205 protein-coding genes, 7 tRNA genes, 1 other RNA gene and 2 pseudogenes (1 of these 215 cut by a window edge) are annotated in these 230,686 nt (G+C 68.6%); 130 read left to right on the top strand and 85 right to left on the bottom strand.

Annotated features, from left to right (window positions below; genetic code table 11):
* Positions 1-733: the 5' portion of an ABC transporter ATP-binding protein gene (locus ACY466_RS14885; RefSeq protein WP_463246164.1), read on the bottom strand. 977 nt of this gene lie to the left of the window's left edge; the window shows 733 of its 1,710 coding nt (coding positions 1-733); it begins with the start codon at positions 731-733; its stop codon lies off the left edge, out of view.
* A 96-nt stretch (positions 734-829) separates the two neighbouring features.
* Here ACY466_RS14885 and ACY466_RS14880 point away from each other — a divergent pair, with 96 nt between their 5' ends.
* Together ACY466_RS14880 and ACY466_RS14875 are read left to right on the top strand one after the other, a co-directional pair.
* Complete coding sequence (locus ACY466_RS14880) at positions 830-1,174, top strand: hypothetical protein (RefSeq protein ID WP_463246162.1); 345 nt, start codon at positions 830-832, stop codon at positions 1,172-1,174.
* Positions 1,164-1,922, top strand: a complete 759-nt coding sequence (locus tag ACY466_RS14875) for a CDP-alcohol phosphatidyltransferase family protein (protein WP_463246161.1) — start codon at positions 1,164-1,166, stop codon at positions 1,920-1,922. The genes ACY466_RS14880 and ACY466_RS14875 overlap by 11 nt, the downstream gene beginning before the upstream one ends.
* Here ACY466_RS14875 and ACY466_RS14870 read toward each other — a convergent pair.
* A complete protein-coding gene (locus ACY466_RS14870) occupies positions 1,861-2,754 on the bottom strand; it encodes a YhjD/YihY/BrkB family envelope integrity protein (protein WP_463246159.1) in 894 nt (297 codons plus the stop codon). The two genes, ACY466_RS14875 and ACY466_RS14870, sit on opposite strands and share 62 nt — an antisense overlap.
* 98 nt (positions 2,755-2,852) lie before the next feature.
* Between ACY466_RS14870 and glgX the strand changes: the two genes are divergently transcribed.
* Positions 2,853-4,901 carry a glycogen debranching protein GlgX gene (gene glgX / locus ACY466_RS14865; RefSeq protein ID WP_463246158.1) on the top strand — a complete coding sequence of 683 codons (2,049 nt, stop codon included), beginning with the start codon at positions 2,853-2,855 and terminating at the stop codon, positions 4,899-4,901.
* Here glgX and ACY466_RS14860 read toward each other — a convergent pair.
* From ACY466_RS14860 to ACY466_RS14845, 4 genes are read right to left on the bottom strand one after another with little or no spacing between them, the layout of a single operon-like run.
* The gene (locus ACY466_RS14860) at positions 4,873-6,006 is read right to left on the bottom strand and encodes a TetR/AcrR family transcriptional regulator (RefSeq protein WP_463246156.1); all 1,134 of its coding nucleotides are present in this window, start codon (positions 6,004-6,006) and stop codon (positions 4,873-4,875) included. The two genes, glgX and ACY466_RS14860, sit on opposite strands and share 29 nt — an antisense overlap.
* Positions 6,003-7,133: a sulfate/molybdate ABC transporter ATP-binding protein gene (locus ACY466_RS14855; RefSeq protein WP_463246154.1), complete on the bottom strand. Its 1,131-nt coding sequence runs from the start codon at positions 7,131-7,133 to the stop codon at positions 6,003-6,005. Before ACY466_RS14855 ends, ACY466_RS14860 begins: the two co-directional genes overlap by 4 nt.
* Complete coding sequence (locus ACY466_RS14850; RefSeq protein ID WP_463246152.1) at positions 7,130-7,927, bottom strand: ABC transporter permease; 798 nt, start codon at positions 7,925-7,927, stop codon at positions 7,130-7,132. The genes ACY466_RS14855 and ACY466_RS14850 overlap by 4 nt, the downstream gene beginning before the upstream one ends.
* Positions 7,924-8,325, bottom strand: a complete 402-nt coding sequence (locus ACY466_RS14845; protein WP_463246150.1) for a TOBE domain-containing protein — start codon at positions 8,323-8,325, stop codon at positions 7,924-7,926. The genes ACY466_RS14850 and ACY466_RS14845 overlap by 4 nt, the downstream gene beginning before the upstream one ends.
* 330 nt (positions 8,326-8,655) lie before the next feature.
* Between ACY466_RS14845 and ACY466_RS14840 the strand changes: the two genes are divergently transcribed.
* Positions 8,656-9,870, top strand: coding sequence for a L,D-transpeptidase (locus tag ACY466_RS14840; RefSeq protein WP_463246148.1), 1,215 nt, complete (start codon positions 8,656-8,658; stop codon positions 9,868-9,870).
* Positions 9,871-9,878: 8 nt separating this feature from the next.
* Here ACY466_RS14840 and ACY466_RS14835 read toward each other — a convergent pair whose 3' ends face one another.
* The 3 genes from ACY466_RS14835 to orn all read right to left on the bottom strand — a co-directional run bounded on the left by ACY466_RS14835 (position 9,879) and on the right by orn (position 11,869).
* Positions 9,879-10,601, bottom strand: a complete 723-nt coding sequence (locus ACY466_RS14835; protein ID WP_463246146.1) for a M23 family metallopeptidase — start codon at positions 10,599-10,601, stop codon at positions 9,879-9,881.
* A gap of 502 nt (positions 10,602-11,103) precedes the next feature.
* A tRNA-His gene (locus tag ACY466_RS14830) sits at positions 11,104-11,176 on the bottom strand.
* Positions 11,177-11,245: 69 nt separating this feature from the next.
* A complete protein-coding gene (gene orn, locus ACY466_RS14825) occupies positions 11,246-11,869 on the bottom strand; it encodes an oligoribonuclease (RefSeq protein ID WP_463246144.1) in 624 nt (207 codons plus the stop codon).
* A 54-nt stretch (positions 11,870-11,923) separates the two neighbouring features.
* Here orn and ACY466_RS14820 point away from each other — a divergent pair, with 54 nt between their 5' ends.
* Both ACY466_RS14820 and ACY466_RS14815 read left to right on the top strand, forming a co-directional pair.
* Positions 11,924-12,289 carry a VOC family protein gene (locus tag ACY466_RS14820; protein ID WP_463246142.1) on the top strand — a complete coding sequence of 122 codons (366 nt, stop codon included), beginning with the start codon at positions 11,924-11,926 and terminating at the stop codon, positions 12,287-12,289.
* A gap of 46 nt (positions 12,290-12,335) precedes the next feature.
* Positions 12,336-13,907, top strand: coding sequence for a helicase HerA-like domain-containing protein (locus ACY466_RS14815; protein ID WP_463246140.1), 1,572 nt, complete (start codon positions 12,336-12,338; stop codon positions 13,905-13,907).
* A gap of 3 nt (positions 13,908-13,910) precedes the next feature.
* Here ACY466_RS14815 and cmrA read toward each other — a convergent pair whose 3' ends face one another.
* Both cmrA and ACY466_RS14805 read right to left on the bottom strand, forming a co-directional pair.
* Complete coding sequence (gene cmrA / locus ACY466_RS14810; RefSeq protein WP_463246138.1) at positions 13,911-14,717, bottom strand: mycolate reductase; 807 nt, start codon at positions 14,715-14,717, stop codon at positions 13,911-13,913.
* Between the two features lie 16 nt (positions 14,718-14,733).
* Positions 14,734-16,770 carry an FAD-dependent oxidoreductase gene (locus ACY466_RS14805; protein WP_463246136.1) on the bottom strand — a complete coding sequence of 679 codons (2,037 nt, stop codon included), beginning with the start codon at positions 16,768-16,770 and terminating at the stop codon, positions 14,734-14,736.
* 69 nt (positions 16,771-16,839) lie between these two features.
* Between ACY466_RS14805 and ACY466_RS14800 the strand changes: the two genes are divergently transcribed.
* Positions 16,840-18,168 (top strand): MFS transporter, encoded by a 1,329-nt coding sequence (locus ACY466_RS14800; protein ID WP_463246134.1) that lies wholly within the window; start codon positions 16,840-16,842, stop codon positions 18,166-18,168.
* Positions 18,169-18,175: 7 nt separating this feature from the next.
* On the opposite strand, the gene ACY466_RS14795 is transcribed toward ACY466_RS14800, so the two are convergent.
* Complete coding sequence (locus tag ACY466_RS14795) at positions 18,176-18,985, bottom strand: alpha/beta fold hydrolase (protein WP_463246133.1); 810 nt, start codon at positions 18,983-18,985, stop codon at positions 18,176-18,178.
* A 10-nt stretch (positions 18,986-18,995) separates the two neighbouring features.
* Positions 18,996-19,670, bottom strand: a complete 675-nt coding sequence (locus ACY466_RS14790; RefSeq protein WP_463246131.1) for a TetR family transcriptional regulator — start codon at positions 19,668-19,670, stop codon at positions 18,996-18,998.
* A 269-nt stretch (positions 19,671-19,939) separates the two neighbouring features.
* On the opposite strand from ACY466_RS14790, the gene ACY466_RS14785 reads away from it, so the two are divergent.
* From ACY466_RS14785 to ACY466_RS14760, 6 genes are all read left to right on the top strand, one after another.
* The gene (locus tag ACY466_RS14785) at positions 19,940-21,016 is read left to right on the top strand and encodes a ferredoxin reductase (protein WP_463252309.1); all 1,077 of its coding nucleotides are present in this window, start codon (positions 19,940-19,942) and stop codon (positions 21,014-21,016) included.
* 32 nt (positions 21,017-21,048) lie between these two features.
* On the top strand, positions 21,049-22,251 hold the full coding sequence (locus tag ACY466_RS14780; RefSeq protein WP_463246129.1) for a fatty acid desaturase family protein: 1,203 nt from the start codon (positions 21,049-21,051) through the stop codon (positions 22,249-22,251).
* A 13-nt stretch (positions 22,252-22,264) separates the two neighbouring features.
* Positions 22,265-22,513 (top strand): hypothetical protein, encoded by a 249-nt coding sequence (locus ACY466_RS14775; RefSeq protein ID WP_463246128.1) that lies wholly within the window; start codon positions 22,265-22,267, stop codon positions 22,511-22,513.
* A 73-nt stretch (positions 22,514-22,586) separates the two neighbouring features.
* On the top strand, positions 22,587-23,771 hold the full coding sequence (locus ACY466_RS14770; protein WP_463246126.1) for a winged helix DNA-binding domain-containing protein: 1,185 nt from the start codon (positions 22,587-22,589) through the stop codon (positions 23,769-23,771).
* The gene (locus ACY466_RS14765) at positions 23,765-24,403 is read left to right on the top strand and encodes a YoaK family protein (protein ID WP_463246124.1); all 639 of its coding nucleotides are present in this window, start codon (positions 23,765-23,767) and stop codon (positions 24,401-24,403) included. Before ACY466_RS14770 ends, ACY466_RS14765 begins: the two co-directional genes overlap by 7 nt.
* Positions 24,404-24,460: 57 nt before the next feature.
* Entirely contained in the window at positions 24,461-24,913 is a 453-nt protein-coding gene (locus ACY466_RS14760) for a DUF1707 SHOCT-like domain-containing protein (RefSeq protein ID WP_463246122.1), read from the top strand.
* Between the two features lie 39 nt (positions 24,914-24,952).
* On the opposite strand, the gene ACY466_RS14755 is transcribed toward ACY466_RS14760, so the two are convergent.
* The gene (locus ACY466_RS14755; RefSeq protein WP_463246121.1) at positions 24,953-25,312 is read right to left on the bottom strand and encodes a VOC family protein; all 360 of its coding nucleotides are present in this window, start codon (positions 25,310-25,312) and stop codon (positions 24,953-24,955) included.
* A gap of 93 nt (positions 25,313-25,405) precedes the next feature.
* Here ACY466_RS14755 and ACY466_RS14750 point away from each other — a divergent pair, with 93 nt between their 5' ends.
* Together ACY466_RS14750 and ACY466_RS14745 are read left to right on the top strand one after the other, a co-directional pair.
* Complete coding sequence (locus ACY466_RS14750; protein ID WP_463246119.1) at positions 25,406-26,380, top strand: helix-turn-helix transcriptional regulator; 975 nt, start codon at positions 25,406-25,408, stop codon at positions 26,378-26,380.
* 135 nt (positions 26,381-26,515) lie between these two features.
* The gene (locus ACY466_RS14745) at positions 26,516-28,147 is read left to right on the top strand and encodes an HNH endonuclease signature motif containing protein (RefSeq protein ID WP_463246118.1); all 1,632 of its coding nucleotides are present in this window, start codon (positions 26,516-26,518) and stop codon (positions 28,145-28,147) included.
* A gap of 19 nt (positions 28,148-28,166) precedes the next feature.
* Here ACY466_RS14745 and ACY466_RS14740 read toward each other — a convergent pair.
* A tRNA-Arg gene (locus ACY466_RS14740) sits at positions 28,167-28,239 on the bottom strand.
* 130 nt (positions 28,240-28,369) lie between these two features.
* Here ACY466_RS14740 and ACY466_RS14735 point away from each other — a divergent pair.
* Positions 28,370-30,406, top strand: coding sequence for a cytochrome c oxidase assembly protein (locus tag ACY466_RS14735; protein WP_463246117.1), 2,037 nt, complete (start codon positions 28,370-28,372; stop codon positions 30,404-30,406).
* Positions 30,407-30,447: 41 nt separating this feature from the next.
* On the opposite strand, the gene ACY466_RS14730 is transcribed toward ACY466_RS14735, so the two are convergent.
* A complete protein-coding gene (locus ACY466_RS14730; RefSeq protein WP_463246115.1) occupies positions 30,448-30,885 on the bottom strand; it encodes a MarR family winged helix-turn-helix transcriptional regulator in 438 nt (145 codons plus the stop codon).
* 123 nt (positions 30,886-31,008) lie between these two features.
* Here ACY466_RS14730 and ACY466_RS14725 point away from each other — a divergent pair, with 123 nt between their 5' ends.
* From ACY466_RS14725 to ACY466_RS14700, 6 genes are all read left to right on the top strand, one after another.
* Positions 31,009-32,763, top strand: a complete 1,755-nt coding sequence (locus ACY466_RS14725) for an ABC transporter ATP-binding protein (RefSeq protein ID WP_463252308.1) — start codon at positions 31,009-31,011, stop codon at positions 32,761-32,763.
* Between the two features lie 148 nt (positions 32,764-32,911).
* Entirely contained in the window at positions 32,912-33,373 is a 462-nt protein-coding gene (ssb, locus tag ACY466_RS14720) for a single-stranded DNA-binding protein (RefSeq protein WP_463246114.1), read from the top strand.
* 164 nt (positions 33,374-33,537) lie between these two features.
* Positions 33,538-35,217: an energy-dependent translational throttle protein EttA gene (gene ettA, locus ACY466_RS14715; protein WP_463246113.1), complete on the top strand. Its 1,680-nt coding sequence runs from the start codon at positions 33,538-33,540 to the stop codon at positions 35,215-35,217.
* A 216-nt stretch (positions 35,218-35,433) separates the two neighbouring features.
* A complete protein-coding gene (locus ACY466_RS14710; protein ID WP_463246111.1) occupies positions 35,434-40,251 on the top strand; it encodes an NAD-glutamate dehydrogenase in 4,818 nt (1,605 codons plus the stop codon).
* Positions 40,248-40,679, top strand: coding sequence for an acyl-CoA thioesterase (locus ACY466_RS14705; RefSeq protein ID WP_463246109.1), 432 nt, complete (start codon positions 40,248-40,250; stop codon positions 40,677-40,679). Before ACY466_RS14710 ends, ACY466_RS14705 begins: the two co-directional genes overlap by 4 nt.
* Positions 40,676-41,350 carry a hypothetical protein gene (locus ACY466_RS14700; protein WP_463246107.1) on the top strand — a complete coding sequence of 225 codons (675 nt, stop codon included), beginning with the start codon at positions 40,676-40,678 and terminating at the stop codon, positions 41,348-41,350. The genes ACY466_RS14705 and ACY466_RS14700 overlap by 4 nt, the downstream gene beginning before the upstream one ends.
* Positions 41,351-41,373: 23 nt before the next feature.
* On the opposite strand, the gene ACY466_RS14695 is transcribed toward ACY466_RS14700, so the two are convergent.
* Complete coding sequence (locus ACY466_RS14695) at positions 41,374-42,984, bottom strand: glycoside hydrolase family 13 protein (RefSeq protein WP_463252307.1); 1,611 nt, start codon at positions 42,982-42,984, stop codon at positions 41,374-41,376.
* 166 nt (positions 42,985-43,150) lie between these two features.
* Here ACY466_RS14695 and ACY466_RS14690 point away from each other — a divergent pair, with 166 nt between their 5' ends.
* Positions 43,151-43,576 (top strand): cupin domain-containing protein, encoded by a 426-nt coding sequence (locus ACY466_RS14690; RefSeq protein ID WP_463246105.1) that lies wholly within the window; start codon positions 43,151-43,153, stop codon positions 43,574-43,576.
* A gap of 25 nt (positions 43,577-43,601) precedes the next feature.
* Here ACY466_RS14690 and ACY466_RS14685 read toward each other — a convergent pair whose 3' ends face one another.
* Together ACY466_RS14685 and ACY466_RS14680 are read right to left on the bottom strand one after the other, a co-directional pair.
* A complete protein-coding gene (locus ACY466_RS14685; RefSeq protein WP_463246103.1) occupies positions 43,602-43,991 on the bottom strand; it encodes a globin in 390 nt (129 codons plus the stop codon).
* A gap of 31 nt (positions 43,992-44,022) precedes the next feature.
* Positions 44,023-44,979 carry a mechanosensitive ion channel family protein gene (locus ACY466_RS14680; RefSeq protein ID WP_463246102.1) on the bottom strand — a complete coding sequence of 319 codons (957 nt, stop codon included), beginning with the start codon at positions 44,977-44,979 and terminating at the stop codon, positions 44,023-44,025.
* Between the two features lie 216 nt (positions 44,980-45,195).
* On the opposite strand from ACY466_RS14680, the gene ACY466_RS14675 reads away from it, so the two are divergent.
* From ACY466_RS14675 to ACY466_RS14665, 3 genes are read left to right on the top strand one after another with little or no spacing between them, the layout of a single operon-like run.
* Positions 45,196-45,813: an HNH endonuclease gene (locus tag ACY466_RS14675; protein WP_463246100.1), complete on the top strand. Its 618-nt coding sequence runs from the start codon at positions 45,196-45,198 to the stop codon at positions 45,811-45,813.
* 14 nt (positions 45,814-45,827) lie between these two features.
* Positions 45,828-46,103: an aa3-type cytochrome oxidase subunit CtaJ gene (gene ctaJ / locus ACY466_RS14670; protein ID WP_463246099.1), complete on the top strand. Its 276-nt coding sequence runs from the start codon at positions 45,828-45,830 to the stop codon at positions 46,101-46,103.
* Positions 46,090-46,572 carry a DUF5130 family protein gene (locus tag ACY466_RS14665; RefSeq protein ID WP_463246098.1) on the top strand — a complete coding sequence of 161 codons (483 nt, stop codon included), beginning with the start codon at positions 46,090-46,092 and terminating at the stop codon, positions 46,570-46,572. The genes ctaJ and ACY466_RS14665 overlap by 14 nt, the downstream gene beginning before the upstream one ends.
* Positions 46,573-46,644: 72 nt before the next feature.
* Here the strand turns inward: ACY466_RS14665 and pepN are convergent, their stop codons facing one another.
* Positions 46,645-49,218 carry an aminopeptidase N gene (pepN, locus tag ACY466_RS14660; RefSeq protein WP_463246096.1) on the bottom strand — a complete coding sequence of 858 codons (2,574 nt, stop codon included), beginning with the start codon at positions 49,216-49,218 and terminating at the stop codon, positions 46,645-46,647.
* Between the two features lie 136 nt (positions 49,219-49,354).
* On the opposite strand from pepN, the gene ACY466_RS14655 reads away from it, so the two are divergent.
* Complete coding sequence (locus ACY466_RS14655) at positions 49,355-49,996, top strand: mycothiol-dependent nitroreductase Rv2466c family protein (RefSeq protein WP_463246095.1); 642 nt, start codon at positions 49,355-49,357, stop codon at positions 49,994-49,996.
* Positions 49,997-50,089: 93 nt separating this feature from the next.
* Here the strand turns inward: ACY466_RS14655 and ACY466_RS14650 are convergent, their stop codons facing one another.
* Both ACY466_RS14650 and ACY466_RS14645 read right to left on the bottom strand, forming a co-directional pair.
* Complete coding sequence (locus ACY466_RS14650) at positions 50,090-51,466, bottom strand: NAD-dependent succinate-semialdehyde dehydrogenase (RefSeq protein WP_463246093.1); 1,377 nt, start codon at positions 51,464-51,466, stop codon at positions 50,090-50,092.
* 60 nt (positions 51,467-51,526) lie between these two features.
* On the bottom strand, positions 51,527-52,231 hold the full coding sequence (locus tag ACY466_RS14645; RefSeq protein WP_463246091.1) for a DUF429 domain-containing protein: 705 nt from the start codon (positions 52,229-52,231) through the stop codon (positions 51,527-51,529).
* Between the two features lie 17 nt (positions 52,232-52,248).
* Between ACY466_RS14645 and ACY466_RS14640 the strand changes: the two genes are divergently transcribed.
* The gene (locus ACY466_RS14640) at positions 52,249-52,725 is read left to right on the top strand and encodes a ribose-5-phosphate isomerase (protein ID WP_463246089.1); all 477 of its coding nucleotides are present in this window, start codon (positions 52,249-52,251) and stop codon (positions 52,723-52,725) included.
* A 1-nt stretch (position 52,726) separates the two neighbouring features.
* Complete coding sequence (locus ACY466_RS14635; protein WP_463246087.1) at positions 52,727-53,524, top strand: Fpg/Nei family DNA glycosylase; 798 nt, start codon at positions 52,727-52,729, stop codon at positions 53,522-53,524.
* 11 nt (positions 53,525-53,535) lie between these two features.
* Here the strand turns inward: ACY466_RS14635 and ACY466_RS14630 are convergent, their stop codons facing one another.
* On the bottom strand, positions 53,536-54,321 hold the full coding sequence (locus ACY466_RS14630; protein WP_463246086.1) for a DUF1542 domain-containing protein: 786 nt from the start codon (positions 54,319-54,321) through the stop codon (positions 53,536-53,538).
* Positions 54,322-54,545: 224 nt separating this feature from the next.
* Between ACY466_RS14630 and ACY466_RS14625 the strand changes: the two genes are divergently transcribed.
* Positions 54,546-54,968, top strand: coding sequence for an STAS domain-containing protein (locus ACY466_RS14625; RefSeq protein ID WP_463246084.1), 423 nt, complete (start codon positions 54,546-54,548; stop codon positions 54,966-54,968).
* Positions 54,969-55,028: 60 nt separating this feature from the next.
* Here ACY466_RS14625 and ACY466_RS14620 read toward each other — a convergent pair.
* A tRNA-Gly gene (locus ACY466_RS14620) sits at positions 55,029-55,102 on the bottom strand.
* A gap of 159 nt (positions 55,103-55,261) precedes the next feature.
* On the opposite strand from ACY466_RS14620, the gene ACY466_RS14615 reads away from it, so the two are divergent.
* The 5 genes from ACY466_RS14615 (at position 55,262) to clpX (ending at position 59,887) form a co-directional block, all read left to right on the top strand.
* Positions 55,262-55,335 (top strand) — tRNA-Pro (locus ACY466_RS14615).
* Between the two features lie 83 nt (positions 55,336-55,418).
* Positions 55,419-56,792 carry a trigger factor gene (gene tig / locus ACY466_RS14610; RefSeq protein WP_463246083.1) on the top strand — a complete coding sequence of 458 codons (1,374 nt, stop codon included), beginning with the start codon at positions 55,419-55,421 and terminating at the stop codon, positions 56,790-56,792.
* A 144-nt stretch (positions 56,793-56,936) separates the two neighbouring features.
* Positions 56,937-57,620, top strand: a complete 684-nt coding sequence (locus ACY466_RS14605; RefSeq protein ID WP_463246081.1) for an ATP-dependent Clp protease proteolytic subunit — start codon at positions 56,937-56,939, stop codon at positions 57,618-57,620.
* A gap of 78 nt (positions 57,621-57,698) precedes the next feature.
* The gene (locus ACY466_RS14600; RefSeq protein WP_463246080.1) at positions 57,699-58,370 is read left to right on the top strand and encodes an ATP-dependent Clp protease proteolytic subunit; all 672 of its coding nucleotides are present in this window, start codon (positions 57,699-57,701) and stop codon (positions 58,368-58,370) included.
* A gap of 236 nt (positions 58,371-58,606) precedes the next feature.
* Entirely contained in the window at positions 58,607-59,887 is a 1,281-nt protein-coding gene (gene clpX / locus ACY466_RS14595; protein ID WP_463246078.1) for an ATP-dependent Clp protease ATP-binding subunit ClpX, read from the top strand.
* A 72-nt stretch (positions 59,888-59,959) separates the two neighbouring features.
* Here the strand turns inward: clpX and ACY466_RS14590 are convergent, their stop codons facing one another.
* Both ACY466_RS14590 and fdhD read right to left on the bottom strand, forming a co-directional pair.
* Positions 59,960-60,907, bottom strand: a complete 948-nt coding sequence (locus ACY466_RS14590; protein ID WP_463246077.1) for a pirin family protein — start codon at positions 60,905-60,907, stop codon at positions 59,960-59,962.
* Positions 60,904-61,788 (bottom strand): formate dehydrogenase accessory sulfurtransferase FdhD, encoded by an 885-nt coding sequence (gene fdhD, locus ACY466_RS14585; RefSeq protein ID WP_463246075.1) that lies wholly within the window; start codon positions 61,786-61,788, stop codon positions 60,904-60,906. The genes ACY466_RS14590 and fdhD overlap by 4 nt, the downstream gene beginning before the upstream one ends.
* A 182-nt stretch (positions 61,789-61,970) precedes the next feature.
* Here fdhD and ACY466_RS14580 point away from each other — a divergent pair, with 182 nt between their 5' ends.
* The 14 genes from ACY466_RS14580 to proB all read left to right on the top strand — a co-directional run bounded on the left by ACY466_RS14580 (position 61,971) and on the right by proB (position 79,721).
* On the top strand, positions 61,971-62,975 hold the full coding sequence (locus ACY466_RS14580) for an iron-siderophore ABC transporter substrate-binding protein (protein WP_463246073.1): 1,005 nt from the start codon (positions 61,971-61,973) through the stop codon (positions 62,973-62,975).
* Complete coding sequence (locus ACY466_RS14575; protein ID WP_463246071.1) at positions 62,906-63,331, top strand: hypothetical protein; 426 nt, start codon at positions 62,906-62,908, stop codon at positions 63,329-63,331. The genes ACY466_RS14580 and ACY466_RS14575 overlap by 70 nt, the downstream gene beginning before the upstream one ends.
* On the top strand, positions 63,325-64,236 hold the full coding sequence (locus ACY466_RS14570) for a PDR/VanB family oxidoreductase (RefSeq protein WP_463246069.1): 912 nt from the start codon (positions 63,325-63,327) through the stop codon (positions 64,234-64,236). Before ACY466_RS14575 ends, ACY466_RS14570 begins: the two co-directional genes overlap by 7 nt.
* Positions 64,233-65,198, top strand: a complete 966-nt coding sequence (locus ACY466_RS14565) for a heme-dependent oxidative N-demethylase family protein (protein ID WP_463246067.1) — start codon at positions 64,233-64,235, stop codon at positions 65,196-65,198. The genes ACY466_RS14570 and ACY466_RS14565 overlap by 4 nt, the downstream gene beginning before the upstream one ends.
* On the top strand, positions 65,195-67,249 hold the full coding sequence (locus ACY466_RS14560; RefSeq protein WP_463246066.1) for a S9 family peptidase: 2,055 nt from the start codon (positions 65,195-65,197) through the stop codon (positions 67,247-67,249). Before ACY466_RS14565 ends, ACY466_RS14560 begins: the two co-directional genes overlap by 4 nt.
* 65 nt (positions 67,250-67,314) lie before the next feature.
* The gene (locus ACY466_RS14555) at positions 67,315-69,978 is read left to right on the top strand and encodes a valine--tRNA ligase (protein WP_463246064.1); all 2,664 of its coding nucleotides are present in this window, start codon (positions 67,315-67,317) and stop codon (positions 69,976-69,978) included.
* Positions 69,975-71,393: a bifunctional tetrahydrofolate synthase/dihydrofolate synthase gene (gene folC / locus ACY466_RS14550; RefSeq protein ID WP_463246063.1), complete on the top strand. Its 1,419-nt coding sequence runs from the start codon at positions 69,975-69,977 to the stop codon at positions 71,391-71,393. The genes ACY466_RS14555 and folC overlap by 4 nt, the downstream gene beginning before the upstream one ends.
* Positions 71,390-71,800 (top strand): DUF4233 domain-containing protein, encoded by a 411-nt coding sequence (locus ACY466_RS14545; protein WP_463246061.1) that lies wholly within the window; start codon positions 71,390-71,392, stop codon positions 71,798-71,800. The genes folC and ACY466_RS14545 overlap by 4 nt, the downstream gene beginning before the upstream one ends.
* A gap of 53 nt (positions 71,801-71,853) precedes the next feature.
* Positions 71,854-72,267 carry a nucleoside-diphosphate kinase gene (gene ndk, locus ACY466_RS14540; RefSeq protein ID WP_463246059.1) on the top strand — a complete coding sequence of 138 codons (414 nt, stop codon included), beginning with the start codon at positions 71,854-71,856 and terminating at the stop codon, positions 72,265-72,267.
* Between the two features lie 387 nt (positions 72,268-72,654).
* Positions 72,655-76,023 carry a translation initiation factor IF-2 N-terminal domain-containing protein gene (locus ACY466_RS14535; protein WP_463246058.1) on the top strand — a complete coding sequence of 1,123 codons (3,369 nt, stop codon included), beginning with the start codon at positions 72,655-72,657 and terminating at the stop codon, positions 76,021-76,023.
* 286 nt (positions 76,024-76,309) lie between these two features.
* Positions 76,310-76,621: a 50S ribosomal protein L21 gene (gene rplU, locus ACY466_RS14530; RefSeq protein ID WP_463246057.1), complete on the top strand. Its 312-nt coding sequence runs from the start codon at positions 76,310-76,312 to the stop codon at positions 76,619-76,621.
* Between the two features lie 78 nt (positions 76,622-76,699).
* Entirely contained in the window at positions 76,700-76,963 is a 264-nt protein-coding gene (rpmA, locus tag ACY466_RS14525) for a 50S ribosomal protein L27 (RefSeq protein WP_463246055.1), read from the top strand.
* Between the two features lie 182 nt (positions 76,964-77,145).
* Positions 77,146-78,597, top strand: a complete 1,452-nt coding sequence (gene obgE / locus ACY466_RS14520) for a GTPase ObgE (protein WP_463246054.1) — start codon at positions 77,146-77,148, stop codon at positions 78,595-78,597.
* Entirely contained in the window at positions 78,594-79,721 is a 1,128-nt protein-coding gene (gene proB, locus ACY466_RS14515; protein ID WP_463246052.1) for a glutamate 5-kinase, read from the top strand. The genes obgE and proB overlap by 4 nt, the downstream gene beginning before the upstream one ends.
* On the opposite strand, the gene ACY466_RS14510 is transcribed toward proB, so the two are convergent.
* From ACY466_RS14510 to ectA, 4 genes and pseudogenes are all read right to left on the bottom strand, one after another.
* A complete protein-coding gene (locus ACY466_RS14510) occupies positions 79,718-80,608 on the bottom strand; it encodes a Sir2 family NAD-dependent protein deacetylase (RefSeq protein WP_463246051.1) in 891 nt (296 codons plus the stop codon). The genes proB and ACY466_RS14510 overlap by 4 nt on opposite strands.
* Before the next feature lie 46 nt (positions 80,609-80,654).
* A complete protein-coding gene (locus tag ACY466_RS14505; protein WP_463246049.1) occupies positions 80,655-81,053 on the bottom strand; it encodes an ectoine synthase in 399 nt (132 codons plus the stop codon).
* Between the two features lie 77 nt (positions 81,054-81,130).
* The gene (gene ectB, locus ACY466_RS14500; RefSeq protein WP_463252306.1) at positions 81,131-82,393 is read right to left on the bottom strand and encodes a diaminobutyrate--2-oxoglutarate transaminase; all 1,263 of its coding nucleotides are present in this window, start codon (positions 82,391-82,393) and stop codon (positions 81,131-81,133) included.
* 111 nt (positions 82,394-82,504) lie between these two features.
* Positions 82,505-82,876, bottom strand: a pseudogene (ectA, locus tag ACY466_RS14495) (diaminobutyrate acetyltransferase); the annotation flags it as partial.
* A gap of 339 nt (positions 82,877-83,215) precedes the next feature.
* On the opposite strand from ectA, the gene ACY466_RS14490 reads away from it, so the two are divergent.
* Positions 83,216-84,781 carry a hypothetical protein gene (locus ACY466_RS14490; RefSeq protein WP_463246047.1) on the top strand — a complete coding sequence of 522 codons (1,566 nt, stop codon included), beginning with the start codon at positions 83,216-83,218 and terminating at the stop codon, positions 84,779-84,781.
* Between the two features lie 29 nt (positions 84,782-84,810).
* On the top strand, positions 84,811-85,491 hold the full coding sequence (locus ACY466_RS14485) for an SDR family NAD(P)-dependent oxidoreductase (RefSeq protein ID WP_463246046.1): 681 nt from the start codon (positions 84,811-84,813) through the stop codon (positions 85,489-85,491).
* Positions 85,492-85,507: 16 nt separating this feature from the next.
* Here the strand turns inward: ACY466_RS14485 and ACY466_RS14480 are convergent, their stop codons facing one another.
* The gene (locus tag ACY466_RS14480; RefSeq protein WP_463246044.1) at positions 85,508-86,494 is read right to left on the bottom strand and encodes a 2-hydroxyacid dehydrogenase; all 987 of its coding nucleotides are present in this window, start codon (positions 86,492-86,494) and stop codon (positions 85,508-85,510) included.
* 42 nt (positions 86,495-86,536) lie between these two features.
* Positions 86,537-88,303: an ABC transporter ATP-binding protein gene (locus ACY466_RS14475; RefSeq protein ID WP_463246043.1), complete on the bottom strand. Its 1,767-nt coding sequence runs from the start codon at positions 88,301-88,303 to the stop codon at positions 86,537-86,539.
* Positions 88,304-88,382: 79 nt separating this feature from the next.
* On the opposite strand from ACY466_RS14475, the gene ACY466_RS14470 reads away from it, so the two are divergent.
* Positions 88,383-88,772 carry a VOC family protein gene (locus ACY466_RS14470; RefSeq protein WP_463246041.1) on the top strand — a complete coding sequence of 130 codons (390 nt, stop codon included), beginning with the start codon at positions 88,383-88,385 and terminating at the stop codon, positions 88,770-88,772.
* An 18-nt stretch (positions 88,773-88,790) separates the two neighbouring features.
* Here the strand turns inward: ACY466_RS14470 and ACY466_RS14465 are convergent, their stop codons facing one another.
* Together ACY466_RS14465 and ACY466_RS14460 are read right to left on the bottom strand one after the other, a co-directional pair.
* Positions 88,791-90,884, bottom strand: a complete 2,094-nt coding sequence (locus tag ACY466_RS14465; RefSeq protein WP_463246040.1) for a RecQ family ATP-dependent DNA helicase — start codon at positions 90,882-90,884, stop codon at positions 88,791-88,793.
* Positions 90,881-91,753: a ribokinase gene (locus ACY466_RS14460; RefSeq protein ID WP_463246039.1), complete on the bottom strand. Its 873-nt coding sequence runs from the start codon at positions 91,751-91,753 to the stop codon at positions 90,881-90,883. The genes ACY466_RS14465 and ACY466_RS14460 overlap by 4 nt, the downstream gene beginning before the upstream one ends.
* Positions 91,754-91,870: 117 nt before the next feature.
* Between ACY466_RS14460 and ACY466_RS14455 the strand changes: the two genes are divergently transcribed.
* The 8 genes from ACY466_RS14455 (at position 91,871) to ACY466_RS14420 (ending at position 103,086) form a co-directional block, all read left to right on the top strand.
* Positions 91,871-93,169, top strand: a complete 1,299-nt coding sequence (locus ACY466_RS14455; RefSeq protein ID WP_463252305.1) for an aspartate aminotransferase family protein — start codon at positions 91,871-91,873, stop codon at positions 93,167-93,169.
* Positions 93,170-93,279: 110 nt separating this feature from the next.
* Positions 93,280-96,144 (top strand): FAD-binding and (Fe-S)-binding domain-containing protein, encoded by a 2,865-nt coding sequence (locus ACY466_RS14450; RefSeq protein ID WP_463252304.1) that lies wholly within the window; start codon positions 93,280-93,282, stop codon positions 96,142-96,144.
* Positions 96,141-97,652 (top strand): NAD-dependent succinate-semialdehyde dehydrogenase, encoded by a 1,512-nt coding sequence (locus ACY466_RS14445; protein WP_463246038.1) that lies wholly within the window; start codon positions 96,141-96,143, stop codon positions 97,650-97,652. Before ACY466_RS14450 ends, ACY466_RS14445 begins: the two co-directional genes overlap by 4 nt.
* A complete protein-coding gene (locus ACY466_RS14440; RefSeq protein ID WP_463246037.1) occupies positions 97,649-98,335 on the top strand; it encodes a GntR family transcriptional regulator in 687 nt (228 codons plus the stop codon). The genes ACY466_RS14445 and ACY466_RS14440 overlap by 4 nt, the downstream gene beginning before the upstream one ends.
* Positions 98,336-98,430: 95 nt before the next feature.
* Positions 98,431-99,636 (top strand): M24 family metallopeptidase, encoded by a 1,206-nt coding sequence (locus ACY466_RS14435; RefSeq protein WP_463246036.1) that lies wholly within the window; start codon positions 98,431-98,433, stop codon positions 99,634-99,636.
* A gap of 5 nt (positions 99,637-99,641) precedes the next feature.
* A complete protein-coding gene (locus ACY466_RS14430) occupies positions 99,642-100,886 on the top strand; it encodes an aminotransferase-like domain-containing protein (RefSeq protein ID WP_463252303.1) in 1,245 nt (414 codons plus the stop codon).
* On the top strand, positions 100,883-102,112 hold the full coding sequence (locus ACY466_RS14425; protein WP_463246035.1) for a M20 family metallopeptidase: 1,230 nt from the start codon (positions 100,883-100,885) through the stop codon (positions 102,110-102,112). The genes ACY466_RS14430 and ACY466_RS14425 overlap by 4 nt, the downstream gene beginning before the upstream one ends.
* Positions 102,109-103,086 (top strand): D-2-hydroxyacid dehydrogenase, encoded by a 978-nt coding sequence (locus ACY466_RS14420; RefSeq protein ID WP_463246034.1) that lies wholly within the window; start codon positions 102,109-102,111, stop codon positions 103,084-103,086. Before ACY466_RS14425 ends, ACY466_RS14420 begins: the two co-directional genes overlap by 4 nt.
* On the opposite strand, the gene ACY466_RS14415 is transcribed toward ACY466_RS14420, so the two are convergent.
* Positions 103,024-104,373, bottom strand: coding sequence for a YhgE/Pip domain-containing protein (locus ACY466_RS14415; RefSeq protein WP_463246033.1), 1,350 nt, complete (start codon positions 104,371-104,373; stop codon positions 103,024-103,026). The genes ACY466_RS14420 and ACY466_RS14415 overlap by 63 nt on opposite strands.
* 87 nt (positions 104,374-104,460) lie before the next feature.
* Between ACY466_RS14415 and ACY466_RS14410 the strand changes: the two genes are divergently transcribed.
* On the top strand, positions 104,461-105,087 hold the full coding sequence (locus ACY466_RS14410) for a TetR/AcrR family transcriptional regulator (protein ID WP_463246032.1): 627 nt from the start codon (positions 104,461-104,463) through the stop codon (positions 105,085-105,087).
* 67 nt (positions 105,088-105,154) lie between these two features.
* Here ACY466_RS14410 and ACY466_RS14405 read toward each other — a convergent pair whose 3' ends face one another.
* Positions 105,155-106,258: an NADH:flavin oxidoreductase/NADH oxidase gene (locus ACY466_RS14405; RefSeq protein WP_463246031.1), complete on the bottom strand. Its 1,104-nt coding sequence runs from the start codon at positions 106,256-106,258 to the stop codon at positions 105,155-105,157.
* 153 nt (positions 106,259-106,411) lie between these two features.
* Between ACY466_RS14405 and ACY466_RS14400 the strand changes: the two genes are divergently transcribed.
* The 11 genes from ACY466_RS14400 (at position 106,412) to holA (ending at position 117,058) form a co-directional block, all read left to right on the top strand.
* Positions 106,412-107,341, top strand: coding sequence for an ABC transporter substrate-binding protein (locus ACY466_RS14400; RefSeq protein ID WP_463246030.1), 930 nt, complete (start codon positions 106,412-106,414; stop codon positions 107,339-107,341).
* A gap of 34 nt (positions 107,342-107,375) precedes the next feature.
* On the top strand, positions 107,376-108,674 hold the full coding sequence (locus tag ACY466_RS14395) for a glutamate-5-semialdehyde dehydrogenase (protein ID WP_463246029.1): 1,299 nt from the start codon (positions 107,376-107,378) through the stop codon (positions 108,672-108,674).
* 41 nt (positions 108,675-108,715) lie between these two features.
* Complete coding sequence (locus ACY466_RS14390; RefSeq protein WP_463246028.1) at positions 108,716-109,585, top strand: AAA family ATPase; 870 nt, start codon at positions 108,716-108,718, stop codon at positions 109,583-109,585.
* 6 nt (positions 109,586-109,591) lie between these two features.
* Positions 109,592-111,025 carry a vWA domain-containing protein gene (locus ACY466_RS14385; protein ID WP_463246027.1) on the top strand — a complete coding sequence of 478 codons (1,434 nt, stop codon included), beginning with the start codon at positions 109,592-109,594 and terminating at the stop codon, positions 111,023-111,025.
* 11 nt (positions 111,026-111,036) lie between these two features.
* Positions 111,037-111,774 (top strand): nicotinate-nucleotide adenylyltransferase, encoded by a 738-nt coding sequence (nadD, locus tag ACY466_RS14380; RefSeq protein WP_463246026.1) that lies wholly within the window; start codon positions 111,037-111,039, stop codon positions 111,772-111,774.
* Positions 111,771-112,274: a ribosome silencing factor gene (gene rsfS / locus ACY466_RS14375; RefSeq protein WP_463246025.1), complete on the top strand. Its 504-nt coding sequence runs from the start codon at positions 111,771-111,773 to the stop codon at positions 112,272-112,274. Before nadD ends, rsfS begins: the two co-directional genes overlap by 4 nt.
* Positions 112,271-112,930: a histidine phosphatase family protein gene (locus tag ACY466_RS14370; RefSeq protein WP_463246024.1), complete on the top strand. Its 660-nt coding sequence runs from the start codon at positions 112,271-112,273 to the stop codon at positions 112,928-112,930. Before rsfS ends, ACY466_RS14370 begins: the two co-directional genes overlap by 4 nt.
* Positions 112,927-113,649, top strand: coding sequence for a diglucosylglycerate octanoyltransferase (gene octT, locus ACY466_RS14365; RefSeq protein ID WP_463246023.1), 723 nt, complete (start codon positions 112,927-112,929; stop codon positions 113,647-113,649). The genes ACY466_RS14370 and octT overlap by 4 nt, the downstream gene beginning before the upstream one ends.
* A gap of 100 nt (positions 113,650-113,749) precedes the next feature.
* The gene (locus ACY466_RS14360; RefSeq protein WP_463246022.1) at positions 113,750-114,508 is read left to right on the top strand and encodes a ComEA family DNA-binding protein; all 759 of its coding nucleotides are present in this window, start codon (positions 113,750-113,752) and stop codon (positions 114,506-114,508) included.
* 3 nt (positions 114,509-114,511) lie between these two features.
* The gene (locus tag ACY466_RS14355; RefSeq protein WP_463246021.1) at positions 114,512-116,038 is read left to right on the top strand and encodes a ComEC/Rec2 family competence protein; all 1,527 of its coding nucleotides are present in this window, start codon (positions 114,512-114,514) and stop codon (positions 116,036-116,038) included.
* A 33-nt stretch (positions 116,039-116,071) separates the two neighbouring features.
* A complete protein-coding gene (gene holA, locus ACY466_RS14350; protein ID WP_463246020.1) occupies positions 116,072-117,058 on the top strand; it encodes a DNA polymerase III subunit delta in 987 nt (328 codons plus the stop codon).
* Between the two features lie 119 nt (positions 117,059-117,177).
* Here holA and rpsT read toward each other — a convergent pair whose 3' ends face one another.
* Entirely contained in the window at positions 117,178-117,438 is a 261-nt protein-coding gene (rpsT, locus tag ACY466_RS14345; RefSeq protein WP_463246019.1) for a 30S ribosomal protein S20, read from the bottom strand.
* A 376-nt stretch (positions 117,439-117,814) separates the two neighbouring features.
* Here rpsT and ACY466_RS14340 point away from each other — a divergent pair, with 376 nt between their 5' ends.
* From ACY466_RS14340 to ACY466_RS14330, 3 genes are read left to right on the top strand one after another with little or no spacing between them, the layout of a single operon-like run.
* Positions 117,815-119,359, top strand: a complete 1,545-nt coding sequence (locus ACY466_RS14340) for a circularly permuted type 2 ATP-grasp protein (protein ID WP_463252302.1) — start codon at positions 117,815-117,817, stop codon at positions 119,357-119,359.
* Positions 119,359-120,330 carry an alpha-E domain-containing protein gene (locus tag ACY466_RS14335; RefSeq protein ID WP_463246018.1) on the top strand — a complete coding sequence of 324 codons (972 nt, stop codon included), beginning with the start codon at positions 119,359-119,361 and terminating at the stop codon, positions 120,328-120,330. The genes ACY466_RS14340 and ACY466_RS14335 overlap by 1 nt, the downstream gene beginning before the upstream one ends.
* 8 nt (positions 120,331-120,338) lie before the next feature.
* The gene (locus ACY466_RS14330; protein ID WP_463252301.1) at positions 120,339-121,169 is read left to right on the top strand and encodes a transglutaminase family protein; all 831 of its coding nucleotides are present in this window, start codon (positions 120,339-120,341) and stop codon (positions 121,167-121,169) included.
* A gap of 35 nt (positions 121,170-121,204) precedes the next feature.
* Here the strand turns inward: ACY466_RS14330 and ACY466_RS14325 are convergent, their stop codons facing one another.
* A complete protein-coding gene (locus tag ACY466_RS14325) occupies positions 121,205-121,774 on the bottom strand; it encodes a type II toxin-antitoxin system PemK/MazF family toxin (protein ID WP_463246017.1) in 570 nt (189 codons plus the stop codon).
* Positions 121,775-121,874: 100 nt separating this feature from the next.
* Here ACY466_RS14325 and lepA point away from each other — a divergent pair, with 100 nt between their 5' ends.
* Both lepA and ACY466_RS14315 read left to right on the top strand, forming a co-directional pair.
* Positions 121,875-123,749, top strand: coding sequence for a translation elongation factor 4 (gene lepA / locus ACY466_RS14320; protein ID WP_463246016.1), 1,875 nt, complete (start codon positions 121,875-121,877; stop codon positions 123,747-123,749).
* A gap of 76 nt (positions 123,750-123,825) precedes the next feature.
* A complete protein-coding gene (locus tag ACY466_RS14315) occupies positions 123,826-124,470 on the top strand; it encodes a TetR/AcrR family transcriptional regulator (RefSeq protein ID WP_463252300.1) in 645 nt (214 codons plus the stop codon).
* 14 nt (positions 124,471-124,484) lie between these two features.
* Here the strand turns inward: ACY466_RS14315 and ACY466_RS14310 are convergent, their stop codons facing one another.
* Entirely contained in the window at positions 124,485-124,862 is a 378-nt protein-coding gene (locus tag ACY466_RS14310; RefSeq protein ID WP_463246015.1) for a hypothetical protein, read from the bottom strand.
* A 2-nt stretch (positions 124,863-124,864) separates the two neighbouring features.
* Positions 124,865-126,919: a glycoside hydrolase family 15 protein gene (locus tag ACY466_RS14305; RefSeq protein WP_463246014.1), complete on the bottom strand. Its 2,055-nt coding sequence runs from the start codon at positions 126,917-126,919 to the stop codon at positions 124,865-124,867.
* 78 nt (positions 126,920-126,997) lie between these two features.
* On the opposite strand from ACY466_RS14305, the gene ACY466_RS14300 reads away from it, so the two are divergent.
* From ACY466_RS14300 to ACY466_RS14275, 6 genes are all read left to right on the top strand, one after another.
* Complete coding sequence (locus tag ACY466_RS14300) at positions 126,998-127,240, top strand: hypothetical protein (protein ID WP_463246013.1); 243 nt, start codon at positions 126,998-127,000, stop codon at positions 127,238-127,240.
* Between the two features lie 135 nt (positions 127,241-127,375).
* Positions 127,376-127,465: an Ms4533A family Cys-rich leader peptide gene (locus ACY466_RS14295; RefSeq protein ID WP_463246012.1), complete on the top strand. Its 90-nt coding sequence runs from the start codon at positions 127,376-127,378 to the stop codon at positions 127,463-127,465.
* Positions 127,466-127,593: 128 nt separating this feature from the next.
* Positions 127,594-128,652: a sulfate ABC transporter substrate-binding protein gene (locus tag ACY466_RS14290; protein ID WP_463246011.1), complete on the top strand. Its 1,059-nt coding sequence runs from the start codon at positions 127,594-127,596 to the stop codon at positions 128,650-128,652.
* Between the two features lies 1 nt (position 128,653).
* The gene (cysT, locus tag ACY466_RS14285; RefSeq protein WP_463246010.1) at positions 128,654-129,478 is read left to right on the top strand and encodes a sulfate ABC transporter permease subunit CysT; all 825 of its coding nucleotides are present in this window, start codon (positions 128,654-128,656) and stop codon (positions 129,476-129,478) included.
* Positions 129,475-130,278, top strand: coding sequence for a sulfate ABC transporter permease subunit CysW (cysW, locus tag ACY466_RS14280; RefSeq protein ID WP_463246009.1), 804 nt, complete (start codon positions 129,475-129,477; stop codon positions 130,276-130,278). Before cysT ends, cysW begins: the two co-directional genes overlap by 4 nt.
* Before the next feature lie 2 nt (positions 130,279-130,280).
* Positions 130,281-131,327 (top strand): sulfate/molybdate ABC transporter ATP-binding protein, encoded by a 1,047-nt coding sequence (locus ACY466_RS14275; RefSeq protein WP_463246008.1) that lies wholly within the window; start codon positions 130,281-130,283, stop codon positions 131,325-131,327.
* Positions 131,328-131,368: 41 nt separating this feature from the next.
* Here ACY466_RS14275 and ACY466_RS14270 read toward each other — a convergent pair whose 3' ends face one another.
* From ACY466_RS14270 to ACY466_RS14250, 5 genes are all read right to left on the bottom strand, one after another.
* On the bottom strand, positions 131,369-133,123 hold the full coding sequence (locus ACY466_RS14270) for a GTP-binding protein (RefSeq protein WP_463246007.1): 1,755 nt from the start codon (positions 133,121-133,123) through the stop codon (positions 131,369-131,371).
* The gene (gene cysD, locus ACY466_RS14265; protein ID WP_463246006.1) at positions 133,123-134,046 is read right to left on the bottom strand and encodes a sulfate adenylyltransferase subunit CysD; all 924 of its coding nucleotides are present in this window, start codon (positions 134,044-134,046) and stop codon (positions 133,123-133,125) included. Before cysD ends, ACY466_RS14270 begins: the two co-directional genes overlap by 1 nt.
* Entirely contained in the window at positions 134,043-134,774 is a 732-nt protein-coding gene (locus ACY466_RS14260; protein ID WP_463246005.1) for a phosphoadenylyl-sulfate reductase, read from the bottom strand. The genes cysD and ACY466_RS14260 overlap by 4 nt, the downstream gene beginning before the upstream one ends.
* A 67-nt stretch (positions 134,775-134,841) precedes the next feature.
* Positions 134,842-136,557, bottom strand: a complete 1,716-nt coding sequence (locus ACY466_RS14255; RefSeq protein WP_463246004.1) for a nitrite/sulfite reductase — start codon at positions 136,555-136,557, stop codon at positions 134,842-134,844.
* Between the two features lie 109 nt (positions 136,558-136,666).
* Positions 136,667-136,750: a putative leader peptide gene (locus tag ACY466_RS14250; RefSeq protein WP_463252299.1), complete on the bottom strand. Its 84-nt coding sequence runs from the start codon at positions 136,748-136,750 to the stop codon at positions 136,667-136,669.
* 66 nt (positions 136,751-136,816) lie between these two features.
* Here ACY466_RS14250 and hemW point away from each other — a divergent pair, with 66 nt between their 5' ends.
* On the top strand, positions 136,817-138,067 hold the full coding sequence (gene hemW / locus ACY466_RS14245) for a radical SAM family heme chaperone HemW (RefSeq protein ID WP_463246003.1): 1,251 nt from the start codon (positions 136,817-136,819) through the stop codon (positions 138,065-138,067).
* 26 nt (positions 138,068-138,093) lie between these two features.
* Here the strand turns inward: hemW and ACY466_RS14240 are convergent, their stop codons facing one another.
* Positions 138,094-138,399 (bottom strand): type II toxin-antitoxin system VapB family antitoxin, encoded by a 306-nt coding sequence (locus tag ACY466_RS14240; protein ID WP_463246002.1) that lies wholly within the window; start codon positions 138,397-138,399, stop codon positions 138,094-138,096.
* 90 nt (positions 138,400-138,489) lie between these two features.
* On the opposite strand from ACY466_RS14240, the gene hrcA reads away from it, so the two are divergent.
* The 6 genes from hrcA (at position 138,490) to era (ending at position 144,244) form a co-directional block, all read left to right on the top strand.
* Complete coding sequence (hrcA, locus tag ACY466_RS14235) at positions 138,490-139,533, top strand: heat-inducible transcriptional repressor HrcA (RefSeq protein ID WP_463246001.1); 1,044 nt, start codon at positions 138,490-138,492, stop codon at positions 139,531-139,533.
* Positions 139,534-139,632: 99 nt separating this feature from the next.
* A complete protein-coding gene (gene dnaJ, locus ACY466_RS14230) occupies positions 139,633-140,787 on the top strand; it encodes a molecular chaperone DnaJ (protein WP_463246000.1) in 1,155 nt (384 codons plus the stop codon).
* Between the two features lie 6 nt (positions 140,788-140,793).
* Positions 140,794-141,666, top strand: coding sequence for a 16S rRNA (uracil(1498)-N(3))-methyltransferase (locus ACY466_RS14225; protein ID WP_463245999.1), 873 nt, complete (start codon positions 140,794-140,796; stop codon positions 141,664-141,666).
* A 7-nt stretch (positions 141,667-141,673) separates the two neighbouring features.
* Positions 141,674-142,738 carry a PhoH family protein gene (locus ACY466_RS14220; RefSeq protein WP_463245998.1) on the top strand — a complete coding sequence of 355 codons (1,065 nt, stop codon included), beginning with the start codon at positions 141,674-141,676 and terminating at the stop codon, positions 142,736-142,738.
* A gap of 50 nt (positions 142,739-142,788) precedes the next feature.
* On the top strand, positions 142,789-143,352 hold the full coding sequence (gene ybeY, locus ACY466_RS14215; protein WP_463245997.1) for an rRNA maturation RNase YbeY: 564 nt from the start codon (positions 142,789-142,791) through the stop codon (positions 143,350-143,352).
* Positions 143,339-144,244 (top strand): GTPase Era, encoded by a 906-nt coding sequence (gene era, locus ACY466_RS14210; RefSeq protein WP_463245996.1) that lies wholly within the window; start codon positions 143,339-143,341, stop codon positions 144,242-144,244. The genes ybeY and era overlap by 14 nt, the downstream gene beginning before the upstream one ends.
* 85 nt (positions 144,245-144,329) lie before the next feature.
* Here the strand turns inward: era and ACY466_RS14205 are convergent, their stop codons facing one another.
* Positions 144,330-146,699: an FdhF/YdeP family oxidoreductase gene (locus ACY466_RS14205; protein ID WP_463252298.1), complete on the bottom strand. Its 2,370-nt coding sequence runs from the start codon at positions 146,697-146,699 to the stop codon at positions 144,330-144,332.
* A 138-nt stretch (positions 146,700-146,837) separates the two neighbouring features.
* On the opposite strand from ACY466_RS14205, the gene ACY466_RS14200 reads away from it, so the two are divergent.
* The 4 genes from ACY466_RS14200 (at position 146,838) to ACY466_RS14185 (ending at position 149,432) form a co-directional block, all read left to right on the top strand.
* On the top strand, positions 146,838-147,341 hold the full coding sequence (locus tag ACY466_RS14200; RefSeq protein ID WP_463245995.1) for an SRPBCC family protein: 504 nt from the start codon (positions 146,838-146,840) through the stop codon (positions 147,339-147,341).
* A gap of 68 nt (positions 147,342-147,409) precedes the next feature.
* Positions 147,410-148,216: a DNA repair protein RecO gene (recO, locus tag ACY466_RS14195; RefSeq protein WP_463245994.1), complete on the top strand. Its 807-nt coding sequence runs from the start codon at positions 147,410-147,412 to the stop codon at positions 148,214-148,216.
* Positions 148,173-148,982: an isoprenyl transferase gene (locus ACY466_RS14190; protein ID WP_463245993.1), complete on the top strand. Its 810-nt coding sequence runs from the start codon at positions 148,173-148,175 to the stop codon at positions 148,980-148,982. The genes recO and ACY466_RS14190 overlap by 44 nt, the downstream gene beginning before the upstream one ends.
* A 45-nt stretch (positions 148,983-149,027) precedes the next feature.
* A complete protein-coding gene (locus tag ACY466_RS14185; RefSeq protein ID WP_463245992.1) occupies positions 149,028-149,432 on the top strand; it encodes a hypothetical protein in 405 nt (134 codons plus the stop codon).
* 12 nt (positions 149,433-149,444) lie between these two features.
* Here the strand turns inward: ACY466_RS14185 and ACY466_RS14180 are convergent, their stop codons facing one another.
* Positions 149,445-149,858 (bottom strand): Fur family transcriptional regulator, encoded by a 414-nt coding sequence (locus tag ACY466_RS14180; RefSeq protein ID WP_463245991.1) that lies wholly within the window; start codon positions 149,856-149,858, stop codon positions 149,445-149,447.
* On the bottom strand, positions 149,855-150,298 hold the full coding sequence (locus ACY466_RS14175; protein WP_463245990.1) for an ArsR/SmtB family transcription factor: 444 nt from the start codon (positions 150,296-150,298) through the stop codon (positions 149,855-149,857). The genes ACY466_RS14180 and ACY466_RS14175 overlap by 4 nt, the downstream gene beginning before the upstream one ends.
* Positions 150,299-150,493: 195 nt before the next feature.
* Between ACY466_RS14175 and ACY466_RS14170 the strand changes: the two genes are divergently transcribed.
* Positions 150,494-151,879: a glycine--tRNA ligase gene (locus ACY466_RS14170; RefSeq protein ID WP_463245989.1), complete on the top strand. Its 1,386-nt coding sequence runs from the start codon at positions 150,494-150,496 to the stop codon at positions 151,877-151,879.
* Between the two features lie 81 nt (positions 151,880-151,960).
* On the opposite strand, the gene ACY466_RS14165 is transcribed toward ACY466_RS14170, so the two are convergent.
* Complete coding sequence (locus ACY466_RS14165; RefSeq protein ID WP_463245988.1) at positions 151,961-154,009, bottom strand: TPM domain-containing protein; 2,049 nt, start codon at positions 154,007-154,009, stop codon at positions 151,961-151,963.
* Positions 154,010-154,064: 55 nt separating this feature from the next.
* On the opposite strand from ACY466_RS14165, the gene ACY466_RS14160 reads away from it, so the two are divergent.
* From ACY466_RS14160 to dnaG, 3 genes are read left to right on the top strand one after another with little or no spacing between them, the layout of a single operon-like run.
* Positions 154,065-154,757, top strand: coding sequence for a YdcF family protein (locus tag ACY466_RS14160; protein ID WP_463245987.1), 693 nt, complete (start codon positions 154,065-154,067; stop codon positions 154,755-154,757).
* Positions 154,754-156,046, top strand: coding sequence for a deoxyguanosinetriphosphate triphosphohydrolase (locus ACY466_RS14155; RefSeq protein ID WP_463245986.1), 1,293 nt, complete (start codon positions 154,754-154,756; stop codon positions 156,044-156,046). The genes ACY466_RS14160 and ACY466_RS14155 overlap by 4 nt, the downstream gene beginning before the upstream one ends.
* A 40-nt stretch (positions 156,047-156,086) precedes the next feature.
* On the top strand, positions 156,087-158,015 hold the full coding sequence (gene dnaG, locus ACY466_RS14150; RefSeq protein WP_463245985.1) for a DNA primase: 1,929 nt from the start codon (positions 156,087-156,089) through the stop codon (positions 158,013-158,015).
* 4 nt (positions 158,016-158,019) lie between these two features.
* On the opposite strand, the gene ACY466_RS14145 is transcribed toward dnaG, so the two are convergent.
* Positions 158,020-158,259: a hypothetical protein gene (locus ACY466_RS14145; protein WP_463245984.1), complete on the bottom strand. Its 240-nt coding sequence runs from the start codon at positions 158,257-158,259 to the stop codon at positions 158,020-158,022.
* A gap of 147 nt (positions 158,260-158,406) precedes the next feature.
* Between ACY466_RS14145 and ACY466_RS14140 the strand changes: the two genes are divergently transcribed.
* A tRNA-Asn gene (locus tag ACY466_RS14140) sits at positions 158,407-158,479 on the top strand.
* A 197-nt stretch (positions 158,480-158,676) separates the two neighbouring features.
* Entirely contained in the window at positions 158,677-159,861 is a 1,185-nt protein-coding gene (locus ACY466_RS14135) for an LLM class flavin-dependent oxidoreductase (RefSeq protein ID WP_463245983.1), read from the top strand.
* Positions 159,862-159,961: 100 nt separating this feature from the next.
* On the opposite strand, the gene ACY466_RS14130 is transcribed toward ACY466_RS14135, so the two are convergent.
* The 6 genes and pseudogenes from ACY466_RS14130 to ACY466_RS14105 all read right to left on the bottom strand — a co-directional run bounded on the left by ACY466_RS14130 (position 159,962) and on the right by ACY466_RS14105 (position 164,607).
* The gene (locus tag ACY466_RS14130; RefSeq protein ID WP_463245982.1) at positions 159,962-160,132 is read right to left on the bottom strand and encodes a hypothetical protein; all 171 of its coding nucleotides are present in this window, start codon (positions 160,130-160,132) and stop codon (positions 159,962-159,964) included.
* A 13-nt stretch (positions 160,133-160,145) separates the two neighbouring features.
* Entirely contained in the window at positions 160,146-160,802 is a 657-nt protein-coding gene (locus ACY466_RS14125; RefSeq protein ID WP_463245981.1) for a cyclase family protein, read from the bottom strand.
* 87 nt (positions 160,803-160,889) lie between these two features.
* Positions 160,890-161,255 (bottom strand): annotated as a pseudogene (locus ACY466_RS14120) (hypothetical protein); the annotation flags it as partial.
* A 541-nt stretch (positions 161,256-161,796) separates the two neighbouring features.
* Positions 161,797-162,363 carry a hypothetical protein gene (locus tag ACY466_RS14115; RefSeq protein ID WP_463245980.1) on the bottom strand — a complete coding sequence of 189 codons (567 nt, stop codon included), beginning with the start codon at positions 162,361-162,363 and terminating at the stop codon, positions 161,797-161,799.
* Positions 162,364-162,412: 49 nt separating this feature from the next.
* Entirely contained in the window at positions 162,413-163,501 is a 1,089-nt protein-coding gene (locus ACY466_RS14110; protein WP_463245979.1) for a GGDEF domain-containing protein, read from the bottom strand.
* 32 nt (positions 163,502-163,533) lie between these two features.
* Positions 163,534-164,607, bottom strand: a complete 1,074-nt coding sequence (locus ACY466_RS14105; RefSeq protein ID WP_463245978.1) for a YihY/virulence factor BrkB family protein — start codon at positions 164,605-164,607, stop codon at positions 163,534-163,536.
* A 94-nt stretch (positions 164,608-164,701) separates the two neighbouring features.
* On the opposite strand from ACY466_RS14105, the gene ACY466_RS14100 reads away from it, so the two are divergent.
* Positions 164,702-165,388: a PAS and ANTAR domain-containing protein gene (locus ACY466_RS14100; RefSeq protein ID WP_463245977.1), complete on the top strand. Its 687-nt coding sequence runs from the start codon at positions 164,702-164,704 to the stop codon at positions 165,386-165,388.
* Between the two features lie 9 nt (positions 165,389-165,397).
* Here ACY466_RS14100 and ACY466_RS14095 read toward each other — a convergent pair whose 3' ends face one another.
* The 3 genes from ACY466_RS14095 to ACY466_RS14085 form a co-directional block, all read right to left on the bottom strand.
* The gene (locus tag ACY466_RS14095) at positions 165,398-166,342 is read right to left on the bottom strand and encodes a methionyl-tRNA formyltransferase (RefSeq protein ID WP_463245976.1); all 945 of its coding nucleotides are present in this window, start codon (positions 166,340-166,342) and stop codon (positions 165,398-165,400) included.
* Between the two features lie 81 nt (positions 166,343-166,423).
* Positions 166,424-168,607 carry a maltose alpha-D-glucosyltransferase gene (gene treS, locus ACY466_RS14090; RefSeq protein WP_463245975.1) on the bottom strand — a complete coding sequence of 728 codons (2,184 nt, stop codon included), beginning with the start codon at positions 168,605-168,607 and terminating at the stop codon, positions 166,424-166,426.
* Positions 168,608-168,690: 83 nt separating this feature from the next.
* Positions 168,691-171,114 carry a sensor domain-containing protein gene (locus tag ACY466_RS14085; protein ID WP_463245974.1) on the bottom strand — a complete coding sequence of 808 codons (2,424 nt, stop codon included), beginning with the start codon at positions 171,112-171,114 and terminating at the stop codon, positions 168,691-168,693.
* 279 nt (positions 171,115-171,393) lie between these two features.
* On the opposite strand from ACY466_RS14085, the gene ACY466_RS14080 reads away from it, so the two are divergent.
* A tRNA-Ile gene (locus tag ACY466_RS14080) sits at positions 171,394-171,467 on the top strand.
* 28 nt (positions 171,468-171,495) lie between these two features.
* Here ACY466_RS14080 and ACY466_RS14075 read toward each other — a convergent pair.
* A complete protein-coding gene (locus ACY466_RS14075; RefSeq protein ID WP_463245973.1) occupies positions 171,496-173,742 on the bottom strand; it encodes a molybdopterin-dependent oxidoreductase in 2,247 nt (748 codons plus the stop codon).
* 58 nt (positions 173,743-173,800) lie between these two features.
* Here ACY466_RS14075 and ACY466_RS14070 point away from each other — a divergent pair, with 58 nt between their 5' ends.
* Positions 173,801-174,634, top strand: a complete 834-nt coding sequence (locus ACY466_RS14070) for a serine hydrolase domain-containing protein (protein ID WP_463245972.1) — start codon at positions 173,801-173,803, stop codon at positions 174,632-174,634.
* 178 nt (positions 174,635-174,812) lie between these two features.
* Positions 174,813-175,316 carry a DUF3145 domain-containing protein gene (locus tag ACY466_RS14065; protein ID WP_463245971.1) on the top strand — a complete coding sequence of 168 codons (504 nt, stop codon included), beginning with the start codon at positions 174,813-174,815 and terminating at the stop codon, positions 175,314-175,316.
* A gap of 82 nt (positions 175,317-175,398) precedes the next feature.
* Here ACY466_RS14065 and ACY466_RS14060 read toward each other — a convergent pair whose 3' ends face one another.
* The 6 genes from ACY466_RS14060 to aceE all read right to left on the bottom strand — a co-directional run bounded on the left by ACY466_RS14060 (position 175,399) and on the right by aceE (position 184,052).
* Positions 175,399-176,832 (bottom strand): acyl-CoA carboxylase subunit beta, encoded by a 1,434-nt coding sequence (locus tag ACY466_RS14060; RefSeq protein ID WP_463245970.1) that lies wholly within the window; start codon positions 176,830-176,832, stop codon positions 175,399-175,401.
* Between the two features lie 130 nt (positions 176,833-176,962).
* Complete coding sequence (locus ACY466_RS14055; RefSeq protein WP_463252297.1) at positions 176,963-178,213, bottom strand: KasA/KasB family beta-ketoacyl-ACP synthase; 1,251 nt, start codon at positions 178,211-178,213, stop codon at positions 176,963-176,965.
* Between the two features lie 8 nt (positions 178,214-178,221).
* A complete protein-coding gene (gene acpM, locus ACY466_RS14050; RefSeq protein WP_463245969.1) occupies positions 178,222-178,533 on the bottom strand; it encodes a meromycolate extension acyl carrier protein AcpM in 312 nt (103 codons plus the stop codon).
* A 178-nt stretch (positions 178,534-178,711) separates the two neighbouring features.
* A complete protein-coding gene (locus ACY466_RS14045) occupies positions 178,712-179,629 on the bottom strand; it encodes an ACP S-malonyltransferase (protein WP_463245968.1) in 918 nt (305 codons plus the stop codon).
* 128 nt (positions 179,630-179,757) lie between these two features.
* Positions 179,758-181,134 (bottom strand): PucR family transcriptional regulator, encoded by a 1,377-nt coding sequence (locus tag ACY466_RS14040; RefSeq protein ID WP_463245967.1) that lies wholly within the window; start codon positions 181,132-181,134, stop codon positions 179,758-179,760.
* A gap of 38 nt (positions 181,135-181,172) precedes the next feature.
* Complete coding sequence (gene aceE, locus ACY466_RS14035) at positions 181,173-184,052, bottom strand: pyruvate dehydrogenase (acetyl-transferring), homodimeric type (RefSeq protein ID WP_463245966.1); 2,880 nt, start codon at positions 184,050-184,052, stop codon at positions 181,173-181,175.
* Positions 184,053-184,318: 266 nt separating this feature from the next.
* On the opposite strand from aceE, the gene ACY466_RS14030 reads away from it, so the two are divergent.
* From ACY466_RS14030 to ACY466_RS14020, 3 genes are all read left to right on the top strand, one after another.
* A complete protein-coding gene (locus ACY466_RS14030; RefSeq protein WP_463252296.1) occupies positions 184,319-184,741 on the top strand; it encodes a DUF3052 domain-containing protein in 423 nt (140 codons plus the stop codon).
* Complete coding sequence (locus tag ACY466_RS14025) at positions 184,741-185,205, top strand: peroxiredoxin (RefSeq protein ID WP_463245965.1); 465 nt, start codon at positions 184,741-184,743, stop codon at positions 185,203-185,205. The genes ACY466_RS14030 and ACY466_RS14025 overlap by 1 nt, the downstream gene beginning before the upstream one ends.
* A 33-nt stretch (positions 185,206-185,238) precedes the next feature.
* A tRNA-Val gene (locus ACY466_RS14020) sits at positions 185,239-185,310 on the top strand.
* 56 nt (positions 185,311-185,366) lie between these two features.
* Here the strand turns inward: ACY466_RS14020 and ACY466_RS14015 are convergent.
* Both ACY466_RS14015 and ACY466_RS14010 read right to left on the bottom strand, forming a co-directional pair.
* A complete protein-coding gene (locus ACY466_RS14015) occupies positions 185,367-186,488 on the bottom strand; it encodes a tyrosine-type recombinase/integrase (RefSeq protein ID WP_463245964.1) in 1,122 nt (373 codons plus the stop codon).
* Positions 186,475-187,062: a helix-turn-helix domain-containing protein gene (locus ACY466_RS14010; protein WP_463245963.1), complete on the bottom strand. Its 588-nt coding sequence runs from the start codon at positions 187,060-187,062 to the stop codon at positions 186,475-186,477. Before ACY466_RS14010 ends, ACY466_RS14015 begins: the two co-directional genes overlap by 14 nt.
* A gap of 100 nt (positions 187,063-187,162) precedes the next feature.
* Here ACY466_RS14010 and ACY466_RS14005 point away from each other — a divergent pair, with 100 nt between their 5' ends.
* The 12 genes from ACY466_RS14005 to ACY466_RS13950 all read left to right on the top strand — a co-directional run bounded on the left by ACY466_RS14005 (position 187,163) and on the right by ACY466_RS13950 (position 197,828).
* Positions 187,163-187,387, top strand: coding sequence for a helix-turn-helix domain-containing protein (locus ACY466_RS14005; protein ID WP_463245962.1), 225 nt, complete (start codon positions 187,163-187,165; stop codon positions 187,385-187,387).
* Positions 187,388-187,481: 94 nt separating this feature from the next.
* Complete coding sequence (locus tag ACY466_RS14000; protein WP_463245961.1) at positions 187,482-188,012, top strand: hypothetical protein; 531 nt, start codon at positions 187,482-187,484, stop codon at positions 188,010-188,012.
* The gene (locus tag ACY466_RS13995) at positions 188,009-188,422 is read left to right on the top strand and encodes a hypothetical protein (protein WP_463245960.1); all 414 of its coding nucleotides are present in this window, start codon (positions 188,009-188,011) and stop codon (positions 188,420-188,422) included. The genes ACY466_RS14000 and ACY466_RS13995 overlap by 4 nt, the downstream gene beginning before the upstream one ends.
* Positions 188,423-188,433: 11 nt before the next feature.
* Positions 188,434-188,685, top strand: coding sequence for a hypothetical protein (locus tag ACY466_RS13990; RefSeq protein WP_463245959.1), 252 nt, complete (start codon positions 188,434-188,436; stop codon positions 188,683-188,685).
* A gap of 189 nt (positions 188,686-188,874) precedes the next feature.
* Positions 188,875-189,123, top strand: coding sequence for a DUF6011 domain-containing protein (locus tag ACY466_RS13985; RefSeq protein ID WP_463245958.1), 249 nt, complete (start codon positions 188,875-188,877; stop codon positions 189,121-189,123).
* Complete coding sequence (locus tag ACY466_RS13980) at positions 189,120-191,114, top strand: AAA family ATPase (protein ID WP_463245957.1); 1,995 nt, start codon at positions 189,120-189,122, stop codon at positions 191,112-191,114. The genes ACY466_RS13985 and ACY466_RS13980 overlap by 4 nt, the downstream gene beginning before the upstream one ends.
* Positions 191,115-191,131: 17 nt before the next feature.
* A complete protein-coding gene (locus ACY466_RS13975) occupies positions 191,132-191,419 on the top strand; it encodes a WhiB family transcriptional regulator (RefSeq protein ID WP_463245956.1) in 288 nt (95 codons plus the stop codon).
* Positions 191,416-191,580 carry a hypothetical protein gene (locus ACY466_RS13970; protein ID WP_463245955.1) on the top strand — a complete coding sequence of 55 codons (165 nt, stop codon included), beginning with the start codon at positions 191,416-191,418 and terminating at the stop codon, positions 191,578-191,580. Before ACY466_RS13975 ends, ACY466_RS13970 begins: the two co-directional genes overlap by 4 nt.
* Entirely contained in the window at positions 191,577-191,951 is a 375-nt protein-coding gene (locus tag ACY466_RS13965; RefSeq protein WP_463245954.1) for a hypothetical protein, read from the top strand. Before ACY466_RS13970 ends, ACY466_RS13965 begins: the two co-directional genes overlap by 4 nt.
* Entirely contained in the window at positions 191,952-192,113 is a 162-nt protein-coding gene (locus ACY466_RS13960; RefSeq protein ID WP_463245953.1) for a hypothetical protein, read from the top strand.
* Positions 192,113-193,084 carry a hypothetical protein gene (locus tag ACY466_RS13955; RefSeq protein ID WP_463245952.1) on the top strand — a complete coding sequence of 324 codons (972 nt, stop codon included), beginning with the start codon at positions 192,113-192,115 and terminating at the stop codon, positions 193,082-193,084. Before ACY466_RS13960 ends, ACY466_RS13955 begins: the two co-directional genes overlap by 1 nt.
* A gap of 157 nt (positions 193,085-193,241) precedes the next feature.
* Complete coding sequence (locus ACY466_RS13950; protein ID WP_463245951.1) at positions 193,242-197,828, top strand: tape measure protein; 4,587 nt, start codon at positions 193,242-193,244, stop codon at positions 197,826-197,828.
* 755 nt (positions 197,829-198,583) lie between these two features.
* Here ACY466_RS13950 and ACY466_RS13945 read toward each other — a convergent pair.
* Both ACY466_RS13945 and ACY466_RS13940 read right to left on the bottom strand, forming a co-directional pair.
* A complete protein-coding gene (locus ACY466_RS13945; protein WP_463245950.1) occupies positions 198,584-201,841 on the bottom strand; it encodes a DEAD/DEAH box helicase in 3,258 nt (1,085 codons plus the stop codon).
* 426 nt (positions 201,842-202,267) lie between these two features.
* A complete protein-coding gene (locus ACY466_RS13940; protein ID WP_463245949.1) occupies positions 202,268-203,734 on the bottom strand; it encodes an MFS transporter in 1,467 nt (488 codons plus the stop codon).
* 169 nt (positions 203,735-203,903) lie between these two features.
* Between ACY466_RS13940 and ACY466_RS13935 the strand changes: the two genes are divergently transcribed.
* Positions 203,904-205,334, top strand: coding sequence for an amidase (locus tag ACY466_RS13935; RefSeq protein WP_463245948.1), 1,431 nt, complete (start codon positions 203,904-203,906; stop codon positions 205,332-205,334).
* 13 nt (positions 205,335-205,347) lie between these two features.
* Here ACY466_RS13935 and ACY466_RS13930 read toward each other — a convergent pair whose 3' ends face one another.
* Positions 205,348-206,085 (bottom strand): acetoacetate decarboxylase family protein, encoded by a 738-nt coding sequence (locus tag ACY466_RS13930; protein WP_463245947.1) that lies wholly within the window; start codon positions 206,083-206,085, stop codon positions 205,348-205,350.
* Between the two features lie 52 nt (positions 206,086-206,137).
* Between ACY466_RS13930 and ACY466_RS13925 the strand changes: the two genes are divergently transcribed.
* Positions 206,138-207,112, top strand: a complete 975-nt coding sequence (locus ACY466_RS13925) for a cobalamin biosynthesis protein (protein WP_463245946.1) — start codon at positions 206,138-206,140, stop codon at positions 207,110-207,112.
* Here the strand turns inward: ACY466_RS13925 and ACY466_RS13920 are convergent.
* From ACY466_RS13920 to ACY466_RS13910, 3 genes are read right to left on the bottom strand one after another with little or no spacing between them, the layout of a single operon-like run.
* Positions 207,094-208,101: an SURF1 family cytochrome oxidase biogenesis protein gene (locus ACY466_RS13920; protein ID WP_463245945.1), complete on the bottom strand. Its 1,008-nt coding sequence runs from the start codon at positions 208,099-208,101 to the stop codon at positions 207,094-207,096. The two genes, ACY466_RS13925 and ACY466_RS13920, sit on opposite strands and share 19 nt — an antisense overlap.
* 44 nt (positions 208,102-208,145) lie before the next feature.
* Complete coding sequence (locus tag ACY466_RS13915; protein ID WP_463245944.1) at positions 208,146-208,607, bottom strand: low molecular weight protein-tyrosine-phosphatase; 462 nt, start codon at positions 208,605-208,607, stop codon at positions 208,146-208,148.
* A complete protein-coding gene (locus ACY466_RS13910) occupies positions 208,604-209,275 on the bottom strand; it encodes an HAD hydrolase-like protein (protein WP_463245943.1) in 672 nt (223 codons plus the stop codon). The genes ACY466_RS13915 and ACY466_RS13910 overlap by 4 nt, the downstream gene beginning before the upstream one ends.
* A 77-nt stretch (positions 209,276-209,352) precedes the next feature.
* Between ACY466_RS13910 and cobC the strand changes: the two genes are divergently transcribed.
* From cobC to ACY466_RS13890, 4 genes are read left to right on the top strand one after another with little or no spacing between them, the layout of a single operon-like run.
* Complete coding sequence (gene cobC, locus ACY466_RS13905; protein ID WP_463245942.1) at positions 209,353-210,396, top strand: Rv2231c family pyridoxal phosphate-dependent protein CobC; 1,044 nt, start codon at positions 209,353-209,355, stop codon at positions 210,394-210,396.
* 10 nt (positions 210,397-210,406) lie between these two features.
* Positions 210,407-211,582, top strand: a complete 1,176-nt coding sequence (locus tag ACY466_RS13900; protein ID WP_463245941.1) for a Nif3-like dinuclear metal center hexameric protein — start codon at positions 210,407-210,409, stop codon at positions 211,580-211,582.
* 34 nt (positions 211,583-211,616) lie between these two features.
* Positions 211,617-212,354 carry a zinc ribbon domain-containing protein gene (locus ACY466_RS13895; protein ID WP_463245940.1) on the top strand — a complete coding sequence of 246 codons (738 nt, stop codon included), beginning with the start codon at positions 211,617-211,619 and terminating at the stop codon, positions 212,352-212,354.
* The gene (locus ACY466_RS13890; RefSeq protein ID WP_463245939.1) at positions 212,351-213,487 is read left to right on the top strand and encodes a bifunctional RNase H/acid phosphatase; all 1,137 of its coding nucleotides are present in this window, start codon (positions 212,351-212,353) and stop codon (positions 213,485-213,487) included. The genes ACY466_RS13895 and ACY466_RS13890 overlap by 4 nt, the downstream gene beginning before the upstream one ends.
* A 45-nt stretch (positions 213,488-213,532) precedes the next feature.
* Here ACY466_RS13890 and ACY466_RS13885 read toward each other — a convergent pair whose 3' ends face one another.
* Both ACY466_RS13885 and ACY466_RS13880 read right to left on the bottom strand, forming a co-directional pair.
* The gene (locus ACY466_RS13885; protein WP_463252295.1) at positions 213,533-214,825 is read right to left on the bottom strand and encodes an SLC13 family permease; all 1,293 of its coding nucleotides are present in this window, start codon (positions 214,823-214,825) and stop codon (positions 213,533-213,535) included.
* Positions 214,825-215,352, bottom strand: a complete 528-nt coding sequence (locus tag ACY466_RS13880) for a DUF1697 domain-containing protein (protein WP_463245938.1) — start codon at positions 215,350-215,352, stop codon at positions 214,825-214,827. The genes ACY466_RS13885 and ACY466_RS13880 overlap by 1 nt, the downstream gene beginning before the upstream one ends.
* A gap of 43 nt (positions 215,353-215,395) precedes the next feature.
* Between ACY466_RS13880 and rnpB the strand changes: the two genes are divergently transcribed.
* Together rnpB and ACY466_RS13870 are read left to right on the top strand one after the other, a co-directional pair.
* Positions 215,396-215,823, top strand: an RNA gene (rnpB, locus tag ACY466_RS13875) — RNase P RNA component class A.
* Between the two features lie 694 nt (positions 215,824-216,517).
* Positions 216,518-216,703, top strand: a complete 186-nt coding sequence (locus tag ACY466_RS13870) for a hypothetical protein (protein ID WP_463245937.1) — start codon at positions 216,518-216,520, stop codon at positions 216,701-216,703.
* A 16-nt stretch (positions 216,704-216,719) separates the two neighbouring features.
* Here the strand turns inward: ACY466_RS13870 and ACY466_RS13865 are convergent, their stop codons facing one another.
* From ACY466_RS13865 to panB, 4 genes are read right to left on the bottom strand one after another with little or no spacing between them, the layout of a single operon-like run.
* On the bottom strand, positions 216,720-218,279 hold the full coding sequence (locus ACY466_RS13865; RefSeq protein WP_463245936.1) for a CYTH and CHAD domain-containing protein: 1,560 nt from the start codon (positions 218,277-218,279) through the stop codon (positions 216,720-216,722).
* Between the two features lie 40 nt (positions 218,280-218,319).
* Positions 218,320-219,294, bottom strand: a complete 975-nt coding sequence (gene pip / locus ACY466_RS13860) for a prolyl aminopeptidase (protein ID WP_463245935.1) — start codon at positions 219,292-219,294, stop codon at positions 218,320-218,322.
* Entirely contained in the window at positions 219,291-219,722 is a 432-nt protein-coding gene (locus ACY466_RS13855; protein WP_463245934.1) for a hypothetical protein, read from the bottom strand. The genes pip and ACY466_RS13855 overlap by 4 nt, the downstream gene beginning before the upstream one ends.
* A 50-nt stretch (positions 219,723-219,772) precedes the next feature.
* A complete protein-coding gene (gene panB, locus ACY466_RS13850) occupies positions 219,773-220,627 on the bottom strand; it encodes a 3-methyl-2-oxobutanoate hydroxymethyltransferase (RefSeq protein WP_463245933.1) in 855 nt (284 codons plus the stop codon).
* A gap of 174 nt (positions 220,628-220,801) precedes the next feature.
* Between panB and ACY466_RS13845 the strand changes: the two genes are divergently transcribed.
* The 3 genes from ACY466_RS13845 to ACY466_RS13835 all read left to right on the top strand — a co-directional run bounded on the left by ACY466_RS13845 (position 220,802) and on the right by ACY466_RS13835 (position 226,939).
* A complete protein-coding gene (locus tag ACY466_RS13845; RefSeq protein ID WP_463245932.1) occupies positions 220,802-222,379 on the top strand; it encodes an alpha/beta hydrolase in 1,578 nt (525 codons plus the stop codon).
* 77 nt (positions 222,380-222,456) lie between these two features.
* Complete coding sequence (locus tag ACY466_RS13840) at positions 222,457-223,797, top strand: glutamine synthetase family protein (protein WP_463245931.1); 1,341 nt, start codon at positions 222,457-222,459, stop codon at positions 223,795-223,797.
* A gap of 112 nt (positions 223,798-223,909) precedes the next feature.
* The gene (locus tag ACY466_RS13835; RefSeq protein WP_463245930.1) at positions 223,910-226,939 is read left to right on the top strand and encodes a bifunctional [glutamine synthetase] adenylyltransferase/[glutamine synthetase]-adenylyl-L-tyrosine phosphorylase; all 3,030 of its coding nucleotides are present in this window, start codon (positions 223,910-223,912) and stop codon (positions 226,937-226,939) included.
* A gap of 27 nt (positions 226,940-226,966) precedes the next feature.
* Here ACY466_RS13835 and ACY466_RS13830 read toward each other — a convergent pair whose 3' ends face one another.
* From ACY466_RS13830 to ACY466_RS13815, 4 genes are read right to left on the bottom strand one after another with little or no spacing between them, the layout of a single operon-like run.
* Positions 226,967-227,950, bottom strand: a complete 984-nt coding sequence (locus tag ACY466_RS13830; RefSeq protein ID WP_463245929.1) for a glycine betaine ABC transporter substrate-binding protein — start codon at positions 227,948-227,950, stop codon at positions 226,967-226,969.
* On the bottom strand, positions 227,950-228,744 hold the full coding sequence (locus ACY466_RS13825) for an ABC transporter permease (RefSeq protein WP_463245928.1): 795 nt from the start codon (positions 228,742-228,744) through the stop codon (positions 227,950-227,952). Before ACY466_RS13825 ends, ACY466_RS13830 begins: the two co-directional genes overlap by 1 nt.
* A complete protein-coding gene (locus ACY466_RS13820) occupies positions 228,741-229,940 on the bottom strand; it encodes an ABC transporter ATP-binding protein (RefSeq protein ID WP_463245927.1) in 1,200 nt (399 codons plus the stop codon). The genes ACY466_RS13825 and ACY466_RS13820 overlap by 4 nt, the downstream gene beginning before the upstream one ends.
* Positions 229,933-230,583: an ABC transporter permease gene (locus tag ACY466_RS13815; RefSeq protein ID WP_463245926.1), complete on the bottom strand. Its 651-nt coding sequence runs from the start codon at positions 230,581-230,583 to the stop codon at positions 229,933-229,935. The genes ACY466_RS13820 and ACY466_RS13815 overlap by 8 nt, the downstream gene beginning before the upstream one ends.
* Positions 230,584-230,686: the final 103 nt, after the last annotated feature.

Here is a 230,686-nt window from a genome sequence, read left to right as displayed (position 1 = left end):
CGCTGTTGGCGCGCACCACGGTCAGGGTGGCGGTCAGCGCGGACCGACTCGCGGTGCGGAAGCGCTCGGCCGCCGCGTCCTCGGCGCCGAGTCCGCGCAGCGGGCGCACCCCGCTCACCAGGTCGGTCGCCATGCCGGACACGGCGGCCACCCGCGTCTGCTGCTCGGTGGCCCGGCGGGTGAGCAGCGGCGCGGACAGCTGCAGGAGAAGCAGGATGACCGGTGTTCCGATCAGCACGGCCAATCCCAGCGGCACGTCGATCACCAGCAGGGCCACCGCGGCCACGATCAGCGCGGTGCCGGCGGCCAGTACGCGCGCGATGACGTCCAGAATCCACGAGGTCTTCTCCGCGTCGGTCGTGCTCACCGTGAGCATCTCGCCCGCCCCGAGTTCCGTCCGGACTCCTCTCGGATCCAGGACCCGGCCGGCGACCTCGACGCGCATCAGGTGCGCCTCGCGCTCGATCGCGACGACGATGATGCGTGCGCCGATGCGGTAGGCGAACGAGAGCACCACGAACAGCGCGGCCAGCCCCACCAGCGAGAGGACCATCGCACGTCCGTCACCGGTGGCGATCGCCCGAGCCACGATGAGACCGATGGCGACGGGGACCATCGTCTCGCAGAACTGGTGCACGCAGAACAGCAGCGACGATCCGGCCAGCCGCGCACGTTGTCGGCGGACGGTCCGGCCGAGCACGGCGGTGCCGGTGGACAGGTCGCCTGATCGCATCAGGGGACCCTAACTCACGCGCGCGAGTGTGATGCGTGTCGCTCCGGACCGATGCAGAGTCACCCGACCCCCACCGTCGTTACGAATTGTTCTCAGATGGCAACGAAGGAGACAGCTGTGGTTCCCCAGCACGGACAGAACAACGACCACGTCAACCTCGACAACGAGGTTCCCCAGGATTTCGCGCGTACCACTCGGGCCCATGCCGGTGAGGCGATCACCGACACGCGCAACTGGCCGGGTTACGTGCTCATCGCGCTGGGTCTGGCCGCTCTCGGTGCCATGCTGACCGCGGCGGGCGGCGGTTTCGAGGGATGGGTTCTCATCACCGGCATCGCGAGCCCGGTGTTGATCGCAGCGGGCGTGCTGCTCGTCCTGCTCGAACGCCGTCGGATCAAGGCGAAAGAGGGCAAATCGCTTCTCGACCCCGGTGGTCACTGACCGCGAGCGCAGTCCCGACGCCGTGAGGGCGACACCCGGCACATGCGCCGCCACCGACAGCAACGACGGACGACGGCGGTATCTCGACGCCTGGTCGGAGCTGCACGGTGGCTACGACGTTCACCGGTCTCACCTGGTTCGCGGGTGGCTGACGGTGATCTACGCGTTGGCGGTGCCCCTCGTCCGGCTTCGGGTGGCCCCGAGTGCGCTCACCGGCGTCGGCGTCCTCTTCGCGATGACCGCGGTGCCGGTCGCGACGGCAGGCGCGGTCGGGCTGATCCTGGCGTCGTTGCTGCTCGTGTCCTCCGCCCTGGTGGACAGTCTCGACGGCGCCGTCGCCGTTCTCCGTGACCGATCGTCCGCGTTCGGCTACGTCGTCGACTCGGTCGCCGATCGTCTCTCCGACCTCGCCGCGTTCACCGTGCTGTGGGTTCTCGGGGCGCCACCGCTCGCCGTCCTCGTCGTGGCGGTGCTGACACTTCTTCAGGAAACCGCTCGCGCGCGGGCGGTGTCGGCCGGCATGCGCGACATCGAGATCGTGACCGTGTGGGAGCGACCGTCGCGGACCATCACCGTCGTCGTCACCGCGCTGGGGTGCGTGTTCGTCGCGGATACAGTTGTCTTCGCGACGATCGGCATCGTGATCGGGTGCGTTCTGGCGGTCATCGGTTCGGCCCAGATCGCGGTCACGATGTTCCGACGGTTGCGCTCCGTTCCTGCACCACGAGGCGATCGCACTCGAGGGTGAACACCCAGCCCATCAGTACCAGGATGTGCAGCAGGAACAACCACAACCCGAGTGCGACGACCGCGCCGACGGCTTCCAGGCCCCCGAACGGCCCGGACCACGGAATGGGAATGGCCAGGAACAGCACGAAGCCCTGCAGGAAGCCGGCGACGATCGACGACGTAACCAGCGCTCCGACCACCGTGGACGTCCACGACAGCCGGGTCGGCGCGACCACCCGGAACGTCCACCCGATCGGTATCGCGAGCACCAGCCAGATCGTCACGAACCCCAGCCAGACGCGGAACGCCGAGGCCGCGACTCCCGACACCCCGTCGCCGATGGTCACGGACGCCAACGCGTTGCCCGCGAGCAGAACCGGGGCGAGCAGCAGCGGCGCCACGATCAGAACGGGCAGCGAGAGCAGCCGACCGCGCCAGCCGATGTAGTTCTCGGTCACCGGTTCGTACACCAACAGCGCGCGCCGCATGCCCTCGCCGTAGAAGGTGGCGGGCAGGATCGCGACCACGGCGGCGAGCAGACCGAGCTGGGTACCGGCCTCGAAGAGTGCGTCGACCGCTCCGGGCGCCCCCGTCGCTCCGGGCAGCACCGACGCGATGGCGTCGCCGTACCGCAGAACCGAGTCGGTCCCGAACAGGGCGGTGGACATCCGCAATCCCAGCAGCAGCATCGGGATCAGCGCGATGCCGCCGTAGAAGGTCACGCCCGCCGCGATCAGCGCGGTGTCGCGCGTCGCCGTCCGGGTGCGCATACCGGCACGAATCCGTCGATGTCTGCGCACCAGGGTGATCCAGATGCGCACCGGGCCGACGGTGTCCGGTGCAGTGCTCATCGCATCGCTGTACCCGCAGGTCGCGTGGGTCAATCGAGTTTCGCGGATCGGGCGGAGGGGTACGTATGCACCGTCCCCAAACGAAAAGGTGTCGCACAGTGACCCGTGGTTCCGATGTCGTCTCCACCCCCTACCCCCTGGGTGTCAGCCGACGTTCCGAAGGGCGCGCCAACGTCGCGCTCTACTCCGAGACCGCCGACACCGTCCGCGTCGTGACCTTCGACGCCGACGGCCACGAGACGGGGTCGACCGAACTGACCGAGTACACCGGGCACGTCTTCCACGGTCTGGTCGACGGGATGGAGGTCGGGACCCGGTACGGATTCCGCGTCGACGGTCCGTGGGATCCGGCGTCCGGACTGCGGCACAACGCCGCGAAGCTGCTGCTCGATCCGTACGCGAAAGCGGTCGCGGGCGGCGTCGAGTGGGACGAGGCCGTCTTCGGCCACCATCACGACGAGCCCGAGACCCGCAACGACGCCGATTCCGCGCCGTTCATGCCGCGTTCGGTGGTCGTGGACGACGCGTTCGACTGGGGCGACGACACCGCCCCGCGCATTCCGCTGTCGGAGACCGTCGTCTACGAGATGCACGTCAAGGGCTTCACGCAGACCGATTCCGAGGTCGACGAGAACATCCGCGGAACCTACGCCGGTCTCGCGCACCCCAAGGCGATCGAGAAGCTGACCCGGTTGGGTGTCACCTCCGTCGAACTGCTGCCCATCCACCAGTTCGTCCAGGATTCGCATCTGCTCGAGGAGGGCCGCCGGAACTACTGGGGCTACAACTCCATCGGATTCCTCGCCCCGCACAACGAATACAGCAGCAGCGGTGACACGGGCGGTCAGGTCACCGAGTTCAAGGAGATGGTCAAGGCTCTGCACGCCGCGGGACTCGAGGTCATCCTCGACGTGGTCTACAACCACACGGCCGAGGGCAACCACCTGGGTCCGACGCTGTCGCTCAAGGGAATCGACAACGGGTCGCACTACCGCCTGGTGCCCGAGGACAACAGCGCGTACTTCGACACCACCGGCACCGGCAACAGCCTCAACGTGGGGCACCCGGCCGCCCTCGCTCTGATCATGGACTCCCTGCGCTACTGGGTCACCGAGATGCACGTCGACGGGTTCCGCTTCGACCTCGCGAGCACCCTGACGCGGCAGGACGAGGACCTGAGCAAGCACAGCGCCTTCCAGGATCTGATCCACCAGGACCCCGTGCTCGCGCCGATCAAGATGATCGCCGAGCCCTGGGACACGCAGGGCTACCAGGTCGGCGGTTTCCCGGCGCGGTGGTCGGAGTGGAACGGAAAGTTCCGCGACGACGTCCGTGACTTCTGGCGCGGCGAGGACGGCAGCCTGTCGGCGTTGGCCCAGCGCGTGTCCGGCAGTCCGGACGTCTACGAGAACGATCGACGCCCGACGCTCGCCAGCGTCAACTTCATCACCGCACACGACGGTTTCACCCTCGCCGACCTCACGGCCTACGACGAGAAGCACAACGAGGAGAACGGCGAGGACAGCCAGGACGGCGAGTCCGACAACCGCTCCTGGGGTTGCGGCGCGGAGGGCCCGACCGACGATCCCGAGATCACCGCACTGCGGGACCGTCAACGACGAAACCTGTTGTCCACCTTGTTGTTGTCGGCCGGAGTGCCGATGATCCTCGGGGGCGACGAGATGGCTCGCACCCAGGGGGGCAACAACAATGCCTACTGCCAGGACAACGAGATCTCCTGGTTCGACTGGGAGAACGCCGATGCCGAACTCGTGGAGTTCACGACGGAGCTGATCGCCCTGCGCCGCGAGCACCCGGCGTTGAGGCCGGTGTGGTTCCGCCACGGCGAGGACGGAGACACGCAGGACACCGTGGACTTCCAACGCGCCGACGGAGTCGCGATGGGGGACGACGACTGGAGCGACGGCTCGAGCAAATCGATCGCGGTCCTCTACAAGTCGAGCCGCGAGAACACGATCTTCCTGTGGCTGATGAACGCTTCCGACGGAGCCGTGAATTTCACTCTGCCGCAGGAGACCTGGTCCGTCACCATGTCGAGCGACCCGGAGCAGGCCGTGGACGACGGTGCCGCCGAGATCCTGGTACGCGATCGATCGTTCACGTTGCTGCAGGCCCGAGCAGCGTAGCGAGCACCACCGCGGCGCGAGCGGACTCGGGGACCGCCGCGCCGCGCGCGAGATCGTGAGCGGTCGCGGACGCCGCCGCGACGAGGAATCGGGTGTCGGCCGACGTCAGTTCGGGCCGGATCGACCGGAGCAGGTGGCTCCACTCCGCCCGCTCCTGGGTCAGGAGATCGAGTACGGTCCGGCGCACCGGATCACCGACGTTCGCGTACTCGAGACGGAGAACCGCCGATGCAGGTCGCGAGAGAAGGTCGGCGGTCACGGCGTCGACGAGTCGGGACACCGCTTCTCGCGGCGACTTCGATTCCGCGAGCACGGTGGACATGCGTTCGGCCGACCGCTGCGCCGCGCGCAGACACACCTCGTCGAGCACGTCGGATCGGCTGCGAAAGTATCGGTAGAGCGTTGCCGGAGCGAGGTCGACGGAGCCGGTGATGTCCCGCACCGTGACCGCCTCCACGCCGTGCTCGGCGAACAGCGCGGCGGCCGCGTCGAGCAACCTCTGCCGCCGGGTCGCCGGAGCGAGCCCGCCGCGTTCGACGGGCGACGGGTGAGCGACGGCGGGCGGAGGCGTGGTCGCGGCCGTGACGATCGCCTCGCTCAGGAGATCGACGACGCGTCGGGTCGACGACGCGGTGCGGTGAGTACCGACACTCGACACCACCGCCAGCGTGGCGACACCGGCTCGATACGGATCGACGGTGTCCGAGAAGCGTTGTGCGGCAGCCTGTACGGCGGCGGTCACCGCGGCCGTACGGTCGTCGATCACGGTGCGATCCTCGGGTCGCAGATGGTGCCGGTTGCGGCGCAGGGACCCGACGCCGGTGCGCACCGGCATCGCCGACCGGAGCAGGGCACGGGCCACGTCCGGGAACTCCGCTCGCGGCCCCGGCTCGGCGGCCGCCCGCGCGAGCCGCTCCGCCGTCGCCGTCGTGGATCGGTGCAGCAGAGCGTATTTGGAGGGGTGGTGGCGGTAGATCGCCGGCCCGGTGGCGCCGACCGCGGCCGCGATGTCGTCGATCCCCACCGCGGCGTACCCGTGGCGCGCGAACAGAGCGGTGGCGGCGGTGAGGATGCGGCGGTCGGTTCGGGCGGATCCGGGGGTCATCGTCCGCGGACGGCGGCGGGGTGGATCTCGACCTCGCTCGCCTTGACCACGAAACAGACGCGCATTCCGGGGGCGAGGTCCAGGTCGGCCACCGCGCTCACGGTGACGTCGGCGTGCAACCGCGGCAGGGCGGCCGTCGGCGCCGAGGTGACTCGGACGAACGAGCCGTGCGCATCGAGGTGGGCGATCTCGACGTCGAGTACGTTGCGTGGGCTTCCCGCCGGATCGGTGAGGTGGATCGCGACCGCGGCGGGGGAGATCAAAGCGACCGCGGCGGTGCCGCTCGGAATGTCTGCGGCGATGCCGTGCGGAACTCGGGCCGCGGCTCGCCCCACGATCGGGGTGCCGCCCGTGGTGGTGAGGGTCCCGTCCCCGCCGGCGGTGCCCTCGACGAGGTTGATGCCCGCGATCGACGCGCCGAACGCGCTGCGCGGCGCGGTGAGCACGTCACGCACCGGACCGGTCTCCACCACCGTGCCCTTCTCGATCACGGTGGCCGTGGTCGCGAGGGTGAGCGCATCCACCCGGTCGTGCGTCACCAGTAGGGTCGTGCGCGGCCGATCGCGAAGAATATCCCGCAGGACCCGCCGCATGGCGGGGGCGGAGTCGGCGTCGAGCGCCGCGAAGGGTTCGTCGAGCAGGAGAACGTCGGGGTCCGCGGCCAGCGCCCGGGCGAGGGCCACTCGTTGGGCCTGACCGCCCGAGAGGGCGCCGGGCCTGCGGTCGGCGAGGTGACCCGCGCCGACCGCGTCGAGCCAACGCCGCCCCTCGCGTTCGGAGTCGCGTCGACCGAGGCCGCGGCTGCGCGGCGCGAAGGCCACGTTGGCCAGCGCGGTGAGATGGGGGAAGAGCAGAGCCTGCTGCGCGAGCAGGGCCACCGATCGACGATGCGGTGCGACCGCGATCCCCGACGCGGTGTCGGTGAGGATTCGCGAACCCACCTCGACGCGCGCGGTGTCCGGGCGCAGCAGCCCCGCGACGACGGCGAGCGCTGTGGACTTTCCGGCGCCGTTGGGGCCGAGAAGAGCCGTGACCTCGCCGGACGCGACAGTGAGGGCGAGATCGACGCCTCGTTCGGCCGAGATCGCGGTGAGCGACAGACCGGTCGCGCGGTCGGCGATGTTCACAGGGCACCGGCTGTTCGTCGGCCTCGGGTGAGCAGCACGATCAGGCCCGCAGCCAGGACCAGCAGCAGGGACAGGGCCACTGCCGCGTCGGGATCGATCTCGCGTTGCAGGTAGATCTCCAATGGGAGGGTCCTGGTGACGCCCTGCAAAGATCCGGCGAAGGTCAGCGTCGCCCCGAATTCGCCGAGCGCGCGAGCGAACGACAGCACCGCCCCGGACGCGAGACCGGGGAGAACCATGGGGAGGGTCACGCGGCGGAGCACCGTCGTCGGGCGCGCGCCGAGGGTCGCGGCGATCACCTCGTACCGAGTACCGGCCGTCCGCAGCGCTCCCTCCAGGCTGATGACGAGAAACGGCAGGGCCACGAAGGTCTGGGCGAGAACGACAGCCGCGGTGGTGAACGCGATGTCGATGCCCCACGCATCGAGATGGCGCCCGAGCAGTCCCTGACGGCCGAAGGCGTAGAGCAGCGCGATCCCGCCGACCACCGGGGGCAGCACGAGGGGGAGGAGGACGAGCGTGCGCATCGCGGAGACCACGCGGGAGGTCGAGCGCGCGAGAACCAGCGCCATCGGCACACCGAGGATCACGCACAGCAGGGTGCTGACGGACGCGGTCTGGAGGCTCAGGACGGTGGCGGCCCGCGCCGATTCGGAGGTGATCAGGGCCAGGAACGTCGAGGGGTCGACCGCGAGCACCATCGCCACGAGCGGTGCGGCGATCAGCGCCCCACCGAGCAGGGCCGGCACCAGAATCCAGACGGGGATCCTCGCGGCGGGGTTCGCACCGATCACGGCGAGGGCGGGGTCTCGACGATCACCGTCGTCGCCTTGACGACGGCGACCGCGACACTTCCGGGTTCCAGGCCCAGCGCGCGGACCGAGGAGGCGCTCATCAGCGAGGTCACCGTGAACGCACCGCACTGCATCTGGACCTCGGCCATCACGGTGTCGGCGGTGACGGAGGTGACCAGGCCGGCCAACCGGTTGCGGGCCGAGCTCACGGTGCCGCTGGGATCGGGCGGGGTGGACGCCCGGTCGCGCGCGTGAGCGGCGAGGGATGCGCCGTCGAGGACGGTGCGACCGGCGGCGTCCTTGTGGGACGCCACCACGCCGCTGTCGATCCACCTCCGCACGGTGTCGTCGCTGACTCCCACCAGCGCGGCGGCGTCCTTGACCCGGAGATCGGTCACGGCCGCACGCACCCGGTGGACGCAGATGCGGACAGGACGCGGCAATCGGGACGCATTCGCTCATGGTAGCCGGACGTCTCGCGGCGCGGGTGGGCTGTGACATCCCCCCAGAACGCCGCGGTGGCCGCCACGAGGTTCAGCGGCGGCGCACCGCGCTCGGCGGAGAGCGGTCACCGCGGCCGCGCAGCGACCGGGCAGTCCGATTTCGGTACGTGTCCGTTACCCTGGGCGGCGGCGCGTGCGGTGGTGGTACCGCCTGCGTAGTGGGATATTGAGCACTCGTACCGAGTGTCGGGAGTACAGCGCCCCGGGCGCCGAAGTGGAGTATCGATGAGGTTGACGTCCGTCGACGGTGCGCGCAAGCGTGCCCTTTTTGTCGCATTCACGGCGGTGGCAGCCCTGGCGGTCACCTCGTGCGCTGCGGTCACCGATCGCGCCGAGGCCGCCCCGCCCGCGCCCATCGACTCGAATCCTTTGTCGGAACTCATGAAACCCAAGCTGGCTCTGCCCGCCGAGGACGGATCGGTCGGCTTCTCGCCTGCGGATCCGGTGACGGTGGGCGTCAGCGAGGGCACGCTGTCCGCGGTGACCCTCACCGACGCGTCGGGCGAGGTGGTTCCGGGTGAGATCGCCGCGGACCGCGCGTCGTGGGTCAACACCGCGCCGCTGGACTACAACGGGACCTACTCGGTGCGGGCCGACGCCTACGGGCTCGGCGGTGCGGCGACGGCGACGTCGACGTTCACCACGAGCTCGCCGGGCAACCTCACCAAGCCGTACCTCCTGCCGTTCGAGGATTCCGTCGTGGGTATCGGTCAACCGGTGGCCGTCCAGTTCGACGAGCCGATCCCCGATCGGATGGCGGCGCAGGAGGCCATCACCGTCGTGACCAACCCCCCGGTCGAGGGCGCGTTCTACTGGGTGAACCAAACCGAGGTGCGGTGGCGTCCGCAGGAGTTCTGGGCGCCGGGTACCACCGTGAACGTGACCGTCGACGTGTTCGGTCGCGACCTCGGTGACGGCCTGTTCGGTCAGGAGAACGCCACGTCGAACTTCTCGATCGGGGACGCGGTGATCGCGACCGCCGACGACGCGACGAAGCAGGTCACGTTCAACGTCAACGGAGTCGACGTCATCACCATGCCCACCTCGATGGGCAAGAACAGCACCCCGACCGACAACGGCGTCTACATCATCGGCGACAAGTTCGCCTCGATGGTGATGGACTCCTCCACCTACGGGGTGTCGGTGGACTCACCCCAGGGGTACCGCACCCCGGTGGACTGGGCGACGCGAATGTCCTACAGCGGCATCTTCTTCCACTCCGCACCGTGGTCGACGGGCTCCCAGGGCAACACGAACGTGAGCCACGGATGCCTGAACCTGAGTCCCGCCAACGCCAAGTGGGTCTACGACAACACCAAGCGCGGCGACATCACGATCGTGAAGAACACCGTGGGCGGAACCCTGTCGGGCACCGACGGACTGGGCGACTGGAACATTCCGTGGAACGAGTGGAAAGCCGGTAACGCCCAGTCCGTCTGAGCGCGCGGTTACGCCCGCAGGCCGAGGGCGGTGAGGTAGCCGACCGGGTTGATCGCCTGGCCGCCGCGCCGCACCTCGAAGTGCAGGTGGGGTCCGGTCGAGTTGCCGGTGCTGCCCACGGCGCCGAGGCGCTGTCCCGGGGTGACGGTGTCGCCCACGGAGACGGCTTGGCTTCCGGCCACCATGTGGCCGTAGAGAACCTCGGTGTCGCCGCTCTTGATGCGCACGGTGTTGCCGTAGCCGTCGCGATTGTCGCCGGCCTGCACCACGGTGCCGCCCGTGACCGCGACGATGGCCGTGCCCTGCGGAGCCGCGAAGTCCAGGCCGTTGTGCTGCTGCCAGCCGCCGCCGGTGGGGCTGTTGCGCCCGCCGAAACCGGAGGAGATGCGGTAGCTGCCGGCCGCGACCGGAAGCATCGAACCGCCGACGCCGCTCGGTGCGGCGACGAAGGGCGGCGGCGCCGTGGGCGACCCGCCCGGCACGGTGACCGGGCTCGGCGCGGGGACGGGACCGGACGAGCCCGGCGCGAGCATGGCCCCACCGAGCACCAGGCCGGCGACTTCCTGGACCAGGACGCCGGTGGCGTCGTAGACCGCCGCGAGGATCGCGGCCTGCTGACGGGCGTCCATCTCGAAGCCCGGAATGGCGAACGCCGGCAGGGCCGGTAGAGGTGGAAGTGCCGGGGCCGCTGCGGCCGTCGGCTGGGCGACGAACATGAGCGTGCCGGTCACGGCCACCGATGCGACGACGGCCGATCCCCACCGGCGTCGTCGTGTGGTGGTCGGTGCGATCCGATCCCGGCTCGATGGAACTGACTTCGATGAGTGCACGTGCTACCTCCGGTTGCGCTCCGCGTGGGAGCGTCGATGTGCCGACAAGCGACATCGGGAGAGGCAGCAGCCGTGCGACGGCATGACGAATCCAGGTCGTGAACAGACCGGGGCGGCGCCGCGAGATGATCTTCCCTTACCATCCCACGCGCCACTCGAGACACATGCTTTCACTCAGTGCGCACCTTCCCCAAGAGCGCCTCCGTCACCATACGTCACACCTGTGTTGTGTGGTTACACGAATGGTGAATTACAGCAACGGAATTCGGCTCACCTGCACAGACGACGAAACAACACGAACGTCATTCGAACGCGTGTGTGGACGGCATCTGCCGAGAGGGGCGTGCACGTCGCGAAACGACGAAAGCCCCGGCTCCATCAGGAGCCGAGGCTTTCGCATCGGGGTGGACGACGGGACTCGAACCCGCGACAGCCAGGATCACAACCTGGTGCTCTACCAACTGAACTACGCCCACCATGTCCGCTCGTCCGGTGGAGCAGGACTCGCGGCGCAGTCGATATTAGCGTGTGGGATCTCCGAGACGCTAATCCGTATCCGACGTGGTCTCATCGGTCGAGGTCAGCGACGACACGACGGCCGCGATGTCGTCCGTCGAGGGGCCCGGAGGGGCCACGAAGACGGTCTGCCGGTAGTACTTCAACTCCCGGATCGACTCCTCGATGTCCGCGAGCGCGCGATGAGCCAGCCCCTTGGGCGGTTGGCCGAAGTAGATCCGTGGGTACCAGCGGCGAGCCAGTTCCTTGATGGAACTGACGTCGATCATCCGGTAGTGCAGGTAGTCGTTCAGCTCCGGCATGTCGCGGGCGATGAAGCCGCGATCGGTACCGATCGAGTTGCCGCACAGCGGTGCCGTGCCTGCGGGCACGTGTTGACGGATGTACTCCAGCACCGCGGTCTGCGCCTGATCCATGGTCACCGTCGAGGCGCGGACCTCCTCCGTCAGACCGGATTTCGCGTGCATGGCGGTGACCACGTCCGGCATGGACGCGAGCGATTCGTCGTCGCAGTGGATGACGATGTCGACGCCCTCACCGAGGACGTTCAGGTCACTGTCGGTCACCAGGGCCGCGATCTCGATGAGTTTGTCCGAGCCCAGCTCGAGCCCGGTCATCTCGCAGTCGATCCACACCAGTTTGTCGTTGCTCACCTGGCCGAGAGTAGTACCCCGCCCCGAGCGTCGACGCGGTGCGATGATGGAGCCATGGCAATCGACCACATCGGTATCCGCGTCGGGGACGTCGAGGCGAGTGTCGAGTTCTACACGACCGCCCTCGCACCACTCGGATACGCGTACCGCATGGGTGGGTCGCACGGCGCAGGACTGGGAGTCGGTGCGAAGCCCGATCTGTGGCTGTATCCGGGTACGCCGCCGTCCGATTCCGTTCACATCGCACTGGAAGCCGACGATCGAGCAACGGTGGACGCGTTCCACGATGCTGCAATCGCGGCCGGGGCCGTCTCGACAGGCGAGCCCGGCATCCGATCGGAGTACCATTCCGGCTACTACGCGGCCTTCGTCACCGATCCCGACGGATACAACCTCGAAGTCGTCGTTCACGAATGGTGACCGGCCGCCTCGTCGCCCGAATACTCACCACGATCGGAGCTCGCCGATGACCGAGTCTGCACCCGACCGGGCCGCCGCCATCGCCGCCGGGTACGCGACCGACGGGGGTGCCGTCGAACTCGGCAGTGTGGTCCTGGACGGCACCGCGGATTCCTCGGCCCGTGTCCGTCTACCGCTGAAGATGGTGAACAGGCACGGGTTGATCGCCGGCGCGACGGGCACCGGCAAGACGAAGACGGTGCAGGTGATCGCCGAGCAGCTCTCTGCCGCAGGAGTTCCCGTGGTCCTCGCGGACATCAAGGGCGACCTGTCCGGATTGTCCACGCCGGGTGCCGATTCGGAGGCAATGCGCGCACGGGCGGTGGACACGGCGGCCGAGGGCTGGGCGCCGACGGCGTTCCCGGTGGAGTTCCTCTCGCTCGGTACCGAGGGTGGAGCGGTGCCGGTGCGCGCCACGATCACCGCGTTCGGTCCCATCCTGCTGAGTAAGGTGTTAGGGCTCAACGCGACTCAGGAATCGACGCTCGGGCTGGTCTTCCACTGGGCCGACACGCAGGGTCTCGTACTGCTGGATCTGAAGGATCTGCGCGCCGTCATCACCCATCTGACCAGCGACGAGGGCAAGGCGGACCTGAAAGGTATCGGCGGGGTCTCGAGAGCAACGGCGGGAGTCATCCTGCGCGCGTTGGTCAACCTCGAGGCCGACGGTGGGGACACCTTCTTCGGCGAGCCGGAGATGCGGACCGAGGACCTGATCAGGACCGCACCCGACGGCCGCGGCGTGATCACACTGTTCGAGTTGAGTGCTCTCGCAGCACGTCCCGCGATGTTCTCCACCTTCCTGATGTGGGTCCTCGCGGATCTGTTCCAGACGTTGCCGGAGGAAGGAGATCTGGACGAGCCGAAGCTGGTGTTCGTCTTCGACGAGGCGCACCTGTTGTTCGCCGACGCGTCGAAAGCCTTCCTGCAGCAGGTCGAACAGACCGTGAAACTGATCCGCTCGAAGGGAGTGGGCATCTTCTTCTGCACGCAATTGCCCACGGACGTACCGGGTCCGGTGCTCTCCCAACTCGGCGCCCGCGTACAGCACGCACTGCGTGCATTCACCCCCGACGATCAGAAGGCGCTGAGCAAGACCGTGCGCACCTACCCGACGACCGAGGACTACGACCTCGAGGAGGCGCTCACCACTCTCGGCACCGGTGAGGCGATCGTGACCGTACTCAGCGAGAAGGGTGCACCGACCCCGGTGGCGTGGACCAGGATCCGGCCGCCGCAGTCACTGATGGACACCATCGGCACCGACGCGATCACCGCAGCGGCGACGGCGAGCCCGCTGTGGGCGACGTACGGGACGACGATCGACGGCGAGTCCGCCTACGAGTTGCTGACTGCACGGATGGCGCCCGACCCGACGCCCACCGAGACCGAGTTCCCGCCGCTTCCGCAGACGTACGACCTGCCGCCGCTTCCCCCGCCGGAAACCTCGGGCCCGTCGGCCGCCGAGCGCATGATGAGCAACCCGGCGGTCGAGAGTTTCCTCAGATCCGCCGCCAGTGCAGCCGGTCGGGAGATCTCCCGCAGCATCTTCGGGACGGGGCGCCGCCGACGGCGGTGAGCTCTACTGCCCGCCGAGCTTCTTGTAGAAGCTGCCGATGATCGGGGCGCTGATCGCTCGGGGACTGTACTGACCGGCGACCGACATTCCTTTGCCGACGATGCCCGGAACGATGCGCATCTTGTTCTTGGTGAGGCCGTCGAGCGAGACCTTCGCGGTGTGTGCGCTGTCGATCCACAGGAAGCCCGGCACCACCTTGTCCACGATGGAGGCGTCGGCGGGATCGGGGGTGACCGTGCGTACCGGGCCGGGGGCCAGCAGGGTGCAGTGCACGCCGGTACCGCTCAGCTCGGAACGCAGGGACTCGGAGAACGTGTTCACGAACGCCTTCGTGGCGGCGTACGTGGCGTTGTGGGGGATGGCCATGTTTCCCGCCGCGGACCCCGTGATCAGGATGCCGCCGGCGCCGCGGTCGATCATGCCGGGCAGGACCGCGAGCGTGAGATCGTGCACCGCGACGGCATTGAGCTGAACCTGATCACGCTCGTAGGTGGGATCGAGCTCGGCGACGGGGCCGAACGTCGCGATACCGGCGTTGTTGCACAGCACCGAGATCTCGCGGCCGGAGAGCTCGGTGGCCAGCTCGGCGCGCTGCTCGGGGTTCGACAGGTCGGACACCCGCACCTCGACCGTCACTCCGTGCGCGGCGCTCAGCTTCGCGGCGAGGGCGTCGAGCAGCTCACCGCGTCGGGCGACGACGATCAGCGAGTACCCGCGGGCAGCGAGTTCGGTGGCGAGGGCTTCGCCGATACCGGACGACGCTCCGGTGACGACGGCACGGGAATCGGCGGAGGGTCCTGGGAGGCTCACGCGGCCCAGATTAGCGTCAGATGCTCGCTGCGAGCCGGGTGCCCTGCTCGATCGCGCGCTTGGCGTCGATCTCCGCCGCGACGTCGGCGCCGCCGATCACGTCGACCCGGATTCCCGCCTCGGCAAGGCCGTCCACCAGATCGCGCACCGACTCCTGGCCGGCGCAGATCACCACGTTGTCGACGCCGAGCACGCGGTTCTTCTTGCCGACGCGCACGTGGACCCCGTCGTCGTCGATGCGGCGGTACGTCACGCCCGCGAGCTGGGTGACGTTCTTGTTCCTCAGTGCCGCCCGATGAACCCAGCCGCTGGTCTTACCCAGCCGGGTACCGATGCGTCCATCGGTGCGCTGCAGGAGGTACACCTCGCGCCGAGCGGCCTCGGGTACCGCGGTGGTCAGTGCGCCGGGGGCTGCGGGGTCCCCTGTCACACCCCACTCCTGCCGCCAGCGCGCGAGGTCGAGGGTCGGGGAGTGCTCGGTGGTGAGGAACTCGGAGACGTCGACCCCGATGCCGCCGGCACCGATGACGGCGACTCGGCGACCGATCTCGCGTTCGCCCCGCACGGCCTCGGCGTAGGTCATGACGCTCGGATGGTCGATGCCGGGTATGGACGGGCGGCGCGGAACCACACCGGTGGCCATCACCACGCGGTCGAAGCCCGACAGGTCCGCGACGGTGGCGCGTGTCGAGAGGCGGACCTCGACGTCGGCGCGGGCGAGGGCGTGCGTGAAGTAGCGGACGGTCTCGGCGAACTCCTCCTTGCCCGGAATGCGTCGGGCGATGGCGAACTGGCCGCCGATCTCGTCGCGGGCCTCGAACAGCGTCACGCGGTGTCCACGCTGGCCGAGGGCCACCGCGGCCGACAGTCCGGCGGGACCGGCGCCCACGACGGCGACGTTCGCTCGGCGTCGGGTGGGGGTCAGCACCAGCTCGGTCTCGCGTCCGGCCCGCGGATTGAGCAGACACGACGCCTTCCTGTGGACGAACACATGGTCCAGGCAGGCCTGATTGCAGGCGATACAGGTATTGATCTCGTCGCGGCGTCCGGTGGCGGCCTTCGTCGTCCACTCGGGGTCGGCCAGCATCGGCCGGGCCAACGAGACGAGTTGCGGCGCAGCTCCGTTCCCGTCCGCGGTGAGGATCTCCTCGGCGATCTCCGGCATGTTGATGCGGTTCGCGGCCGCGACCGGGACGGTCACCTCGGCGGCCAGGCGGGAGGTGAAGTCCGCGAACGCCGCCCGCGGGACGGAGGTGACGATGGTGGGCACGCGCGACTCGTGCCATCCGATGTCGGAATTGATCAGGTCGATACCCGCATCCTCGATCTCGCGGGCGAGCGCGACGATCTCCTCCCACGTCTGACCACCCTCGACGAGGTCGGCGATGGACAGGCGGAAGGACAGCAGGAAGTTCGGGCCCACCGCGTCGCGGGTGCGCCGGACGATCTCCACGGCGATACGTCGACGGTTCTCCGGCGACCCGCCCCAGGAGTCGAGCCGGGTGTTGGTGCGTCGGGCCAGGAACTGGTTGACGAGGTATCCCTCACCGCCCATGATCTCCACCCCGTCGTATCCGGCTCGCCGGGCGAGACGCGCGCAGCGGACGAAGTGGTCGACGGTGCGCTCGACCCCTCGGGTGGACAGCGCGCGGGGCCGAAACGGGTTGATGGGAGCGGTGATCGACGATGCGGACACCGACAGCGGATGGTAGGCGTACCGACCCGCGTGCAGGATCTGCAGGAGGATCTTCCCGTCCGCCGCGTGCACGGCGGCGGTGACGCGGCGGTGGCGGCGAGCCTCGATGCGGTGGGTGAGCTTGGCGCCGAAGGGGAGGAGCCAGCCGGTGCGATCGGGCGCGTAGCCGCCGGTGACGATGAGGCCGACACCGCCGCGCGCCCGCTCGGCGAAGTACTCGGCCAGGGCGTCGATGTCCTTCGCGCGATCCTCGAGGCCGGTGTGCATGGATCCCATGACGACCCGGTTCTTCACCGTCGTGCGGCCCAGGGTCAGTGGCGACGTCAACACGGGGAAGGGGGACGCGGTCGGTTCCATGGGCTCGAGTATGTATCACCGCGCGTCCTGTGAACCGGACCGCGGTGAACCGGCGGTTACCATCCCCCCATGGTCGAGGTCGGTACACCGGACACCGTGACGAAGAAGCAGGTTGCAGCGTGGGGGATCTGGGACTGGGGGTCCGCGGCCTTCCAGGCCGTGATCCTCACGTTCGTCTTCTCCGTCTACCTGACGGACGCCGTGGGCGACGATCTGCCCGGCGACATCACCGCGACGTCCTGGCTGGGATGGGCGCTGGGCATCGCGGGCCTCACCATCGCCGTTCTCGCACCGGTCACCGGGCAGCGGGGTGACGCGCGGGGCCGACGTAAGCGCTCGCTGTTCGTGCTCACCACCGCCACCGTGGTGGTGATGGCCGCGCTGTTCTTCGTGCGCGACGAGTACCGGTACCTGTGGCTCGGGTTGGTGCTGCTGGCGGTGGGCTCGGTGCTCTTCGAGCTCGCCCAGGTGCCGTACACCGCGATGCTGCGCCAGGTCTCCACCCCGGACAACCTGGGGCGGGTGTCCGGATTCGGTTGGGCGATGGGCTACTTCGGCGGCATCGTTCTGCTGCTCATCTGCTTCGTGGGGTTCATCGCGGGGGACGGTGACACACGCGGGCTGTTGTCCGTCACCACCGAGGGCGGCCTCAACATCCGGCTCGTGGCGCTGCTGGCGGCGGTGTGGTTCTTCCTGTTCTCGCTGCCCGTGCTGTTCGCGGTGCCGGAGCTGCCGCGCACCGTCGCCGATCCCGACGCGGCGCGGGCGGGATTCATCGAGTCCTACCGCGTGCTGTTCCGCGACGTCGCGGACCTGTGGCGGGTCGAGCGGCGCACCGTGTACTTCCTCATCGCCAGTGCACTCTTTCGTGACGGCCTGGCCGGGGTGTTCACCTTCGGCGCCGTCCTGGCGGTCACGGTCTACGGGATCAGCAGTGCGGACGTGTTGCTGTTCGGCATCGCGGCGAACGTGGTCGCGGCGCTGGGCGCGCTGATCGCAGGACGGGTGGACGACACGGTGGGGCCCAAGCGGGTCATCGTCGTCTCGCTGACCGCCATGATCGTGACGGGACTGATCCTGCTCGCGGTGTCGGGCCCGCTGATGTTCTGGATCTTCGGGCTGCTCCTGTGTGTGTTCGTCGGGCCCGCTCAGTCGTCCTCGCGCACCTTCCTCACCCGCATCACGCCGCCGGGACGCGAAGGCCAGATGTTCGGGCTCTACGCCACGACCGGCCGAGCGGTGTCGTTCCTGTCGCCGACGTTGTTCGGATTCTTCGCCTACGCCCTCGGTGCGGACCGGTTCGGCATCCTCGGCCTGATCGTGGTGCTCGGCGTGGGGCTGGCGGCGCTGCTCGCCGTGGCGGCGCCCCACGGCGACAGGGCCCGCGAGGTGGCCTGAGTTCGGTTCAGCGGGCGAGGATCTCGTCGACCAGTCGCTGCGGCTGGTCCTCGGGGATCCAGTGGCTGCCGCCGAGTTCGACGAACCGGTACGGGGCGTCGACGTGCCGTTCGGTGCGTTCGGCCGCGACGCGTCCGACGGCGGTGTCGCCCGTGCTCCAGACGTACGTGGTGGGGACGGTGCAGGGGCCGAGGTCGCCGAACTCCCGCGTCATCGCGCGGTACCAGTTCAGGCCGCCGGTGAGGGCGTCGCGGTGGCCGACGACGGGCAGATGTCGCCGCGCGACGGTCGGATCCGTGGCGCCGGAGAACATCGCGATCAGACGCTCGGCGTCGTTCTCCAGGAGCAGATCCTCGGCCTTCCCCGGCTGCCGGAAGAGGGTCATGTAGGTCGACCGCTGCTTCTGGTCCTCGTCGTTGCGCAGCGCCCAGCCGAAGGCACCGGGGTGGGGGAGCGAGACGGCGGTCAGGCTGCGCACGCGGTCGGGATGAAGAACGGCGACGTGCCAGGCCACGATCGCGCCCCAATCGTGCCCGATCAGATCGACCGAGTCACGGCCGAGCGCGTCGATCATGCCGACGACATCGCCGGTCAGTTTCTCGATCGTGTATTCCTCGACGCCGATCGGCCGGGCGTCCGGGGAGTAGCCGCGCTGGTTCGGGACGACGACGTGCCGCCGCGCCGCGGCCAGCGGCCGGGCGACCTCGGTCCAGCTGGCGGACGACTCCGGAAAGCCGTGCAGGAGAACGGAGGTGGGATTCGCCGCGTCTCCGTACTCGTCCGCGTCGAAGGTCAGGTCGCCGATCGGGATACGCATGTGCCCCAGGTTAGCGGGCGGATCCTCGCGCCGAGTCGACTCGGTCGGAGGACAGGCGGGGGCGCCACTGGCCCATACCGAGCATGACGACGCGCAGTTGCTTCTCGGCCCGCGCGACGATGTCGCGTTCGGCGGCGCTCGAGGGCGCGGCGTCGAGAAGTTCGACCACGGTCGCGAGCATCGTGTTCACGATCAGGTTCGCGACCATGTCGAGGTCCTCGCCCGGCCAGTCGCCGAGTCCCGGCACGCGGGAGAGGTCCTGGGTGAGTTCGTGGACGATCATGCGCAGCTCGGAGTCGATGGCCCGCCGCACGTCGACCACCCCGCCCGATCGCTCGCGCACCAGGAAGCGGAACTGTTCGTCGTGCTGTCGGATCTGTCCGACCAGGACCCAGATGGATTGACGGGCGTTCTCGGTGCCCGGCGTCCGGCGCGCATCTCGCAGGGCGTGCCGGAGTACCCGCATGCTGTCCTCGACGACCGCGACGCCGAGATCTTCCATGGAGGCGAAGTGTCGGTAGAACGCGGTGGGCACGATCCCGGCAGCGCGGGTCACCTCGCGGAGGCTCACGCTCGCGAAGCTGCGGTCGGCCACGAGGTCGAGGGTGCCGTCGAGCAGGAGACGCCGGGTGCGCTCCTTGCGTTCGGCCCGGCTGGCGGTGGCGGGCGCGCTTCGATCCGACATACCTCGACCATATCCGAGATCGGTGTATGCGTGTGCACTCACGGTTCGCGACAGGCTACCGCGTCACTGCAGCTCAGCATGGTGGCGCTCGTCACATTCGGCTTGATTGTCGGTGGTACCGGCTGTCACACTCGGATCCAGTGAACGACTGTGCACTGATAGGCACCTGCCTCCACTGCGCACCACCGGTCGAGCACAACACCAGTCGAGACGGAGGACACCACGTGAGCATCGCGCCGGCACCCCCCACCCGCAGTTGGGTCAGCTCGCTGGCCTCGCGGTTGCGGCCCCGCTTCATCGAAACTCTGACCACACCGCACGCCGTCGACCGGTACCTCGAACTGGTCGACCCCATGATCTCGGTCGACGAGATGCGGGCCGAGGTCGTGGCCGTGCGCCACCAGACCGCGGACTCCGTGACCTTGACGCTCCGTCCCACCTGGCAGTGGAAGGGCTTCACGGCCGGCCACTTCGTCCAGATCGGCGTCGTCGTCAACGGCGTTCGGCACACCCGCTGCTACTCGCCCGTCGGCGCCGAGAACGCCGACGGCGACACGATCGAACTCACCGTCAAGGCCCAGCCCGACGGCATCGTGTCCAACTACCTGGTCGACTCGGCCAAGCCCGGCCTCGTCGTCCATCTCGCTCCGGCCACCGGCACCTTCGAGCTGCCGACGCCCCGGCCGGACCACATTCTGCTGATCAGTGGAGGAAGTGGCATCACCCCGGTGATGTCCATGCTGCGCACGCTGGTGCACGAGGGGTACACCGGACGCGCAACGTTCCTCCACTACGGATACACCGAGGACGACGTCTGCTACCGCGACGAACTCGTCGAGATCGACGCGGCGCACGACAACATCGACGTCGTCCTCGCGTACACCGATCAGCAGGACGGCGGCGACCTGCACGGCTACTTCTCGGCCGAGCATTTGGTCGCCGCCGCTCCGTGGCACGCGTCCGCGCAGACCTACCTGTGCGGTCCCCCCGGACTCATGAACGCGGTGACCGGTGTCTTCGACGAACTCGGAGCCGCGGATGCGCTGCACAAGGAAGAGTTCGTGACGTCCGTGCCGACCGCCGACGGGGACGCGTCGGGCACGGTGTCGTTCGCCGCGTCGTCGACGACCGTCGACAACGACGGCAGCACCCTGCTCGAGCAGGCCGAGGCCGCCGGGCTCAGCCCGGAGTTCGGGTGCCGCATGGGCATCTGCTTCACCTGCACCTCGGTCAAGAAGTCCGGTTGCACCCGCAACGTCAAGACCGGCGAGACCGACTCCGACCCCGACACCGAGATCCAACTCTGCGTGTCCGTCCCCCTGGGCGACGTCGAACTCGACGTCTGACCCACCCCACACTTTTCGAGAAGGAGGTCACCATGTTCGGACTATCCCTGGCATCGCTGCCGTTCCTCGGCTCCGGGTCCGGATCCGACGCCGATCGCGACATGGACAAGCCCGACACCGACGACGGTCCCGTCGTGCTGTCCTACGAAGCGGTCGAGGAGATCGGGCGCAGGCTCGACGATCTTCGCAACCGCACGGTCGCGGACCTCGGTGAAGAGGACCGCGCCTACATCTACAACATCATCAAGGCGCAGCGCGGATTCGAGGTCGCGGGCCGTGGCCTGATGTACCTCGGCTTCTTTCCGCCGGCCTGGATCGCCGCGGTGGGCGCCCTCAGCGTGTCGAAGATTCTCGACAACATGGAGATCGGCCACAACGTCATGCACGGCCAGTACGACTGGATGCGTGAGCCGGGCCTGAACTCCAAGAAGTTCGAGTGGGACAACGTGTGCCCCGCCGATCAGTGGCGCCACTCGCACAACTACATGCACCACACGTACACCAACATCCTGGGCATGGACCGCGACATCGGTTACGGCATCCTGCGGATGGACAAGGACCAGAAGTGGAACCCCTACTACCTGGGGAACCCGGTCTACGCGTTCGCGCTGATGATGCTCTTCGAGTGGGGCGTCATGCTCCACGACCTCGAGGCCGAGAACGTGGTGCAGGGCAAGCGCAAGTGGCACGACATCAAGCCGCTCATGCAGGGCTGGTGGAACAAGGCCGGCAAGCAGGTCCTGAAGGACTACGTGGTCTTCCCGGCGCTCACCGGACCGCTGTTCGTCCCGACGCTGTTGGGCAACGTGACCGCCAACCTGGTGCGCAACGTGTGGGCCTACTCGATCATCTTCTGCGGCCACTTCCCGACGGGGGTGCAGACCTTCACGGAGGAGGAGACCGCCGACGAGACGCGCGGCCAGTGGTACGTGCGTCAGATGCTGGGCTCCGCGAACATCGACGGCGGACGGTTGTTCCACATCATGTCGGGCAACCTGTCGCACCAGATCGAGCACCACCTGTTCCCGGATCTGCCCGCGCACCGGTACCCGCAGATCGCACCCGAGGTCCGCGCACTGTGCGCCGAGTACGGACTGCCCTACAACAGCGGCGGCCTGTTCCACCAGGTCGGTACAGTGTGGGGAAAGATCTTCAAGTACGCCCTGCCCGATCGATTCACCGGCCCCGACAAGGTGACCGGTGTGATCATCGAGCGCGAAAAGGTCGCAGCCTGAGAGGTATTCGAGCATGGTCGGAAAGTTCGAGCGCAACAAGGACACGGTGCAGGAACTGACCGAGTCCGCAGCCGTCCACGTCGGCCGGATCGCGATGATCATCGCGACGGCGGTCCGGGACGTCACCCGCGAGATCGGTGATCTGGTCACCGACGGCATCGAGATGCGGGAGGCCGGCAAGCGAGCGCAGACCGACACGCGCAGGTTCGAGGTCATCGAGGGCGACTTCGAGGACACCACCCGGCGGTCGTCGGGTAGCTGACCGGTTCCGACACACGGCGCCGCACCCCACGGGGGTGCGGCGCCGTTGTCGTCGTCGGACCATGATGGGTCGCATGAGAGCGATCTCCGACGACGAGCGGCGCGTGCGACTGGTGGCGCGGCATCGCGTCGGAGTGCGCGAGCCCCTGACGCCGGACGAGGTGGTCGAGCGCGTTCTCGCGCTCCACGCGACGGACCCGGCGTCGGTGACGCTGTCGGTGTTCGCGCGTTCGTCGACGGCGACGCTGGCCGATCTGCACGCCGCGATGTACGAGGCACGCACGTTGGTGCGGGTCCTCGCGATGCGACGAACGCTGTTCGTGATCGACCGCGATCTGCTGCCGGTGGTGCAGGCCGGAGCGAGCGACGGCGTCGCCCGTGTGCTGAGAGCGCGGCTGCTGAAGCAACTGTCGACGCTTCCGACCGATCCGGTGATCGACGACGCGCCGACGTGGCTCGCGGCCGTCGAAGCCGATGTCCACGAGGCGCTCACCGATGCCGGTACCGCAACCGGTGCCGAACTGTCGGCAGCGGTTCCGGCGTTGCGCACCGCCTTTCTCCCGACCACCGACAAGGCCTACGACGTGCGCCGCAACGTCACCTCGACCCTGCTCGCGTTGCTCTCGGCCGAGGGCCTCATCGTGCGGACCCAGCCGCGAGGATCGTGGACGTCGCGCCACCACACCTGGGCGCCCATCTCCAGCTGGTGGCCGGACGGGCTGCCCGTCGTACCCGAACCCGACGCACGGCGACAGCTGGCGCAGCGATGGCTCGAGGTGTTCGGCCCCGCGTCGGCCACCGACCTCCAGTGGTGGACCGGGTGGAACAAGGGACAGACGACGGCGGCGCTGGCCGGTCTCGACGTCGAACCCGTGAGGCTGTCGTCCGGTGAGGGAATCGCTTTGCGGGACAGTCCCGTTCCGGATGTCGTCGACGCCGGTGTCGCGCTGCTCCCAGCGCTGGACCCGACGCCCATGGGGTGGAAGGAGCGTCGGTGGTACCTGCCGGACGACTACCGACCCGCGCTGTTCGACACCTTCGGGAACATCGGTCCGACCGTCTGGTGGGAGGGACGCGTCGTCGGGGGATGGGCGGTGCGTCCCGATGGCACGGTGACGACCCGGCTGTTGGAGAAGGTCGGGCGATCGGTCTCGACGGCCGTGCGACACGAGGCCGCGCGGCTGACGGTCCTGATCGACGGGACGCCGGTGACGCCGAGCTTTCCGACTCCGCTGGAGAAAGAGTTGCGCACGTGTTGACTCATGCTCTGCCGGACGTGCGGCTCGCGGTGGGTCTCGCGGCGGTCGCGGGATTCGTCGACGCGGTGGGGTTCATCTCCGTGGGCGGGTGGTTCGTGTCCTTCATGACGGGCAATTCGACCCAGGCGGCAGTGGCCGTGGTCGATGGAGAGTTCGCGAACTTCTTCCTCGCGGCGGGCCTCGTCGCGTGCTTCGTGGTCGGCGTCGTGCTGGGGTCGGTGGTCGGTGATCGCGCGGGAATGCGTCGACGCTCGGCGGTGCTGCTTCTCGTCGCCGTGATGTTGACGACGGCTGCGGTCGCGTATCCCGTCACGGGCGTGATGGTTCCGTCGGCGCTGCTCCTGGCCGCGGCGATGGGCGCCGAGAACGCCGTGTTCGAGCGTGACGGCGAAGTGAGCATCGGCCTCACCTACATGACCGGGACGCTCGTGAAGATGAGCCAGAACATCGCGGCGCGCCTGCAGGGCAGGGGCGAACGCAGTTGGCCGCGGTACCTGTCCCTGTGGTCGGCGCTGTGTGTCGGCGCGTTTCTCGGCGCGCTCGCGTACTCGGCGGTGCACTTCTGGAGCGTCGTGATCGCCATCGGAGTGGTCGGTGCGTCCGCGGTCGGTGTTCGGGTGAGCGGCCGGTGAAATCGGACACGGGGCGATAGTCTGGACCCACCGACCCCCGGGGTGAAGGGATGCGACGTGACCGACGACCGGATGGAACTCAGGGTGGGGACCGCCGAACGTGAAGCGGTCGCCCGCCACCTCGGTACGGCAATGGCCGAGGGTCGATTGACGCTGTTCGAGTACGAAGAGCGGGTGGGGAAGGTCTGGTCGTCCGCGACCCGTGGCGAGCTGGCACAGGTCACCGCAGACCTTCCCGCGCCGGTGGACGACGACGCCCTCGCCGCCTCGGAGGACGGCGTTGCGCCGTGGCGCGAATATCTCGACGAATGGAAAGAATGGATCGGCGTCTCGATCCTTCTGACCGGCATCTGGGGCGTGACGTCCATCGCGTCCGGCGAGATCGTCTACTACTGGCCCATCTGGCCTCTCGGCATCTGGGGTGCCGTTCTGCTGGCGTCGATCTTCTGGGGCGACGACGAGGACGACGAACCGGAGAAGCTCGAGAAGAAGAAGGCCATCGAGGAGTGACGGGGCGCCCTGTTTGCCGTCGGTGTCGATCGGTCGGTATCAATCGGTCGGGCAGACGCGGATGAGGTTGCCGTCGGGATCGGCGACGACGAACGTGCGGCCGAACACGTCGTCGTGCGGCTCCTCGACGACGGTGGCGCCGAGTGCCGTCCACCGGGTGAACCACTCGTCGACACTGCGACCGGGCGGGACCATCACGGCCACCTCGCTGAATCTCGGCACGGAGGCGTCGGGTGCGCCCGCGCCGGTCCAGACGCCGAACAGGATTCCGGGCGCCACCGGGAACGTCACGTAGCGCGGGGTGACGAAGTTCGGATCGACGTCGAACAATCCCCGGTAGAACGCGGTCGACGCGTCGGCGTCGCGGACGTGAACGAGGAAGAGGTTCGGGGTGGGCACGGCTGCTCCTTCGGATCGTCGGTGGTGCGGTCCGGATCAGTGTCGGACGGATACCGGACAACCCCCGTCCGGTTTTCGGGAGACAATCGGCCGGTGAAGAGCTCGCGATTGCTGTCGATGCTGTTGCTCCTGCAGACACGTCAGCGGATCACCGTCGGAGAGCTCGCGTCCCGACTCGAGGTCTCCACACGGACCGTCCGGCGTGACGTGGAAGCCCTCTCCGCGGCCGGCGTTCCGGTCTACACGGAGCGAGGTCGGCGCGGCGGGGTCGTGCTCCTGCCGGGTTCGCGGGTCGACGTCACCCGATTGGATCCACCGGAGGTCGAGGCCCTGAGGCTCGCCGGGATCGACGCCGATCAGCGTCGTCGACTCGGAGTGCACGAACCGTTCGAGATGGCCACCCGAAAGATGGACGCCCGACGCGGGCCCATCGCGCCCGACCGTCCGCCTCTGTCCGAGCTGATTCTGGTGGACAACAGTGGGTGGTTCGCCGGTGACGATGACGGTGCGAACGTCGCCGATCTGGCCACGGACCTACGGTCGCTGCGCCGGCTGTCGTTGACGTACCGGCGCAGTGGCGAGACGGAGAGTGCGCCGCGGATCGTCGACCCCTACGGTCTCGTGGCGAAGGCCGGGCGGTGGTACCTGGTCGCAGACCGGGACGGAACACCGAAGTTGTTCGCGCTGAGCCGAATCGAGTCGTGGTCGCTGATGCCCGAGGCAGCCGTGCGGCGACGCGACTGCACGCTGCAGTCGGTGTGGACGGAGCTACGAGCCGCGACCGAACGAGCCGGCGGGGTGACGATCACGGCTCGGATGCGGACGAGTCGTCTCGACCTCGCGGCGCGAATTCTGGGGACACGAATGGTGCACGTCGGCTCGGGCTCGTCGGGATGGACGGATATTCGCCTGTCCTACAGCGATATTCAGGGAGTTCGGCAACTGCTGCAGTTCGGTGACCATATCGACGTTCTGGAACCTCTGCAGGCTCGGGAACTCGTGCGATCGTTGGCCGAGGACCTGGTTCGACGGCATTCTTCGACCGATCCTGTCGGTGGGGTGCGGTAGCGTGGTCTCGGGTTCGAAACCACTGCGCTGGTGGAGAATTCGTGTCGGTGGGGTGGGGTAACGTCGCCGGTATTGCTGGGATCGGGGGGTCTTGTGGTGGTGTCGAGTGCTGCGGGGATGTCGAGTGTTGTGGGGGTGTCGCCGTTCGAGGTGTCGGACGCCGAGGCGGTGGGGGAGGCCTCGCGCGCGGAGAACGCGGCGTGTGCGGTGAAGGTGTTCGCGGCCGCGTCGATGTGGGAATCGTGTTGCGTCGCGGATGCGGCGCGCGGGGTCGACGATCGGCGGTTCGGCAACGCGGCGGTCGCGGAGATCGCGGTGCGTCTGACGGTGTCGAAGACCGTGGCCGAGAAGCTGGCCGAGGTGGGGACCGGTGTGCGCGAACGGCTACCGGAGTTGGCGTCGGCGTTCGCGCGGGGCGAGGTGGACTTCGCTCGGGTGCGCACCGCGGTACAGGAGACCGTCGGGTTGTCGGCAGAGACTCTCGAGGCGTTGTCAGGACCGGTGGCGGAGGCAGCGGCAGTGCTGTCACCGGGGCCGCTGAAGACCGAGATCGGTCGGTTGCTGTCGGTGGCAGATCCCGCGGCGTTCGCGGAGCGTCATCGGGATGCGTCGACACAGGTGAACGTGCGATCCACCAAGGGCATCGCCGGGCTGGTGTCGGTGCGGGCGGATACGACGCCGGAGGTCGGTTCGGCTTTCATGGCTCGGTTGCGGCAGATCGCCGGGACGGTGTGCCCGAAGGATCCCCGCGGACAGGCGCACCGATTGCACGACGCGGTCGCCGCGTTGACGGCCGGAGAGTCGGACCTGGTCTGCGGCTGTGAACGCGAGGGGTGTGCGGCGTCGGTGGCGCGGCCCGCGCCGCTGGCGGGGTCGACGTTGGTGTCGGTGGGAATCGACGCGGCGACGCTGCTCGGGCTGACGTCGGAGCCCGCATTCCTCGAGGGATACGGCGTGGTGCCCGCCGAGGTTGCCCGCGCCTTGGCGGAGGATGCGACGTGGCGAGCGGTGCTGGTCGAGGCCTCGGCGATGCTGGCGCGGCAGCAGGCGGACGGGCCGACATCAACGCCCCCGGGGTGGGAGCCGGCGGCGTGGGCGGCCGAGGATTGGGAGTGGGAGGAACTCCAGCGGGACTGGGCCGGGGAGTGGGACGCGCCGACACCGTCGACGGCCAGCACTTGTTCCTCGCTCACCTCGCGCCGGGTGGTGGCGCGGGGTCGTCGCCGGGCGGCCGGGCCGGTGATGCCGATGTCCTGCCCTCCTCCCGCGCCGCGGGTGCCGGAGGGAATCGCGTCGGTGATCGCCGCGGTGGAACGAGCGCTGGCCGAGGATCCGAGCCTTGCGGAAGCAGGAGCGGGACACGGGTCGGGTGCGGTGACGACAGAGGCGCTGCGGTACCGACCGGGGGCGGGGCTCGCCGAGCGAATCCGAGCCCGAGATGGTGTGTGCCGCTTCCGCAACTGCTCGATGCCGGCGGCGCGATGCGAGATCGATCATGTCGTGCCGTTCGATCACGATGACCCGCGGAGCGGTGGGTGGACGGTGGAGGAGAACCTGCACTGTCTGTGCAAGTTCCACCACGACCTGAAGACGCTGGGTTACTGGGTACCGGCGCTGATGGACGGTGGCGTGGTGATCTGGACGTCGTCGTCGGGGTTGCGGCGGGTGACGGTTCCGCAGGTGAGGCAGGTTTTTCGTCCGGCCATGGTGGTGATCGGAGGCCGGCGCACCACCCCGACGCCCGATCAGGGTGAGTGTCCGTTCTGACCAGGAAAGGTTTCGACGGTGCCCCCGGCAGGATTCGAACCTGCGACCAATGGATTAGAAGGCCATTGCTCTATCCCCTGAGCTACGGAGGCGTGCGCGCGGTCGCCGTGCGCCCGTCGAGTGTAGCGAGGGGTCTTCCGCCGACCCGCCCGCCGGTCCGCCTACTACAGCCTGTAGGTGTCCGCCATCGCTGCGACCGCCGTCACCTCCTACTCTGGAGGTATGGCAACAACCGAAGTCGACCGCGCGGACGCGTCGGCCGAACCCACGCGTCACGATGGATCGACCAGTGTGTTCGTGAGCGCGGGGCTCGTCGCGGCCGTCGTGGCGGCGTTGGTGGTGGCGCTCTCGGCGTCGCAGGCGCTGGTGCTGCTGGGTATCCCGGATCCGGGACCCGTCACCACCTACGGTCTGCCCGCCGTGCGAGCCCTGGGCGAGATCGCCGCGGTCGTCGCGATCGGGTCGCTCCTTCTGGCCGCGTTCTTCGTACCGCCGCAGAAATCCGGAATCCTGGACGTGGACGGATACCGGGCGGTGCGGACGGCGTCCATCGGCGCGATCGTGTGGGCGGCCTGCTCGATCGTGTTGATTCCGTTGACGTTGTCGGACACGTCGGGGCAGCCGTTGAGCGTCGCGCTGCAACCGGAAAATCTGTGGTCCGGTCTGTCCCAGGTCGACATCGCGCAGGCCTGGCAGTGGACCGCCATCATCGCGCTCGTCCTCGCCATCGGGTGCCGCGCGATCCTGAACTGGGCGTGGACGCCGCTGCTGCTGGGACTGTCCCTGCTGTCGTTGATGCCGCTGGCCCTGACCGGGCACTCGTCGTCCGGCGGCTCGCACGACATCGCGACGAACAGCCTGATCCTGCACCTCGTGGCCGCGTCGCTGTGGGCCGGCGGACTGTTCGCTCTCCTCGCCCACGCCCGACGCGCGGGTGCACACACCGACGTCGCCGCCCGCCGGTTCTCCCTGGTGGCGACCGGAGCGTTCGTCGTCATGGGCGTCAGCGGCGTCGTGAACGCGCTCGTCCGCGTCGAACTCGCCGACGTGCTGTCGAGCACCTACGGCCGACTGGTGTTGGCAAAGGTCGTCGCGCTCGTCGCCCTCGGGTTCTTCGGGTGGATCCAGCGGCAGCGCGCTCTACCCGCCCTGGCTGCGGACCCCACGTCCCGGTCGGCGCTCGTGCGCTTCGCCGGTGCCGAGACCCTGGTGTTCGCCGCGACGATCGGCCTCGCCGTCGGTCTGTCACGCACACCGCCGCCGGCCGGAACGCAGCGTGAACTGTCGATCACCGAGGTGGAACTGGGCTACGACCTGTCCGCGCCGCCGACCTTCGGCCGACTGATGCTCGACTGGCGGTTCGATCTGATCTTCGGCACCGCGGCGATCGTCCTGGCCGTCGTGTACCTGCTCGGGGTGCGGCGGCTGCGTCAGCGCGGCGACTCGTGGCCGATCGGCCGCACTATCGCCTGGGTGCTGGGCTGCGCGACGCTGCTGATCGCGACCTCGTCCGGTATCGGTCGCTACTCGATGGCCATGTTCAGCGTGCACATGGGCGCCCACATGATCCTGTCGATGCTGACACCGGTGCTGCTGGTGCTCGGCGGTGCCATCACCCTGGCGCTCCGTGTCCTGAAGCCCGCGGGCAAGAACGGCGTCCCCGGACCGCGCGAGTGGATCCTGCTCGCCCTGCACAATCCGGTGTCGCGCTTCCTGACGCAGCCGATCGTGGGAGCAGTCATCTTCGTCGGCGGCTTCTACGTGCTGTACCTCGGCGGGATCTATGGGAACGCGGTGTCGAGCCACGGTGCTCACCTGGTGATGAACCTGCACTTCCTGCTGAGCGGCTACCTCTTCTACTGGGTCGTCATCGGGATCGACCCCGCACCGCGCCGTCTGTCTCCGGTTGCGAAGCTGGCCATGGTGTTCGGATCGCTGCCGTTCCACGCCTTCTTCGGGGTGGCGCTGATGAGCACGGAGGCGGTGATGGGGGAGACGTTCTTCCGCGGGCTGAACCTGCCGTGGAACCAGGATCTGCTCGCCGATCAGCGGTTGGGCGGCGGCATTGCCTGGGCGACCGGTGAGATTCCCTTGATTCTGGTGATGCTGGCCCTGCTGGTGCAGTGGTCGAGATCGGACCGCAAAGAGGCGGTGCGGACCGACCGCGCGGCCGAGCGAGACCACGGCGCCGATCTCGCCGCGCACAACGCCATGTTCGCGGAGTTGGCACGTCGGGAGCAGGAGAACACCGGGCGCTGACGTTCGGTCAGGTGCGGGCGCGCATGCGCGCCTCGGCCGCACTAGTCGCCGACCGCGGCGGCGTCCATCCTCAGCAGGATGTCGCGGAGCCGGTTGCGCTCCTCGGCGGTCAGGGTCTCGAACACCCGCGCCGAGGTCTCGCGCCGGGCGCGTTCGACCGAGTCGAACAACTCGCGCCCCGACGTGGTGAGGCCGAGCCGCACGGCTCGCCGATCCGTCTCGTCGGCGCGACGTTCGACGTATCCGCCGGCTTCGAGAGAATCCACGACCTCGGTGGCCGAGCGCGGCGCGATGCGCAGGCGCTCGGCCAGGTGGCCGAGGCGGACCGGGTCCTCGGCCCCGGCGAGGACCCGCATCACTCGACTCTGGGACGGGGACAGGCCGAACGGTTCGAGCGCCGCCACCTGCCGTCGGCGCAGCAGGCGCGCCACCGACACGAAGGTGTCCACCAGGTCGCCGGTGGTGTCGGAGGAATGCATGAGGGCATCCTAGCGTTGAGTCGGGCGACCTCATAGTGAGGTAACCTCAAGAAAAACCTCAGCAAGGGAGGCCTCGTGCGTCCTCGTTCCACACCCGAGTCGACCCCGGTGACGCCCGCGCCCATGGGCCGCGTCGTGGCGCTCTTCCACCCGTTCCGCCGTCAGGTGGCCGCGGTCAGTGCCGTCATCACCCTCAGCGCCCTCGTCGCGCTGGGATCCCCGTTCCTCCTCCGCGAGATGCTCGACGTCGCGATCCCGACGGCCGACGTCACCTTGGTGACCGTCCTGGCCGCGGGCATGATCGCGATCGCCGTCGTCACCAGCTGCCTCGGCGTCGCACAGACCTGGATGTCCAACAGCATCGGTCAGAAGTTGATGCACCGCCTGCGGCTGGACGTCTACCGGCATTTGCAGCGTCAATCGTTGGGATTCTTCGCTCGCACTCGGACGGGCGAGGTGCAGTCCCGCATCGCCAACGACATCGGTGGCATGCAGTCCGTGGTCACCAACACCGCAACCTCCATCGCCCAGAACGCGACGACCGTCGTCGCCACCGTGGCCGCGTTGTTCATCCTGAACTGGAAGCTCGCGATCTTCTCGCTCGCCATCCTTCCGGTCTTCGTGCACATCGCCCGCCGCGTGGGAGACGAGCGCCGACGCATCTCCGCGGTCCGGCAGAAACTGCTCAGCGACCTCTCCGTTCAGGTCGAGGAATCGCTCTCGGTGAGCGGCATCCTGCTGGGCAAGACCACCGGCGCGGCCTCGGTGCTCACCGACCGGTTCGCGACCCGTTCGTCCGACGTCGCCGACGTCGAGCTGAAGTCGATGATGGCCGGTAAATGGCGGATGGCGACGATGTCGATCAGCTTCGCCGCCATGCCCGCGCTGGTGTACTGGTTCGCCGGCATCACCATCGGGAACGGCAACGCGATCACCGTGGGCACCCTGGTCGCGTTCACCACCCTGCAGACCCAGCTGTTCCGCCCGACGATGATGCTCCTCAACACCGGCGTCGAGGTGCAGAGTTCCCTTGCCCTCTTCGGCCGGGTCTTCGAGTACCTCGATCTGCCCGTCGACATCGACGAGCCCGCCGTTCCCGTCGCCGTCGATCGTGGAACGGTGCGCGGCGACATGGTCTTTCGGAACGTGGACTTCCACTACCCCGGCTCGACCGAGCCGACGCTGGCCGGCATCGACCTCACCGTCCCGGCCGGCAGCACCCTCGCGGTGGTCGGCGCCACGGGCGCGGGCAAGACCACCCTCGGGTATCTCGCCGCCCGGTTGTACGACCCCATGTCCGGATCCGTCGAGATCGACGGGGTCGACCTGCGGCAGATGCCGCTGACCACCGTCTCCGAACTGGTCGGAGTCGTGTCGCAGGAGACGTATCTCTTCCACGACTCCATTCGGGAGAACCTGCGCTTCGCGAAACCGTCGGCCACGGACGACGAGATCGAGGCCGCGGCGCGCGTCGCGCAGATCCACGACTTCATCGTGTCCCTGCCCGACGGCTACGAGACCATGGTGGGCGAGCGCGGCTATCGGTTCTCCGGTGGCGAGAAGCAGCGACTGGCCATCGCCCGCACCGTCCTGCGCAACCCGCCCGTACTGGTTCTGGACGAGGCGACCAGCGCGCTCGACACCACCACCGAACACGCACTGGCCGAAGCGATCTCGGACCTCGAACGCGATCGGACCACGATCGTGGTGGCCCACCGACTCTCGACGGTTAGGTCCGCCGACCGCATCGTGGTCCTCGATCACGGCCGCATCCTGGAATCGGGAACCCACCACGAACTGGTGGCGCTCGGCGGCGCCTACAGCGCCTTGCTGACCGCCTCGAACGGCGAGGTCGCGGAGGACGCACTGGCGCGCTGATCGCGCAAGGGCCCGCCGCGAACCTGTGGACGACGCTCGGCGTCCGTCCCCGGGGCCGCTCGAGGCCGCCCGATCCGGGCGACGGCCCCGCACAGTGGATCTCGGACGATCCGCGCAGCGCGGAGCCACCGGTGAAGGGGGAATTCACATGTACGAGGCATATCTGACCGTGGTGGGAACGGTGATCACCGATCCGATCAAGCGACTCACCGCGTCGGGCGACGAGGTCATCAGTTTCCGCGTCGCGAGCAACTCGCGCCGCATCGACCGCGACAGCGGGGAGTGGACCGACGGCGACACCCTGTACGCGTCGGTGAGTTGCTGGCGTCGACTGGTCGCCGGAGTCGGTGCGTCGCTCTGCAAGGGCGATCCCGTGGTGGTGTACGGACCGGTGCGCACCAACGAGTACACGACGAAGGACGGCGTCGGGCGGGCCGATCTGGAGATCCGCGCGTCGGCGGTCGGCCCGGACCTCTCGCGCTGCCACGTCAAGATCGATCGGCCCCGCCACACCGCGGAGCGGGCGACCGAGACCGCATCCGAGCCCGACGCGTCGGTGGGGGTGGACGGGCCCACCGACGACTCCGAGACCCTGGCGGCCGCGGGGTAGGCGGGGCCGCCGGAGAGGCACTTTCGGGTCGTTTCCCGGTTCCGGTCCGTCCCGGTAGACTCCTGCACCGAGCACATTTCACAGCTGCTGGCACATCTACCAGCACGGACACCGGCACACGCGCCGGTTCTCACACGAACTGGTGAGCACACCGAGAGGAACTCGTGGCGGAATTCATCTACACCATGAAGAAGGTGCGCAAGGCGCACGGCGACAAGGTCATTCTCGACGACGTGACGATGAGCTTCTATCCGGGAGCCAAGATCGGCGTGGTCGGACCGAACGGCGCCGGCAAGTCGTCCATCCTGAAGATCATGGCGGGGATCGACCAGCCCGGAAACGGTGAGGCCTTCCTGGCTCAGGGTGCCTCGGTGGGCATCCTGATGCAGGAACCCGAACTCGATCCGGCCAAGACCGTCCGCGAGAACGTCGAGGACGGTCTCGGCGACACGATGGTCCAGCTCAAGCGGTACAACGAGATCGCCGAGCTCATGGCCACCGACTACTCGGACGAGCTCATGGAAGAGATGGGCGAACTGCAGGAGAAGCTCGACCACGCCGATGCGTGGGAGATCGACTCGCAGCTCGAACAGGCGATGGACGCGCTCCGCTGCCCGCCGCCGGACGAGGGCGTCACGCACCTGTCCGGCGGCGAGAAGCGCCGCGTCGCGCTGTGCAAGCTTCTGCTCAGCAAGCCGGATCTGCTGCTTCTCGACGAGCCGACCAACCACCTCGACGCCGAGTCCGTCCTGTGGCTCGAGCAGCACCTCGCGGCCTACTCCGGCGCGATCCTGGCCGTGACCCACGACCGGTACTTCCTCGACCACGTCGCGCAGTGGATCTGCGAGGTCGACCGCGGCCGTCTCTACCCGTACGAGGGCAACTACTCGACGTACCTGGAGAAGAAGGCCGAGCGGCTCGAGGTCCAGGGCAAGAAGGACCAGAAGCTGCAGAAGCGCCTCAAGGACGAACTCGCGTGGGTTCGCTCCGGTGCCAAGGCGCGTCAGGCGAAGAACAAGGCGCGCCTGGACCGCTACGACGAGATGGCCGCCGAAGCCGACAAGATGCGCAAGCTCGACTTCGATGAGATCCAGATCCCGAACCCGCCGCGCCTCGGCGACGTCGTGGTCGAGGTCAAGAGCCTCGACAAGGGCTTCGACGGACGCGTGCTGATCAAGGACCTCTCGTTCACGTTGCCGCGCAACGGCATCGTCGGCGTGATCGGGCCCAACGGTGTCGGTAAGACGACGCTGTTCAAGACCATCGTCGGGCTCGAGGAGCCGGACGGCGGCGAGGTGAAGATCGGTCAGACGGTGCAGCTGAGTTACGTCGATCAGAACCGTTCCGGCATCGACGCGGACAAGACGGTGTGGCAGACGGTGTCCGACGGTCTGGACTTCATCACCATCGGTACCCAGGAATTTCCGTCGCGTGCCTACATCAGCTCGTTCGGGTTCAAGGGACACGATCAGCAGAAGGCCGCCGGCGTGCTCTCCGGTGGTGAGCGCAACCGGCTGAACCTGGCGATGACCCTGAAGCAGGGCGGCAACCTGATCCTGCTCGACGAGCCCACCAACGACCTGGACGTCGAGACCCTCGGCTCGCTGGAGAACGCGCTCGAGCAGTTCCCCGGCTGCGCCGTGGTCATCTCGCACGACCGGTGGTTCCTCGACCGGACCTGCACGCACATCCTGGCCTGGGAAGGTGGCTTCGGCGACAACGAGGCCGCCTGGTACTGGTACGAGGGCAACTTCGAGGGCTACGAGGCGAACAAGGTCGAGCGGCTCGGCCCCGACGCCGCCCGCCCGCACCGCGTCACGCACCGCAAGCTCACGCGCGACTAGTCACCACCCGTTCCGCTGCCCGTCGGAGTCGTCCCTGTGCCGGGGACGAATCCGGCGGGCAGTGTTCGTATCCGAACACGTCGGCCGTTCACCGACGAGAACGCCGGACGACGATAGGGTCGGTGCCGAGCACGTACAGGCAACACTCGGCCGTGGCCGCACCGGAGCAGTCGATCACTGCCGGTCGTCCACGGCGTCGGCGAAAGGCAGTGGGCGATGTCGTCATCGGTCGATCAGTACTCGGACGAACTACGGGCGGTGTATTTCGGCAACGTGGACACCGAGGTCCTCGGCCGGTCCACCACCGCCGATCCCGACGACATCCTCCGTCGGCACCTCGACCTCGCCGCCACCCGGCCGGCGGACACCGCGGTGCTGTCCGTGCTGCGTGCGGACAGCGCGATCGGTCCCGCCGTGCAGGTGGTCACCGACGACATGCCGATGCTCGTCGAGTCCATCACCGCGTCGCTGTCGGCGATGGGTACGGCCGTGACCGACGTCGTGCACCCCATCGTCCGAGTGGTGCGCGAGAACGACGAACTGCGCACCGTTCTGGGTGCCGCGACTCCCGCCGATCACGGTGATCGCGCCGACGGCAGTATCGCCGAGTCCTGGATCCACGTGGCCCTGCACCCCTCGGCCACGGAGACGACCCTCGCCGCGCTCGAACGGTCCCTCCCCGCCGTTCTCGCCGATGTCCGCCGCGTCGCCCGCGACACCGCCGCCATGCACGACGCGCAACTCGAGCTCGCCGATCTGCTCGAGCTCGATCGGGTGGGCGACGACGACGGCACGACGGCCGGAGACGTCACCCCGGAGACCCGTCACAACGCGGCCCGCTTGCTGCGGTGGCTCGCGCAGGGCAACTTCCGGTTGCTCGGTAGCCGCCGGTACGCCGTGGCGGGCGGCGGCCTCGCGCCGATCGCCGACTCGGGCCTGGGTCTGCTCCGCGGTGACGACGCGGACGCCGCCGACGGGTTCGATCTCCCCACCGACCGGCTCGTCGCCCGTGAGGACCTGCTGGTCCTCACCCAGGCGTCGAGCTCGACGACCGTGCACCGCGCGGTGCACCCGTACTTCATCGGAATCCACGACCTCGACGACGACGGCAACACCATCGGCGAGCACCGGTTCGCGGGCATGTTCACCGTGGCGGCGCTGCACGGCAACGTTCTCGAGATCCCGGTGGTGGGGGACCGGGTGCGTGCGGTCGTCGAGCGCGCCGGTCACACGCTGTCCTCGTACTCCGGACAGGCGATGCTCGAGACCATCCAGTCGTTCCCGCGCACCGAGCTGTTCTCCGCCGGCGCGGATTCGCTCTACGACACCGTGATCGCGGTGGAGCGCTCGGGCCTGCGACGCGAGGTGCTCGTCTTCCTCCGGCGCGACGGGTACGGCCGCTTCGTCTCGGCGCTCGTGTACCTGCCCCGCGATTCCTACACCACCCGCGTCCGACTGGCGACCCAGCGGATCCTGCTCTCCGAGCTGGGTGGGTCCGCCATCGAGTACGACGCGAGAATTTCCGAGAGCCCCTTGGCCCTCGTGCATTTCACCGTGCGCTTCGATGGACAGACCGCCGACCGGGTCGACGTCTCGGACGCCAACCGGGATCGGCTCCGACGGCTGATCGCCGACGCCACCCGCAACTGGGACGACTCCCTGCGCGAGACGGCCCGCGAGACGCCGGCCGTGTCTCCGGACGTCGCCGCGCGCTACGCCGTGTCCTTCCCCGAGGCCTACAAGCAGGACTTCGACGCGACCCGAGCGCTCGCCGACATCGGTCGGCTCGAAGCGCTCTCGGGGGACGGCATCGACATGTGCCTGTACCGGCCCGAGGGTTCCGACGACGGGCACTGGCGGTTCTCGCTGTACGTCACCGGTGAGATCTCGCTGAGCCAGGTGCTGCCCGTACTGCAGAGCCTGGGCGTCGAGGTCGTCGACGAGCGGCCGTACGCCGTGGTGCGGCTCGACCGCACCCGGTGCTGGATCTACGACTTCGGGCTCGCCGTCGAACCCCGGTTGCTCGCCGAGGCCGCCGAGACCGGGCCCATCGGTCGTCGCTTCACCGACGCGTTCGCCGCCGTGTGGCGGGGCGAGGCGGAGGCGGACCGCTTCAACGAACTCGTACTCCGGGCCGGGCTCGAGTGGCGGCGTGCCGTGGTGTTGCGGGCCTACGCCAAGTACCTGCGGCAGGCCGCCTTCCCGTACAGCCAGTTCAACATCGAGGGCGTGCTGTTGGGGAACCCCACCACCGCGCGGTTGATCGCGGACCTGTTCGACGCGCAGTTCGATCCCGACGCCGCCTCGGCGGAGCGGGCCGAGGAGATCGCCGCCGAGCTGACCGGTCTGATCGACGACGTCGTGAGCCTGGACGCGGACAAGATCCTGCGCGCCATGTTCGGCCTCGTGCGAGCGACGTTGCGCACCAACCACTTCGTCGTCGGTGCGGACGGCTCGTCGCGAGAGTTCCTCTCGCTCAAGTTCGATCCGCGCGCGATCGACGTGCTGCCGCAGCCCCGTCCCCGGTTCGAGATCTTCGTGTACTCGCCGCGGGTCGAGGGTGTGCACCTGCGCTTCGGGGCCGTCGCCCGCGGCGGCCTGCGGTGGTCCGACCGGCGGGAGGACTTCCGCACCGAGGTGCTCGGCCTCGCCAAGGCGCAGGCGGTCAAGAACGCGGTGATCGTTCCCGTCGGGGCCAAGGGTGGGTTCGTCGTCAAGCGTCCTCCGACGGCGACGGGGGACGCGGCGACCGACCGCGCGGCCACCGCGACCGAGGGTCGCGCGTGCTACCGCACCTTCATCGCGGGGCTGCTCGACGTCACCGACAACCTGGACCCGGCGACGCGGTCGGCCATTCCGCCGGAGCGCGTGGTCCGCCGCGACCCGGACGACTCCTACCTGGTGGTCGCGGCCGACAAGGGCACGGCCACGTTCTCCGATCTGGCCAACGAGGTGTCGGCGGAGTACGGCTTCTGGCTCGGGGACGCCTTCGCCTCGGGCGGTTCGGTGGGCTACGACCACAAGGCCATGGGCATCACCGCGAAGGGAGCGTGGGAGAGCGTCAAGCGGCACTTCCGCGAACTCGGCGTCGACACCCAGTCCGAGGAGATCACCGTCGTGGGGATCGGGGACATGAGTGGCGACGTCTTCGGCAACGGAATGCTGCTCAGCGAGCACCTGCGCATCGTGGCCGCATTCGACCACCGCCACATCTTCCTGGATCCGACGCCGCCGACGGCCGCCGCGTTCGCGGAGCGCCGACGGATGTTCGACCTTCCCCGATCCTCGTGGGCGGACTACGACCGATCGCTCATCAGTGCCGGGGGCGGCGTGCACGAGCGCACCGTGAAGTCGGTTCCCATCGGCGCGGAGGTGCGTGCAGCGCTCGGTCTCGACGACGACGTGACCGCTCTCGCGCCGCCGGAACTGATGAAGGCGATCCTGCGTGCCCCGGTGGACCTGCTCTGGAACGGCGGCATCGGCACCTACGTCAAGTCCCGCACCGAGTCCGACGCCGACGTCGGTGACAAGTCCAACGACGCGGTGCGCGTGAACGGAGCCGATCTGCGGGCCAAGGTCGTCGGCGAGGGCGGCAATCTGGGGTGCACCGCGCTCGGCCGCATCGAGTACGCGCGCGGCGGCGGCAAGATCAACACCGACGCGGTCGACAACTCGGCCGGAGTGGACTGCTCCGATCACGAGGTCAACATCAAGATCCTGCTCGACTCGTTGGTGACGTCGGGGGCTCTCCCGGCCGACGAACGCAGCGCGCTCCTGGCGTCGATGACCGACGAGGTCGGATCCCTGGTGCTCGAGGACAACGTCGCCCAGAACGAGCTCCTCGGCGTCGCGCGGTCGCACGCCCCGCACCTGCTCAGCGTGCACGGACGGCTGATCGCCGAGTTGAGCGACGCCGGACGCGTCGATCGCGCCCTGGACGCCCTGCCGTCGAAGTCCGAGCTGGCCCGCCGCGAGCAGAACGGCGAGGGACTCACCTCACCCGAACTCGCGACGCTCATGGCGCACGTCAAGCTGGCCATGAAGGAGGAGCTGGCCGCGACCGATCTGCCGGACAGCGATGTCTTCGCCCCTCTCATCACCGACTACTTCCCGGAGCAGCTGCGGGAGCGCTTCGCGAAGGAAATCAAGGGACACCCGCTGCGCCGCGAGATCGTGGCCACCCGCATCGCGAACGAGACGGTCGACCACGGCGGCATCACCTACGCGTTCCGGTTGGCCGAGGACTCCGGAGTCGCGGACACCGACGCGGTGCGCGCGTTCGCCGCCACCACCGAGATCTTCGGGCTGAACGAGATCTGGACGACGATCGCGCGGACACCGATGCCCACCGCGGCCGCCGACCTCCTGGTCCTCGAGACGCGCCGACTTCTCGATCGAGGCTCGCGGTGGCTGCTGTCCAATCGGCCGCAACCCATCGCCGTCGGTGCCGAGATCACCCGTTTCGCGGAGAAGGTGCGTGCGCTCGCCCCCGAACTGCCCGACCTGCTGCAGGGCCAACAGGCCCGCAGCGGAACCGAGAGGGCCGCGGGTGCCGTCGTCGCCGGGGCACCGGAAGAGCTGGCGTTCCGGGTCTTCCGGCTGCTGGACGTGTTCTGCCTGCTCGACGTCATCGACTCCGCGGACATCGTGGGGGAGGAGACGACGACCGTGGCCCCGCTGTACTACGAACTCGGCGAGCACCTGGGAATCGACTGGCTGCTGTCCGCGGTCTCGGGCCTCGAACGCGGCAACCGCTGGCACTCGCTGGCGCGGCTGGCGCTGCGCGACGATCTCTACTCCTCCCTGCGGGCCCTCACCCTCGACGTCCTGGCCGGCGGTGAACCGGGGGAGACCGCGTCCGAGATGATCGCGGAGTGGGAATCGACCAACGCGTCTCGGCTGGCTCGCGCACGCGCGGCACTGCGGGAGATCGGCGAGTCGGGAACCTCCGACCTGGCCACGCTGTCGGTCGCGGCCCGACAGATCCGCAGCATGGTGCGGGGAACGGGCGCGCGTACCGAGGTGTCCCGATGACCGCCGCGGACCTGCCCGGGTTCGTCTGCCCGGTGGACGTGCGGTGGTCGGACATGGACGCCTACCAGCACATCAACCACGCCCGGATGGTGACGTTGTTGGAGGAAGCGCGCATTCCGTGGCTGATGGCGGACGGGCTGCCGACGCAGTCGCTTCGCAACAGCGCCGTCATTGCCGATCTGCACGTGCGCTACCGCGGTCAGCTGCGGCACTCGGACTCGCCGCTCGACGTGCTCATGTGGATCGACCGGCTGCGCGCGGTCGACTTCACGATCGCGTACGAGGTCCGACCGCGCGGCGCATCCGTCGAGACACCCGCCGCCGTGACCGCGTCGACCCAGATCGCGGTCTTCGACATCGACACCCAGCGGTTGCGCCGACTCACCGCGGACGAGCGGGCCTACCTCGCGCGCTGGCATCGCCGGTGACCGGAGCACTCGCGGAGCGCTCGCTCACCGTCCTCGACGCCCGGGATCGCGACGACCTCACGACATTCCTGACGCACGCCGTCCGGTTGGACGCGGCCGCCGTGGTCCGGCTGCGCCGACGGGGAGAGTCGCGGGTGGTGGCGTGGTGCGACACGGGGTTCGACGTGCTCGCCGCCCGCGTCGTGTCGGCCTCGATCCGCCCCGCCGACGTGACCGTCGCGGCCGACGGACTGGTGCCGTTGCTGGCCGCGGCGGGGCCGCACCCGTTCGACCCCGGATTCGGCATGGACTCCGCGTGGCGGGGACCGGTGCCCCCGGACCACGGTTTCACCCATGTCGACGACGTGCCCGGTTCGGTGATCGTCGACCTCGCCGAGCGCGGGGTGGCGCTGGCCCGCGAACACGACGGTGCGCACGGACCGCCCGTGTCCCTGCTGGATCAGGACGTGGTGTCGGTGCAGTCCGGCGATCGAGTGGTTCCGGTGTCGATGCGCATGATCTTCGCGCTCAACGCGATGCGATTCCTCCCGGCCGCCGACGCGGACCCGGCGGCGGGACCGCCCGACCACCGGGTTCGCGTACGCGTGAGCGCGTCGTGGATCCGCCTCGACGCCCGGTACGGATCGGTCTTCCGCAGCACGGGGGCATCGATACCGCTGATGGTGTCGTGACGCTGATGGTGTCCTGACGCTCGTCAGACGAGCCAGGCCGCGGAGTTGCCGTCGAGCATCCCGTCCACCAGCGGCGAGCTCGCGAGCAGCACTTCACCCGGGGGCAGCGGGATCGGCTCGTCGGTGGCGTTCAACGCGCAGATGAGGCCGCCGCGTCGCCGGAAGGCCAGGCATCCCTCGGGGCTGCCGTACCAATCGATGCCCGCTTGCGCGAATTCCGGGCGGTTCCGACGCAGGTCGATGGCCGTGCGGTACAGGCCGACCATCGAGTCGAGGTCCTCGAGCTGATTCTCGACGGTGAGCTCGGCCCAGTCGGCCGGGATGGGCAGCCACGTGTCCGCGGAGGTGGAGAAGCCGAACGGCGGGCGCTCGCCCTCCCAGGGCATCGGGACCCGGCATCCGTCGCGGCCGCGAACCGCGCCCTCGGAGCGGAACCACACCGGGTCCTGCAGAACCTCGTCGGCCAGATCGGCGTTGGGCAGGGCCAACTCCGAGCCGTAGTAGACGAAGGCGACGCCGGGGAGGGCGAGCATCAGCAGCGTCATGGCGCGGGCACGGCGGGTGCCGAGTTCGCCGTCGCCGTACCGGGTCACCTCCCGCTCGATGTCGTGGTTCGACAGCGTCCAGGTGGGCGTGCCGCCGACCCGGTCGACGGCGTCGAGGGAGTTGTCGATCGCGTCCTTGACGGCCTCGGCGTCGAAGGGCGCCTCGGCCAGCCGGAAGTTGAATCCGAGGGTGAGCTCGTCCGGACGGAGGTACTCGGAGAACCGCTCGTTGTCCTGGACCCAGATCTCGCCGACCGTCATCGCGTCGTACTCGTCGATCACGCGGCGCACCGCACGGTGGATGTCGTGGACGCCGGGGTTGTTGAACCGCGGATCGTCGTCGGCGTTGCGGAGGAGTTCGTTGAGCGACAGGTCCATGTCGGGCAGATCGTGCAGGGCCGACATCGCGTCGGGCTTGGCCATGCCGTGGGCGACGTCGATGCGGAACCCGTCGATGCCGCGTTCGAGCCAGAACCGGACGGTGGCGAGAAGGTCGTCGAGGACCTCGGGGTTGGTCCAGTTCAGATCGGGCTGCTCCGGGGCGAAGATGTGCAGGTACCACTGACCGGGGGTGCCGTCGGCCTCGGTGACGCGGTGCCACGCCGGTCCGCCGAAGATGCTCGGCCAGTTGTTGGGAGGCTCGGAGCCGTCCCCACGGCCGTCGCGGAAGACGTATCGGTCACGTTCGGGGCTGCCCGGTGCCGCCGCCAGGGCCTGCTGGAACCAGACGTGCTGATCGCTCGTGTGGTTGGGGACGAGGTCCATGGTGACCTTGATGTCACGGGCGTGCGCCTCGGCGACGAGTCGGTCCATCACCTCGATCGATCCGAACAGCGGATCGATGTCGCGGGGGTCGGAGACGTCGTAGCCGTGATCGGCCATGGGCGATCGCATCACGGGGCTGAGCCACAGAGCGTCGATGCCGAGGAGCTCCAGGTACCCCAACTTGTCGCGAACTCCGCCGAGATCGCCCACGCCGTCGCCGTCGGAGTCGGCGAACGAGCGCGGATAGATCTGGTAGAACACCGCGTCCGACCACCAGGGGGTGTGGGCGGGGGATGCGGAGTCGGACGGTTCGTTCGTGTTGATCACATGTCCAATAGTGCCAAACTCCGGGGCCGATTCCCGCGTCCGCGGCGCTCGCACGTGGGATAAAGCACACCTCATGCTCGAATTGTCGAGAGGAAAAACTACCGTCGGTCGGTTTCGTGGGGTAGTTTCGTGCCAATCGTCAAGTCACGGTAAAGGAAGTTTCATGACAGCTCCCGTCTTCGAGTCGGTCCGCCTGGACGACGTCGTGCTCAGCCCCGCCCCCATCGACCCGTCCTGGGTCATCGAGGGCGATCCCGTGGCTCGAAGCGGTCAGTGGTCCACCAGCCCCGACACCACCACCTCGACGTGGGTCTGGGACTGCACGGCCGGACGCTTCCACTGGCACTTCGAATCGGACGAGACCATCCACGTCATCGACGGCGAGGTGATCGTCCGGTCCGAGGGTCAGGAACCCCGCACCCTTCGTGCCGGTGACGCCGCGCTGTTCTACGCGGACACGTGGGCGGAGTGGCACGTTCCGAACTACGTGCGCAAGCACGCGATCCTGCGCCCGCACATCTCCAAGCCCGTGCTCTTCGCGTGGAAGGTCAGCCGCAAGCTGCGCAGCCTCACCGCACGCAGCCGGTAACCCCGTCCGGGTCGCCCGGCATTGCCTACAGCGGCGAGTTGACCATCGACTGCGCCGCCATGTCCATGTACTCCGTCAACGCACGGCGATGATCGTCGTCCAGGGTCTCCCGGTCGATCGACGCGATGGCCGTGTGCATCGCCCGGAGCCACGCGTCGCGCTCGAGTGGCCCGATGGCGAACGGCGAGTGCCGCATCCGCAGGCGTGGGTGCCCACGCTCGTCCGAGTACGTACGTGGGCCACCCCAGTACTGCTCCAGGAACATCCGCATGCGCCGCTCGGCCGGCCCCAGGTCCTCCTCCGGGTACAGCGCTCGCAGGATCTCGTCCCGCGCCACCTCCTGGTAGAAGCGTGCGGTGAGTTTGTGGAAGGTATCGGCGCCGCCCACCGCGTCGTAGAACGTCTGTTCGGTCATCTGGCGGTTCCCTTCGAAGGGTGTTCCGTGGTCACGAAGTGCTGCGTGCGTTCGCGCCGAACGGCCGACCGTTGGGGTACGGGGCCTCGATGCCGGCGTCGTCGAACGCCTCGAGAATCTGCCGGTGCAGTCGTCGCTGCACGGCCCACTGACGGCCGGGCCGGACCTTGACGGTCAGACGAAGCGTGACGGTGTCGGACGTGACGGCGTCGACGCCCAGCATCTGCGGGGCCTCGAGGATGTCGTCCTCGAATTCGCCGCGTTCGATCGCGGCCGCGACGGTGGTCTCGGCGACGTCGCAGGCGGTGTCGATGTTGACGGTGTGCGCGACGGGCAGATCCAACACGGCGACGGCGTGACCCTGGCTCATGTTGCCCACCCGCAGGACCTCACCGTTGCGGACGTACCAGAGCGTGCCGGGTACGTCGCGGACCGTGGTGACGCGCAACCCGACCGTCTCCACGGTGCCGGTGGCCTCGCCGAGATCGACGATGTCGCCCACGCCGTACTGGTCTTCGAGCAGCATGAAGATGCCGGAGAGGAAGTCGCGGACGAGGTTCTGGGCGCCGAAGCCGAGGGCGACGCCCACGATGCCGGCCGAGGCGATGAACGGCGCCACGTTGACGCCGACGATGGCCAGTGCCGACAGGACGAACCAGACGAGGATGGCCACCGAGATCGCCGACTTCATGACGGATCCGATGGTGCGGGCGCGCTGGGCTCGTCGCTCGTTCAGGACGGGGGTCTGCAGGCCGCGGGGGGCGCGTTCGCGCAATGGTCGCAGCAACGGCGGTTTGGCCGACGGGTCACGCGGGACGGAGGTGAAGCGGTCGGTCACCCGGTGCAGCACCACCCGCAGAACCACGGCGAGAACCGCGTAGCCCACGATCTGCAAGGGCCGTTCGATCAGCCATTCCCGACCCGTTTCGGACAGGGAGAGGGCGATGGTGGCGTACTGGTCGGCGATGTTCGAGTCGAAGGAGTACACCCGAAGAGTCTACGCAACGAGGTCCGACCGCTGAACGACGGCGAAATCTCGGCGGACCGGCCACCGAGTGTTCACCCGGCCGTCCCGTCGCCGACCCCGGTATGCACGTGCGTCCTGCCCGATTTCGTGATGCACTGTGTTCGGCTTCACGTGCACGTGCGGCCGCCGCAACCAGCGGCAGATCGCGGTGCACGCACAGCGGTCACTGGAGGTGGCATGAAGAAGAGCGGCGTACCGGGGACCACGCTGCGCGCGGTGGTCGCCGAGGCGGACGAGACCCGTACCGACGCCGAGATCGCCGACGACGCTCTCCCCGCGTGGGTGAAGCGCCGGGTTCTTCTGCTCAACGCGACCTTCGAACCGCTGACCGCCCTTCCCATGCGCCGAGCCGTCATCCTTCTCGTGTGCGACAAGGCCGTGGTGGTGCACGAGGACGATCACGGCCCCCTGGTCCGGTCCGCCGATCTCGCCGTACAGGTGCCGTCGGTGATCCGCCTGCGCAATTACGTCCGGGTGCCGTACCGGGCGCGGATTCCGATGACGCGGGCGGCGCTGATGCACCGAGACCGATTCCGGTGCGCGTACTGCGGCGGCAAGGCCGAGACCATCGATCACGTCGTCCCACGCAGCCGCGGGGGAGAGCATTCGTGGGAGAACTGCGTCGCATCCTGCGCGTCCTGCAACCATCGCAAAGCGGACAAAATGCTCAGTGACCTCGGGTGGACGCTGCGGGCGGCCCTCGTTCCGCCGAAGGGGCCGCACTGGCGGCTGCTGGCCAGCATCAAGGAACTCGATCCGATGTGGCTGCCCTATCTGGGCGAAGGCGCGGCCTGAGTTATCCTGACCGCGTGAGCATCCTCGAAACCACGTTGATCTTCGTGGTCATACCCGTGCTGATTCTCCTCGCGCTGTACGTGTTCGCCCGCATCACGGCCACCGATCCCGCACCGCGACCCGAGCCCTACACGCTCGATCGCACGTGGAATCACGCGCCGATCCTGTGGTCGGCGACGGACGAGGTCACGCCCTACACGCACCACGCCGGTGCGAACACCAGCGGACACGCCGAGCTCACCGCGGGCTCGGCATCCCTGATCGGAGGACGAGCCAGTGGCAAGTGGTGAACTGTCCACCCGCAAGGTCGACGAGAGCACTCTCCCGGTCGGACACGTGGTCACCGCCAGTGGACGCATCTCCGGTGTGCACCAGGTGGGAACCCCGAACCCCGATCTGTCGCCGTTCGCGACCGACGAACTGATCCAGCTCGACGAGGCGCTCATCGAGGCCACGCGCAGCACCGCGATCCGCTTCAACGTCCTCGTCGGTGATCTGGGGGCCGATCCCGCCGCGGGCGCCGATGCGGTCTTCCCCACCACGCCCGAGGCCGCCTACTCGATACTCGTCGCGGTCTCCCCGAACCAGCGCGCGATCGAGATCCGGTGCGGCCGTGGCGTGGCCTCCCACGCGGACGACCGTGTGGCTCAGCTGGGCGTCACCGCCGCTCTGGCGTCGTTCCGCGACAACGATCTGATCGACGGTCTCGTCAGTGCGATCCGTGTGATGAGCGCGGACATCGTCAACGCGCACAGCTAGTACAGCGCCTCGCACCACGGGCCCGTCACCTCCTCGAGGTGACGGGCCCGTGGTCGTTCGGGTGAACGGAATCTACGCGCGGTCCGCTTCGCGCGCGGCGAGCGAACGGACGACGCCGGCGCGTCCCTCGATCACCAGTCGAGCCAGTGCCGGCGGATGATCGCCCTCGAGGAACGCATCCGCGGCGGCCACGGACTCCTCGCTGACGGACCACGACGGGTACAGACCCACCACGACGGTCTGAGCGACCTCGCTCGACCGACGCGCCCACACGTCGCCGACGGCGTCGAAGTAGCGCGAGACGAACGGCTCGAGCAGGTCGCCCTGACCCGCACCGGGGAACGCCCCGATGATCGCGCGGGCGGTGATGTTCGGCAGCGAATCGTCCTCGATGACCCGGGTCCACACGTCCTCCTTGACCGAGGACTGTGGCCGTGCCGCCCGCGCCGCGGCCGCAGCGCGGGCACCTGCGGCGGTGTTGTCCCGCTCGGCCTCCGCGTCGATGACCGGGGTGTCCGCGCCGGTATCGACGGCCCCGCTGCGCGCGAGGGCCGTGACGAGTCGCCACCGGAGATCGGTGTCGACGGTCAGTCCCGTCAGCTGCCGACTCTCGACGTCACCGTCGAGCAGCGCCGACAGGACCTCGGTGTGACGGTCCTCGAGCACCGACGAGGTGAGCGCGTTGACGTAGGCGAGTTGGTGGTCGGAACCGGGCTCGGCCGCCTGCGCCAATTCCAGGACACGATCGGCGAACTCGGGTCGACCGGTCTCGCGAGCCCACTCGGGATCCGCGTACGAGCCGATCGCGGTCTGGGCCTGCACCAGCAGCCGCTGCACCACGCCCACCTCGGTCTCGGCGGCGCCGCCCCGCTGCACGAGGGCCACGAAGTCGCGTGCCTTGAGCTCGGCCTGACGGGTCATCTCCCACGCGGCGGACCACGCCAGGGTGCGGGGGAGCGACTCGCCGATGTCACCGATGCGCGCGAGCAAGGTCTCGAGCGAGGTCGGATCGAGCCGCAGCGAGCAGTACGTCAGATCGTCGTCGTTGACCAGGACGAGCTTTCCGGCCGGCTTGCCGACCAGCGCCGCCACGTCGGTGCGCTCCACGCCGTCGAGGTCGATCTCGACCCGTTCCGTGCGAGTCAGCGAACCGTCGGGCGCGTCGTCGTAGACACCGACCGCGATGCGGTGGACGCGGCGCTCGCCGCGACCCGGCTCGGCGCCCCCCTGAACCACGGTGAAGGACGAGTAGCGACCGTCGGCGTCGACCTCGAATTCCGGGGACAGCGTGTTCAGGCCGGTCGTCCGCAGCCACTGATCGCCCCAGTCCGACAGATCTCGACCCGAGGACGTCTCCAAGGCGGACAACAGGTCCGAGAACGTGGCGTTGCCGAACGCGTGGTCGCGGAAGTAGCTGCGTAGACCGGCGAGAAAGTCCTCGAGCCCCACGTACGCCACGAGCTGCTTGAGGACGCTCGCGCCCTTCGCGTAGGTGATGCCGTCGAAGTTGACCTCGACCGCGGCGAGATCGGGGATGTCCGCGGCGATGGGGTGCGTGGAGGGGAGCTGATCCTGGCGGTAGGCCCACGCCTTCTCGACGTTGGCGAACGTGGTCCACGCGTTGGTGTACTCGGTGGCCTCCGACTGACACAGAACCGAGGCGAAGGTCGCGAACGACTCGTTGAGCCACAGATCGTCCCACCAGCGCATCGTGACGAGGTCGCCGAACCACATGTGCGCCATCTCGTGCAGGACGGTCTCCGCGCGGCGCTCGTAGGACGCGCGGGTCACCTTGGATCGGAAGACGTAGTCCTCCAGGTAGGTGACGGCGCCGGCGTTCTCCATCGCTCCGGCGTTGAACTCCGGTACGAACAGCTGGTCGTACTTCCCGAACGCGTACGGGGTGCCGAAGTTGCGATGGTAGAACTCGAAGCCCTGCTTGGTCTCGGTGAACAGGCGCTCGTGGTCCATGTACTCGGCAAGCGATGCACGGCAGTAGATTCCGAGTGGAATGGTTCCGTGATCGTCGGCGTAGGAGTCGGTCCACTCGGCGTACGGTCCGGCGATCAACGCGACGAGGTACGTGCTCATGACGGGCGTCGTGTCGAAGACGTGCTCGCCGGCGGCGGGCTCGGCGGCGTGGGCCGCGTTGGAGATGACCTTCCAGCTGTCCGGCGCCGTGACCTTCAGATCGAAGGTCGCCTTGAGATCCGGCTGGTCGAAGCACGCGAACATCCGCTTGGCGTCGGCGGTCTCGAACTGGCTGTACAGATACACCGAGCCGTCCGAGGGATCGACGAAGCGGTGCAATCCCTCGCCGGTGTGCGAGTAGGCGCAGTCCGCGACGACGACGACCTCGTTGTGCTCCGCGAGGTTCTCCAGCGCGATCCCGGTGGATTCGTCGTACGAGGAGGTGTCCACGTCCGCGCCGTTGAGGGTGACGGACCGAATCGATGCCGCCACGATGTCGAGGAACGTCGACGCTCCGGCCGTGGCGTCGAACGTGACGGTGGTGGTGGACGCGAACGTGGTCTCGCCCGGGCCACCCTCGCCGTCGGTGAGGTCGAGTGCGATGGAGTAGTTCTTCACCGCGAGCAGCGACGAACGCTCCTCGGCCTGGTCTCTGGTCAAGTTGGGGGCAACCACGTGCACCCTTTCTGTCGAAGTGGATTCGAATACGACGAAAGTCCATCCCATCATGACGCGGTGAACGCCCGGCGGGTAGACACTGAAGACAGGCCGGACGATAAGTCTCGGCACACAGCAAGGCGAAAGGACTTCCGTGACCGAAACGCAGGCAAGTAACACCGGGGGCGCCGGGAAGAAGGACGTCGCCGACTTCTGGTTCGACCCGCTGTGCCCGTGGTGCTGGATCACCTCTCGGTGGATTCTCGAGGTGAAGAAGGTGCGGGACATCGAGGCCAACTTCCACGTCATGAGCCTGTCGGTGCTCAACGAGGGGCGCGACCTGCCCGAGGAGTACTCGGCGTTGATGGCCAAGGCATGGGGGCCGGTGCGGGTGGCGATCGCCGCTGCCGCCGCTCGGGGCGACGAGATTCTCGAACCGCTCTACACGGAGATGGGCACGCGAATCCACAACCAGGGCAACAAGAACTTCGACGAGGTCGTCGAGCAGTCTCTCGCGGCGCTCGACCTTCCCGCGGATCTGGCGAAGGCGGCGTCCAGCGACGAGCACGACGCCGCACTGCGGGCCAGCCATCACGCCGGCATGGACAAGGTGGGACCCGACGTGGGCACCCCGACGATCCACGTGAACGGGGTGGCGTTCTTCGGTCCCGTCATCTCGCGCATCCCGCGCGGTGAGACGGCCGGGGAGCTGTGGGACGCGTCGGTGACCTTCGCGTCGTATCCGCACTTCTTCGAACTCAAGCGCACGCGCAACGAGGACCCGGTCTTCGACTGACCGTCCGACACGACACGAACGCCGAGGCACCCGCAACGCGGGCGCCTCGGCGTTCTGTTCTTCGTGGTGCTGTCGTTCGCGGTAGGTCGAGACCTATTTGGCGGACACGCGAATGAGCTTGGTGTTCGCGAATTCGTCCATGCCCCAACGGCCGAGCTCACGCCCGACGCCGGATCGCTTCACGCCTCCGAACGGGAGGCCGGGCAGGGTGGTTCCGTGCTCGTTGACGAAGGCCATGCCGACGTCGAGTCGATCGGCGACGTCGCGAGCGCGATCCAGATCCGAGCTCCACACCGATCCGCTCAAACCGTAGGCGGACGAGTTGGCCAGGGCCACGGCCTCGTCGGCGTTCGCGACCTTGTAGACGACACCCGCGGGGCCGAACAGTTCCTCGGTGTACGCGCGCATGGCGGGGGTGACGTCGGCGAGCAGCGTGGGCTGCACGAAGGATCCGGGTCCGTCCACCTTCTTTCCGCCCGTGAGCAGCGTCGCGCCCTTGTCGACCGCGTCTTCGATCTGCTCGACCAGCGAATCGGCCGCGGCCTGCGAGGAGAGGGGACCGAGGACGGTGTTCTCGTCCAACGGATCTCCGGTCTGCATGGCTTCGAACGACGCGGTGAGCTTGGCGACGAACTCGTCGTAGATGTCCTCGGTGACGATGATCCGCTTCGCCGCGTTGCAGGCCTGGCCCGCGTTCGACAGGCGAGCCTGCGTCGCGGACTCGACGGTGGCGTCCATGTCATCGGTGTCGAGGACGACGAACACGTCCGAGCCGCCCAGCTCGAGCACGACCTTCTTGAGGTTGCGGCCCGCGGTCTCGGCGACGGACGTTCCGGCGCGCTCGCTACCGGTGAGCGACACTCCCTGCACGCGAGGATCGGCGATCATGTCCGCGATCTGCTCGTTGGTGGCGAACACGTTGACGTACGCGTCCTCGGGCACCCCGGCCTGACGGAAGATCTCTTCCATCAAGAGTGCGGACTGGGGGCAACTCGGGGCGTGCTTGAGCACGATCGTGTTGCCCAGCATGAGGTTCGGGCCCGCGAAGCGAGCGACCTGGTAGTACGGGTAGTTCCACGGCATGACGCCGACGAGCGCACCGATGGGCCGACTGACCACCACGGTGTTCTCGGCACCGGGCACGTTCAACGTCTCCTCCTCGAGGAGTGCGGGACCGTGCTCGGCGTAGTAGCGGTAGATGTCGGACGAGAGCTGGACCTCGCCCATCGCCTGGGTGACGGGCTTGCCCATCTCGGTGGCGATGGTGCGAGCGAGCTCCTCGGCACGCTCGGTGTAGATCTCGGCGGTGCGGGTGAGGATGCGGGCGCGCTCGGCGGGATCGGTCTCGCGCCAGGAGTGGTAACCCGAGCTGACCGCTGCGAGAACGGTTTCGACGTCCGCGTCGGACATCGTGTCGAACTCGCGCGCGGTCTCGCCGGTGGCCGGATTAACTGTCTTGTAGGTAGTCATGTGGGGTGTAACCCCGAACCCCCCGTCTCGTGTTCCCGAGCACGATCGCCGGCGCGCGTGTCAGACGACGATGCGGTCGGGGTGCCCACGCGAATCCGCTGCGCCGCTTCCGAACACACGCGCGGTGCCGGCCGCCCATCGCCGCGCCGACCAGGCCGCGGCGACGGCGTCGAGAACGTCGTCGATCGCGGGGCCGTCGTCGAGGCCCGCCGTCGCGGCGACGATCGTCGCGGGATCCACCACCGCCGACAGCGCCGACAGCCGTTGCGCGATACCGCGCGCCCGCTTCTTCGAGGTGAACTCCGTGGTGGTCGCGAGTGCGCGGAACGACGATTCCGGGTGCACCTCGATCACACGATCGTCGAGGGCCGCAGCGCCCCACTCGCGGATGTAGGCGGTGAGGTACCAGGACTGCTTGCTGATCGCCTTGCCCGTCCGCGCTCGTGAGACGACACACGCCTGCTCCCACGTCTCGCTCTCGACGGCGTCCCGAACGGGAGTGAAGAACAGTGACGACCGCGCGGAGCCCAGAAACGACCTGAGGGCGACCTCGCCGGTGCGGTAGCCGTCCTCCGGAACGGACAGCGGCATGTCGACGCCCACCACGACGCAGTCTGCGGTGGAAGCCAGGACGTCGTCGACCGACCGGGACACGCTCAGCTGCAGGTCGCGGCCACGGAGGCGGGCCACCACCCAGGCGCCGCCGGCTCCGTCGACCCCGGCGACGGTGAGCTCGTCGGGTGCTGTCGAAGCGGCCGAGGTCACCTGTCAAACTCTTTCACATGCGCGTATACCTGGGTGCCGATCACGCCGGCTTCGAGTTCAAGAACCAGATCATGGAACACCTGACCGCGGCCGGGCACGAGCCGGTCGACTGCGGGGCGTTCGAGTACGACGCGGTGGACGATTACCCCGCGTTCTGCATCGAGGCCGCCCGTCGCACCGTCGCCGATCCGGACAGCCTCGGCCTGGTCCTCGGCGGATCCGGCAACGGCGAACAGATCGCGGCGAACAAGGTTCCCGGCGCTCGGTGCGCGCTCGCGTGGAGTGTCGAGACCGCCCAGCTCGCTCGTCAGCACAACAAGGCCCAGCTGATCGGCATCGGTGGGCGTATGCACACGCTGCCCGAGGCACTGGCCATCGTGGACGCGTTCCTCGCGACGCCGTGGTCGGGTGAGGAACGGCACCAGCGCCGCATCGACATTCTGGCCGAGTACGAGCGCACCGGCGACGCCCCCGCAGTTCCCGGCGCGCACTGACGTGCCCGAGGGCCACACTCTTCACCGCCTGGCGCGGTTGCACCAGAAGCGGTTCGCGGGCCAGGAGATCGAGGTCTCGAGTCCGCAGGGACGATTCGTCGACGGCGCGGAGTGGGTCAGCGGACACGTATTGCTGCGAGCGGACGCCTGGGGGAAGCACCTGCTGCACCGGTACGACAACGGCGCGATCGTGCACGTGCACCTGGGCCTTTACGGCAAGTTCGGAGAGCAGAGCGTTCCGATGAAGGACCCGGTGGGTCAGGTGCGGATGCGGATGGTGGGGGAGGAGTACGGGACCGACCTCCGCGGCCCCACCCGCTGCGAGATCTTCGACGACACCCAGGTCGACGCCCTGGTGGCTCGGCTGGGCCCGGATCCGCTGCGCAAGGAGTCGGACCCGGACAAGGCGTTCCGTCGAATCACCAAGTCGTCCATGGCGATCGGGGCGCTGCTGATGGAGCAGGATGTCATCGCCGGAATCGGCAACGTGTACCGGGCCGAACTGCTCTTCCGGCACCGGGTGAGCCCGTTCCTGCCCGGCAAGAAACTCGATCACGGGCGGTGGGGCGAGATGTGGGTCGATCTGGTCGACCTGATGAAGGTGGGTGTGCGGCGCGGTCGGATCGTCACGCTGAATCCGGAGCACGAAGCCGGTGCCGGACCGCGGGGACCGGGACGCCCACGGTCCTACGTCTACAAGAGACAAGGATTGCCGTGCCGCATCTGCGGCACGGCGATCCTCACGCAGGACATGAAGGGACGAAATCTCTTCTGGTGCCCGTCCTGTCAGGTGGACTGACGGGCGGCCGCTCAGAACCCCATGTCGCCCATGTCGAATCCGCCGCCGCCCATGTCGCCGCCGTCGAATCCGCCGTCGCCCATGTCACCGCCCATGTCGCCACCGTCTCCGTAGTCACCGCCACCGTCGGCGCCGCCCATGTCGCCGCCGTCGCCCTCACCGCTGGCGAACTGCTCGGATCCGTATCCGACGCCGGCCATTCCGGAGAACATGGCCGAGAACAGGAACATCGACCCCATGCCCCAGGCGCCGGCGACGAGAGCGGGCTTCCACCAGGGCTCGGAGTACCACCCGGCGGGAACCGGCCGACCGGCGACGCGTCCGCCGGGGTAGTAGTTCGGCGTCTTCTCCGACGGTGAGGGCGCAGCCGTGACCGGCCGGCCCTCGAAGTCGACGGTGCGTTCTTCGGTCACCTCGCCGGCGGCCTTCTGGCCGTCGAGGGTGGGCACCTCGGGTCCGGGGTCCATGCCCATGGCCAGTCGGGCCGCGCGAATGTAGTAAAGGCCTTCCAGTGCAGTCTGTTTCGCCAGGCGGGCCTGCGCCACGCTGTCGGCCTGATCGATCTGCGAGCCCGCGGCCGTGAAGCGTTCGGACGCGTCGGCGAGGGCCTGCTGCGACGCGGTGTCCGAGCCGACGAGGTTGAACACCTGTCCGCCGAGCCGTTCGATCGACTGGCGCGCATCGGCTTTGGCGTCGTCCAGGGTCATGGCGTCGGTCCGGGCCGATCGACGCTGCGACATCATCACCAGGCCGACGACGATCGCCACGACGACGATGATCAAAAAAAGGGGTTCCATGTGTCCTCCGGTGAATGATGGTTCGCGTGAATGTCCGGTTCGACCGTCTCCAGTGTACGGATCCCCGGTGCCATCACCGCCGACTCTCCGCCGACGACCGTGACCGTGGCGTATCCATCTCGTTATAGAAGCGTGACCCACCGATGGCTGTGAAGACATCTCGGCGGGCAACTCTGTAGTCGAGGCCGAAGAGCATCGTCGGCCGCTACGAAGGGGAGCCACACATGAACGCACTCGACCACTCGACCACCGATCTCGGCGCGGACGACACGGCGGACCTGGTGGTCGTCGAGTACGAACGTGGCGGAGTCCCGATCGTCTCCATCGGCGGCGAGATCGACATGAGCACCACTCCCGAACTGCGCGAGATCCTGACGCGTGTCGCCTCGGCTGGTCACGACGACGTCGTGCTCGATCTGACGGACGTCACGTTCCTCGGCAGCGCGGGGGCGGTCATGCTCCTCGGTGCGGCATCGACGCTGGCACGGCGACCCATGGTGCTGGTCGCGGTCGACCCCGCGGTGCGGCGTCCGCTCCAACTCCTCGGGGTGTGCTCGCCGATCACGGTGTGCGAGAGCATCTTCGAAGCGGTGTCCACGGTGTCGGATGCACGCGGCGAGGTCCGTGCATTCTCCGACGCGGGCTGATACCGGCTGACGACGAGAAAACCCCCGATCGCCTGGGCGACCGGGGGTCTTCTTCGTGTGTGGAGCGGGCGACGGGAATCGAACCCGCGTAATTAGTTTGGAAGACTAAGGCTCTACCATTGAGCTACGCCCGCGTGCCGACGACGGTCACTGGGATCGCCAGCCCCTGCCGCCTGCGTTGAGGAACTGTACCGAACCGCGCGGCGAAATCGGAAATCGGGTCGCCGTTGGGCCGAACGCACACCTACCCGTAGGATCGTTCGAGCACGTCGTCGGCGTTTGGCGTGCAGGAACGGGATGTGGCGCAGCTTGGTAGCGCATCCGCTTTGGGAGCGGAGGGTCGCAGGTTCGAATCCTGTCATCCCGACCGATCGACACCGCGCTCGATCGCACGCGAAGATCGAGTGAACCGAGAACCACCGTAGTCGCACAGATGAAGGAGCACGTTTCGTGAAGAGCACCGTCGAGCAGCTGAGCCCGACGCGAGTCCGTATCAACGTTGAGGTGCCCTTCGAGGAGCTCAAGCCTGATTTCGACCGCGCGTACAAGACCTTGGCCCAGCAGATCCGCCTCCCGGGCTTCCGTCCCGGCAAGGCCCCGGCCAAGTTGCTCGAGGCCCGGGTGGGACGCGCGAACGTCCTGAACCAGGTGGTCAACGAGGCGCTGCCCGGCAAGTACAACGACGCGTTGTCGGCCACCGAGCTCAAGCCGCTCGGCCAGCCGGACATCGAGATCACCAAGCTCGAGGACGGCGAGGAGATCTCGTTCACCGCCGAGGTCGACGTGCGGCCCGAGATCACGCTTCCGGACTACTCCACGGTGGCCGTCACCGTGGACCCGGTCGAGATCACCGACGAGGCCGTGGACGAGCAGCTTCTGTCCCTGCGCCAGCGATTCGGCACCCTCACCGGCGTCGACCGCGCCGCGCAGACCGGCGACTTCGTCTCCATCGACCTCTCCGCCACCGTCGACGGTGCGGCCGTCGAGGAAGCCGCCACCGAGGGCCTGTCCCACGAGATCGGTTCCGGCCAGCTCATCGAGGGCCTCGACGACGCGATCGTCGGACTGTCCGTCGACGAGTCCAAGGAGTTCACCACCACGCTTCTCGCGGGCGAGCACGCCGGCCAGGAAGCCGTCGTCACCGTCACCGTCAAGTCGGTCAAGGAACGCGAACTGCCCGAGGCCGACGACGAGTTCGCTCAGCTCGCCAGCCAGTTCGACACCTTCGACGAACTGCTCGCCGACCTGCGCGAGCGCGTCGAGCGCGTGAAGAAGGTCGAGCAGGCCGGTCAGATCCGCGACAAGGTCCTCGAGGCGCTCCTCGAGTCCGTCGAGGTTCCCGTCCCGGAAGCGTTCGTCAAGGCCGAGGTCGACTCGGCCCTGCACGATGCGATCCACCCGCTCGATCACAACGAGGACGCGCTGGCCGAGCAGCTCGCAGCGTCCGGTTCCTCGCGCGAGGAGTTCGACGCCGAGGCCCGCGAGAGCGCCGAGAAGTCGGTCCGTACCCAGCTTCTGCTCGACACGATCGCCGACGCCGAGGCCGTGCAGGTGGGCCAGGAAGAGCTGACGCAGAACATCGTGTTCCAGGCGCAGCGCTACGGCATCGCGCCCGAGGAGTTCATCCAGCAGGTGCAGCAGGCCAACCAGCTGCCCGCGCTGTTCGCGGACATCCGCCGCAGCAAGGCCCTCGCCGCGATCGTCGATCAGGTCTCGGTGACGGACACGTCCGGTGAGAAGGTCGAGACCAAGGAACTGTTCGGAAGCCCGGACGAGGAGTCGGCCGACGAGTCCGATTCGTCCGAGGGCGAACAGGAGAAGTAACGCTCACAGCGAACGACGGCGGTTCCGGGACTCCGGGGCCGCCGTCCTTCGTTAGTGTCGATGACAGGAACGTTTCACACCCGGAAATCGCCGGATCGGTTTCGGGCTCGCTCCACGCGGGTTCGGTTCGGCGTCAATCCATCCATGCACGAGAAGGCAGGTACCGTGACCCACGCTAACCCGGCGACCCACTCGACCGCGGCAGGAATCGCTTCCGCGTCCGCACCGGCCATGACCTCGGCGACCGCCGGCCTCAACCTCAGCGACTCCGTGTACGAGCGGCTGTTGCGCGAGCGCATCATCTTCCTCGGCACGCAGGTCGACGACGACATCGCCAACAAGCTGTGCGCGCAGATCCTCCTCCTGTCGGCCGAGGATCCCACTCGCGACATCGCTCTCTACATCAACTCGCCGGGCGGATCCGTCTCGGCCGGCATGGCGATCTACGACACGATGAACTTCGCCGAGTGCGACGTCGCGACCTACGCGATGGGACTCGCCGCCTCCATGGGTCAGTTCCTGCTGACCGCCGGCACCAAGGGCAAGCGCTACGCCCTGCCGCACGCGCGCATCATGATGCACCAGCCGTCCGCCGGTATCGGCGGAAGCGCCGCCGACATCGCGATCATGGCGGAGCAGTTCGCCCTCACCAAGCGTGAGATGGCGGAGCTCATCGCCGAGCACACGGGGCAGACGTTCGACCAGGTGACCGAGGACTCGGACCGTGACCGGTGGTTCACCGCGCAGCAGGCCCTCGATTACGGGATGGTCGACCACGTCATCTCGCGCGCGCAGCAGGCCGGTGGCACCGGCGGAGCCGACAACTGATCGAGCGGAATTCGTGACGCGACTCGGGCCCGGTAGGGCTCACGCCGCACCGATCCCTTCCTATTTTTTGGAGAACCGATGACAGAACTGTTCGATCCCCGCCAGACCTTCGGCGCCGGCTCCTCGGCACCCGCCGGACCCGATTCGCGCTACATCCTGCCGTCCTTCGTCGAGCACTCGAGCTACGGCGTCAAGGAGTCGAACCCCTACAACAAGCTCTTCGAGGAGCGCATCATCTTCCTCGGCGTGCAGGTGGACGACGCCTCGGCGAACGACATCATGGCGCAGCTGCTGGTGCTCGAGGGTCTGGACCCCGACCGCGACATCACCATGTACATCAATTCGCCCGGTGGTTCGTTCACCTCGCTGATGGCGATCTACGACACGATGCAGTACGTCCGCGCCGACGTCGCGACCGTGTGCCTCGGCCAGGCCGCGTCCGCGGCCGCGGTCCTGCTCGCGGCCGGCGCTCCGGGCAAGCGCGCCGCGCTGCCCAACGCCCGCGTGCTGATCCACCAGCCCTCCACCGGCGGCGTTCAGGGCCAGGTCTCCGACCTCGAGATCCAGGCCCGCGAGATCGAGCGCATGCGTCGTCTCATGGAGACCACGCTGGGTCGACACACCGGCAAGGAAGCGGATGTCATCCGCAAGGACACCGACCGTGACAAGATCCTCACGGCCGAAGAGGCCAAGGACTACGGCATCATCGACACCGTGTTCGAGTACCGCAAGCTCTCGGCCCGCAAGTAACGCTCACCGCACGGTCGGCCGGGCCGCTGCGACACGCGCGCGGGGGAAACCTCGCTCGAATCGCGTGCTCGCGGCGGCCCCGCTGGTTGTGGGCGCCTACTCCATCGATTCACGTCGGTGGGTCCTGGTAAGTACTCGGCCGTGTCCGTCGAAGGCGGGTACGGTCGCACATGAACCCGGTCGAGGCAGTGTTCGACGTCGATCGGTATTCCCGGCAAGAAATGAGGAATCTGCACATGGCACGCATCGGTGACGGTGGCGATCTGCTCAAGTGCTCTTTCTGCGGAAAGAGTCAGAAACAGGTCAAGAAGCTCATTGCCGGGCCCGGCGTGTACATCTGCGACGAGTGCATCGATCTCTGCAACGAGATCATCGAGGAAGAGCTGGCGGAGTCGAGCGAGGTCAAGCTCGACGAACTGCCCAAGCCCGCGGAGATCCGCGACTTCCTCGAGAACTACGTCATCGGCCAGGACAGCGCGAAGCGGCGCCTGGCGGTCGCGGTCTACAACCACTACAAGCGCATCCAGGCCGGGGACAAGGCTCGGGACGCGCGCGGTGAGGCCGTCGAGCTCGCCAAGTCCAACATCCTGATGCTCGGCCCCACCGGCTGCGGCAAGACCTACCTGGCGCAGACGTTGGCCAAGATGCTCAACGTGCCGTTCGCCATCGCGGACGCCACCGCGTTGACGGAGGCCGGGTACGTCGGTGAGGACGTCGAGAACATCCTCCTCAAGCTGATCCAGGCGGCGGACTACGACGTCAAGCGCGCCGAGACCGGCATCATCTACATCGACGAGGTCGACAAGATCGCGCGCAAGAGCGAGAACCCGTCGATCACGCGCGACGTGTCCGGTGAAGGTGTCCAGCAGGCCCTGCTGAAGATCCTCGAGGGGACCCAGGCAAGCGTTCCCCCGCAGGGCGGACGCAAGCACCCGCATCAGGAGTTCATCCAGATCGACACCACGAACGTGCTCTTCATCGTGGCCGGTGCGTTCGCCGGACTCGAGAAGATCGTCTCCGACCGCGTCGGCAAGCGCGGACTGGGCTTCGGCGCCGAGGTGCGGTCCAAGGCCGAGAGCGACACCCAGGACTACTTCGCCGAGGTCATGCCCGAGGACCTCATCAAGTTCGGTCTGATCCCCGAGTTCATCGGTCGCCTCCCGGTTGTCGCCTCGGTGACGAACCTGGACAAGGAGTCCCTGGTGACCATTCTGTCGGAGCCGAAGAACGCCCTGGTCAAGCAGTACACGCGGTTGTTCGACATGGACGGCGTGGAACTCGAGTTCACCCCCGACGCTCTCGACGCGATGGCCGAGCAGGCCATCCATCGCGGCACCGGCGCCCGCGGCCTGCGCGCGATCATGGAGGAAGTCCTCAACCCGGTGATGTTCGACATCCCGAGTCGAGACGACGTCGCCAAGGTCGTGGTGACCGCGGAGACCGTGGTGGACAACGTGCTGCCGACCATCGTGCCGCGCAAGCCCGATCGCCCCGAGCGGCGCGACAAGACCGCGTAGTACCCCGCACGACGCGACCCCCGACTCGTTCGACGAGTCGGGGGTCGCTGCATTCGGCAGGTGCCGGGCGGCTCAGGCGGGCCGGGCCTTGCGGGGCCGGAGCCGGGCCATGGGCAGCGGCGGCGCCGGCAATCGGTCGACCGGTCCTCGGTAACCCTCCACGCGGCCGAACCGACGGTCCTCGCGCTCCCAGGCGTCGCGATACTCGACGATCTCGTCGTGATCGCGGCCGATGAAGTTCCACCACATGACGATGTCCTCCTCGAACGGCTCCCCGCCCAGCAGGATCACGCGCGCGGGGACCAGAGCGGTGGCGATGGTGATCGACCGCGTTCCGGTGTCGAGGTGTCCGAGGTCCGCGCGGCTCAGCGAGGTCGCCTCGCCGGCCCTGTCGGAGGTCCCGCTCAGGTCCACTCGACCGGTGTCCACCAACACCGCGTGTTCGAACCGTGGATCGACCTCGAGGGTGATGCGCGTGTTCGGTTGGATCGTGATCTCCGCACCGAGCAGTGGGGTGAAGGTGGGCACCGGCGAGGTCGACCCACCGAGCGACCCCAGGAACACTCGCATCTCGCCCCCGTCGAGTGCGACGGGCTCGGGAACGTGGTGATCGAACCGGCGCGGAGCGTCGCGGTGGGCGTCGGGCAGGGCGATCCACAGCTGTACTCCGTGCAGCGTGTCGGTCTCGGGCGTCGACACCTCGGAGTGACAGATGCCGTGTCCGCCCGTCATCAGATTCACCTCACCCGGCCGCACGACGGCAACCACCCCGTGGCTGTCTCGATGTTCGATCTCGCCCTCGAAGAGCCAACTCACGGTCTGCAGTCCGGTGTGCGGGTGCGGTGCGACGTCCATCCCTCCGGTGTGGGCGACGGGGTCGGGTCCGTAATGGTCGGCGAAACACCAGGCGCCGACCGTGGTGCGACGACGCTCGGGAAGCGTGCGCCGGACGGTCATCGCACGTGGTCCGCCGAGCGGCACCTCGCGCGCCGTGGTGACCGAGACGGCGGGGGCGGTCATCGGACCGCCTCGGGCACCGCCGTGGCGGGATCGGATTCGGTATCGGTCGCGGTGTCCGCGAACACGATTCGGCCGGTGTGCGAGTAGACGTTCATGCCGTCGCCGCGCAGGAATCCGATCACCGTGAGCCCCGACTCCTCGGCCAGATCGACCGCGAGGGAGGACGGGGCGGACACGGCGGCGAGCACGGGGATGCCGGCCATCACCGCCTTCTGGGCGAGCTCGAAGGACGCGCGACCGCTGACCATCAGGACGGTGCCGGCGAGGGGAACCCGGCCCTCCGAGACGGCCCAGCCGATCACCTTGTCGACCGCGTTGTGACGCCCGACGTCCTCGCGTGCGGCGAGCAGGGTGCCGTCGGCGTCGAAGAGGGCCGCGGCGTGCAGCCCACCGGTCGAGGAGAAGATGCGCTGATGTTCCCGCAGTGTGTCCGGCAGTGTCGCCAGGGTCGCGGTGGACACCCGGACACCGTCGGCGGCGGGGGAGAAGACGGTCTTGAGTCGAACCGCATCGAGCGAGGCCTTGCCGCACACCCCGCACGAGGACGTCGTGTAGAAGTTGCGCTCGACGCCCACGTCCGGAGCGGGCACGTGCTCGGCGAGGGCGACGTCGAGCACGTTGTAGGTGTTGCGGCCCTCGTCGTCGACTCCGTCGCAGTATCGGGCGACGAGGACGTCGTCGCGCGAGGAGATGACGCCTTCGGTGAGAAGGAATCCGTGCGCGAGTTCGACGTCGTGTCCGGGGGTCCGCATCGTGACGGCGAGGGCCTTGCCGTCGACCCGGAGTTCGAGGGGTTCCTCCACGACGACGGTGTCGGGGCGACGGTCGACGTGCGGTCCGCGGATGCGCAGGACGGGGCGGCGGGCGGTGGCGCGGCCCATCAGGCGGCCGTCGTGCGAGGAGAAGCGGGACGAGCGTATCGGTGCATGTGTCCATAGTGGACCCGATCGGTGGTGCACTGCCACAACCCCGGTTCCGGGTCACCCCGATTCCGAAGAACATCGGTTAGCCTAGCCTTCCACCGCGGTACGCACCGCGGCATGTCATGGAAAAGGATCTCGCGATGTCTCTCTCGGCAGGCGTTTCTCGCCGCAGTTTTCTCCTCGGTGCCTCGGGCGCCTTCCTGGCCGCGGCCGCGGCCGCGTGCAGTTCCGGCGGGGACTCGACCACGGGTGACGGCGCCGCGGACGGCGTGTCCGTCTCCACCAAGTACGGCGAGGTCGAGGTGCCAGGCGATCCGCAGCGGGTGGTGAGCGTCGGCTACAACGATCACGACACCCTCCTCGCGCTGGGCGTGATCCCGGCCGGAGTGTTCGACTGGTACGGCGACTACCCCTACGCGACGTGGCCGTGGGCGCAGGAAGCGCTGGGTGACGCGACCCCGGAGATCGTGGGCGACGCCACCAGCGGCATCGATGTCGAGCGGGTCGCGCTGGCCGCGCCCGATCTGATCGTCGGTACCTACGCGGGCGTCACGCAGGCCCAGTACGACTCCCTGTCCGCGCTCGCTCCGACGGTGACGCAACCGGAGGGCTTCGGGGACTACGGCATTCCCTGGCGCGATCAGACGGCGTTGCTGGGCCGCGCCCTCGGCCGCGAGACCGAGGCACAGACGCTGGTGTCGGACGTGGAGGCCCGTTTCGCGGAGGTCGCCGCGGCCAACCCGTCGTTCGCGGGCAAGACGGTGCTGGTGGGGGCTCTGGCCGGACCCGGCCAGTTCGGCGTCTACGGACCGCAGGACCCCAAGGTGCGCTTCCTGAACGAACTCGGGTTCGCGAACCCCGACGTGACCGCGCAGATCGGTGACGCGAACTTCGCGCCCGTCAGCACCGAGCAGCTGTCCCTGGCCGACGTCGACCTCCTCGTCTGGTACGCCGGCGGCGGCTTCGGCGATCGCCTTCGCGCCGAGCTGGACAACACGCCGGTGTACCAGGGACTGGCCGCGGTGCGCGAGAATCGGGTCATCATTCTCGAGGACGAGGCAGCGGAGGCGATGGCATGGAGCACGGTGCTGAGCCTGCCGTTCGCGCTGGATCAGCTCCCGGGCCGGCTGGCCGAGAGGCTCTGACCCTCGAGATCACGGTCGGCCCTCCCGCGCGGCGAGAGCGCTTCGCCGGCTGGGGGTCCGCCGCGGAGGACTGGCTCCGAGCCGAACTGTCCGTTGCCGAGGTGGGGTGGCGGTGCCGCATCGTCGGTCCCGCCGGCGATGCGTCCGCGGCCGCCGCTCTCGCCCGCAGCGGCGGCGCGACGACGGAGGAGATCGACCTCGTCGTGACCGAGCCCGCCCGGCCACGGATGTACTGCCCGCGGTGCGGCAGCGTCGGTCCGTCGGGTCCGCGGTGCTTCTCGTGTCGGGCGGCGCTGACGGTCACGACGCACTTCTCGGCGCACCACGCCGCCGTCCTGGGCGTGCCGTCGTGCTGACGACGGTGATCGCGTCCCGTCCCGCCTGCGTCGACGGCACTGTCCGCACCCTGACGCTGGCCCCCGATGCGCCGCCGCAACCGTGGGTTCCGGGGAGTCACGTGCTGGTGCAGTGCGGCCCCGACCGGGCGGGGCATCCGCGCGTGAACGCCTATTCGTTGGTGGGCGACGCCGCGAGACCGAAAGCCTTCGCGATCAGCGTGCGCAACGGGCGCGACGACGGGGGCGCGGCCTGGTTGCACCGCCGCCGCGTCGGAGACCGCGTCGTGGTCGCACCACCTCGCAGCGCCTTCGCGCCGGTCCTCTCCGCCCGTCGACACCTGTTGGTCGCCGGCGGTATCGGGGTGACGCCGATCCTGTCGCTCGCGCGGTGGGCGGGGGAGCGCGCCGAGGCGCTGTACGTTCATCGACCGGGCGGCGGGGCCCACGCCGACGACCTGGCCGCCGTCTGCGCGACGAGCACGTTCGTCGACCGCTCTCGATTCGCCGCGGCGGTGGACTCGTCGCTGCGTCGACAGCCGCTGGGGACCCATCTCTACGTCTGTGGACCCGCGGCCATGGTCGATGCGGTCCTGGAGAGTGCCCTGGCCGCGGGATGGCCCCGGTCGCGATGCCACAGCGAGGCGTTCGCGGTGGCCTCGGGTCCCACCCGGGCCTTCCACGTCCGCCTGCGCCGTAGTGGCACGGTGTTCGAGGTGCCGGCCGATCGGTCTGCCCTCGACGTACTCGACGATCACGGCGTCGCGGTGGACAGCCTGTGCCGTCGGGGTGTGTGCGGTCGGTGCCGCACCGCGGTCACCGCGGGCTCGGTGGAGCATCGCGACCTCTTTCCTGCGGACGATCGACGCATGGCGGTCTGCGTCTCGCGCGCCCGCGGAACCGACCTCGTCGAGCTCGACCTGTGACCGCCGCTGCGCTGCAGCGCTTCCCGTTCCCGTTCGAGACCGACACCTACCGCTACGGAACCGACCTGGAACCCGGGCGCACGGTGCGGACGACCGCGGCCGGTCGATGGGGAGAACACATCGTCGACGTCGGACCCGAGTACCGCGACGTGATCGCCGAACGCGCGCGGATCCTCGCGGCCGACCCGCGGCGGCACGCGGCGCTCCCGCACATGGACGAGGCGAAGGCGGATGCGCTGTCGGTGATCCTGGCCGAGTTGCATCGTGCGCGGCCGGACGAGACGGAACTCGGGGAATCGAGCCGGTACTGGCGCAACGGGATGCTCGGCATCGAGGTCTCGCCGGCGATTCTTTCGACGGATCCCCTGGTGTTCGCGGCGAGCCAGATCCAGGAGGACGTGGTGCTCCTCGACACCCGCGACGGGCATCTGCACGCCGATGCGGGGGTGGTGACGTTCGCCGCGGACTGGTCGATGAACTTCGACCTCGGCATGAGCTTCCACGAGCTGCACCGGCCCGTTCCCCGCGTGCTGGACGACGGCATCGTCTCCCGTGCCGAGGCGTTCATCGGGACGCTCGAACCCCGGCAGTGGGTGCGCCGGACCAACTTCTCGCTCGGAGTCGATCACCGTCTGGACGCCTCCGTGGAAACCCGCCACGAGTGGGAGCCGGCTCGCCGCGCCGTGGCCGACGCCGACGCCGACGAGGTGGGCAGACGGTTGTGTCTGCGGGTGGAGCTCCAACATCTGACGCGGCTGGCGCCGTCCGGGGCGATCATGTTTCTGATCCGGACTCATCTGGCGTCGCTGGACGAGCTGGCGCTGGTCCCGGGGTGGGCCGAACGCACCGTGGCGGTGCTCCGGGAGCTCCCCGAGGACATGGCCGACTACAAAGGCGTCACACCCCTGCGACCGGCCGTCGAACGGTGGTGGTTCGACCGTCGGGATAAGTTGCCACGGTGACGGAAACGACGGACGCCTCGAACCCGGCCGATCGGCACGGGCCCTTCGGATCTCTCGACGACTACCTCGACCTGCCGCATCCGGCCTCCCTCGCGTTGTCCCCGGACGGCCGCACTCTCGTGATCGCGGTGGCCGAGCTCGACGAGGAGCGCACCGCCCGGGTCTCCTCGCTGTGGGCGATCGATCCGACCGGCGAGACCGAGGCCCGGCGGTTGACCCGCAGCGCCGGGGGCGATTCGGCGCCGGTGTACGCGAGCACCGGGGACCTGCTGTTCCTGCGGAAGCCGACCGGGGCGGACGCGAGCACGGGTACCGGTCTGTGGGTGCTTCCCGCGGTGGGCGGCGACGCTCGCCGGATCGCGCACCGGTCCGGCGGCGTCGGTGGACCCGTGGCCGCCCGGAACACGACGCACGTGGTGCTCACCGGTGACGTGCTCGGCTCCGAGACCGACGACGATCGCCTCCGCACGCTGCGCAAGGACACGAAGGTGAGCGCGGTCCTGCACTCGGGATACCCGGTGCGGCACTGGGATCAGGACCTGGGACCGGGCCGAGCGCACCTGTTCTCGGTCGACGCGGACGGTGCGAACCGGACGGATCTGCCGCTCGTCGATCTCACCCCGGACCCCGGCGGCGTCGCCGGAGGTGGAGCCCTGCGCGATGCGACGTACGACCTCGCTCCTGACGGCTCCTTCGTGGTCACCTCCGAGGGGCACCCCGGACCGGAGGCGAGCACCCGCCTGGTTCTGGTGCGCTACGAGGTGGACTCGGGCGCACGGGCCGTCCTCGTCGACGACCCGGATGCGGACGTCTTCTCCCCGGCGATTTCCCCGGACGGCCGGTGGCTCGCGTTCCTGCACGAGTCGCGGTCGACCCCGGACACGGCGCCGTGCGTCACGCTGCGGGTGATGGATCTCGAGACCGGTGATTCGGCCCGGTGGGCGGCGGACTGGGACCGATGGCCGTCCTCGACGGTGTGGTCGGCCGACTCCCGCTCGCTGCTGGTGACCGCTGACGACGACGGCCGGGCGCCGATCTTCGTCGTCACCGAATCGTCGGCTCGGTCCCTGACCACGGACGACGCGGCGTACACCGACGTGGTCGCGGCTCGCGACGGGTCCGCGGTCTTCGCGCTGCGGGCGTCCTACGCGGCGCCGCCGCATCCGGTGCGCGTCGACCGGGAGACCGGTGCGATCACCGTGCTGCGGGCCCCGACGGAGCTCCCGGAGCTGCCCGGCGATCTGGTGGACGTCGAGACCGTCACCGACGCCGGTCACCGCGTCCGCGCCTGGCTGGCGCGGCCCACCGGGGCGTCGGACGCCACGCCCGCGCCGCTGGTGGTGTGGGTGCACGGCGGCCCGATCGACTCGTGGAACACCTGGTCCTGGCGGTGGAACCCGTGGATACTCGTCGCTCGCGGATACGCGGTACTACTCCCCGATCCCGCGCTGTCCACCGGGTACGGACAGGAGTTCCTCCAGCGAGGGTGGGGCCGGTGGGGAACCGAGACGTACGACGACATCCTCGCGATCACCGACGCGGCGGAGGCGCGGCCGGACGTGGACGCGGCGCGAACGGCCTTGATGGGTGGCTCGTTCGGCGGATACATGGCCAACTGGATCGCCGGGCACACCGATCGGTTCTCCGCGATCGTCTCGCACGCGGGTCTCTGGGCGCTGGACCAGTTCGGCCCCACGACCGACGACGCGTCGTACTGGTTGCGGGAGATGACGCCGGAGATGGCGTTCGACAACTCCCCGCACCTGTCCGTCGCGGACATCGTCACCCCGATGCTGATCATCCACGGCGACAAGGACTATCGCGTTCCCATCGGGGAGGCGCTGCGCCTGTGGTTCGAGTTGCTGTCCGAATCGGGTCTGCCCGCCGACGAGAACGGAGTCACCGACCACCGCTTCCTGGTCTTTCCCACCGAGAACCACTGGATCCTGTCGCCGCAACACGCGAAGGTCTGGTACGAGGTGGTCGACGCGTTCCTCGCGCGGCACGTGCTGGGGATCGAGTCCGAGATGCCGGAGGTTCTTCCGTCCTGAGCGACGTGCGGACCGGTGATCCGACCGGGCGCGGGGCGACGGGTACCGAGAACTAGAATCGGGCGGTGACCAGATCGACGAGCGAACCGCAGGACAACCCCGCCGACCGGCTTCCGAAGGCGTGGAACCCCGGTGAGGTGGAGGCCGACCTCTACCGGGGATGGGTCGACGCCGGGTACTTCACCGCCGATCCCGCGAGCACCAAGCCCGGATACTCGATCGCGCTGCCCCCGCCCAACGTCACCGGCAGCCTGCACATGGGCCATGCCCTCGACCACACGTTGATGGACGCCCTCGCCCGCCGCAAGCGGATGCAGGGCTACGAGGTGCTGTGGCTGCCCGGGATGGATCACGCCGGTATCGCCACCCAGTCGCTGGTGGAGAAGAAGCTCGCCGCCGAGGGCGTCGCGAAGGCGGACCTCGGGCGCGAGAAGTTCGTCGACGAGGTGTGGAAGTGGAAGGCCGAGTCCGGCGGCACCATCGGTGAGCAGATGCGCCGCATCGGCGACGGAGTCGACTGGAGCCGCGAACGGTTCACCATGGACGACGGTCTCTCGCGCGCGGTGCAGACCATGTTCAAGACGCTCTACGACAGCGGACTGATCTACCGGGCCGAGCGGCTCGTCAACTGGTCCCCGGTCCTGAAGACGGCCATCTCCGACATCGAGGTCAAGTACGAGGACGTCGACGGCGAATTGGTCTCGCTGCGCTACGGGTCGCTGAACGACGACGAACCGCACGTGATCGTCGCGACCACCCGGGTCGAGACCATGCTCGGCGACACCGCCGTCGCGGTGCATCCGGACGACGAGCGCTACACCGATCTGATCGGCACCACCCTGCCGCATCCGTTCCTCGATCGGGAGATCCCGATCATCGCCGACTCGTACGTCGATCCCGAGTTCGGCACGGGCGCAGTGAAGATCACCCCGGCGCACGACCCCAACGACTTCGAGATGGGCGTGCGGCACTCGCTGCCCATGCCGTCGATCATGGACACCTCGGGCGCGATCACCGGCACCGGAACGCAGTTCGACGGTCTCGATCGGTTCGAGGCGCGCGTGAAGGTGCGCGAGGCTCTCGCCGAGCAGGGCCGCGTGGTCGCCGAGAAGCGGCCCTACCTGCACAGCGTCGGCCACTCCGAGCGCAGCGGCGAGCCCATCGAACCCCGGCTGTCGCTGCAGTGGTGGGTGAAGGTCGACTCCCTCGCGAAGTCCGCCGGCGACGCGGTGCGCAGCGGCGAGACCACGGTGCACCCGAAGAGTCAGGAGCCGCGCTGGTTCGCCTGGGTCGACGACATGCACGACTGGTGCATCTCCCGGCAGCTGTGGTGGGGACATCGCATTCCCATCTGGTACGGACCCGACGGCGACACCGTGTGCCTCGGACCGGACGAGTCCGCGCCCGAGGGGTGGACCCAGGACCCCGACGTGCTGGACACGTGGTTCTCCTCCGGACTGTGGCCGTTCTCCACCCTGGGCTGGCCGGAGCGCACACCCGAGATCGAGAAGTTCTATCCCACCAGCGTTCTCGTCACCGGCTACGACATCCTGTTCTTCTGGGTCGCGCGGATGATGATGTTCGGCACCACCGTCGCGGGCGAGCTCCCCGGCCCCGTGCCGTTCCGAGACGTGTTCCTGCACGGCCTCGTTCGCGACGAACAGGGTCGCAAGATGTCGAAGTCCAAGGGCAACGGCATCGACCCCATCGACTGGGTGGATCGGTTCGGCGCGGATGCGTTGCGCTTCACCCTCGCTCGGGGCGCGAACCCCGGCGGTGACCTGTCCGTCGGTGAGGACAACGCGCAGAGCTCGCGCAACTTCGCGACCAAGTTGTTCAACGCGACCAAGTTCGCGCTGATGAACGGCGCGGGCCGATTCGACGCCGACGTCGCCCCGGAACTGCCGAGCCGGGGCGAACTCACCGACGCCGACCGTTGGATCCTCGACCGACTCGCCACGGTGCGGGCCGAGGTCGACGACGCACTGGACCGCTACGAGTTCGGCAAGGCGTGCGAGGCGCTCTACCACTTCGCGTGGGACGAGGTCTGCGACTGGTACCTGGAGCTGGCCAAGGTGCAGTTCGCCGGCGACGCCGCACCGAACACCCGCGTCGTGTTGGGATTCGTGCTCGATTCGTTGCTCCGGCTGCTGCATCCGGTGATCCCGTTCGTCACCGAGACGCTGTGGAAGGCGCTCACCGGCGGCGAGTCCGTGGTCACCGCGGCGTGGCCCAAGGAATCGGGCGTCGGTGCCGATCCCGTTGCGCTGCAGCGTGTCTCGGACATCCAGAAACTGATCACGGAGATCAGACGGTTCCGGAGCGATCAGGGTGTGAAACCCAAGCAGAAGGTGCCGGCCCGTCTGGTGGGTACCACCGCCGCGGACATCGACGCGCTGGTTCCGGCCGTGACCGCGCTGTCGTTCCTGACTCCGGCCGAGGACACCTTCACGGAGTCCGCGTCCATCGAGGTCCGGTTGTCGCTCGGCACGGTGACCGTGGCCGTCGACACCTCGGGCACCGTCGACGTGGCGGCCGAGATCAAGCGCGCGCAGAAGGATCTCGCCGCCGCGCAGAAGGACCTGGACGCCACCACGGCCAAGCTCGGGAACGAGGCGTTCATCGGCAAGGCGCCGGAGAACGTGGTGGAGAAGATCCGGGGTCGGCAACAGGTGGCTCGCGAGGACGTGGAGCGATTGACGAAGCGGCTGACGGAGCTCGGCGCATGACCTCGCCCTCCGCGGAGGCACCGTCTCCGGTCGATCTGGCCGAGTTCACCCTCGTCGAGACCGAACTGGACAAGCGCTGGGGCGAGACCACCATCGAGCCGTCGTTGACGCGGATCAGCGCGTTGATGGACCTGCTCGGCTCACCGCAGACCAGCTACCCGTCGATCCACGTGGCCGGCACCAACGGCAAGACCTCGGTGACGCGGATGATCGAATCGTTGCTTCGCGCGTTCCACCGCCGAACCGGCCGCACCACCAGTCCGCATCTGCAGCTCGCGGTGGAACGCATCGCGATCGACGGTGCGCCGTTGACCCCGCGCCAATACGTGGACACCTACCGCGACATTCTCCCGTACGTCGAGATGATCGACGCGCAGTCGGAGGCCGCGGACGGACCGAAAATGAGCAAGTTCGAGGTGCTCACCGCCATGGCGTTCGCCGCGTTCGCCGAGGCGCCGGTCGACGTCGCCGTGGTCGAGGTGGGTCTCGGGGGACGGTGGGACGCGACGAACGTGATCGACGCTCAGGTCGCCGTCGTGACCCCCATCGGTATCGACCACGTCGAGTACCTCGGGAACGATCTCGCCGGTATCGCGGGGGAGAAGGCCGGGATCATCAAGAAGGCCCCGGAACGCCTCGACCCGGTGGACACCGTGGCGGTGCTCGACGAGCAGCAACCCGAGGTCTCCGAGGTACTGCTGCGTCGCGCCGTCGAGGCCGATGCAGCCGTGGCCCGAGCAGGCTCGGAGTTCGTCGTGCTGGCCCGACGCATCGCCGTCGGCGGACAGCAACTCGAGCTCCGCGGACTCGGCGGGGTCTACGACGACATCTTCCTTCCGTTGCACGGTGAACATCAGGCGCGTAACGCCTCGCTGGCCCTCGCGGCCGTCGAGGCGTTCTTCGGCGCCGGTGCGGACCGCGGGCTCGACGTGGAGACGGTGCGCGAGGGATTCGCCTCCGTCGTCAATCCCGGTCGGCTCGAGCGGGTGCGCAACGCGCCCACGGTGTTCGTCGACGCCGCCCACAACCCGCACGGCGCGGGTGCGCTCGCCGCGACCCTCGCCGAGGAATTCGACTTCCGCAAACTCGTCGGCGTCGTCGCCGTCATGCGGGACAAGGACGTCGACGGGATTCTCCAGGCCCTCGAGCCGATCTTCGACGAGATCGTGGTGACCCACAACGGGTCTCCGCGCGGCCTCGAGGTCGACCAGTTGGCCGACGCCGCCGTCGCTCGATTCGGGGACGAACGCGTCGTCGTCGCCGACACGCTGCCCGACGCGATCGAGATGGCCATCTCGATCGCCGAGGACGTGGCGGACGAGGGGGAGGCCGTGTCGGGAGCCGGCGTGGTCGTCACCGGATCCGTCGTCACCGCGGGCGCCGCTCGCACACTGTTCGGAAAGGACCCGGCATGACCGCGGAGACACCCGACGCCGAGACCGGTGGATTCAAGCCGCCCACCAACGATCCGTGGAAGGGGTTCCGCGGGGTGTGCGCCGGCACGTTGGTGCTCGAGGGCATCGTCGTCCTCCTCGCGCTCCCGGTCGTGGCCACCGTCGGCGGCGGAGTGACCTGGCTCAGCGGCACGTATCTGGTGGCGTTGGCCCTCGCGATGTTCCTCGGTGCCGGGGTGCAGGGCCGACCGTGGGCCCTTCGGTTCGACCTGGGTCTGCAGGTGCTGGTGATCCTGGGCTTCCTGGCACATCCGTCCATCGCCATCGTCGGCGTGCTGTTCCTCGCGGTGTGGCTCTACCTTCTCTACCTCCGCCGCAACCTCCAGCAGAGGATTCGGCGCGGTCTGTTGTACGGCCAGCGGGACTGAACGCGCAGGGGAGCCGGGAGAGCGAGAGAAGTGGTCCTCTAGGCTCGACCACCGTGACCGAACGCACTCTCGTACTCGTCAAGCCGGACGGCGTCGCCCGCCGCTACATCGGAGAGATCCTCAGCCGGATCGAGCGGAAGGGCCTGACCGTGGTCGCGCTCGAGCTCAAGGCGGTCTCCCGTGATCTCGCCGCCGAGCACTACGCGGAGCACGGGGAGAAGTCCTTCTTCCCGGAGCTGCTCGACTTCATCACCTCGGGCCCCGTCGTCGCCGCGGTTCTCGAAGGACCGCGCGCGATCGAGGCGTTCCGCCAGATCGCCGGCGGAACGGACCCCGTCGCCAAGGCGGTACCCGGCACCATCCGCGGTGATCTCGCGCTCGACGGCCAGCAGAATCTGGTGCACGGCTCCGACTCCACCGAGTCGGCTGCCCGTGAGATCGCCCTCTGGTTCCCCGACTTCTCCTGACCGTCCACTCGCCGGTCCCGCCGCGCTGGCACGCGGGCGCCGGGGAGTGTGGGATACTCGACGGCAGGTTGTGCCGTGCACCACGCGCGTCCAACCGGATGACAACCACGGAACGATGCCCGTCATCGCGGACAGGCGCCGGCAGAACAACTGCTCGCGTGTCACGCTGAAGATCAGGTGCTCGGACCGGCCATCCGTCCAGGCAACGCGGCGGGACGACAGAGAAGCACGTCGCTCGCGGTGCTGCGAACCCGCTTATTTCCGTGTCCACCGGACCCGGAAACGAACACTAGCTCTCGCGTGGCCGCGTGCCGCTCGATCGCCGAACGCCGGTAAGCACCGGAAACGGCGATCGGTCGACCGCGCCCGGGGGCCCGAGGAGAACACGTGGCCGACCACGAGCCGCCCCAGACTTTCCCCGACCGCATCCGCGTTCACGCCCTCGCCAAACTGCTGGGAGTCACCAGCAAGCAGGTGCTCGCCGAGCTCGAGACGATGGGGACGCCCGCGCGCAGCGTGCAGTCCAGCGTCGTCCGCGCGGACGCCGAGACGCTGGCCGCGGCGTTCGGTGGATCGCCCGTCACCGAGGCCGTCTCCGCCGACCCGAGCGCCGCGGCCGAAGCACCGGTCGAGGCCGCGCCCGAGGACGCCGGCGCACCCCAACCCGATCTGTTCACCGGTATCGAGACCGAGCCGGTCACCGCACCTCCGGCGCCCACCGACACCGCGGCCATGCCGGTCTTCCTGCAGCCCGAAGCCGTCACCCCGCCGAAGGCCCGTCGACGCTCGCGCTCGGCGGCCAAGAAGGAGGAGCCGCAGGCGGCACCGGACGCGACCGACGTCGACGCGCGGTCCGAGGAGACCTCGGGCGCCGCAGCAGCGACACCCGACGCCGAGACGCCTGTGCCCGAGACGCCCGCGGCCGAGAGCCCCGCTGTGGAGAGCCCCGCTGTGGAGAGCACGTCCTCCGACTCGGGCGATTCCGCCGACGACTCGGACGACGACTCGTCGGGTCCGCGCCGACGCCGCCGGGGGCGTCGGGGCCGTGGTCGCGGTCGCGGCGACAACCAGAACGACGACAACCAGAACGACGGTGCGTCGGACGAGTCCGAGGGATCCACGCCGGACACCACCGCGTCCGAGACCATCGCATCGGACGCCACCGCGTCCGACACCACCGCGGGCGAGACGTCGTCCGACGAGTCCTCGACCGACGGCTCCGACGGCGACGAGTCGACGGGCGGCCCGTCGCGCCGGTCCGGTAGCCGCCGCTCCCGCAGTCGCCGGTCCGGAGCCGCTCGCTCCGATGCCGCCGACGACAGCGACACCGATTCGTCCGATACGCAGGATTCTTCGGTGAACTCGAACTCCGGGGATTCCGACGCCTCGGCCGACGCGGATTCGGCCGGTGGATCGGACTCCTCCAACGATTCCGACGACAGCGACGAGAACTCGGGTGATTCGGCGAGCCGCCGTCGTCGCCGTCGTCGTCGCCGCAAGAGCGGCTCCGACGCGTCGAGCGACACGGAGTCGACGGACGACGATCCGCCCAACACCGTCGTCCACGAGCGTGAACCGCGCGCGAAGTCGCGGTCACGTGATCGCGACGAGGTGCAGGGCATCAGCGGTTCCACGCGTCTGGAAGCCAAGCGTCAGCGTCGCCGCGACGGCCGCGACGCCGGGCGCCGACGTCCGCCGATCCTCACCGAATCCGAGTTCCTCGCTCGCCGCGAGGCCGTCGACCGCACGATGGTCGTTCGCGAGAAGACGCTGGCGGGTCATCCGGACCTCACTCAGGTCGCGGTCCTCGAGGACGGTGTGCTCGTGGAGCACTTCGTCACCAGCACCGCGTCGGGTTCGATCGTGGGCAACGTGTACCTGGGCCGCGTGCAGAACGTGCTTCCCAGCATGGAGGCCGCGTTCATCGACATCGGCAAGGGCCGCAACGGCGTGCTCTACGCCGGTGAGGTCGACTGGGACGCCGCCGGCCTCGGTGGAAGCTCCCGCAAGATCGAGCAGGCCCTCAAGCCCGGCGACCAGGTTCTGGTGCAGGTCAGCAAGGACCCGGTCGGCCACAAGGGTGCCCGGCTCACCACGCAGATCTCCCTTGCCGGGCGGTTCCTGGTGTACGTGCCGGGAGGATCGTCGACCGGTATCAGCCGCAAGCTGCCGGACAACGAGCGCAAGCGACTGAAGGACATCCTCCGCGACATCGTGCCCGCCGAGGCCGGCGTCATCATCCGCACCGCGTCGGAAGGCGTCAGCGCGGAGGAACTCGCCCGCGACGTCACCCGCCTGCAGGCGCAGTGGGCCACCGTCTCGGAGCGCTCGTCCGGAGCAGAATCGTCCAAGTCGTCGGCCCCGGTCACGCTGTACGAAGAGCCGGACCTGCTGGTCAAGGTCGTCCGTGACCTGTTCAACGAGGATTTCTCGAAATTGGTCATCGAAGGTGATCGCGCGTGGAGCACCGTGCAGGGCTACATCGAGACCGTGGCCCCGGACATGCTGCCTCGCGTCGAGCGCTACGTCGGTTCGTCGAAGGACGTCGACGTGTTCGCCGCCTACCGCATCGACGAGCAGTTGGCGAAGGCACTCGACCGCAAGGTGTGGTTGCCCTCGGGCGGCACGTTGGTCATCGACCGCACCGAGGCGATGACGGTGGTCGACGTCAACACCGGGAAGTTCACCGGTGAGGGCGGCAACCTCGAGGAGACCGTCACCCGGAACAACCTGGAGGCGGCCGAGGAGACCGTGCGGCAGATGCGGCTTCGCGACATCGGCGGCATGATCGTCGTCGACTTCATCGACATGGTTCTCGAGTCCAACCGTGATCTCGTCCTGCGCCGTCTCACCGAGGCGCTCGGCCGCGATCGCACCCGGCACCAGGTGTCCGAGGTGACGTCGCTGGGCCTGGTCCAGATGACACGCAAGCGAATGGGAACGGGTCTGATCGAGGCGTTCTCCACCACCTGCGAGCACTGCCACGGACGCGGACTGGTCATGCATCAGTTCCCGGTCGAGCCCGCCAAGGACGACGGTGGTCGCGGCAACCGTTCGGAGAACCAGCGCGGGGACAACCAGCGTGGGGACAACCAGCGCGGGGACGGATCGCGTCGCAAGCGCGGCGGCCGGGACCGCGGCGACGACGCACGACGCTCCGACTCCGCCGAACCGGACGCCGATACCGACACCACGGTCCGCCGACCCCACCCGGTCGCGTTGGCGATGGCCGCGCACGGTCAGGGCGACACCGATGCGGAAGCGGTGGCCGGTGCCGCCGACGCCGCGGCGGCGGTCGCGGCGGTCCGCGAGGCGGAGTCCACTGCTTCGGACTCTGCTGTCGCGGACTCGGCTGCACCGGACTCGGCTGCACCGGACGCTGTGGTGTCCGACCCGGCCGGCACGCCCGACGAGGTCGCCGTTCCGGACGTCGCCGCACCCGCGGTGGCAGACGTGACGACGCCCGAGCCGGAGGCGGCACCTACGCGCGCCCGACGCAGTCGTCGGGTCTCGCGAGCCGCGTCCGCACCCGCGGGGGAGTCGGCGGGCACCGTCATCGTGGTTCCCGCGACGGCTGAGGCCGAGACGCCCGCGGCGAACGGTGACTCGGCCGGCGGTGACGCGGTGCCGGACACCGGGGCGGCGGAACCGACCACGGTCGGCGGCGCGGCATCCGTGACGCCGGTCGCACCGGCCCGGCGGCCCCGCCGTCGAGCTGCGGCACGAGCTGCAGGTCCGCCCGTCGACGAGGAGTGAGGGCCGTCCGAGGCGGTTTGACCGGGGAACCGGCTCTACCGTAATCTTGGACAGTCGCTGTCGGCGATGCGGCCACTTCGTGCCCACCTCACGGTGTGACTCGCCGACGCTCTCCACCAGGCAGTACAGAAGCTCGAGATACAGACTCTCGAGTTACAGCAGTTCGAGATACAGCACAGACCAGTCGCATCCCACCGGATGCGAGCACGAGTTCGAGATACAGCACAGACCAGTCGCATCCCACCGGATGCGAGCACGTTCGAAAGAAGCAAGGGGTAGCCCTCCGATGGCAACGTACGCGATCGTCAAGACCGGCGGAAAGCAGTACAAGGTCGCAGTAGGTGACCTCGTCAAGGTCGAGAAGATCGAGGGAGCGCCCGGAACGGCTGTCTCGCTTGCTCCTGTTCTCGTCGTCGACGGGGCCGATCTGACCACCGATGCGGACAAGCTGGCGAAGGTTTCCGTCGCCGGTGAGATCGTCGAGCACACCAAGGGCCCGAAGATCCGCATCCACAAGTTCAAGAACAAGACCGGCTACCACAAGCGTCAGGGCCACCGGCAGAAGCTGACCGTCCTCAAGGTCACCGGCATCAAGTAGGTCCGACGGCGGGACTTCCTGCCGCGCAACAACCCCACAGCCGTGTAATCAACGGCTCAGCCCCGGGAGGGTAAGCACATGGCACACAAAAAGGGCGCGTCCAGCTCACGCAACGGTCGCGATTCGAACTCACAGCGCCTCGGCGTCAAGCGCTTCGGTGGACAGACCGTCAGCGCAGGCGAGATCATCGTGCGTCAGCGCGGAACCCACTTCCACCCCGGCGTGAACGTCGGCCGTGGCGGAGACGACACGCTGTTCGCCCTGTCGGCGGGCGATGTCCTCTTCGGCACCAAGCGTGGTCGCAAGACGGTCAACATCGTTCCGGCCCCCGCAGAGGTCTGATCCTCCTGCGGCACGACGAGCATCGGTCCACACCGGTGCTCGGGTAGACGAAGCGTTCCCGGCAGGGGCGGCTCGGAGGGTTTCGACTCCTCCTCGCCGCCCCTGTCGGCGTTTCACCGAAGCCCGACGCTCTCCCCAGCGGAGTCCGTCGGCACGAAGTTCTTTCGGAAGGACCCTCATCCATGTCGCGTTTCGTAGACCGCGTCACACTGCACGTCAGCGCGGGCAAGGGCGGCAACGGATGCTCGTCGGTCCACCGCGAGAAGTTCAAGCCCCTCGGTGGCCCGGACGGTGGTAACGGCGGTCGGGGCGGCAACGTCCTGCTGGTCGTCGACCCCGGCGTCCACACGCTTCTCGACTTCCACTTCCACCCCAACGCCAAGGGTGGCAACGGAACTCAGGGTGCGGGCAGCAACCGTGACGGGGCGATCGGTAGCGACCTGATCCTCAAGGTTCCCGACGGGACCGTCGTCCTCGACGACAAGGGACGCATCCTCGCGGACCTCGTCGGCGAGGGCACCACCTTCGAAGCCGCCCTCGGCGGACGAGGCGGACTGGGCAACGCGGCCCTGGCGTCACGGGCTCGCAAGGCCCCCGGATTCGCCCTCCTCGGAGAAGCCGGTGTCGAGCGTGACCTCGTCCTCGAGCTCAAGTCGGTCGCCGACGTCGGTCTCGTCGGATTCCCGAGCGCCGGCAAATCGTCGTTGGTCTCGGTCCTCTCCGCCGCGAAGCCCAAGATCGCCGACTACCCGTTCACCACCCTGGTCCCGAACCTGGGCGTCGTGTCGAGCGGGGAGACCACGTTCACCGTCGCCGACGTTCCCGGCCTGATCCCCGGCGCCAGTCAGGGCAAGGGTCTGGGTCTGGACTTCCTGCGTCACCTCGAGCGCTGTGCCGTTCTCGCGCACGTCGTGGACTGCGCCACGCTCGACCCGGGTCGCGATCCGGTCTCCGACGTCGATGCGCTCGAAGCGGAGCTGGCCGCGTACACGCCCGCGTTGTCCGGCGACGCGAGCCTCGGTGACCTCGCGGACCGGCCCCGCATCGTCGTGCTCAACAAGATCGACGTCCCCGAAGCCGCGGAGCTCGCCGACATGGTGCGCACCGACTTCGAGGCGCGGGGCTGGCCCGTGTTCACCATCTCGGCCGTCAGCCGAGAAGGACTGCGGCCCTTGACGTTCGCGCTGGCGGAGATGGTGGTGCAGTATCGCCTCGACCACCCGAAGGCCGCGCCGCGTCGTCAGGTCATCCGGCCCGTGGCGACGGACAAGACCGGTTTCTCGGTCGTCGCCGATCCCGACGAGCCGGGTGGCTTCGTCGTTCGGGGCGAACGCCCCGAGCGCTGGGTGCAGCAGACCCAGTTCGACAACGACGAGGCCGTCGGCTACCTCGCCGATCGTCTGGCCCGACTCGGCGTCGAAGCGGAACTGGTCAAGCAGGGCGCTCAGCCCGGATCGTCGGTCACCATCGGCGACGTCAGTTTCGAGTGGGAGCCGCAGACGCCGGCGGGTGTGGACGTCACGATGACGGGCCGTGGCACCGACTCGCGTATCGACCAGGTCGAGCGCATCGGTGCGGACGAGCGCAAGCACGCGCGTCGGGTCCGCCGGGGATTGGATCCCGAGGAACTGTGACCGTCGGGCAGCCCACCGACGCCTCTCGCACCCGCGACGAGATCGCGGCGGCCCGCAGCATCGTCGTCAAGATCGGATCGTCCGCCCTCACCAGCCTCGCGGACGGTCTCGACCTCGCCCGACTCGATGCCCTGGCCGACGCCATCGAGGCGCGGATGCGCAGCGGGACCGACGTGGTGGTGGTGTCCTCGGGCGCGATCGGCGCCGGCATGGCTCCGCTGGGCCTGCGACGTCGGCCGCAGGATCTGGCGACCAAACAAGCGGCGGCGAGCGTCGGCCAGCTCGCGTTGGCGCACGCGTGGGGTACCTCGTTCGGCCGGTACGGCCGCACCGTCGGACAGGTGTTGCTGACGGCGGAGGACATCGCGCGCCGGGCGAACCATCGTAACGCCCAACGCACGCTCGATCGGCTGCGATCGCTCGGAGCCGTGGCCGTGGTCAACGAGAACGACACGGTGGCGACCGCGGAGATTCGGTTCGGTGACAACGATCGGCTCGCCGCGCTCGTAGCCCATCTCGTCGGGGCCGACGCGTTGGTCCTGCTCTCCGACGTCGACGGTCTGTACGACGGCGATCCACGCAAGGACCCGTCCGCCAGGTTCGTCCCCGAGGTCGCGAGCCCGGAGGACCTGGACGGCGTGGTGGCGGGCTCCGGCGGAGCCCTGGGGACCGGGGGAATGGCCTCCAAGTTGTCGGCGGCCCGTCTCGCCGCCGATGCCGGCGTGCCCGTGCTGCTCGCCGCGGCATCGGACGCGGGAACGGCTCTGTCGGGTGGTCCGGTGGGCACCACGTTCACCGCACGACCGAATCGGTTGTCCGCGCGGCGCTTCTGGGTGCGTCATGCCGCCGACACCAACGGTGGGCTGACCCTGGACGCCGGGGCCGTGGCGGCGGTGGTGGATCGAAGACGGTCCCTGCTCGCCGCGGGCATCACGTCCGTCGCGGGCGCCTTCGACGCGGGTGACGTGGTGTCGCTGCACGACGAACACGGCAGCGTCGTCGCCCGGGGAGTGGTCGCCTACGACTCCACGGAACTGGCCGCGATGCTGGGACAGTCGACCGCCGATCTCGCGCCCGAGGCACGCAGGCCGGTCGTGCACGCGGACGATCTGGTGTCGGTCTAGCGGACCCCGAGGGTCTCGATCACGTCGGTCAGCACCTCGGAACACCCGACGGCCAGAGTGTGATCGGCGAACTCGTCACCGCGGGTGAGCCCCCGATTGACGATGAAGACGGGTGTGTCGGTCTTCGCCGCGTGCCGCACGAAGCGCAGCCCCGACATCACGGTCAGGGACGAACCCAGCACCAGCAACGTCGATGCCGCGTCGACCATCTCGTACGCCCGTTGTACCCGTGGTTTGGGCACGCTCTCGCCGAAGTAGACGATGTCGGGCTTGAGGATGCCACCACAGCGATGGCACCCGACCATCCGGAAATGCGCGGTGCTCTCGATGATGGCGTCGGCGTCGGGCGCGATCTCCACGCCGTCCGCACCCACCACGGATTCGGCGAAGCCGGGATTCGCCGCGTCCAGTCGTTCGGCGAGGGCGATGCGCGAGACGAGGGTGTCGCACTCCAGGCACCGCACACGGCCGTAGACACCGTGCAGATCGACGACCGTGCGGCTTCCGGCCTTGGTGTGGAGCATGTCCACGTTCTGGGTGATGACGCCGTTCACGAGACCGCGTCGTTCGAGCAGAGCCAGGGCACGGTGTCCCGCGTTGGGACGTGTGGCGTCCATGTGGCGCCAACCGATGTGGTTACGGGCCCAGTAGTGCCGACGGAAGTCGTCGTCGCCGATGAACTGCTGGAAGGTCATCGGGTTCCGCGGCGGGGAGTCGGGGCCGCGGTAGTCCGGGATACCGGAGTCCGTGGACATTCCGGCGCCGGTGAGAGCGAGAACGCCACCGCGACGGACCGCGTCGGTGAGAGCGGCGACGGCGAGGCGCTCGGACGCGACATCGCGCGGTCGAACCGTCTCCGTCGCGGTAGCCCGAGAAGAAAAGGTCACCGTGTCAGGATAGGTCGCCGCGCGATGTCGAGTCGGTCGGTGCAGGTCAGGAAGGTACTTCGATAAGCGGGTAGACCCCGTTCTCGTCGTGACGCTCGTTGCCGACCACGGGCGGGTTGAACACGCACAACATGCGCATCTGCGTCGTGGTCTCGACCGTGTGCCGCTCGTGTCCGTTGAGCAGGTACATCGAACCAGGTCCGAGGGGGTACTTCTCGCCGGTCTCGCGGTCGGTCAACGTGCCCTCACCCTCGATGAGCCAGACGGCCTCGATGTGGTTGGCGTAGTGGAAGTTGTTGACCGTTCCCGCCTCGATGGTGGTCTCGTGGAACGAGAAACCCACACGGTCGCCACCGAGCACGATGCGCTTGGAGCGCCAGTTCCCGTCCTCGCTCGCGATGTCACGTTCGGTTCCGGTGATCTCCTGGGTCGTCCGGACGATCATGGGGCCTCCTGGATTCTGATAGTGAAGCGGGTTCTCGTGGTGTCACGCCGGACGGCGCGACCGAACGACGTATCGACTCAGCTGCAGACGGACGCGGTGGCCTCACGCAGAATGCCGAGACCGTGGTCGAGGTCTTCCTCGGTGATGGTCAGCGGCGGGAGAAGCTTGACCACCTCGTCCTTCGGGCCGGACGTCTCGGCGAGCAGGCCGCGGTCGTACGCGATGGACGTCACCTTCGATGCCTTCTCGGCGTCCTCGAAGACCAGACCCTGGACCATGCCGCGACCGCGGGTGCTGATGCCCTCGAAGCGAGCCGAGAGATCGATGAAGCAGTCGCGGATGCGCTCGCCCTTCGCCAGGATGGCCTTCTCGAACGAGTCGTCCGACCAGTAGTGATCGATCGCGGTCTTGCTCGTGACGAACGCCGGGTTGTTGCCACGGAAGGTGCCGTTGTGCTCGCCCGGTCCCCAGACGTCCAGTTCGGGGCGGAACAGCGTCAACGCCATGGGCATGCCGTAACCGCCGATGGACTTGGACAGGGTCACGATGTCGGGCACGATTCCCGCGTCCTCGAAGGAGAAGAACGGACCGGTGCGGCCGCAGCCCATCTGCACGTCGTCGACGATGAGCAGGATGTCCCGGCGCTTCAGCAGTTCGGCCAACCCACGCAACCACTCGGGACGGGCAACGTTGACGCCACCCTCGCCCTGGATGGTCTCCACGATCACGGCTGCGGGTCGGTTGATGCCGCTGCCGGAGTCGTCGAGCACGCGCTCCATCCACTGGAAGTCATCGGTCGCGCCGTTGAAGTAGTTGTCGAACGGCATGGGCGTGGCGTGCACCAGCGGGATGCCGGCTCCGGCGCGCTTCATGGAGTTGCCGGTGACCGACAGTGCACCGAGCGTCATGCCGTGGAACGCATTGGTGAAGTTGATGACCGAGGAACGACCGGTGACCTTCCGAGCAAGCTTGAGCGCGGCCTCGACCGTGTTGGTTCCCGTCGGTCCGGGGAATTGCACCTTGTAGTCGAGATTGCGCGGCGCGAGAATCTTCTGTTCGAAAGTCTCGAGGAATTCGCGTTTCGCCACGGTCGACATGTCGAGTCCGTGCGTGATTCCGTCACGCATGATGTAGTCGACGAGGGCCTGCTTCAGCACCGGATTGTTGTGCCCGTAGTTCAGCGCACCGGCGCCGGCGAAGAAGTCGAGGTACTTGCGGCCGCTCTCGTCGGTGATCCAGGACCCCTGAGCGGTGTCGAAGACGGCGGGCCACTGCAGGCTGTAACTGCGCACCTGCGACTCGCGGCGGGTGAAGACGTCGGTGTCCGTGGTGGTGTCCATGCTGCTGTTCCTTCGGTTGTCGTGGTCCGTGGTCGCGGCGCGGTCGTCACCGAACGGTCCTACGGTGTAGAGGTCTTCGGGCTGGTGGCTGTCGGGGAATTGACTCGCGGAGAAAAGATCCCGACGCTCGATGGAAGTGCCGCGTGCGGTCGCGAGCGAGGTGAACAGCGCGATCGACGCGGGATTGTCCGGGCTGATCGTGGTCTCGAGCCGGTCCACTCCGCGATCGGCGAGCCGCTCGACGAGTTCGACGAGCATGCGGCGGGCCAATCCTGCTCCACGCTCGCTCGCGTCGACGGCCACCTGCCACACGAAGATCGTGGCGGGCGCGGTGGGACGCAGGTAGCCGGTGACGAAACCGACCGGGCGATCGGACGGGTCGACGGCGACCACGGAGGTCTCGGCGAAATCTCGACCCCACAGAATGTAGGAGTAACTGGAATTGACGTCGAGGACCTTCGAGTCTCTGGCGATTTCCCACATCCGGATGCCGTCGTCTGGGCGAGGCTCACGAAAGCTGTGGGTGGCGGAATTCTCGGGCGGGGTCGCTCTCTGTAACACTGGCGTCATATTGCGTTCGAATCTAACAAGCGCTTCCGACAAAGTCAGGTGCGCTTAGAGAATGGCTCGCGAGAACCCCGCTAACCGCCAGTAAGCACCCGGTTTGTGAGGCTGGTCACATAACCGGACGATTCGGACAACCCTCGGCCGGTTCGCGAGCGCCGGAGGCGGTCAGCGGCTCGATCTGCGGATATTCGATGCGGGTACGCCCGGCGAGGCACCCACGTTCGGTCGCGTGCCGACACTAGTGTCCGAAACATTATGAAGTCGAAGATCAGTGCCCCGTGGACGGGACGGCTGTCACGAACGGGTGCGGTTCGCCGTGCTCCCGTCGCGGCGGCTCTGGCCATCGTTGTTCCGACTCTCGCCGCCGGTGTGTTCTGGGCCGGACTGGCCCCGAGCGGCGAGCCGTCGACGGTGACGATGGCCCCGGCATCCGAGCAGACCTCGTCGGACCCGCTCGCCACCACGCGGTCGGCCCTCGCGGCGACCACGCTGCCGTTCTCCGTGCTCGGGTCCGGGGTCACCGAATTGACCGAGGGCGGGCTCGAACTCGACGACGGTGCTCGACAGATGAAGGACGGTCTCGGTCAGGCGCGCGAGGGATCGGCGGAGCTGGCGGACGGGATGACGCAACTTCGCAGCGGGCTGTGGCAGCTCGGCGACGGGTCGTCACAGGTCAGCGGGGGTGTGGACCGGGTGGTGACGGCGCTGACCGGGCTGGGCGCCGCGCAGGGGCAGATCGAACTGATCGTGCAGCAGACGCTCGAATCGCTCGAGACGTCCACCGATCCCGTGGCGACGGCTTCCGCCGATCAGCTCCGCACGGTCCTGGACCTTCTCCGCACCCAGGGTCTGAACAGTGGCGTCGTGGACGAACTGGAACAGCTCCGCACCGGTGCGCAGACCCTGGCCTTCCAGCTCGACGATCCGTCCTCGGAATTCGTCGACGGCATGGTCCGGGCGACCGACGGGTCCGGCGAGCTCCGGGAGGGCCTCGTCCAGTTGGACGACGGCGGCGTGCTGTTGGTGGACGGGACCACGCGGCTGGTCGAGGGCACCGGACCGATGACCACCTTCCTCGACGGTATCGAGGGCAACGTCACCCGCGCGTCGTCCGCGCTGCCGGCGGCTGCGAGCGTCGAGACCGATCCGACCGGCTCGTCGTCGACGTTCGTCGTGCGGGCCGCGGCGGCGCCCTGGCCGTACCTGGCGGCGGTCTTCGTCATGGTTGCGGGCGCCTTGGTGGGATTCGTCGTACCGCGAGCGCGGGCGGCAGTGATCGCCACCGTAGCCGCGGCGGCGTCGATGGTGGTGGCGCTGTCCTTCGCGGACACGGGTGCGTCGCTCGGTGGCTTCATGACCGTGACCGCGCTGGTGGCGGCCTGGACCGCCGCCGTGGTGTGCGCGGCCCGTGCCGTCCGGGTCCTCCTGGGAGTGACCGCCGCAGCCGTGGTCCTGGGCGTGCTCGGACTTCTGCAGCTGGTGGTGGTCGGTCTCGCCGGCCCGGCGTTCGGTGACGACGGGGGTGCCGCGGTGTCGGCCTTCACCCCGCTCGGACAGCTGATGTCCGCCCTCGGATCGGCGGCGAGCGACGGGGTCGGGGTGAGTGCGCTCGTGTCCTTCGTCGCGGCGCTGGCGACCGCCGGTGTCGGGGCCGTGATTCTGTCGGCTCATCGCAGTGGTGAGGAGCCACCGAACGAGGGCGACGAGGAGCCGGCGAACGAGGAGTCCGATACGGCCCGCGTCGACGGCGTCGGTGACGACGACGGTCGGGAACTCGACAGCGAAACCGAGGACGGCGACAGCACCGTCTCCGTACGGTAGGGGGAATCCGACCGCAGGGAGGGTGCGCGGTGATTCTCGACGGACTCAATGCCATCGTGTACGGCGGCGGAGGTGCGCTGGGTGGGGCCGTCGCGCGTGCGTTCGCCCGCGAAGGGGCGCACGTCCACCTCGCAGGGCGAACGGCCGCGAGCATGGATCGCGTCGTCGCCGATATCCGCGCCGCGCACGGCAACGCCGAATCCGCGGTCATCGACGTGCTCGACGAGGTCGATGTCGACGAACACGTCGACATCGTCGCCGCCTGTTCGGGGAGCGTCGACATCTCCATCAACGTCGTGCTGCCCCGGGTCCGGACCGGCGTCGCGGTCCTCGATCTCCGCCCCTGCGACGTCGAGGGACTCGTGGCGGAGGCCGTCCGATCCCAGTTCGTGACCGCCCGCGCGGCAGCACGGCACATGGTCTGCCAGCACTCCGGTGTGATCCTCGTTCCCGAGTGGTGCCACGACGACGCACCGGCCCCACCGACGGGTGCCTTGATGGCGGTCTTCGGAGCCGTCGGTCGGCTGAGCGCCGAGATCGCGGTTCAGCTGCGCGGGACCGGCGTCCGGGTGCGGGACGTCGACAGTGCCGACGCGGTGCGCGCCGTGCTGGAGGCGAAGTGGGACGGCGTCGAATCGGGGTGCCGGGCCGCACTGGAGGCGGTTTCGGCGCTCGCGACCGCGGCCGCGGCGGGCGACCGCCGCGTCTGACCGCGTGCGGTCTCCGTCAGGCTCGACGCCAGGCGTCGGGATTCACGGGGTGCGGGGGAGGTGATCCCTGCGCCATCGCGGCGGCGTTGAGTGCGCACAGACGTGCCATCTCCGAGCGCACCGAGACGGTGGCGCTGCCCACGTGGGGGAGCAACACCGTGTTCGCGAGCCCGGCCAGGCCGGGAGCCAGCTCCGGTTCCGACTCGTAGACGTCGAGACCGGCGCCGGCGATCACGCCGTCGCGCAGGGCGACGACGAGGGCCTGCTCGTCGACCACGGGGCCGCGGGCGGTGTTGACCAGCACGGCCGACGGCTTCATCGCGCGAAGAACATCGGCGTCGACGAGGTGCCGGGTGCTCTCGGAGAGCGGTACGTGCAGGGAGAGAAAGTCGCTCTCGCGCACCAGTTCCGGCCAGGTCACGTGGTCGACGCGGCCCGCGAACTCACCCAGCTCCTCGTCGGTGACGGGGCGGTCGTCGGGTGGGCGAGGGCAGAACTTCACCGTCATTCCGAATCCGAGTGCTCGCCGTGCGGTGGCGCGGGCGATCCGACCGAACCCGGCGAGGCCCAGGGTTCGGCTCGACACGTCGTGTCCGAGCAGCAGTTCCGGTGCCCATCCGGTGAACCCGCCGGACCGCACCAATGCGTCGGCCTCGACGGCGCGGCGTGCGGTGGCCAGCACGAGCAGCATCGCGATGTCGGCGGTGGCGTCGGTGAGGACGCCGGGGGTGTTCGCGACGGTGATGCCGCACTCCGTCGCCACGTCGACGTCGATGTTGTCGAACCCGACGGCGTAGTTGGAGATGCCGACCAGCTTCGCCGATCGCAGCAGGTCCGCGTCGAACCGGTCGCCGAGTTGGGCCACCACCACGTCCACGTCTCCGGAGGCGCACACCTGCGCCAGTTCGTCGTGCGACACGGCGCGCAGGTCGACCTCGCCCGCCGCGGACAGGATCTCCATGCCGGGGCTCGGAATCTCGGTCGTGACGAGGATGCGGCTCATGGTGTCCTCCCGGGTCGTGGTGGGTCTTCGGCGTTCGGTCGATCAGGTCGCGATGCGCAGTGCCGCGACCAGTTCGCGGTAGAGATCGTCGGTGTCGAGCAGTTCGCGATGCGTTCCGCGAGCGCGTACGGAACCGTCCTCGAGCAGGTAGATGGTGTCGGCGTCGATCACCGTGGACAGGCGGTGGGCGATCGTGACGACGGCGCCGTGCCGGGCGAGATCACGGATCACGTCGTGGATCGCGGCCTCGGTCCGTCCGTCCACCTGGGCGGTCGCCTCGTCGAGGAGCAGGATGTCGGGAGGACGGACGATGGCTCGTGCCAACGCGATGCGTTGACGCTCTCCGCCGGAGACGGCCGAGTCGCGGAGCTCGGTGTCCAGACCATCGGGTAACGACCGGACCTTGTCGGCCATGCGCACGCGGTCGAGGGCGGCCCACAGTTCGTGGTCCGCGGCATCGGGGTGCGTGAGGCGGAGGTTGTCCGCGATGGTGCCCGGCAGCGTGGGCGTCGCCTGCTCGACGTAGCCGATCCGACGTCGAATGTCGCTGTGCGACAACTCCGAGTACGGAACGCCGGCCAGGGACAGCGTGCCCGATCGGGGTTCGAGGAACCGCAACACGAGGGAGAAGAGGGTCGTCTTGCCCGCGCCGGACGGGCCGACCACGGCGGTGTGCCCACCGGCCGCCACGGTCAGATCGATGCCGCGGACCGCGGGTGCCTCGCCGACGTACCCGGCGGTGACGGCCGTGAGCGTCAGGGCCGGGGCGCCGGGCACGGTCCGGGCCGGCCGGGCGGTGATCGCGGCGGGGACGTCGGAGACCTCGAGTTCCATGGTCTGGACCTCGCGGATCCGGGCGGCCGCCGCGATGCCTCGCTGGAGTTGCGACACGTACAGCGTGAGCTGAGCGACGGGGCCGACCAATTGGAAGGCGAACAGGAGGAAGGCGACGAGACTGGACACCGCGAGCGCACCCGCGTTCACCCGGTACGCCCCGACGCCGAGGACCGCGATGATCGTGAGCTGGATTCCGCTGCCGGTGATGGTGAATGCCCACGCTTCGAGCTTGACCGCCGCGATGCCGAAGGCCGCGGAGTCTCGGGCCTCGTCGACGATGCGCTCGCCGGACCGCTCCTCGGCGCGGCTGGCCTTGACGGTGCGTACCGCCCGGAGAGCGCCCTCGAGGATGCCGCCGAGTCGGCCCATCGCGGCCTGGGCCTCCCGCTGCGCTCGTGCCACTCGGGGCATCAGGACGCCGGCGGCGACGCCGATCAGGGTGATGCCGGCGAGGGCCGTCGCCAACAGGGGCAGGTCGAGCGTCGCCATGAGCACGATCACGCCGACGATGGCGATGCTGCCGTTGACGATCTCCACCAGGGCCCGGGACGACGCCTCCCGCAGCAACACCGTGTCCGAGGTGACGCGGGTGAGCATCTCTCCCGTGGGACGCGCGGTGACCGAACCGATGGTGGCGCCGAAGAAGCGTTCCACCATCGACTTACGGGCGCCCAGCACCACGTTCTCCGCCATCGTCCCCAGCAGAATGCGTTGCACCAGCCCCACGACGATGCCCACGACGAGAAGGCCGACGAGCAGAACGATCGCGTTTCTCGTCGCCCCCGGAACACCGAAGGAGTCGAGCAACTGCTTCGTCACCAGGGGCGTGGCGAGCGACGACGCGGTGCCGAGCAGACCGAGCCCGAGACCGACGTACAGCACCGTCCGATGCGGCCGGACGAAGGTCCACAGCAGGCGGAGGTTGGGGATCGACGCCGGTGCGGTGGCGGTGGCCGAGGGATGCGTCGTCACCGAGCCAGAGTAGCCGCGGTCGGGACGCTCACGGGCGGGTCGTGTGCGCTCGCGAACGTCGGCCGATACGGTGACCGGCGTGCGAATCAATCTCATGAGCGTGTTCGTCGACGACCAGGACAGGGCGCACCGGTTCTACACCGAGACGCTCGGGTTCGAGACCAAGCACGACATCCCGGTCGGCGATCAACGCTGGCTCACGGTGATCTCCCCGGAGGACCCGGACGGCACCGAGCTGCTGCTCGAACCGAAGGGCCATCCGGCCGTGCGTCCGTTCACGTCGGCGCTGGTGGCCGACGGTATCCCGGCCGCCGCCTTCGCCGTCGACGACGTGCCCGCCGAGCACCGCCGGTTGGCGGATCTCGGCGTGCGGTTCGTCCAGGAGCCCACCGAGCTGGGCCCCGTGACGACGGCGGTGTTCGACGACACCTGCGGCAACCTGATCCAGATCATCCACCACAGCGGGTGAGCGCAGGCCCGGCCGCGATCACTTCGGGGTCGCCAGGGCGAAGGGGAGCACGGCGTCGGCGCCCGCGCGGCGCAGCGCGCGCGCGGCGAGGGTCAACGTCCACCCGGTGTCGGTGTGCAGGTCGAGCAGCAGCACCGGGCCGTCGACGTCCGAGAGGTCGGGAGGATCGAAGGCCTCGACCAGTCCCGCCACCCGGAACGCCGAGTTGGCGCCCGAGACGGGCGGAACGTCCGGGCGGCGATGCAGGATCCCCAGCGGTGTGAGCTTGCCGACGCGGGCCAGCCGCTCACCCAGGTCGGTGAGCAGAGTGGACCGGGTGTCGCTGTCCATGACCATCACCGACGTGGGCCGGGTCGACCAGTCCCATTCGGCGAGGACCTTGATGCAGGCCGCCTCGAGTGCGTCGGGTGCGGGCCCGTCGTCCCCCTCCAGCAGGGCGCGGAGCCTCGGGCCCCAGACCGGATCGGTCAGCCGGCCGAGCACGCGGCCGCTCTCGGGGCCGTCGGTGATCTTTCCGGACAGCTCGACACCGACCTTCTTCAGCCCCGTCGGCCACTGCTTGCGGAACGGCAACGTGAGACCGGGGCGGTCGAGTCGGCGACGGGTGGCGTCGACGGACGATTCGTCGACGTCCGTCGACAGGTGCTCACCGGTGCAGTTGTCGCATCGGCCGCACCGGTCCGTGTCGGCGTCCCCGGACAGGCTGGGATCGTCGAGCTGCCGGCGCAGGAAGGCCATGCGGCACTCGTCGGTGGACTGGTAGTCGATCATCGCGCGCTGTTCCGACAGTCGGGCGTCGTCGAGACGCTCGTAGCGGTCGCGGTCGTACTCCCAGGGCTCCCCGGTGCCCAACCAGCCGCCCTTGACGCGCCGCACGGCGCCGTCGACGTCGAGCACCTTCAACACCATCTCGAGCCGGGTACGGCCGAGCTCGAGGAGCGGTTCGATCGCCTGCGTGGACTGCGGGCGTTCGGTGTCGAGGACCTCGAGCACGCGGCGCACCACGTGCTCGCGCGGGAAGGCCACCGACGCGAAGTAACTCCAGATCTGGCGATCCTCGGTGCCGGGCAGCAGGACCACATCGGCGCGCTCGGTGGCGCGGCCGGCGCGGCCCACTTGTTGGTAGTACGAGATGGGCGAGGAGGGCGCGCCGACGTGGACCACGAACCCCAGATCCGGCTTGTCGAATCCCATCCCCAGTGCGGAGGTGGCGACGAGGGCCTTGACCCGGTTGTTCAGCAGATCCTGTTCCGCCGCTTCGCGTTCGGTGGGATCGGTCTGGCCGGTGTAGGCGGCGACCGTGAAGCCGCGGTCGGAGAGCAGTTCGGCGAGATCGGCGGCCGCCGACACGGTGAGGGTGTAGATGATCCCGGAACCGGGGAGGGTCTCGAGGTGGTGCGCGAGCCACGCGAGCCGCGCCGTGGGGTCGGTGATGGTGACGACGGACAGGTGCAGCGACTCGCGGCCGAGGCCTCCGCGCAGGACGGTGGTGTCCGCGCCGCCCACGCCGAGCTGGGCGGCGACGTCCGCCACCACGCGGTCGTTGGCCGTGGCCGTGGTCGCGAGCACGGGGATCCCGTCGCGCAGCTCGGCCACCAGTGAGCGGATACGACGGTAGTCGGGGCGGAAGTCGTGACCCCAGTCCGAGACACAGTGTGCCTCGTCGACCACGACCAGACCGGCGTTCGCGGACAGGGACGGCAGCACCTGGTCGCGGAAATCGGGGTTGTTCAGCCTTTCGGGGCTCACCAGGAGCACGTCGAGGTCCCCGGCGGCGACTCGTGCGTGCACCTCGTCCCACTCGGTGACGTTGCCGGAGTTGATGGTTGCCGCCGTGACTCCCGCTCGCTCGGCGGCGGCGACCTGGTTGCGCATGAGGGCGAGCAGAGGCGAGACGATGACGGTGGGGCCGAGGCCCTGTTCGCGCAGCAATCGCGCGGCGATGAAGTAGACGGCCGATTTGCCCCACCCGGTGCGTTGGACCACCAGGGCGCGGCGGTGGTGCACGACGAGCGTCTCGATGGCCGTCCACTGGTCCTCGCGCAGGACGGCGTCGGGGCCGGCCAGATCGGTGAGCAGGCTCTGCGCGCGGTCCCGGATGTCGACGCTCATACGTGGGTGCCGAGGAGTCGATCGATCTCCGCGGCGGCGGGTGCGGAGGAGCCCGCACCCGCGCGGGTGGTCGCCAGTGCGCCCGCCGCGCAGGCTCGAAGGATCGCGGCGTGCGGCCCGTCGGCCCACGCGACGGCGAGTGCCCCGGTGAACGCGTCTCCCGCGCCGGTGGTGTCCACCGCCTCGACCCGCGGAGCAGCCGTGGTGATGGTCGCGCCGTCGGGGCCGCGGTACTCGGCGCCGTCGGGGCCCAGGGTGGTCACCACGTGCGCGATGCGATCGGTGACGGTGTGGCCGAGGTGGCGGTGCTCGGCGTCGTTGACCACCAGCACGTCGACCGACTCGAGCAATTCGGGCGGCAGAGCGCGTACCGGCGACGGGTTGAGGACGACCAGTCCGCCGCGGCCGTGGACGCGGCGTGCCGAGGAGATCACCATGTCGAGCGGGATCTCGAGCTGGCAGAGCAGGACGTCCGTCCGGTCGAGCACGGCGATGTCGGCGTCGGTCGGCTCGGTGAGCGTCGCGTTGGCCCCGGCGACCACCACGATGGAATTCTCGCCGGCCTCGTCGACGGTGATCAGTGCCACACCGCTGGGGCCGTCGACCTCCCGGAGCCGGTCGGTGTCGACGTCCGCAGCGACGAGGGCGGCGCGCAGATCCGGCGCGAAGGTGTCGCGTCCGACGGCGCCGACGAACGTCACGGAGCCACCGGCGTGCGCGGCGGCGATGGCCTGGTTGGCCCCCTTGCCACCGGGAACGGCGGCGAACGTGGTGCCGAGAACCGTCTCGCCCGGCGCGGGCAGCGACGGCGTTCGCGCTGTGAGGTCGATGTTGATGCTGCCGACGACGGTGATGCGGGGAGCGGGCATGGGAGAACCCTAACGGCTGGCTCGGACACCGTCCGGGGTCGCGAACGCGATTGTCGATTGCAGATTGTTGACAATCGACACGTCATGCTCGACAGTGGGCGCATGACCGCAGTCTCGATGCCCCCCGCCACCGACGACCGACCCACCGCTGGCTCGCCGGGTGCCACCCTGAGCCCCGTCCTGAAGCAGGCGACGCCGATCGTCGTCGACCACGCGGCCGGAAGTTGGATCACCGGTACCGACGGCCGCCGCTACCTCGATTTCACCACCGGGATCGGCGTCACGAGCACCGGGCACTGCCACCCGCGGGTGGTGGCGGCCGCGCGGGAGCAGATCGGATCGATCATCCACGCGCAGTACACGACGATCATGCATCGACCGTTGCTCGAACTGACCGACATGCTCGGCGCCGTCCTGCCCGCGGGACTCGACAGCGTGTTCTACGCGAACTCCGGGTCCGAGGCCGTCGAAGCGTCGATTCGCTTGGCGCGGATGGCCACCGGGCGCCCCAACATCGTCGCGTTCCACGGTGGCTTCCACGGACGCACCGTCGCCGCGGCGTCGCTCACGAGCGCCGGAACCAAGTTTCGCTCGGGCTTCTCACCCCTCATGGGCGGCGTCCACTTCGCGCCGTTCCCGTACGCGTTCCGCTACGGATGGGACACCGACACCGCCGTCGCCTTCGCGCTCCGTGAGCTCGACTACCTGCTGCAGACCGTGTCCGCGGTCGACGACACCGCGGCATTCCTCATCGAACCGGTTCTCGGGGACGGCGGGTATCTCCCCACGCCGCCGGCGTTCCTCGAGGGCCTGCGGGCCCGCGCCGATCGTCACGGCATCCTGCTGATCGTCGACGAGGTCCAGGCCGGCGTGGGTCGTACCGGAAAGTTCTGGGGACATCAGTTCAGCGCCGCGGTGCCCGACGTGCTGATCACCGCCAAAGGGCTTGCCAGTGGTTTCCCCATCTCGGCCATCGCGGCATCCACCGAACTGATGTCGAAGGCCTGGCCGGGCTCGCAGGGCGGTACGTACGGCGGCAATGCCGTCGCGGCGGCCGCGGCGGTCGCCACCCTGCAGGTGGTCGAGGACGAGGGACTCGTGGAGAACGCACGGGTTCGCGGCATCCAGCTGCTCGAGGGGATGGCGTCCATCGCGGCGTCCCACGACGCGATCGGTGACACTCGCGGGCTCGGCCTCATGGCCGCCTTCGAATTCGTCGACGGCAACGGCGAACCCGACGCGGCGGCCGCGGCGGCTCTGCAGCGCGCCGCTCTCGACGAGGACCTCCTGGTCCTGACCTGCGGCGGCTTCGGCAACGTCGTGCGCATCATTCCGGCTCTCGTGGTCACCGAGGACGAGGTGTCCTCCGGACTCGAGCGCATCGCGGCGGCGTGCGCATCGGCGTTGTCTCGGTGACAGCCGTGTCGTCGGGTAGGGCGGCGCGGTCGGGCACGGCAGCGTCGTCGGGTAGGGCAGCGTCGTCGGGCAAGACAGGCGTCGCGGGAGCGGCGGACCTCGTCGAGGAACTGACCGCGCTGGGCATCGACGCCGAATGCGGCCCGCGGCGCCTCGCCGAGTACAGCTACGACGCGTCCAACTATCGAGTGCCCCCTGCCGCCGTGGCGTTCCCGCGGTCCGCGCAGGAGGTCTCGACAGTGGTCCGTGCGTGCGGACGCACCGGCCTTCCGATCGTCCCGCGCGGCGGTGGAACCGGGATGGGCGGTAACTCGATCGGTCCCGGAGTGGTGCTCGACTTCTCCCGGTGGATGAACCGCATCGTGGAGATCGACCGGGAGCGGCGCCGCGCCGTCGTCGAGCCGGGCGTCGTGCTCTCGGCTCTCGCCTCGGCCGCCGAGGACGTCACCGGCGGCGATCTCACCTTCGCCCCCGATCCGTCGAGCAGGTCCCGTGCCACCGTCGGCGGAAGCATCGGCAACGACGCGTGCGGCAACCACTCCGTGCGATACGGCCGGATGGCCGACCACACCCTCGAACTCGACGTGGTGATCGCCGACGGTACCCGGGTCACGGCCACCGCCACCGGCATCGAGGCGACGGATCCGACCGATGCGGACGCCGTCGACCGCGTGCGCCGCCTCGAGGCCGATCTGCGCGAACTCACGTCGCAGTCGCTCGCGGCGTTCCGCACCGAGCTCGGCCGCATCCCGCGTCAGGTCTCCGGGTTCCATCTCTCGCACCTGTTGCCCGAGAACGGGTTCGACGTGGCCAAGGCGCTGGTGGGCAGCGAGGGCACCTGCGTGGTGATCGTCGGTGCCACCGTCGCTCTGGTGGACACGCCGCCCTCGGCGTTGCTGGTGGTGCTCGGATACGACGACGTGGTGGCGGCCGCCGAGGACGTCATGACGATCCTGCAGTACGACCCCGCCGCCGTGGAAGGTATCGACGCCGCCATCGTGGAGACCATGCGGCTTCGGCGCGGGGCGGATTCCGTGACCGCGCTGCCCGAGGGGCAGGCATGGCTCTACGTCGATCTCGACGGCGACAGCACCGAGGCGGTGCGATCGCGCGCCGACGAACTGCTCGAACGGCTCCGCGGGTCGGGGCGCATGCGCGAGGGGCGCGTGGTCACCGATCTCGACGAGCGTGCCCAGCTGTGGAAGGTCCGCGAGGACGGCGCCGGACTGAGCTCGAGGCTGAGCACCGGTGCGTCCTGGCCGGGGTGGGAGGATTCGGCCGTCGCCCCGGAGAATCTCGCTGCGTACCTGGCCGACTTCCGAGAGCTGTTGTCGCACTTCGGTCTACGCGGAGTGATGTACGGCCACTTCGGGGCCGGCTGCATGCACGTGCGGATCACGTTCGAACAGCGCACCGCCGCGGGCCGGGCCGTCATGGCGGACTTCCTGCGTGCCGCAGCCGAGTTGGTGGTGCGGCACGGCGGCAGTCTGTCCGGCGAACACGGAGACGGGCGAGCCCGCTCGGAACTGCTGCCCATCATGTACAGCGCCGAGATCCTCGCCACCTTCGCGCGGTTCAAGGCCGCCTTCGACCCGGAGGGCTTGCTCAACCCCGGATCGATCACGGACCCGGATCCGATGATGGCCAACCTCGCCCTGGCCGGCATCACCCCGCGCCCCTGGCGCACGACGTTCGCGTTGCACGAGGAGACCGGACCGGATCGGCCCGCCCCACTCGTGCAGGCCGCGCAGCGTTGCATCGGAGTCGGCCGGTGCCGATCGGACTCCGGCGGCGTCATGTGTCCGAGCTACCGGGCGACCCACGACGAGAAGGACTCCACCCGCGGCCGCGCCCGGGTACTGCAGGACATGTTCCGCACGGCGGAATCCGAGCGCGCCGGATGGCGATCGGAAGAAGTGCTCGACGCGTTGGACCTGTGCCTGTCGTGCAAGGCGTGCTCCACGGATTGCCCGACGGGCGTGGACATGTCGACGTACAAGTCGGAATTCCTCGATCACCACTATCGGGGTCGACGCCGCCCGATCGCGCACTACTCGCTGGGGTGGCTGCCGCGGTGGTTGACGGTCACGACGCGGATGGCGCCCGTGGTCAACGCCGTGCTCGCGTCCCCGCTCGCCCCGGTTGTCGCGCGGATGGGCGGTCTGACGAGCAAACGCGCCATGCCGGCGTTCGCCTCTCGCCGCGACCTGCGTCGAGAGACGGCGGCCGAGACGGGCGTGTCCGGTGACGTGGTGATCTTCGTCGACAGCTTCACCAAGGGTTTCCGACCCGAGGTCGCGGGTGCGGCTCTGCGCGTCGTACGCGACGCCGGTCTGACTCCGCAGGTGCGCACCGACGTCTGTTGCGGACTGACGTGGATCTCCACCGGTCAGTTGGCCACGGCCCGAAAGATGTTGACCAGAGCCGCGATCGCACTCGACGACGGTACCGATCGCGACATCGTGGTCCTCGAACCGAGCTGCGCCGCGGCGCTGGCGAAGGATCTCCCCGAACTCGTCGACTCCGACGCGGCCCGCCGCGTCTCGGCCCGCATCCGCTCCTTCGCCCAGTGGGTGAGTGCGGCGGCGGCCGACGGGTGGACCCCGAGTGCGGCGCTGCCCGACGAGGTGACCGTGCAGACACACTGCCACGAGTACTCCGTGTTCGGAGCGAGCACGCAACGCCGCGCGCTCGCTGCGGTCGGCGTCGACACCGTGCGCGAAGCCACCGGATGTTGTGGTGTCGCCGGCAACTTCGGTTTCGAACGCGATCACTACGACGTCTCCGTCGCGGTGGCCGACCAGGCGCTGCTCCCCGCTCTGCGGGAGAGAGCTCCGGGAGCGGCCGTCCTGACCGACGGCTTCAGCTGCGACATGCAGGTGCGGCACCTCACCGAACAGGACGGGCAGTCCACGCAGGGAACGCATCTCGCGCAGCTGCTCGACCCCGGCACGAAAGGATCGGCTACTCGATGACCACCACCCTGAACACCCCCGTCGACCGCACCGAGGGGGACCCGTTCGCCGCACTGCGGACCGGGATCCACATCGGCGGACGGTGGCGAGACGCCGCGAGCGGACAGACCTTCGTCGTGGAGAACCCCGCGACGGGCGAGGTTCTCGCCCGGGTCGCGGACGGTGGTCCGGAGGACGCCGAGGCGGCCCTCGAGGCCGCGGAGCAGGCGTCCGCCTCGTGGGCGGCGACATCCCCTCGCGAGCGCAGCGTGGTGCTCCGGGCCGCCTTCGACATGGTGATGGACCGGACGGACGAGTTGGCGGCTCTGATGACCGCCGAGATGGGCAAGCCGCTCGCGGAGGCCCGCGGCGAGGTGGCCTACGCCGCCGAGTTCCTGCGGTGGTTCTCCGAGGAGGCCGTGCGCATCTCGGGCGACCACACCACCACCGGAGACGGCACGAACCGCATCGTCGTCACGCGTGCTCCGGTCGGCCCGTGCGTGCTGATCACCCCGTGGAACTTCCCGTTGGCCATGGGCGCTCGCAAGATCGGGCCCGCCGTGGCCGCGGGCTGCACGATACTGTTCAAGCCGGCCGAGCAGACTCCACTGACCTCGCTGGCCCTCGCCCAGATCTTCACCGACGCAGGACTTCCCGACGGGGTGCTCTCGGTGGTGCCCACGTCCGACGCCGCCGGCGTGGTCGAGCCGTGGATGCGCAGCGAGATCACCCGCAAACTCAGTTTCACCGGCTCCACCGAGGTCGGCAAGCTCCTGTTGACGCAGGCCGCGTCGACGGTCATGCGGACGTCGATGGAACTGGGCGGGAACGCGCCGCTCGTGGTGTGCGCCGACGCCGATCTGGACGTGGCCGTCGACGGTGCGATGGTCGCGAAGATGCGCAACATGGGCGAGGCGTGCACCGCGGCGAACCGGATGTTCGTGCATCGCAGTGTCGCCGACGACTTCGCCACCCGGCTGGCCGAGCGCATGGCGTCCCTGACGGTGGGCGACGGCAGCGAGGACGGTGTCCAGGTGGGCCCGCTGATCGACGCCGACGGCCGCGCCAAGGTGCAGCGGTTGGTGGACGACGCGGTCAGCCGCGGAGCTCGCGTCCTCACCGGTGGCGAGGCGCCGAGCGGGCCGGGGTACTTCTACCCGCCGACCGTGCTCACCGACGTCCCCGTCGACGCCGAGATGATGCACACCGAGATCTTCGGTCCCGTCGCCGCCGTCGCGACGTTCGATTCCGAGGACGAGGTGATCGAATGGGCGAACGACACCCAGTGGGGCCTGGTCGGATACGTGTTCACCCGCGATGTCGACCGGGCGTTCGATCTCGGCGAGCGTCTCGAGGTGGGGATGGTGGGTCTCAACACGGGGCTGGTGTCCAACCCGGCCGCACCGTTCGGCGGGGTCAAGCAGTCCGGGCTCGGCCGCGAGGGCGGACGGGTGGGTATCGACGAATTCCTCGAGTACAAGTACTTCGCGGTGCCGCGTCGGCGCGGTCGGGAGGGAGATCGGCGATGACCGGATCACGCAGACTCACCCCCATCGACGCGCGGAACACTGCGATCGTCATCGCGGATCAGTTGCGCGACAGGATCATCGACGGTTCCTACGCGCCCGGCGAGCAGATCAACGAGGCCGCGGTGGCCGCCGAACTGGCCATCTCGCGGGGACCGGTGCGCGAAGCACTGCAGAGGCTGAGCCAGGAGGGTCTGCTGGTCTCGCACCGCAATCGCGGTGTGTTCGTGGTGGAGCTCGGCGTCGAGGACGTCGCCGAGATCTACCAGGCCCGGGCCGCGATCGAGATCGGTGCCGCGTTCACCGTGCTGCAGGGGGATGCGGTGGAACAGTTGGTGACTCGGCTCGGCGTGCTCGTCGACGCGATGCAGGCGCCCATCGACCGGGGGGACTGGCGTCGGGTCGCCGAGCGGGATCTCGCATTTCACACCACACTGGTTGCGGCGACGGGCAACAGTCGGATGAGCCGGATGTACGCCACCCTCGCCGCCGAGGCGCGCATCTGCATGGCGAACCTGGAGACGGCGTACTACCGTCCCGATGCACTGGTCGAAGAACACCGACTCCTGGTCGACCTGTTGGCCGCCCGCGACTGGGCGCGCCTGGAACCTGCTCTGCGAGAACACATGGACACCGCCGTCCACGATCTGACGGGATCGATGCAGGGCCTCGAAGTGGGGACCTGAATCCCCGTCTCACCCCTCCCGAAGTTCGACCACCCCGAAGTTCCACCACCCCGAAGTTCGATATCCAGTTCGACGACCCCCGAAGGAGGTGTTCGATGATCTCCACCGAACCGACCCAGCACCCAGCGTTCACTGCCGAGGAGTACGGACGCCGCCTCGACGCGGTGCGGGCGGCCATGGCCGAACGGCACCTCGAAGCGCTGATGGTGACCGATCCGTCCAACATCTACTATTTGACGGCCTACAACGCGCTGTCGTTCTACACCCCGCAGGTGCTCTTCGTGCCGCTGACCGGGGAGATGCGGTTCTTCGCTCGCGCGATGGACGCGCACGGGGCCTCGCACACCTCCTGGTTGCCCCCGGCGCAGGTGCACGGATACCCCGAGACGTTGGTGCAGCGGCCCGACACGCACCCCTTCGTCTGGGTTGCGGAGACGCTGCGCGGGCTCGGACTGGTGTCCAACTTCGAGCACGGCCAGGTGGGCCTGGAGATGGACTCCTACTACTTCAGCCCCAAGGCCTTCGAGGCGTTGGTCAAGGGACTGCCGGAGTACCGGTTCGTGGATTCTTTCGAACTCGTCAACTGGGTCCGATCGGTGAAGTCGGACCGCGAGATCGAGCTCATGGCGGGCGCGGCGGACGTCTGCCAGCGCGCCATGGAAGTCGCCATGGACGTCATCGACGTCGGTGTGCGCCAATGCGATGCGGCCGCGGCGATCTCCGCCGCCCAGGTGAGCGGTACCGAGCGATTCGGCGGCGACCACCCCGCCATCTTCCCGATGCTGCCCACGGGTGCCGGGGCGGACACCCCGCACCTCACGTGGACCGATCGTCCGTTCGTGGCCGGGGAGTCCACCGTCGTGGAACTGACCGGTGTCTTCCGTCGGTACCACGTGCCGATGGCGCGCACGGTGACGCTCGGCGCACCCGACGCGAAGATGAGCGCCTTGTCTGTGGCGACGGACGAATCGTTGACCGCGGTCCTCGAGCGTATGAAGCCGGGCGTGGAGACCCGTGAACTCGCTCAGGTGTGGAACGCCGAACTGGCACGGCGCGGGTACCACAAGCCCTCGCGCATCGGCTATTCCATCGGTATCGCCTACGCCCCGGACTGGGGCGAGCGCACGATCAGTCTGCGCAGCGACGACCCCACCGTGCTCGAACCCAACATGACCTTTCACGTGATCGGGGGAATGTGGTTGGACGGGTACGGCTACGAGGTCTCGGAGTCCGTCGCCGTCACCGAGACCGGTATTCGCACCTTCACGTCCTTTCCCCGCCGGCTCACGATCAAGGAGTGACCGCCATGCTCGACACCACCTCGCCCTTCACCAGCCGGCCCACCACCACCACGCTGCCGTGGGCCATGCGTACCGACAAGCTCGTCGGGTCGATGATCGACTCGTCGACCTCGCTCCTGGCCGGGCAGAAGCACGACATCGTGCGCTTCGCGATGGGTTCCCCTGCGTCCGAGGCGATTCCCCATGCGGCGTTGGCGGACATCGCATCCCGCCATCTCGACGCCAGTGCGTTCGATTACGGCGCCACCGAGGGTGATCCGCTTCTGATGAGTGCCCTGCTCGACTTCTGCGCGAGCGTCGGCGAACCGACGACACCCGATCGCCTGCTCATCACCTCCGGCGGCATGCAGGGGCTCGATCTGGCGTGCACGCTGTTCGTCGATCCGGGCGACGTGGTGCTCGTGGAGAGCCCGACCTACACCAACGGCACGGCCACCGTCCTGAGTTACGGCGGCGACGTGATCGAGGCTCCGATGGACGAGAACGGGCTGATCGTCGAGCAGCTCGAGGATCTGGTCGCGCAGACCGGCCGCATCCCCAAGATGATCTACGCGATCCCGACGTTCCAGAACCCGTCCGGGGCCACCCTGTCGCTGGAGCGGCGCATGGCGTTGATCGAGCTGGCCAGGAAGTGGGGATCGATTCTTCTCGACGACGATCCGTACGGGCACCTGCGCTTCGCCGGTGATCCCATTCCGAGTCTGCGCGCACTCGCCCCGCACGATCCGTTGGTGTTCTCGGTGCGCACCTTCTCCAAGCTGATCGCCCCCGGGCTGCGGGTCGGCTGGGTCGACGCGGACCCCCGCGTGCGGGACCTCATGATCAACGCCAAGCAGGCCATGGACACGTGCACCAACGTGCCGAACCAGCGGATCATCGCCGAGTTCATCCGGACCGGTGCGTTCGCCACACACCTCGCGGCGCTGGCCGAGATCTACCGGCCCCGCAAGCTCGCCATGCAGGACAGCCTCCGCCGTCACCTCGGTGAACGAGTGACCGCGACCGATCCCGACGGGGGCTTCTTCCTGTGGACCACTCTCACCGGTGACGACGCCGCGGTGGACACCCGCGACCTCTTCGAGATCGCGCTCGCGCACGGGGTCGCGTTCATCCCCGGACCCGCGCTGAGCGCGGGCGGCCGGTTCCGGGACGCCATGCGGCTGTGCTTCGCCTCGTCGACGCCGGAGCGCATCGAGGTGGGTGTGCAGCGCCTGGCGGGGGCCTTGGACGAGGCTCGGTCGCGCCTGTGACGGGTGGCGTGCGGACGGCCGGAGCGCGGGACGGGGGAGGCGTCGGTATCGACTCCGGCAGTATCGCGCCCGAGATCGACGCCCTCGAGATCGACGTCGACGGGGTCGTGTCGGCGACGACGGCGTTGATCGACGCCGGGCCCGACGAGTTCGCCACGGTGCGTTGTCTCGTCGACCTCGCCGAGAGGTTCGGGCTCGAGGTCGAGGTCCGGGAGGTCGCCGCGGGGCGACCGAACGTCGATGTCGTCCTGCCCGGTGGATCCGCACCCGGCCTTCTGTTCCTCGGCCATTCCGACGTGGTCCCGGCCGGTACGGGATGGACGCAGGACCCGTTCGTCGCTTCCGTGCGGTCCGGGCGGGTGGTCGGCCGGGGGAGTGCCGACATGAAGGGTGGACTCGCCGCGGTTCTGGGCGCGATGGGTGCGGTCCGGGCGGCGGGAGTGCAGCCGGCCGGGGAGATTCGCCTGGCCTGCGTCGTGGACGAGGAGGACGCCGGTCTGGGTATTCGTGACTGGGTGTCACGGCCGCAGATCGGTACGTGGGCCGCGTGCGTGGTGGCCGAACCGACGTCGTCGGTACCCATCGTCGGCTGCCGGGGAGCGGCGAACCTCGAGGTGACGGTGACCGGTCGCAGCGCGCACGCGGGTCGTCCGGAGAACGGTCTCAGTGCCGTGGTGGCGGCCGCCGCGATCGTCACCGAGATCGCTCGTATGCACGCCGAGTGCGCCGCCGATCCGCACCCCGTGCTGGGGGCGGCGTCGTGGAACCCGGGTCGCATCGACGGCGGGACCGGCCCCTCCATCGTCGCGGGATCCTGTGTGCTGCAGGTGGATCGGCGACTCCTGCCGGGTGAGTCGGCGGACGACATCGCGCGGGAACTGCAGGTGCGGCTCGCCTCGGTCGTCGATCCGGAGATCGACGTCGAGGTGCGGGTGGACATGGAGATGCCGGGGTTCGTGACCGATCCGACCGGCCCCCTGATGACCTCGGCGATCGACGCGCTCGCGGCAGCCGGCGCCGGCGCGACCGAGCCACAGGTGTGGACCGCGTCGTGCGACGGTGGTTTCGTCGCGCGTGATCACGGTGTCGACACCATCGTCCTCGGGCCCGGTGACGTGCAGACCCAGGCGCACCAACCGGACGAGTCGGTCGAGATCGCCGAACTGGGAGCGATGGCGCGGACGTATCTCGAACTGATCTCGCGGACCGTAGGGTTCGGGGCATGAGTGCCGCCGAACGCCCCGTTCTCGCCGTCCTGCACGACGGGGAACTGCCGTCCTCGATGGAGTCCGTCGAGGCGGCCTACGAGGTGCGCTACACCACCACCGAGACGTTCGCCGACGCCGTGGACGGTGCTCGGGCCGTTCTGCTCTGGGATTTCTTCTCCACGGCACTGAAGGACGTCTGGCCGCGGTGCGGATCGCTCGAGTGGGTTCACGTCGCCGCCGCCGGCGTGGACAAGTTGTTGTTCGACGAGCTGGTGGCGTCGGACGTGGTGGTGACCAACGCGCGCGGCATCTTCGACGTTCCGATCGCGGAGTTCGTGCTCGGGTCGATTCTGGCCCTGGCCAAGGACACTCGGCGTTCGGTGCTGCTCGCGCAGGAGAACCGCTGGTTGCGACGCGAGACCGACACGATCACCGGCACCCGTGCCGTGGTGGTGGGAACCGGGAGCATCGGCCGGGCGACGGCGCGGATGCTGCGGGCCGTGGGCATGGACGTGTGCGGGGTGGGCCGCACCGCGCGTGGCGGCGATCCGGATTTCGGGGAGGTGTTCGCCAGCACCGACCTCGAGCGGGTGGTGAGCGACGCCGACTACCTGGTGCTCATCGCACCGCTCACCGAGCAGACCCGCGGGCTGGTCGGGCGCTCGGTGCTGGATGCGGCGAAACCCGGTGTGCGCGTGATCAACGTCGGACGCGGCGAGCTTCTCGACACCGAGGCATTGCTCGACGCGCTCGCGTCCTCGCACGTGGCCGGGGCGGCGCTCGACGTGTTCGAGGTCGAGCCGCTTCCCGAGAACCACCCGCTCTGGGCCGTCGAGAACGTCGTTCTGACCGCGCACATGAGCGGAGACAGCACGGGGTGGCGGGACCGGTTGGCCGAGCAGTTCGCGCGCAACGCCGCCGCGTTCGTGTCAGGCGCGTCCCTCGACAACGTCGTCGACAAGCGACTCGGTTTCGTCCCCGGCGGTTCCTGAGGGGCGAGCGCTCGTGGACCGATCGCCGCGCCGAAAACCCTTGCGGTCGTAGTACGCGACGACGAGCGCTCCGAACAGCACGCCGATCACCAGGCCCACGAGCGTCATCGTGAGTCCGTGGGTGAGACCGGCTCCGGGACGCGCGTCGTAGTACAGGATCGAGCGCACCGCGAGGTACACCTGGTGCATCGGTTCGACGCGGGCCAGCGCCCCGAACAGGGGCGGGGAGGCCTGGATCGGCACGGTCGCGCCGGCGGACGGAAGTCCGAGCACCACGAACAGCACGAGGTTGATCAGGAGCCCGGCGGTGCCGAACACCGAGAGGATCGACACCGCGGTGATGCCGACCGCGGCGATCGCCAGCGCCCCGTACATCCACAGCAGCAACGAGTTCGGGGTCGGCATCCCCAGAGCGTGCGCGATCGCGAGGTACAGACCCGAGACCACGAGCCCCAACACCGCCATGATGGCCCACTTGGTCACCAGGGTTCCCATGCGGGAGAGGTTCGCGTGTTCTCGCAGTCGGAAGAACGGCCCGAACTCGGTGGGTGTCACTCCGAGGAACCCGTCGACGAGGGCGCTGACCACCATGGCGCCGGTGAACCCGGCGAGCAGGAGCAGCAGCGAGTAGTAGAACGCGGACAGGCCGAGGCCGGTGCCGTCCGGGAGCGGGTCGTAGGGGGTGACGACGACGTCGATGGGTTGCGCGAGGGCGAGCGACGCCGCGCCGCTGATGGTCGCGTCGGGCCCGATCTCGTCGGTCACCTGTTGCGTGAGTTGCTGTCCCACTTGCTCGTTGGCGCGCTCGAGCGCCGTGTCGCCGATGGTGGTGGCGATGGACGCGCCCAGCGTTCCGGCACGCGGATTGGTGAGCACGGTGATGACGGGCCTGTCCACGTCGCCGGACGCCACGCTCGCCTCACCCAGAATCGTGAGGCGTTTGCTGAAGTCGCTCGGGATGACGACGGCGCCGTAGATCTGTCCATCGGCGAGCATGTCCCGCGCCTGCCCGATGCCGACGCGGCGTAGGTCGATCTCGTCGGCGTCGACACCGTCGACGATGGCGCTCTCGATGCGGTCGCCCGCTACCTGCCGCTGCCCGTCGGGGAGGACATCGCCCTCGTCGCTGTTGACGATGGCGATGGGGAAATCGTTCAGGTTGTTCTTCGGATCGACGATGCCGCCGAGGTACAGGGAGGCCAGCAACGACATGAGCGCCGAGACCACGAGAACGGGAACCAGCCAGGTTCGGGGTCGGCGCAACGGCGTCGTGTCGGTGGCAGCCATGGTGGCCCTTCCGATCGAAGAATTCGATACACATGTGTATCCGGTACGTTGGATACAATAATGCATCGAACCGAGTCAGGGGCTGTCATGAGCGTCACCGCATCCGAGACGAGTCCGCGGCGCGCGGCCACGCGTGAGCGCGTACTGGACGGGGCCCACGAGGTGTTCGTCGAGCGCGGCTTCGGCCGCGCGACCCCCGAGCAGATCTGCGAGCGCGCCGGTTTCACCCGCGGCGCGTTCTACTCGAACTTCTCGTCGATGGACGAGGTCTTCCTGGCGCTGTGGAAGCGGCAGGCGGGAGCGCTGGTCGACCGCGTCCGAGCGGCGGCGGACTCGGTGAACGGAGATCGGACGGACGCGTCGTTCCAGGACGCGGTGACCGAGGGGCTGCGCGGACTCGTCGCCGATCCGTCCTGGCACGTACTGATGGTGGAATTCGTCGCCCACGCGACGCGGCACCCCGAGCTCGCCCGCGTGGTCGCCGAGCACCGCGCGTCTCTGCGCGACGCGCTGGCCCCGATCATCGTCGACGTCCTGGCGGCGTTCGGCCGTGAGTTGAACGCGGACCGCGATCTGGTGGTGCGGGCCGTGGTCGCGGGCTACGACGGGGCGATGTCCCAGGCGATGACCGAACCGGACGATCCGGTACCGCAGGCGTTGGGGCTGGAATTGGTGGCGCGGATCATCTGGTCGTTCTCCCGAGAGACGACCTGATCGCGGTCGGTGTGTGGATTCGGGTGCGCCGGAAGCGACCACACCTCCACACACCGACCGCGGTGGTTCAGAACGCGCGCTCGTACTGCGGCGGCACGGTGGGGACGGACTCGCATCCCAGCTCGCGCGCCGCGCGGCGGGCCCAGTACGGGTCACGCAGGAGTTCGCGGCCGAGGAACACCGCGACGGCCTCGCCCGCGCCGATGATGTCCTCGGCCTGCTTGGGCTCGGTGATCATGCCGACGGCCGCCGCCGGAACAGTGGTCTCGTTCTGGATGCGGGCGGCGAACGGCACCTGGTAGCCGGGGCCGACCGGGATGTCGGCCTTGGCCACGTTGCCGCCGCTCGACACGTCGATCAGATCCACCCCGTGCTCCTGCAGTCGCTGGGTCAGCAGCACCGTCTGATCGGCGGTCCAGGCCTCGGAGTCGACGCCTCGCTCCTCTCCGGTCCAGTCGGTCGCCGAGACGCGGACGAGCACCGGGAACTCGGCGGGCCACACCTCGCGCACGGCGTCGACGACGCGGAGCAGGAGGCGGGTGCGCCCGTCGAAATCGCCGCCGTACTCGTCGGTGCGATGGTTGCTGGCGGGGGAGAGGAACTGGTGCAGCAGGTAGCCGTGGGCGGCGTGGACCTCGGCGACGCGGAATCCGGCCCGAAGCGATCGTTCGGCGGCGGAGCGGAAGTCCGCGACCACGGCGTCGATGTCCTCTGTGGTCATCGCCCGCGGTACCGGGTAGTGCCCGAACTCGATCGCGCTCGGCCCCAGAGTCTCCCAGGCGAGCTGCTCGTCGGCGGGCAGGGGCTTGCCACCCCGCCACGGCGCGTCGGTGGAGGCCTTGCGACCCGCGTGCGCGAGCTGGATGGCCGGAACACTGCCGAGAGCGACGATCTCGTCGACGATGCCGGCGAGTGCCTCGGTCTGCGCGTCGTTCCAGATTCCGAGATCCCACGGGGTGATGCGGCCCTCGGGGCTCACCGCCGCGGCTTCGGTCATGACCATGCCGACACCCCCGACGGCGCGGGAGACGAGGTGGGTGCGATGCCAGGGGGTCGCCGCGCCGGTGTCGGCGCCCTCGGCCGATGCGGAGTACTGACACATCGGCGACATCCACACCCGGTTCGCGAAGGTGACCTCGCGCAGGGTCAACGGTTCGAACAGCAGGCTCACGACTGCCCTCCCTCGGTCGTTCGGCGGTGCGGCCCACGGGTCCGGGGCCGACATCGAGCAAAACCCCGACGGCGCGCCCGGCATTCCGGGGCGTCCGTAAGGCGCCGAATATAGGTTAGCCTCACCTGACCTGAACCCGATCGAGGAGCGCACATGACGACGACCACGGCCCGAACCGTCGCGGCCCTGACCCTGGCGGCACTGGGGTTCGTGACCGGATGCTCGGCCGGCTCCGGCGACGCCGAGACCGCCGAATCGGTCGAGACCACCCGCGCGGTCGAGCACGCTCGCGGCGTCACCGAGGTCACCGAGAATCCCACGCGCGTGGTGACGCTGGAACCGGTCGAACTCGACACGTCCGTCGCGCTCGGCGTCGTTCCCGTGGGCACCACCGTGCTGAGCGCGGCCTCGGGAGTGCCCGAGTACCTGGGCGCGGAGGCGGGGGCGGCCACCTCGGTCGGCATCACCGCCGAACCCGATCTCGAGGCCATCGCCGCGCTGCAGCCGGACCTGATCCTGGGCACCGAGACCCGGCACTCCTCCTTCTACGACCGACTCGCGGCGATCGCTCCCACCGTGTTCATGGCGTCGCAGTCCGATCCCTGGAAGGACAACGTGCGCTTGGTGGGTCGCGCACTGGGGCGCGAGGACGACGCCGAGGCGCTGCTGACCCGGTACGACGACCGCTGCGCCGAGGTGGGCCGCACCCACGACACACAGGGGCGAACCGCGCAGCTCATCCGGCCACGCAACGATCTGCTGACTCTCTACGGACCGCTCTCGTTCGCGGGCAGCACACTCGAGTGCGCGGGATTCACCACGCCGCCGCGCGAGGAGTGGTCGTCGGAGATCTCCGTCGACCTCTCACCCGAGCGCGCCTCCGACGGCCGCGCGGACCTGGTTCTCGTGACGTCCGGTGACCCGGAGGATCCGTCGACCCTCCCGGCGTCGATCGCCGTCAACGACGCGGTGTTCCCCGAGCCGCACCTGGTGGACCAGTCGTACTGGATCACGGGCGTCGGACCGATGGGAGGGCTGACCGTGCTCGACGACCTCGAGCGCATTCTGGGCGGGGACGCCTGAGGCGACGCGTCGCCCCGGCCGTCCGTGTCGGGGCATGTCCTACCCTGAGGACGTGACTGCCACCGTGGACAGAGTCGACGACGCCGCGACCGACGACCTCGAGATCGCCGTGCACGACGCCGCCCGCCGAGCGCGCGTCGCCTCGCGCGCCCTCGCGCTGCTCACCCGAGCGGACAAGGACGCGGCCCTCCATGCCGCCGCCGACGCGATCGTCGCCGCCACCGACGCCGTGCTGGCGGCCAACGCCGAGGACCTCGAGACCGCGGCCGACGCGGGCACTCCCACGTCGCAGCTGGACCGGCTGCGCTTGACGGCCGCGCGCGTCGACGGCATCGCCGCGGGCCTGCGGCAGGTCGCTGCTCTTCCGGACCCGGTCGGTGAGGTGCGCACCGGCTCCACGCTGCCCAACGGTCTCGAGACCCGGCAGATCGCGGTGCCGCTGGGCGTGGTCGGGATGATCTACGAGGCTCGGCCGAACGTCACGGTCGATGCTTTCGGCCTCACGCTGAAGTCGGGTAACGCGGTGTTGCTGCGCGGCTCGTCCTCGGCGGCCCGATCCAACGCGGCTCTCGTCCTGGTGCTCCGTGAGGCGCTGACGGAGCAGGGCCTGCCGGCCGACGCCGTGCAGTTGCTGTCGAGCGCCGACCGGGCCACCGTCACGCACCTGATCCGCGCCCGAGGTCTGGTGGACGTCGCCATTCCCCGCGGTGGCGCGGGCCTGATCGCCGCGGTGGTACGCGACGCCACCGTGCCCACCATCGAGACCGGCGTCGGCAACTGCCACGTGTACGTGCACGCCGCCGCAGATCTCGCGATGGCGGAGAGCATCGTTCTCAACGCCAAGACGCGCCGGGTCAGCGTGTGCAACGCCGCGGAGACCGTGCTCATCGACGCCGCCGTCGCCGACGAGGCCGTGCCGCGGTTGATCCGCGCGCTCGAGGCGAGCGGCGTGCGCATCCACGGAGACCTGCCCGGTCTGATCCCCGCCACGGAGTCGGACTGGTCCGAGGAGTACCTCTCGGACGACATCGCGCTCGCCGTGGTCGACGGTCTCGACGCCGCGATCGAGCACATCGACCGATACGGAACCGGGCACACCGAGGCCATCGTCACCGCGGATCTGGCTGCGGCACAGGCGTTCACGGCCCGGGTCGATGCAGCCGCGGTGATGGTCAACGCCTCGACCGCCTTCACCGACGGCGAGCAGTTCGGTTTCGGGGCCGAGATCGGCATCTCGACCCAGAAGCTGCACGCTCGTGGTCCGATGGGACTGCGCGAACTCACCTCCACCAAGTGGATCGTGTGGGGGGACGGGCACATCCGTCCGGCCTGACCACGCCCGACCGCACCCGCACGCAGCGAAAGGTTCCACTCGTGAACCAGCCCCACCCGTTCTTCACCGACGTCGACGACGTACTCGCTCGCCTCGCGACCACCGGGTACCTCGCCGACAAGGCCACCGCGACGGCCGTGTTCCTGGCCGATCGCCTGGGCAAGCCGTTGCTCATCGAGGGTCCCGCCGGAGTCGGCAAGACCGAACTGGCCCGCGCCGTCGCGCAGGCCGCGGACGCCGAACTGGTGCGCCTGCAGTGCTACGAGGGCGTGGACGAAGCACGCGCACTCTACGAGTGGAATCACGCGAAGCAGATCCTGCGAATCCAGTCCAGCTCGGGCGCGGCGTGGGACGAGACGAAGCACGACGTGTTCGCCGAGGAGTTCCTGCTCTCGCGGCCACTGCTCACCGCCATCCGCCGCGACGATCCCACGGTGCTGCTCATCGACGAGACCGACAAGGCCGACATCGAGATCGAGGGACTTCTCCTCGAGGTGCTCAGCGACTTCGCCATCACCGTCCCCGAGCTCGGGACCATCACCGCCACCCGTCGCCCGTTCACGGTGCTCACCTCGAACGCGACGCGCGAGCTGTCCGAGGCCCTCAAGCGTCGCTGCCTGTTCCTGCACCTGGACTTCCCCGACGCCGATCTCGAGCGCCGCATCCTGGCGAGCCGGGTTCCCGAGCTGCCGGAGGCGATGGCCGAGCAGATGGTGCGCATCGTGGGAGTGCTGCGCGAGATGCAGCTGCAGAAGCTGCCGTCGGTGGCCGAGACCATCGACTGGGCGCGCACCCTGCTGGCGCTCGGCATCGAGACCGTGGACGACGACGCGGTGGCGTCCACCCTGGGCGTCATCCTCAAGCACCGCGGCGACCACACGAAGGCCGTGGCCGAGTTGCGGCTCGGCTGACCCGACGTGAGCGATACCGGCATTCCGGCTCACCTCGTCGGCTTCGTGGAGGCTCTTCGGCGACGCGGAATCGACGTGGGGCCGTCGGAGACCGTCGACGCCGGCCAGGTGTTGTCGGTGTTGGACCTGCTCGATCGCGAGGTGGTCCGTGAGGGTCTGGCGTGCGCACTGGTGCGTCGGCCGACCCATCGGGCCGCCTTCGACGCGCTGTTCGATCTGTGGTTCCCCGCGGCCATCGGCTCGCGCACGGCCGACGAGGACGCCCCGGTCCGGCCGCCGCTCACGGAGGACGGCACGGTCGATCTCGACGCTCTGAAGCACGTCATCGCCGACCTGCTGGCGGACGGATCGCCCGAGGCGATGGCGGCGGTGCAGTCACTGGTCGGCGACATCGTCGAGACCTACGGCAAGTACAGCTCCACCCGCGGGGACTCGTTCTCGGAGTACCAAGCTCTGCGCGAGATCGCTCCCGACACGCTGCTCGAGCGCCTGCTCGACGGTCTGCTGGGCCGATCACAGGCCACGGGCAATCCGACCTCCGGCGACTTCGAGACCGAACTCGCCCGCCGCACCGCCGCGGTGCGCATCGCGGAGTTCCGCTCGATGGTGCAGAAGGAGACCCGCCGCCGCACGGCCGAGGTTCTGGGCAAGGAACGCGTCGCGTCGTACGGGGTGCCGCGCCTCGCCGAGGAAGTCGACTTCCTGCGAGCATCGAGTGCGGAGTTGACCGCGCTGCGCAAGAACGTGACGCCGCTCGCACGGCTTTTGGCGAGCCGGTTGGCGGCCCGTCGGGCTCGGGCGCGGTCCGGATCCATCGACATGCGCCGCACGCTGCGCAAGTCCCTGTCCACCGGCGGGGTGCCGATCGATCTGGTCATGCGCAAACCCCGCCCGGCCCGCCCGGAGCTGGTCATCCTGTGCGACGTCTCCGGCTCGGTGGCGGGATTCAGCCAGTTCACCCTTCTTCTCGTCCACACCCTTCGCGAGCAGTTCTCGCGGGTCCGCATCTTCGCCTTCATCGACTCGGCCGACGAGGTCACGCGGTTCTTCGACGGCAACGATCTCGGCAGTTCGATGTCGAGGATGGTCGCCGAGTCCGAACTGATCACCTTCGACGGGCACTCCGACTACGGCCACTCGTTCGCCACCTTCGTCGATCACCACATGGACGCCGTGACGGCGCGGGCATCGTTGCTGGTGCTCGGCGACGCCCGCACCAACTACCGCGACCCCAAGACGGCGAGCCTGGCGCAGATGGTGGCCGTCGCCAAGCACGCCCACTGGCTGAACCCGGAGCCGAAGTCGCAGTGGGGATCGGGGGACTCCGCCGCGGACGTCTACCGACGGGTGATCCCGATGCACGAATGCCGGTCGGCGAGTCAACTGGCCGACGTGGTCGGCAGGCTGCTCCCGGTCGGTTCGACGGCCGTGACCACGTAGAGTCGACACTCGTGCAGGAATCACCGACCGGCGACGGACCCCGCAGACTGGGGGTGATGGGCGGAACGTTCGACCCCGTCCACCACGGTCACCTGGTGGCCGCCAGCGAGGTCGCGCACCGCTTCGACCTCGACGAGGTCATCTTCGTTCCCACCGGTGATCCCTGGCAGAAGAGCGAGTCGGCGGTCAGTCCGGCCGAGGATCGCTATCTGATGACCGTGATCGCCACCGCGTCGAACCCGCGTTTCTCGGTCAGCCGGGTCGACCTCGACCGCGGCAAGAAGACCTACACTGTGGACACCCTGCGCGACCTGGCCCGTCAGCATCCTGGCGACGAGCTGTACTTCATCACCGGAGCCGACGCTCTGGGCAACATCCTCGGGTGGCAGGACTGGCCCGAGTTGTTCGAGCTGGCCCGGTTCGTCGGGGTGTCCCGGCCGGGATACGACCTCGGCGCGGAGCATCTCTCCGAGTACCTCGCCCGGTTGCCCAAGGACGTCCTGACCCTGGTCGAGATCCCCGCCCTGGCGATCTCGTCGACGGAGTGCCGACGACGGGCCGCCGAGAGTCGGCCCGTGTGGTACCTCGTGCCCGACGGCGTCGTGCAGTACATCTCGAAGCGAGACCTCTACCGCCCGCAGGGCCACGTGCGCGACGACGGCGAGGTCACGATGAGTGAACCGTCGATCACGCACGACGAACAGACCGAACTTCCGAACACTCAGAGCAGCAGGAGAATTCACCAGTGAGCGCAACCACCGACGCCATCGCGATCGCGAGCATCGCGGCCCGAGCCGCCGACGACAAACTGGCCGTCGACGTCATCGCGCTCGACGTGTCCGAGCAACTCGTCATCACCGACTGCTTCGTCATCGCGTCCGCATCCAACGAGCGTCAGGTCAACGCCGTCGTGGAGAACATCGAGGAGAAGCTGCGCGAAGCCGGGCACCAGCCCGTGCGTCGCGAGGGCACCCGGGAGGGACGCTGGGCGCTGCTCGACTACGTCGACGTCGTCGTCCACGTCCTGCACAACGACGAGCGGCACTTCTACGCGCTCGAGCGTCTGTGGAAGGACTGCCCGGTTCTGCAGATCGAGGGCGTCGGCGGCACCGGCGACGTCGAGTACGGCACCGAGGACCACGGCGTCGACGACGTTCCCTTCGACGGAGTCACGCGCGACGCCGACATCCTCGACGAGGACATCGCCGCCGCCGAGGCGGACCTGCGCGCCGAGGACTCTCGCGAGTGACCTCCGCGGCATCGGGAGTGCGGCGGCTGGTGCTCCTTCGCCACGGACAGACCGAGTACAACGCCGGTATGCGCATGCAGGGCCATCTGGACACCGAACTCACCGAGTTGGGCCGGGCCCAGGCGAAGGAAGCGGCACGCGAGCTGGCCGAACGACGCCCGTACCGCATCGTCTCCTCCGACCTGGCGCGTGCGCACGACACCGCGCGGGCACTGTCCGAGGCCACCGGGGTGTCCGTCGAGACCGACGAACGGCTGCGGGAAACGCACCTCGGTGAGTGGCAGGGCCTGACGCATCTCGACGTCGACGTGCGGGCTCCCGGTGCTCGGGAGGCCTGGCGCGCGGACGCGTCGTTCCGACCGCCGGGCGGGGAATCCCGACTCGACGTCGCCGCCCGCACCGCACCGCTGTTGCGCGAGTTGCTGGACGACGCGTCCTGGACCGAGGACGCCCCGGTGGTGGTGGTCGCGCACGGCGGCACCATCGCCGCGATGACGGCCGCGGTGCTGGACCTGCCCGTCGACCGCTGGCCGGTGCTGGGTGGACTGGGCAACGCGAGCTGGGTGCAGGTCGCGGCGCACGGCACCGCCACCGAGCCGTCCTGGCGACTCGACGTGTGGAACGCGTCGGCGCGGGTGGCGAGCGACGTTCTGTGACGTCGGAACGCCCGGTCCTGCTGGTGCTGGCCGACTCGCTGGCCTACTACGGCCCGAAGGGTGGCCTGGCCGCCGACCATCCGCGGATCTGGCCGAGCATCGTCGGCCGTGAACTGGGGTGGGACGTCGAGCTCGTCGCCCGGATCGGCTGGACCTGCCGCGACGCCTGGTGGGCGGTGACGCAGGATCCACGGGTGTGGGCGTCGGTGCCGCGGGCCGGGGCGATGGTGTTGGCGACCGGGGGAATGGACTCGCTGCCCTCACCGCTCCCCACCGCACTCCGGGAGCAGATCCGCTACGTGCGGCCGCCCGCGGTGCGCCGCGTGGTGCGACAGACGTACGGGTGGTTGCAACCGCGGCTCGCTCCGCTGGGTCGACCGGTGGCGTTGCCGCCGAGGCTGAGCGTGGAGTACCTGGAGCAGATCCGCGAGTCCATGACCACGCTGCGACCGGGGTTGCCCGTCGTGGGGACGTTGCCGTCCGTGCACCGGTGCGACGCGTACGGCCGCATCCACGCCGGACGCGAGCCCGCGGTGCGTGCGACGACGGCCTGGGCGCACGACCACCAGGTGCCGCTGGTGGATCTCAAGGCCGCCGTGGAGCCCGATTTCCGTTCCGGCACAGCCAATCCCGATGGCATCCACTGGGGCTGGGACTCGCACACCCGCGTCGCCGAGGCGATGCTGACGACACTCGCGCCGCTGCTCGCCGGTCGCTGAATTCTCGCCGTCGATCCACAGGCTCGAACGAAATCGGCGTTCGTGCACACCCCGCGTCTCACGGGGCGTTCGCGGCGCACGCGCACCCTAGGTTCGATCCATGACGGACGACACCGCACCCGACGCGTCGGGACCGTTTCGACGACGGTTGCCCTGGGCGGGACTTCGGCTCGATCCCGGGAGCCGAGGCGTGCGTGCGTTGCTGGCCGTGGGGGTGGTCCTGGTCCTGGGAACCGTCGGGGCCGTGTGGCGCGACGGTCCGGAGGCCTCCGCCCCGGTGCCGCCGCTGCCCGCCCTGGAGATCGGCGAGGGCGACATCGATGCCGAGAGCGGTTCACCCACAGCGGGATCGGCGGCCGGATCGCCGGACGTCGCGGATGCGTCCGCCGTGGTGAGTGTGATCGGTGCGGTGCTGCGGCCGGGTCTGGTGACGCTCCCGGCCGGCGCCCGCATCGCCGATGCCGTCGCCGCGGCGGGGGGACATCGCGCGGACGCCGACATGTTCGGACTCAACTGGGCGCAGAAGGTGACGGACGGCGATCAGATCGTCGTCGGCTCGACCACGGGGGACGGACCGTCGACCAGTTCCGGGCCGTCGGTGGGTGCGGGGGCAGCGGTCGGTACGGCGCCGCCGCCGGCGGGCGCCGGGGTGTCGGCAGGGGTGTCGGCAGGGGTGTCGCTGAACACGGCCACACTCGCCGATCTCGATGCGCTGCCCGGGGTGGGGCCGGTGACGGCCACCGCCATCCTCGCGTACCGGGACGAGAACGGACCCTTCACCAGCGTGGACCAACTCGCCGAGGTGTCGGGCATCGGACCGGCGCGACTCGAGGCGCTGCGCTTCCTCGTGACGGTCTGAGCGGTGGACGTCGACCCGCCCCCGCTCCTCGACCTGAGGTTGGTGCCCGCAGCTCTCGGGTGTTGGGGCGCATGCCTGGTCGCAATACTCGCGGGGTGGACCGGTGCGGTGTTCCTGGCGGTGGTCTGCGCGGTGGGGGCCGGCGTCTCGGTGGTGATGCACCGTCGGGGCGTGCTCACCGCGTCGGCCCTGGTGCTGATCGCGGCGTGCGCGATCACCGGGGCATCGGCGGTCGCGGCGGGCACGCGAGCACACGCCGTGGAGTCGGGTCCGGTGCGCGCTGCGGCTGCGGCCGGTGCCCACATCGGGGTCACCGGCACGATCACCGACGATCCTCGCGTGCTCACGACGTCGTTCGCCGACCAGGTGATGGTTCCGGTCACGGCGTCGCGGGTGGAGATCGGAGGCGAGGTGACGACGCTCTCGGCGCGACTACTCGTCTTCGCTCCCGTCTCGGGATGGGAGCACGTCCGGCTCGGGAGCACGGTTCGGTTCCGGGCCCGGGCAGCGCTGCCCGACCGGCCGGGTCTGGTGCACGCGGTGACGCGGGCGACGGGAAGCCCCGAGACGGTGGAGCCGCCCCCGGCCGCTCTGGGGTGGGCAGACAGGGTGCGCGGCGCGCTCGCGGCCGCATCCGCGCGGGCACTGCCCGACGACGCGGGTGGGCTGTTGCCGGGCATCGTGGTCGGGGATCGCAGCGGGCTCACGGCGGAGGTGGAGGACTCGTTCACCGCCGCGGGTATGTCCCACCTGACCGCTGTCTCGGGTGCGAACTTCACCTTTCTGGTCGGCGCCGTCGTGCTGCTCGCGCACGCGGCGACACTCGGTCCACGAACGACGACGGTGCTGGCCGGGGTGATGCTCGTGGCGTTCGTGGTGGTGGCGCGTCCGTCGCCGAGCGTGCTGCGGGCCGCCGTGATGGGGGCGATCGGGCTGCTCGCGGTCCTGACCGGCCGCCGCCGACACGCGATGCCCGCGCTGTGCACGGCGATCGTCCTGCTGTTGGGGCTCGATCCCGCGCTGGCGGTGAACTACGGTTTCGCGCTGTCCGCCACGGCCACGACGGCTCTCGTGGTGGTGGCGCCGATGCTCTCGGCGGCTCTCGCGGCCCGGTCGGACGTCGTCCGGCGCCGGCCCGTGGTGGACGCGATCGCGGTGGCGACGGCCGCGCACCTGGTGACGGCGCCGGTGGTGGCGGCCATGGCGGGTACCTTCTCCACCGTCGCGATCGCGGCGAACGTGCTCGCGGCGCCGGTCGTGGGTCCGGTCACCGTGGTGGGGGCGATCGCGGCCGTCGTGGCGGTGGTGAGCGTGCCGGCCGGAGCCGTCGTGGCCGGTGTCGCGGCGCTTCCGCTGTGGTGGCTGGTGACCGTCGCCGATCGGGCCGCGTCCATCCCGAACGCGGTGGTCACCGTGCCGTCGGGGCTTGCGGGTGCGGGGATCGTCCTCGCGGCGGTCGGCGGGTTCGGGTCGGTGGTCGTCGGCGTGTACCGGTGGCGGTCGGGGAGGGTGCGGCCCGAGTCGGAGTGAGGGGTGTCGGACTGCCGTGACACGATCGTGTCCGTGAGTGCGACAGTGACCCGGCCGGAGCCCCTGCACCTCGTTCTCGGGGACGAGGAACTGCTGGTCGAGCGGGCCGTCACGTCGATCATCGCGCGCATGCGCGCGGCGACCGCGGGCGCGGGATCCGATGTCCCCGTCGATCGTCTCCGCGCGGGCGACACCACCGTGGCCGAGTTGGCGGAACTGCTGAGCCCGTCGCTGTTCGCCGAGGACCGGGTGGTGATCTTCGAGTCCGCGGCCGAAGCCGGCAAGGACGCCGTCGGCCTGGTGCAGGATGCGGCGGCCGCCCCGATCGACGGGGTCGTGCTGGTGGTGCTGCACTCGGGCGGGGGACGGGCGAAATCCATGGTCGGGGTGCTGCAGAAGGCCGGGGCCGTGGTCCACGAGTGCGCCAAACTGTCGAAGTCGGGCGACCGCACCGATTTCGTGCGCAACGAGTTCCGCTCGCACGGCGAGACCAGGGTTGCTCCCGACGCGATCGCCGCCCTCGTGGAGTCGGTCGGATCCGATCTGCGCGAACTCGCCGCGGCGTGTTCGCAGCTGGTCTCCGACACCGGCGGCAAGGTCGACGTCGCGGCCGTCCGGCGCTACTACTCGGGGCGCGCGGACGTGAGCGGGTTCGACATCGCGGACAAGGCCGTGTCCGGGGACATCGCGGGTGCGCTCGAAGCGTTGCGGTGGGCGATGCTGGGGGGAACTCCGCACGTGCTGATCGCCGACGCTCTGGCCGACGCGGTGCACACGGTGGCCCGCGTGGGCTCGGCAGGGCGGGGTGACCCGTTCCGCATGGCGTCGGAACTGGGAATGCAGCCGTGGAAGATCAAGAAGGCGCAGGCTCAGGCGCGGTACTGGGATCCCACCCGGGTCGCGACGGCGCTGCACGTGGTGGCATCTCTCAACGCCGACGTGAAGGGGCAGGCCGCGGACGCGGACTACGCGGTGGAGCGGGCCGTGAGCACCGTGGCGACGCTCGGCTCCCAGCGCTGAACTCTCGGCGCGGCAGGATCACGACACTCGCGCCGGCAACGCACGCTGGGCATACCACGCACAAAGCCGCCCCGGCCGAAATGCCGGGGCGGTGCGTCGTACGCGTCGGGTGAACCGACTCAGATCTTGTGCAGCGCCGAAGCCAGTGCCGACTTCTTGTTGGCCGCCTGGTTCTTGTGGATGACGCCCTTGCTGGCAGCCTTGTCGAGCTTGCGGCTCGCCGTCAGCATCAGCTCTTCGGCCTTGGCCTTGTCACCGGCGGCCGTGGCCTCGCGGAACGAGCGGATGATGGTGCGAAGCGAGGACTTCACCGACTGGTTGCGCAGCCGCTGACGCTCGTTGGTGCCGATTCGCTTCACCTGGGACTTGATGTTGGCCACGCGTAGGTATCCTTACGTCTTCTCTGGGGTCGAGCCGTGCATGAAATACGTCGAAAGCAGTGTTCGCGCGGGTCGGTGGAACGATCCCTGGCGCCGACGTACGAGACTACCAGCGCAGAGGGACAGAACCCAATTCGTCGCGGGCGGTCGACGCCACCGCCGGGTGGGGACGTTGCACGGAATTTACGTGTCCCGCACGTCGCGCCGCGATCGGTGAGGCAACATGACGCCAATGAGCCCTCGATCAGCGTCAGCCCCACCGCACAGAGCAGGAGCCGACACCAAGAAGGTACGACGGCAAGCTCGTGCCCAATCTCCGACGAGTGTCTTCGACGGCTACGCCGACATCGGCAAGTACGACCTGGCCTACGACGAGATGTTCGACAAGGACGGCGGCCTCCGCGGTCCGTACAAGGGCATCCACAAGGCGCTCGCGCCGTCGGATGCCGCCGAACTCGAATCGCGGTCCGACGCTCTCGGTCGCGCCTTCGTCGACCAGGGCATCACGTTCGCTCTGGAGGGCCAGGAGCGCCCGTTCCCGCTGGACCTCGTGCCGCGTGTCATCGCCGCGTCCGAGTGGAACCGCCTCGAACGCGGGATCAAGCAGCGTGTGAAGGCGCTCGAGATGTTCCTCGCCGACATCTACGGCGAGCAGGAGATCCTGCGTGACGGTGTGGTTCCCAAGCGTCTGGTGACGTCGTGCGAGCACTTCCACCGCGAGGCCTTCGGCATCGTGCCGCCCAACGGTGTGCGCATCCACGTCGCGGGCATCGACCTCATCCGCGACGCGGAGGGAACGTTCCGCGTTCTCGAGGACAACCTGCGGTCGCCGTCGGGTGTGTCCTACGTGATGGAGAACCGCCGCACGATGGCGCGCGTGTTCCCCGACCTGTTCGGCAGCCACCGGGTTCGCGCCGTCGGGGACTACGCGACGCACCTCCTCCGGGCCCTGCGGGCCGCGGCCGCGATCAACGAGGCCGACCCGACGGTCGTGGTCCTCACACCCGGTGTCGCGAACTCCGCGTACTTCGAGCACTCGCTGCTCGCGCGGTTGATGGGCGTGGAACTCGTCGAAGGACGGGACCTGTTCTGCCGCGACAACGTGGTCTACATGCGCACCACGGAGGGTGAGCGTCAGGTCGACGTCATCTACCGACGGATCGACGACGACTACCTCGATCCGATGCAGTTCCGTCCGGACTCGGTGCTCGGTGTCGCGGGGCTCGTGAACGCCGCCCGCGCGGGCAACGTGGTCATCTCGAGTGCCGTCGGAAACGGTGTCGGCGACGACAAGCTGACCTACACCTACGTTCCGACCATCATAGAGTACTACCTCGGCGAGAAGCCGATGCTGGCCAACGTCGACACCTTCCGGTGCTGGCTCCCCGAGGAGTGCGAGGAAGTCCTGGACCGGGTCGACGAGCTGGTGATCAAGCCCGTCGAGGGATCCGGCGGATACGGCATCGTCTTCGGGCCCGACGCGTCGCCGAAGGAACTCGCGACCATCAGCAAGAAGATCCGTGCCGATCCGCGTGGATGGATCGCGCAGCCGGTCGTCCAGTTGTCCACGGTGCCGACGAAGATCGGCGATCAGCTCGCGCCGCGCCACGTGGACCTGCGTCCGTTCGCCGTCAACGACGGTGACGACGTCTGGGTGCTGCCCGGCGGACTGACCCGGGTCGCGCTGCCGGAGGGGTCCCTGGTGGTCAACTCCAGTCAGGGCGGCGGCAGCAAGGACACCTGGGTCCTCGCGGGTCGCGCGACGAGCGAGGAGGAGCGCGAACTCGGCGGTGCCGAGATCGTCAGCGAGCCCCCGTCCTCGCCCACGGCCGAGCAGGGCCCGGAACTGTCGATGCAGCAGATCCAGCAGCAACAGCAACAGCAGCAGCAGACCAACTCCACGAAGGACGGTGCCCGCTGATGTTGGCTCGTAACGCCGAATCGCTCTACTGGATCGGCCGCTACGTCGAACGCGCCGACGACACCGCGCGCATTCTCGACGTCACGGTGCACCAGCTGCTCGAGGACGCGACCGTCGATCCCGACCACACCTCGCGAGTGTTGTTGCGAGTGTTGGGTTTCGAGCTTCCCGAGGAACGTCTGGACGTGTGGTCCCTGACGGAGCTGGTCGCCTTCTCGCGGGACGGCAACGGCTCCATCGTCGATTCGCTCTCCAGTGCCCGCGAGAACGCCCGCGGTGCCCGCGAGGTGACGTCGAGCGAGATGTGGGAGTGCCTCAACACCACGTACAACGCACTCGGAGACCGCATCCGGGCGTCGAAGCGCCTCGGTCCGCACGAGTTCCTCGGCTTCATCGAGGAACGCGCGGCGATGTTCGCCGGTCTCGCGGACTCCACGCTCAGCCGCGACGACGGGTACCGGTTCCTTCTGCTCGGCCGCTCGGTCGAGCGTATCGACATGACGGTGCGGTTGCTGCTCGCCCGTGCGGGAGACCGACCGTCCTCGCCGGCGTGGGTCACGGTGCTGCGATCCGCCGGTGCGCACGACACGTACCTGCGGACCTACCGCGGCGCCCTCGACGCGCAGCGCGTCCTCGAGTTCATGCTCCTCGACCGGCTGTTCCCCCGATCGGTGTTCTACGCGCTGAGCGAGGCCGAGCACTCCCTCGAAAGTCTCGATCACCATCCGGACATGCGCGTGGGCTCACGCGCCGAGGCGCAGCGACTGCTGGGCCGCGCGCGCAGCGAGCTCGAGTTCCTGCAGCCCGGCGCACTCCTGGAGGATCTGCAGGATCGACTGATGGCGCTGCAGGAGACGTGCCGCGACGTGGGTGAGGCGATCTCGAAGCAGTACTTCCACGCGGCGCCGTGGGTGGCATGGACGGACGCGGGAACCCGCACGGACGAAGCACAATTGGAGGGTGAGCTGTGAGCTGGCGTATGCGTGTGGTGCACACCACGGGGTACAACTACGAAGCGCCGGTCACGTCGTCGTACAACGAGGCTCGCCTGACCCCGCGAAGTGACAACCGCCAGAACGTGATTCTCAATCGCGTCGAGACCGATCCGGCCACCAGGTCCTACCGCTACACGGACTACTGGGGTACCGCGGTGACCGCGTTCGACCTCCACGCGCCGCACACCTCGCTCGAGGTCGCGGGATCGTCGGTCGTCGAGACCGACGCGTTCAGCGCTCCGGAGGAGACCGTCGACTGGGACGGCCTGACCGTGGACTCCCTGATCGACCGGTTCAACGAACTGCTCGGCGAAACCCAGTACGTGCCTCGCGACCGCAAGCTGGCCGCGCAGGCGAAGAAGCTCGCGAAGGACCTGAGCCCGTACGACGCCGTGATCGCGGTGTGCGAGTGGGTCAACCAGGAGATGTCGTACGTTCCCGGGACCACGGGCGTGCACACGTCCGCGGTCGAGGCGTGGGCCGAGAAGAAGGGCGTCTGCCAGGACTACGCCCACCTGACGCTGGTGATGCTTCGCAGCCTGGGCATCCCCAGCCGCTACGTCTCCGGCTACCTGCACCCCAATCGCGAGGCGGCCGTGGGTGATTCGGTCGAGGGGGAGTCGCACGCCTGGGTCGAGGCGTGGACCGGATCGTGGTGGGGCTACGACCCCACCAACGCCGTGCCGGTCAACGAGCAGCACGTCTCCGTCGGGATCGGCCGGGACTACGCCGACGTGCCGCCGCTCAAGGGCATCTTCTCCGGTGGTGAGGCGAGAGATCTCGACGTGGTCGTCGAGATCACCCGCCTGGCCTAGAAGTCCGGAGCCGACGCCGCGTCACCGGCCCGGCGTCAGCTCCAGGAATACTCCGCCCGCAGCCGCCCCGCGACCGCGTCGAACCGGTCGCGGGGCAGCACGGCGCCCTCGCGGCGAATGCCGTCCTCGGGAACGTCGAGTACGCGGTCGAGGCGTACCCAGCTCGGCCGGCCCTGCGGGTCCCAGGGGCCGGTGCCGAGGTGCTGCCAGTCGCGGTCGCCGTCGTGCGTGTCCTTGCTCGAGAGTATCAGGCCGAGCAGAACCGAACCGTCGCGCCCGACGACCAACACCGGGCGGTCCTTGCCCTGCGTCGGATCGTCCTCGTACGCGACCCAGGTCCACACGACCTCGCCGGGATCGGCGGCACCGTCGAGTGCGGGGGAGTACTCGACGCGTCGGGCTCGCATGGCGGACGGAACGGACGTCGTGGTGACCGGCCGGCCGGCCGGGACCGCGGTTCCCTCCGCGGCGCCCGTGCGGCGCTGACCGACGGCGTCCACGACCTTGTCGAGCGCGCCGGACCGCTGCAACTGGCGGAACAGCCGAGGTCCCTCGGCCACCGCGAGCTTGCCGAGTTTCTTACCGATGGAGGACAGGGTTGCCATCGGTTCAGGTTACCGATCACGCCCGCGTGCACCATCGCGCGGCTCAGCCGATATTCTGACGGTTCGTATCCGGCGCATCGCCACGGCGTCCCACCCACCGGTGTCCACGCGTCGTCCGGCCGAAGAGGAGCTCCCCATCACCAGCTTTGCCGACACCACCTTCACGGATCCCGCCAAGATCCGTAACTTCTGCATCATCGCGCACATCGACCACGGGAAATCGACGCTGGCCGACCGCATGCTGCAGCTCACGGGTGTGGTCGACGACCGGTCGATGCGCGCCCAGTACCTGGACCGCATGGATATCGAACGCGAGCGCGGGATCACCATCAAGGCCCAGAACGTGCGGTTGCCGTGGAAGGTGGGGGAGACCGAACACGTCCTGCACCTCATCGACACGCCCGGCCACGTCGACTTCACCTACGAGGTGTCCCGTGCGCTGGAGGCGTGCGAGGGTGCCGTGCTGCTGGTGGACGCCGCCCAGGGCATCGAGGCCCAGACGCTGGCGAACCTGTACCTGGCGCTCGAGAAGGATCTGACGATCATTCCGGTGCTCAACAAGATCGACCTGCCCGCCGCCGACCCCGATCGCTACGCCGCCGAGATCGCCCACATCATCGGGTGCGAGGCCGACGACGTGCTGCGCGTGTCCGGAAAGACGGGCATGGGCGTGGAAGCCCTTCTCGACGAGGTCGTGCGCCTGGTGCCGGCGCCCGTGGGCGACGCCGACGGCCCGGCTCGGGCGATGATCTTCGACTCCGTGTACGACGCGTACCGCGGCGTGGTCACCTACGTGCGAGTGGTCGACGGCCGCATCCTGCCGCGCGAGAAGGTCACGATGATGTCGACCGGATCGACGCACGAACTGGTCGAGGTCGGCATCGTCTCGCCCGATCCCAAGCCGACCAAGGGTCTCGGCGTCGGCGAGGTCGGCTACCTCATCACCGGCGTGAAGGACGTCCGTCAGTCGAAGGTCGGTGACACCGTCACCACCGCCAAGCACGGCGCCACCGAGGCGCTGACCGGATACCGCGAACCCCGCCCGATGGTGTACTCCGGGCTCTACCCGGTGGACGGGTCCGACTATCCCGTTCTGCGCGACGCCCTCGAGAAGCTGCAACTGAACGATGCGGCCTTGACCTACGAGCCGGAGACGTCCGTCGCGCTGGGATTCGGTTTCCGCTGCGGGTTCCTCGGACTGCTCCACATGGAGATCACGCGCGAGCGGCTCGAACGCGAATTCAACCTCGACCTCATCTCCACCTCGCCGAACGTGGTCTACCGCGTGGAGATGAACGACGGCGAGGAGCACATCGTCACCAACCCGTCGTACTGGCCCGAGGGCAAGTCCCGCGCGGTGTTCGAGCCGATGGTCAAGTGCACGATCATCTCGCCGAGCGAGTTCATCGGCTCGATCATGGAGCTGTGCCAGAGCCGCCGCGGTGAGCTGGGCGGCATGGACTACCTGTCCGAGACCCGCGTCGAACTGCGCTACACGATTCCGATGGCCGAGATCATCTTCGACTTCTTCGACATCCTGAAGTCCCGCACGCGGGGGTACGCCAGCCTGGACTACGAGGAGATCGGCGAGGAGTCGGCCAACCTGGTGAAGGTCGACATCCTCCTGCAGGGCGAGGCGGTGGACGCGTTCTCGGCGATCGTGCACATGGACGCGGCCGGCGCCTACGGCAACAAGATGACCACCCGGCTCAAGGATCTCATTCCGCGGCAGCAGTACGAGATTCCCATCCAGGCGGCGATCGGCTCCAAGATCATTGCGCGCGAGAATATTCGGGCGATTCGCAAGGACGTGCTGGCCAAGTGCTACGGCGGTGACATCAGCCGTAAGCGCAAGCTCCTCGAGAAGCAGAAGGCCGGCAAGAAGCGCATGAAGACCATCGGTCGCGTCGAGGTTCCGCAGGAAGCGTTCGTGGCAGCGCTGTCGACGGAGTCCTCCGCCGACAAGAAGAAGTAGGCCGGACCCCTCTGTGTCCGGGGGTGACGCCGAGGCGCACGGGTCCGGGGGTGACGCCGAGGACGCTCCGCCGTCGTTGGCGGACGCGTCACTGTTGCGGGATCCGCCCGTCACCCGCCGCGGCGTGCGCACTCGCGACGCTCTGATCACGGCGGCGCGGGCGGTATTCGAGCGCTCCGGGTACCTCGACGCACGACTGGTGGACATCACCGTCGAGGCGCAGTGCTCGGCGGGGACGTTCTACACGTACTTCGCCGGCAAGGAGGAGATCTTCGCCGCGGTGCTCGAGCGGGCGCAGGAGGAGATGCTGCACCCCGGAACACCGAGGGTCGCGGCGGACGACGACCCCGTGGCGATCGTGCGCGCAAGCAACTGCGCGTACTTCGAGGCCTACGAACGCAACGCGAAGTTGATGGCGCTGCTCGAGCAGGTCGCGGGCATCGATCGGCGCTTCATGGTGCTGCGCCACACGCGGGCGGAGGCGTTCATCCACCGGAACGCGCGCAGCATCGCCGATCTGCAGTCGCGTGGAGCCGCGGATCCCGACCTCGATCCGGTCCTTGCGTCGCGGGCGCTGTCCGGCATGATCAGCCGCCTCGCCTTCGGCTACTTCGTCGTCGAACCCGCGGTCGGTGCGGGTCCGACCGGCACCACCCTCGACGAGCTGGTGGACACCGCGAATCGGTTGTGGCTCAACGCCCTACGACTGCCCGACGCGTAACGCAGGGGCCGGGATCAGGCCATCGCCCGCACGTCGAGGGAGAGCACGAATCCCGGGTCGCTCGCTCCGGTGCTCAACCGCAGGACGTGGCGCCCGACGCGTCGACACGTGAACGAGATGGGAAGCGCCACCGCCTGTTGCGCTCCCTCCCGGTTCGCGGCAACCGGGATCTCGAACGCGTGGAGGGGACCGTCCTCGCCGGAGTCGCCGATCTCCACCGAGACGCGCCCCTCGGTGTCGTCGGACCCCTGTTGCAGCAGCACCACGAGATACGCCTCGACGGGATGGGCGAGCGAGGGAAGCACGCACCAGTCCCAGACCCCGCCGAGCACGTCCAGCTTCTGCTCCGCCTGGCGTGCGTAGTCGGCGAAGAACGCTCCGGTGACGATCATCGTCAGGTGTGGGTGTGCGCCGGCTGGAACTGCCCCGACACCGCGGCTTCCTCGGCCCGGATCACGTGCACCACGGCGTTGATGAGGGCGAGGTGGGTGAACGCCTGCGGGAAGTTGCCGAGGTGCCGCCCCGACTTCGCGTCGATCTCCTCGGCGTACAGCTTGAGGGGGCTCGCGTACCCCAGCAGCCGCTCGCACAGGCGCTTGGCTCGTTCCAGTTCGCCGATCTCCACGAGCGCGGACACCAGCCAGAACGAGCAGATGGTGAACGTGCCCTCCTCGCCGGACAATCCGTCGTCCGTGGTCTCCACCCGGTAGCGCAGCACCAGACCGTCCTCGGTCAGCTCGTCGGCGATCGCGAGCACCGTGGCGCGAACTCGGGCGTCGTCGGACGGCAGGAAGCGCAACAGCGGAACCAGGAGCAGGGACGCATCCAGCGAGTCGTCGCCGTAGCGCTGCGTGAACACCCCGCGCTCGTCGACACCGTTCGCCAGGATGTCGTCCTTGATCTCGTCGGCGATGGCGTTCCACTCCTCGGCGTAGCCCTGCTCGCCGTGCAGCACGGCGAGTTTGGCGCCGCGATCGAGCGCGACCCAGCACATCACCTTGGACGACGTGAAGTGCTGCGGTTCGCCACGCACCTCCCAGATTCCGCGATCGGGCTCCCGCCAGTGTTCGATCGCCTGTTCCACCTGGCGTTTGAGCAACGGCCACAACGACTCCGGTACCTGCTCGCGCGAACGCACGTGCAGGTAGACCGAATCGAGCATCGTGCCCCAGATGTCGTGCTGACGCTGGTTGTACGCGCCGTTGCCGATGCGGACGGGGCGGGCACCGTCGTATCCGGAGAGATGCGTCAGCTCCTCCTCCTCGAGCGTGCGCTCGCCGCCGATGCCGTACATCACCTGCAGCGGTACTGGTTCGCCGTGCTCGCCGTTGCTGACGTCGGAGATGAAGGAGAAGAAGTCGTTCGCCTCGCGGTCGAGACCGAGCGTGTAGAGCCCCCACAGCGCGAACGTGGAATCGCGGACCCAGGCGTAGCGGTAGTCCCAGTTGCGTTCGCCGCCCGGTGTTTCCGGAAGCGACGTGGTAGACGCGGCGAGCAGGGCCCCGGTCGGCGCGTACGTCAGACCCTTGAGGGTGAGTGCACTGCGCTGCAGGAACCCGCGCCACGGGTGGTCCGGGAACCGGCCGATGGTGATCCACTGCCGCCAGCACTCCGAGGTCTGCCACATGCGGTCCGACGCCTCCTCGAAGGTGGTCGGCGGATCGAGCGAGGACCAGGACAGCGCCACGAACACGTTGTCGCCCTCCACCAATCGGGTGCGCGCCCGCGCTTCACGACCCTCGAGCCCGATGCGCAGGTTGGTGGTGAGCCGCAGCGTCGGCTGCGGGGTGCCGTCGTCGTCGTCCGCCGGAGTCGCGGTGGCCGTCGCCTCCTCGTACACCTTGCCGGTGTACTCCCAGCGGGCCGGGCGACGGTGGTAGTCGAACGCCGGCTCGCAGCTCATCTCCAACTCGACGGTGCCGCTCACGCACTTGATGGTCCGAAGCAAGCAGTGCTCGGCATCCCAGTCGGACGGAGCTCGGCGATGTGTGCGCGAACGCTCGTCGGTGTTGTGCCACTTGCCCATCACCAGGGCGTCGCGCACGATGAGCCACCCGGTCTCGGTCTGCCACGTGGTCTCCACGATGAGACCGCCCGGCAGGTAACGCCGCGCCGCGGGGACGTTCTGCCCGTAGGGCCCGACTCGGAAGTGGCCGGCGCTGCGGTCCAGGATCGAGCCGAAGATGCTGGGGGAGTCCGGACGTGGCACGCACATCCACTCGACGGCGCCGTTCCGAGCGATGAGACAGGTCGACTCGCAGTCCGAGAGGAACGCGTAGTCGTCGATCGGTGGGAACGCCGTTCGACGCGGCACCCAGGACTGGTGGGCCTCGGCGACGGCGTCGAGGGCTCCTCCCGCAGCCACGCCGGGCTCGGCCGCGGGACCGAACGCGGCCTCGTCGGGACCGACGACGCGGGGGACACCGGACTGATCGTCGAACGGGCTCATGCCCCCATCATGAGTGGCCGGGCGGTTCGAGTCCACCGCTCGGCCACACCGCATACCGATCCGACTAGGGTCGCAGGCATGGACGCGGTGGCGAGGTGGTGGGACGGGGTCGAACTCTGGATCGCCGGCCTGTCCTTCGTTCCGCAGGTCGCCGTCGTCCTCCTGGCCGTCGTGCCGCTCGCGGCCCTCGTGGCCTACCTCCTCGACCTGGTCCTCGCCGCCGTCGTGGGCGTGCGCGATCGCATCTCCACCCGGGGGGACACCGGCCAGGCGCCTCGCGCGACCGCCGCCCCGGCCGAACCCGACAGAAGCGAGACCTGATGCCCCGCTCGAAAGTCACGCTGGCGCTGATCGCCCTCATCGTTCTCGTCGTGGTGGCGTGGCTGTTCACCCTGGTGTGAGGCGCGGGTCACACGAGCGCGGGCGGATCGCGCGTCCTCTGCTAGATTTCAACGCGTGTCCGACGAAGCCCTGCACCCGATCCGCCACGAACTGGCGTTGATCGCGGTCGGCATGCTCGCGGTCGCCGACGTCGACTGTCGCTGACGAGCTCGTACGCCGTCCCGGTCGAGCCTCGACCCTCGTCGAGGCTCCGAACCCGCGGGCGTACTCGATTCCCGCCGTCAGGTTCTCCGTCACGCCCTCGCTGCGCGTGCGTTCGAAAGAGGTTCACCGTGTTCCGATCCCGACGCGTCCGAGCGTGGGCGGCGCTGACCGCCGCCGCGGCTCTGACGGTCACCGCCTGCTCACCGGGGTCCTCGGACACCGTGGGGGAGAACGCGGCCACCACCGACGGACCGTCGGTCACCCTGGTGGCGTACGCCGTACCCAAGAACGGGTGGGAGGCCATCGGAGAAGCGTTCGGCGAGAGCCAGACCCGCGACGCCGAGACCGAGACCGAGGAGGACGGGGACAGCGGCACCAACGTCGTCATCAACGCCGATTACGGCCCGTCGGGCAACCAGTCGCGCAAGGTCGTCGACGGTGCGCCCGCCGACATCGTGAATTTCTCCGTCGAACCCGACATCACCCGAATCGTCGACGCCGGCCGGATCGACGAGGACTGGAACACCGGCGCCTACGGCGGTGTGCCCTTCGGCTCCGTCGTCGCGTTCGTGGTGCGCGAGGGGAACCCCAAGAACATCCGCACGTGGGAGGACCTGCTCCGACCCGACGTGGAGGTCATCAGCCCCAGCCCGCTCAGCTCCGGTTCGGCGAAATGGAACCTGTTGGCGCCCTACGCGGCGATGAGCAACGGCGGCCAGGATCGGCAGGCCGGTCTGGACTACGTCACCGAACTGGTGTCGCACTTCCCGCTGCAGCCCGACTCCGGCCGCGCCGCCAGCGAGGCGTTCCTCCAGGGGCAGGGCGATGTCCTCCTGAGCTACGAGAACGAGGCCATCCTGCTGGACGGCCAGGGCGAGTCGATCGACTACCTCGTGCCCGACGCGACCTTCCGGATCGACAATCCCGTTGCCGTGGTGAACGACAGCAGCAACCTCGACCAGGCCAACGCACTCAACGACTTCCTCTACACCGAAGAGGGACAGCGAGTCTGGGCGGAAAGCGGCTTCCGTCCGGTCGACCCGGCCGTCGCGGCCGAGTACGTCGACACCTATCCGGCGCCGGCCACGCTCTACACGATCGACGATTTCGGGGGCTGGGACGTCGTGGACGACGACCTCTTCGGTGAAACCGGAGCCATCAACGCCATCTACCGAGCGTCCACCTGACATGACGACACGAGGAAGCACTCGCCGGCCGAAGAAGCTGGGTGGAACCGGGCGACCGACGCTGGGCGTCGTGGTGCTGTGGCTGTCGCTGATGGTGCTGCTGCCACTCGCGGCGGTGGCCAGCGAGTCGCTGTCCGACGGGCCCGCGGCCTTCGTCGACGCCATCACCGATCCGCGGGCCGTGGCCACCTTCCGGGTGACCCTCCAGGTCTCGGTGATCACGGCGCTGATCAACGTGGTGCTGGGAACGATCATCGCCTGGGTGCTGGTGCGGGACGACTTCCCCGGCAAGGGGTTGGTGAACACGCTCATCGACCTGCCGTTCGCGCTGCCCACCATCGTCACCAGCCTGGTGCTGCTCTCGCTCTACGGCCCGATGAGCCCGGTCGGCATCACCCTGAACGCCACGAAGGCCGGCGTGGTCCTCGCCCTGCTGTTCGTGACCCTGCCGTTCGTCGTCCGCGCGGTGCAGCCGGTGCTGATCGAACTGGATCGCGACGTCGAGGAGGCCGCCGCGTCTCTCGGCGCGAGCAACCTGGTGATCTTCCGCAAGGTCGTCCTGCCGGTCTTGCTCCCCGCCATCCTCTCCGGCGCCGGGCTCGCCTTCGCCCGGGCGCTCGGCGAGTTCGGATCGGTGGTGCTGATCGGCGGCAACATCTCGGGGGAGACGCAGATCGCGTCCCAGCTCATCCGCGAGCAGATCGAGACGGGCCAACAGGTCGACGCGGCCGCCGTCTCGGTGGTGCTGCTGGCGATGGCCTTCGCCGTGCTCTTCGTGCTGCGCATCGTCGGCGGACGTCTGGCCAAGCGGGAGGAGCGCGCGTGAAACTCTCCTCGGGCACTCGCATCGGGCTGCGCACCGTGGCCCTGCTCTACCTCGCCGTGCTGGTGGTCTTTCCGCTCGGAGCGATCCTCTACCGGACGTTCGAGGGCGGCATCGTCAACTTCCTGCAGTTGATCACCACGCCCGCCGCGCAGGCAGCCTTGCAGTTGTCACTGCTCATCGTGGCGATCGTGGTGCCGCTGAACGTGGTGTTCGGTGTGGTGACGGCGCTGGCGCTCGCCCGCGGGAAGTTCCGCGGAAAGGGCATCCTTCAGGCGGTGGTGGACCTGCCGTTCGCCGTGTCGCCGGTGATCGTGGGCGTCGCGCTCATTCTGCTGTGGGGCGCGGGAGGCTGGTTCGGCTTCCTCGCCGAGTGGGGGATCACGATCATCTTCGCTCTTCCCGGCATGGTGCTCGCCACCATCTTCGTGACGCTGCCGTTCGTGGTGCGCGAGGTGGAACCGGTGCTCCACGAGATCGGTCAGGAACAGGAAGAGGCGGCGTCCACCCTCGGTGCGTCGTCCTGGCAGACCTTCTGGCGCATCACGCTTCCGGCGATCAAGTGGGGTCTGACCTACGGCATCGTCCTCACCGTGGCGCGTTCGCTCGGCGAGTTCGGCGCGGTCATCATCGTCTCGACGAACCTGCCCGGCGTCTCCCAGACCCTGACCCTGCTGGTGCACTCCCGGTACGAAGACTTCAACCAACCCGGCGCCTACGCGGCGTCGACCCTTCTGATGGCGGTGGCTGTGATCGTGCTGCTCCTCATGACGGTCCTCGATCGTAAGCGAAGCAAGGAATGAGCATGCCCAACACGAGCACGGCCACCGATCGGCCGACCCCCGACATCTCCTCCGGCGTCGAGATCTCGGTGCGCGGGGCCTCCAAGCACTACGGCGATTTCGCCGCCCTCGACGACGTCTCCCTCGACATCCCGACGGGCTCGCTGACCGCACTGCTGGGCCCCAGTGGCTCCGGCAAATCGACCCTGCTGCGGTCCATCGCGGGGCTCGAGGATCTCGACTCCGGCATCGTGGTGATCGCGGGCGACGACGTCACCACGGTCACCCCGCAGAAGCGGGACATCGGCTTCGTGTTCCAGCACTACGCCGCGTTCAAGCACCTCACCGTGCGCAAGAACGTCGCCTTCGGCCTCGAGATCCGCAAGAAGCCGAAGAAGGACATCGACGCGCGCGTGGACGAGTTGCTCGAGATCGTCGGACTCGCGGGCTTCCAGGGCCGCTACCCGGCGCAGTTGTCGGGCGGCCAGCGTCAGCGCATGGCTCTGGCCCGCGCACTCGCCGTCGACCCGCGAGTGTTGTTGCTGGACGAGCCCTTCGGCGCGCTCGACGCCAAGGTCCGCGCCGATCTGCGCACCTGGTTGCGGCGTCTGCACGACGAGGTGCACGTGACCACCGTTCTGGTCACCCACGATCAGCAGGAAGCCCTGGACGTGGCCGATCGCATCGCGGTGATGAACAGGGGGCGCATCGAACAGGTGGGGACTCCGGCGGATCTCTACGACCGGCCGGCGAACAACTTCGTGATGTCGTTCCTCGGTGACGTGTCCGTTCTCAACGGACAGCTCGTGCGGCCGCACGACATTCGCGTCGGCCGAACCCCGGAGCTCGCGCGCGCCGAGGACGAGGGAACCGCAGGATCCGCCGGAGTGCTGCGCTCGACGGTCGAGCGGGTGGTGCAGCTCGGCTTCGAGGTGCGCGTCGAGCTGCGGAACGCCGCGACGGGCGAGCTGTTCTTCGCCCAGATCACCCGCGGGGACAACGAGGCGCTCGGTCTGCGCAGCGGCGAGACCGTCTACGTGCGAGCGACGCGGGTGGCCGAGATCGGCTGATCCCGGCCACCCGCGCCGGCTCGTACGGTGCGGTGCGAGAGTCAGCCCAGCAGCTCGGCCACCACGTCGGCTGCGACGGCCTCGGCGGGACGGGTGTCCCCGGCGTCGACGTCGAGCTCGGTGACACTCAGCTGTGCCGCTTCGACTTCGAGGCGCACCGCGTCCAGATCGCCGCGATCGCTCGTGGCCACCGGCACGATCGCGACGACGCCGGCGTCGGCGAACAGACGCGCGAGCCGAGCCAACTGCAGTGCGGCGCGGCGGGTTCCGGCGTCGTCGTCGAGATCCAGTGCGGTGCGGACGTTCTCGCCGCCGAGGACGTAGCCGACACGCCCGGCTGCGGTGACCGCATCCTCGATCGCGAGGACCGTACCGGCCTTCACCGAGGACGGCGCCCCGGTGATCCACACCGTCGCACCGCGCTGACCGGTGCGCCGGGCCCGCTCGTCGTGCGTGAGGGGGGAGAGCACCCAGGCGGGGGAGTCGGAGCGATCGACCACCGCACGTGCGCCCTCGATGATCCCGGCGGCGACGGTGTCGTTGGTGTGCTCGTCGACGAGGATGAACGCGCCCGCGTCCCGGTTGTCCGCGTAGTCGTCGACCGTGACCACGGCGCTGGTGCGCAACGTGATGCGTGCGATGTCGTTGAGGACCAGGCTCTCCGACCCCGGGTGCTCGTCGAGCGTTTCCGGGTCGAGTCGAGAGTGGATGCGCTGCACGGTCGCCCGCACCGTGCTGGTGGTGTGCTTGAGCGTCAGCCGATCTCCGTGGGCGAGCGGCGCTTCGGCCAGCCAGCACACGGTCGCGTCGATCTCGCGGGCCAGGACGGGATGATGCGCTTCGGGTTCGCCGCTGACGAGGATGTCACCACGGGCGACGTCGATGTCGTCGGCCAACTCCACGGACACCGACAGCGGGGCCACGGCAACGGACCGAGCGTCGTCGAGGGTGTCCAGGGCGGTGACCACGCTGTGCGATCCCGACGGCAGCGCGGTGATCCGGTCGCCGACCGCGAGGGTGCCCGCGGACAGGCGCCCGGTGTAGCGGCGACGCTCGCCGGAGGTGGGGCGGGACACCCACTGGACGGGAAGTCGGAGTTCGGTCGCGATGGGCGCCGGGGCCTGGAGGTCGATGGCCTCGAGGTACTCGAGCAGGGTGGGGCCGGCGTACCAGGGCATGGCCTCGGACCGACTCACGACGTTGTCGCCCTGCTTGGCGGCCATCGGGATCACCACGATCTCGGTGCCCAGGCGCGCGCCCAGCTCGGCCAGCTCGGATTCGACACCGCGGAAACGGGATTCGTCGAAATCGATGAGGTCCATCTTGTTGACGGCGGCCACCAGGCGATCGACGCCGACCAGCGTGGCGATGCGGGCGTGCCGCCTCGTCTGGCGAAGCACGCCGGCGCGGGCGTCGACCAGCAGGATGGCGACGTTCGCGTTCGAGGCCCCGGTGAACATGTTGCGCGTGTAGCGCTCGTGTCCGGGGGTGTCGGCGAGGACGTAGCTGCGGGACGGGGTGGAGAAGAAGCGGTAGGCCACGTCGATGGTGATGCCCTGCTCGCGCTCCGCGCGCAGCCCGTCGGACAGGGCCGCAAGATCGGCGACTCCCTCCTCGTCGGTGACGGCGTCGAGGTGATCGAGCGGCAGGCTGTCCGTGTCGTGCAGCAGTCGGCCGATGAGCGTGCTCTTGCCGTCGTCGACGGATCCCGCCGTGGCGATCCGCAGGAGCTGACGCGGCCGGCCGGCGTCCTCGGAGACGAACTCGGTGGCCGAGTCCGGCGTGGTGACGGTCATCAGAAGTACCCCTCGCGCTTGCGATCTTCCATGGCTGCGGTGGACGTGCGGTCGTCCGCGCGGGTCTCGCCGCGTTCGGAGACGGTGGCCGCGGAGATCTCCCGGATGACTCCGGCGATGTCGGTGGCGTGCGAGCGGACGGCGCCGGTGATGGTCAGATCGCCGACGGTGCGGTACCGCACCATCTCCACGTTCGCGCTCTCGTGGTCCTCGGCGGCCGTGAACTTCGATGTGGCCAACAGAATTCCGTCCCGCTCGAACACCTCGCGCTCGTGCGCGAAGTAGATCGAGGGCAGTTCGAGCTGTTCGAGCTCGATGTAGCGCCAGATGTCGAGTTCGGTCCAGTTGCTGAGCGGAAAGACTCGAACCTGTTCGCCGCGCTTGATGCGGCCGTTGTAGAGCGACCAGGGTTCGGGGCGCTGGGCCCGCGGATCCCACTGGCCGAACTCGTCGCGGAAGCTCAGGACGCGCTCCTTGGCGCGAGCGCGCTCCTCGTCGCGTCGGGCACCGCCGAAGGCGGCGTCGAACTTGTTGGCCTCCAAGGCGTCGAGCAGGGTTCGCGTCTGGAGACGGTTGCGTGAGCCGTTGGGTCCACCGACCTCCCGAACCCGTCCCGCGTCGATCGATTCCTGGACCGACGCGACCACGAGGCGATGACCACCCTCGGCGAGTCGGCGATCACGGAACTCGATGACCTCGTCGAAGTTGTGTCCGGTGTCGACGTGCATCACCGGGAACGGCACGGGGGACGGGCGAAAGGCCTTCTCCGCCAGACGAAGCAGAACGATGGAGTCCTTGCCCGCCGAGAACAGCAACACGGGCCGTTCGAGCTCCGCGACCACTTCGCGAATGATGTGGACGGACTCGGCCTCGAGCGCCCGCAGCTCGTCGACGTGGGTGACGTCGGCCGTGACGGCGGTCATCGGGTTCCTTCCTCGGACGAGTGCAGGCCGCACTCGATCTTGTTGCTGCCGGCCCACCGGCCGCTGCGCGGATCGGCTCCGGGGGCGGGCTTGGCGGTGCACGGCGCGCATCCGATCGACGGATACCCCTCGTCCACCAGGGGATTGACGAGAATGCCGTGCTCGTCGATGTAGCTCTGCATCTCCTCGTCCGACCACGCGGCGATGGGGTTGATCTTGACCAACCCGAACCCCTCGTCGAAGGAGATGAGGGGAGCGTTGGCGCGCGTCGGCGCCTCGACCCGGCGGATGCCGGTGACCCAGGCGCTGTAATTCGCGAGTTCCTTCTTCAGCGGCGCGACCTTGCGCAACGCGCAGCAGCGAGCGGGATCGCGGGCGAACAGGTCCTTGCCCTCGATCGAATCCTGCTGCGCCACGGTGACATCGGTTTTCGCGTCGATCACGTTGACCCCGTACACCGACTCCACCGCGTCGCGCGTGCCGATGGTCTCCGCGAAGTGGTAGCCGGTCTCGAGGAACAGCACGTCGACGCCGGGGTGGACCTGCGCGGCGAGGTGCACCAGGGCGCCGTCCTGCATGTTCGACGCGACGATGTAGTCCTCGCCGAAGGTGTCCTCGGTCCACCGCATCAGATCGGCAGCGGAGGCTCCGTCCAGTTCGCGGGCGCCGCGCTCGGCGATCTCCCGCAGTTCGCTCTCGGACAGATTGCGGTGGGTGGTGACGCTCATGAGACAACCTTTCGCGGGACGGCGCGGGTTCGTCCGTCAACGACGCCGGTGGCCGGCTGATTCCCGATCACTGCAGATCCGCGTCGTCCGCGCGGACGGCCCACTGTGCGAAGCGCTCGTCGTTCTCGCGCTGCTTCACGAAGTTGCGGACCACGCGCTCGATGTAATCGCCCAACTCGTCGCTGGTGACCTTGTGCTGGCGCAGCTTGCGGCCGAAGGCACTGTCGAAGCCCAGGCTGCCACCGAGGTGCACCTGGAAACCCTCGACCTGGCCGCCCTCGCCGTCGTCCACCAGCTGGCCCTTGAACCCGATGTCGGCGATCTGCGAGCGAGCGCACGAGTTGGGGCAACCGTTGATGTTGATGGTGATGGGGACGTCCAACTGCGAGTTCAGATCCTCGAGCCGCTGCTCGAGCTCGGGCACCAGCGCCTGGGAGCGCTTGCGGGTCTCGGCGAACGAGAGCTTGCAGAACTCGATGCCGCTGCACGCCATGAGGTTCTTGCGCCACGCGGACGGCCGTGCGGGCAGACCCAGGGCGTCCATCTCGGCGATGAAACTCTCGAGCTGCTCGTCCGAGATGTCGAGGACGATGAGCTTCTGGTACGGCGTGAACCGGATCCGGTCCGATCCCGCACGCTCGGCGGCGTCGGCCACCTTCTGCAGGATGGTGCCGGACACGCGGCCCGCGATGGGAGCGAGGCCGACGGCGTTGAGGCCGTTCTTCAGCTTCTGCACGCCGACGTGATCGATGGGCTTCGTCGGCTTCTCGGGAGCCGGACCGTCGAGCATCGGCCGCTTCAGGTACTCGGTCTCGAGGACCTCGCGGAACTTCTCGATGCCCCAGTCCTTGATCAGGAACTTCAGGCGAGCCTTGTTCCGCAGCCGGCGGTAGCCGTAGTCGCGGAAGATCGACACGACGCCCTCCCACACGTCGGGGACCTCGTCGAGCGGTATCCACACGCCGACGCGCTGCGCGAGCATGGGGTTGGTGGACAGTCCGCCGCCGACCCAGAGGTCGAGGCCGGGTCCGTGCTCGGGGTGGTTCACGCCGATGAAGGCGACGTCGTTGACTTCGTGCACCACGTCCTGCAGACCGGAGATCGCGGTCTTGAACTTGCGCGGCAGGTTCGAGTACTCGGGCTTGCCGATGTAGCGGCTGACGATCTCGTCGATCGCCGGCGTGGGGTCGAGCACCTCGTCCAGCGATTCGCCGGCCAGCGGGGAGCCGAGCACCACTCGCGGGCAGTCGCCGCACGCCTCGGTGGTCTTCAGGCCGACGGCCTCGATGCGCCGCCAGATCTCGGGAACGTTCTCCACCTCGATCCAGTGGTACTGCACGTTCTCCCGGTCCGAGAGGTCGGCGGTGTCGCGACCGAACTCCGTGGAGATCTCGCCGAGCGTGCGCAACTGCAACGCGCTGAGTGCACCGGCGTCGCAGCGGATCCGCATCATGAAGTAGCGCGCCTCGAGCAGATCGAGGTTCTCGTCACCGGTGAAGGTGCCGTCGTACCCCTGCTCACGCTGGGTGTAGAGACCCCACCAGCGCATCCGGCCACGCAGATCGCTCTTGTCGATGCTGTCGAAACCCTGCTTCGAGTAGATGTTCTCGATGCGTGCCCGCACGTTGAGCGGGTTGTCGTCCTTCTTGTTCTGCTCGTTCGGGTTCAGCGGCTCGCGATAGCCGAGGGCCCACTGACCCTCGGAGCGGCGCTTGGTCGGACGGGGCGAGCGAGCGCGCGGGGTAGCGGTGTCGGCGGTGGAGGTGTCGGCGGTATCGGTCATGTACGTGGCGCTCCAGTGTTCGGGCGCCGACCGGAACCGGTGTCTCGCCAGGGCTGGGCGCACACACGCAATCCCCGGCCGGCCGGGATGGTGCGGGCTGGCGGGAAGATCAGACGTCGGGGCAGAGACAGCTGCTGACGCGTGCGAGATCGATGTGGCGACGTGCCACGAGCATGACCTCCACGACGTTCATGCGGCTCATTCTGCCACGGGTCGCGGGTGGCCCCGACATGTGGCCGCAGGTGGTCGGTCGAGGACAATGGATGCGGTGACACCCACTTCGCTCGTTCGGTCCGCCCCGGGTGACCTCCCGCTGGGGGCCTTCGCCGCCCCACGGGCCCCGTTCGGCCTCTACCTCCACGTCCCCTTCTGCGCCACGCGCTGCGGCTACTGCGATTTCAACACCTACACCGCGGGGGAGCTCGGTACCTCGGCGTCGCCGCAGTCCTGGCTCGACGGGGTTCGCCGCGAACTCGACCTCGCGGCCGCGCTGTTCGAGCGGGAATCCGGCGGTGTCCCGACGGTCGAGACCGTGTTCGTGGGCGGTGGCACCCCGTCCCTCCTGGGTTCCGACGGCCTGGCGTCGTTGCTGGATGCGGCGCGCGCGTCGTTCTCGTTGGCTCCCGGTGCGGAGATCACCACGGAATCGAACCCCGAGTCGACCTCCCCGGCGTTCTTCGAGGGAATCCGCGAGGCCGGCTACACCCGGGTCTCGCTCGGCATGCAGTCGGCGGCGCCGCACGTGCTGGCGGTGCTCGACCGAACCCACACCCCGGGTCGCGCCGTCGCGGCCGCTCGCGAGGCCACCGCGGCGGGGTTCGCGAACGTCAGCCTCGATCTGATCTACGGCACGCCCGGTGAACGGGACGAGGACCTCGACGCGTCGCTGGCGGCGGTGCTCGAGGCCGAGGTGGACCACGTGTCCGCCTACGCGCTGATCGTCGAGGACGGCACGGCCCTGGCCCGACGCGTGCGCCGCGGCGACATCCCCGCCCCCGACGACGACGTTCTCGCCTCCCGGTACGAGCGCATCGACGCGGCGCTCACGCGCGCCGGGTTCGATTGGTACGAGGTGTCCAACTGGTCGCGCGGTGAGGATTCGGTGTGTCGGCACAACGTCGGGTACTGGGACGGCGGTGACTGGTGGGGCATCGGGCCCGGCGCCCACTCCCACGTGAACGGCACGCGATTCTGGAACGTCAAGCATCCGGCGCGCTACGCGGACACGCTCGCCGGCGGGGAGTTGCCCGTGGCGGACAGCGAGGTGCTCACGGCGGCGGAGCGGCACATGGAACGGGTGATGCTCACCGCGCGGCTCTCGACCGGGCTGGCCGCGGCGGACCTGGACGCCGACGAGCGCGCGCGGGCCGAGGAGCAGGTGCGGGCCGGGCTGTTGCACCCGGTCTCATCGGATGCGGCTTCGTCGGAAACGGCTTCGTCGGAGCGCTGGGTGTTGACCGATCGGGGCCGACTACTGGCGGACGGTGTGGTGCGCGACATTCTCGACTGAGTGTGCGGGACGTCGGTGCGCGCCGCTCAGGCGTTGATCGCGTCGTAGTCGAACACCCGCGCGTGCAGGACCACCCGATTCCGCAACGCCGCGCGCACCGCCCGGTGCAGACCGTCTTCGAGGTACACCACCCCGTGGTAGTGCACGGCGTGGGGAAACAGGTCGCCGTAGAAGGTGCTGTCCTCGGACAGGAGCCGGTCGAGCTCGAGCACCTTGGTGGTGGTGACGATCTCGTCGAGACGCAGTTGACGAGGCGGGATCTTGGACCAATCGCGCAGGGAGAGGCCGTGCTCGGGGTACGGCTTGCCGTCACGAACACCCTTGAAGATCACCGGGCCCACCCTAAAGGACGGCGGTGGGGCAGAGGGTTCGGTTCCCGCTGACTAGAATCGCGCTAACGCAGACGAGCGCAGGAGGTGAACATGTCGAGTACCGACGAGCGACGGTTCGAGGTCCTGCGAGCTCTGGTGGCCGATTACGTGGCCACGCAGGAGCCGATCGGGTCGAAGGCCCTCGTGGACCGCCACAACCTGGGTGTCTCCAGCGCGACGGTGCGCAACGACATGGCCGTGCTCGAGGCCGAGGGGTACATCACCCAGCCGCACACCAGCTCGGGCCGCATCCCCACCGACAAGGGGTACCGGCAGTTCGTGGACCGGATCGCCGACGTCAAGCCCCTGTCCGCCGCGGAACGCCGCGCGATCCTGCAGTTCCTGGACTCCGGCGTGGACCTCGACGACGTGCTGCGACGCGGGGTGCGGCTGCTCGCGCAGCTCACCCGGCAGGTGGCCGTGGTGCAGTACCCCACGCTGTCGGCGTCGTCGGTGCGCCACCTCGAAGTGGTGGCACTCACGCCCGCGAGGCTGCTGCTGGTGCTCATCACCGACTCCGGACGCGTCGATCAACGCATCGTGGAACTCGGGGACGTCATCGACGACGAGAACCTGGCCCGGTTGCGGTCGATGCTCGGCGGCGCACTGGAGCACAAGCGGTTGGCTCAGGCGTCCGTCGCGGTCGCCGAACTGGCCGACAACGCCCCCGACGATCTCCGCGACGCGGTGGTGCGTTCGGCCACGGTGTTGATCGAGACGCTGGTCGAGCACCCCGAGGAGCGTCTGGTCCTCGGCGGCACGGCCAACCTGACGCGCAACGCGGCGGACTTCGCGGCCCTCAGCGGCTTCCCCGGATCGCTGCGCTCGGTCCTCGAAGCCCTCGAGGAACAGGTGGTGGTGCTCAAGTTGATCGCCGCGACCCACGACACCGGTCAGGTCACCGTGCAGATCGGCGAGGAGACCAAGTTCGAGGAGATGCGTGGGGCCTCGGTGGTGTCCACCGGCTATGGTTCCGCGGGCAACATCCTCGGCGGAATGGGTGTGCTGGGGCCCACCCGCATGGACTACCCGGGAACAATCGCGTCCGTCGCCGCCGTTGCTCGATACATCGGCGAGGTGTTGGCGGAACGCTGACGCGCGCCCGGAGCAGCCAGGCGCACCGAATTCACCGAGACACCGAATTCACCGCAGACCGAAATTCCCGTAGACACCGACTAGGAACAAGAGACTCACGTGGCACGCGACTATTACGGAACTCTGGGCGTCGGAAACAAGGCGTCGGACCAGGAGATCAAGCGCGCTTATCGCAAGCTCGCTCGGGAGTACCACCCCGACGTCAACCCGGACGAGTCGGCACAGGCGCGCTTCAAGGACATCAGCTCGGCCTACGAGGTGCTGTCCGACCCCGAGAAGCGCCGCATCGTCGACCTCGGCGGGGACCCGCTCGAGAACGGAGCGGGCGCGGCGGGAGCCGGATTCGGCGGAGCCGGTTTCGGTGGTGGCCTCGGTGACGTCTTCGAGGCGTTCTTCGGCGGCAGCGGTGGCGGCGGATCCCGCGGCCCGCGTGGGCGTGTGCAGCCCGGTTCCGACTCGTTGCTGCGCACCACCCTCACCCTGGAGGAGTGCGCGACGGGCGTGACCAAGCACATCGCCGTCGAGACGGCCGTTCTGTGCGATCTGTGCACCGGTTCCGGGACCAACGGCAAGTCCGAGCCCGTGCGGTGCGAGACGTGCAACGGTGCGGGCGAGGTGCAGTCGGTGCAGCGCTCGTTCCTCGGCCAGGTCATGACGGCGCGTCCGTGCCCCACGTGCCGCGGCGCGGGCGAGACCATCCCCGATCCCTGCCGCAAGTGCGGTGGCGACGGCCGGGTGCGCGCTCGCCGCGAACTGGCGGTGAAGGTGCCCGCCGGTGTCGGCAGCGGCATGCGTATCCGCCTCGCCTCGCAGGGTGAGGTCGGCCCCGGCGGCGGCCCCGCCGGTGACGTCTACGCCGAGGTCGTGGAGAAATCGCACGACATCTTCGTCCGCGACGGTGACGATCTGCATTTCACCGTTCGAGTCCCGATGGCCGACGCCGCCCTGGGCACGTCGGTGAAGGTGGATGCGATCATCGACGGTCCCACCGAGATCTCCATCGAGCCGGGCACGCAGCCGGGATCGGTTCAGGTGCTGCGCGGGCACGGCATGCCGAAGCTCCGCAGCGGTGTGCGCGGCGATCTGCACGCGCACCTCGAGGTCGTGGTTCCCGCCCGTCTGGACGGGTCCGAGACCAAGCTGCTGCAGCAGCTGCGCAAGCACCGCGAGCGCGACGTCGCCGAGGTGGTCACCACCGCCTCGTCGAACACGGGCGGACTGTTCTCCCGGCTGCGCGACGCGTTCAGCCGCTAGCCGCACGTGGCCGCCACCGTCTACTTCACCGACGCCCTCCCCGGCGTCGGCGACGTCGGCGTGCTCGACGGCCCGGAGGGACGGCACGCGGCCACCGTGCGCCGCACCACCGTGGGTGAGCGGTTGGTCCTCGCCGACGGTGCGGGATCGACGGCACGGGTCGAGGTCACCGCGTCGGGCAAGGATCGGTTGGACTACGTGGTGCTCGGTCGATCCGTGGTCCCCGCCCCGCACCCCGCCGTGACCCTGATCCAGGCGCTGCCGAAGTCCGAGCGCTCGGAGCTCACCGTCGAGAACGCCACCGAGGCCGGTGTCGATGCGATCGTGCCCTGGCAGTCCGTTCGGTGTGTGGCGCGCTGGGACGGGCCGCGCGCGGCGAAGGGTGTCGCCAAGTGGCGCAACGCGGCGCAGGCGGCGGCCAAGCAGTCCCGACGCGCGTACGTGCCCACCGTGGCGGACGTCGCGGACACCCGCACCGTGGTCGCGGAGACCGTCGCCACGGTGCGTCGCGGTGGTCTGGTGGTCGCGCTGCACGAGTCCGCACAGGTGCCGTTCGCGTCGTTGCCGTTCGCCACCGCGGAGTCCGTGACACTGATCGTCGGACCCGAGGGCGGCCTCGACGACCGCGAGGTCGAGGCGCTCGTGGCGGCCGGCGCGGTGACCGCAGTACTGGGTCCGACGGTGCTCCGCACGTCGACGGCGGCGGCGGTGGCCCTCGGGGCGCTCGGTGTGCTGACCGACCGCTGGAAAGACCTGCCCCCGAGTGCGAACGAACTCGCTAAACTCGAAGAACGTCCCGAGACCCGTTCTTCGGACACCGAATCTTCGGACACCGAATCTTCGGACACAGAATCGTCGGACACAGAGAGCAGGCCATAGCCACCACGTGAGTGACAAGATTTCGCGCGTCGGCGCACCCCGGCCCGTACTTCGCGAACGCACCTCGAGTGCCACCGTCGAACTCGAGCCGTCGATCATGCCGGCGATGCTCGGCTCCTCCGACGAGAACCTCCGAGCACTCGAAGAACTCCTGACCGCCGACATCCACGTCCGTGGCAACGTGGTCACCCTCTCCGGCGCGCCCGCCGACGTGGCGTTGGCCGAGCGCATCGTCGGCGAACTGGCCGGCGTGATCCGCAGCGGCGGCCCGCTGGCACCCGATTCGGTGCGCCGCACCGTGGGCATGTTGACGCTCGGTGTCAACGAGTCCCCCGCCGAGGTCCTGAGCCTGGACATCCTGTCCCGACGCGGCAAGACGATCCGGCCGAAGACGCTGAACCAGAAGCGGTACGTCGATTCGATCGACGAGAACACCATCGTGTTCGGTGTGGGACCGGCCGGTACCGGCAAGACGTACCTGGCGATGGCGAAGGCCGTGCAGGCTCTGCACGCCAAGCAGGTCAAGCGGATCATCCTGACCCGGCCGGCCGTGGAGGCGGGGGAGCGGTTGGGCTTCCTGCCGGGAACGTTGCACGACAAGATCGATCCGTACCTGCGGCCGCTGCACGACGCGCTGCACGACATGATGGACGTCGAAGCGATTCCCAAGCTCATGGCGTCCGGCGTGATCGAGGTGGCGCCGCTCGCGTACATGCGTGGCCGCACGCTCAACGACGCGTTCATCATCCTCGACGAAGCGCAGAACACCACCGCCGAGCAGATGAAGATGTTCCTCACCCGGCTCGGGTTCAACTCGAAGATCGTCGTCACCGGTGACATCACCCAGGTCGATCTTCCCGGCGGTTCGAAATCGGGTCTGCGCGCGGCGCGAGACATCCTGGTCGACATCGACGACATCCACTTCGCCGAGCTCGACAGCAGCGACGTCGTCCGCCATCGGTTGGTCTCGAGCATCGTCGACGCGTACGACCGGTACGACGCGAGCGAGGACAAGACCGTGAACCGGGCATCTCGCCGAGGCGGGTCCGGGCCGCGAGTCGCGCAGCGCTGAGTTCGACCGACGGCGGGGACCGTCGGGTACAGCCACTATCGTGGAGACCCATGAGCATCGAGGTGTCCAACGAGTCCGGGATGGACGTCGGCGAAGAAGATCTGATCGCGGTCGCGCGGTTCGCCATCGAGCAGATGGACGTGCACCCCGCGGCCGAGCTGTCGATGGTGCTCGTGGATTCGTCCACGATGGCGGACCTCCACCTGCGCTGGATGGATCTGCCCGGTCCGACCGACGTCATGTCGTTCCCGATGGACGAGCTCGAGCCGGGCGGTCGACCGGATTCGCCGGAGCCGGGTCCGTCCATGCTCGGCGACATCGTGCTGTGCCCCTCGTTCGCGGCGGACCAGGCCGCGGCCGCCGGGCACCCACTGAGCCGGGAACTGGCCCTGCTGACCGTGCACGGCGTGCTCCACCTCCTGGGGTACGACCACGCCGAGCCGGACGAGGAGAAGGAGATGTTCGGCCTGCAGAACAGCCTCCTCGAAGGGTGGTACGAGAGCCTGCGTCAGCGCGAGCGGGACGAGGCCGCGGCAGCTCGGGACGCCCGCCTGCTCGGCAGCACCGGGTTCATGCGTCGTTCCGGTGAGGAGCGCAGCGATGACCGAGGGTGAATTCCGTTCCGGCTTCGTGTGTTTCGTCGGCCGACCGAACACCGGGAAGTCGACGCTGACCAACGCCCTCGTCGGGTCCAAGATCGCGATCACCTCGTCTCGCCCGCAGACCACGCGGCACACCATTCGCGGTATCGTCCACCGCGATCACGCCCAGTTGATCCTGGTGGACACCCCCGGATTGCATCGCCCGCGCACCTTGCTGGGGCAGCGGTTGAACGACCTGGTGCGCGACACCTACTCCGAGGTCGACGCCATCGGACTGTGCATCCCGGCCGACGAGAAGATCGGGCCGGGTGACCGCTGGATCCTCGAGCAGGTGCGGCACAACGCGGGGAAGACCGCGCTGGTGGGCATCGTCACCAAGATCGACAAGGTCTCGAAACAGCGTGTGGTGGAACAGCTTCTGGCGCTGTCGAAGCTACTCGGACCCGATGCCGAGGTGGTTCCCGTCTCGGCCGCGTCGGGAGAGCAGATCGAGATCCTGGTGAACGTCTTCGCCGACGCGTTGCCGCCGGGACCGGCGTTCTACCCGGACGGTGAACTCACCGACGAGCCGAAGGAGACGCTCATGGCGGAGCTCATCCGGGAGGCCGCGCTCGAAGGGGTGCACGACGAACTCCCTCACTCGCTGGCCGTCGTCATCGAGGAGGTGACCCCGCGCGAGGGCCACGATTCGATGCTCGACGTGCAGGCGATCCTCTACGTCGAGCGGCAGTCGCAGAAGGCCATCGTGATCGGCAAGGGCGGCGCGCGGCTTCGCGATGTGGGAACCGCGGCGCGGCATCAGATCGAGACGCTACTCGGCACCCGCATCTACCTCGATCTGCACGTCAAGGTGGCGAAGGACTGGCAACGCGATCCGAAGCAGATGGGCAAGCTGGGGTTCTAGGGCCGGCACGTCGACGAGAGAAGGCCGGGTGACTCCGTCGAGTCACCCGGCCTCTTCTGTACGACGATCGTTCGGTCGCCGGCGGTTACGACAGGTGGCGGGGCTGCGTCTGCGTCTTGTGGGAGTCGTCGGAGCCCACCGCGTCCTGACCGCCGTGCGAGACGCCCGGTGTCCCGGTCTTCGCCGGGCTGAGCGAGACGATGACGGCCTTGGACGTGGGGCAGTTGCTGTCCGTGGCCGTCGAATCGAGCGGCACCAGCGGGTTGGTCTCCGGGTAGTACGCGGCGGCCGATCCCTTGGGCGTCTTGTACTCGACGATGCGGAAGTTCTCCGCCACGCGGACCACGTCGTCGCCGTCCCACTTGGTGGTGATGTCCACGAAATCGCCGTCGGCGAAACCGAGTTCGGAGATATCCGCACGGTTGACGAAGATCACCCGACGGCCACCCTCGATGCCGCGGTACCGGTCGCTGAGGCCGTAGATCGTGGTGTTGAACTGATCGTGGCTTCGGAACGTCTGCAGGAGGAGATGGTTCGGGGGAACCTGCAGCGCGTCGATGGGGGAGACGGCGAACTCGCCGAGGCCCGACGGCGTCGTGAAGGTGCGCGAGTCGCGGGGCGGGTGCGGAAGGATGAAGCCTCCGGGACGGCGCACGTTGACCTCGTATCCCTCGCAGCCCGGAACGACGCGAGAGATGTGCTCACGGATGTTCCGGTAGTTGTCGCGGAAGGACTTCCACTGGAGGTCGTACCGATCACCGATGGTCGCTTCGGCGATGCGCGTGATGATGTCGACCTCGGACTTGACGTACTCGCTGGGCGGATCGAGGGGACCGCGCGAGGAGTGCACCGAGCAGGTGGAGTCCTCGACGGAGATCCACTGCGGGCCACTGGCCTGGATGTCCTTCTCGGTGCGGCCCTTGGTCGGCAGGATCAGCGCGACGTCACCGGTGATCAGGTGCGAACGGTTGATCTTGGTCGAGATCTGCACCGTCATCTTGGTGTTCTGCAGAGCCCGTGCCGTGACGTTGGTGTCCGGCGTCGCCTGGACGAAGTTGCCGCCGAGACCGAGGAAGAAGTGCACCTTGCCGTCGCGCATCGCGCGAATGGAATCGACGGTGTCGAAGCCGTGATCGCGGGGCGGGTCGAATCCGAACTCCTCCTCGATCGAGTCGAGGAAGTGCTTGGGCGCGCGTTCCCAGATGCCCATGGTGCGGTCACCCTGGACGTTCGAGTGTCCGCGCACGGGGAACAGACCGGCGTTCGGCTTGCCGATGTTGCCCTGAGCGAAGGCGAGATTGGTGATCTCCTTGACGGTGTTCACCGCGTTGTGGTGCTGCGTGATGCCCATGGCCCAGCAGAACACCGTGCCCTTCGACTCGCGCAGCATCTGGGCGGCCTCGGTGATCTGCGCGCGGGTCAGACCGGTGACGGTCTCCACCTCGTCCCAGTTCACCTGCGACACATGCTGCTTCCACAGATCGAAGTTGTTCGTGTACTCGGCGATGAACTCGTGATCCAGCGCGTCCCACTCGACGAGGAGCTTGCCCATCGCCTGGAACAGGGCGAGATCGCCGTTGATGCGCACGGGAAGGTGCAGATCCTCGAGATCGGTTCCGGGTCCGACCATTCCGCGCGCCGTCTGCGGGTTCTTGAAGTTGATGGACCCGGCTTCGCGCAGTGGGTTGATCGCGATGATCTTCGCGCCGTTCTGCTTCGCCTTCTCGAGGGCCGACAGCATGCGCGGGTGGTTGGTGCCCGGGTTCTGCCCGGCGAGAATGATCAGGTCGGCGCCGTAGACGTCGTCCAGGGTGACGCTGGCCTTGCCGATGCCGATGGATTCCTGCAGTGCGAACGACGTGGACTCGTGGCACATGTTGGAACAGTCGGGCAGGTTGTTCGTTCCGTACGCCCGGACGAAGAGCTGGTAGACGAACGCGGCCTCGTTGGAGGCGCGGCCCGAGGTGTAGAACGTGGCTTCGTCGGGGCTGTCCAGGGCGTTCAACTGCTCACCGATGAGGCGGAACGCCTCGTCCCAGTCGATGGCCTCGTAGTGGGTTCCACCGGCTCGCTTGACCATCGGGTGCGTGATGCGCCCCTGCTGACCCAGCCAGTACTCGCTGCGCGAATCGAGTTCGGCGATGCTGTGCTTGGCGAAGAACTCCGGGGTCGCGCGACGCTTCGTGGCTTCTTCGGCGACGGCCTTCGCGCCGTTCTCGCAGAACTCGGCGGCGTGGCGATGACCGGGATCCGGATCGGGCCAGGCGCAGCTCATGCAGTCGAAGCCCTCGGCCTGGTTCAGCTTCAGCAGGGTCTTGGCCGTCCGCACAGGACCCATGCGCTCGAGTCCACGCTTCATCGAGACGGCGACCGCGGTCTTGCCGGCCGCATGCGTTTTCGGCTTCTCGATCGACAGGTCGCCTTCGTCGTAGTCCTGGCCCTGCGCGTCGTGCATCGTGGTCATCGAGAAGCTCCTTCGGTTCCGCCGGTAGTGCGTTACTCCAGTGTGCCCCACGCGCTGTTGTCCGAATCGCGCACCGGGGGTCGGTGTGACGGGTGACCTCCGGGCTCCGAGGCCCGTTACCGTGGCGTCATGAGCAGAACGCGCACCGTCAGCGACAGCATCGTCGTCGCGGCCGAGCCCGCCGTGGTGTACGACCTCGTCAGCGACCCCACCCTGATGGGTCGATGGAGCCCCGAGAATCGCGGCGCCGTGGTGGCGCACCCGCGCCCGGGAGGTACGTACGAGGGCATGACCTTCGTCGGCCGCAACGTTCGCGGCGGGGCGACGTGGACCACGCGGTGCGTCGTCACGGCCGCCGACCGCGGCGAGCGCTTCGCCTTCCGGGTGGTGGCCATCGGCGTCGGGTCTCCGCGGATCACGGCGAGGAACGCGTCGTGGGAGTACCGCTTCGCGGCCGTGCCGGGCGGCACCGAGGTGACCGAGACCTGGACCGACGACCGGCCGTGGCCGGATTTCCTGGCCGCCGCGTTCGACACGGTGGTCACCCGCGGCCACCGCTTCGCCGACTTCCAACGGAAGAACATCGCCCGCACTCTGGCGTCGTTGCAGAAGGAGCTCGGCGCTCCGGCCTGACGGAGCGCGTGCGTGAGAGACTGGAGGTCGGGCTCCGAGCATCGGCCGGGTCGACGTGGGAGGTGGACGTGCGTTCGTATCGTGATCGAGCCGTCGTCCTGCGCCAGCACAAGCTCGGCGAAGCCGACCGCATCGTCACGCTGCTGACCCAGCATCACGGGATCAAGCGAGCCGTGGCCAAAGGCGTCCGCCGGACCACCTCGAAGTTCGGCGCGCGGCTGGAGCCGTTCGCGCACATCGACGTGCAGCTCTACCCGGGTCGCAACCTCCACATCGTGACGCAGGTGCTCACGGCCGATGCGTTCGCCTCCGACATCGTCTCCGACTACGGCCGCTACACCACCGCGTGCGCCATCCTCGAAACCGCCGAGCGTCTCGCCGGCGAGGAGCACGCCCCCGCGCCTCGGTTGTACTTCCTCACCGTGGGCGCACTGCGGGCGCTGGCGTCGGGAGAGCGGCGATCGGAGTTCGTGCTCGACGCCTACCTGCTGCGAGCGATGAACTACGCCGGGTGGGCGCCGTCTCTCGTCGAGTGCGCCAAGTGCGCGACGCCCGGACCGCACCGCGCCTTTCACGTGGGCGCCGGTGGAGCCGTGTGCACGCACTGTCGGCCCGCCGGATCCTCGACCCCGGCCATGGGTGTGCTCGATCTGATGGCGGCCCTGCAGACCGGGGACTGGGCGGGAACCGACCTCGCCACCGAATCGATGCGGCGTCAGGCGAGTTCGCTGGTCGCGGCGCATCTGCAGTGGCACCTCGAACGCACGCTGCGCACCCTTCCCCTCGTCGAGCGAACGGGTGACGGTGTCGGACCGGTGTCCGTCGGGCAGGATGACGAGCGTGATCAGACGACGCGAGCAGCCCACCCCGCCTGAGGCGCGTACGGTTCGCGCCCCGGATCCGCACCCGTCCGGCGCGCGCGCCCCGATCCTGCAACCCGAGCTGATCCCACGGCACGTCGCACTCGTCATGGACGGCAACGGCCGGTGGGCCCAGGACCGCGGACTGGCTCGCACGGCGGGGCACGAACGCGGCGAGGCGGTGCTCATGGACACCGTGAGCGGATGTATCGACATCGGTGTGAAGTGGCTGTCGGCGTACGCGTTCTCGACGGAGAACTGGCGACGCAGTCCCGACGAGGTCAGGTTCCTCATGGGCTTCAATCGCGACGTGATCCGCCGCCGTCGGGACGAGATGCACGAGATGGGCGTCCGGGTGCGATGGGCCGGGCGACGACCTCGGCTGTGGCGCAGCGTCATCACCGAGCTCGAGAAGGCGGAAGAGCTCACGAAGGACAACACCGTGATGACGCTGACCATGTGCGTGAACTACGGCGGTCGCGCCGAGATCGTCGACGCCGCACGGGAGATCGCCCGTCGCGCGGCTGCGGGTCAGCTCGATCCCGAGAAGATCAGCGAGGCGTCGTTCGCGAAGTACCTCGACGAACCGGACATGCCGGATGTCGACCTGTTTCTGCGTCCGTCGGGTGAGCAGCGCACCTCGAACTTCCTCATCTGGCAGTCGGCGTACGCCGAGATGGTGTTCCAGGAGAAGCTGTTTCCCGATTTCGATCGTCGGGACCTGTGGGCCGCCTGCGTGGAGTACGCATCTCGAGACCGTCGATTCGGCGGAGTCAAGTGACCGGCAGTCCTACGAACAGGGCACCGAAGTGAGAGTGGGAACGTCATGAGTGAACAGGACATCGTCGCCGCACTGCAGGACCGGGCCCGGTTGGCTCTGGGGCAGTTCGCGGACGTGAGCGTCGGCGACGACGGTTCGTTGAGCTTCTCGTACGCGGGTGCGCTCTGTTCGTTGCGCGCCGTGGCCCTGGCGCCCGGTCTGGAGGTGCTCTCGCTGACCTCGGTTCTGGCCTGGGACCGCCCGGTGTCGGCGGCGCTGCGCACCAAAGTGGCCGAGCGCAATGCCGATTCGCAGTTCGGGTCCATCGCGCTGACACCGCACGAGAAGCTCGGTGACGTGGTCATGCGCTACACGTTCCCGGCCTCCGGTCTCGACGACGAGCCCCTCATGACGATGCTGGTGCTGGTGCTGTCCGGCGTCGAGAAGGCTCGGGTGGGTCTGGTTCCGTGACCCCGGGTTCGCTCAGTTCGGCTGCTGCGCCGCGCACACGCTGCACACGCCGAAGATCTCGGCCGTGTGGGCGATGTCGGTGAACCCGTGTTCCGCAGCGACGTTTCGGGTCCACTTCTCCACGGCGGCACCCTCGACCTCGACGGTGAAGCCGCAGTCCCGGCACACCAGGTGATGGTGATGACCGTCCGAGCAGCGGCGGTAGACGGACTCGCCGTTGTCGGTCCGCAGCACGTCCACGGTCCCGGCGTCGGCAAGTGCCTGCAACGTGCGGTACACGGTGGTCAGACCGATGCCGTCACCACGCTTGCGTAACTCGTCGTGCAGATCCTGGGCGGATTTGAACTCGTCGACGGTGTCGAGGAGTTCGGAGATGGCGCTGCGCTGCTTCGTCGACCGCACGCCGATTCCCTTCGCAGCGCTCACGAGGACGACACCTCCGCAATGCTGTCCTCGCGGGCATGGGCGACGGCATCGATCACGATGTGGGCGAGGTGGTCGTCGACCAGGCTGTAGAGCACCTCGCGGCCGGCGCGTTCGCCACGCACCACCCCCGCTGCCTTGAGCACGCGAAGGTGCTGACTGATGAGCGGCTGGGTGACCTCCAGGGCGCCGACGAGTTCGTGGACACAGCGCGCGGACTCGAGCAGCTGCAGCACGATGGCGATCCGGACCGGCGCGGCGAGAGCCCGCAACAGTTCGCCGGCGTCGTTGAGCACCGCACGGGGTGGGAGGTCCACGGCATTCGCGGGGACCACGGCGGCGTCGGTGTCGTGCGCGGCAGCGGTGTCGTGCGCGGCAGCGGCGTCCCGGGAAGCGGTGTCGTGGGTGTCGACGCCCGTGGTGGGCGTGCGGTCGACGGTCATCGGCCTTCTCCTGACGGCGGGGCGACATACGCTCGCCTCGACGAACGTACGCTCTTATTGGAAACAGTAACCATTTTGATATGCATCGTCACGCATGTCAACTCGCCGGTGGGCGAACGAGGTCTCGAAGACCGATAGTCTCTACACGCGTCCGAACGACCGATGACCGAACGACCGAGATGGAGAGCCGTTCCCGTGGCACCGAAGTCCAAGATCGACACCGTCGCCAACCTCGCCAAGCGACGGGGGCTCGTGTACCCGTGCGGCGAGATCTACGGCGGCACCAAATCGGCCTGGGACTACGGCCCGCTCGGTGTCGAGCTCAAGGAGAACATCAAGAAGCAGTGGTGGCGCAACATGGTCACCGGCCGCGAGGACACCGTCGGGCTCGACTCGTCCGTGATTCTGCCGCGCCAGGTGTGGGAAGCGTCGGGCCACGTCGAGACCTTCTCCGATCCGCTCGTCGAGTCGCTGCACACGCACAAGCGCTACCGCGCGGACCATCTCCTCGAGGCCTACGAGGAGAAGCACGGCCATCCCCCCGAGAACGGTCTCGCCGACATCCGCGATCCCGAGACCGGCGAGCCCGGCTCCTGGACCGAGCCGCGCGCGTTCTCCGGTCTGCTCAAGACGTTCCTCGGACCGGTGGACAACGAGGAGGGGCTGCACTACCTGCGCCCCGAGACGGCCCAGGGCATCTTCGTCAACTTCGCCAACGTGCTGACCACCTCGCGCAAGAAGCCGCCGTTCGGCATCGGCCAGATCGGCAAGAGCTTCCGCAACGAGATCACGCCGGGCAACTTCATCTTCCGGACCCGCGAGTTCGAGCAGATGGAGATGGAGTTCTTCGTCAAGCCCGGCGAAGACGAAGAGTGGCACCAGTACTGGATCGACTACCGCATGAAGTGGTACACCGATCTCGGCGTGAACCCGGAGAACCTGCGGCTCTACGAGCACGCGCAGGAGAAGCTGTCGCACTACTCCAAGCGCACCGTGGACATCGAGTACCGCTTCGAGTTCCAGGGCAGTGCGTGGGGTGAGCTCGAGGGCGTCGCCAACCGCACCGACTTCGACCTGTCGACGCACTCGAAGCACTCGGGCACCGACTTGAGCTTCTACGACCAGGCGAACGACGAGCGCTACACCCCCTACGTCATCGAACCCGCGGCCGGACTGACCCGATCGTTCATGGCGTTCCTCGTCGATGCGTACCACGAGGACGAGGCCCCGAACTCCAAGGGCGGCGTCGACAAGCGCACCGTTCTGCGCCTCGACCGGCGCCTGTCGCCGGTCAAGGCCGCGGTCCTGCCGCTCAGCCGCAACGCCGATCTCACGCCGAAGGCGAAGGACCTGGCCGCGAAGTTGCGTCAGCACTGGAACGTGGAGTTCGACGACGCCGGCGCGATCGGTCGGCGATACCGTCGTCAGGACGAGATCGGCACCCCGTTCTGCATCACGGTCGACTTCGACACCCTCGACGATCACGCGGTCACCATTCGCGAACGCGACAGCATGGCACAGGAGCGTATCGCGCTCGATCAGGTCGAGGGCTACCTCGCCGCGCGCCTGATCGGTTCCTGACCAGGTCCCGCACCCGAAGAATCCGGTGAGGAAATGTTCGCTCAGCGAGCAGATCCTCACCGGATTCTCGTGCGAAAGGGACTAGAAACGCCCGCCCGACGACCGGCCGATCCGCCCCGAGCTCCCCGAACCGCCGAACGAGCGCGGGCCGCCGCCGAAGCCACCGAACCCGCCGCCGCCGCGGTTGCCGCCGTAGCGTCGACCTCCACCGAGGCCGCCGCCGAAACCACCGCCTCCGCTGCGCAGAACGCTGTCGATCAGGACGCCCGCGAGGATGCCGCCCGCCGCGGATCCGCCGCCGAAGCCGCCCGGTTGCTGCGGCCGTTGCCGCTCCTCCCAGTCGCTGACGTCCGCCTGGGCCTGGTGGGCGGATCGCGCAGCCAGGGCGGTGGCCGCCGCGGCGTGCTGGAGGGCTCTCGGTGCGTCGGTCGGAGCCAGCTTCTGGGCGGCGTCCAGGTGGCGCTCGGCCTCGGCCAGCCGCGTGCGTGCTTCAGCCTTGACCGCGCCACGGCGGGTGTCGATGAAGTCGGACGCGGCCCTGACCTGCGACGCGGCCTGCAGTAGATCCCGATCGAGGCGCGCACGGGCGTGATCGTCCTGCTCCTTGGTGCTCGTCGCGGCGGCGAGCGCCGCGTCGAGCAGCGCGTCCGCGGCGACGAGCCCGTTCATCGATCCCAGCGGATCCGTCTCCCCGTTCGCCTCCGCGTAGGTGAGGGCTTCGGCCGTGGCGGTGCGCGCGGTGGCCAACTCGTCGCCGCCGTGCTGGGCGAGACGGTCGGCGGCGGCGACGTCGGACCGGGCGTCCTCGAGCGCCGCCGGCAGCTGGGAGACGGCCGCCCCGATGTCGCTCTCCGCGTGGTCGATGCCGTCGAGCAGGGATCGTGCGTCGGCCAGGGCGCTCTCGGCGGTCCGCACCGCCGCCACGACCGGGCCCTGGCGTCCGACCGGCGCGGCCGCCGCGTCCCGGCCGAGGTCGATGTTCTCGTCGGCGAGTTCCAGCTGTTCGCGAGCCAGATCGACGTTGCGTTCGATCGGTTCGAGGACCGACGACGGGAACCGACTCTGCAGACCGGCCAGCGTCGTCGCGGACTTCTCGATACGAGCGGTGAGTTCGACCTGGTTGCGGGTCAATGCGTCGAGGCGAGCCTCGGAGTTGATGAGCAGGTCTCGGATCGCATCGAACTCCTCGACCTTCTCGTCGAGTCGCGCGTCGGCGTCGGTGCACAGCCGCAGGATCTCGGTCAACATGCGGCGGCGGTCGTCCGGGCTCTCGGGAACCGCGTCGTCCAGCTGGTGGCGCAACGAGAAAGCTTGCGCCAGAGCCGCTTTCGACTCGGTGAGGGCGTCGACGAAGGGGCGCGCGCCGGCATCGCCCAGTTCGTCCCGGGCCGCCGACAGCTCCTCGGCGCTCGAACGCACGGCCTCGTCGGTCTCCACCAGGGTCGAGCGGGCCTTGTCGTCCAGGATGTCGAGCGGGATGCGGGCGATCGCGGCTTCATCCGTTCCGTCCACCTGCTCGGCGACGCGTACCGCGTCCTCACGTCGGCGCCGCGTGCGCACTCGGGTGTAGACGACCGCGCCGCCGATGACCGCGGCGATCACCAGGACGGCGACCCACAAGCCGCCGGAGTCCGACGAGGACGTCGCCGACGCCTGCTCCAGCCCGTTGGCCGCGGACACGGCGGCGGCTCCCCAGTTCCCCTCGTTCAGCAAGGGTTCGATGCTGTCCTGCTCGAGCGCGCGGATCTCGGCGTCGGAAATGGTGTCCAGCGCCTGGGGGACGTCGAGTCGGTAGGCCCGGTCCTCGGTGGCGACCGCCATGAGCACGTCCGTGTTCCCGAACTCGCTGAGCTGCGCGGTCTGCACGCCCCACGTTTCCGACGGAACACCGGCGAAGTCGGAGACGAACACCACCCACAGGCGGATGTCCTGGTTCTCGAACAGCGCGTCGATCGCGGTCTCGAGGTCCTGGCGTTCGTCGGCGTCGAGCACGTCGATGGTGTCGGAGATCTGCGTCGGGACCCGGAAGGGGGGTTCCGCACCGGCCGAACCGGATCCGAGGACGAGTCCGAGGGCCGCCACGAGAAATGTGACGAGGGATGCGGCGAGAAGGCGGAACACGCGAGACATGAGGGGAACTTACCGCCGCGCGAGATGATCGGCGTTCTCCTGGCAGACTCGAGGGGTGAGCACCGGATACGACTACTACTACGACGACCGAACGGCCCCGTCGACCCGACGCGGGTTCGTCGGTACCGTCGCCCGGTGGTTCCGTCGCCTCCTGGCGGGGGTTCTGATCGTCGGGATCGTCCTGGTCGCCGGCACCGCGGTGCGGGTGTGGCAGGTGGCGCGGATCGACGACACCACGCCGTCGAACGCGATCGTCGTTCTCGGCGCGGCCCAGTACGACGGCGTTCCGTCCTCGGTGTTCGAGGCGCGGTTGGAGCAAGCCCGCGCGCTGTACGTCGCGGGTGTCGCACCGCTGATCGTGACGGTGGGGGGCAAGCAGGTCGGGGACAACTTCACGGAGGCGGCGTCGGGCAGGAACTACCTGACCGCGCAGGGCGTTCCGGCGGACGCGATCGTGGCCGTGGAGGAGGGGTCGGACACTCTGCGCAGCGTCGAGGCAGTGTCCACCGAACTGTCGAACCGCGGGCTCGAGCAGGTCACCCTGGTCAGCGATCCGTGGCATTCCCTGAGGACTCGAACGATGGCGCGGGACGCCGGACTGGACGCGTGGACGTCACCGACCCGCCAGGGCCCCGCGGTGTACACCCGCGAGTCGCAGATCCACGGCATCGCTCGTGAGACCGCGGCCCTGCTCTGGTACCAGCTGACCCACTACTCCGCCGACTTCCAGTACACGGCGGCCCAGTGACGGTGCCGGATCCGGTCGCCTACACCGCGATCGACGTCGAGCGCTCGGTGACCGAGGCCAAGAAGACCGCCGCCCTTCCCGACGCGATCGAGACGCAGGCGCATCGGTTTCGCGGTGCGTTCTCACGGGATCGGGCGCGGGTCCTGCACTCGGCAGCGTTGCGACGGCTCGCCGACAAGACCCAGGTGACCGGCCCGCGTGAAGGCGACACCCCGCGTACCCGGTTGACGCATTCACTGGAGGTCGCGCAGATCGGTCGCGGCATCGCCGACGGTGTCGGGTGCGATCCGGATCTGGTGGAGCTCGCTGGTCTGGCCCACGACATCGGACACCCGCCCTACGGCCACAACGGCGAGCGCGCGCTCGACGAGGTGGCGGCGTCGTGTGGGGGCTTCGAGGGCAACGCCCAGAACCTCCGGATTCTCACCCGGCTCGAGCCCAAGATTCTCCGTCCCGACGGTTCCAGCGCGGGGCTCAATCTCACGCGCGCGGCGTTGGACGCCTCCATCAAGTACCCGTGGGTGCGGCCGAGGCCGGGTGCCAAGTTCGGAGCGTACGAAGACGACGCGGCCATGCTCGCGTGGGTCCGTGAGGGGGCGCCGGAGTCGCGGCAGTGCCTCGAGGCGCAGACGATGGACTGGGCCGACGACGTGGCCTACTCCGTGCACGACGTCGAGGACGGCGTGATCGCCGGGCGCATCGACCTGCGCTCACTCGCCGACTTCGACGAGCAGTCCGCTCTGGCCGACATGTCGGTCAGCGAGTTCCGGGGCCTCGACCGCGACCACATGCGTGAGGCGGCGCAGCGGCTCTCCGAGATGGACGTGGTGCGCGACGCGTCGGGATACGACGGCGGACTGGCCAGTTCCGTCGCGCTCAAGCGGATGACGAGCGAGCTGGTCGGGCGGTTCACCACCGCGGCGATCTCGAGCACCCGCCGTAGCGCCGACGGACAGCCGGTGCGCCGGTTCGACGCGGAGCTGACCGTGCCGCCCCTCGTACGGGCCGAGGTGGTGCTGCTCAAGACGATGGCGCTGCGGTACGTGATGTCGGACTCCGGGCACCGGCATCGCCAGGATCTGCAGCGCGACCGCATTCACCGCGTCGCCGCGTGGTTGCTGCATTCGGCGCCGACCAGCCTGGATCCGCTCTTCGTCCCGGCGTGGGACACCGCCTCCGACGACGCGGGGCGAACGCGCGTGGTGGTGGATCAGATTGCGTCGTACACGGAATCGCGACTCGAGCGCGTCGACAAGGCGAGCCTGGGGGCACAGGCCAGCTGGGGATGAGCGGTGACCGGTGTCGGCCCCGGCCACTAGACTGAGCACCGTGGCCGGCCGAATCCCTGAACGAGACATCGCCGCCATTCGCGAACGCACCCGCATCGAGGACATCGTGGGGGAGTACGTCGCGTTGAAGGCACCGCGCGGCGATTCGATGATGGGCCTGTGCCCGTTCCACGACGAGAAGAGCCCGTCGTTCCACGTGCGTCCCAACCACGGCACGTTCCACTGCTTCGGCTGCGGTGAGGGTGGGGACGTCTACACGTTCCTGCAGAAGCTCGAGCACCTCAGCTTCGTCGAATCCGTGGAGCAGCTGGCCGATCGGCTGAACTACTCGATCTCGTACGAGGGCGGCGGCACCTCGGTGCAGCGCGACCGCGGCACCCGCTCGCGTCTGGTCGCCGCGAACGCGGCCGCCCAGGAGTTCTACGCCGAGCGGCTCGGGTCCGAGGAGGCGCAACCGGCGCGGGACTATCTCACCGAGCGCAACTTCGATGCTGCCGCCGCGCGGGAGTTCGGATGCGGCTTCGCGCCGAGCGGGTGGGACACGCTGACCAAGCACCTCATGCGCAAGGGCTTCGAGTTCAAGGAACTCGAGGCCGCGGGACTCTCGCGCGAGGGCAAGCGCGGTCCGATGGACCGATTCCACCGTCGCCTGCTGTGGCCGATCCGCAATCTCTCGGGTGACGTGATCGGTTTCGGCGCGCGCAAGATCTTCGACGACGACACGATGCCCGGTAAGTACGTCAACACGCCGGAAACGCTGCTGTACAAGAAGTCTCAGGTGCTCTTCGGGCTCGACCTGGCCAAGAAGGACATCGCGAAGGGGCATCAGGCCGTCGTCGTCGAGGGATACACCGACGTCATGGCCATGCATCAGGCCGGAGTGAAGACCGCGGTCGCGTCGTGCGGCACCGCCTTCGGTGACGAGCACCTGACCCTGCTGCGTCGGCTGTTGATGGACGACAAATTCTGGCGCGGCGAGATCATCTACACCTTCGACGGCGATGCGGCCGGGCAGGCCGCGGCGATGAAGGCCTTCTCCGGCGACCAGCGTCTCGCCGGCCAGACGTTCATCGCCGTCGCCCCCGACGGGATGGATCCGTGCGACCTGCGTCAGCACAAGGGCGATGCGGCGGTACGGGACATGGTCGCGCGCCGTACCCCGCTGTTCGAGTTCGCGATCAAGGGCGCGCTGGCGGACTGCGACCTGGACACCGCGGAGGGTCAGGTCGAGGCCCTGCGGCGGGCGGTTCCCATGGTGGCGCAGATGAAGGACCGGGCGCTGCGCGACAACTACGCGGCTCGGCTCAGCGGCTGGGTCGGCTGGATCGACGAGCGCATGGTGGTGAACCGGGTCCGCGAGGAGGCGGCGAAGAACTCGAAGGGCCGGGCGGCGCCGGCACCCCTGCGTCGACCGGTGCGCAGCACCGAGACCGAGGAGGTGGCGCCCACCGGACCCGCGCACCCCAAGCGCGACGACCCGACGCTGTGGCCGCAGCGCGAGGCGCTCAAGGCCGTCATGCAGCATCCCGCCGTGGCCGGACCGGTGTTCGATTCCTTGCCGCCGGAGACGTTCGGGCATCCGGCGTACGCATTGGTGTCGGAAGCGGTACGCGAAGCCGGTGGTACCGCGGCGGGCATGGGTGGCAGCCAATGGCTCGACGCCGTCGGTACCAAGGCGGACGCCAAGGGTCTGCGGTCCCTGGTGACGGAGTTGGCCGTCGAGCCCATGCCCATCTCCGACGAGGCCACACCGCGATACATCTCAGGCGTGCTCGCGCGGCTCCAGGAGGTGTGGGTGGGCCGTCAGGTGGCGGAGCTCAAGTCCAAGTTGCAGCGCATGTCGCCCATCGACAAGCCGGACGAATACAACGCTCTGTTCGGCGACCTGATCGCGCTGGAGCAGTACCGGCGCAGCCTGCTCGAGCAGGCGGTGGGGAGCACGGCCGATCCGGAGTTTCCGGCGGTCTAGCGAGCTACCGCAGCTTGTCGTGCGGGATGTAGAGCTGGGTGTCGTCGACCTGCTTCATCGGCTCGAGCTTGGGTTCGGTGCTGAGCGAATCCGACAGCTTCTGTCGGCTGACGTCGATCACCTTCTTCGTGGCCGGGCTCGACGCGACCGCCTTGGTGGCGCGGCTGATCTGCTCGTACCGGGCACGACCAGCTCTGGTGCCGAGGACGTAGCCCGCGGCAATTCCGACCAACATTCGCATCATGAAACTGACATACCCTCTCCACCGGTGATGCCACCATCTTGCCTGACCGACGTGCGACATGGCGATTTGGTACTGCGCCGGTGCCATGCGCTAGAGTCGTGTCTCGGTCCGGTTGCCGCATGTGCGGCGAGTGTGACCGAAGAGCATTCCCCCATAGCTCAATTGGCAGAGCATTCGACTGTTAATCGAAGGGTTTCTGGTTCAAGTCCAGATGGGGGAGCAGTTCCTCTCGAAAGCCCCGGCCACCGGTCGGGGCTTTCGTCGTGTCGGGGCTCGTCGTGTCTGCGCCCGGTGGTGCTGGTGTCCAGGTTCTGAACGAACTGCGGCGGTTCGTTGTGACGCCGGTCTCACTCTGCGACAGTCGGTGGTGACACGGTCCGTACGCGTCGGACCGGCCGGCAGCGAGAGGACACCGTCATGAGCAGACTTCGGTTCGGTACATTCCTGGCCCCGTTCCACCCGGCGGGGGAGAACCCGACGTTGGCGTTGCAGAGGGATCTCCGTCTCGTCGAGCACCTGGACGATCTCGGCTTCGACGAGGCCTGGATCGGTGAGCACCACTCCGCCGGCAGCGAGATCATCGCCTCGCCCGAGATCTTCATGGCGGCCGCGGCCGAGCGGACGAAACGCATCAAGCTCGGCACGGGCGTGACGTCGATCAGCTATCACAACCCGCTCTGGGTCGCCGATCGCATGGTTCTCCTCGATCACCTCACCCGCGGTCGGACGATGCTGGGCGTCGGGCCGGGGTCGCTGCCCACCGATTCGTCGATGATCGGGCTGAATCCGACCGAGACCAGAGAACTGCTCTCGGTCAATCTCGACATCATCATGCGTCTGCTCGACGGAGAGACGGTGACCGAGAAGACCAAGACCCACAACCTGATCGACGCGCGGCTACAGCTTCGGCCGTACACCGAGCCGCGGTTCGACGTCGCGGTGGCCGCGGTGGCGTCGCCGACCGGCCCGAAGTTGGCCGGCCAGTACGGAACCGGGCTGTTGTCCATCGGCGCGACTCTCACGCAGGACGGGTTCGACGCCCTCGCTCACCACTGGTCCGTCGTGGAGGAGCGTGCAGCGCACTTCGGTCGGCCCACCCCGGATCGCGAGGGTTGGCGACTCGTCGGATTGATGCACGTCGCCGAGACGCGGGAGCAGGCGTACCGCGATGTGGAGCACGGCATCGAGCAGTGGTTCCGCTACTTTCAGAAGGTTGCGGCATTCCCGCAGATGGCGGTCGAGGGCGGCGACGTGAAGGAGATGGTGCAGTTCATCAACGAGGCCGGAATCGGCGCCATCGGTACGCCCGACGACGCGCGGGCGCAGGTGCAGCGGCTGGCCGAGCAGTCGGGCGGCTTCGGCGCGATGCTGTTGCTCAGCCACGAGTGGGCGAACCCGGAGGCGACCCGACGCTCCTACGAACTCATCGCGCAGCACGTGATGCCGCACTTCCAGGGATCGGGATCGACGCATGCGGAATCGACCCTCGCCGCCAAGGCCCGCGCGACCGAGGTGCGGACCGGCCACGCCGACCAGCAGATGGCGGCCGTGGCGCACATGACCGAGAAGTACGAGTCGGAGAAGGCCGCGAGCGTGCGTTAGAGCATTCGTTCGCTGCGCCTGGATGCGCCGGTTCGCTACGACGTCCAGCCTCACCCCGTGTGTCGGGTGAGGCTGGGCGGCAGCGTTTTTGGGGCCGGTTTCAGTCCGGTTCGGGTGGTTCGGGGTTGGGTGGTTCGGGCTCCGGTGGGTCGGGGTCGTAGAGGTATTCGTCGGGGTGGTGGTAGTGGTTGATGCGCCCGGTGCGGGTGCGGTCGAGCCAGGTCGGTGGGTGCCAGAGGGTGCGCCTCGGATCGGGGCACGAATCGAACATACGAGCAAACTGCCTACATGGGCGCACTATCGTCGATCAGGGCGACCGCGCGGACGGGTGAACCGTCGACACCGTCGAGACGCAGGGGGAGTCCGACGAAGGTGATGTCGGAAGAATCGACAGCCGCAAGATCGGTGAGGTTCTCGTAGATCAGCCCACCGGCCCCGAGGAAGACGTCGTGGAACGGCAGATCGATGGCGTCGATGGTGGGGTCGGGACTGAGCAGGTCCATGCCGACGGCGCGTACGCCACGCTCGACCAGACGCGTGGCGATCGCGGGGTCGAGGTACGGATGACGCAGGTAATCCGGCGTACCGAAGTGATCCGACCAGAGCGTGCGAAAGATGACGATGGGCGGCAGGTCCGGATCGCTCAATTCCGTTGCGACCCGACCGAGTTCGATACACTCGAGCGCCGCGAGGCCGGATACGTCCACGACGCGAGCGTGTCCGGAGCACATCGCGAGGTCGACGGCGTCGATGGTCGCTCCGCCGTCGACGCAGTGGGACGGCGCGTCCACGTGGGTACCGCTGTGAGACCCGAGATGCAGTGCGGTGACGGTGAAACCGTTCTCGGCAACGGTTCCCGACGCCTCGAACGCCACCGCCGGATCACCGGGATAGACCTGCATGTCCGGGGTGACGGGGTGGCTCAGATCGATCGTGCGCACGTCGGTGAAGGTACACCGACGAGAGAACGACCGTCGCCGCACCGATCGCGAGGACCGGTGCGGCGACGGCCGTTCCGAGCGGGAGAACTACTTCTTCGGCGGCTGGTTCAGCAGCTGGACGAACGTGCCGGCGTTCGCGGCGGCGGAACCGAGTCCGCCGACGGCGGTGCCGGCGAGTGCACCCGTGGACCCGAGCAGTAGTGCGCCGCCGACGCAGCCGGCCACCGGGCCGGCACCGAACAGGAGGGCAGCGGGTGCGGAGACGACGCCTGCAGCAGCGCCGCCGAGGAGGCAGCCGCCCACGAGACCGGTTGCGCCGCCGATGTATCCGCCGATGGTAGCCGTCGTCGTGATGTTGTCCCGGACGCCGGAGACTGCGGCCGGGAGATCCACGTTCTGCTCGAACGCGGCGGTGGGCGAGGGGGCGACCTCGACGGGAGCGGCGTACGCCGTTCCGGCTGCGGTGCCGAGCGAGGCGATCATGAGTGCCGAGACGACGGCGAGCTTCTTCATCTTCATGGGTGTTCGGGTTCCTTCGCTGTGACTTCACCGAGTGCGAGTCGACCTGTTCGCGACACGAATCGAACGGCCCGTCCTGTGAGGTGTCAATCCGGACAGAACACCCGATTACGTTGTGACGCAGCACAGTTGGGAAGAGTGGGCCATTCGTAGGGGGCGGTGATCGAACCCGTCGTCACGCGAAAGTCGACGGCGCGTCGGCGTTCGCCGTCCGTTCGCAGGCAACCCACGTGCCGTTCATCGATACTCGGGGCCGAGCCCCGGGAGCTGGGCCTATCGACGATGCCCGGTCCCGGCGTCGGGCCGGCGACGAGCGGCCGCGAACGTCCCCGGTGAACGAACGGTGACGGAGCGGTCACCGCAAGCGCGACGAAGGACGCTCAGTCGGACCGCACGACCCACCTGCTGTCGTGTTCACCGAGCCGATGCGCCGAACCGGAAGTCGATCGGCGTTCGTCGTCGCGCCGTCGTGGATTCACTCGGTGTGCACGCGGTGCGCCTGTGTTGCCCGGCCCTGCAGTGCACCCCACAAAGAGAACGCGAGCAGGACGACACCCGAAAAGACGCCCGCGGTGAGGTCTATCCACGCTCGACCGGCGTCCGCGACGGCCAGACCCGCTCCGAGTGCACCGCAGGCGACGAGTGCCCCGCCGAGGACGACGAACATGCGCAGCGACCACACACGCGCCAACACGAGAAAATGAACGCCGACCACGACGGCCACCCAGGCGACGCCGGCCTCGGGCGTGTTCATCGGGCCGGCGAGGAGTCGCACGCCCGCGAACAGCAGGATCACCTCGAGCGCGACGACGAACCAGTACAGGCGGCCGAAGGCGGTGGCGGACGCTCCCGGCGGTGTCCAGGCGGGAAGGCGGACGACGGCGGCGACCACCGCGAGGAACGCGGCAGCACCGACGATGCGCACGGCGACCGACGCGGCGGTCGGGAAATTCGACGAGTTCACCGCGACGAACACGAACCCGAAGGTGGCTCCGACGAGGGAGCCGATCGTGGACGGGGCCATTCGATGCCGCGGGGTCATCGAAACAGTCTGCGTTATCGAGACAGTCTGCGTCATCGGTACTCGGGTGTCAGTGGCTCGGTTTGGCTCGATACATCGCCAGATCGGCCTGCCGGATCAACGCGTCGAGCGCGGGCGGCGACGAATCGGGTGACCAGACGGCGGTCCCGCAGCTCACCGAGATCTGGTCGTCGGTCAGGGCGCGCGAGGCCGCCTCGATCAGATCGGCCGCAGCGGTGGAGTCCGTGTCCGGGAGCACGACGACGAATTCGTCGCCGCCCACTCGCGCCACCGTCCCGCGGTGCCCGAACACTCCCGACAGTTCGCGGCCGACGCGGGTCAGCGCGCTGTCACCGGCGTCGTGACCGGATCGGTCGTTGATCTGTTTGAGCCCGTCGACGTCCAGGAAGAGCACCGTGAGCGGTAGAGCCTCCCGACGGCATTCGTCCAGCACCGTCGTGGCCTCCCGGTGAAGACCGCGTCGGTTCAGCAGCCCGGTCAGATCATCGGTGTGAGACATCGAATCCGCGACCGCGTGCGCCTCCGCGAGGGCGGTCCAGCGTTCGGCGAGGAGGGCCAACGTACGCATGCGGATGTAATGGATCGCAAAGCCCACCACGCTGGTTCGCACCACGGTGGCGGCGAAGGCTCCCGCGCTCACCCCGGGGTCGAACATGAGGGCCAACCCCACCCATGCGGCGTTGGCCACGATCAGAAGCACGACCACGTGGAGGCGTCGTTGCAGGATCGCGGTCGACGCGACGATGGCCAACACCAGCCCGACGGCGGGATAACTCGACTGTTGGTCGTAGTTCGCGATGATCGGGCTGGCCAGAACCATGGCCGACGCCACCGCGGTCACGCGATCCGTACGGCGGTACAGGCGCAGAGCGACGCGGGTGTGCAGCAGCACCCAGACGGTGGCGGCGACACCGGCGGCGACCGGGCCGTAGGCCAGGCGCCACGGCGACGACGCGGTGCCCGTGCTCAGCATGAACACGAACAGTCCGGAGAAGAGGACCGCCACGACGGCGCACAGCGTCGAGAGGCTCTCGATCACGATGACGTCGGACCGGGGGTTGTTCATCGAGAACGCACGCGACCGCCACATGCGCCGGGCCCGACGGGCCGAACGGGCCCACTCGATCACCGTGTGCACCCGTCCACCCCCGTCGCCGACCGGGGCTTATGCTACCGAGGCGAATCGTCCTCGCCGTGAGACATGCGCAACGCCTTTCCGCGTTCGACGTGTTCCCGGTCCGTTTCGGCGTTTTTGTCCGAAACGCGAGTGTCCCGCGGCGGCAGCTGAATTCGATCCTCGGCCTCCATCCCGGACTGGAGCTGTCGACCGCGCTCGAGTTCGGCGTCGAGCTCGGCACCGAACAGCAGCGCGAGGTTGGTGAGCCACAGCCAGAGAAGGAAGATGATGACACCGGCGAGCGAACCGTAGGTCTGGTTGTAGTTGCTGAAGTTCGCGACGTAGAACCCGAAACCGATGGTCGCGAGGATCCAGACCAGGATCGCAAGGCCGGCGCCGAAACTGAGCCATTTGAACTTGGGCTGCTGGACGTTGGGGGTGGCGTAGAACAGGAGAGCCACCGCGAGAATCACGAGCAGGAGCACGACGGGCCACCGGGCGATGTTCCATACGGTCAACGTCGTTTCGCCGAGACCGACCGTGTCGCCGATGGCGGTCGCGATGGGTCCGCTGATCGCCAGCATGAGGGCCGCGAGCCCCAGGCATGTCAGCGCGCCCAGGGTCACGAGCATCATCATGGGGCGCAGCTTCCAGATGGGCCGACCCTCGTCCACCTCGTACATACGGTTCATCGCGCGGCCGAATGCGCCCACGTATCCCGATGCCGAGAACAGCGCACCGAGCAGACCGACGATCAGGGCGAAACCCGCGGTCGGGGCCGCGACGAGCTGCTCGATCGGTCCCCGCAGCGAGTCGACGGCAGAACTGGGGCCGAGGTCGCTGACGATGTCCAGCACCGTGTTCACGGTCCGCTCGCCCTGACCGAACACACCGAGCAGAGACACCACGGCGAGCAGGGCGGGGAAGAGCGCGAGGACCGCGTAGTACGTCAGTGCGGCCGCGAGATCGGTGCACTGGTCCTTACTGAATTCTCGGGCCGTCTTGCGCAGCACTTGCAGCAACGACGGTTTGGTGAGGTCGGTGGGCTTGTCGGGCTTGCGCGGGTCCTCGGGATCCGCGTCACGAGGATCCGGAGATGTGTCGGCGTCGGCGCCTCGGGTGGTCATCGACACCGGCTACCCGGCCCGAGGGGGGCTCGAATCGGTGCGGCTGTGACGGATGTACCGGCAGGCCCCGAGTTCGAGGGCCGGGGGAGGCGGCGTGACCGGTACTGTCTTTCCGGTGCAGGCGCAGAAACCGATGGTCGATGCGGCCGCCGTCCAGTTGCCGGACGTAGGCCGTTTCGTCTACACGCGACGGGACGACACCCTGTGGTGGTCCGATACCGTCTTCACCATTCTCGGCTACCGGCCCGGTGCGGTGGAGCCGTCGCTCGCGCGACTGCTGCAGCACTGCCATCCCGACGACGTGGGCGAAGCGGAGGCCGTCATCGCCCGCACCCTGGACACCGGCGAGAACTGCATGTGCGCCCAGCGGTACCGCACGGTGGACGGCGCCGAACGCAACGTGGTGATCGTGGGTTCGGCCACGGTGGACTCCGACGGCTCGGTGGGCACCGTCGAGGGCTATCTGGTCGACGTCACCGAGGGCACCGAGCGGACCATCAAAGCGCGGATGGACTCCACCCTGACCAGCATCGTCGGCTCCCGCGCGGTCATCGAACAGGCCAAGGGGATGTTGATGATGGGCCTCGGCATCTCGGCCGAAGCCGCCTTCGACCTGCTTGCCTGGCGTTCGCAGATGCACAACGTGAAGGTTCGCGATCTCGCGCAGCGCATCGTCACCGGACTCACCTCGACCGACCTGCCGCCCGACGTTCGCGATGCGATCGGGTCCGTTCTGATGGACGCGCACGGCAGCGCCGCCGACGCCGGCCGCCGGGAGTGAGCAGCGCCGTCAGGGAGCGTCGGTGAAGTAACCGCCCCCGTGGGGGAAGAACTCGGCGGCGGAGAGATCGCGGCCGTCGTCCGTGCGCACCCTGTCGATCACCAGCGCTCGGTTGGTTCCGCGGTGGGCGTGCGGACCGGCGACGATTGCCATTCCGGTCCCCTCGGCGATGAAGACCCGGCCGGGGGTGCCCCCGTAGATCCCCTCCGACACGTGGGCCTCGAGGATGCGGATCCGCTGACCGCGGTAGTGGGTGTACGCGTTGGGGTACGGGTCGGACTGCGCTCGGACGAGGCGGTCGATGTCGTCCGCGGGCCAGGTCCAGTCGATGCGACTGTCGATGTCGGTGCGCTTGTGGAAGAAGGTGCGGTCCGCCAGATTCTGCGGTGTCCACGTCGCGCTACCCGCCTCGATGTCGGCCAGCGCCGCGTGCAGGACCTCGGGAATGAGATCGATCGTGGCGCGCACGAGTTCCGTGGCCGTGTCGCGAGGCCCGATGGGAACCGAGCGCTGCACCAGGACGTCGCCGGTGTCGAGCTCGTCGTCCATGCGGTGGGCGGTGAGGCCCGTCTCGGCGGCCCCGCTGATCAGAGCCCAGATCACGGGGGAGAAACCGGTGAACCGGGGGAGCAGCGAATCGTGCAGGTTGAGCGTGCCGTGAGGGGGAAGATCGTAGATCCCCCGGGGGAGCTTCGTCCGCCAGTTGTTGGCGACGATGATGTCCGGCGCCGCGTTCTGCAGTGCGGCCAGCAGATCTGCGTCGGGTCGCTGCGCGAGGTGAACCGGAACATCGTGGGCTCGGGCGAGATCCTCGACGGAATCGGACCAGATCGTCTCGTAGGAATGTTCGCTCGGCGGATGCGTGACGACGAGGACCACCTGGTGCTCGGACTCGATCAGGGCCCGCAGGGTGGTGTGACCCCAGGTCTGGTACCCGAAGAGCGCGACTCGCATGGTGGTTCCTGTCGTCGATCGGCGTGACGGTCGCGGGTGAGCATAGCCTGCCCTTGGTTCGTGACCGTCACGCCGTGCGGCTCAGCCTCGCAGGACCACCGGGACGCCCTGGTACGGCGCGAGCGTCATGGGGAAACTTCCCAGCTCGTCGACGACGCCCAGATCGGTGTCGGTGAACAGATCGATGACCTGTGCGCCGCCCACGAGGTGCTTGGACTGCACCGTCGCGTGAATCTCCTCGCCGGTGAAGTTGAGCACCGTCGCGGAGATCGACCCGTTCCCCAGCTGATGCACGAGAACCAGGAGGCCCTTGTGCGACACCGACGGAACGTCGAGTTGCTGCGCGGTCGCGATGCCGTAGCGATCGCGGACGTCCAGGATGCGTGAGAGCTGCCGGGCGAAGGACGAGCCGTCCTTCATCTGTTCCGGCAACGACCCGTACAGACTCCGGCCGCGGGGAATCCCGGAATCGGAGCGGGTGGCGTCGGGCGAGTTGTTCATCAGGTCGTGCGCCCCGCGATTGATCCACCGGGTGTCGCCCTCGCGGATGAGCTCCTCGACCTGCTCCGCCGGAACGGGCAGGATTCCACACAGGTCCCAGCCGGAGAGCGCGAACACTCCGGGCTGCAACGCGTTGAACATCGCGAGCAGCAGATGCGCTTTCTTGACGGTCTCGATGTCGTGATCGTCCATGCGATCGAGATCGCGGATTCCCAGGGACGCGGTGATGACCGACGCCGTGGTGCAGGCGATTCCGTTGTTGGTGAAGGTCCGGTTGTACGGGGCCCACCGCCCCGTCAGGCGGTCGGCCAACTCGGCGCGGATCTGATCGCCGAGATCGCTCCCGGTGACCACGTCACCGTTGTAGGAGAACTCGTCCTCCCGGTGCAGAGTCGCGAAGTGCACCAACTCGAAGGTCATCTCGTCGTGGTTCTGCAGCGCATGCACCAACGAGCCGGTGTCGACGCCGTGATCGCGGGCGAGGTTCATCGTCAGACGCAGGAACTCGGTGTTCCCCATGACGAGGGCGTGGTGGTACGCGGGGCGGTTGATGAAGTCGTACGACAGATCGGCGCCGCTGCTGCCCATCGCCTTGATGTCGTCGATCGTCAGGTTCAGCTCCTGGAAGGTGAACCCGCCCATCTTGCGCACCACGCTGGCGATGAGGTGGTTCGCCGCCTCCGAGAGCGGGTGTCCCTCGGACCATCCGGGTCCCTCCGTGCGCCGCTCGACGCCGAGGAAGCCGTTGGCGTCCAGACGTAGGGCTCCGGCACCGAGGTCGGCGATCGAATGGCAGGCGTCGCCGATCACCAGGCGCATACCGGCGAACGAGGGGTCCAGCCAGTTGATGGACGGCTGGCCGGCCTTGAAGTAGTGCAGATAGACCCAGCGCCGCTCGATGCCGTCCACGCCGCGAATGATCGGCGTCGCGCTCCAGTTGGTCTCCTTGACGCCCATCTCGTAGAAGATGACGCGCTGCAGCTGTCCGACGATGTATCCGGCGCGGGCCAGATTGGCCTCGGCCTCGGCGTCGATGTTCACCGAATCCTGGCCGCCGCGCACCCGGGGGAGCAGGTGCCAGTCCTGCGGCTCGATCTCCACCATGTGGTAGATCCCGGGGTAGTCGGCCACCGCCATCTCGGCCAGGCGGAAGTCGGCTCCCTTGCCGGTGTGGCCCGGCACGATGTCGTCGATGACGATGCCCTCGTAGGCCGCGGCGACCACGCAGAGCCGGCGGAACTCCTCCTCGGACCCGAAGGCGGGGTCGATCTGCATGCTCACCCGGTCGAAGTGGCCGTCGACCGAGGGGGTGGCGTGCCACCCGTGCAGGCCGCCGGCCTCTTTCACCGGGCCGGTGTGCACCGCGGTGATGCCGATGTCCGAGAACGTCTGCCACAGACCCTCGTCGCCGAGAGTGCCGAGGAAGCTCTGTCCCGGTGAGGCGATGAGCGAGATGGGGTACGCCGTGAACCAGACCGACGCGCGTTCGACGGCGCTGCGTGGATCGGGGTCCGCGTACGGGTTCTGCCACATGCTGCCCTTGCCGGACAGCTGCTCGGCGATGAGCTTCGCGTCGTGCAGCATCGACCGTTCGCGCAGCCAGGAGACGTACTCCGGGTTCGAGGCGTCGGCGTCACCGCTGGGAAGCGGGGCGGCGGTGCGGTAGGCGCGGCGCACCGAGGGCTTCAGCGGACGCGGACGCGCCGGGTAGAAGTTCTCGTCGTACGTGATCTCGCTGGGCTCGTGCTGAACTTCGGGATCCAATGTTCCTCCGCCTTCGTCAGTACGCGGTGCCGGGTTGCCGATATTCCGGCGAGCCCAGCCTACGCACGACGGTGCGAGGTGGATCAGCCTGCGCGGCGCTCGAGCAACATGGAGGTCAGTTCCTCCGCGGACACCGGCGCGGCGAGCAGGAATCCCTGCGCCAGATCGCATCCGCTGTCTCGTAGCCGATCCAACTGATCCTGCGTCTCGACGCCCTCGCCGACCACGGCCACGTCGAACGCATGGGCCAGCGACACGATCGCGGACACGATGGCCTCGGGGCGTCGGCCGGGCATCGCCTGGATGTAGGTCTGATCGATCTTGAACGCCTCGATCACCGGGTAACGGCTGAGGTAGGTCACCGAACTGTGCCCACTGCCGAGGTCGTCGAGCAGGATCGACACGCCCATGGAATGAAGCTCGGTCAGGGCGTCCCGCACCTGTTCGGTATCCGCGAGCCACACCGTCTCGGTGATCTCGAGCCCCAGCCGCCCCACGGGAAGCCCGGTCGCGGCGAGAATCCGCGCGACGCTGTCCACGAAATCGGGTTGACGAAGCTGAAGCGCGCTGACGTTCACGCGCACGCCGATGTCGGAGATGCTCTGCCACTCCGCGGCCTGCTTGCAGGCAGTGTGCAGGGCCCACAGCCCCAGTGTGTTGATCTGACCGGTGCGCTCGGCGATGCGGACGAACGTCTCCGGACTCACCGGGCCGAGGGTGGGATGGCGCCACCGCGCCAGCGCTTCGACCGAGGTGATGCGGCCGGTCGCGATGTCGAAGATGGGTTGGTAGGCCAATGTCAGGATGCGGTCGTCGAGCGCGGACCGCAGGTCCGCGGACAGCGTGAGCTGATTGCGGCGATGCTCCCGGTCGTCGGTGTCGAACAGAGCCACCGCCCCGCGACCGGTCTCCTTCGCGCGGTACATTGCCACGTCGGCGCGCCGAATCATCTCCGTGCCGTCGACCAGACTGTCGGTGAGGGCGACGCCGATACTCGCGGTGATGCGAAGCTCGTTGCTGGCCACCACGATCGGAGCGCGAATCGCACTGGCGTAGGCGCGGGCGATGGCCAGCGACTGGGCCGCGTCGGTGACGTTCTCGCACACCGCGACGAACTCGTCGCCGCCGAGACGCGCAACGGTGTCGCCCGGCCGGGTCGCGCGCGTGAGGCGATGGCCGAGGGCGACCAGCGCCGAATCTCCGGCCTCGTGGCCCAGACCGTCGTTGATGGATTTGAAGTCGTCGAGATCGAGAAGCATCACGGCGGTGGTGCTCGCGCGCCCCGCGGCACGGGCCATCGCGGACTCGATGCGGTCGTAGGCCAGCGCCCGGTTCGGGAGTCCGGTCAAGGGGTCGCGAAGGCTGCGGTACCGCAGCTCTGCCTCCACCCCGACTCGGTGCACCGCTGCGGACAGCACGTCGCAGATGGTGTCCAGTACGAACGTGTCGAGCATCGGCACGTCGGACGCCGTCGGATCGACGACCTCCTCGACGGGCGACCCGGCGAGTACGCCGGAGACATCTGCGTCGGCCGGGGTCGATGCGGACAGGGACGAGATCGACGCGAGTGGTTGCCGGTCGGGGGACAGGTGCTTCGGAGCGACGTCCAGAACGGTGAGGACGCCCCACGGCTGTCCCGTTCCGTCGATGGGGACGGAGATGGCGTTCCGGACGCCGGCCTCGACGAGATCGGACACGTCGAACCTGATCTCGGCGGCCGAACCGGCCCACACGATGCGCGACGCGGTGCGCGCGGCGTACGCGACGATCGACCGCGGGCCCGGAGTGGTCAGGTGATGCGGATCGGCGGGCTCGCTTCCCGCGACGGTCTCGAGGGTCGTGGGGGCGTGGTTGGCCCTGGTGACGAATGCGTGGCGCGCGCCGAGCAGTTCGGCAGCCGCATCCGTTGCGGTCGAGAGCAGATCGTCGATGTGGCCGCGCAGAGCGAGCTGGCTCAGCTCGGCCACCGCGCGTTGCTCCGCGACGCGAAGAACGGACGCATCGAGTGCACTCTGCAGCCGAGAATCCTGGTCGGCGGCCGCGGAGGCGCGGCTGTGCAATGCGATCACGGGAGCGGAATCGTCGTCCTGGCCGTGAACGGCGAACGCTGAAGCGGACACGGGTAGCTTTTCTCCGTTCGATCGGCGAAGCAGCCGGGCCTCACCCGTCCACGTCCCGTCGGCGCGTACCGACGTCAACATCTGTTCCACGGTCTCCGGGAAGACGGGCTCGAACACGTCGGAGAGTGTCGCGACGCGGTCCGCCGCGTCCTCCTCGGACGTACCGAACAGACGGGCACCCGCGGCGTTGACGTACACCACGACACCCTGCAGATCCGTGACCAGCACGACGTCCGCCGCCGCTTCGAACGCCGACACGAACGCGTGCGGATCAGGCCGACGCACGGACCGCGTCGCTGCGCCGGGCGACACCGAGAGCAGTCGACCCTCGTCCGATTCGATCGGCGCACCGTCGACCGGGTGCGCGTCGTCTCGTGCAGATGTCATCCCCGGTGCCTTCTGATCGGTCTGCTCGAGACCCTTCCTGTCGCGCCGATCGGACTCGAGTGAACCGATCGACACAAATATTCCCTGTAAACAAACTCTGAGTACAAAAGATAGCAGATTGGCAGGAGTGGGGACCGGAAGCGTCGGAGCTCGGGCGGCCGGCTCGCACATCTGCAGGCGCCGAGGTGCGACACGGCACCGCACGCGTCGCAGGTACTGTGTGCCTCGCGTGCTGTGTCCGTCGCGTGCTCTGTCGCGGGCACGTTGCGTTCCGCACAGGGGGCGGTAGCTCAGTCGGTTAGAGCCGTGGACTCATAATCCATTGGTCGCGGGTTCGAGCCCCGCCCGCCCCACAGTTGCCGGCCGGTCGATCGACACCGATCAGCCGATGGTCTGCAGTTCCACCGGAACACCGTTGAGGACCGCGTTTCCGGAGATGCCGTCGAGCCGATCGGGGTCCGTCAGATCGTTCGCGCTCACCCCGAGGACGTCCCTCGCGACGGAGAGCTCCACGCCCGGCCTCGCGTGACCGAAGCCGTGGGGCAACGAGACCACACCCGGCATCATCGTCTCGCTCGAGGACACCTCGACGACGACCGACCCCGCCGCCGACGTCACCCGCACGGCGTCGCCGTCGGCGATGCCGCGCGAGTCGAGGTCCCCGGGATGAACGAGCAACACGTGCCGGGGCTTGCCCTTCACCAGGCGGGGTGCGTTGTGCATCCACGAGTTGTTGCTGCGAACGTGGCGTCGGCCGATGAGCATCAGGTCCGCTGCCCGGATCGGCGTGGACTCGCCGGCGAGCACCGTGCGCAACGTATCGATGTCGGTCGTGATCACCTCGTGCATCAGCGAGATCCGCTTGTTCTTCGTCAGCAGTTTCCCCGGCAACCCCGGTCGCAGCGGACCGAGATCCTTGCCGTGCGGCTCGAAGGTCAGCGCACGAACCGACAGTCCGCCGCGGGCCCGGCGCAGCAACACGTCGACGGTGCGCGTCGGGGACAGTCGCAGGCGTGCTTCGCGGATCAGCGAGGCGCGGTCCAGGCGGCCGAGGGTCCGGGCGCGCACACCGGAACGACGCAGAGCCAGATACCGCAGTCCGAGGTCGCGGAAGATCTCCCAGTCGTGCCGACTGCCGTCGGGCTTGGGCACGACGGCGCGGTTGAACTTGGTGGTGTTGCGCACGCCGAACGTGGAGAAGATCAGGTCGTAGTGATCTCGCTCGAGCGCGGTGGTGGACGGAAGGATGACGTCGGCATGACGGGAGGTCTCGTTGACGTAGATGTCGAAGGACACCATGAAATCGAGGGAGGCGAACGCGTCGTCGAGTCGCGCGCCGCCGGGCATGGACAGCACCGGATTGCCCGACGCGACCACCATGGCGCGAATCTGCCCCGGCCCGTCGGTGGTCATCTCGTCCACCAACGTCGACGACGGCAGCTCGCCGCTGAACTCCGGCAGATCACGCACCCGGCTGCGCCACTTGTCGAAGTGGCCGCGCCCGCTCACCTTCGCAGCGATCAGATCGATCGCGGGATCGGTGAACAGCGTGCCGCCGACGCGGTCGAGGTTGCCGAGCGCGATGTTGAGAACGTGGATCGCCCACTGACAGACGGTGCCGTACTTCTGCGTCGACACGCCCATGCGTCCGTACACGGCCGCGGAATCGGCCGCCGCGAGGTCACGCGCGAGCGAGCGGATGGTGTCCGCGTCGATGCCGACGGTTTCGGCGACGGCGTCGGGGGTGAAGTCGGCGACCGCAGCGGCCACGGCGTCCATGCCGTCCACGTACTCGGCCGGCCGGGTGAGACCTTCGGCGACGACGGTCTCGATCAGGGCGAGGAGCAGGTAGGCGTCGGTGCCGGGGCGGACGAACAGGTGGGTGTCGGCGATGTCCGCGGTCTCGGTGCGTCGCGGATCGACCACCACCATGCGCCCGCCGCGGGCTCGGAGGTCCTTCACTCGACGCCCGAAGTCGGGGACGGTCATCATCGACCCGTTCGACGCCATCGGGTTGGCTCCGAGGACGAGGAAGAACTGCGTTCGGTCGATGTCCGGAATCGGCTGGCGCAGCTGGTGGCCGTAGAACAGCATGTTCGTGAGCTGGTGGGGAAGCTGATCGAGCGACGTGGCCGAGTAACGGTTGCGGGTGCGAAGCATCGACAGGAACGCGACCCCGTGCGTCATGGCACCGAGGCTGTGCACGTTGGGGTTTCCCGCGTAGACCCCGACGGCGTCCGCGCCGTGCTCGCGTCGGACGTCGGTGAGGCGGCGGGCGACCAGGTCTATCGCGTCGTCCCAGGACATCTCCTTCCATCCCTCGGGCGTGCGGCGCACGGGCCGGCGGAGACGGTCGGGATCGGTGTGGATGTCCACCAACGCCGTGGCCTTGGGGCAGATGTGCCCGCGCGAGAGGGGATCCTTCTTGTCCCCGCGGATCGACGTGACCTCGTCGCCCACCACGGTGACCTCGATGCCGCACATCGCCTCGCAGAGAGTGCAGGTGCTGTGCTTGACGATGCCGGGCTTCGCTGCGGTCGGCTTCGCGGTGTCCGACGTCATGGTGTCCGACGTCATGGTGTCCGACGTCACTGTGCCCGGCGCCACGGAGGTGTGCTTCTCGGTCATCGCCTCACGCTAGTGCACCGTCGCCTGGGCGGGGTTCGGAACTCGTAGGGTGTGGACCATGACCGAGGACTGCTTCGCCGCCCTGGAATCCTGGCCCGTACCGGCGGTCTCGGCCGCGTTGGTGACGACGTCGGGTGGATCTCCCGCGACCCGGGCCCGATTCGGCGATCCGGCGCGGGTGCAGGAGCTCGCGTCGGTGACGAAACTGCTGGTGGCCTACGCGGCTCTGGTCGCCGTCGAGGAAGGGGCGATCGAACTCGACGAGCCGGCGGGGCCGTCGGGTTCGACGGTTCGGCATCTGTTGGCCCACGCGTCGGGCACGGCGTTCGGCGAGCGCACGGCGGCGGCCGAGGTGGGAGCCAAGCGAATCTACTCGAGCGCCGGTTTCGAGATGCTCGCCGATCACGTCGCGGAGCGCACCACCATCGACTTCCCCACCTACCTGCACGAGGCGGTGGCGGTTCCCCTCGGAATGTCGTCGACCGTGCTCGCCGGACCCGCGGGACACGGGGCACGGTCCTCGCTCGGGGACATGGAGGCGTTCGCGGCCGAACTCCTGAGCCCTCGATTGGTGTCGGCGGGGCTTCTCGCGGAGGCGACGACGGTGCAGTACGACGGTCTGGCGGGAATTCTTCCCGGGTACGGGTCGCAGCGACCCAACGACTGGGGATTGGGTTTCGAGATTCGCGACGGCAAGGACCCGCACTGGACGGGGACGCAGAACTCGCCGGGAACGTTCGGTCACTTCGGGCAGTCGGGAACGTTCCTCTGGGTGGATCCGAGCATCTCGGCGGCCGCCGTGGTGCTCGCCGACCGCGCCTTCGGGGACTGGGCGAAGCCGTTGTGGACCGAGCTGGGGGACGTGTTGGTCGCGGAGGCCGGCTCGGCCTGACCCGACGGACGCACCGGCTTGTACCGCGACGCGCTGTCGAATCACTGCCGACACACCGAGAGACTGGTGTAACAGGGGCAACTCGAGGCACACTGGTGACCGGTAACGGAAGTCGCCGGGCACACAGCAGGCAGAGGTCGTTGGGGAAGACGTCCCTCGTCGAAGCTGGAGGCCAACGATGACTGCACTGAACCAGTTCGCGGAAGCGACGACGGGTGTCGTCTACATCCACTCGTCGCCCGCCGCGCTGTGCCCGCATGTCGAATGGGCGTTGTCCGACGCTCTCGACTGTCGGGCGAATCTGAAGTGGACGGCCCAGCCGGCGTCCGACGGGCAACTGCGCGCCACCACCGATTGGGGTGGTCCGGTCGGCACCGGCAGCCGACTCGCGAGCGTGCTCCGGTCGTGGCAGATGCTTCGCTTCGAGGTGACCGAGGACGCGAGCGCCGGCGTCGACGGAGAACGGTTCGCTCACGTTCCCGGACTCGGCCTGTGGCACGGAACCACCAGCGCCAACGGTGACGTCGTGGTGGGGGAGCAGCGGCTCAAGACGATTCTGGCGCGAGGCGCGGCCGGTCTGGCCGGCGAACTCGAGTACGCCCTCGGCACGGCGTGGGACGAGGAACTCGAGACCTATCGCCTGGGCGGGGTCGGCGCAGAAGTGACTTGGTTGGCCAGTTAGTTCGCGCCTGGTTGGCCAGTAAGTTCGCGTCGGTTCTCGTATCGGTGTGCCCGTTCACGAACGGGCGCACCGATACGTGTTCCTACAGCGGGATGTTCTTGTGACGCCCGCGCCGCACGGGAGCGTCGGCCAGCGCCCGTGTGATGGTGCTGCGCGTCAGTGCCGGATCGATGACGGCGTCGACGACGCCGATGCCCACGGCCCGCTCGACACCGCCCGCGATGGCCTCGTGCTCGGCGGTCAAGCGATCGTGCAGGGCCTCGCGCTCGTCGTCGGGGGCCGCTGCGAGAGCCTTCTTGTGCAGGATGCCGACTGCCGCCTTCGCGCCCATCACGGCGACCTCGGACTCCGGCCAGGCGTACACCGCGGTCGCACCCAGAGCGCGTGAGTTCATCGCGATGTAGGCGCCGCCGTAGATCTTGCGGGTGACCAGCGTGACGCGAGGGACGGTGGCCTCGGCGAACGCGTGCAGCAGTTTCGCCCCGCGCCGCACGACGCCCTCCCACTCCATGCTGACGCCGGGAAGGTAGCCGGGCACGTCGACGACGACCACCAGTGGGATACCGAACGCGTCGCATAAACGCACGAAGCGTGCGGCCTTCTCGGCGGACTCGGAGTTGAGGCACCCGCCGAGTCGGATGGGGTTGTTGGCGATGACGCCGACCGAGCGCCCGCCGAGGCGGCCGAGGCCGGTGACGATGCTGCGCGCCCATCCACCCTGGAACTCCTCGAAGGACGATTCTCCCTCGACGTTGTCGAGCAGCTCGTGGATGACCGGATGCACGTCGTACGCGCGACGGTTGGACTCGGGGAGCAGGGCCTTGAGGTCGGTGTCGCCGTGGAGAGCTGCGCCGAGGTCGAAGGTGCCCTGCTCGCAGAACATCGAGACCAGGCGGCGGCCGCGGGCGAAAGCGTCGAGCTCGTCGTCGGCGACGATGTGGCAGACGCCCGACTTCTTGAAGTGCGTGTCGGGGCCACCGAGAGAGTTCATGTCGACCTGCTCGCCGGTGACACTGCGAACCACGTCGGGTCCGGTCACGAAGACCCGGCCCTCGGGGGCCATGATCACGACATCGGTCAGGGCGGGACCGTAGGCCGCGCCGCCGGCGGCGAAGCCGAGGACCACGGAGATCTGGGGGATGGTTCCGGATGCGCGGACCATGGCCTCGAACACCAGGCCGACGGCATGGAGGGCTTCGACGCCTTCGGCGAGACGGGCGCCGCCCGAGTGCCAGATGCCGACGACGGGGGCGTCCTGCTCGAGGGCGATGTCGATGGCGGAGACGATGTGCTTGCACCCGTCGACACCCATGGCGCCGCCCATGACGGTGGCGTCGGAGCAGTAGGCGATGGTGTGGACGCCGTCGATCTCGCCCGACGCGGCGAGCACGCCGGACTTGTCACGAGCGTGCAGAAGCGAGGTGGTGCCCGCGTCGAAGAGTCGATCGAGGCGGGCGAGGGGGTCGCGCGGATCGGTGGCCGAAGCGTTGCGCGTATGCGGAGCGAGGACAGTCATCACGATCTCCTTCTGCGGCCACCCGTGTCGGGCGGGGGTGGCACGAGCGGGGACCCACGGCCTCGGCCGCAAGTCCCCGCTCGCACCGGGTGCGAACTTTCGGTGCACGACGCACCGGCGAGTCGGTGTGTCAGTACCGACCGAAGGCGAGCGCGACGTTGTGCCCACCGAACCCGAACGAGTTGTTCAGGGCGTACTCGAACTCTCCGCGACGGGCCTCTCCCGAGACGACGTCGAGGTCGATCTCCGGATCCTGGTTCTCGAGGTTCAGCGTTGGCGGAACGATCCCGTCCCGGAGGCTGAGAACCGTGAGAACCGACTCGAGGGCACCGACGGCACCGATCGAGTGGCCGAGGGCCGACTTCGGTGCGTACACCGAGGCGTGCGTGCCCACGGCGGCCGTGATCGCCTTGGCCTCGGCCGTGTCCCCGATGGGGGTGGCCGTGGCGTGCGCGTTCACATGTCCGATGTCCGCTGCGGTGAGGCCGGCGGTCTCGATGGCCCGACGCATGGCGCGCGCCGCTCCGGTGCCGGCGGGATCGGGTGCCACCAGGTGGTACCCGTCCGAGGTGATGCCGGCGCCGAGGAGGCGAGCGTGGATGGTCGCGCCGCGAGCCTTGGCGTGCTCCTCGGATTCGATCACCATGAGCGCCCCGGCCTCGCCGAAGACGAAGCCGTCGCGATCGGCGTCGAACGGCCGAGAGGCCGCCTTGGGATCGTCGTTGCGGGTGCTCATCGCACGCATCATGGAGAAGCTCGCGATGGGCACGGCGTCGATGAAGCCTTCGACGCCACCCGTGACCACGACATCCGCATCGCCCATGACGATCATGCGCCAGGCGTGGGCGATGGCCTCGGAACCCGACGAGCACGCGGACACCGGCGTGATGACGCCGGCGCGAGCGCCCAGATCGAGCCCGACGACCGCCGACGGTCCGTTCGGCATGATCATCTGGACCGAGAGGGGAGAGACCTTGCGGTAGCCACCCTCGCGCATCTTCTTGTCGGCGTCGAGAAGCGCGTCGCCGCCGCCGAGGCCGGTGCCGATGGAGACGCCGAGGCGTTCCTGGTCGACCTCGGGGGAGCCGGCGTTCTTCCAGACTTCCTTGCCCAGCACGTACGCCATCTGCTCGACGTAGCTCATGCGTCGTTGCTCGACTCGCGAGAGCAGGGTCGACGGATTCACCGCGAGGTGGCCGCCGATCCGAACCGGGAGGTCGTACTCGGTGATGAAGTCGTCCTCGAGTACGCCGATTCCGCTCTCGCCGTTGAGGAGGCCCTTCCACGTCGCGTCGACGTCACCGGCGATGGAGGTGGTGGCCGCCATGCTGGTCACGACGACGTTGCGGAAGCTCCCGTTGGCGGTGCTGGGCGTGGTCACGGTCGTGCTCACGCGCCCGGGGAGTCGCTCTGGTTGTCGAGCTTGGCCTTGATGGCCTCGGCTGCCTCGGGGTTCTCGGCTTCGAGCTTCTGGATGTAGTTCACGGCGTCACCGACGGTGCGCAGGCTGGCGAGATCCTCGTCGGGGATCTTGACGCCGTACTTGTCCTCGGTCTGGACGGCGATCTCCACCATGGAGAGCGAGTCGATGTCGAGGTCGTCGACGAACGACTTCTCGACGGTGACCTCGGACGGCTCGATGCCGGTGACTTCCTCGATGATCTCGGCGAGACCGGCGATGAGTTCTTCCTGCGTGGCCACTGAGTGGCTCCCTTCGATTGAGAAACTGCGTTGGTTCCGCGCGCCACTGAGGCGCGAAGTGCAGATCGGGTGAATTGCGCGTGCTTGCTGGTGCAGCAACCGGGTACGAACCCGGTGTCGCCGCGCCCGGGTGGGCGCGGCGCACGACGCACAGCCCGGGTGGGCTGCGCGCAGTAACCTAACCGACCGATACCGGGACGGTCAGGCCGGAGACGTCCTCCGGGGTCTTGAGGGCGACGGCCGGGGTGCCGCGCATCTCGCGCTTGGCGATGCCGACGAGCGTGCCGGCCGGGGGCAGCTCGACCAGCTGGGTGACCTCGGCGGCGCGCAGCGTGGCGGTGCACAGGTCCCAGCGGACGGGGCGCGTCACCTGCGCGGCGAGCTTCGCCAGGGCGTCGGCGCCGGAGGTCACCGGGCGGCCGTCGTGGTTGGAGAGCAGTTGCCTGGTCGGCTCGGACGGGGTGATGCGCGCCGCGGCGGCCACCACGGCCTCCTGCGCCGGTGCCATGAAGCGCGTGTGGAACGCGCCGGCGACGGGCAAGGATCGCACCCGTGCCTTCTCCGGCGGGTTCTCCGCGAGCTCGGCGAGCGCGGTGAGCAGTCCGGCCGCCACGATCTGGCCCGCTGCGTTGCGGTTGGCGGCCTCGAGGCCGAGTTCGGTGAGCCGTTCGAGGACGGCTTCCTCGTCGCCGCCCAGGACGGCGGACATGCCGGTGGGCTGGAGGGCGCACGCCCGCGCCATCTCGGCTCCGCGGACGGCGGCGAGGGACACCGCTTCGTCGGCGGTGATCACGCCGGCTACCGCGGCTGCGGCGAGCTCGCCGACCGAGTGTCCGGCGACCACCATGTCGTCCGGCACGCGACCGGAGTCGGCGACGTTCTCGAACGCCAGGAGGGCGGTCGCGACGACGAGCGGTTGGGTCACCGCGGTGTCGGTGATCTCCTCCGCGGTGGCGATGGTGCCGAGCCGCCGCAGGTCGAGGTTCGACGCGGCGGACCAGTCGGCGAGCCGCTGTGCAGCCCCCGGAAGATCGAGCCACGGCGTCAGCATGCCGGGTGTCTGTGAGCCCTGTCCGGGCGATAGCAACGCAATCACGGCTCTAAGAAAACACTGTGAACCCCCGTCCGAGAGATGTTCTACGCGATGAACCTCACGGTCACGATTTGTCAGAACCCTACAAAACGCCTGGACGCTCACGCTGATCGCTGGGGGGTCAAGAATTGTTACTGTATGAGATTGCCAAATGTTCCTGCTGTGACAGTTGTGATCGATGACCTAGTTTCGTTATGAGATTGCGTCAACCGACCCACTGTTGCTGCGACTCGAAGGACGTACGCGTCCCGCGCGTTGGTGGGGTCACGGCCCGTCACCTCGGCTATCCGCTTCAGGCGGTACCTCACAGTATTTGGATGAACAAACAGTGAGCGCGCACAGGTCTCGACGGCTCCGCCGCAGTCGAGATAGGCGTCGAGAGTGTCCGACAGCGACGAACCGGCAGCCGACAGCGGGTGCACGATGTGCTCGTTCAACGACGACACCGCAATGGTGTCGCCGAGCAGCGCACGCTCCGGAAGCAGCTCGCCCGCGTGGACGGGTCGCGGCGCACCGCGCCATCCCACCACCGCTGCCATACCCGCGAACGCCTCGACCGCGCTGCTGTGTGCGGCGCCGAGCGTGCGCGTCGTCGGACCGATCACCACCGGATCGTCCGAGAAGTTGACGAGCAGATCGTGCACGAACGCCTCGCTCGACGCGTCACCGGACAACCGGCCGCTGACCACCATGACCAGACGCGTGCCCTGAACGACCGCCAGGGCGGCTCGGTCGTACCGCTGGGCGACGGTGTGCACCGTCCCCACCACGGACACGCCCTGGTTCGGCGGCGGCGACCCCACCAGCACGGTGGCCGGTGCCGTGGCGTCCCAGTTGAGGGTGGCCGCGCGCGAGAGCATGTCGGAGCCGGTGTCCCCGCGGACCACGGCGTCCACGACGAGGGCCTCCAGCCGGGTGTCCCACGCGCCGCGCGATTCGGCGGCACTCGCGTACACCGACGCGGCGGCGAAACCGAGCTCGCGGCCGTACCGCAACACGGCCTCGGTCAACGCGACCAGCTGCTGATCGTTGCGAGCGAGAGCGGGCAGCCACTGCTCGAAGAACTCCATGGCGACGCGCACCATGTCGACGGTCTGACGCAACGTCAGTCGGCGGGCCAGGTCCTGCGGGATCACCTGGAACGCGTCCAGACTGAACCGGATGTCGCTCTCGGGGTTCTGCAACCACTCGAGGAAGTTGACCACCGCGGTCTGCACCAACATCTGCACGCTGGCGCGCTGGGACGCATCGAGATCGCCCACGAAGGGGAGTTGGTCCTGCATCTGGGTCAGTGCCTCGGTCGACAGACGCGAGGAGAACTGCTTGACCCGCCGCAGCAACGCGTCGGGCAGGGGGACGCGTTGCTGTTGGGGGCGACGAGGCGTCGTGCCGGACTGGTGTTGTTCGACCGCCGCTCGCCGCAGTTCGCGCAGACGCTCGTTGTCGCTCGCCCGTTCCGACTCGTCGGGAGACGAACTCTCGGACGGATCGGAACGGGCGTCGGTCATGACGACGAACTTACGCGGGTGTTACCGCGCGAGGTCCGTCACGCCACGCCGGGATCGGCGTGCGACACGGGTGCGGCGAGCACGTTGTCGATCTCGTACCGCTCGGCCGCTTCGACGGCCTTGTCGGCATCGACCTCGCCGGCCCGCGCGAGCGCGGACAGAACGGCGACGACGATCGACTCGGCGTCCACGTTGAAGTGGCGACGCGCGGCCGGGCGGGTGTCGGAGAAGCCGAACCCGTCGGTGCCGAGCGTCGTGTAGTCGCCCGGGATCCACTGCCGGATCTGATCCGGAACGGCACGCATCCAGTCCGATGCCGCGACGAACGGACCCTGCGCGTCCTTCAGCTTCTCGGTCACGTAGGCCACCCGCGGCTCGTCACCGGGGTTGCGCAGCGCCTGTGTCTCGACGTCCACACCGTCACGACGCAACTCGCCCCACGAGGTGACCGACCAGACGTCGGCGGACACACCGAAGTCCTCCTGCAGCAGTTCCTGTGCGCGCAGGCCGGACGGCATGCCGACGCCGGAGACCAGAATCTGCGCCTTCGGACCGTCCCCACTGCCCTTCTGGAACAGGTAGATGCCCTTGAGCAGGCCCTCGACGTCGAGATCCTCGGGCTCCGCCGGCTGCCGGTACGGCTCGTTGTACAGGGTGATGTAGTAGAAGATGTTCTCGCCGCCGAAGCCCTCCACGCCCTCGGTGCCGCCGAACATGCGCCGCAGACCGTCCTTGACGATGTGGGCGATCTCGAAGGAGAACGCCGGGTCGTAGGCCACGGCCGCCGGGTTGGTGGACGCCAAGAGCAGCGAGTGGCCGTCGGCGTGCTGCAGTCCCTCGCCGGTGAGGGTGGTACGGCCCGCGGTGGCGCCGAGGACGAAGCCACGTGCCATCTGGTCCGCGGCCGCCCACAGGCCGTCACCGGTCCGCTGGAAGCCGAACATCGAGTAGAAGATGTACAGCGGGATCATCGGTTCGCCGTGCGTCGCGTAGGACGTGCCGACCGCGGTGAAGGACGAGGTGGAGCCCGCCTCGTTGATGCCCTCGTGCAGGATCTGCCCGGTGACGTTCTCCTTGTAGGCCAGCATCAATTCGGCGTCGACCGAGGTGTAGAGCTGGCCGTTGCGGTTGTAGATCTTCAGCGACGGGAACCACGAGTCCATACCGAAGGTGCGGGCTTCGTCGGGAATGATCGGCACGACGCGGTGCCCGATCTCCTTGTCGCGCAACAGTTCCTTGAGCACGCGGACGAGCGCCATGGTGGTGGCGACCTCCTGCTTGCCCGAGCCCTTCATGATCGACTTGTAGGTCGAGTCCGGCGGCATGGGCAGCGGCTTCGCCGAGGTTCGACGCTCGGGGACGAAGCCACCCAACGACTTTCGCCGATCCAGCATGTACTGGATCTCCGGGGCGTCGTTTCCGGGGTGGTAGTACGGGGGCAGGTACGGATCCTTCTCGAGCTCTTCGTCCGAGATGGGAATGTGCTGCGCGTCGCGGAAGGCCTTGAGGTCGTCGAGCGTCAGCTTCTTCATCTGGTGCGTGGCGTTACGGCCCTCGAAGTGCTTGCCCAGGGTGTAGCCCTTGATGGTGTGCGCCAGGATGACCGTCGGCTGTCCCTTGTGCTCCATGGCCGCGGCGTAGGCGGCGTGCACCTTGCGGTAATCGTGGCCGCCACGCTTGAGGTTCCAGATCTCGCTGTCGGACAGGTCCTTGACCAGTTCCTTCGTGCGCGGATCGCGACCGAAGAAGTGGTCGCGCACGTAGCTGCCGTCGTTGGCCTTGTACGTCTGGAAATCGCCGTCGGGCGTGGTGTTCATGAGGTTGACGAGTGCGCCGTCACGGTCCTTGTGCAGCAACGAGTCCCACTCGCGGCCCCACACGACCTTGATGACGTTCCAGCCGGCGCCGCGGAAGAACGATTCCAGTTCCTGGATGATCTTTCCGTTGCCGCGCACCGGGCCGTCGAGGCGCTGAAGGTTGCAGTTGACGACGAAGGTCAGGTTGTCGAGACCCTCGGTCGCCGCGACGTGTGCGAGACCGCGCGATTCCGGCTCGTCCATCTCGCCGTCGCCCAGGAACGCCCAGACGTGCTGATCGGACGTGTCCTTGATGCCCCGGTCGTCCAGGTAGTGGTTGAAGCGGGCCTGGTAGATCGCGTTCATGGGTCCGAGACCCATGGAGACCGTCGGGAACTCCCAGAAGTCCTGCATCAGACGCGGGTGCGGGTACGAGGGCAGGCCGCCGCCGTCCTCGGCGTGGCTGTACTCCTGGCGGAAGCCGTCCATCCGCTCGGCCGGGATGCGGCCCTCGAGGAAGGCGCGGGCGTAGATGCCGGGGGAGGCGTGGCCCTGGATGAAGATGTGGTCACCGCCGCCGGGGTGATCCTTGCCGCGGAAGAAGTGGTTGAAGCCGACCTCGTACAGCGCGGCCGACGACGCGTAGGTGGAGATGTGGCCGCCGACGCCGACTCCGGGGCGCTGTGCGCGGTGCACCATGATGGCCGCGTTCCAGCGGATCCAGGCCCGGTAACGGCGCTCCATCGACTCGTCGCCGGGGAACCACGGCTCGTTCTCGGTGGGGATGGTGTTGACGTAGTCGGTCGACGTCAGCGCGGGAATGGCCACGCGCTTCTCGCCGGCGCGTTCGAGCATGCGCAGCATCAGGTACCGAGCGCGCTGCGGTCCGGACCGCTCGAGGAGCTGGTCGAAGGACTCGAGCCACTCGTCGGTCTCCTCGCCGTCGATGTCGGGGAGGTAGGACGCAACGCCCTCGCGAATGACACGAACGCGACCGTCCGACGTGCTGCTCCGCGCAACGGCTCCCTCCTCGCCCGCAACTCCGTTGGTAGCCGATGTACCGCTACGGTCTTCCTTCGTCGAATCCGACAACGTCACTACTCCTCGATGTGGCGGGCACATGGTGGTACGCCCGGTCCAGTGCGGGTCGGCCGTGTGACGGTGACCCGCGTGTGCTTCATGGGTGATCGTCGTCAATTCTGCCGCATCGGCGTCGGGTTGGTGCACATGGTCGCTGATTGGGTATGCGTGAAATCAATGCAACGTCGATCCGAACCACACAAACCGCCGCGTCGGCTTGCGCTGGGGCGCCGGACACTGTTCGCTTTGACTACTGCACACTTGGCGTGACTGCACGCCGAGTACATCGATTGAAGGAGGACCCCACCGTGGTCGCCGCGGCGGACGCCCAGAACTACGCCCAGAAACTGGGAATCACACACGACATGGTTGTCCAGGAGCTGGGGTGGGACGAGGACACCGACGACGAGCTGCGGGCGGATGTCGAAGACACCATCGGTGGTGAAACGGCAGACGAGGACTCCGACGAGGTCATCGACGTCGTCCTCCTGTGGTGGCGCGACGGTGACGGAGACCTGGTGGACGCCCTCATGGACGCCATCACGCCTCTCTCCGACGACGGCTTCGTGTGGGTTCTCACCCCCAAGACCGGTCAACCCGGCCACGTCGAACCCAGCGAGATCGCGGAGTCCGCACCCACGGCAGGTCTCACGCAGACCTCCGCTGCGAACTTCGGGACCTGGTCCGGGAGTCGGCTGGTCCAGCCCAAAGCCAACCCCACCAAGCGCTGATGACCATCGACGTCGGAACGGTCGCGCCGGATTTCACGCTGAAGGACCAGAACAATCAGCCGGTGTCCCTCTCGGACTATCGCGGGGTGAAGAACGTTCTGCTGATCTTCTATCCCCTCGCGTTCACCGGTACCTGTCAGGGCGAGTTGTGCAAGGTGCGTGACGAACTGCCCAAGTTCGAGAACGACGACACCGCGGTGCTCGCGGTCTCCGTCGGCCCGCCGCCGACGCACAAGATCTGGGCGGCGGAGCAGGGGTACACGTTCCCGCTGCTGTCCGACTTCTGGCCCCACGGTGCCGTCGCCGAGGAATACGGCGTGTTCAACGCCGATCTCGGGTTCGCCAACCGTGGAACCTTCGTCATCGACACGGACGGAATCGTCCGCTTCGCCGAGATGATGGGTCCCGGTGAAGCCCGTGACCAGGGCGCTTGGGAGACGGCTCTGGCCACGCTAGATTCGTAGATCGCGAACCCCGCCGATGTCGGCGGGGTTCTCGGGCGTATAGCTCAGCGGTAGAGCTCTGGTTTTACACACCAGCGGTCGGGGGTTCGAACCCCTCTGCGCCCACTCGCACTTCTGCCCAACTCGGGTCCATACCCGCAGGTCGGACCCCTCAGCCTGACTCAGCCCATAGCCGGTGGGCACATTTTGGGCACACTTGCCTCACGGGCACTGTCGAGCGCCGCACCCACCGCGTCGAGATCATCGTCGAACAGGTCCGCGTAGACGTCGAGGGTCATCGCCGCCGACGCGTGGCCGAGCATCCGCTGCAGCGCCTTCACGTTCGCCCCGGCCTGCACCGCCAGAGACGCCGCGGTGTGCCGCAGATCGTGCGGCGTCACCCGAGGGGTCTGCGCCTGAAGCACAGCCTTGTCGAACCACCCCGAGACGTTGTGCGGCCGCGCCAGATGCCGACCCGAATCGTCCGGGAAGAGCAGATCCTCCCGCGCCTTGCCCTCGCACTGCACCGCCAGCATCGGCACCAGGAACGCAGGCAGCGGCACCGTCCGCCGCTTGTGCCCCTTCGTCGTCCCCACGATGATCTCGGACCCCACCGCAACGGCGTTCTCGTCGACCGTGGCCCGCTTACGCAAAAGATCGAGATCCTTCACGCGCAGCCCCGTCGCCTCACCCCACCGCAGCCCGCAGTACGCCAGTGTCAGCACCAACGTCGACCACTGACCGGCGCTCGTGGCGAGGGCGTCGACCTGGGCGTGCGTGAGGTACACGTTCCGCTTCCGCGTCTTGCGCGGCAGCCGCGTCCCCGTCCCCTTCCCGACACCCCGAGCAGGATTCGCCAGAATCAGGCGGTCGCGCACGGCGTCGTCGAGGATGCTCGCCAGCACGCCGAACGTCCGAATCACCACGGTCGCGCCGACCGTCTCACCGAGCTCAACCACCCACGCCTGCACGTCCGTCGGCTTCACGTCCACCAGGCGGGTCGAACCCCACCGCGGTTCTACACGCAGCCGCCACGCCACCTCCAGCGGCGCCCACGTCGACCGCTTCAGGTGCCCCCGCTGACGCTCCAGCCAGTCCGGGCCGAGTTCGCCCACCGTGCGCCGGCCGTCGGCGGGGGAGACGTACTCACCCCGCAGCTTCGACACCTCGACCGTGTTCGCGAACGCCTGGGCGTCCCGCTTGGTCGTGAACCCTCTCTTCTTGGTTTGTCGGTGATCTGGTGTGCGGTATCGAACCTGGTATCGGCGGCCATTCTTTGTGTCGTATTGCTCAACCGTTGCCATTCTCGACCCGCATTTCTTGGCGATCCTTCCGGTATTCCTCGAAGTATAAGTCGAAAAGATCAAATAGGCGTTCTTTCCTGCGTTTGTCCATTTTTCGAATCTGTGTTAGCATCTGCGAAACCTCCTGTGGCACAACGAATACCCCATCTTCGTGCTCGGCAGCAGCAACACCGTTCTCATCGCTTTCGTCCCATTCTTCGCCAGGTACTTGAATCCAGGACGGCCTGAAGATTCCCTTACCCCAACTCCACAGAACGCCCAACCGGGTAGCCCCTACTCCGGTCGCTTCTACGGGCGCAACTCTCGCGTGCTCATACCGCTCTGTTGTGTACGGGAAAAGCAGTGCGAGCGGAGAGACGTGGAGTGCGACAGCCAAGGTCATCAGGTCGTCGACGTCGACCCTTCGGCGGCCCTGCTCAATCTGATTGATGGACCCGTGACCTAACGGACGGTTCAGCTCCTCAGTCCGCGCCGCCAGTGCGCGCAAACTGAGTTTTCTCTTGGTCCGTAAGCGGAGCACATTCTCCCGGACGGTTTCGCCCGTTGGTCCTCGAAGCACCTCGTCTGTCGCCATATCCGACACGCTACGGCGCGGTCTTGCGACAGTCCAGATCCGGTGTTACGTTGTGCTGGCTTTCGTTACACGGCGTTAGCAACTTAAGACAGGAGTTGAAATGCCCCACTCGGACACAGGAGCCCGAAGATCAGCGCTCGCCACACCAGCAGAGGCGGCAGATTTCCTCAGGACCAGCACGAGCGCGCTATCGCAGATGCGTTACCGACGATCCGGACCACGCTTCGTGCGGCACGGCCGCAGGGTCCTCTACACCTGGGATGACCTCGCTGCGTACGTCAAAGCGAACACGGTGTCCGTCGATCGCTTGGATGGCGTCGCCTGATGCTGCACAGGAGCAAGAAAAACGCCCCCGACGCCGGCCAGGGCATCGAGGGCTTGAACCAGAAGAACCGACCCATGACGGAAGGAACCAACTGATGAGTAACAGCGTAGACCAGACCACCGACGAGAACACGGCACAGTCCGAGTTCGCCGAGTACATGGCCGAGAACCTCGCCAAGGTGAAGCCCGATTCCGCACTCTGGCAGCTCTACGCCAAGGAACGCGCCGGCGAAGATCTGTACTTCATGAAGGCCACCGAGATCGTCGAGAAGCTCTTCCCCGACGCGACCGCACCCGAGTGGGCCGAAGACGGCGATACCCGAAACTACTACACACCTTCTATGAGCTCATGGCAGTCGATACCTGTCCGTGTGCCTCTTCGGCGAGAGAGCGGGCACGCCGACGAACACGTCGGATTTGCACCGGCGCACGTGAGCGCAGCCCTGATACAGATGATGACTAGTCATGAGGCATACATCCAGGTCGATCACACCAAGTCCGCGATCGAAGGCCGCGGACTCGAACGTGTGGACAAGATGATCATGACGCTCGGCGAAGCGGCCGAACTCGCACACGGGTTACTGCTCCTGCTCGACGTCGCCCTCGAAGGCGAGGTGCAGAAGTGAACTTCTACACCGGAACGGATGTGGTCCTCAACGCTGCCGCGATCGCTGCACGCGCTATGGAATGGGCGCCGGAATCGCTCGTCGAGAACGTCGGTGTCAACCCGGACCGCACCGAGATCCAGGTCCTTGACGCCAGCTTCCGTCAGATGACCAGCGCCCTGGCCCTCGCCGCCGAATACTCCGACGGTCGACCTGTTCGGACGGTCGTGGAGATCGACCCCGGCCATGTCGTCGTGCACGTGTGGCCCTACCGGGCGACGCACCGCCCGGAGAGGGTTGTGTACGAGGGACCCCGTGCCGCTGATCCAGGACAGGACAACGGCCGATACCGAGTGTGGGCCGACGAGTCCACCTGCACCCTTCGCCTCGAACGGTTCACTCCCGGCGCCGATGGGTTGGTGGGTTCCTGATGAGGTCCTGGATGGATGACACGGAGACCGAGAAGGCTCGGGTGCACGCCGACAACACCGGCGCCGAGATCCGAGTGGACTGGGGTGCGACCCATCTGCGGATGAGCGTCACCGAGGCGGTCGATCTGCTGTACGACCTCGTGGACGTGCTCGGTGAGATCCCACGCAAGCCGATGACCACTCGTCGGATGCAGGTGCCTCACCGCATCACCCGCGACGAAGGCCGCGTTCGCGCCGCCGCCGAGATCAGGGAGGCGTTGTGACGACCCTCGAACTCGTCCTCATGGTGCTGCTCGCAGCGCAGTCGATCCTCTGGGTGGCAACGGATTTCAGGCGGTGGTCGATCGACAGCTGACACGCGTTCACAAGGGCCCGGTGCAACGTTTCCTGCCGAACGCAGTCGGGGCCGGCGAAGTCCGTAGACCTCGCCGGCCCCGCATCACCAGAAAGTCATGACCATGACCCAGCAGAGTAATCATACCAATTCTGCCCTCGAAAACTCCTCGCTCGAAGAGCGTCTCGAACTGCTCCGCAACCCCGCCGAGAAGCTGCTCATGGCCGCACTCGCGGGTGGGCACTTTCGTCTCGCCGTGCAGTGCTCCAGGTGCGGAACGTGGTTGGTCGCAACGTCGTCCGTCCGTCGCCACATGGGTCCGGTGTGTGCTCGCCACGCCGCCTCCGAAGAAGCAGGTGCCGCATGACCACCACCGCGTACACCCGGATCATCGAGGCGCTGAACGACACCGGTGCCACCATCACGAACGGTGGTCACGGACGTATCTCCGCCACCTGCCCCGCGCACCCCGATCGAACGCCGTCGCTGTCCGTCACCGACGGTGAGACCCGCGTACTCGTGCACTGCCACGCGCACTGCGACACCACGGACGTTCTCGCCGCCCTGAACCTGACGATGCGAGACCTCTACGACCATGACGACGTCGACTACACGTACGCCGACGGGCGGATCAAGCGCCGCAGCACCGTCAAGAAGGCGTTCACGCAGCCGGGAAACAACTCCGGCCGTGCCCTGTACCGCGCCGATCGCCTCGCTACGGCCGACGTGGTGTACCTCGTCGAAGGGGAGGAGGACGTGCACGCCGCTGAGATTCTCGGTGTCGTCGCCGCGTGCACACCGTCCACGTCGGGGGCGGAGAAGTTCGACTACACGCCGCTGTACGGCAAGCGGGTGATCGTGGTCCAGGACAAGGACACCGCGGGCCGCAAGCACGGTGCACTGCAGGTGTCGATCCTCGCCGATCACGCCGACGTCGCCCTCGTCGAACCCAAGCACGGCAAGGACTTGTCCGACCATGTTGCTGCCGGCGGCACGATGGTCGACCTCGTACCGATCCGCACCCGGCCGCGCGAGCTTCGCCTCACCCGCGGATCCGACGTCGTCACCCGGCGGGTCGATTGGGTGATTCAGGACTGGATCCCGGCCGGATCGCTCACCCTCCTCGCCGGACGTGAAGGGCTCGGAAAGTCCACGATCGCTGCGTCGATCTGCGCTCAGGTCACCACCGGAACCACCGACGGCAAGCTCGCCGGGACACCGCGCACCGTGTTGTACGTCCATACCGAGGATGCCCGTGAGTTCACGGTGGCGCCGAGGCTCCGAGCGGCGGGGGCGGACATGGACCGGGTGCTGTTCGTGGACGTGCAGACCGACACCACCGACGACGGAACTCTGATTCTCCCGCTCGACACCCCCGCGCTGGAGAAGGTGATCGCGGACAACGATGTGGCGGTGGTGGTGCTCGACGCCGCCACGTCGAGCATGTCCTCGGAACTCAGCGGAAAGGACGACCGCGCCGTCCGGCAGTACCTCGAGCCCCTCTCTCAGCTCGCCGGCCGACGGGACTGCGTCGTTCTCGGTATTTGTCATTTCGGGAAGCGGGACGGGGCCGACACCGGCAAACTCATCCTCGGTTCGATCGCGTGGTCTCAGGTCGCTCGGTCGGTGCTGTCCGTCGCGCAGGACGACGAGACCGGGCACCTCATCGTCACGAACACCAAGGGAAATCTCGCACCGCGGGTGCGGTCGATGGAGGCGTCGATCGAGTCGACCACCATTGCCGCCGAGGACGGTGACGCCGAGATCGGCGTGCTCCGCTGGCACGGGGAATCCACCCGAGACGCTCGCGAACTGCTGAGTGGGCCCGACGACGCAGCGGACGCCGACGACCGCACCGAGGCCGAAGCATGGTTGGCCGACTACCTCACCGAGCACGGCAAGCCCGAAGCGCGGCAGGTGAAGGACGCAGCCCGCAAGGCCCGGATCTCCGAACCCACGGTCAAGCGGGCGGCGAAGAAACTCGGCGTGATCTACACGTATGAGGGGTTCCCGCGGATGTCGATCTGGTCCCTGCCGGAGACCACGGTGCAGTCGGCTCAGTCGGATCACACGCCGCCTTCACGTGAGCCAACTGAGCCAACTGAGCCAACTGGGCTTGACCTGGGGAAACTCCGTGAGCCAACTGGGGCGAAATCACAGTCGGCTCACGCCCGTGAGAGTGAGCCGACTGCAGAAAAGAAGGTCTCCAACGTCATTCCGATCGACCGCTCCCAGGCCACTGAACCCCGCTCGTGCGCGCTGTGTGACAAGCCGATGCCGGAAGCCAGCAGGGGCCGCGTCCACATCGACTGCGCGGTCGAGAAGTCGAAGCGTGTCGCTCGGGGGGACGCGTCGTGAAGCGGGGACCGAGGCCGATGCAGCATGTGGATCTTGGAATCGACGGATTGCTGCTGAACGTCCTGGCCGGCCTGCCTCGGCTCGACGGTGCCCTCTGCATCGGGCGTGCGGACATCTTCGACCCAAAGGGGGATGACGAAAGCAGGGTGGCGGCGGCCGAGCGCCACGAGCGTGCACGGGCCATCTGCGCCGGATGCCCGGTCCTCGACGCCTGCACCGAGTGGGCGCAGGACCAGCCCCTCGACGGGCAGGTGCTCGCCGGCACCGTCATGAGGCCCGGACGACGACGGGAGGCCGCCGCGTGAAGGTTCATATGCCCGACGCCTGGCCGAAGGTGCAGAACCGGCGCCCCGACACCCGCTCCGTCGTGGTGGTGATCGGCGGCGTCGAGATCGCCATGACTCCCGCCGAGGCGTTCGCCCTGGCCGACAAGATCGTCGACGCCGCCGAACGGGCCAAGAAATGACCCCGCCGATCCAGGTCCTCGCACCCGGCGTAGTGCTGCTCACCGGGCCCGCCGTCGACGCCGCCCGCATGTCCGTGGTCATCGCTCGCCGCGCCCGCAGCCGCAACCGACTACCCGACTCCGAACCCCTGCGGATACTGCAGGAGGAACTCGAAAGAGCGTCCGCTGCAGGACATTCGGACATCACCGAACCATCCGAGGGTGAGACTGAGGTCATCGAAACGATCGGCACCGACCGGGTAGCGCAGCTCCTGCAGTGCACTCCCCGACACGTTCGACGCCGCGGTACCCAGCTCGGCGGACGGATGGTCGGCGGCCGCTGGCGATTCGACGCACAGACCGTCACCGAACACATCGAAGGAGCAACGTAAATGGCACCCACCAAGACCGAGGTGATCGATTACCTGTCCGCACTCAGCGAAGCCGAACTCGGTGGACTCCTCACCGAAGCCCGACCCGACGAGGCCGACAAGACATCGGGCATCGCCGCCGCCAACGCCGAGGCCGACCGCCGGTTCGGGAAGAAGGTCTGATGTCCTTCGTCACCGGCCGAGCCACGTACCGCACCCTCGTCGCCGATCCCGTGCTGACCGCCATGATCGGTGCGCTCCCCGGCATCCCCGAAGCGCTCGCCGCCGACGCCCAAGCCGAAGCCCAACTCACCGAGGCAGCCGAACCCGCCCGGACCCTCGACGACGACATCGACACCCTCGTCGCCGCCGGCACCGTCACACCCACCGAGGTCGCCCGCCTGGCCGAACACCGAGCCAACGCCGTCTCCCTCGAATCCGAGAGGGCCGTCCTCCTCGAGATCCGGGCCCGCGCCACCAACGCACTCGAGCACGGTGTCATCTCCGCTGCACCCCGACTGCTCGACGACCTCAACGATCTTTTGGCGGATCTCCTCGACGACGCACAGACCCACGTCACCACCCTCGGCGCCATCAGCACCGCCGCCGACGCCATCGACGCCGGCACCGACCAGGTCACCGCATGGTCAGCCCTCACCGCACACCGACGGACCTACGACGCACTCCGCCGTGCACAAGCCGCCATCATGGTCAGCACCAACGAGCAGAGGTGGAACTCGGCACGCCGCGTCGGCAGTGGTCCCGCGCTACCCGCCAGCGCCAACGACGCACACATCGCGAACCTCGACGAGATCTGGCCGACATGGCGAGCGACGAAGGGCGCCGCCCAGAGCGGTGCGCGCCTGGACCCCGCAGGTGCGGTGCTACGCGACTCCATCAGCGGCGACCGCATCAACGGTGCCCCCTGGCCCGACGAACCAGTAGCCGAGCTGGCATGGCTCGTCGCCCGCGCCGAACTGTGGATCCCGAACCCCCGCAAGCTGGACGACTTGTGGGACGAGCGGCAGGAACGTGACCGGGACAAGGCCCGCGAACTGTCCGAGGGAGTCAAGGCCGGGGTGAAGCAAACCACTAAGCGCCTCGGCCACACCGAGAGCCACGCCATGGCCTGGCACGCCATGACCGGCCGATGACCCAAGGGGGCACGACCCCCACACCCCGCCCCAGCTCCCACGGATGGCATTCACGTAAGCCCTCCCTACGGGTCTGGGTGATCCATCCCTGAACCTCTGCTCGACCCTTTCCACCCCTTTCCGGGCCCGGTGCGCGATCCACGGAAGGTGGGATCACGTGACCGAACTCGGCATCGGATATTTGTCGATCGTCCCCGAGACCTCGAAGTTAGGCCCCGGTATTCAATCCGCCCTCAACGGTGCGCAGGCCGGCGCAGACCGGGCAGGGCAGGGCATGGGCTCGAAGCTCGCCACCGGCCTCGGCAAGACCCTGAAGGTCGGTGCAGTCGGTGCGGGTGTCGCGGCCGGTGGCGTTCTCGGTACCGCGATCACCAAGGGCATCGGGCGCCTGTCGGGCATCGAGAACGCCACGGCGAAGCTCACCGGCCTCGGCAACTCGGCATCCGCAGTCGAGTCGATCATGGACAACGCGCTGGCGTCGGTGAAGGGCACTGCATTCGGGCTCGAGGACGCGGCCACGGTCGCGGCGTCGGCTGTCGCTGCCGGGGTCAAGCCCGGCAAGGACCTCGAACGGACCCTCAAGCTCACCGGTGACGCCGCGACCATCGCCGGTGTGGGCATCGGTGAGATGGGTGCGATCTTCGGCAAGGTCGCGGCCTCGAACAAGATTCAGGGCGACGTCATCGCCCAGCTCAACGATCAGGGCATCCCGATCATCCAGCTCCTCGGCAAGGAGTTGGGCACCACCGCCGAGGAAACGCTGAAGCTGGCGTCGGACGGTGAGGTCAACTTCGCGACGTTCCAGAACGCGATGGAGAAAGGTCTCGGTGGGGCGGCCCTGAAATCCGGTGAGACCGTCAAGGGTGCTCTCGCGAACATGGGAGCGGCGCTCGGTCGGTTCGGTGCCACGGTGGCCGGTCCGGGATTCCGTCAGGCCGCCGGTGCGTTCGGCGCGATCACCGACGCCGTCGACGGACTCAACACCAAAGCCAAGCCCGTCATGGAGGACTTCGAACAGAGCCTCACGAGTTCCTACATCCCGTCGCTGCTCGCGTTCGGTGAGGCCGGTAAGGACGCGTTCGACGAGTTCACCAACTCCGACCTGGTGACGTCCTCGGTGTCCCGGCTGTCCGGGATCTTCGACGACCTCGTCATGACCGGCACCGCACTCGCACCGTCGCTGCTGTCGGTCGGACAATCCCTCGCCACCGCCTCCGCCGCCACGGGCGTCTCGGCGTGGGGCGTGTTGCTTAACACCCTCGAAGCGGTGGCGCCCATCCTCGACGCCACCCTCGTGCCTGCGCTCGAAATGGTGTCGTCGCTGATGACGGAGAATCAGGGCGTCGTCAACGGCCTCGCTGTGGGGTTCCTGGCGTTCAAGACCATTCCCGCGCTGTTCACGCCGATCTCCGCTCGGTTGACTCAGGTGACCGCCCAGACCGCTGCGTATGCGGCGTCGACGCGGGCGCTGACCACCGCGCAGTCCGGGATGATCCGTGTCGCCGGGGTCGGCACCACCACTCTCGGACGGTTCGGCACCACCGTTCAGCAGATCGGGCAGCGCGCCCCTGCGGTGGCGGGGATGCAGCAGGCGTTCGTGAACGCCGCGGCCGGCGCCGAACGCTTCGGCCGCACCGCGGGCACCGTCAGTGCAGCATCCGCCGGTGTCGCATCCGGAGTTCGGGGAATCTCGTCCGCGCTCGGCGGCCCTCTGGTCATCGGCCTCGCGGCCGCCGCCGGTGTCACGATCGGGCTCGTTCGCGAGTTCGGCAAAGCGGAGAAGCAGACATCGGCGTTGGATTCGGCGTCTCGTGTGGCCGCGTCGTCCTCCCGTGAATTGGCGGACTCTCTCGCCGCGTCGGCGGGTGCGGTCGACGACGGTGTCATCGCGGCCGCCACTCAGGGTCTCGAAGACTTCCAGGCCGCTCAGGCCCGTATCGCGGAGACCGGTCCGGGAATGTTCGGTCAGGTCACAGCGGGGTTGCGGGACATCGGTGGGTGGTTCACCGGTCAGGCGCAGGCGGGGACCGACGCCTACAACGCCATGCGGCAGACCGCCGAAGGTGCTGCGCAGACGAAAGCCGAGTTCGACCGACTCAGCCTGTCCTCGGATGAGCTCGCGGCGAAGGTCACGGGATCGAAGTCGTCGTTCGAGGCGTTCGAGGCGCAGCTCCGTGCCGGTGGCATGGGCGCTGCGGCGGACGAGTTGGCCCGTCAGCGTCGGGAGTTCGAACTCCTGCAGTCGTCGATGGAGCGCATCGGGCCCGCCTCACTCATGGTCACCGACGGCCTCGACCAGATCGCCGGTGCAGCCGGTGACTCCGACAAGAAACTCTCCGGACTCCGGACCGTGCTCCAGGGACTCGGCATCCTCGAAACCGACGTCAACAGCGCACTGTTCGACGCCGCCGAATCGGTCCGCGAGATCAGCACCGCCGCCGCCGAGGCAGCAGACCCGGTCGGTGGTCTCGGTGAAGAACTGCTCGGGCTCAACGGCAAACTCGACGGCGCCAAGCCCAACGCGTCCGCGCTCAAGGATTCACTGCGCGAACTCGGTGACCAGTTCCTCAACCTTCGGATCTCCGGTGTCGACGCCGGCACCGCGATGGGCACCATCGGCCCCGCCCTCGACGCCCTCGCCACGCAGTACAACCTTCCGATCGACAAGGTCCGCGAGCTGGCCGAGGAACTCGGTGTCGTCGACAACGCCTACGTCACTCCAATCCTGGATGTCCAGGGCGAAGACGAAGCCATGCAGGCCCTCACGGCGGTCACCTTGGCGATGGGCCAGATCGACGGCGACGGACCGAAGACCATCGGCCCGATCCTCATCGAGGACGAGCAGGCCCGCGCCGCTCTGCAGCGTCTCGGGTTCGAAGTCGACGTCATCGACGCCACGACCGGTGAGGTCACGGTCACCGCGAACTCCACCGCAGCACTCGCCGCCATGGAACGGGTGAGGGCCGAGGTCGTCGGCCTCGACATCTCCGTCGCGGATCCGGCCATCACCGCCGACGCCACCGCGTTCAACATCCAAGACCAGGCGGTGCGGGACTCCCTCAACAGCATCGACCGCACCGCGGTCTCACCTCAGGTCGGTGCGATCATCGACGACTTCATCGCCGGACGGGACGTCACCCTCCGCGAGCTGTCTGTCATCAACGACTCCACCGCCGAGCCGGACGTGCAGTTGCTCATCACGCAGGCGTTGGAGCAGGCCCGTGTGGTCAACGACGCCATCAACGAGGCAGCCCGAAACCGCACCGTCCGCTTCGACATCGTGGAATACCGAAACGCCGTCAACACGTTCCGTGGTCCTCAGGGCAACGTGCAGGGCCCGGTGGCGATCCCCGGCAACGCGATGGGCGGACGCCTCCCCACGTCCGGTCCCGGAACGGGAACCACCGACGGCATCCTCGGTGTCTCTCGCGCCACCGGTGCACCGACGTCGTGGGTGGACGCCGGGGAGTGGATCGTCAACCGCAACTCCTCGGATCGGTACGACCGCGAGCTCGCAGCCATCAACGCGGGCACGTTCCCGAAGCTGCCCGGCTACGCGGAAGGTGGTCGCGTCGGTGCAGTGGGCGCCGATGACCTTCTCGACTTCGTCAACGGGTCGCAGGGCAAGCCCCTCACCGGTGCCCCGTACGACTGGGGCGGCGTCAACTGGGGTGACTGCTCGGGTGCGATGTCCGCCATCGCCCGGTTCGCAGTCGGCCTCGCACCCTTCGCGGGAAGGTTCGCCACAGCCACACAGGGTTCGGCTCTCGCCGCGCTCGGGTTTCTGTCCGGCCGCGGGTCGAACGGTGACCTGCGGATGGGGTGGAAGAACGGTGGACCTGGTGGCGGTCACACTGCCGGCACGCTCCCGGACGGCACGAACGTGGAGATGGGGGGCGGGTACGGCGGCGGAATGGTCGGCGGCACTGTCGGTGCCGATGCCGGCCAGTTCACCGATCACGCGTATCTGCCGATCGGGCCGTCGGCGTCGTTCGACGATCCGGGCGGTTGGTCGCAGCAGGGACGCGGCCGGGTGAACAAGGACGGCACTCCGATGGTGGGGGCCGACGTCGACACCACCACCTCCCGCGTCGGACCGTCCGCACGATCCGCCACCGGCGCCACCCCCACACCCGCATCCTCCGCGTCGTCGTGGTCGCAGATGGCCGGACAACGCGCCGGGTCCGTCGTCGAAGCATTCATCTCCGGTCAGGTCTCCGACGCACTCGGTGTGTTCGGCATCCCGGACTCCCTGCCCCCCATCGTCCAGGCCGGACAGCTCACCGCCGACGCATGGGCGAAGCAAGGGGAAACCGAGGGCACCGCCGAGCAGCGGGTCCAGCCCACCGAACCGGGGATGACCGAGGTCGACCGCCTCGGTGACGCACCGCCGAACTCCCCGCCCGCACTGCTCGAACTGCTCAAGGGTTGGGCCGCAGCACGCGGATACGCAGGAGGTGGATCCGTCACCGGTGCACCCGGACACGACAAGGTCCCCGCATGGCTGACCGCGGAGGAGTTCGTGGTGAACAAGCGTGCCGCGAACGCCGGTCAGAACCCGGCGATCCTGCAGGCCATGAACAGCGGGGCCAACCTCGCGCTCGGCACCCAGCAGGCCGAGGCACAGGACACACGCCGAGAAGGGGACACCCACTTCCACGTGTTCGACATGCGCCAGGCGCACCGCGAAGAGCGTGACCGTCAGCGCGACAAGGCGCTCGCGTTCCAGACCATCCGACGCTGACACCCAGCCCCCGCCCGAGCGTCCACCACCGTGGCACTCAGGCGGGGGCCGTCGTCGTTTCAGGGGAGTTTCACAATGAAACTCCCCTCGACCCCAGGGGCCACACCCCCATCAGCACCACACAGCGGCCACGGATGGCATTCGCGTTCGGGTTGCGCCTGAGTCTGGGGATCCGCCGGCACGAGGGCACTGACGCGGTGTCAGCCTGGTTGATACCCCCGAGGGGTACTTCCGCAGGGTCGCCATGACCCCGCGCAGGGTCGCGTTCGAAACGCGACCCTAAGCAGTCCTCACCACCTGACTGACCAGCCACGTTGTCGACTCCGACAAGCTGCCGTACCAGCGAATTTGCTGGTGCCGCTTATGGCAGATCCGTCAATACCGGGAGCTGACTGAGCTGCCGATGATCGTAGGGCAGTCGTGGCGAGATCCACCACGACTGGGCAACCATGGTGGAAGTCGCCACAGATGGTCGGACGCTTTGCCGGTGGCATCAAGTCATGGTCTGAGAGTGACACCGCGTCACGCTCAACGGGGCGCCGGGGGATGACACGTCCACCATGAACGCCTCCTGCGCGTTCCTTCCGGGAACTCTCAACCGTGGGCACATTTTGGGCACAATCTACCTGGATTCTGGGTCATCCCGAGTTATCTCAGGTTGCCTCAAACGCAGGTGGGACGGCATTTCCCAGTTCTGGCCTGGGACTCGGCGAGGGTTCGAACCCCTCTGCGCCCACTCTCGTGTCGTGACGCGCTCAGTCCAGCAGCCCTCGGATGTCGTCCGCGGTGAGCACCGTGCTGAAGGCAGCGCCCTCGTCCAGCACGCTGCGAAAAAGCGCCGCCTTACGGTCCTTGAGCGCCATCACCTTCTCCTCGATGGTGCCGCGCGCGACGTAGCGGTTCACGAACACCGTCTTGGTCTGACCGATGCGGTGCGTACGGTCCACGGCCTGCGCCTCGGTGGCGGGGTTCCACCACGGATCGAGGACGAAGCAGTAGTCCGCCTCGGTGAGGGTGAGGCCCACACCGCCGGCCTTGAGGCTGATCAGGAACACCGGAGCATCCCCGGTCCGGAACCGCTCGAGGACGTCGCCGCGGTGACGGGTGCTGCCGTCCAGATACTCGTGGCAAATCCCGTTCTCGCTCAGACGATCGCGCACTCTCGACAGGTATCCGGTGAACTGGCTGAACACCAGGGCGCGGTGCCCGCCGTCGATGACCTCCTGCAGTTGCTCCAGAAGTTCGTCGGTCTTGGAGCTCGAGATGGACGCGTGGGCCGGGTCCACGAGGAACGGATCGAGGCTGAGCTGCCGCAGCATCGTCAAGGACGTGAGGATGGTGAAGCGGTTGCGGTCGAGGTCACCCAGCAACCCCAGGATCTTCTGCCTCTCTCGGTTGAACGTGAGGTCGTAGAGCCGCCGGTGTTCCGGGTTCAGATCGACCTCGACGGTCACCTCCTGCTTCGGCGGCAGATCCGTCGCCATGATCTCTTTGGTGCGGCGCAACACGAGCGGGCGAATGCGACGACGTAAGCGGGCGAGTGCATCGGAATCGCCCTCGCGCTCGATCGGTCGGCGGTACAGCTCGGTGAACGAACGTGGGGACGGGAACAGACCGGGGGACGTGATGGACAGCAGCGCCCACAGTTCCATGACGTTGTTCTCCATCGGGGTGCCGGTGATCGCCAGCTTGAACGGCGCCTCGAGCATCCGCGCGCACTGATACGACTTGCCCTGGTGGTTCTTGACGTACTGCGCCTCGTCGAGGACCAGGCCGGACCAGGTGCGCGAGTCGAAGTCGTCGAAATCCATCCGGAAGATGGTGTACGACGTGACGACGATGTCGGCGCCCTCGGCGAGATCGACGATGCTCTGCCGGCGTCGAGCCCGGGTCTCGGCCGCCGTGACCACCCGTAGGTTCGGTGCGAAGGCGGCGGCCTCGCGGGCCCAGTTGTGCACCACGCTGGTGGGCGCGACGATGAGGAAAGGCGACGCCAATCCCGTTGTCTCGCTTTGCTGCTGGACCAGGGCGAGAGTCTGGATGGTCTTGCCCAGCCCCATGTCGTCGGCGAGGATGCCGCCGAGGCCGTGGGCGTAGACGAACGACAGCCAGGACAGACCCTCCTGCTGATACGTCCGCAGGGTCGCGTCCAGACCGTCCGGCGGTGCGACCGGCTCGAGACTGTCGAGCGCGAGCAGCCCCGACACCTGCGCCTGCCAGGCGTCGGCCTGCCGTTCGACAACACCGAGCGCCACGAACTCGTCCCACAACCCCACTTGGAATCGACTCAGCCGCAACGGGTCCGAGGGTGCGTCCTGAAGTGATCGCGCCTCCTCGACGAGGGCGCGCAGCTGGGCCAACTGCTCGGTCTGCAGATCGAAGTACCGGCCGTCGGCCAGCATGAGGTGGGTGTCGCCGCGGGCGAGACCGGCGATGACCTCCGCGACGGGAACGGCGGTGCCGTTCACCACGACGTCGACGCCCAGATCGAACCAGTCGGTGTTGCCCTCGACCGCACTGGTGCCGACGGAGATCGCGACATCGGCACTGACGTCGGCGAAATCGGGTGGTTCACCGGTGACGACGACCCGCACGTGATCCAGTGCTTCGAGCGCGGGAACGCAGTGCGTCAGCAGGTGCGCCGTACCGACTCCCGTGCGCGTGAACGGCCGCAGCGTGCCGAGGAACGACGGGGTGTCGAGGATGTCGGCCACGGCGGTGACGAGCCGGAACTCGGCGGACGTGTCGCGGGTGCCGTCGGCGACGGTCGGTTCCTCGCAGCCGATGTACCGCGGAACCGAGTCCACCGTGTAGCACCACGTGCCGGACACCTCGGCGCGGTGGCCGGGTGAATAGACCACCGTCAGTTCGAGTTCCGGGCCGACGACCACCGGCTCCCGATACGACGAATCCGAGGACACCACGGCCGCACTGCGCCGAATGGCGGGGAGGTACCGAGCGGAGAAGGCCGCCCGATCCTCGCGCGGCACCTGCAGATCACCCTCGGTGGTGGCCATCGGCATCAGCGAGGTGGGCACCGGGGTGTCGAACCGGGCGAGGCGAAATGCTCGCTTGGACCAGTCCTCGCCGGACCTGCTGTCCCAGAACACCAGTCCGGTGCCGTCACCGCCGACGAACGCGAGTGACTCGCTGTCGAGGGCGACACCGGCGACGGTGGTGCGGCCCGACACGGTCAGCGACCCGGAATCGTCGGCCGTGACGTCGACTTCGAAGTTCGCGGGCGCGATCGGCGGAATGCGGCCGAGGGTGCGGGTGGCGTGGATCAGTTCCAACCCGGCGGACTCCGCACCACCGAGGATGTTCCACATCATGCGGCCGGGCAGATCGCCGAGATCGAGGGTGCCCATCTTCTGATGCGAGTACCGAGATCGGCCGGTGCGGGTCTGCACGAGGTAGAGGGAGTAGAGCTCCTCGAGAATCTCGAGCTGCTGATCGACCCAACGATCGAACGAGTACGGCATGCGATCCCAGGCGATGCCGGTCGTCGTCCACTGTCCGGCCGGGCTGCGCCGGACGGGGCGTGCGAGCAGGCGAACGGAATCCGGACGATCCGCCTCCTCGGACAACGACATCTGCAGAGCGAGATGGGATTCGGTCTGCGCACCGGTCTCGGGGTCGACCTCGTCGAGGAGCGGTTCGAATCGCTGCGACCAGTGCGACGGCTGAGGAGTCGGGGCGATGGTCGAGCGCACCGCGTGCAGCACCACGGCGACGCAGTGCTTGCAGTTCGCCCCCACGGGGCACGAGCACCGACTGTCGCCGACCCCCATGACCTGGCGACCCTTCATGCTGAGCTCCACCCACGTCGAGTACGGGGTGGCGCCCTGGCCGCGCACCTGAGCCCGCAGCGAACGGGTGCTCAGGTCGCACGACAACGCGGACACCCGGCCGGCCTTGGCGTACGCGTCACCGCGCGAGTAGGTGTCCGTGCCGAATCGCATGCTGAGCGCCGTCGGCGTCAGAGCGAGCATGGGTGGAAGGGGGTCGCTCATCGCACCCGACTGTAGGCGAGCGCGCTCGACGATGATTTCCCTGAGGTGGCGTTGCCTGGCTCCCATCTCTCACCACCCCACGTCGGTGGGCGATGGACTGCGACGGCACGTGATGATGTTCATGATTTCCCCCCGGAAGTTGTGGACGAGAAGGTAGACCGGGGGACCGACACGGTTGCGGTGAGCGGAGTGGGGTGCGCTCGGTGGGCGCGATCCCGCGCACCCTCCGGCGCTCTGCGCACGCTGCACGGTGCGCGAGGACTACTCCACCCCGCCCGCGCACCCTCCAGCGCTCCCATGCGATCCCGCGCACCGTGCAGTGAGATGCGCACGCTGCACGGTGCGCGCGGCGCTGCAGGGTGCGCGAGGGAGCCTCCCACCCCGCGGCGCGGCCGGACCACGTGCAACGGACCGACCGTGTCCCGCTCAGTGCGCCTGCGGCACCTTCTTCGGCAGCGTGAACACCAGGAGGAAGGCGAGCAGCGCGAACCCGGTGCTCACCAGCATGGCGTTGGCCGCGCCGTCGGTGAAGGCCTGGCCCACCTCGTCCGGACTGCTCACGGTCAGCGAGGCGAACAGCACGCTGCCGATGATCGCGATACCCACGGCACTGCCGACTCGCTGCATCGTGGAGATGACGCCGCTGGCCGCTCCGGCGTCGGGACGGTCGACGGTGGCCACGATGAACTGGGCGTTGGGTGCGATGAACGCGCCGTTGCCCAGGCCCGCGACGAGCATGGGCGCGACGAGCATCCACACCGAGAGATCGGCGGCGTCGGTGACGGTGAGCACGACCCACATCCAGCCGAGACCGACGGTGACCAGACCCGCGCCGAGAACCAGCACGTTGCGGCCGAGGGAGAGGCTCAGCCGGTTGCTCTGGGACGACGAGACGATGCTGCCCAACGCGAAGGGCAGCGACACCACGCCCGACGCCAGGGCGGTGTTCCCGAGTCCGGTCTGCCAGAGGATCGAGATGGTGAAGAAGATCGAGGTGAAGGCCGCGAAGTAGACGAGGGCCAGAACGACGCCACCGGTGAAGGCGGGCCGGGTGAACAACCGCGGGGGAACCAGCGGAACCCGACCGCGCCGGGAGTAGGCGACCTCCCAGGCGCCGAACGCGGCGATGAGCAGCCCGCCGACGACGAGCGTGACGTACGTCCACGCGGGCCACCCGAGCTCCTGGCCCTCGATCAGCGGGACCAGCAGGGCGACGAGGCCGGCGGTGAGCAGGACCAGTCCCACCCAGTCGATACCGCCGTGCGGCGCCGGGGCCTCGCCCGCGTCCATCTCCTGCTTGGACGGAAGGATCTTCGCGGCCATGATCAGGCCCGCGATGCCGAACGGGAGGTTGACCATGAACACCAGTCGCCAGCCGTTCTCGTTTCCGAACGCCTCGATGATGAGACCCCCGATGATCGGCCCGAGAGCCGAGGACACACCGATGACGGCACCCATGATGGCGAAGGCCTTGCCGCGCATCTGCGGCGGGAACAGGAGCTGGATGTAGGCCGTCACGGCGGGCACGAAGATGCCGCCGGCCAGACCCTGCACGATGCGCGCTCCGATGAGCTGGAGATCGTTCTGCGCGACACCGCACGCCAGGCTGGCCACCGTGAACAGGGCCAGTCCGACCACGAAGATCCACTTGTGGCCGAACCGATCGCCGACTCGGCCGGCGGGAATCAGCGCAAGTCCGAAGGCCAGCGCGTAGCCGGAGATGATCCACGAGAGGGTGGCTTCGGAGGCGTCGAGGCTGGTGCGAATGGTGGGAAGCGCGACGTTGACGATGGTGGTGTCCAGCAGGGCGATGAACATGCCCATCAGCAGGACCATCAACGATTGCCACGCGCGCCGGGACACCGCGGGCGCGGCGGGGGAAGTGACGGACACCGAAAACCTTTCGCACAGGAAATGAACTCTCTGACGGTAGTTCGTCGTGACGCGTCATCGGGACGACTGTGGTGCATCTTCTAGAGTGAGCACGGCCACACCACGGCAGGGAGGACGGCCACACCACGCCGGTGGGGTCGGCCGGGGCGCAGGAAGGGACGGGGAACGGATGACCGACGGGATGCGGCTGGACGGGGCACGATCGACGGAGAGCGCAGGTGCTCGCCTCCACGCGTTCGGCGACGACGCCCTCGGCACCCACGACGCGGTGGGTCTGGCCGAGGCGCTGCGGGCGCGTGACGTCTCGCCGACCGAGGTTGCGGAGGCCGCGCTCGCGCGGGCCGACCGCGTCGCGGATCTGCACGCGATCGTCGGCGCGACCTTTTCGCCGATCGTCGGCAGCTCGTCCGGACGGTTCGCCGGGGTGCCGACCGTCGTCAAGGACAACAGTGACGTGGCTGGGCATCCGTCCGGTCTGGGATCGGAGATCGTTCGCAGTTCACCGGCCGCGAAGAACGGGCCGGTGGCCGAGCGGATGCTGGCGATGGGTCTGTCCGTGGTGGGCAAGACGACGCTTCCCGAGTTCGGACTGAGCGCCTCGACGGAGTTCCCGACGCGTCCGGCCACTCGCAGTCCGTGGAACACCGACTACTCGGCCGGGGCGTCGTCGGGCGGGTCGGCGGCCCTGGTGGCGTCGGGAGTGGTGCCGATCGCGCACGGGAACGACGGCGGCGGATCCATCCGGATTCCCGCGGCCTGTTGCGGTCTCGTGGGACTCAAGCCCAGCCGAGGTCGGTTCGTGCTCCCTGCGCTGGAGAAGATCCTGCCGGTCTCGATCGTGTCCGAGGGCGTTCTGACGCGCAGCGTGCGCGACACGGCGGCGTTCTGGTCCGTCGCGGATCGGGCGAGCGCCCGATCGTTGCGCCCCATCGGAACCGTCACCGGGCCGAGCACCCGGCGGCTGCGAATCGGTGTCATCGAGAACTCACCGGCCGGCGACGGCACGGACACCGAGACACTCGCCGCCGTACACGACGCCGTGCGGATGCTCACCGAGGCCGGCCACCACGTGGAGCCGGTGGGCGTGCTTCCGCTCGACGCACGGTTCCCGGCCGACTTCGTGCAGTACTGGGCGTTCCTCGCGTGGGCTCTGCAGAAATCGACGCCTCGGCAGAAGGGGACCACGCGAGCCGATTTCGACACGTTGACCGTCGGGTTGGCCGCGATGTTCGCCGCTCGGGCGCGCCACCTGCCGGGCGTGGTGCGGCGCCTGCGGGCCGCCGCCGTGGACTACCGGTCGATGTTCTCGCGATACGACGTCCTGCTCTCCCCGGTGCTCGGCCACGTCACACCGCCGCTGGGATTCCTCTCGCCCCGCGTCGATTTCGAGACCTACCTCGACCGGTTGACGCGGTACGCCGCCTTCACTCCGCTCCACAACGTGGTGGGAGCGCCCGCGATGTCGCTGCCGCTGGGTCGGAGTTCGGCAGGAACCCCGATCGGCGTGATGTTCTCCGCGCTTCCCGGCGACGAACGGACCCTCCTCGAGTTGGCGTTCGAGGTGGAGGAGGTGGCGCCGTGGTCCCGCGTCGACGAGTGAACCGGCCGCGCCGTCACGACCGTCGCACGGACGAGCCGAACACGATCGACCCGTCGGTGAGGGCCATTCCCGTCGTCGGACGGCGGCCGGCGAGATAGCCCAGCGGCCCGCTGGGCTCGAAGGCCCACGTGGTCGACAATCGCCGCACTCGGGAGATGATCTGGTTCTGCGACACCACCGTGCGTCCGTCGAGGTGCTGGGCGGTGACCAGCGGGATGCGCGGCATACCGGGAAGGACGCGCATCCCGACCGTCGCGCTCAGCGCTGCGACCGGCTCGCCGTCGAACGTCATCGACGCGGTGACCTCGCGGCCGCGCTCGTCCCGGCGGAACTCACCGAGGTGCTTCGGGATGGACCAGAGTTCGCGTCCGCCCGTGCGTGACTGCGGGCTGTCGACCCAGATGTGCGGAATGCTGCATCGAGGCCCGAACCCCTGGCGGCCGAGGACGGCGCCGATCAGTTCGTCGTACTTGAGGACGCCGCCCGCGGTGTACCGCACGAACGCGGTCGAGATCAGCGCGTCCGAGCCGACCGTCAGAAGACGGCAGTCGGCGTCCGCGGCGGAGGCGGCGACCTCGCCGGGCAGCTCGCGCACCGGAACTCGGAACACCGACAGCAACATGGTTCCGCCGAGGTACCAGGGCTCGGGCGGGTACGCGAGCCCGTCGGCTCCTCGAATCCATGGCGTATGCCCCTGCCGCTGCCGGGCGGGTGACGGGTCGGTGCGATCCTGATCGAGGAAATCGGTCATGGGTGCCAAGGCTATCGAAGACCGGCGGTGAAGCGGAGCGGAAGTGGGCCACATGAACACCGATACGACTGCCTCGGTCCTGGCCGTGGCGCTGGGTCTCGCCGCGGACCGCGCCTTCGGTGATCCGCGGCGCGGTCACCCGGTGGCCGCCTTCGGCAGCGTGGCCGCCGCGCTGGAGAAGCGCACCTATTCCGACGACCGCCGCGCGGGAATCGCGCACACCGCTCTGCTTCTCGCCGGGGTGACGGGCGCCGCGCTCGCGGCCGAGGCGGCGACGCGCGAACACCGGGTTGCCACCGTCGTGCTGCGGGCGACGTGCGTGTGGGCGACCGTCGGCGGGACCACGCTGGCGCGAACCGGGCTGGCCATGGCCGGCGCGATCGACGCCGACGATCTGCCGGCCGCCCGCGCGATCCTGCCGTCGCTGTGCGGTCGAGACCCGTCGCAGCTCGATGCCGACGGCATGGTCCGTGCCGCGCTCGAGTCGGTGGCCGAGAACACCTCCGACGCCACGGTGGGTGTGTTGTTGTGGACGGCGTTCCTCGGCGCTCCGGGTGCGGTGGCGTACCGCGCGATCAACACTCTCGACGCCATGATCGGGTACCGATCGGAGAAGTACCGCAACTTCGGCTGGTGCGCGGCGCGCGTCGACGACGTCGCCAACGTTCTGCCGGCGCGCTTGACGGGAGTGCTCACCGTCGCCGCGGCGCCGCTGGTCGGGGGCCGTCCGGGGGAGTCGCTCCGCGCGTGGCGGAACGACGCGAGCAAGCACCCCAGTCCCAACGCGGGGGTGGCCGAAGCGGCGGCGGCGGGAGCGCTGGGGGTTCGGCTCGGGGGAACGACGGTGTATCGGCACGGAGTGGAGATTCGCCCGACGTTGGGCGACGGGCGTTCACCGACGACGGACGATCTGCGTCGGGCGGTGCGGTTGTCCGTCGCGGTCCAACTGGGGGCCGCGGCCGCCGCGGCGGTGGCGGCGATGTCGGTTCGATCGGCGTTCGGGCTGCGTCAGCGCTTGCTGCCGTAGCGGTCCGCCAGGGTGGGATCCGTCGCGCGCCGACGGGCGGCGTCGGATGCCGGCGTCGTCGATCCGGACGTCGTCGACGAGCGCGATCGACCCAGCCGTCTCCGGGGCTGCAGCAGCGCGTCGAGGCCGTCGTCGTGCTGGTGAGTCGGGTCGGTGCCGTCCGGAGAGCCCGTGTGGGCTCGGATCTCGTCGGGGGATTCCTGCGCCGCATCCCCGTCGTTCGTGTCCCTGCCGTTCGTGTCCCCGTCGTCCGTGTCCCGGCGCCGCTCTCGGATCTCCGCGCGGACGAAATAGGCCAGGCCGAGCGGGGCCATCAGTCCGAACGCCAGCCACTGCAATCCGTAGGACAGGTAGGGGCCGGCGTCGAGCTGCGGCAGCGCGATGGGACCGAGACCACCGGGCTGATCGTCGGACAGCTGGACGTAGCCGTCGATGGGATCGGTGCCGGTCAGCGGGCCCACCTGCGACGGCGCGATGGTGTACACCTGCGGGAAGGGGGTGTCGGTGATGGGCGGTCGAGCCTCCGACGTTCCCTCCGCCACGCGGGCGCGACCGTCGAGCGCGACGGTGCCCGTGGGCGGTGGGTCGAAATCGGGAACGGCGTTCCCGTCGATCGGAAGTACGTAGCCCCGGTTGACGATGACGGTGTCGCCGGTGTCGGTCCGGAACGGTGTCAGCACGTCGTACGTCGGTGCGCCGTCGACGCTGCGCAGCCGCACGACGACGTCGCTGTCCGGGATGTACGAGCCGGTGAAGAACACCTGCCGCCAGTCCTCGTCGGTGGTGACCACCCCGTCGTCGACGACGGAGGACACGGGAACCGGGTCCGCGTCGAAGGACCGGGCGATCTGATCGTTGCGCTCGGACGTCGTGGAGTTCTTGCCGAGCTGCCAGGGCGCGAGGATCGAGAAGCAGAGGTATGCGAACAGCAGGACCAGGGCCGCGAGGACGAGCCACCCGGGCCGAAGAAGGAAGGACAACCGGCGCACAACTACACAGCGTAGTCGCCCGAGCGCGGGGATGGGTTCCGCGGTCAGGTCAGTTCGTGCAGTGTGGCCAGCAGTCCCGGTACCGCCGCCTCGACCTGTCGGCGTACCTCGGCGAAGTCCTCCTCGGATCCGTAGTAGGGATCGTCGACGGAGTCGGAATCGGCGTCCGGATCGAACGAGCGCAGTAGCGCCAACCGCTCGGCGGGCACCCCCAGGCGTCGCAGGTCGCGTTCGTGCGACCGGTCGAGCGCCACGACCAGATCCGCCGCGAGAATGTCCTCGTCCACCACCCGGGCGCGGTGCGCCGTGGGGTAGCCGTGACGTTCGAGTTCGGCGACCGTGCGGTGATCGGCGGGGTCGCCGACGTGCCAACTCCCGGTTCCGGCACTGGTCACCCGCACGTCCCCGTCGAGACCCTCGCGGGCGATCGCGTCGGCGACGATCTTCTCCGCCATCGGCGACCGACAGATGTTTCCGGTGCAGACGAAGGTGACGTGCACGGTCATCGCAGGAGTCCCGTCAGCAGTGCGGACAGATCGGTCGGGGTGTCGACGGACCAGGTGGCCGCCGCGTGCTCGGCCTCGAGTCCGTACCCCCATTGCACGAGGACCACGGGGATGCCCCACTTCCCGGCGCCGAAGACGTCGTGATCGCGATCGCCCACCATCACCACCGACGCCGTGCCTCCCTCGGCCGTGCTCCGCGGCTCACGGCCGACCTCACGCAGCGCACGTTCGACGACATCGGCCTTGGCGCGCCGGGTGCCGTCGTCGCTGGATCCGGCGATGAAGTCGAAGTACGACGCGAGGTCGAAGTGCTCGAGAATGCGTCGGGCCGACTTCTCGTTCTTGGACGTGGCCACGGCCAGCGTGACCCCGGCCGCGCGCAGGCCGTCGAGAACCTGAACGGTGCCGTCGTAGACGCTGTTCTCGACCCAACCCCGGCGGTCGTAGTAGTCGCGGTACGCGGCGAGGGCGGCGTCCAGTCGGCCGTCGTCGAGGCCCAGCGAGCGGAAGGTGTCGATCATCGGCGGCCCGATGACGTGCTCGAGAACGTCCGCACCGGGAACGGGAGCACCGACGGTGGTCAGTGCGTGCGCGAAGCCCGCGAGGATGCCGGGGGCGGAATCGGTGAGGGTGCCGTCGAGGTCGAAGAGGACGAGGTCGGTGGCCATGGACAGCAATCCTATAAGCCGCACGCGCGCCCCGAGACGGCCGTGACAGGCTCGGTGATCGTGACAGGGATGACGCCATGACCTCCGACGGCATCGATCTGCGCCATCACGGTGACGTGGAGGCACTGCCGGGGCTGATCGATTTCGCCGTGAACGTGCGCGGAGACCGGCCGCCCGCCTGGCTGCGGGACAGGTTGGTCTCGGCACTCGACCGGGTGGCGCCCTACCCGTCGGCCGCCGAGGATCTCTCGGTCCGCGAGCAGGTGGCGCGGCGGCACGGCCGCTCCGCCGACGAGGTGCTGCTCCTGGCGGGTGCGGCCGAGGGATTCGCGATGCTGCCGCGGCTCGGCTGCGTGCGGGCCGCGGTGATCCATCCGTCGTTCACCGAACCCGAGTTCGCGCTCCGCCAGGCCGGGATCGCGGTGCACCGGGTGGTTCTCGACGCGCCGTACCTGCTCGCGGGGGCCGAGGTTCCCGAGGACGCCGACCTGGTGGTGGTGGGCAATCCGACCAACCCGACGTCCGTGCTGCATTCTCGGGCCGACCTGCTCGCCCTGCGACGCCCCGGCCGGGTGCTGGTGGTCGACGAGGCCTTCGCGGACACCGTTCCCGGTGAGCCGGAATCGGTGGCGGATCGGTCGTGTCCCGATGTTCTCGTGGTGCGGAGCCTGACGAAATCGTTCGCGCTGGCCGGGCTCCGTTGCGGCTACGTGCTCGGTCCGCCGGATCTGCTCGCTGCGCTGGCGCACGGACGGGCGCACTGGCCGCTCGGGACGGTGCAACTCGAGGCGATCGCGGCGTGCTCGGATCCGGCGGCCGTGGCCGCGGTCGAGCGCGACGCGCACGTGATCGCCACCGAGCGCGAGTACCTGACGGCCCGCCTCGACGGGATCGGTGTGCGGGTCGCGGCGCCGCCCGCCTCGTCGTTCGTCCTCCTCGACGTTCCCGACGCCGAGCACGTGCGCTCGGCGTTGCGCGAGCGCGGAATCGCCGTCCGGCGCTGCGACACCTTTCCCGGGCTGGGTGAGCACCTGCGAGTCGCGGTACGCGGGCGTCCGGCCGTGGACCGGCTCGTGGAGAACTGGCGTGACGTGCTCGGGTCCACCGCGGCGGATGGATAGGCTCGGACGCATGTCGTCCGCACCCGCTCGGTCCGCTTCGGTCACCCTCGCCGAGGTGATCGCCGTCCTCGACGAGGCCTACCCGCCCGCTCTGGCGGAGAGCTGGGACTCGGTGGGCCTGGTGTGCGGAGACCCCGGCGACGCGGTGCGGACCGTGATGTTCGCCGTGGACGCGACCGAGTCGGTGGTGGACGAAGCGCTGACCGCGGGTGCCGATCTGCTCGTGGTGCACCACCCGCTGTTGCTGCGCGGAGTGGACACCGTCGGCGCTCACACCCCCAAGGGATCGTTGGTGCACAGGCTGATTCGAGGCGGCTGCGCGCTCTTCACCGCGCACACCAACGCCGATTCCGCGTCCCCCGGCGTGTCCGACGCGTTGGCCGCCGCACTGGGGATGACGGACCTGTCGCCGTTGAACGAGCAGGACGACGCCCCGCTGGACAAGTGGGGCGTCTTCGTTCCTCGCGGCGATGCCGAGGCGGTGCGGGAGGCGATGTTCGCCGCGGGGGCCGGTGCGATCGGTGACTACCGCGAGTGCAGTTGGTCCACCGACGGAGTGGGGCAGTTCCGCCCCGTGGACGGTGCGAACCCGGTGATCGGCACGGTGGGTGACGTCGAGCGCGTCGACGAGGTTCGGCTCGAGATGGTCGGGACTCGCTCGGTTCGCGCCGCGGTTCTGTCGGCGCTGCGTTCGGCGCACCCGTACGAGGAGGTCGCGTTCGACGTCGTGCAATCGGTGGGAATGCCGTCGGGCTGCGGGCTCGGACGCGTCGGGTCGCTTCCGGAGACCACGACGCTGCGCGAGTTCACCGCCCGCGTGGCCGACGCCCTGCCGACGACGGTGTGGGGTGTGCGCGCCGCGGGTGATCCCGATGCGGTGGTGAGCCGGGTGGCGGTGTGCGGCGGTGCGGGTGATTCGATGCTCGGCGACGCGGTGCGGGCCGGGGTCGACGTGTACGTGACGTCGGATCTGCGTCACCACGTGGCCGACGAGCACCTGCGCGCGGGTGGGCCCGCGTTGATCGACGTGGCGCACTGGGCGGGGGAGTTCCCGTGGTGCGGGCAGGCGAAGGCGGTGTTGGACGATCGATTCGGCGACACCGAGGGATGGCGCACGGTTCTCACCTCGGCGCGCACCGATCCGTGGACGGTGGGCACGCAGGCGGAGCCGGTCGATCGCGGCTAGGTTCTGCACCAGCAGGGGAGATACGGTGGCGGGCGTGAACGTCGACCCGAAGATCCAGCTCCTGCTCCTCGATCTGGCGGCCCTGGACACCGAGCTGTCCCAGATCGCCCACCGTCGGCACACCCTGCCCGAGCAGGCGGCCGTCGACGAGCTCGAGAGCGAGCGCATCGCGCGCAAGGACGCGGCCGTGAGCGTGGAGATCGCCATCGACGATCTCGACCGCGACATTCGCAAGCTCGAGGGCGAGGTCGACGCGGTCCGCAAGCGCGAGGAGAAGGACCGCGCGGCACTGCAGTCCGGGAGCGTCGGCGCGAAACAGCTCACCGAGCTGCAACACGAGCTCGGCAGCCTCGAGCGTCGCCGCGCGATTCTCGAGGACGATCTCCTCGAGGTCATGGAGCGCCGCGAGGCCTCGCAGAGCGATCACGAGCACGCCGGGGCGCGGCTGAGTCAGGTCGAGGACCAGCTGATCGATGTGCGTCGTCGACGCGACGACGCGGTGGCGGACCTCGAGAAGGTCGAGGCGACGCGCACCGACCAGCGCGGGCAGCTCGCCGACACCCTGCCGGACGAGGTTCGAGCGGCGTACGAGAAGCAGCGCGAACGGGCCGGGATCGGTGCGGCTCTGTTGCGGGGCCGCCGGTGCGGCGCGTGCCGAATCGAGCTGGATCGCGGCGAGATCTCCCGCATGGCCGCGGCGGCCCCGGACGTTCTGTTGCGCTGCTCCGAGTGCAACGCGATCCTGGTGCGCACCAAGGAATCCGGCCTGTGACGGTTGCCGATTCCGCGTCGGTGGACTCGGTTGTCGTCGAGGCCGACGGCGGGTCCCGAGGCAATCCCGGCCCCGCCGGCTACGGAGCGGTGGTGCTGTCCGCGGATCGCAGCACCGTGTTGGCCGAACGTCGCGAGTCCGTGGGCATCGCCACCAACAACGTCGCCGAATATCGCGGTCTGATCGCCGGACTCGACGCGGCGAGGGAACTCGGGGCCCGCGAGGTGTCGGTCCGCATGGACTCAAAACTCGTCGTGGAGCAGATGTCGGGGCGCTGGAAGGTCAAGCACCCGGACATGATTCCGCTCCGCCGTCGTGCCGCGGAAGTGGCCGAGGCCTTCGACTCCGTTCGCTACCAATGGATCCCACGTGCGGAGAATTCTCACGCCGACGCCCTCGCCAATCAGGCGATGGACGGCGAGCCCGCGCTGCTGGACGGACGGGCCCCGACGCCGGCGACGGTGTCCGACTCCGCTCCGGTCGCGGAACGTCCGCCGTGGCAATCGGTGTCGGGTGCCGCGACCCGCATGATTCTGCTGCGGCACGGGCAGACGCCCCTGTCGGTGGACAAGCGCTATTCGGGCCGGGGCAATCCCGACCTGACGGATCTCGGTCGCGCGCAGGCCGCAGCGGCGGCGGACCGCATCGGTTTCCTGGGCGGTGTCGACGCCATCGTCAGCTCACCGTTGGGACGCGCGCGGGACACCGCTGCGGCCGTGTCCGATCGCATCGGCGTTCCGGTCACGGTTCTCGACGGTCTCACCGAGACCGACTTCGGTAGCTGGGAGGGGATGACCTTCACCGAGGCCCGCGAGTTCGACGCCGCCGCGCACGACGCCTGGATGGCCGACACGGCCGTGGCCCCTCCGGGGGGTGAGAGCTTCGACGCCGTCCGCGAGCGCATCGTCGCCGTGCGGGAACAGCTTCTCGGCGACTACGCCGGTAAGACCGTGGTGGTGGTCTCGCACGTCACACCGATCAAGACGCTGCTGCAACTCGGCCTGGGGGTCGGGCCGTCGATCCTCTATCGACTGCACCTCGACCTGGCGTCGATCAGCATCGTCGATTGGTTCGACGACGATGCCGCCTCGGTGCGATTGGTCAACGACACGTCGTATCTCTGGGTGCGCTGAGCTCTCCGGGTGTGTCGAGCCTTCCGGGTGCGCTGAGCCGGCCGTTCAGACCTGCAGAGCAGACCACAGCGCGGTGGTCGCGGCGAGGATCGTCAGGGGCGTGCTCACCAGCCCCAGCACCGTGAAGGTCCGCAGGCTCGGTGGTGCGTTCTCGGCCCGTGCGACCCTGCGCCACAACATGATCGCCAACGATCCGACGTAGGTCAGGTTGGGTCCGAGGTTCACTCCGATCAGCATCGCGAGCAGTGCGGGTACCGAGGCGTCGCCGACCGCGGGCGTCAGGGCGGCCAGCAGCAGCAACGTCGCGGGCAGATTGTTCAGAACGTTGGCCGCGACCGCAGCGATCGCGGCGACGCCGAGCAACGCGAGCAGCGAGGTCGACGTCGGCAGTAGGTCGGCGACCGCGTCGCCGACCGGGCCGTTCGCGAGACCCGCCACCACGACGCCGAGAGCGAAGACGAACACCAGGAACCACACGTCCAGAGCACCGATCACCGCGCGCGGTGACGTGCGGGCCCGCCGCAGGGCGGGGACGGCGAGGACGACGGCGGCCGCGACGGCCACCCAGACCGGTTCGATCCCCACGAGCCCGCTGACCGCGAAACCACCGAGGGCGACGGCGAGCACCGACAGCGCGAAGACCGGGGCGGCGACGGACTCGTCGGAATCGTGCACCCCGTCCGAGGTATCGAGTGCAGGCTCGGGTGCGTTCGGCGAGCGGAGCTCGGCCCGGAACAGCCACCGGAAGACGGCGTACTCCACCGCCAGGGCCACGATCCAGGGCGCCGCCATGAGCGCGGTGAAATGGAGGAACGTCAGCCCGGTCGCGGAGAACACCAGCAGGTTCGTGAGGTTGGAGACGGGCAGCAGGGTCGACGCCGAGTTCGACAGGTGTGCAACCGCATACGAGCCGGGAAGAGGGGACGTTCCCGCCGTGCGCGCCGCGGCGATCGCGATCGGTGTCATCAGCACCACGGTCGCGTCGAGGCTGAGAACGGCCGTCGTGAGCGAGGCGGTCACGAAGACCAGCGTCAGCAACCGCACCGGTGAGGACCGGGATCGGCGACGCAGGACGGCCGCTATCCAGGTGAAGACGCCGTGAGCGTTCGTCAGGTGGGCCAGGACCAGGATCGCGGCGAGGAAGGCCACGGTCGGCGCCAGGGCGGAGGTCTCGTCGAGGGCGTCCCGGGTGGTGACCAGCCCGAGGAGGAGGGCCAGGACCGCGGCCGGTACGGCCACCACGGCTTCGGGAAGGCCGCGAGGGCGGGCGACGGCGAACGCGAGAACCACCGCGACGAGAACTGCGGCGAGGACCGCGCGGACGGCGGGATCGGTGATCACGCCAGCAGCGTGCGCAGCGTGCGGAGGTTACGGGTGGTGGTCGTCGATCGGTACCGCGCGCGGGCACTCGCCTTGCCGATGACGCTGGACAGGGTGTCGCCCCGGAGGACCTCCCAGAACAGCACATGGTGGGGACCCGGCGCCGTCCGTTCCGTCGCGGGATCCGTGGACTCGGCCAGTGTCGCGAGTTCGGCGGTCGAGACACCGTCGCTGGAGAAGATCACGTACGGATGCCGTTCGGACTCGTCGGTTGTCCACGGGTACGCCGAGACCACCTCGGCGAGATCGCTCCGGGTCAGGACGACGACCCATGCCTCGTAGCCGAACGTGCTGCGGAGCACGCCCTCGACGTGAGACCGGATGACGGCGGGGTCGTCCGCGGCACTCGTGAGCGAGACGTTTCCCGACGCCAGTACGGTGCGCACGTCGGTGTACCCGGCGTCGCGGAGCGCAGTCGCCAACGCCGCCATCGTGATCCGAATGCCCCCGACGTTGATGCCCCGCAGCAGAACGACATGAGTCATGACGGCGACAGTAACGGCCGGCGCGTAGGATCGTCGACGCGGACGAGTTGGCCGGACGGCCGCGGCACGGAGAACCGACGACCGGTGTCGTCAGGCTTCGAGCCGAGGAAAGTCCGGACTCCACAGAGCAGGGCGGTTGCTAACGGCAACCCGAGGTGACTCGCGGGACAGTGCCACAGAGAACAGACCGCCGACGGCGTCCGAAAGGTGTTGTCGGTCAGGGTGAAACGGTGCGGTAAGAGCGCACCAGCACCCCGGGTGACCGGGGTGGCTCGGTAAACCCCGCCCGGAGCAAGATCGAAGGTCGGATCACCGCACGCGGTGGTGCGGCTGCGCAGGTGCTCGAGGGCTGCTCGCCCGAGCCTGCGGGTTGATCGCTCGAGGTACCCGGCGACGGTGTGCCCAGATGGATGGTCGTCACTCGAGGCCTCGGCCTCGGGACAGGATCCGGCTTACAGGCCGACTCGTTCGCACCCGTCGTGAAGTAGAACGTATGTTCGATATGTCGTACAGTGAAAGAGCGACGGGCCGGTGGTAGGTGACTACGGGAAGCTCCGGCCCGTCGCTCTGTCAGCTGGGTACTGCTCGATCAGCTGGGTACTACTCGCTCAGCTGAGGCCCGCGAAGAAGTCCAGTGCGCCGAAGAGGTCTGCGGCGTTGCCGAAGAACTCGGCGAAGAACGCGAGGTCGAGTACGAGGTCAGCAGACATGGAGGTTCTCCTCTTGTAAGGGGCGACAAAAATTTGCTTCGTCGGTTGTGGCGAAGCCTTTACTTTGTACCACCCTCCCGCGCAGACCGCGCGCCGAAACGACACCTTTTTCGTCTCGCTCTCTCACCGAACGGCAAACGGCTCCTCCCGTCCGGGAGGAGCCGTTCGTGGTGCCGGGTGCCGCGGCGCGACAGGTGTCGATCAGATCGGGCTGACCACCAGGAGGGTCGCCCAGTAGGTGGCAGCCTCGACGCCGAGGTAGGGCAGGAGGTGATCGAAGAGGATGTACGACATGGGTTTTCTCCATTCGGATGGGTACGGCAGGCTCGCGCGCGGGGGTCGTGAGGTACCGCAGTGTAACCCCGCCTGCGCACCACGGAAGACGATCGTCTCGGCCTGTCGTGGGGAACGGCGATCCCCGCGTCGGCGGCGTCCGTTCGGGGCACACTGGTCACATGAGCCAGGACGAACAGTGGTACTACCGGATCAGTGACAAGACCGTCGCGCAGGGCAAGGACGCGAGCGCGATGGACCGGATGGGGCCGTACCCCGACCGCGCGACCGCCGAGCAGGCGCTGCTGATCGCCGCCGAACGCACCAAGGCCGCGGACGAGGCGGACGAGGAGTGGAACGACCGATGACGGCGAGCTGACCCGCTCACTTCTTCAGCGCACGCCCGGCCACGGAGAGCTTCCTGCGCGCTCCGTCCAGCGGCTCGAGGGCCGACGCGCCCACGTGAGCCTCGTCGGCGTAGAGCACACCGAAGGTGAAGGTGTCCGCGCCGGCGTCGTGGGCCTTGCCCGTCTCGACGAGCAGGGTTTCTCGCGCCACGGCGCTGTCGTGGTGATGCCCGAGGACGGACTGCACCTTCTTCGCGGCCTTGCCCACCGCGGCCGCGTCGGAATCGAGGCGGCCGCCACTCGGCGCGGCCAGGGCGGCCTCCGCCGCGTAGCGCAGCTTCTTCGCCGACTTGCGCACGTCGTGCAGCGCGTCCTCGTGCGCGGCGCCGGTGAGTTCGGCGGCCCTGGTCTCGGCCGCGACGACCGCGCGGTACTGCTTGCGAAGAACCTTGCGGAACGTGCGCCCGTGGGGCCGGTCGCCGCGCACCAGCGGCGGGTCCAGCAGGAGTCCGTCGAGCGCCTCGAGCAACGCGAAGTACCGCTCGCCGTTCAGCTCGGTCACGATCTCGTCGTGAGCGAGTGCGTACAGCCGCTCCTGGGTTCCCTGCAGTGCCTCGCGTACCGGTCCGCGCACCGCGTCGGGTTCGAGAGCGTCCAGTGCGGATCCGAAGCGCTCGGCCATCACCTCGGCGTCTCGCGCCGTGCCGAGGAGGTCTGCGAGCCAGGACAGTTCGTCGCGGATGGCGTCGACGGTGGGCCGGTCGAACAGGGTTCGATACGAGCGGAGCACGCTGCGAAGCCGCCGCGTCGCCACCCGCATCGCATGCACCGAGTCGTGCGCGTCGATGCGGACGAGTGGGTCGGCGAAGGTCAGCACGTCGACGTCGGCGGCGAGCGCCCGCAGGACGGCGGCGCCCGCCGTACCGTCGAGCTCGCGCCCACCGCGGGGAGACCGGTCGAGCGCATCGCTCAGCCGAGAACCCATGGCACGGGCCAGCTTCGACGTCGACGAGCCCGGCGAGCCACCGTGCGCGAGCAGGGTCTTGCCGATCTTCCTCAGGATCGAGCGCTTGCCGTCGACGAGCTCGACCTCCCACTCCCGCCACCGGGTGGTGACGTCGTCGAGAAGGTTTCGGGCCGTGACGGTGTCGTCGCACAGCTCGGCGGCGGCAGCGTGGTCGGCGGTGGAGACGACGGTGGTGATCCGCCGCGTGTCGATCACGGCGACCGGAACCAACGACTTCCCGCGAGTCACGGCGGCGACCCGGTCGGCGACCTCTGCGGGTACCCGAGTGTTGTTGCCGCCCGCGGACAACGGGCTCTGTAGCTCGAGCCGTTCGTCCGACGCCACCGGCAGTTTGACGTGCCAGCCGGCGTCGCTGCTGCCGGTTCGGCGCCGCACGGTGATGCGGCGGCGCGCGAGGTCGAGATCGGTGGTGTCGAAGTACGTCGACGACGGATTCGAGGTGTCGGGAGTCGAGACCGCGACGACCGACGGGACGCGATCGAGATCGGGCACCGGGGTGTCCATGCCGACGTCGAACTTCTGCTCGATCTCCGGGTGCCCCGACGCACCTGCCCCACCGTGTGAACTCATGGTGACATCAATACCAGGTTCGGGTGAACGGGCCGACGAGTCAGCGGAACGAGTCGGTGGCCCGCACCAATCGATCCACGATGCCCGGCTCGGACGCCGAATGACCGGCGTCGGGCACCATCTCCAGCGTGGACCCCGGCCACGCACGGTGCAGGTCCCGGGCGCTGACCGGCGGGCACACCACGTCGTAGCGCCCCTGCACGATCACCGACGGCAGGTGCGCGATCGTCGGCACGTTCCGCAGGAGTTGATCTCGGCCGAGGAAGCCACCGTGACGGAAGTAGTGGTTCTCGATCCGCGAGAACGCCAGGGCGAAACGAGGTTCCGCGTTCTCGGCGACCTTGTCCTCCTTCGGGATCAGCGAACTGGTCGCCCCTTCCCACGTCGACCACGCCACCGCCGCGCGGGTGGCCACCTCGGGATCGGGTGAATGGAGGAGGTGGTGGTACACCTCGACCGGATCGTCGTTCCGCTCGTCGACGGGGATGGGGGCGAGGAACTCCTCCCACCGTTCCGGGAACAGGTGCCCCGCGCCGCCGCGGTAGTACCAGTCGATCTCCTGTGGACGCAGCAGGAAGATGCCGCGCAGCACGAGCGACGTCACGCGATCCGGGTGTGCCTGGGCGTAGGCGAGGGACAGCGTCGACCCCCACGACCCGCCGAACACCGACCACGACTCGATCGCGAGGTGTTGCCGCAACGCCTCCATGTCGGCGATCGAGTGCGGCGTGGTGTTCACCGACAGGTCGGCGCCGTCGGCCACGTGCGGAACGGACTGCCCGCAGCCGCGCTGGTCGAACAGCACGATGCGGTACGCGTCGGGATCGAAGTAGCGGCGTTGATCCGGGCCGGTCGCCCCACCCGGTCCGCCGTGGACGAAGACCACGGGCCGACCGTCGGGGTTGCCGCTGGTTTCCCAATGGATGCGTTGGCCGTCGCCGACGGGAAGCAGGCCCGCGTCGTACGGCTCGAGCGGGGGGTAGAGCGTCCGCTGGGCCCGGCCGGCGGACGTCACAATCCCACCAGTCCCGACGCGAGATCCGGGATGTCCAGCAGCTCGACGGCCTGCGTTCGGACGTCCGGGCACGTGTCGGTGGTGACCGTGTCCACGATGGACCGGTCCTGCAGGACGGCGATGTTGATGGATCCGGACGCGGCCGCCCAGTTCTGCACCAGGATGTTGAGGCCGCCGCGCCCCAGCGTCGGGCCCTGCAGGCGCCAGTCGGACAGCTGCTGCTCGAGGTCGGAGCACAGCGTCTGCGCCTGCTGGTCGGTGATGGCGGGTCCGGCCGGGGGAGGCGCCGCAGTGGTGGTGGCGGGTGCGGTCGGTGCGGAGGTGGGTTCGGTGCTCGGAGCGGAATCGCCCGCGCAGGCGGCGATCGACGTCGCGGCGATCACCGCCGCGGCCCCGCCCACCAGGCGTCGGGTCCAGGAAACGGTCATGCGGCGAGTCTGCCACCGAACGGGCCCGCGCCGGGCGGGCGGAGGTGGGATCAGAAGCTGTGTTCGGCCGCCGGGAACGCGCCCGTACGGACCTCGTCGGCGTAGGTGGCCGCGGCCTCGCGCAGTCGATCGCCGACGTCACCGAAGCGCTTGACGAACTTGGCCGTGCGGCCGCTGGTGAACCCAGCCATGTCCTGCCAGACCAGGACCTGGGCATCGCAGTCGACTCCGGCACCGATGCCCACGGTGGGGATGGTGAGCTTGCGGGTGACCTGCCCGGCGAGGTCGGCGGGAACCATCTCCACGACCACCGAGAACGCACCGGCTTCCTGCACCGCGACGGCATCCGCGATCAGTTGCTCGGACGCCTCGCCCCGACCCTGGACGCGAAAGCCGCCGAGGTTGTTCACGCTCTGCGGGGTGAAGCCGACGTGGGCCATCACCGGGATGCCGGCCGCGGTGATCGCCGCGATCTGGTCGGCCATACGCTCGCCGCCCTCGAGCTTGACCGCGTTGGCGTGTCCGTCCTTCATGAACCGCACGGCGGTGGCCACGGCCTGCTGCGGTGAGACCTCGTAGGTGCCGAACGGGAGGTCGGCCACCACCAGGGCGTTGGGCGCGCCGCGGACGACGCCGCGGACCAGGGGAATCAGCTCCTCGACGGTCACCGGGACGGTGGTGTCGTATCCGTAGACCACGTTCGCCGCGGAGTCGCCGACGAGCAGAACGGGAATCCCGGCCTCCTCGAAGATGCGGGCGCTCGAGTAGTCGTAGGCCGTGAGCATCGCCCACCGGTCACCGGAGGCCTTCATGGCCTGCAGATGATGGGTGCGGGTCTTGCGGCCGGTCGGAGTACCGCCGTAGACGCTCTGTTCGGGGCTCGCGGAATTCGCGGATGCGGACATCGGGTGTCCCTTTCGTCCTCGAGGCCCGCCGTGCGGGTCCCCGGGTGAGTGGATGACGGCTCCGAGTCTGCCACCCTGCGTCGACACGACGACAGTGCTCTTGATCACACGCGGCAATCGGCCGGGCACGGCGCTCTCGGACTCGACCCCCGGCACCCGTGTCACCATCGAGTCGTGCGCATTCGTTCGTCGAGTTCCCCTCGCCGTCTCCGGCCCTCGCAGTTCCTCACGCTCGCGGCCGTCCTGTCGCTCGCTCTCGCGGGATGCGCCGGTGACCCCGATCCGGCGCCCGCCGATCCGAGCGCTCCGGAGAGCGGTGCGGCCGACACTCGCGGGTGGAGCCTCGACGACTACGCGTCGCAGCCCCTCACCTGGGGCTCCTGCGAGGGATTCGCCACCGACGGGCTGTCCCTGCCCGGGCTGGAGTGCGGTCGGATCGCCGTGCCGCTGAACTACGAGGACCCGGCCGCCGGGGACGCCTCGATCGCCGTCTCGCGCGCGGCGGCGACCGGTGACCGGGTGGGATCGCTTCTGGTCAATCCCGGGGGGCCGGGTGCCTCCGGGTTGTCCGCAGCGCTCGTGGCCGGTCGGTCACCGGTACAGGAATCGTTCGACGTCATCGGATTCGATCCGCGCGGCGTCGGCGCCTCCACCCCCGCGGTGCGTTGCAACACGGCGGAGGAATTCGACGCCGAACGGGCGGACTCCGACGTCGACACCTCGCCCGCCGGGATCGCCGAGACCGAGGCGGAGAACCGGGCCTACGCCGAGCGCTGCGCGGATCGCAACGACCCGGCCCTGTTGACCCACCTCACCTCCGCGGACGTGGCGCGCGACATGGACGTCATCCGATCCGTTCTCGGCGACGAGCGGCTGAACTATCTCGGCTTCTCCTACGGAACCCGAATCGGCTACACCTATGCCGAGCTCTTCCCGCAGAACGTGCGCGCGATGGTGCTCGACGGTGCCCTCGACCCCAGCGCGGACCCGGTCTCCGAGGTGATCGGGCAGGCGGCCGGTTTCCAGTCGGTCTTCGACGCGTTCGCCGCCGACTGCGCCGCGCAGGCCGACTGCGCGCTGGGGCCCGATCCCGCGGCCGCGATCGAGCGGTTCCGTGCACTCGTCGATCCCCTCGTGGACACCCCCGCGGCCACCGCCGGTGAGCGGGAGCTGAGTTACGACGACGCCATCACCGGGACCCAGCAGGCGCTCTACAGCACCCAGCTCTGGGAGCCGTTGCGCGTGGGGCTGGCGCAGCTGGCGTCGGGACGCGGTGACGTGCTGCTGGAACTGGCCGACCTCTACAACGGCCGGTTGCCCGACGGGACGTACACCAACACCAACGACGCGTTCACCGCCGTGCGGTGCGTGGACGATCCGCGCATCACCGACCCCGAGGTCGAGGGCGAGCTGAACACGAGGTTCCGCGAGGCGGCGCCCTTCCTCGACGACGGTCGCGGGACCGGAGCGGCGCCGCTCGAGGCGTGCGCGTTCTGGCCCGTGCCGTCCGAGGCCGAGCCCGCGGCGCTGTCGATCGACGGTCTCGCCCCCACCCTCGTCCTGTCGACCACGGACGATCCCGCGACACCGTACGAGGCGGGGGTCGCGCTGGCCGAGCAGCTCGGGTCGTCGCTGATCACCGTGGAGGGGAACGAGCACACGGCGGCTTTCAAGGGCAACGACTGCGTCGACGACGCGGTGAGCGACTACCTCGTCGACCCGACCGAGCCCCCGGCGGACCTGGTGTGCTGACGGGCCGGGACGACGCACAACGGGACCGATTTCACGATGTAACACGGATTTAACGCGACGTGCCTAGCCTGTCCAGCATGGATCGTCAAAAGGAATTCGTGCTCCGTACCCTCGAGGAGCGCGACATCCGGTTCGTCCGATTGTGGTTCACCGACGTCCTGGGGTACCTCAAGTCCGTCGCCATCGCTCCCGCCGAGCTCGAGGGCGCTTTCGAGGAGGGCATCGGGTTCGACGGCTCCGCCATCGAGGGCTTCTCGCGGGTCTCCGAGGCCGACACGGTGGCCAAGCCCGATCCGGCGACGTTCCAGATCCTTCCGTGGACCACCAGCAAGGGTGAACAGCACTCGGCCCGCATGTTCTGCGACATCGCGATGCCCGACGGTTCGCCGTCGTGGGCGGACTCGCGGCACGTGCTCCGCCGCCAGCTCTCCAAGGCCGCCGATCTGGGCTTCAGTTGCTACGTCCACCCGGAGATCGAGTTCTTCCTCTGCAGCGAACTGCCCGACGACGGACGCCCGCCGACACCGGCCGACAACGGCGGCTACTTCGACCAGGCCGTCCACGACGCCGCCCCCAACTTCCGTCGGCACGCCATCGACGCACTCGAGTCGATGGGGATCTCCGTCGAGTTCAGTCACCACGAGGCCGCGCCGGGGCAGCAGGAGATCGACCTGCGCTACGCCGACGCCCTGTCCATGGCAGACAACGTGATGACCTTCCGTTACCTCGTGAAGGAGGTCGCGATCGACGAGGGTGTCCGCGCGACCTTCATGCCCAAGCCGTTCAGCGATCAGGCCGGCTCCGCGATGCACACCCACATGAGCTTGTTCGAGGGCGACGCCAACGCGTTCCACAACCCGGACGACCCGATGCAGCTGTCGGAGACCGGCAAGGCCTTCATCGCGGGCATTCTCGAACACGCCAACGAGATCAGCGCCGTCACGAACCAGTGGGTCAACTCGTACAAGCGGTTGATCCACGGCGGGGAGGCCCCCACCGCGGCGTCCTGGGGCCCGTCCAACCGATCCGCCCTGGTGCGGGTACCGATGTACACGCCGAACAAGTCGTCGTCGCGCCGCGTCGAGATCCGCAGTCCCGATTCCGCGTGCAATCCGTACCTCGCGTTCGCGGTGCTCCTCGCGGCCGGTCTGAGAGGCGTGGAGAAGGGCTACACCCTGCCGCCCGAGGCGGAGGAGGACGTGTGGTCGCTGACCTCGGCCGAGCGTCGGGCCATGGGTTACCGCGAACTGCCCGGCAGCCTCAACGAGGCGTTGGAGGCGATGGAGGGCTCGGAACTGGTCGCCGAGACACTCGGTGAGCACGTCTTCGACTTCTTCCTGCGCAACAAGCGTCGGGAATGGGAGTCGTACCGCAGCCACGTCACGCCGTTCGAGCTGAAGAACTACCTGGGTCTGTAAGTCGGCGTGGGTAGGTCCGGGGGAGACGGTGCAGTAGCGTCGGTGCGGTCATGAATCGCCTGTCGCGCACCTGTCGCCCCGCACCTCGCCGCTCCGTCCCGGGCCCACGGCGGTGACCCCGCCCACGAACCGGTCCTCGGTGCCCAGCGCCGGTCGCCTGGGCCTCGTCGAGGCCACTGCCGCACGCGATCTGGCCCGGTTGGGCTGGGACAACGCGGAGAGCATCGACCTGCTGTGGTCGCTCTCCCGCGCGCCGGACGCCGATCTCGCGCTGCGCAAGGTCGTGCGACTCGCCGACGAGCTCGGCGACGGCTGGGCGTCCCTGGACGAGAAGCTGCGCGTCGACAAGGGGCTGCGAGGTCGACTGCTGGCGCTCGTGGGTTCGTCCGACGCGCTCGGTGATCATCTGGTCTCGGACCCGACGCGCTGGGAGATCCTGACCACCCACCGCACCTCGCTGCCCTCTCCCGAGGATCTGCGCGCCGCACTGCTCGGCGCGATCGATGCGACCGAGGAAACGGGGGAGTGCGCGTCCGCCGGGGTGTTCCGCTCGGCCCTGACCGGTCCCAAGGCCGTCATCGCTCTGCGGACCGCGTACCGCGATCAGCTGATGCTGCTCGCCGCGGCGGATCTGGCCGCGACCGTCGAGGACGAGGCCGTCGTTCCGTACGAGGTGGTGGGTCGTCACCTGTCGGACCTCGCCGACGCCGCCCTCACCGCGGCCCTCGCCGTCGCCGTCGCCGTGGTGTTCCCGGACGACGAGTGCTCGGTGCGACTCGCGGTGATCGCGATGGGCAAATGCGGTGCGCAGGAACTCAACTACGTCTCCGACGTGGACGTGATCTTCGTGGCCGAGCCCGCCAACGCTCTCGCCACCCGCGTGGCGGGCGAACTCATGCGGATGGGGTCTCAGGCCTTCTTCGAGGTCGACGCCGCCCTGCGGCCCGAGGGCAAGCAGGGCGAGCTGGTGCGCACGCTCGAGTCCCACGAGGCGTACTACAAGCGGTGGGCGAAGACCTGGGAGTTCCAGGCGCTGCTCAAGGCTCGCGCGATGACCGGTGATCGGGACCTGGGTCTCGCCTACGTCGACACCGTGAACCCGATGGTGTGGATCGCCAGCGAGCGTGAGGACTTCGTCCCCGAGGTGCAGGCCATGCGGCGCCGAGTGGAAGAGATGGTGCCGGCCGAACTGCGCGAGCGCGAGATCAAGCTCGGCCGCGGGAGCCTGCGCGACGTCGAGTTCGCGGTGCAGCTCCTGCAATTGGTGCACGGGCGGACCGATACCGCGCTGCACGTCCTCGGCACCATCGACGCGCTGTCCGCGCTCGCGACGGGCGGGTATGTCGGACGTGACGACGCGGCGAATCTCACCGCGTCGTACGAGTTCCTGCGGCTGATCGAACACCGACTCCAGCTGCAGAAATTGCAACGGACGCACACGCTTCCACCGTTCGACGACGAGGAGGCGATGCGGTGGCTCGCCCGCGCGGCGCACATGCGTCCGGACGGCAACAACGATGCGACCGGTGTGCTGCGTCAGGAGATCAAGCGCAACGCCCAGCGCATCCGACGATTGCACGCCCGGCTGTTCTACCGGCCGCTGCTCGAGTCCGTCGCCCAGATGGACACCGACGCCCTCCGGTTGAGCCCGGATGCCGCGTCCAGACAGCTTGCCGCACTGGGTTATTCGGCGCCGACGCACGCGCTGGGGCACCTGAGCGCGCTGGTGAGCATGGGGGCCCGACGCGGGCGCATCCAGTCGCTCCTGCTGCCCACCCTGCTCGAATGGCTGGGGGAGACACCGGATCCCGATGCCGGTCTTCTCGCGTACCGGCGGTTGTCCGAGGAGGTCAAGGACCAGGCCTGGTTCCTGCGACTGGTGCGTGACGAAGGTGCCGTCGCCCAACGACTCATGCGCGTTCTCGGCTCCTCCGAGTATCTGCGCAACGTCCTGCTGAACGCGCCCGAGGTCATCCGGCTCTTCGCGGACGGGACCGACGGGCCCCGCCTGCTCGACGTGGATCCGGAAGAGACGTACGGGGCGATTCTGAAATCCTCGGCGCGGTACGAGGACCCGGTGCGGGCCGTCGGGGCCGCCCGGTCCCTGCGGCGGTACGAGCTCGCCCGCGTCGCCTCCGCCGACATTCTGGGACTGCTCGACGTTCCCGAGGTGTGTCGAGCGCTGTCGTCGGTGTGGGCCGCGGTCATCAACGCCGCGCTCGACGCGGCGATCCGAGCCTCGGTCGCCGAACGCGGCGAACCGGCGCCCGCGACCATCGCGGTCATCGGGATGGGCCGACTCGGCGGCGGCGAGCTGGGGTACGGCTCCGACGCCGACGTGCTGTTCGTCTGCGAACCGGTCGCGTCCACGGACGGCGCCGAGGTCGACGAGTCGGCCGCGGTGAAGTGGGCCAACGCGATGGCGGACCGGGTGCGCAAGCTTCTCGGCTCGCCGAGTCAGGACCCGCCGCTCGAGGTGGACACCGGTCTGCGGCCCGAGGGGCGGAACGGCCCCGTGGTGAGGACACTGTCCGCGTACGACGCGTACTACACCCAGTGGGCGCAGTCGTGGGAGGTGCAGGCCTTGTTGCGGGCACACCAGGTCGCCGGTGATCAGGACCTGGGCATCCGGTTCCTGCTCATGGCCGACAAGGTGCGCTACCCGGACGGGGGAGTGTCGGAGGACGCGGTGCGCGAGATCCGCCGCATCAAGGCGCGGGTCGACGCCGAGCGATTGCCCAAGGGCGCCGATCCGAAGACACACACCAAGCTCGGGCGCGGCGGGCTCGCCGACGTGGAGTGGACGGTGCAGCTCATCCAGCTGCGGCACGCCCACCGTCTGCCGGCGCTGCACAACACCTCGACGCTCGAAGCGCTGGACGCCATCGGCGCCGCGGAGCTGATGAGCCCCGGAGACGTGGATCTGCTCCGCCAGGCGTGGCTCACCGCCACCAAGGCACGCAACGCTCTGGTGCTGGTGCGCGGCAAGCCGACCGATCAGATTCCCGCGCCGAGCAAGGTGCTCTCTGCGGTCGCTCTGGTGGCCGGATGGCCCAACGGGGACGGTGGGGAGTTCCTCGACAACTACCTGCGCGTCACGCGTCGGGCCAAGGCCGTGGTGGAGCGGGTCTTCGGCGGCTGACCCGCCGGGCCGACCGACCGGCCCCGGTCAGTCGGCGCCGGCGGTGACGAATCCCTGATCGACCATCCAGTCACGGGCCACCTCGGCGGGTTCGCGACCGTCGACGTCGACCTGCTTGTTCAGTTCGGTGATGACGTCGTTCGTCAGGGCAGCGGAGATCGGGGCGGTCAGGTCGATCAGTTCGGGGTGCTGATCCGCGACCTCTTCGCGGAGGACCACCGTGGCGTTGTAGCGGGGGAAGAACGAGAGGTCGTCCTCGAGGACCACGAGATCGAGACCGCTGATGCGACCGTCGGTGGTGAACACCTCACCGAACCGGCACTGCGCACCATCGGCCGTCGCCTGGTAGATGACGCCGGTCTGCAGAATCTGCACCGGAATCGCGTTGGCGTCGAAACCGTAGGTGGCGGCCAGTCCGGGAAGACCGTCCTGTCGGCTGTTGAACTCGGTTTCCACGCACAGCGACGCCGACGCGGGATCGGCGTTCACCAGGGCGCCGTAGTCCGACAGCGTCCGGATTCCGGTCTCCTGAGCGACCTGCTGGTTCATCGCCAAGGCGTAGGTGTTGTCCATCGGTGCGGGATTGACCCACACCAGCCCGTTGGGACGGTCGGCGTCGCGGATGGCCTCGAACTGCGCGGTGGCGTCGGGAATGGGGGTCTCGTTGCCGAGGTAGTTGATCCAGCCCGTTCCGGTGTACTCGTAGGTGACGTCCACCTGCCCGGTCAGCATGGCCTCCCGCGTGCTGTTCGAGCCCGAGATGTTGGTCAGGTCGCGGACATCCGCGCCGGCCGCGCTGAGCGCGAACTCGAGGATGTATCCCAGGATGATCTGCTCGGTGAAGTCCTTGGACCCCACCGTCAACTGCACGCCCTCGAGCGCCGGGATCTCCGTGATGCTGCCCGGTCCGACGGCGAGCGGGACGGCGCTACCCGATTGGAGCCCGCACGACGACAGTGCGAGGGTGGCGGCGCCGCACAGGGCGAGGATCCCTCGGGTGGTGCGCCGCATCAGCGGAGTCCTTTCGGTCCGAGGTAGGCCTCGGCGAGTGCGCCCAGCCAGTCCACGAGAAGGGCGAGAGCCACGGCGAGAACCGCGCCGACCACCAGGATCAGAGGCTGATTGAGCTTGTAGCCGGTGTCGATGAGGACTCCGAGACCACCCGCGCCCACGAGGAAACTGAGCGTGGCCGTGCCGACGGCCAGAACGAGCGACGTGCGCAGCCCGGCCAGGATGAACGGCACCGCGAGCGGGAACTCGATGCGACGAAGGATGCCCATGTTGGACATGCCCTGGCCGCGGGCGGCATCGATGTAGCTCGGTTCGACGGTCTGGAACCCGAGCATCGTGTTCCGGAGCACCGGCAGCAGTGAGTAGAACGCGATGGGAAGCACACCGACCCAGAATCCGGTGGATCCGGTCGCCAGGAACAGAAGGACGAGCAGGCCGACGGCGGGCGCGGCCTGACCGATGTTGGCGATGCCGACGAAGATCGGGGCCAGCTTGTCGAACCCGCCGCGCGTCAACAGGATTCCCAGCGGGACGGCGATGACCAGCACCAGTGCGGTGACGACGAACGTGATGAGGACGTGCCGGGTGACGGCGTCGGTGATGGTGGCGACGTTGATGGTCTCGGCCTGCGTCGCCGTGAGGTCCCGCGTGAGGGCGTAGGCCAGGAGCACCACGACGATCACCAGCACGATCACGGGCTGGATGAACAGGCGAACACGCTCGGCCCGTCGGGCCGTTCTGGCGGCGTCCTTCTCGCCCGCGTCGTCGACCGCTCCCGCGGCGACGGTGGTCACGAGGGCGTTCCGGTGGTGGCGTCCGCCCGATCGACGTGGTCGTTCGCGTGCTGGGACCGGAGTGTCTTGATCGTGTCGATGAGCGCCTCGATGGTGACGGTGCCGACGTACTCGCCGCGCTGACCGGTGACGGTCGCGGTCGCATTGCCCTCCGCCAGAAGCGCTTCCAACGCATCCTGCAGAGTCGACTGCGTGGACACCACCTCGCCCATCGGCACGCCGACGTCACGCAGGCTGCTCACGCCGACGAGGTGACGACGGTCGGTCCACCGAATCGGCCGCTTGCGGGCGTCGAGGATGATTCCCCACGCCTCCGGGTCGGAGCCGAGGGCGGAGTTCATGGTCTCCACCGACTCGTCCTCGCCGAACGCGGGAACGTCCGACAGTTCGATGTCGCGCACCCGCATGAGGGTCAGCTGCTTCAACGCCGCTCCGGCGCCGACGAATCCGGCGACGGTGTCGTCGGCCGGGTTGGCCAGCACGGCCTCGGGCGTGTCGTACTGCAGGATCGTCGACTGATTGCCGAGCACCGCGATGCGGTCGCCGAGTTTGACGGCCTCGTCGAAATCGTGGGTGACGAACACGATGGTCTTGCCGAGCTCGGACTGCAGTCGCATCAACTCGTCCTGCAGCAGGCCGCGGGTGATGGGGTCGACGGCGCCGAAGGGCTCGTCCATGAGGAGAACCGGGGGATCGGCGGCGAGCGCCCGAGCGACTCCGACGCGCTGCTGCTGGCCGCCGGAGAGCTGGCGCGGGTAGCGCTCGCGGTACAGGGACGGCTCCAGTCCCACCAGGTCGAGCATCTCGTCGGTGCGCTCGTTGATGCGCTTCTTGTCCCACCCGATGAGGCCGGGAACCATGCCGACGTTCTGCGCGATCGTCATGTGCGGGAACAACCCGGCCTGCTGGATCGAGTAGCCGATGGTGCGCCGCAACTCGTTCGGGTCGATCGAGAGCGCGTCCTTGCCGCCGATGGTGATGCGACCCGAGGTGGGCTCGATCAGGCGGTTGATCATGCGCATCGTCGTGGTCTTGCCGCAGCCCGACGGTCCCACGAGGACGACGACCTCGCCCGCGGGAATCGTCATGGACACGTTGTCCACCGCGGCCAGCTTCTGGCCCGGGTAACTCTTGGTCACGTTCTCCAGCACGATTTCCGCGCCGGATACGTTCGATGTGCGGGTCGAGTCACTCACGGATACCCCTCGAGGTGGTCAGTTTGCCGATCAACACGTAGATCCCGTCGAGGACCAACGCCAGCAGGACGATCAGGACAGTGCCGGTGAGGGCCTGCGGAACAGCGGTGGGGCTGCCGACGCGCGCCAGCCCGGAGAACAGAAGGTTGCCGAGACCGGGGCCCTTGGCGTACGCGGCGATGGCCAGGATGCCCATCGCCATCTGGGTGCTCACCCGCATACCGGTGAGGATGGACGGCCAGGCCAGAGGGATCTCGATGCGGCGCAACACCGTCGTGCGGCTCATACCGATGCCGCGGGCGGCGTCGCTCACTGCGGGATCGACCGCACCGAGCCCCACCACCGTGTTTCGGATGATCGGGAGCAGCGAGTACAGCACCAGGGCGGTCACGGTGGGCCGAACACCCAGTCCGAGAATGGGAATGAGCAGGCCCAGCAGCGCGAACGACGGGATGGTCAGGATCGTGCTAGCCAGCGCAGTGGCGACGGCCGAGCCGGCGGGGCTGCGGTAGACCAGGATGCCGATCCCCACACCGATGATGGTGGCGATCACGACGCACTGGACCACCGCCGACACGTGCAGGTAGGAATCGATCGCCAATTGCCTTCGCCGCCCGACGATGAAGTCCCAGAGTGCATCCATCGGCAGAGTATTCCTTTGTTCGGCGGAGACAGCTGTGCGGCACGGATGTGCTTCTCTTCGTCTCTAGTTAAGCGCACGGACCCCCGAATGTCCCGACTTAGCC

It is taken from the genome of Rhodococcus sp. K11/5, assembly GCF_055193735.1.
This window is presented reverse-complemented; position numbering and strand designations above follow the sequence as displayed.

Coding starts and splice junctions, on each gene's coding strand:
- hemW (WP_463246003.1), top strand. CDS start 136,817: ATGGATGCGGTGACACCCACTTCGCTCGTTCGGTCCGCCCCGGGTGAC.
- ACY466_RS14840 (WP_463246148.1), top strand. CDS start 8,656: ATGAGGTTGACGTCCGTCGACGGTGCGCGCAAGCGTGCCCTTTTTGTC.
- ACY466_RS14130 (WP_463245982.1), bottom strand. CDS start 160,132: ATGTTCGATTCGTGCCCCGATCCGAGGCGCACCCTCTGGCACCCACCG.
- ACY466_RS14255 (WP_463246004.1), bottom strand. CDS start 136,557: ATGACCGATACCGCCGACACCTCCACCGCCGACACCGCTACCCCGCGC.
- ACY466_RS14015 (WP_463245964.1), bottom strand. CDS start 186,488: ATGGCAACGGTTGAGCAATACGACACAAAGAATGGCCGCCGATACCAG.
- ACY466_RS14260 (WP_463246005.1), bottom strand. CDS start 134,774: ATGAGCGTCACCACCCACCGCAATCTGTCCGAGAGCGAACTGCGGGAG.
- ACY466_RS14025 (WP_463245965.1), top strand. CDS start 184,741: ATGACCATCGACGTCGGAACGGTCGCGCCGGATTTCACGCTGAAGGAC.
- ACY466_RS14630 (WP_463246086.1), bottom strand. CDS start 54,321: ATGGAACCCCTTTTTTTGATCATCGTCGTCGTGGCGATCGTCGTCGGC.
- ACY466_RS14335 (WP_463246018.1), top strand. CDS start 119,359: ATGTTGGCTCGTAACGCCGAATCGCTCTACTGGATCGGCCGCTACGTC.
- ACY466_RS13945 (WP_463245950.1), bottom strand. CDS start 201,841: ATGAGCGACCCCCTTCCACCCATGCTCGCTCTGACGCCGACGGCGCTC.
- ACY466_RS13870 (WP_463245937.1), top strand. CDS start 216,518: ATGAGCCAGGACGAACAGTGGTACTACCGGATCAGTGACAAGACCGTC.
- ACY466_RS14435 (WP_463246036.1), top strand. CDS start 98,431: ATGATCTCCACCGAACCGACCCAGCACCCAGCGTTCACTGCCGAGGAG.
- ACY466_RS14780 (WP_463246129.1), top strand. CDS start 21,049: ATGTTCGGACTATCCCTGGCATCGCTGCCGTTCCTCGGCTCCGGGTCC.
- ACY466_RS14440 (WP_463246037.1), top strand. CDS start 97,649: ATGACCGGATCACGCAGACTCACCCCCATCGACGCGCGGAACACTGCG.
- ACY466_RS14115 (WP_463245980.1), bottom strand. CDS start 162,363: ATGACCCCGCGGCATCGAATGGCCCCGTCCACGATCGGCTCCCTCGTC.
- ACY466_RS14190 (WP_463245993.1), top strand. CDS start 148,173: ATGACGAGCGTGATCAGACGACGCGAGCAGCCCACCCCGCCTGAGGCG.
- cobC (WP_463245942.1), top strand. CDS start 209,353: ATGACCTCCGACGGCATCGATCTGCGCCATCACGGTGACGTGGAGGCA.
- ACY466_RS13925 (WP_463245946.1), top strand. CDS start 206,138: ATGAACACCGATACGACTGCCTCGGTCCTGGCCGTGGCGCTGGGTCTC.
- ybeY (WP_463245997.1), top strand. CDS start 142,789: ATGAGCATCGAGGTGTCCAACGAGTCCGGGATGGACGTCGGCGAAGAA.
- ACY466_RS13990 (WP_463245959.1), top strand. CDS start 188,434: ATGGATGACACGGAGACCGAGAAGGCTCGGGTGCACGCCGACAACACC.
- ACY466_RS14070 (WP_463245972.1), top strand. CDS start 173,801: ATGACCGAGGACTGCTTCGCCGCCCTGGAATCCTGGCCCGTACCGGCG.
- ACY466_RS14065 (WP_463245971.1), top strand. CDS start 174,813: ATGACTGCACTGAACCAGTTCGCGGAAGCGACGACGGGTGTCGTCTAC.
- rplU (WP_463246057.1), top strand. CDS start 76,310: ATGGCAACGTACGCGATCGTCAAGACCGGCGGAAAGCAGTACAAGGTC.
- ACY466_RS14420 (WP_463246034.1), top strand. CDS start 102,109: ATGAGTGCCGCCGAACGCCCCGTTCTCGCCGTCCTGCACGACGGGGAA.
- ACY466_RS14445 (WP_463246038.1), top strand. CDS start 96,141: ATGACCACCACCCTGAACACCCCCGTCGACCGCACCGAGGGGGACCCG.
- ACY466_RS13935 (WP_463245948.1), top strand. CDS start 203,904: ATGACCGACGGGATGCGGCTGGACGGGGCACGATCGACGGAGAGCGCA.
- ACY466_RS14690 (WP_463246105.1), top strand. CDS start 43,151: ATGACAGCTCCCGTCTTCGAGTCGGTCCGCCTGGACGACGTCGTGCTC.
- ACY466_RS14010 (WP_463245963.1), bottom strand. CDS start 187,062: ATGGCGACAGACGAGGTGCTTCGAGGACCAACGGGCGAAACCGTCCGG.
- ACY466_RS14650 (WP_463246093.1), bottom strand. CDS start 51,466: ATGACTACCTACAAGACAGTTAATCCGGCCACCGGCGAGACCGCGCGC.
- ACY466_RS14040 (WP_463245967.1), bottom strand. CDS start 181,134: ATGACCGACGCCCGTTCCGATCCGTCCGAGAGTTCGTCTCCCGACGAG.
- ACY466_RS14735 (WP_463246117.1), top strand. CDS start 28,370: ATGGCAACAACCGAAGTCGACCGCGCGGACGCGTCGGCCGAACCCACG.
- ACY466_RS14095 (WP_463245976.1), bottom strand. CDS start 166,342: ATGCGAGTCGCGCTCTTCGGGTACCAGACCTGGGGTCACACCACCCTG.
- panB (WP_463245933.1), bottom strand. CDS start 220,627: ATGTCCGCATCCGCGAATTCCGCGAGCCCCGAACAGAGCGTCTACGGC.
- aceE (WP_463245966.1), bottom strand. CDS start 184,052: ATGTGCCCGCCACATCGAGGAGTAGTGACGTTGTCGGATTCGACGAAG.
- ACY466_RS13975 (WP_463245956.1), top strand. CDS start 191,132: ATGCAGCATGTGGATCTTGGAATCGACGGATTGCTGCTGAACGTCCTG.
- ACY466_RS14005 (WP_463245962.1), top strand. CDS start 187,163: ATGCCCCACTCGGACACAGGAGCCCGAAGATCAGCGCTCGCCACACCA.
- ACY466_RS14250 (WP_463252299.1), bottom strand. CDS start 136,750: ATGAACGTCGTGGAGGTCATGCTCGTGGCACGTCGCCACATCGATCTC.
- hrcA (WP_463246001.1), top strand. CDS start 138,490: ATGTCGAGTACCGACGAGCGACGGTTCGAGGTCCTGCGAGCTCTGGTG.
- ACY466_RS14200 (WP_463245995.1), top strand. CDS start 146,838: ATGAGCAGAACGCGCACCGTCAGCGACAGCATCGTCGTCGCGGCCGAG.
- ACY466_RS14625 (WP_463246084.1), top strand. CDS start 54,546: ATGAACGCACTCGACCACTCGACCACCGATCTCGGCGCGGACGACACG.
- ACY466_RS14430 (WP_463252303.1), top strand. CDS start 99,642: ATGCTCGACACCACCTCGCCCTTCACCAGCCGGCCCACCACCACCACG.
- ACY466_RS14820 (WP_463246142.1), top strand. CDS start 11,924: ATGGCAATCGACCACATCGGTATCCGCGTCGGGGACGTCGAGGCGAGT.
- ACY466_RS13840 (WP_463245931.1), top strand. CDS start 222,457: ATGGATCGTCAAAAGGAATTCGTGCTCCGTACCCTCGAGGAGCGCGAC.
- fdhD (WP_463246075.1), bottom strand. CDS start 61,788: ATGGGCCGCGCCACCGCCCGCCGCCCCGTCCTGCGCATCCGCGGACCG.
- ACY466_RS13815 (WP_463245926.1), bottom strand. CDS start 230,583: ATGGATGCACTCTGGGACTTCATCGTCGGGCGGCGAAGGCAATTGGCG.
- ACY466_RS14795 (WP_463246133.1), bottom strand. CDS start 18,985: ATGCGTATCCCGATCGGCGACCTGACCTTCGACGCGGACGAGTACGGA.
- clpX (WP_463246078.1), top strand. CDS start 58,607: ATGGCACGCATCGGTGACGGTGGCGATCTGCTCAAGTGCTCTTTCTGC.
- ACY466_RS14175 (WP_463245990.1), bottom strand. CDS start 150,298: ATGACCGTCGACCGCACGCCCACCACGGGCGTCGACACCCACGACACC.
- ACY466_RS14340 (WP_463252302.1), top strand. CDS start 117,815: ATGTTCGACAAGGACGGCGGCCTCCGCGGTCCGTACAAGGGCATCCAC.
- ACY466_RS14730 (WP_463246115.1), bottom strand. CDS start 30,885: ATGCATTCCTCCGACACCACCGGCGACCTGGTGGACACCTTCGTGTCG.
- ACY466_RS14505 (WP_463246049.1), bottom strand. CDS start 81,053: ATGATCGTCCGGACGACCCAGGAGATCACCGGAACCGAACGTGACATC.
- ACY466_RS14165 (WP_463245988.1), bottom strand. CDS start 154,009: ATGTCTCGCGTGTTCCGCCTTCTCGCCGCATCCCTCGTCACATTTCTC.
- ACY466_RS14270 (WP_463246007.1), bottom strand. CDS start 133,123: ATGACCGTCACCACGCCGGACTCGGCCACCGAGTTCGTCTCCGAGGAC.
- ACY466_RS13980 (WP_463245957.1), top strand. CDS start 189,120: ATGACCACCACCGCGTACACCCGGATCATCGAGGCGCTGAACGACACC.
- ACY466_RS13965 (WP_463245954.1), top strand. CDS start 191,577: ATGACCCCGCCGATCCAGGTCCTCGCACCCGGCGTAGTGCTGCTCACC.
- ACY466_RS14600 (WP_463246080.1), top strand. CDS start 57,699: ATGACAGAACTGTTCGATCCCCGCCAGACCTTCGGCGCCGGCTCCTCG.
- ACY466_RS14675 (WP_463246100.1), top strand. CDS start 45,196: ATGAAGAAGAGCGGCGTACCGGGGACCACGCTGCGCGCGGTGGTCGCC.
- ACY466_RS14400 (WP_463246030.1), top strand. CDS start 106,412: ATGACGACGACCACGGCCCGAACCGTCGCGGCCCTGACCCTGGCGGCA.
- ACY466_RS14185 (WP_463245992.1), top strand. CDS start 149,028: ATGAGTGAACAGGACATCGTCGCCGCACTGCAGGACCGGGCCCGGTTG.
- ACY466_RS14580 (WP_463246073.1), top strand. CDS start 61,971: ATGTCTCTCTCGGCAGGCGTTTCTCGCCGCAGTTTTCTCCTCGGTGCC.
- ACY466_RS14000 (WP_463245961.1), top strand. CDS start 187,482: ATGAGTAACAGCGTAGACCAGACCACCGACGAGAACACGGCACAGTCC.
- ACY466_RS14060 (WP_463245970.1), bottom strand. CDS start 176,832: ATGACTGTCCTCGCTCCGCATACGCGCAACGCTTCGGCCACCGATCCG.
- ACY466_RS14805 (WP_463246136.1), bottom strand. CDS start 16,770: ATGGAACCGACCGCGTCCCCCTTCCCCGTGTTGACGTCGCCACTGACC.
- ACY466_RS14685 (WP_463246103.1), bottom strand. CDS start 43,991: ATGACCGAACAGACGTTCTACGACGCGGTGGGCGGCGCCGATACCTTC.
- ACY466_RS14490 (WP_463246047.1), top strand. CDS start 83,216: ATGAAGTCGAAGATCAGTGCCCCGTGGACGGGACGGCTGTCACGAACG.
- ACY466_RS14330 (WP_463252301.1), top strand. CDS start 120,339: ATGCGTGTGGTGCACACCACGGGGTACAACTACGAAGCGCCGGTCACG.
- ssb (WP_463246114.1), top strand. CDS start 32,912: ATGTACGAGGCATATCTGACCGTGGTGGGAACGGTGATCACCGATCCG.
- ACY466_RS14205 (WP_463252298.1), bottom strand. CDS start 146,699: ATGCACGACGCGCAGGGCCAGGACTACGACGAAGGCGACCTGTCGATC.
- ACY466_RS14790 (WP_463246131.1), bottom strand. CDS start 19,670: ATGTCGGATCGAAGCGCGCCCGCCACCGCCAGCCGGGCCGAACGCAAG.
- ACY466_RS14360 (WP_463246022.1), top strand. CDS start 113,750: ATGACGGACGACACCGCACCCGACGCGTCGGGACCGTTTCGACGACGG.
- ACY466_RS14725 (WP_463252308.1), top strand. CDS start 31,009: ATGGGCCGCGTCGTGGCGCTCTTCCACCCGTTCCGCCGTCAGGTGGCC.
- ACY466_RS14105 (WP_463245978.1), bottom strand. CDS start 164,607: ATGACCACCCGAGGCGCCGACGCCGACACATCTCCGGATCCTCGTGAC.
- ACY466_RS14770 (WP_463246126.1), top strand. CDS start 22,587: ATGAGAGCGATCTCCGACGACGAGCGGCGCGTGCGACTGGTGGCGCGG.
- ACY466_RS14410 (WP_463246032.1), top strand. CDS start 104,461: ATGAGCGTCACCGCATCCGAGACGAGTCCGCGGCGCGCGGCCACGCGT.
- ACY466_RS14710 (WP_463246111.1), top strand. CDS start 35,434: ATGTCGTCATCGGTCGATCAGTACTCGGACGAACTACGGGCGGTGTAT.
- ACY466_RS14605 (WP_463246081.1), top strand. CDS start 56,937: ATGCACGAGAAGGCAGGTACCGTGACCCACGCTAACCCGGCGACCCAC.
- rpmA (WP_463246055.1), top strand. CDS start 76,700: ATGGCACACAAAAAGGGCGCGTCCAGCTCACGCAACGGTCGCGATTCG.
- ACY466_RS14590 (WP_463246077.1), bottom strand. CDS start 60,907: ATGACCGCCCCCGCCGTCTCGGTCACCACGGCGCGCGAGGTGCCGCTC.
- ACY466_RS14815 (WP_463246140.1), top strand. CDS start 12,336: ATGACCGAGTCTGCACCCGACCGGGCCGCCGCCATCGCCGCCGGGTAC.
- ACY466_RS13930 (WP_463245947.1), bottom strand. CDS start 206,085: ATGACCGATTTCCTCGATCAGGATCGCACCGACCCGTCACCCGCCCGG.
- ACY466_RS13880 (WP_463245938.1), bottom strand. CDS start 215,352: ATGACTCATGTCGTTCTGCTGCGGGGCATCAACGTCGGGGGCATTCGG.
- era (WP_463245996.1), top strand. CDS start 143,339: ATGACCGAGGGTGAATTCCGTTCCGGCTTCGTGTGTTTCGTCGGCCGA.
- ACY466_RS14705 (WP_463246109.1), top strand. CDS start 40,248: ATGACCGCCGCGGACCTGCCCGGGTTCGTCTGCCCGGTGGACGTGCGG.
- ACY466_RS14545 (WP_463246061.1), top strand. CDS start 71,390: ATGACCGCGGAGACACCCGACGCCGAGACCGGTGGATTCAAGCCGCCC.
- ACY466_RS14085 (WP_463245974.1), bottom strand. CDS start 171,114: ATGACATCTGCACGAGACGACGCGCACCCGGTCGACGGTGCGCCGATC.
- ACY466_RS14275 (WP_463246008.1), top strand. CDS start 130,281: ATGCCCAACACGAGCACGGCCACCGATCGGCCGACCCCCGACATCTCC.
- ACY466_RS14145 (WP_463245984.1), bottom strand. CDS start 158,259: ATGATGCGAATGTTGGTCGGAATTGCCGCGGGCTACGTCCTCGGCACC.
- ACY466_RS13915 (WP_463245944.1), bottom strand. CDS start 208,607: ATGACCGTGCACGTCACCTTCGTCTGCACCGGAAACATCTGTCGGTCG.
- ectB (WP_463252306.1), bottom strand. CDS start 82,393: ATGGACACCACCACGGACACCGACGTCTTCACCCGCCGCGAGTCGCAG.
- ACY466_RS14870 (WP_463246159.1), bottom strand. CDS start 2,754: ATGAGCACTGCACCGGACACCGTCGGCCCGGTGCGCATCTGGATCACC.
- ACY466_RS14460 (WP_463246039.1), bottom strand. CDS start 91,753: ATGCCCGCTCCCCGCATCACCGTCGTCGGCAGCATCAACATCGACCTC.
- ACY466_RS14880 (WP_463246162.1), top strand. CDS start 830: ATGGCAACGAAGGAGACAGCTGTGGTTCCCCAGCACGGACAGAACAAC.
- ACY466_RS14075 (WP_463245973.1), bottom strand. CDS start 173,742: ATGACCGAGAAGCACACCTCCGTGGCGCCGGGCACAGTGACGTCGGAC.
- folC (WP_463246063.1), top strand. CDS start 69,975: ATGACCTCGCCCTCCGCGGAGGCACCGTCTCCGGTCGATCTGGCCGAG.
- ACY466_RS14305 (WP_463246014.1), bottom strand. CDS start 126,919: ATGAGCCCGTTCGACGATCAGTCCGGTGTCCCCCGCGTCGTCGGTCCC.
- cysD (WP_463246006.1), bottom strand. CDS start 134,046: ATGACCGCCGTCACGGCCGACGTCACCCACGTCGACGAGCTGCGGGCG.
- ACY466_RS13985 (WP_463245958.1), top strand. CDS start 188,875: ATGACCATGACCCAGCAGAGTAATCATACCAATTCTGCCCTCGAAAAC.
- ACY466_RS14800 (WP_463246134.1), top strand. CDS start 16,840: ATGGTCGAGGTCGGTACACCGGACACCGTGACGAAGAAGCAGGTTGCA.
- ACY466_RS13855 (WP_463245934.1), bottom strand. CDS start 219,722: ATGACCGTTTCCTGGACCCGACGCCTGGTGGGCGGGGCCGCGGCGGTG.
- ACY466_RS14575 (WP_463246071.1), top strand. CDS start 62,906: ATGGAGCACGGTGCTGAGCCTGCCGTTCGCGCTGGATCAGCTCCCGGG.
- ACY466_RS14455 (WP_463252305.1), top strand. CDS start 91,871: ATGCCCCCCGCCACCGACGACCGACCCACCGCTGGCTCGCCGGGTGCC.
- ACY466_RS14415 (WP_463246033.1), bottom strand. CDS start 104,373: ATGGCTGCCACCGACACGACGCCGTTGCGCCGACCCCGAACCTGGCTG.
- ACY466_RS13830 (WP_463245929.1), bottom strand. CDS start 227,950: ATGCGGCGCACCACCCGAGGGATCCTCGCCCTGTGCGGCGCCGCCACC.
- ACY466_RS14135 (WP_463245983.1), top strand. CDS start 158,677: ATGAGCAGACTTCGGTTCGGTACATTCCTGGCCCCGTTCCACCCGGCG.
- ACY466_RS14325 (WP_463246017.1), bottom strand. CDS start 121,774: ATGGCAACCCTGTCCTCCATCGGTAAGAAACTCGGCAAGCTCGCGGTG.
- ACY466_RS13910 (WP_463245943.1), bottom strand. CDS start 209,275: ATGGCCACCGACCTCGTCCTCTTCGACCTCGACGGCACCCTCACCGAT.
- ACY466_RS13955 (WP_463245952.1), top strand. CDS start 192,113: ATGTCCTTCGTCACCGGCCGAGCCACGTACCGCACCCTCGTCGCCGAT.
- ACY466_RS14310 (WP_463246015.1), bottom strand. CDS start 124,862: ATGATCGTCACCGGAGCGTTCTTCGCCGACTACGCACGCCAGGCGGAG.
- ACY466_RS13865 (WP_463245936.1), bottom strand. CDS start 218,279: ATGAGTTCACACGGTGGGGCAGGTGCGTCGGGGCACCCGGAGATCGAG.
- ACY466_RS13960 (WP_463245953.1), top strand. CDS start 191,952: ATGGCACCCACCAAGACCGAGGTGATCGATTACCTGTCCGCACTCAGC.
- ACY466_RS14300 (WP_463246013.1), top strand. CDS start 126,998: ATGGACGCGGTGGCGAGGTGGTGGGACGGGGTCGAACTCTGGATCGCC.
- obgE (WP_463246054.1), top strand. CDS start 77,146: ATGTCGCGTTTCGTAGACCGCGTCACACTGCACGTCAGCGCGGGCAAG.
- ACY466_RS14775 (WP_463246128.1), top strand. CDS start 22,265: ATGGTCGGAAAGTTCGAGCGCAACAAGGACACGGTGCAGGAACTGACC.
- cysT (WP_463246010.1), top strand. CDS start 128,654: ATGACGACACGAGGAAGCACTCGCCGGCCGAAGAAGCTGGGTGGAACC.
- ACY466_RS14465 (WP_463246040.1), bottom strand. CDS start 90,884: ATGAGCGTCGACATCCGGGACCGCGCGCAGAGCCTGCTCACCGATCTG.
- ACY466_RS14480 (WP_463246044.1), bottom strand. CDS start 86,494: ATGAGCCGCATCCTCGTCACGACCGAGATTCCGAGCCCCGGCATGGAG.
- ACY466_RS13900 (WP_463245941.1), top strand. CDS start 210,407: ATGTCGTCCGCACCCGCTCGGTCCGCTTCGGTCACCCTCGCCGAGGTG.
- ACY466_RS14395 (WP_463246029.1), top strand. CDS start 107,376: ATGTCCTACCCTGAGGACGTGACTGCCACCGTGGACAGAGTCGACGAC.
- ACY466_RS14640 (WP_463246089.1), top strand. CDS start 52,249: ATGCGCGTATACCTGGGTGCCGATCACGCCGGCTTCGAGTTCAAGAAC.
- ACY466_RS14860 (WP_463246156.1), bottom strand. CDS start 6,006: ATGACCCCCGGATCCGCCCGAACCGACCGCCGCATCCTCACCGCCGCC.